250 protein-coding genes, 4 tRNA genes, 3 rRNA genes, 1 other RNA gene and 1 riboswitch (2 of these 259 cut by a window edge) are annotated in these 222,264 nt (G+C 61.9%); of the genes, 140 read left to right on the top strand and 118 right to left on the bottom strand.

The genetic code is table 11. From position 1 onward, the window contains the following. The 10 genes from SRB521_RS03420 to SRB521_RS16295 form a co-directional block, all read right to left on the bottom strand. Positions 1-1,495, bottom strand: partial view of an ammonium transporter gene (locus SRB521_RS03420; RefSeq protein ID WP_058117078.1) — the 5' portion only. It extends 221 nt beyond the left edge of the window; 1,495 of the gene's 1,716 nt are visible here — the first part of the coding sequence; the start codon lies at positions 1,493-1,495; the stop codon falls past the left edge of the window. 200 nt (positions 1,496-1,695) lie between these two features. Further along, positions 1,696-2,400 carry a DNA/RNA nuclease SfsA gene (sfsA, locus tag SRB521_RS03415; RefSeq protein ID WP_075705296.1) on the bottom strand — a complete coding sequence of 235 codons (705 nt, stop codon included), beginning with the start codon at positions 2,398-2,400 and terminating at the stop codon, positions 1,696-1,698. Positions 2,401-2,460: 60 nt separating this feature from the next. After that, positions 2,461-2,576, bottom strand: a 5S ribosomal RNA gene (gene rrf / locus SRB521_RS03410). A gap of 49 nt (positions 2,577-2,625) precedes the next feature. Further along, a tRNA-Glu gene (locus tag SRB521_RS03405) sits at positions 2,626-2,700 on the bottom strand. Between the two features lie 3 nt (positions 2,701-2,703). Next, a tRNA-Lys gene (locus SRB521_RS03400) sits at positions 2,704-2,779 on the bottom strand. A gap of 71 nt (positions 2,780-2,850) precedes the next feature. Further along, positions 2,851-5,692 (bottom strand): 23S ribosomal RNA (locus SRB521_RS03395). Positions 5,693-5,961: 269 nt separating this feature from the next. Next, positions 5,962-6,037: transfer RNA gene (locus SRB521_RS03390), tRNA-Ala, on the bottom strand. A gap of 65 nt (positions 6,038-6,102) precedes the next feature. Continuing rightward, positions 6,103-6,179 (bottom strand) — tRNA-Ile (locus tag SRB521_RS03385). A gap of 108 nt (positions 6,180-6,287) precedes the next feature. Next, positions 6,288-7,819: ribosomal RNA gene (locus SRB521_RS03380) — 16S ribosomal RNA — on the bottom strand. The 16S, 23S and 5S rRNA genes sit together here with 4 tRNA genes alongside, the layout of an rRNA operon. A gap of 342 nt (positions 7,820-8,161) precedes the next feature. Continuing rightward, positions 8,162-8,368: a hypothetical protein gene (locus SRB521_RS16295; RefSeq protein ID WP_207215996.1), complete on the bottom strand. Its 207-nt coding sequence runs from the start codon at positions 8,366-8,368 to the stop codon at positions 8,162-8,164. A gap of 87 nt (positions 8,369-8,455) precedes the next feature. On the opposite strand from SRB521_RS16295, the gene SRB521_RS03375 reads away from it, so the two are divergent. The 5 genes from SRB521_RS03375 to SRB521_RS16750 all read left to right on the top strand — a co-directional run bounded on the left by SRB521_RS03375 (position 8,456) and on the right by SRB521_RS16750 (position 14,291). Further along, positions 8,456-10,753 (top strand): S-layer homology domain-containing protein, encoded by a 2,298-nt coding sequence (locus tag SRB521_RS03375; protein ID WP_116722579.1) that lies wholly within the window; start codon positions 8,456-8,458, stop codon positions 10,751-10,753. 44 nt (positions 10,754-10,797) lie between these two features. Further along, positions 10,798-11,712 (top strand): homoserine O-acetyltransferase MetA, encoded by a 915-nt coding sequence (gene metA, locus SRB521_RS03370; RefSeq protein ID WP_033116824.1) that lies wholly within the window; start codon positions 10,798-10,800, stop codon positions 11,710-11,712. Between the two features lie 437 nt (positions 11,713-12,149). Then, positions 12,150-12,812: an HD domain-containing protein gene (locus SRB521_RS03365; RefSeq protein ID WP_033116825.1), complete on the top strand. Its 663-nt coding sequence runs from the start codon at positions 12,150-12,152 to the stop codon at positions 12,810-12,812. A 105-nt stretch (positions 12,813-12,917) separates the two neighbouring features. Then, the gene (locus SRB521_RS03360) at positions 12,918-14,120 is read left to right on the top strand and encodes an MATE family efflux transporter (protein ID WP_306812331.1); all 1,203 of its coding nucleotides are present in this window, start codon (positions 12,918-12,920) and stop codon (positions 14,118-14,120) included. After that, positions 14,121-14,291, top strand: a complete 171-nt coding sequence (locus tag SRB521_RS16750) for a hypothetical protein (protein ID WP_306812330.1) — start codon at positions 14,121-14,123, stop codon at positions 14,289-14,291. A gap of 69 nt (positions 14,292-14,360) precedes the next feature. On the opposite strand, the gene SRB521_RS03355 is transcribed toward SRB521_RS16750, so the two are convergent. The 6 genes from SRB521_RS03355 to SRB521_RS03330 all read right to left on the bottom strand — a co-directional run bounded on the left by SRB521_RS03355 (position 14,361) and on the right by SRB521_RS03330 (position 21,793). After that, the gene (locus tag SRB521_RS03355; protein ID WP_116722578.1) at positions 14,361-15,779 is read right to left on the bottom strand and encodes a hypothetical protein; all 1,419 of its coding nucleotides are present in this window, start codon (positions 15,777-15,779) and stop codon (positions 14,361-14,363) included. Between the two features lie 105 nt (positions 15,780-15,884). Next, positions 15,885-18,098, bottom strand: coding sequence for a hypothetical protein (locus SRB521_RS16010; RefSeq protein WP_165366552.1), 2,214 nt, complete (start codon positions 18,096-18,098; stop codon positions 15,885-15,887). Continuing rightward, complete coding sequence (locus tag SRB521_RS03345; protein ID WP_165366551.1) at positions 18,095-18,997, bottom strand: M56 family metallopeptidase; 903 nt, start codon at positions 18,995-18,997, stop codon at positions 18,095-18,097. Before SRB521_RS03345 ends, SRB521_RS16010 begins: the two co-directional genes overlap by 4 nt. An 88-nt stretch (positions 18,998-19,085) precedes the next feature. Then, a complete protein-coding gene (locus SRB521_RS03340) occupies positions 19,086-19,463 on the bottom strand; it encodes a BlaI/MecI/CopY family transcriptional regulator (RefSeq protein ID WP_083631036.1) in 378 nt (125 codons plus the stop codon). A gap of 167 nt (positions 19,464-19,630) precedes the next feature. Beyond that, positions 19,631-20,878: an MFS transporter gene (locus SRB521_RS03335; RefSeq protein ID WP_116722576.1), complete on the bottom strand. Its 1,248-nt coding sequence runs from the start codon at positions 20,876-20,878 to the stop codon at positions 19,631-19,633. Between the two features lie 201 nt (positions 20,879-21,079). Beyond that, entirely contained in the window at positions 21,080-21,793 is a 714-nt protein-coding gene (locus tag SRB521_RS03330; protein WP_075705287.1) for a M23 family metallopeptidase, read from the bottom strand. Between the two features lie 501 nt (positions 21,794-22,294). Between SRB521_RS03330 and SRB521_RS03325 the strand changes: the two genes are divergently transcribed. Genes SRB521_RS03325 through SRB521_RS03310 form a run of 4 tightly spaced genes read left to right on the top strand, consistent with a single transcriptional unit; the run spans position 22,295 to position 27,859 of the window. Beyond that, the gene (locus SRB521_RS03325; RefSeq protein WP_075705286.1) at positions 22,295-23,965 is read left to right on the top strand and encodes an efflux RND transporter periplasmic adaptor subunit; all 1,671 of its coding nucleotides are present in this window, start codon (positions 22,295-22,297) and stop codon (positions 23,963-23,965) included. 9 nt (positions 23,966-23,974) lie between these two features. Next, positions 23,975-24,751 (top strand): ABC transporter ATP-binding protein, encoded by a 777-nt coding sequence (locus tag SRB521_RS03320; RefSeq protein WP_075705285.1) that lies wholly within the window; start codon positions 23,975-23,977, stop codon positions 24,749-24,751. Further along, the gene (locus SRB521_RS03315) at positions 24,748-25,983 is read left to right on the top strand and encodes an ABC transporter permease (RefSeq protein WP_116722575.1); all 1,236 of its coding nucleotides are present in this window, start codon (positions 24,748-24,750) and stop codon (positions 25,981-25,983) included. Before SRB521_RS03320 ends, SRB521_RS03315 begins: the two co-directional genes overlap by 4 nt. A gap of 25 nt (positions 25,984-26,008) precedes the next feature. After that, positions 26,009-27,859 carry an S-layer homology domain-containing protein gene (locus SRB521_RS03310; RefSeq protein WP_116722574.1) on the top strand — a complete coding sequence of 617 codons (1,851 nt, stop codon included), beginning with the start codon at positions 26,009-26,011 and terminating at the stop codon, positions 27,857-27,859. A gap of 187 nt (positions 27,860-28,046) precedes the next feature. Here the strand turns inward: SRB521_RS03310 and galU are convergent, their stop codons facing one another. Both galU and SRB521_RS03300 read right to left on the bottom strand, forming a co-directional pair. Continuing rightward, positions 28,047-28,916 carry a UTP--glucose-1-phosphate uridylyltransferase GalU gene (galU, locus tag SRB521_RS03305; protein ID WP_075705282.1) on the bottom strand — a complete coding sequence of 290 codons (870 nt, stop codon included), beginning with the start codon at positions 28,914-28,916 and terminating at the stop codon, positions 28,047-28,049. Positions 28,917-28,954: 38 nt separating this feature from the next. Continuing rightward, positions 28,955-29,461: a QueT transporter family protein gene (locus SRB521_RS03300; protein WP_033118929.1), complete on the bottom strand. Its 507-nt coding sequence runs from the start codon at positions 29,459-29,461 to the stop codon at positions 28,955-28,957. A 370-nt stretch (positions 29,462-29,831) separates the two neighbouring features. Here SRB521_RS03300 and SRB521_RS03295 point away from each other — a divergent pair, with 370 nt between their 5' ends. Continuing rightward, complete coding sequence (locus SRB521_RS03295; RefSeq protein ID WP_033118928.1) at positions 29,832-30,245, top strand: DUF3842 family protein; 414 nt, start codon at positions 29,832-29,834, stop codon at positions 30,243-30,245. Continuing rightward, the gene (locus SRB521_RS16290; RefSeq protein ID WP_178388481.1) at positions 30,242-31,315 is read left to right on the top strand and encodes a uridine kinase family protein; all 1,074 of its coding nucleotides are present in this window, start codon (positions 30,242-30,244) and stop codon (positions 31,313-31,315) included. Before SRB521_RS03295 ends, SRB521_RS16290 begins: the two co-directional genes overlap by 4 nt. A gap of 68 nt (positions 31,316-31,383) precedes the next feature. Here SRB521_RS16290 and SRB521_RS03285 read toward each other — a convergent pair whose 3' ends face one another. Next, positions 31,384-32,046 (bottom strand): CatB-related O-acetyltransferase, encoded by a 663-nt coding sequence (locus tag SRB521_RS03285; protein ID WP_116722573.1) that lies wholly within the window; start codon positions 32,044-32,046, stop codon positions 31,384-31,386. Between the two features lie 352 nt (positions 32,047-32,398). Between SRB521_RS03285 and SRB521_RS03280 the strand changes: the two genes are divergently transcribed. Continuing rightward, on the top strand, positions 32,399-32,941 hold the full coding sequence (locus SRB521_RS03280; RefSeq protein ID WP_033118366.1) for an ECF transporter S component: 543 nt from the start codon (positions 32,399-32,401) through the stop codon (positions 32,939-32,941). A 72-nt stretch (positions 32,942-33,013) separates the two neighbouring features. Here SRB521_RS03280 and SRB521_RS03275 read toward each other — a convergent pair whose 3' ends face one another. Next, the gene (locus SRB521_RS03275) at positions 33,014-34,381 is read right to left on the bottom strand and encodes a TraB/GumN family protein (RefSeq protein ID WP_116722572.1); all 1,368 of its coding nucleotides are present in this window, start codon (positions 34,379-34,381) and stop codon (positions 33,014-33,016) included. A 250-nt stretch (positions 34,382-34,631) separates the two neighbouring features. On the opposite strand from SRB521_RS03275, the gene meaB reads away from it, so the two are divergent. The 3 genes from meaB to SRB521_RS03260 all read left to right on the top strand — a co-directional run bounded on the left by meaB (position 34,632) and on the right by SRB521_RS03260 (position 37,360). Beyond that, a complete protein-coding gene (meaB, locus tag SRB521_RS03270) occupies positions 34,632-35,756 on the top strand; it encodes a methylmalonyl Co-A mutase-associated GTPase MeaB (RefSeq protein WP_058117057.1) in 1,125 nt (374 codons plus the stop codon). Positions 35,757-35,798: 42 nt separating this feature from the next. Further along, positions 35,799-36,347: a gamma carbonic anhydrase family protein gene (locus tag SRB521_RS16625; protein WP_075705279.1), complete on the top strand. Its 549-nt coding sequence runs from the start codon at positions 35,799-35,801 to the stop codon at positions 36,345-36,347. Between the two features lie 98 nt (positions 36,348-36,445). Next, positions 36,446-37,360, top strand: coding sequence for a carbon-nitrogen hydrolase family protein (locus tag SRB521_RS03260; protein WP_075705278.1), 915 nt, complete (start codon positions 36,446-36,448; stop codon positions 37,358-37,360). Between the two features lie 189 nt (positions 37,361-37,549). Here SRB521_RS03260 and SRB521_RS03255 read toward each other — a convergent pair whose 3' ends face one another. The 6 genes from SRB521_RS03255 to SRB521_RS16005 form a co-directional block, all read right to left on the bottom strand. After that, positions 37,550-38,419, bottom strand: a complete 870-nt coding sequence (locus tag SRB521_RS03255; protein WP_075705277.1) for a 3-hydroxyacyl-CoA dehydrogenase family protein — start codon at positions 38,417-38,419, stop codon at positions 37,550-37,552. A gap of 47 nt (positions 38,420-38,466) precedes the next feature. After that, the gene (locus SRB521_RS03250; RefSeq protein WP_129868775.1) at positions 38,467-39,735 is read right to left on the bottom strand and encodes a CaiB/BaiF CoA transferase family protein; all 1,269 of its coding nucleotides are present in this window, start codon (positions 39,733-39,735) and stop codon (positions 38,467-38,469) included. 56 nt (positions 39,736-39,791) lie between these two features. Further along, complete coding sequence (locus SRB521_RS03245; protein ID WP_116722651.1) at positions 39,792-41,729, bottom strand: oxidoreductase; 1,938 nt, start codon at positions 41,727-41,729, stop codon at positions 39,792-39,794. A gap of 11 nt (positions 41,730-41,740) precedes the next feature. Continuing rightward, positions 41,741-42,907, bottom strand: a complete 1,167-nt coding sequence (locus SRB521_RS03240; protein WP_165366550.1) for an amidohydrolase family protein — start codon at positions 42,905-42,907, stop codon at positions 41,741-41,743. A 110-nt stretch (positions 42,908-43,017) separates the two neighbouring features. Then, on the bottom strand, positions 43,018-44,604 hold the full coding sequence (locus SRB521_RS03235; protein WP_116722649.1) for a sodium:solute symporter family protein: 1,587 nt from the start codon (positions 44,602-44,604) through the stop codon (positions 43,018-43,020). Positions 44,605-44,849: 245 nt separating this feature from the next. Beyond that, positions 44,850-44,996, bottom strand: a complete 147-nt coding sequence (locus tag SRB521_RS16005) for a hypothetical protein (RefSeq protein ID WP_165366549.1) — start codon at positions 44,994-44,996, stop codon at positions 44,850-44,852. Positions 44,997-45,134: 138 nt separating this feature from the next. Between SRB521_RS16005 and SRB521_RS03230 the strand changes: the two genes are divergently transcribed. Next, a complete protein-coding gene (locus SRB521_RS03230) occupies positions 45,135-45,482 on the top strand; it encodes a helix-turn-helix domain-containing protein (RefSeq protein ID WP_075705273.1) in 348 nt (115 codons plus the stop codon). A 118-nt stretch (positions 45,483-45,600) separates the two neighbouring features. Here the strand turns inward: SRB521_RS03230 and SRB521_RS03225 are convergent, their stop codons facing one another. The 11 genes from SRB521_RS03225 to SRB521_RS03175 all read right to left on the bottom strand — a co-directional run bounded on the left by SRB521_RS03225 (position 45,601) and on the right by SRB521_RS03175 (position 57,732). After that, positions 45,601-46,470, bottom strand: coding sequence for a 3-hydroxyacyl-CoA dehydrogenase family protein (locus tag SRB521_RS03225; RefSeq protein WP_129868773.1), 870 nt, complete (start codon positions 46,468-46,470; stop codon positions 45,601-45,603). Positions 46,471-46,517: 47 nt separating this feature from the next. Continuing rightward, the gene (locus SRB521_RS03220) at positions 46,518-47,786 is read right to left on the bottom strand and encodes a CaiB/BaiF CoA transferase family protein (RefSeq protein ID WP_058117054.1); all 1,269 of its coding nucleotides are present in this window, start codon (positions 47,784-47,786) and stop codon (positions 46,518-46,520) included. A 113-nt stretch (positions 47,787-47,899) separates the two neighbouring features. Next, positions 47,900-49,069: a thiolase family protein gene (locus SRB521_RS03215; RefSeq protein WP_033118372.1), complete on the bottom strand. Its 1,170-nt coding sequence runs from the start codon at positions 49,067-49,069 to the stop codon at positions 47,900-47,902. 53 nt (positions 49,070-49,122) lie between these two features. Then, positions 49,123-49,548 carry a MaoC family dehydratase gene (locus tag SRB521_RS03210; RefSeq protein ID WP_116722604.1) on the bottom strand — a complete coding sequence of 142 codons (426 nt, stop codon included), beginning with the start codon at positions 49,546-49,548 and terminating at the stop codon, positions 49,123-49,125. 16 nt (positions 49,549-49,564) lie between these two features. Further along, positions 49,565-49,957 carry a MaoC family dehydratase gene (locus tag SRB521_RS03205; RefSeq protein ID WP_052082766.1) on the bottom strand — a complete coding sequence of 131 codons (393 nt, stop codon included), beginning with the start codon at positions 49,955-49,957 and terminating at the stop codon, positions 49,565-49,567. Between the two features lie 24 nt (positions 49,958-49,981). Then, positions 49,982-50,758: an enoyl-CoA hydratase/isomerase family protein gene (locus SRB521_RS03200; RefSeq protein WP_116722603.1), complete on the bottom strand. Its 777-nt coding sequence runs from the start codon at positions 50,756-50,758 to the stop codon at positions 49,982-49,984. 25 nt (positions 50,759-50,783) lie between these two features. Continuing rightward, positions 50,784-51,971 carry a CaiB/BaiF CoA transferase family protein gene (locus SRB521_RS03195; RefSeq protein WP_207215995.1) on the bottom strand — a complete coding sequence of 396 codons (1,188 nt, stop codon included), beginning with the start codon at positions 51,969-51,971 and terminating at the stop codon, positions 50,784-50,786. Between the two features lie 47 nt (positions 51,972-52,018). Next, positions 52,019-52,789 (bottom strand): enoyl-CoA hydratase/isomerase family protein, encoded by a 771-nt coding sequence (locus SRB521_RS03190; RefSeq protein ID WP_033118376.1) that lies wholly within the window; start codon positions 52,787-52,789, stop codon positions 52,019-52,021. A gap of 48 nt (positions 52,790-52,837) precedes the next feature. Next, the gene (locus tag SRB521_RS03185) at positions 52,838-54,667 is read right to left on the bottom strand and encodes a TRAP transporter permease (RefSeq protein WP_207215994.1); all 1,830 of its coding nucleotides are present in this window, start codon (positions 54,665-54,667) and stop codon (positions 52,838-52,840) included. 137 nt (positions 54,668-54,804) lie between these two features. Continuing rightward, on the bottom strand, positions 54,805-55,848 hold the full coding sequence (locus SRB521_RS03180; RefSeq protein ID WP_075705267.1) for a TAXI family TRAP transporter solute-binding subunit: 1,044 nt from the start codon (positions 55,846-55,848) through the stop codon (positions 54,805-54,807). Positions 55,849-56,304: 456 nt separating this feature from the next. Next, the gene (locus tag SRB521_RS03175) at positions 56,305-57,732 is read right to left on the bottom strand and encodes a sigma-54 interaction domain-containing protein (RefSeq protein ID WP_075705266.1); all 1,428 of its coding nucleotides are present in this window, start codon (positions 57,730-57,732) and stop codon (positions 56,305-56,307) included. Positions 57,733-58,039: 307 nt separating this feature from the next. Between SRB521_RS03175 and SRB521_RS03170 the strand changes: the two genes are divergently transcribed. Then, complete coding sequence (locus SRB521_RS03170; protein WP_116722601.1) at positions 58,040-58,951, top strand: LysR family transcriptional regulator; 912 nt, start codon at positions 58,040-58,042, stop codon at positions 58,949-58,951. A 187-nt stretch (positions 58,952-59,138) separates the two neighbouring features. Here SRB521_RS03170 and SRB521_RS03165 read toward each other — a convergent pair whose 3' ends face one another. Then, a complete protein-coding gene (locus SRB521_RS03165) occupies positions 59,139-59,726 on the bottom strand; it encodes a hypothetical protein (protein WP_129868772.1) in 588 nt (195 codons plus the stop codon). Positions 59,727-59,842: 116 nt separating this feature from the next. On the opposite strand from SRB521_RS03165, the gene SRB521_RS03160 reads away from it, so the two are divergent. Next, positions 59,843-61,042, top strand: a complete 1,200-nt coding sequence (locus SRB521_RS03160) for a thiolase family protein (protein ID WP_033118749.1) — start codon at positions 59,843-59,845, stop codon at positions 61,040-61,042. Here the strand turns inward: SRB521_RS03160 and SRB521_RS03155 are convergent. Continuing rightward, on the bottom strand, positions 61,039-61,230 hold the full coding sequence (locus SRB521_RS03155; protein WP_075705265.1) for a hypothetical protein: 192 nt from the start codon (positions 61,228-61,230) through the stop codon (positions 61,039-61,041). The two genes, SRB521_RS03160 and SRB521_RS03155, sit on opposite strands and share 4 nt — an antisense overlap. Before the next feature lie 205 nt (positions 61,231-61,435). On the opposite strand from SRB521_RS03155, the gene mce reads away from it, so the two are divergent. The 8 genes from mce to SRB521_RS03115 all read left to right on the top strand — a co-directional run bounded on the left by mce (position 61,436) and on the right by SRB521_RS03115 (position 70,706). Further along, positions 61,436-61,843, top strand: coding sequence for a methylmalonyl-CoA epimerase (mce, locus tag SRB521_RS03150; protein ID WP_033118751.1), 408 nt, complete (start codon positions 61,436-61,438; stop codon positions 61,841-61,843). Positions 61,844-61,868: 25 nt separating this feature from the next. Beyond that, on the top strand, positions 61,869-63,410 hold the full coding sequence (gene mmdA / locus SRB521_RS03145; protein WP_033118752.1) for a methylmalonyl-CoA decarboxylase subunit alpha: 1,542 nt from the start codon (positions 61,869-61,871) through the stop codon (positions 63,408-63,410). An 18-nt stretch (positions 63,411-63,428) separates the two neighbouring features. Continuing rightward, complete coding sequence (locus tag SRB521_RS03140) at positions 63,429-63,764, top strand: OadG family protein (protein WP_052082832.1); 336 nt, start codon at positions 63,429-63,431, stop codon at positions 63,762-63,764. Between the two features lie 28 nt (positions 63,765-63,792). Continuing rightward, positions 63,793-64,185, top strand: coding sequence for a biotin/lipoyl-containing protein (locus SRB521_RS03135; RefSeq protein ID WP_033118753.1), 393 nt, complete (start codon positions 63,793-63,795; stop codon positions 64,183-64,185). Positions 64,186-64,214: 29 nt separating this feature from the next. Continuing rightward, positions 64,215-65,558: a sodium ion-translocating decarboxylase subunit beta gene (locus SRB521_RS03130; RefSeq protein WP_116722600.1), complete on the top strand. Its 1,344-nt coding sequence runs from the start codon at positions 64,215-64,217 to the stop codon at positions 65,556-65,558. Positions 65,559-65,660: 102 nt separating this feature from the next. Next, a complete protein-coding gene (locus SRB521_RS03125) occupies positions 65,661-67,550 on the top strand; it encodes a methylmalonyl-CoA mutase family protein (RefSeq protein ID WP_116722599.1) in 1,890 nt (629 codons plus the stop codon). Continuing rightward, entirely contained in the window at positions 67,547-69,742 is a 2,196-nt protein-coding gene (gene scpA, locus SRB521_RS03120; RefSeq protein ID WP_207215993.1) for a methylmalonyl-CoA mutase, read from the top strand. Before SRB521_RS03125 ends, scpA begins: the two co-directional genes overlap by 4 nt. A 112-nt stretch (positions 69,743-69,854) precedes the next feature. Continuing rightward, the gene (locus SRB521_RS03115; RefSeq protein ID WP_075705263.1) at positions 69,855-70,706 is read left to right on the top strand and encodes a 3-hydroxybutyryl-CoA dehydrogenase; all 852 of its coding nucleotides are present in this window, start codon (positions 69,855-69,857) and stop codon (positions 70,704-70,706) included. A gap of 85 nt (positions 70,707-70,791) precedes the next feature. Here the strand turns inward: SRB521_RS03115 and SRB521_RS03110 are convergent, their stop codons facing one another. Both SRB521_RS03110 and fusA read right to left on the bottom strand, forming a co-directional pair. Then, positions 70,792-71,568 (bottom strand): enoyl-CoA hydratase/isomerase family protein, encoded by a 777-nt coding sequence (locus tag SRB521_RS03110; RefSeq protein ID WP_033116204.1) that lies wholly within the window; start codon positions 71,566-71,568, stop codon positions 70,792-70,794. A gap of 203 nt (positions 71,569-71,771) precedes the next feature. After that, positions 71,772-73,844 carry an elongation factor G gene (gene fusA / locus SRB521_RS03105; protein WP_033116203.1) on the bottom strand — a complete coding sequence of 691 codons (2,073 nt, stop codon included), beginning with the start codon at positions 73,842-73,844 and terminating at the stop codon, positions 71,772-71,774. Positions 73,845-74,071: 227 nt separating this feature from the next. Between fusA and SRB521_RS03100 the strand changes: the two genes are divergently transcribed. Continuing rightward, positions 74,072-74,866 (top strand): stalk domain-containing protein, encoded by a 795-nt coding sequence (locus SRB521_RS03100; protein WP_165366547.1) that lies wholly within the window; start codon positions 74,072-74,074, stop codon positions 74,864-74,866. A 331-nt stretch (positions 74,867-75,197) separates the two neighbouring features. On the opposite strand, the gene SRB521_RS03095 is transcribed toward SRB521_RS03100, so the two are convergent. The 3 genes from SRB521_RS03095 to dusB form a co-directional block, all read right to left on the bottom strand. Next, positions 75,198-76,079 (bottom strand): zf-HC2 domain-containing protein, encoded by an 882-nt coding sequence (locus tag SRB521_RS03095; RefSeq protein WP_116721330.1) that lies wholly within the window; start codon positions 76,077-76,079, stop codon positions 75,198-75,200. Positions 76,080-76,177: 98 nt separating this feature from the next. Continuing rightward, positions 76,178-76,774, bottom strand: coding sequence for an RNA polymerase sigma factor (locus tag SRB521_RS03090; RefSeq protein WP_116721331.1), 597 nt, complete (start codon positions 76,772-76,774; stop codon positions 76,178-76,180). A 63-nt stretch (positions 76,775-76,837) separates the two neighbouring features. Further along, positions 76,838-77,809: a tRNA dihydrouridine synthase DusB gene (dusB, locus tag SRB521_RS03085; RefSeq protein ID WP_116721332.1), complete on the bottom strand. Its 972-nt coding sequence runs from the start codon at positions 77,807-77,809 to the stop codon at positions 76,838-76,840. A gap of 159 nt (positions 77,810-77,968) precedes the next feature. Between dusB and SRB521_RS03080 the strand changes: the two genes are divergently transcribed. Continuing rightward, the gene (locus SRB521_RS03080) at positions 77,969-80,332 is read left to right on the top strand and encodes a SpoIIE family protein phosphatase (RefSeq protein ID WP_116721333.1); all 2,364 of its coding nucleotides are present in this window, start codon (positions 77,969-77,971) and stop codon (positions 80,330-80,332) included. 66 nt (positions 80,333-80,398) lie between these two features. Here the strand turns inward: SRB521_RS03080 and SRB521_RS03075 are convergent, their stop codons facing one another. From SRB521_RS03075 to SRB521_RS03010, 14 genes are all read right to left on the bottom strand, one after another. Continuing rightward, complete coding sequence (locus SRB521_RS03075) at positions 80,399-81,799, bottom strand: DUF1576 domain-containing protein (protein ID WP_075705256.1); 1,401 nt, start codon at positions 81,797-81,799, stop codon at positions 80,399-80,401. Between the two features lie 22 nt (positions 81,800-81,821). Continuing rightward, positions 81,822-82,718, bottom strand: coding sequence for a riboflavin biosynthesis protein RibF (gene ribF / locus SRB521_RS03070; RefSeq protein WP_033116211.1), 897 nt, complete (start codon positions 82,716-82,718; stop codon positions 81,822-81,824). 35 nt (positions 82,719-82,753) lie between these two features. Next, complete coding sequence (gene truB / locus SRB521_RS03065; protein ID WP_058117036.1) at positions 82,754-83,629, bottom strand: tRNA pseudouridine(55) synthase TruB; 876 nt, start codon at positions 83,627-83,629, stop codon at positions 82,754-82,756. A gap of 17 nt (positions 83,630-83,646) precedes the next feature. After that, positions 83,647-84,621 carry a DHH family phosphoesterase gene (locus tag SRB521_RS03060; RefSeq protein WP_058117035.1) on the bottom strand — a complete coding sequence of 325 codons (975 nt, stop codon included), beginning with the start codon at positions 84,619-84,621 and terminating at the stop codon, positions 83,647-83,649. Between the two features lie 71 nt (positions 84,622-84,692). Then, positions 84,693-85,031, bottom strand: coding sequence for a 30S ribosome-binding factor RbfA (gene rbfA / locus SRB521_RS03055; protein ID WP_033116195.1), 339 nt, complete (start codon positions 85,029-85,031; stop codon positions 84,693-84,695). Between the two features lie 206 nt (positions 85,032-85,237). Beyond that, entirely contained in the window at positions 85,238-87,670 is a 2,433-nt protein-coding gene (infB, locus tag SRB521_RS03050; RefSeq protein WP_082635981.1) for a translation initiation factor IF-2, read from the bottom strand. Positions 87,671-87,941: 271 nt separating this feature from the next. After that, a complete protein-coding gene (locus tag SRB521_RS03045) occupies positions 87,942-88,472 on the bottom strand; it encodes a L7Ae/L30e/S12e/Gadd45 family ribosomal protein (protein WP_052082323.1) in 531 nt (176 codons plus the stop codon). Beyond that, positions 88,465-88,743: an RNase P modulator RnpM gene (rnpM, locus tag SRB521_RS03040; RefSeq protein WP_058117034.1), complete on the bottom strand. Its 279-nt coding sequence runs from the start codon at positions 88,741-88,743 to the stop codon at positions 88,465-88,467. Before rnpM ends, SRB521_RS03045 begins: the two co-directional genes overlap by 8 nt. A 26-nt stretch (positions 88,744-88,769) precedes the next feature. Beyond that, positions 88,770-89,936: a transcription termination factor NusA gene (gene nusA, locus SRB521_RS03035; protein ID WP_033116192.1), complete on the bottom strand. Its 1,167-nt coding sequence runs from the start codon at positions 89,934-89,936 to the stop codon at positions 88,770-88,772. A 15-nt stretch (positions 89,937-89,951) separates the two neighbouring features. Next, positions 89,952-90,407 carry a ribosome maturation factor RimP gene (locus SRB521_RS03030; protein ID WP_058117033.1) on the bottom strand — a complete coding sequence of 152 codons (456 nt, stop codon included), beginning with the start codon at positions 90,405-90,407 and terminating at the stop codon, positions 89,952-89,954. Positions 90,408-90,575: 168 nt separating this feature from the next. After that, positions 90,576-91,166, bottom strand: coding sequence for an ATP-binding cassette domain-containing protein (locus tag SRB521_RS03025; protein WP_116721334.1), 591 nt, complete (start codon positions 91,164-91,166; stop codon positions 90,576-90,578). Next, complete coding sequence (locus SRB521_RS03020) at positions 91,163-91,909, bottom strand: ABC transporter permease (RefSeq protein ID WP_116721335.1); 747 nt, start codon at positions 91,907-91,909, stop codon at positions 91,163-91,165. Before SRB521_RS03020 ends, SRB521_RS03025 begins: the two co-directional genes overlap by 4 nt. Before the next feature lie 31 nt (positions 91,910-91,940). Next, entirely contained in the window at positions 91,941-92,993 is a 1,053-nt protein-coding gene (locus SRB521_RS03015) for an ABC transporter substrate-binding protein (protein ID WP_075705249.1), read from the bottom strand. A gap of 13 nt (positions 92,994-93,006) precedes the next feature. Continuing rightward, positions 93,007-93,702 carry a Crp/Fnr family transcriptional regulator gene (locus SRB521_RS03010; RefSeq protein ID WP_083631106.1) on the bottom strand — a complete coding sequence of 232 codons (696 nt, stop codon included), beginning with the start codon at positions 93,700-93,702 and terminating at the stop codon, positions 93,007-93,009. Positions 93,703-93,786: 84 nt separating this feature from the next. On the opposite strand from SRB521_RS03010, the gene SRB521_RS16000 reads away from it, so the two are divergent. Further along, positions 93,787-94,119, top strand: coding sequence for a hypothetical protein (locus tag SRB521_RS16000; protein ID WP_165366546.1), 333 nt, complete (start codon positions 93,787-93,789; stop codon positions 94,117-94,119). Positions 94,120-94,294: 175 nt separating this feature from the next. Here SRB521_RS16000 and SRB521_RS03000 read toward each other — a convergent pair whose 3' ends face one another. After that, positions 94,295-94,771 carry a dihydrofolate reductase gene (locus SRB521_RS03000; protein WP_075705247.1) on the bottom strand — a complete coding sequence of 159 codons (477 nt, stop codon included), beginning with the start codon at positions 94,769-94,771 and terminating at the stop codon, positions 94,295-94,297. A 16-nt stretch (positions 94,772-94,787) separates the two neighbouring features. Continuing rightward, positions 94,788-95,618, bottom strand: coding sequence for a thymidylate synthase (thyA, locus tag SRB521_RS02995; protein ID WP_075705246.1), 831 nt, complete (start codon positions 95,616-95,618; stop codon positions 94,788-94,790). Between the two features lie 29 nt (positions 95,619-95,647). Between thyA and SRB521_RS15995 the strand changes: the two genes are divergently transcribed. Both SRB521_RS15995 and SRB521_RS02990 read left to right on the top strand, forming a co-directional pair. Then, entirely contained in the window at positions 95,648-95,872 is a 225-nt protein-coding gene (locus SRB521_RS15995) for a hypothetical protein (RefSeq protein ID WP_075705245.1), read from the top strand. Between the two features lie 145 nt (positions 95,873-96,017). After that, on the top strand, positions 96,018-96,593 hold the full coding sequence (locus SRB521_RS02990; RefSeq protein ID WP_116721336.1) for an FUSC family protein: 576 nt from the start codon (positions 96,018-96,020) through the stop codon (positions 96,591-96,593). Between the two features lie 285 nt (positions 96,594-96,878). Here SRB521_RS02990 and mtaB read toward each other — a convergent pair whose 3' ends face one another. After that, positions 96,879-98,189: a tRNA (N(6)-L-threonylcarbamoyladenosine(37)-C(2))-methylthiotransferase MtaB gene (gene mtaB, locus SRB521_RS02985; RefSeq protein ID WP_075705243.1), complete on the bottom strand. Its 1,311-nt coding sequence runs from the start codon at positions 98,187-98,189 to the stop codon at positions 96,879-96,881. Between the two features lie 153 nt (positions 98,190-98,342). Here mtaB and SRB521_RS02980 point away from each other — a divergent pair, with 153 nt between their 5' ends. From SRB521_RS02980 to SRB521_RS02960, 5 genes are all read left to right on the top strand, one after another. After that, on the top strand, positions 98,343-98,579 hold the full coding sequence (locus SRB521_RS02980) for an HPr family phosphocarrier protein (protein ID WP_058117024.1): 237 nt from the start codon (positions 98,343-98,345) through the stop codon (positions 98,577-98,579). Between the two features lie 2 nt (positions 98,580-98,581). Continuing rightward, positions 98,582-99,160: a 5'-deoxynucleotidase gene (gene yfbR, locus SRB521_RS02975; RefSeq protein WP_075705242.1), complete on the top strand. Its 579-nt coding sequence runs from the start codon at positions 98,582-98,584 to the stop codon at positions 99,158-99,160. Positions 99,161-99,203: 43 nt separating this feature from the next. Further along, on the top strand, positions 99,204-99,473 hold the full coding sequence (locus SRB521_RS02970; RefSeq protein WP_033116180.1) for an ACT domain-containing protein: 270 nt from the start codon (positions 99,204-99,206) through the stop codon (positions 99,471-99,473). 414 nt (positions 99,474-99,887) lie between these two features. Further along, positions 99,888-101,246 carry a PFL family protein gene (locus SRB521_RS02965; RefSeq protein ID WP_058117022.1) on the top strand — a complete coding sequence of 453 codons (1,359 nt, stop codon included), beginning with the start codon at positions 99,888-99,890 and terminating at the stop codon, positions 101,244-101,246. A gap of 162 nt (positions 101,247-101,408) precedes the next feature. Continuing rightward, on the top strand, positions 101,409-102,617 hold the full coding sequence (locus SRB521_RS02960) for an MATE family efflux transporter (protein WP_116721337.1): 1,209 nt from the start codon (positions 101,409-101,411) through the stop codon (positions 102,615-102,617). On the opposite strand, the gene SRB521_RS02955 is transcribed toward SRB521_RS02960, so the two are convergent. Together SRB521_RS02955 and SRB521_RS02950 are read right to left on the bottom strand one after the other, a co-directional pair. Continuing rightward, a complete protein-coding gene (locus tag SRB521_RS02955; RefSeq protein ID WP_242976488.1) occupies positions 102,618-103,580 on the bottom strand; it encodes a diguanylate cyclase in 963 nt (320 codons plus the stop codon). 159 nt (positions 103,581-103,739) lie between these two features. Then, the gene (locus tag SRB521_RS02950) at positions 103,740-104,486 is read right to left on the bottom strand and encodes a hypothetical protein (RefSeq protein ID WP_116721338.1); all 747 of its coding nucleotides are present in this window, start codon (positions 104,484-104,486) and stop codon (positions 103,740-103,742) included. 142 nt (positions 104,487-104,628) lie between these two features. On the opposite strand from SRB521_RS02950, the gene SRB521_RS02945 reads away from it, so the two are divergent. Together SRB521_RS02945 and SRB521_RS02940 are read left to right on the top strand one after the other, a co-directional pair. After that, the gene (locus SRB521_RS02945; RefSeq protein WP_116721339.1) at positions 104,629-105,954 is read left to right on the top strand and encodes a glucose-6-phosphate isomerase; all 1,326 of its coding nucleotides are present in this window, start codon (positions 104,629-104,631) and stop codon (positions 105,952-105,954) included. 610 nt (positions 105,955-106,564) lie between these two features. Next, on the top strand, positions 106,565-106,978 hold the full coding sequence (locus SRB521_RS02940) for a hypothetical protein (RefSeq protein WP_033118945.1): 414 nt from the start codon (positions 106,565-106,567) through the stop codon (positions 106,976-106,978). Positions 106,979-107,170: 192 nt separating this feature from the next. Here SRB521_RS02940 and SRB521_RS02935 read toward each other — a convergent pair whose 3' ends face one another. From SRB521_RS02935 to SRB521_RS02910, 6 genes are all read right to left on the bottom strand, one after another. Next, positions 107,171-107,356: a hypothetical protein gene (locus SRB521_RS02935; protein WP_178388479.1), complete on the bottom strand. Its 186-nt coding sequence runs from the start codon at positions 107,354-107,356 to the stop codon at positions 107,171-107,173. An 8-nt stretch (positions 107,357-107,364) separates the two neighbouring features. Then, on the bottom strand, positions 107,365-108,240 hold the full coding sequence (locus tag SRB521_RS02930; protein WP_075705674.1) for a glycosyltransferase: 876 nt from the start codon (positions 108,238-108,240) through the stop codon (positions 107,365-107,367). A gap of 167 nt (positions 108,241-108,407) precedes the next feature. Beyond that, a complete protein-coding gene (locus SRB521_RS02925; protein WP_052082868.1) occupies positions 108,408-108,749 on the bottom strand; it encodes a CGGC domain-containing protein in 342 nt (113 codons plus the stop codon). A 6-nt stretch (positions 108,750-108,755) separates the two neighbouring features. Further along, the gene (locus tag SRB521_RS02920) at positions 108,756-109,532 is read right to left on the bottom strand and encodes an ABC transporter ATP-binding protein (protein ID WP_033118941.1); all 777 of its coding nucleotides are present in this window, start codon (positions 109,530-109,532) and stop codon (positions 108,756-108,758) included. Then, positions 109,529-110,608, bottom strand: coding sequence for a FecCD family ABC transporter permease (locus SRB521_RS02915; RefSeq protein ID WP_083631033.1), 1,080 nt, complete (start codon positions 110,606-110,608; stop codon positions 109,529-109,531). The genes SRB521_RS02920 and SRB521_RS02915 overlap by 4 nt, the downstream gene beginning before the upstream one ends. A gap of 1 nt (position 110,609) precedes the next feature. Further along, complete coding sequence (locus SRB521_RS02910) at positions 110,610-111,722, bottom strand: ABC transporter substrate-binding protein (protein WP_083631032.1); 1,113 nt, start codon at positions 111,720-111,722, stop codon at positions 110,610-110,612. A gap of 179 nt (positions 111,723-111,901) precedes the next feature. Then, positions 111,902-112,022, bottom strand: a riboswitch (cobalamin riboswitch). Positions 112,023-112,212: 190 nt separating this feature from the next. Between SRB521_RS02910 and pyrE the strand changes: the two genes are divergently transcribed. The 15 genes from pyrE (at position 112,213) to mreB (ending at position 126,469) form a co-directional block, all read left to right on the top strand. Next, positions 112,213-112,890: an orotate phosphoribosyltransferase gene (gene pyrE, locus SRB521_RS02905; protein ID WP_058118702.1), complete on the top strand. Its 678-nt coding sequence runs from the start codon at positions 112,213-112,215 to the stop codon at positions 112,888-112,890. A gap of 42 nt (positions 112,891-112,932) precedes the next feature. Continuing rightward, positions 112,933-113,634 (top strand): JAB domain-containing protein, encoded by a 702-nt coding sequence (locus SRB521_RS02900; RefSeq protein WP_116721340.1) that lies wholly within the window; start codon positions 112,933-112,935, stop codon positions 113,632-113,634. Positions 113,635-113,778: 144 nt separating this feature from the next. Continuing rightward, the gene (gene uvrB / locus SRB521_RS02895) at positions 113,779-115,746 is read left to right on the top strand and encodes an excinuclease ABC subunit UvrB (protein WP_058117014.1); all 1,968 of its coding nucleotides are present in this window, start codon (positions 113,779-113,781) and stop codon (positions 115,744-115,746) included. A 102-nt stretch (positions 115,747-115,848) separates the two neighbouring features. Beyond that, positions 115,849-115,986, top strand: coding sequence for a UvrB/UvrC motif-containing protein (locus SRB521_RS02890; RefSeq protein WP_165366544.1), 138 nt, complete (start codon positions 115,849-115,851; stop codon positions 115,984-115,986). Between the two features lie 102 nt (positions 115,987-116,088). Then, complete coding sequence (locus SRB521_RS02885) at positions 116,089-116,226, top strand: UvrB/UvrC motif-containing protein (RefSeq protein ID WP_165366543.1); 138 nt, start codon at positions 116,089-116,091, stop codon at positions 116,224-116,226. Positions 116,227-116,360: 134 nt separating this feature from the next. Then, positions 116,361-116,774 carry a transposase gene (locus tag SRB521_RS02880; protein WP_129868770.1) on the top strand — a complete coding sequence of 138 codons (414 nt, stop codon included), beginning with the start codon at positions 116,361-116,363 and terminating at the stop codon, positions 116,772-116,774. Further along, on the top strand, positions 116,771-117,070 hold the full coding sequence (locus SRB521_RS02875) for a TIGR04076 family protein (RefSeq protein WP_116721344.1): 300 nt from the start codon (positions 116,771-116,773) through the stop codon (positions 117,068-117,070). The genes SRB521_RS02880 and SRB521_RS02875 overlap by 4 nt, the downstream gene beginning before the upstream one ends. A gap of 14 nt (positions 117,071-117,084) precedes the next feature. Then, positions 117,085-117,858, top strand: coding sequence for a hypothetical protein (locus tag SRB521_RS02870; RefSeq protein ID WP_116721345.1), 774 nt, complete (start codon positions 117,085-117,087; stop codon positions 117,856-117,858). Between the two features lie 46 nt (positions 117,859-117,904). Continuing rightward, a complete protein-coding gene (gene uvrA / locus SRB521_RS02865; RefSeq protein WP_075705234.1) occupies positions 117,905-120,730 on the top strand; it encodes an excinuclease ABC subunit UvrA in 2,826 nt (941 codons plus the stop codon). Positions 120,731-121,030: 300 nt separating this feature from the next. Further along, positions 121,031-121,552: a COG2426 family protein gene (locus tag SRB521_RS02860; protein ID WP_242976489.1), complete on the top strand. Its 522-nt coding sequence runs from the start codon at positions 121,031-121,033 to the stop codon at positions 121,550-121,552. Positions 121,553-121,597: 45 nt separating this feature from the next. Next, positions 121,598-121,930 carry a glycosyltransferase family 2 protein gene (locus SRB521_RS02855; protein WP_242976490.1) on the top strand — a complete coding sequence of 111 codons (333 nt, stop codon included), beginning with the start codon at positions 121,598-121,600 and terminating at the stop codon, positions 121,928-121,930. Between the two features lie 16 nt (positions 121,931-121,946). Further along, on the top strand, positions 121,947-124,187 hold the full coding sequence (gene recD2, locus SRB521_RS02850; protein WP_075705233.1) for an SF1B family DNA helicase RecD2: 2,241 nt from the start codon (positions 121,947-121,949) through the stop codon (positions 124,185-124,187). A 242-nt stretch (positions 124,188-124,429) separates the two neighbouring features. Further along, complete coding sequence (locus SRB521_RS15990) at positions 124,430-124,606, top strand: hypothetical protein (RefSeq protein WP_165366542.1); 177 nt, start codon at positions 124,430-124,432, stop codon at positions 124,604-124,606. Beyond that, positions 124,603-125,307 (top strand): ComF family protein, encoded by a 705-nt coding sequence (locus SRB521_RS02845; protein ID WP_058117008.1) that lies wholly within the window; start codon positions 124,603-124,605, stop codon positions 125,305-125,307. Before SRB521_RS15990 ends, SRB521_RS02845 begins: the two co-directional genes overlap by 4 nt. Before the next feature lie 136 nt (positions 125,308-125,443). Beyond that, positions 125,444-126,469, top strand: coding sequence for a rod shape-determining protein (gene mreB / locus SRB521_RS02840; protein ID WP_116721347.1), 1,026 nt, complete (start codon positions 125,444-125,446; stop codon positions 126,467-126,469). A 150-nt stretch (positions 126,470-126,619) separates the two neighbouring features. Here the strand turns inward: mreB and SRB521_RS02835 are convergent, their stop codons facing one another. The 3 genes from SRB521_RS02835 to SRB521_RS02825 form a co-directional block, all read right to left on the bottom strand. Further along, entirely contained in the window at positions 126,620-128,980 is a 2,361-nt protein-coding gene (locus tag SRB521_RS02835; RefSeq protein ID WP_165366541.1) for a M56 family metallopeptidase, read from the bottom strand. Next, positions 128,977-129,375, bottom strand: a complete 399-nt coding sequence (locus SRB521_RS02830; RefSeq protein WP_116721349.1) for a BlaI/MecI/CopY family transcriptional regulator — start codon at positions 129,373-129,375, stop codon at positions 128,977-128,979. Before SRB521_RS02830 ends, SRB521_RS02835 begins: the two co-directional genes overlap by 4 nt. Positions 129,376-129,528: 153 nt before the next feature. Beyond that, positions 129,529-130,497, bottom strand: coding sequence for a ketopantoate reductase family protein (locus tag SRB521_RS02825; RefSeq protein ID WP_075705231.1), 969 nt, complete (start codon positions 130,495-130,497; stop codon positions 129,529-129,531). 264 nt (positions 130,498-130,761) lie between these two features. On the opposite strand from SRB521_RS02825, the gene SRB521_RS02820 reads away from it, so the two are divergent. Both SRB521_RS02820 and SRB521_RS02815 read left to right on the top strand, forming a co-directional pair. Further along, positions 130,762-131,283: a hypothetical protein gene (locus SRB521_RS02820; RefSeq protein WP_058117003.1), complete on the top strand. Its 522-nt coding sequence runs from the start codon at positions 130,762-130,764 to the stop codon at positions 131,281-131,283. Between the two features lie 27 nt (positions 131,284-131,310). Continuing rightward, the gene (locus SRB521_RS02815) at positions 131,311-131,802 is read left to right on the top strand and encodes a GNAT family N-acetyltransferase (protein ID WP_058117002.1); all 492 of its coding nucleotides are present in this window, start codon (positions 131,311-131,313) and stop codon (positions 131,800-131,802) included. Positions 131,803-131,940: 138 nt separating this feature from the next. On the opposite strand, the gene SRB521_RS02810 is transcribed toward SRB521_RS02815, so the two are convergent. Then, on the bottom strand, positions 131,941-133,116 hold the full coding sequence (locus SRB521_RS02810; RefSeq protein ID WP_075705230.1) for an iron-containing alcohol dehydrogenase: 1,176 nt from the start codon (positions 133,114-133,116) through the stop codon (positions 131,941-131,943). Positions 133,117-133,279: 163 nt separating this feature from the next. Between SRB521_RS02810 and SRB521_RS02805 the strand changes: the two genes are divergently transcribed. The 4 genes from SRB521_RS02805 (at position 133,280) to SRB521_RS02790 (ending at position 135,435) form a co-directional block, all read left to right on the top strand. Further along, the gene (locus tag SRB521_RS02805) at positions 133,280-133,621 is read left to right on the top strand and encodes a PadR family transcriptional regulator (RefSeq protein WP_058117000.1); all 342 of its coding nucleotides are present in this window, start codon (positions 133,280-133,282) and stop codon (positions 133,619-133,621) included. Further along, positions 133,558-134,325, top strand: coding sequence for a permease prefix domain 1-containing protein (locus SRB521_RS02800; RefSeq protein ID WP_133241644.1), 768 nt, complete (start codon positions 133,558-133,560; stop codon positions 134,323-134,325). The genes SRB521_RS02805 and SRB521_RS02800 overlap by 64 nt, the downstream gene beginning before the upstream one ends. After that, positions 134,322-134,852 carry a hypothetical protein gene (locus SRB521_RS02795; RefSeq protein ID WP_075705228.1) on the top strand — a complete coding sequence of 177 codons (531 nt, stop codon included), beginning with the start codon at positions 134,322-134,324 and terminating at the stop codon, positions 134,850-134,852. Before SRB521_RS02800 ends, SRB521_RS02795 begins: the two co-directional genes overlap by 4 nt. 70 nt (positions 134,853-134,922) lie before the next feature. Beyond that, positions 134,923-135,435 (top strand): S-layer homology domain-containing protein, encoded by a 513-nt coding sequence (locus SRB521_RS02790; RefSeq protein ID WP_058116997.1) that lies wholly within the window; start codon positions 134,923-134,925, stop codon positions 135,433-135,435. A gap of 138 nt (positions 135,436-135,573) precedes the next feature. Here the strand turns inward: SRB521_RS02790 and SRB521_RS02785 are convergent, their stop codons facing one another. The 29 genes from SRB521_RS02785 to SRB521_RS02650 form a co-directional block, all read right to left on the bottom strand. Next, positions 135,574-135,714 carry an XkdX family protein gene (locus SRB521_RS02785; RefSeq protein WP_075705227.1) on the bottom strand — a complete coding sequence of 47 codons (141 nt, stop codon included), beginning with the start codon at positions 135,712-135,714 and terminating at the stop codon, positions 135,574-135,576. Position 135,715: 1 nt separating this feature from the next. Next, entirely contained in the window at positions 135,716-136,096 is a 381-nt protein-coding gene (locus tag SRB521_RS02780; RefSeq protein WP_058116996.1) for a hypothetical protein, read from the bottom strand. A 27-nt stretch (positions 136,097-136,123) separates the two neighbouring features. Beyond that, a complete protein-coding gene (locus tag SRB521_RS02775; protein WP_075705226.1) occupies positions 136,124-137,236 on the bottom strand; it encodes a Kelch repeat-containing protein in 1,113 nt (370 codons plus the stop codon). A gap of 11 nt (positions 137,237-137,247) precedes the next feature. Then, positions 137,248-137,832 (bottom strand): hypothetical protein, encoded by a 585-nt coding sequence (locus tag SRB521_RS02770; RefSeq protein WP_058116994.1) that lies wholly within the window; start codon positions 137,830-137,832, stop codon positions 137,248-137,250. Beyond that, complete coding sequence (locus SRB521_RS02765; RefSeq protein WP_075705224.1) at positions 137,822-138,367, bottom strand: putative phage tail protein; 546 nt, start codon at positions 138,365-138,367, stop codon at positions 137,822-137,824. The genes SRB521_RS02770 and SRB521_RS02765 overlap by 11 nt, the downstream gene beginning before the upstream one ends. Beyond that, positions 138,357-139,436, bottom strand: coding sequence for a baseplate J/gp47 family protein (locus SRB521_RS02760; protein WP_116721350.1), 1,080 nt, complete (start codon positions 139,434-139,436; stop codon positions 138,357-138,359). The genes SRB521_RS02765 and SRB521_RS02760 overlap by 11 nt, the downstream gene beginning before the upstream one ends. A gap of 88 nt (positions 139,437-139,524) precedes the next feature. Beyond that, complete coding sequence (locus SRB521_RS15985) at positions 139,525-140,925, bottom strand: hypothetical protein (RefSeq protein ID WP_165366540.1); 1,401 nt, start codon at positions 140,923-140,925, stop codon at positions 139,525-139,527. A gap of 68 nt (positions 140,926-140,993) precedes the next feature. Beyond that, a complete protein-coding gene (locus SRB521_RS16410; RefSeq protein ID WP_257534809.1) occupies positions 140,994-141,164 on the bottom strand; it encodes a DUF6440 family protein in 171 nt (56 codons plus the stop codon). Between the two features lie 57 nt (positions 141,165-141,221). Continuing rightward, positions 141,222-141,431: a DUF6440 family protein gene (locus tag SRB521_RS02750; protein ID WP_033118873.1), complete on the bottom strand. Its 210-nt coding sequence runs from the start codon at positions 141,429-141,431 to the stop codon at positions 141,222-141,224. 218 nt (positions 141,432-141,649) lie between these two features. Then, a complete protein-coding gene (locus tag SRB521_RS16855) occupies positions 141,650-141,868 on the bottom strand; it encodes a DUF6440 family protein (RefSeq protein WP_257534800.1) in 219 nt (72 codons plus the stop codon). 107 nt (positions 141,869-141,975) lie between these two features. Beyond that, positions 141,976-142,401: a DUF2634 domain-containing protein gene (locus SRB521_RS02740; RefSeq protein WP_033118874.1), complete on the bottom strand. Its 426-nt coding sequence runs from the start codon at positions 142,399-142,401 to the stop codon at positions 141,976-141,978. 2 nt (positions 142,402-142,403) lie between these two features. Next, positions 142,404-142,646: a DUF2577 family protein gene (locus tag SRB521_RS02735; protein WP_033118875.1), complete on the bottom strand. Its 243-nt coding sequence runs from the start codon at positions 142,644-142,646 to the stop codon at positions 142,404-142,406. After that, the gene (locus SRB521_RS02730) at positions 142,647-143,597 is read right to left on the bottom strand and encodes an XkdQ/YqbQ family protein (protein ID WP_116721351.1); all 951 of its coding nucleotides are present in this window, start codon (positions 143,595-143,597) and stop codon (positions 142,647-142,649) included. Continuing rightward, positions 143,594-144,238 (bottom strand): LysM peptidoglycan-binding domain-containing protein, encoded by a 645-nt coding sequence (locus SRB521_RS02725; RefSeq protein ID WP_116721352.1) that lies wholly within the window; start codon positions 144,236-144,238, stop codon positions 143,594-143,596. The genes SRB521_RS02730 and SRB521_RS02725 overlap by 4 nt, the downstream gene beginning before the upstream one ends. Before the next feature lie 215 nt (positions 144,239-144,453). Continuing rightward, the gene (locus SRB521_RS02720; RefSeq protein ID WP_165816276.1) at positions 144,454-145,932 is read right to left on the bottom strand and encodes a DUF846 domain-containing protein; all 1,479 of its coding nucleotides are present in this window, start codon (positions 145,930-145,932) and stop codon (positions 144,454-144,456) included. Positions 145,933-145,984: 52 nt separating this feature from the next. Continuing rightward, complete coding sequence (locus SRB521_RS02715) at positions 145,985-146,209, bottom strand: DUF6440 family protein (protein WP_116721624.1); 225 nt, start codon at positions 146,207-146,209, stop codon at positions 145,985-145,987. Positions 146,210-146,335: 126 nt separating this feature from the next. After that, positions 146,336-146,554 carry a DUF6440 family protein gene (locus SRB521_RS02710; RefSeq protein WP_129868768.1) on the bottom strand — a complete coding sequence of 73 codons (219 nt, stop codon included), beginning with the start codon at positions 146,552-146,554 and terminating at the stop codon, positions 146,336-146,338. Between the two features lie 286 nt (positions 146,555-146,840). Then, complete coding sequence (locus SRB521_RS02705; RefSeq protein WP_075705217.1) at positions 146,841-147,248, bottom strand: phage tail assembly chaperone; 408 nt, start codon at positions 147,246-147,248, stop codon at positions 146,841-146,843. Between the two features lie 375 nt (positions 147,249-147,623). Then, positions 147,624-148,082: a phage tail tube protein gene (locus tag SRB521_RS02700; protein WP_033118880.1), complete on the bottom strand. Its 459-nt coding sequence runs from the start codon at positions 148,080-148,082 to the stop codon at positions 147,624-147,626. A 19-nt stretch (positions 148,083-148,101) separates the two neighbouring features. Continuing rightward, complete coding sequence (locus SRB521_RS02695; protein WP_116721355.1) at positions 148,102-149,436, bottom strand: phage tail sheath family protein; 1,335 nt, start codon at positions 149,434-149,436, stop codon at positions 148,102-148,104. Next, positions 149,437-149,643, bottom strand: coding sequence for a hypothetical protein (locus SRB521_RS02690; protein ID WP_033118881.1), 207 nt, complete (start codon positions 149,641-149,643; stop codon positions 149,437-149,439). Further along, positions 149,628-150,071: a phage tail terminator family protein gene (locus SRB521_RS02685; protein WP_116721356.1), complete on the bottom strand. Its 444-nt coding sequence runs from the start codon at positions 150,069-150,071 to the stop codon at positions 149,628-149,630. The genes SRB521_RS02690 and SRB521_RS02685 overlap by 16 nt, the downstream gene beginning before the upstream one ends. Before the next feature lie 13 nt (positions 150,072-150,084). After that, the gene (locus SRB521_RS02680; protein WP_075705216.1) at positions 150,085-150,471 is read right to left on the bottom strand and encodes a hypothetical protein; all 387 of its coding nucleotides are present in this window, start codon (positions 150,469-150,471) and stop codon (positions 150,085-150,087) included. Between the two features lie 364 nt (positions 150,472-150,835). Then, the gene (locus SRB521_RS02675; protein WP_075705215.1) at positions 150,836-151,210 is read right to left on the bottom strand and encodes a phage head-tail connector protein; all 375 of its coding nucleotides are present in this window, start codon (positions 151,208-151,210) and stop codon (positions 150,836-150,838) included. Positions 151,211-151,256: 46 nt separating this feature from the next. Then, the gene (locus tag SRB521_RS02670; protein ID WP_075705214.1) at positions 151,257-152,354 is read right to left on the bottom strand and encodes a major capsid protein; all 1,098 of its coding nucleotides are present in this window, start codon (positions 152,352-152,354) and stop codon (positions 151,257-151,259) included. Positions 152,355-152,579: 225 nt separating this feature from the next. Continuing rightward, positions 152,580-153,053 carry a hypothetical protein gene (locus SRB521_RS02665; RefSeq protein WP_075705213.1) on the bottom strand — a complete coding sequence of 158 codons (474 nt, stop codon included), beginning with the start codon at positions 153,051-153,053 and terminating at the stop codon, positions 152,580-152,582. Beyond that, entirely contained in the window at positions 153,050-154,396 is a 1,347-nt protein-coding gene (locus tag SRB521_RS02660) for a phage portal protein (RefSeq protein ID WP_116721357.1), read from the bottom strand. Before SRB521_RS02660 ends, SRB521_RS02665 begins: the two co-directional genes overlap by 4 nt. A 99-nt stretch (positions 154,397-154,495) precedes the next feature. Then, a complete protein-coding gene (locus SRB521_RS02655) occupies positions 154,496-155,752 on the bottom strand; it encodes a PBSX family phage terminase large subunit (protein WP_116721358.1) in 1,257 nt (418 codons plus the stop codon). Beyond that, positions 155,745-155,981: a hypothetical protein gene (locus tag SRB521_RS02650; RefSeq protein WP_033118888.1), complete on the bottom strand. Its 237-nt coding sequence runs from the start codon at positions 155,979-155,981 to the stop codon at positions 155,745-155,747. Before SRB521_RS02650 ends, SRB521_RS02655 begins: the two co-directional genes overlap by 8 nt. 266 nt (positions 155,982-156,247) lie before the next feature. Between SRB521_RS02650 and SRB521_RS02645 the strand changes: the two genes are divergently transcribed. After that, the gene (locus SRB521_RS02645; protein ID WP_033118889.1) at positions 156,248-156,868 is read left to right on the top strand and encodes a hypothetical protein; all 621 of its coding nucleotides are present in this window, start codon (positions 156,248-156,250) and stop codon (positions 156,866-156,868) included. Positions 156,869-156,885: 17 nt separating this feature from the next. On the opposite strand, the gene SRB521_RS02640 is transcribed toward SRB521_RS02645, so the two are convergent. Beyond that, positions 156,886-158,532, bottom strand: coding sequence for a hypothetical protein (locus SRB521_RS02640; RefSeq protein ID WP_116721359.1), 1,647 nt, complete (start codon positions 158,530-158,532; stop codon positions 156,886-156,888). Positions 158,533-158,608: 76 nt separating this feature from the next. Here SRB521_RS02640 and SRB521_RS15980 point away from each other — a divergent pair, with 76 nt between their 5' ends. Together SRB521_RS15980 and SRB521_RS16620 are read left to right on the top strand one after the other, a co-directional pair. After that, positions 158,609-158,779, top strand: a complete 171-nt coding sequence (locus SRB521_RS15980; RefSeq protein ID WP_156113809.1) for a hypothetical protein — start codon at positions 158,609-158,611, stop codon at positions 158,777-158,779. A 240-nt stretch (positions 158,780-159,019) separates the two neighbouring features. Continuing rightward, positions 159,020-159,142, top strand: a complete 123-nt coding sequence (locus SRB521_RS16620; protein WP_276329411.1) for a hypothetical protein — start codon at positions 159,020-159,022, stop codon at positions 159,140-159,142. Positions 159,143-159,231: 89 nt separating this feature from the next. Here SRB521_RS16620 and SRB521_RS02635 read toward each other — a convergent pair whose 3' ends face one another. From SRB521_RS02635 to SRB521_RS02620, 4 genes are all read right to left on the bottom strand, one after another. Then, a complete protein-coding gene (locus SRB521_RS02635; RefSeq protein WP_033118891.1) occupies positions 159,232-159,639 on the bottom strand; it encodes a hypothetical protein in 408 nt (135 codons plus the stop codon). Then, positions 159,632-159,904, bottom strand: a complete 273-nt coding sequence (locus SRB521_RS02630) for a hypothetical protein (protein WP_075705208.1) — start codon at positions 159,902-159,904, stop codon at positions 159,632-159,634. Before SRB521_RS02630 ends, SRB521_RS02635 begins: the two co-directional genes overlap by 8 nt. A gap of 71 nt (positions 159,905-159,975) precedes the next feature. Beyond that, on the bottom strand, positions 159,976-160,263 hold the full coding sequence (locus SRB521_RS02625) for a DUF6291 domain-containing protein (RefSeq protein ID WP_052082853.1): 288 nt from the start codon (positions 160,261-160,263) through the stop codon (positions 159,976-159,978). Then, positions 160,260-160,445 carry a hypothetical protein gene (locus SRB521_RS02620; protein WP_052082854.1) on the bottom strand — a complete coding sequence of 62 codons (186 nt, stop codon included), beginning with the start codon at positions 160,443-160,445 and terminating at the stop codon, positions 160,260-160,262. The genes SRB521_RS02625 and SRB521_RS02620 overlap by 4 nt, the downstream gene beginning before the upstream one ends. 229 nt (positions 160,446-160,674) lie before the next feature. On the opposite strand from SRB521_RS02620, the gene SRB521_RS02615 reads away from it, so the two are divergent. The 5 genes from SRB521_RS02615 (at position 160,675) to ssrA (ending at position 163,305) form a co-directional block, all read left to right on the top strand. Next, a complete protein-coding gene (locus SRB521_RS02615) occupies positions 160,675-161,130 on the top strand; it encodes a helix-turn-helix domain-containing protein (RefSeq protein WP_116721361.1) in 456 nt (151 codons plus the stop codon). Beyond that, positions 161,131-161,589, top strand: a complete 459-nt coding sequence (locus tag SRB521_RS02610) for an ImmA/IrrE family metallo-endopeptidase (protein WP_116721362.1) — start codon at positions 161,131-161,133, stop codon at positions 161,587-161,589. It begins immediately after the preceding gene. A 106-nt stretch (positions 161,590-161,695) separates the two neighbouring features. Continuing rightward, a complete protein-coding gene (gene smpB / locus SRB521_RS02605; protein ID WP_033118894.1) occupies positions 161,696-162,160 on the top strand; it encodes an SsrA-binding protein SmpB in 465 nt (154 codons plus the stop codon). A gap of 79 nt (positions 162,161-162,239) precedes the next feature. Then, positions 162,240-162,761 (top strand): peptidylprolyl isomerase, encoded by a 522-nt coding sequence (locus SRB521_RS02600; protein ID WP_075705206.1) that lies wholly within the window; start codon positions 162,240-162,242, stop codon positions 162,759-162,761. Positions 162,762-162,949: 188 nt separating this feature from the next. Then, positions 162,950-163,305, top strand: a transfer-messenger RNA (tmRNA) gene (ssrA, locus tag SRB521_RS02595). On the opposite strand, the gene SRB521_RS15970 is transcribed toward ssrA, so the two are convergent. The 3 genes from SRB521_RS15970 to SRB521_RS02570 all read right to left on the bottom strand — a co-directional run bounded on the left by SRB521_RS15970 (position 163,284) and on the right by SRB521_RS02570 (position 166,061). Continuing rightward, positions 163,284-164,876: a recombinase family protein gene (locus SRB521_RS15970; protein WP_165366539.1), complete on the bottom strand. Its 1,593-nt coding sequence runs from the start codon at positions 164,874-164,876 to the stop codon at positions 163,284-163,286. The two genes, ssrA and SRB521_RS15970, sit on opposite strands and share 22 nt — an antisense overlap. A gap of 11 nt (positions 164,877-164,887) precedes the next feature. Continuing rightward, complete coding sequence (locus tag SRB521_RS02575; RefSeq protein ID WP_116721364.1) at positions 164,888-165,490, bottom strand: hypothetical protein; 603 nt, start codon at positions 165,488-165,490, stop codon at positions 164,888-164,890. A gap of 97 nt (positions 165,491-165,587) precedes the next feature. Further along, on the bottom strand, positions 165,588-166,061 hold the full coding sequence (locus tag SRB521_RS02570; RefSeq protein ID WP_116721365.1) for a helix-turn-helix domain-containing protein: 474 nt from the start codon (positions 166,059-166,061) through the stop codon (positions 165,588-165,590). A 157-nt stretch (positions 166,062-166,218) separates the two neighbouring features. Here SRB521_RS02570 and SRB521_RS15965 point away from each other — a divergent pair, with 157 nt between their 5' ends. The 28 genes from SRB521_RS15965 (at position 166,219) to SRB521_RS02455 (ending at position 178,899) form a co-directional block, all read left to right on the top strand. Further along, positions 166,219-166,383, top strand: a complete 165-nt coding sequence (locus SRB521_RS15965; RefSeq protein ID WP_165366538.1) for a hypothetical protein — start codon at positions 166,219-166,221, stop codon at positions 166,381-166,383. Positions 166,384-166,395: 12 nt separating this feature from the next. Next, positions 166,396-166,554, top strand: a complete 159-nt coding sequence (locus SRB521_RS15960) for a hypothetical protein (protein ID WP_165366537.1) — start codon at positions 166,396-166,398, stop codon at positions 166,552-166,554. Between the two features lie 189 nt (positions 166,555-166,743). Beyond that, positions 166,744-167,067, top strand: coding sequence for a hypothetical protein (locus tag SRB521_RS02565; RefSeq protein ID WP_116721366.1), 324 nt, complete (start codon positions 166,744-166,746; stop codon positions 167,065-167,067). A 2-nt stretch (positions 167,068-167,069) separates the two neighbouring features. Continuing rightward, the gene (locus SRB521_RS02560; RefSeq protein ID WP_116721367.1) at positions 167,070-167,552 is read left to right on the top strand and encodes a hypothetical protein; all 483 of its coding nucleotides are present in this window, start codon (positions 167,070-167,072) and stop codon (positions 167,550-167,552) included. Position 167,553: 1 nt separating this feature from the next. Continuing rightward, the gene (locus tag SRB521_RS02555) at positions 167,554-168,123 is read left to right on the top strand and encodes an HD domain-containing protein (RefSeq protein ID WP_242976494.1); all 570 of its coding nucleotides are present in this window, start codon (positions 167,554-167,556) and stop codon (positions 168,121-168,123) included. A gap of 60 nt (positions 168,124-168,183) precedes the next feature. Then, positions 168,184-168,777, top strand: a complete 594-nt coding sequence (locus SRB521_RS02550; protein WP_243647714.1) for a DNA cytosine methyltransferase — start codon at positions 168,184-168,186, stop codon at positions 168,775-168,777. 78 nt (positions 168,778-168,855) lie between these two features. Beyond that, positions 168,856-169,257 carry an adenine nucleotide alpha hydrolase family protein gene (locus tag SRB521_RS02545; RefSeq protein WP_116721368.1) on the top strand — a complete coding sequence of 134 codons (402 nt, stop codon included), beginning with the start codon at positions 168,856-168,858 and terminating at the stop codon, positions 169,255-169,257. Between the two features lie 28 nt (positions 169,258-169,285). Next, complete coding sequence (locus tag SRB521_RS02540; protein WP_116721369.1) at positions 169,286-169,768, top strand: hypothetical protein; 483 nt, start codon at positions 169,286-169,288, stop codon at positions 169,766-169,768. Between the two features lie 19 nt (positions 169,769-169,787). Further along, positions 169,788-170,267, top strand: a complete 480-nt coding sequence (locus SRB521_RS02535) for a hypothetical protein (protein WP_116721370.1) — start codon at positions 169,788-169,790, stop codon at positions 170,265-170,267. Then, positions 170,264-170,554 carry a DUF4406 domain-containing protein gene (locus SRB521_RS02530; protein WP_165366536.1) on the top strand — a complete coding sequence of 97 codons (291 nt, stop codon included), beginning with the start codon at positions 170,264-170,266 and terminating at the stop codon, positions 170,552-170,554. Before SRB521_RS02535 ends, SRB521_RS02530 begins: the two co-directional genes overlap by 4 nt. Further along, positions 170,551-170,715 carry a hypothetical protein gene (locus SRB521_RS15955; protein WP_165366535.1) on the top strand — a complete coding sequence of 55 codons (165 nt, stop codon included), beginning with the start codon at positions 170,551-170,553 and terminating at the stop codon, positions 170,713-170,715. The genes SRB521_RS02530 and SRB521_RS15955 overlap by 4 nt, the downstream gene beginning before the upstream one ends. Positions 170,716-170,717: 2 nt before the next feature. Beyond that, complete coding sequence (locus SRB521_RS02525; RefSeq protein WP_116721372.1) at positions 170,718-171,536, top strand: DNA-3-methyladenine glycosylase family protein; 819 nt, start codon at positions 170,718-170,720, stop codon at positions 171,534-171,536. Beyond that, a complete protein-coding gene (locus SRB521_RS02520) occupies positions 171,533-171,865 on the top strand; it encodes a hypothetical protein (protein ID WP_116721373.1) in 333 nt (110 codons plus the stop codon). The genes SRB521_RS02525 and SRB521_RS02520 overlap by 4 nt, the downstream gene beginning before the upstream one ends. After that, positions 171,862-172,071, top strand: a complete 210-nt coding sequence (locus SRB521_RS02515) for a hypothetical protein (protein ID WP_116721374.1) — start codon at positions 171,862-171,864, stop codon at positions 172,069-172,071. Before SRB521_RS02520 ends, SRB521_RS02515 begins: the two co-directional genes overlap by 4 nt. 33 nt (positions 172,072-172,104) lie before the next feature. Further along, on the top strand, positions 172,105-172,524 hold the full coding sequence (locus SRB521_RS02510) for a dUTP diphosphatase (RefSeq protein WP_116721375.1): 420 nt from the start codon (positions 172,105-172,107) through the stop codon (positions 172,522-172,524). Between the two features lie 2 nt (positions 172,525-172,526). Continuing rightward, positions 172,527-172,760 carry a hypothetical protein gene (locus SRB521_RS02505; RefSeq protein WP_116721376.1) on the top strand — a complete coding sequence of 78 codons (234 nt, stop codon included), beginning with the start codon at positions 172,527-172,529 and terminating at the stop codon, positions 172,758-172,760. Between the two features lie 11 nt (positions 172,761-172,771). Beyond that, entirely contained in the window at positions 172,772-173,311 is a 540-nt protein-coding gene (locus tag SRB521_RS02500; protein ID WP_116721377.1) for a hypothetical protein, read from the top strand. 5 nt (positions 173,312-173,316) lie between these two features. Then, positions 173,317-173,478 (top strand): hypothetical protein, encoded by a 162-nt coding sequence (locus tag SRB521_RS15950; protein ID WP_165366534.1) that lies wholly within the window; start codon positions 173,317-173,319, stop codon positions 173,476-173,478. Then, entirely contained in the window at positions 173,475-173,612 is a 138-nt protein-coding gene (locus SRB521_RS15945; RefSeq protein ID WP_165366533.1) for a hypothetical protein, read from the top strand. Before SRB521_RS15950 ends, SRB521_RS15945 begins: the two co-directional genes overlap by 4 nt. 12 nt (positions 173,613-173,624) lie before the next feature. Further along, positions 173,625-174,290: a hypothetical protein gene (locus tag SRB521_RS02495; protein WP_116721378.1), complete on the top strand. Its 666-nt coding sequence runs from the start codon at positions 173,625-173,627 to the stop codon at positions 174,288-174,290. Beyond that, the gene (locus SRB521_RS02490; protein WP_116721379.1) at positions 174,280-175,131 is read left to right on the top strand and encodes a DNA-methyltransferase; all 852 of its coding nucleotides are present in this window, start codon (positions 174,280-174,282) and stop codon (positions 175,129-175,131) included. Before SRB521_RS02495 ends, SRB521_RS02490 begins: the two co-directional genes overlap by 11 nt. Beyond that, positions 175,109-175,624, top strand: coding sequence for a nucleoside triphosphate pyrophosphohydrolase family protein (locus tag SRB521_RS02485; RefSeq protein WP_116721380.1), 516 nt, complete (start codon positions 175,109-175,111; stop codon positions 175,622-175,624). Before SRB521_RS02490 ends, SRB521_RS02485 begins: the two co-directional genes overlap by 23 nt. 4 nt (positions 175,625-175,628) lie before the next feature. After that, complete coding sequence (locus tag SRB521_RS02480; protein ID WP_116721381.1) at positions 175,629-175,856, top strand: hypothetical protein; 228 nt, start codon at positions 175,629-175,631, stop codon at positions 175,854-175,856. A 398-nt stretch (positions 175,857-176,254) separates the two neighbouring features. Beyond that, positions 176,255-177,040 (top strand): rolling circle replication-associated protein, encoded by a 786-nt coding sequence (locus SRB521_RS02475; protein ID WP_165816277.1) that lies wholly within the window; start codon positions 176,255-176,257, stop codon positions 177,038-177,040. Between the two features lie 2 nt (positions 177,041-177,042). After that, complete coding sequence (locus tag SRB521_RS02470) at positions 177,043-177,528, top strand: DUF1064 domain-containing protein (protein WP_116721383.1); 486 nt, start codon at positions 177,043-177,045, stop codon at positions 177,526-177,528. Between the two features lie 4 nt (positions 177,529-177,532). Then, complete coding sequence (locus SRB521_RS02465; protein WP_116721384.1) at positions 177,533-177,754, top strand: hypothetical protein; 222 nt, start codon at positions 177,533-177,535, stop codon at positions 177,752-177,754. Next, on the top strand, positions 177,738-178,394 hold the full coding sequence (locus SRB521_RS02460; protein ID WP_116721385.1) for a hypothetical protein: 657 nt from the start codon (positions 177,738-177,740) through the stop codon (positions 178,392-178,394). The genes SRB521_RS02465 and SRB521_RS02460 overlap by 17 nt, the downstream gene beginning before the upstream one ends. A gap of 22 nt (positions 178,395-178,416) precedes the next feature. Then, the gene (locus SRB521_RS02455; protein ID WP_165366532.1) at positions 178,417-178,899 is read left to right on the top strand and encodes a sigma factor-like helix-turn-helix DNA-binding protein; all 483 of its coding nucleotides are present in this window, start codon (positions 178,417-178,419) and stop codon (positions 178,897-178,899) included. 268 nt (positions 178,900-179,167) lie between these two features. Here the strand turns inward: SRB521_RS02455 and SRB521_RS02450 are convergent, their stop codons facing one another. From SRB521_RS02450 to SRB521_RS02415, 8 genes are all read right to left on the bottom strand, one after another. Continuing rightward, a complete protein-coding gene (locus tag SRB521_RS02450) occupies positions 179,168-179,386 on the bottom strand; it encodes a hypothetical protein (RefSeq protein ID WP_116721387.1) in 219 nt (72 codons plus the stop codon). 3 nt (positions 179,387-179,389) lie between these two features. Further along, the gene (locus SRB521_RS02445; protein WP_116721388.1) at positions 179,390-179,653 is read right to left on the bottom strand and encodes a hypothetical protein; all 264 of its coding nucleotides are present in this window, start codon (positions 179,651-179,653) and stop codon (positions 179,390-179,392) included. A 59-nt stretch (positions 179,654-179,712) separates the two neighbouring features. Further along, a complete protein-coding gene (locus SRB521_RS02440) occupies positions 179,713-179,949 on the bottom strand; it encodes a hypothetical protein (protein ID WP_116721389.1) in 237 nt (78 codons plus the stop codon). Between the two features lie 367 nt (positions 179,950-180,316). Then, a complete protein-coding gene (locus tag SRB521_RS02435) occupies positions 180,317-181,177 on the bottom strand; it encodes a hypothetical protein (RefSeq protein WP_242976496.1) in 861 nt (286 codons plus the stop codon). 155 nt (positions 181,178-181,332) lie between these two features. Beyond that, the gene (locus SRB521_RS02430; protein ID WP_116721392.1) at positions 181,333-181,776 is read right to left on the bottom strand and encodes a hypothetical protein; all 444 of its coding nucleotides are present in this window, start codon (positions 181,774-181,776) and stop codon (positions 181,333-181,335) included. A gap of 115 nt (positions 181,777-181,891) precedes the next feature. Beyond that, complete coding sequence (locus tag SRB521_RS02425; protein WP_116721393.1) at positions 181,892-182,491, bottom strand: hypothetical protein; 600 nt, start codon at positions 182,489-182,491, stop codon at positions 181,892-181,894. A gap of 113 nt (positions 182,492-182,604) precedes the next feature. Next, positions 182,605-183,534, bottom strand: a complete 930-nt coding sequence (locus SRB521_RS02420) for a hypothetical protein (RefSeq protein WP_116721394.1) — start codon at positions 183,532-183,534, stop codon at positions 182,605-182,607. Between the two features lie 101 nt (positions 183,535-183,635). Then, entirely contained in the window at positions 183,636-184,049 is a 414-nt protein-coding gene (locus tag SRB521_RS02415) for a hypothetical protein (protein ID WP_116721395.1), read from the bottom strand. Between the two features lie 1,311 nt (positions 184,050-185,360). Between SRB521_RS02415 and terS the strand changes: the two genes are divergently transcribed. From terS to SRB521_RS02195, 45 genes are all read left to right on the top strand, one after another. Beyond that, positions 185,361-186,131: a phage terminase small subunit gene (terS, locus tag SRB521_RS02410; protein ID WP_243647713.1), complete on the top strand. Its 771-nt coding sequence runs from the start codon at positions 185,361-185,363 to the stop codon at positions 186,129-186,131. Further along, on the top strand, positions 186,128-186,610 hold the full coding sequence (locus SRB521_RS02405) for a hypothetical protein (RefSeq protein ID WP_116721397.1): 483 nt from the start codon (positions 186,128-186,130) through the stop codon (positions 186,608-186,610). Before terS ends, SRB521_RS02405 begins: the two co-directional genes overlap by 4 nt. Then, the gene (locus tag SRB521_RS15940) at positions 186,597-186,737 is read left to right on the top strand and encodes a hypothetical protein (protein ID WP_165366531.1); all 141 of its coding nucleotides are present in this window, start codon (positions 186,597-186,599) and stop codon (positions 186,735-186,737) included. The genes SRB521_RS02405 and SRB521_RS15940 overlap by 14 nt, the downstream gene beginning before the upstream one ends. After that, the gene (locus SRB521_RS02400) at positions 186,712-188,553 is read left to right on the top strand and encodes a phage terminase large subunit family protein (protein WP_116721398.1); all 1,842 of its coding nucleotides are present in this window, start codon (positions 186,712-186,714) and stop codon (positions 188,551-188,553) included. The genes SRB521_RS15940 and SRB521_RS02400 overlap by 26 nt, the downstream gene beginning before the upstream one ends. Continuing rightward, the gene (locus SRB521_RS02395; protein WP_116721399.1) at positions 188,553-188,789 is read left to right on the top strand and encodes a DUF6148 family protein; all 237 of its coding nucleotides are present in this window, start codon (positions 188,553-188,555) and stop codon (positions 188,787-188,789) included. The genes SRB521_RS02400 and SRB521_RS02395 overlap by 1 nt, the downstream gene beginning before the upstream one ends. An 11-nt stretch (positions 188,790-188,800) precedes the next feature. Beyond that, entirely contained in the window at positions 188,801-190,402 is a 1,602-nt protein-coding gene (locus SRB521_RS02390; RefSeq protein ID WP_116721400.1) for a phage portal protein, read from the top strand. Continuing rightward, entirely contained in the window at positions 190,395-191,501 is a 1,107-nt protein-coding gene (locus SRB521_RS02385) for a head maturation protease, ClpP-related (RefSeq protein ID WP_165366530.1), read from the top strand. Before SRB521_RS02390 ends, SRB521_RS02385 begins: the two co-directional genes overlap by 8 nt. Positions 191,502-191,515: 14 nt before the next feature. Next, positions 191,516-191,869, top strand: a complete 354-nt coding sequence (locus SRB521_RS02380) for a hypothetical protein (protein ID WP_116721402.1) — start codon at positions 191,516-191,518, stop codon at positions 191,867-191,869. Between the two features lie 13 nt (positions 191,870-191,882). Beyond that, positions 191,883-192,935, top strand: a complete 1,053-nt coding sequence (locus SRB521_RS02375; RefSeq protein WP_116721403.1) for a major capsid protein — start codon at positions 191,883-191,885, stop codon at positions 192,933-192,935. Between the two features lie 51 nt (positions 192,936-192,986). After that, on the top strand, positions 192,987-193,397 hold the full coding sequence (locus SRB521_RS02370; RefSeq protein WP_116721404.1) for a hypothetical protein: 411 nt from the start codon (positions 192,987-192,989) through the stop codon (positions 193,395-193,397). Next, positions 193,394-194,089, top strand: a complete 696-nt coding sequence (locus tag SRB521_RS02365) for a hypothetical protein (protein ID WP_116721405.1) — start codon at positions 193,394-193,396, stop codon at positions 194,087-194,089. The genes SRB521_RS02370 and SRB521_RS02365 overlap by 4 nt, the downstream gene beginning before the upstream one ends. 3 nt (positions 194,090-194,092) lie before the next feature. Continuing rightward, positions 194,093-194,620 carry a hypothetical protein gene (locus SRB521_RS02360; RefSeq protein ID WP_116721406.1) on the top strand — a complete coding sequence of 176 codons (528 nt, stop codon included), beginning with the start codon at positions 194,093-194,095 and terminating at the stop codon, positions 194,618-194,620. Between the two features lie 14 nt (positions 194,621-194,634). After that, positions 194,635-194,961, top strand: coding sequence for a hypothetical protein (locus SRB521_RS02355; RefSeq protein WP_116721407.1), 327 nt, complete (start codon positions 194,635-194,637; stop codon positions 194,959-194,961). 14 nt (positions 194,962-194,975) lie between these two features. Next, the gene (locus SRB521_RS02350; RefSeq protein WP_116721408.1) at positions 194,976-196,427 is read left to right on the top strand and encodes a phage tail sheath family protein; all 1,452 of its coding nucleotides are present in this window, start codon (positions 194,976-194,978) and stop codon (positions 196,425-196,427) included. Positions 196,428-196,445: 18 nt separating this feature from the next. Next, entirely contained in the window at positions 196,446-196,970 is a 525-nt protein-coding gene (locus tag SRB521_RS02345) for a phage major tail tube protein (protein WP_116721409.1), read from the top strand. Positions 196,971-197,044: 74 nt separating this feature from the next. Continuing rightward, a complete protein-coding gene (locus tag SRB521_RS02340) occupies positions 197,045-197,704 on the top strand; it encodes a phage tail assembly protein (protein ID WP_165366529.1) in 660 nt (219 codons plus the stop codon). A 127-nt stretch (positions 197,705-197,831) separates the two neighbouring features. Next, complete coding sequence (locus SRB521_RS02335) at positions 197,832-201,242, top strand: phage tail tape measure protein (RefSeq protein ID WP_116721411.1); 3,411 nt, start codon at positions 197,832-197,834, stop codon at positions 201,240-201,242. A 12-nt stretch (positions 201,243-201,254) separates the two neighbouring features. Further along, a complete protein-coding gene (locus SRB521_RS02330; protein ID WP_116721412.1) occupies positions 201,255-201,464 on the top strand; it encodes a tail protein X in 210 nt (69 codons plus the stop codon). Then, positions 201,461-203,161, top strand: coding sequence for a phage late control D family protein (locus SRB521_RS02325; protein WP_116721413.1), 1,701 nt, complete (start codon positions 201,461-201,463; stop codon positions 203,159-203,161). Before SRB521_RS02330 ends, SRB521_RS02325 begins: the two co-directional genes overlap by 4 nt. Positions 203,162-203,171: 10 nt before the next feature. Continuing rightward, positions 203,172-204,056, top strand: a complete 885-nt coding sequence (locus SRB521_RS02320) for a hypothetical protein (RefSeq protein WP_129868763.1) — start codon at positions 203,172-203,174, stop codon at positions 204,054-204,056. Positions 204,057-204,095: 39 nt separating this feature from the next. Beyond that, a complete protein-coding gene (locus SRB521_RS02315) occupies positions 204,096-204,464 on the top strand; it encodes a phage tail protein (protein WP_116721415.1) in 369 nt (122 codons plus the stop codon). Positions 204,465-204,474: 10 nt separating this feature from the next. Beyond that, positions 204,475-204,789, top strand: coding sequence for a GPW/gp25 family protein (locus tag SRB521_RS02310; protein WP_116721416.1), 315 nt, complete (start codon positions 204,475-204,477; stop codon positions 204,787-204,789). Beyond that, positions 204,782-205,939, top strand: coding sequence for a baseplate assembly protein (locus SRB521_RS02305; RefSeq protein ID WP_116721417.1), 1,158 nt, complete (start codon positions 204,782-204,784; stop codon positions 205,937-205,939). The genes SRB521_RS02310 and SRB521_RS02305 overlap by 8 nt, the downstream gene beginning before the upstream one ends. Next, the gene (locus SRB521_RS02300; protein ID WP_165366528.1) at positions 205,932-206,525 is read left to right on the top strand and encodes a phage tail protein; all 594 of its coding nucleotides are present in this window, start codon (positions 205,932-205,934) and stop codon (positions 206,523-206,525) included. The genes SRB521_RS02305 and SRB521_RS02300 overlap by 8 nt, the downstream gene beginning before the upstream one ends. A 14-nt stretch (positions 206,526-206,539) precedes the next feature. After that, a complete protein-coding gene (locus SRB521_RS02295; protein WP_116721418.1) occupies positions 206,540-207,136 on the top strand; it encodes a hypothetical protein in 597 nt (198 codons plus the stop codon). Between the two features lie 13 nt (positions 207,137-207,149). Then, positions 207,150-208,628: a methyl-accepting chemotaxis domain-containing protein gene (locus SRB521_RS02290; protein WP_116721419.1), complete on the top strand. Its 1,479-nt coding sequence runs from the start codon at positions 207,150-207,152 to the stop codon at positions 208,626-208,628. A gap of 390 nt (positions 208,629-209,018) precedes the next feature. Continuing rightward, on the top strand, positions 209,019-210,122 hold the full coding sequence (locus SRB521_RS02285) for a reverse transcriptase domain-containing protein (RefSeq protein WP_165366527.1): 1,104 nt from the start codon (positions 209,019-209,021) through the stop codon (positions 210,120-210,122). Further along, positions 210,119-210,388 carry a hypothetical protein gene (locus SRB521_RS02280; protein ID WP_116721421.1) on the top strand — a complete coding sequence of 90 codons (270 nt, stop codon included), beginning with the start codon at positions 210,119-210,121 and terminating at the stop codon, positions 210,386-210,388. Before SRB521_RS02285 ends, SRB521_RS02280 begins: the two co-directional genes overlap by 4 nt. Before the next feature lie 15 nt (positions 210,389-210,403). Then, a complete protein-coding gene (locus SRB521_RS02275; RefSeq protein WP_116721422.1) occupies positions 210,404-210,559 on the top strand; it encodes an XkdX family protein in 156 nt (51 codons plus the stop codon). Further along, positions 210,556-210,744 carry a hypothetical protein gene (locus SRB521_RS02270; RefSeq protein WP_116721423.1) on the top strand — a complete coding sequence of 63 codons (189 nt, stop codon included), beginning with the start codon at positions 210,556-210,558 and terminating at the stop codon, positions 210,742-210,744. The genes SRB521_RS02275 and SRB521_RS02270 overlap by 4 nt, the downstream gene beginning before the upstream one ends. An 11-nt stretch (positions 210,745-210,755) precedes the next feature. Further along, positions 210,756-212,090, top strand: coding sequence for a phage tail tip lysozyme (locus SRB521_RS02265; RefSeq protein ID WP_116721424.1), 1,335 nt, complete (start codon positions 210,756-210,758; stop codon positions 212,088-212,090). Positions 212,091-212,101: 11 nt separating this feature from the next. After that, positions 212,102-212,386 carry a hypothetical protein gene (locus tag SRB521_RS02260; RefSeq protein WP_116721425.1) on the top strand — a complete coding sequence of 95 codons (285 nt, stop codon included), beginning with the start codon at positions 212,102-212,104 and terminating at the stop codon, positions 212,384-212,386. A 21-nt stretch (positions 212,387-212,407) separates the two neighbouring features. After that, positions 212,408-212,737: a hypothetical protein gene (locus SRB521_RS02255; RefSeq protein ID WP_116721426.1), complete on the top strand. Its 330-nt coding sequence runs from the start codon at positions 212,408-212,410 to the stop codon at positions 212,735-212,737. A 91-nt stretch (positions 212,738-212,828) separates the two neighbouring features. Further along, positions 212,829-213,167, top strand: coding sequence for a hypothetical protein (locus SRB521_RS02250; protein ID WP_116721427.1), 339 nt, complete (start codon positions 212,829-212,831; stop codon positions 213,165-213,167). A gap of 502 nt (positions 213,168-213,669) precedes the next feature. Beyond that, on the top strand, positions 213,670-214,344 hold the full coding sequence (locus SRB521_RS02245) for a hypothetical protein (RefSeq protein ID WP_207215992.1): 675 nt from the start codon (positions 213,670-213,672) through the stop codon (positions 214,342-214,344). A gap of 76 nt (positions 214,345-214,420) precedes the next feature. Further along, the gene (locus SRB521_RS02240; protein ID WP_087291155.1) at positions 214,421-214,864 is read left to right on the top strand and encodes a hypothetical protein; all 444 of its coding nucleotides are present in this window, start codon (positions 214,421-214,423) and stop codon (positions 214,862-214,864) included. Next, positions 214,861-215,220 carry a hypothetical protein gene (locus SRB521_RS02235; RefSeq protein ID WP_116721428.1) on the top strand — a complete coding sequence of 120 codons (360 nt, stop codon included), beginning with the start codon at positions 214,861-214,863 and terminating at the stop codon, positions 215,218-215,220. The genes SRB521_RS02240 and SRB521_RS02235 overlap by 4 nt, the downstream gene beginning before the upstream one ends. 18 nt (positions 215,221-215,238) lie before the next feature. Continuing rightward, positions 215,239-215,541: a hypothetical protein gene (locus tag SRB521_RS02230; protein WP_116721429.1), complete on the top strand. Its 303-nt coding sequence runs from the start codon at positions 215,239-215,241 to the stop codon at positions 215,539-215,541. 14 nt (positions 215,542-215,555) lie between these two features. Then, on the top strand, positions 215,556-216,755 hold the full coding sequence (locus SRB521_RS02225; protein ID WP_116721430.1) for an antirestriction protein ArdA: 1,200 nt from the start codon (positions 215,556-215,558) through the stop codon (positions 216,753-216,755). Further along, positions 216,752-217,873: a DUF6329 domain-containing protein gene (locus tag SRB521_RS02220; protein ID WP_116721431.1), complete on the top strand. Its 1,122-nt coding sequence runs from the start codon at positions 216,752-216,754 to the stop codon at positions 217,871-217,873. The genes SRB521_RS02225 and SRB521_RS02220 overlap by 4 nt, the downstream gene beginning before the upstream one ends. Beyond that, positions 217,873-218,610 carry a hypothetical protein gene (locus SRB521_RS02215; protein ID WP_116721432.1) on the top strand — a complete coding sequence of 246 codons (738 nt, stop codon included), beginning with the start codon at positions 217,873-217,875 and terminating at the stop codon, positions 218,608-218,610. The genes SRB521_RS02220 and SRB521_RS02215 overlap by 1 nt, the downstream gene beginning before the upstream one ends. Positions 218,611-218,686: 76 nt before the next feature. Continuing rightward, complete coding sequence (locus tag SRB521_RS02210; RefSeq protein WP_165366526.1) at positions 218,687-219,547, top strand: DUF4240 domain-containing protein; 861 nt, start codon at positions 218,687-218,689, stop codon at positions 219,545-219,547. Further along, complete coding sequence (locus tag SRB521_RS02205) at positions 219,544-220,533, top strand: DUF4314 domain-containing protein (RefSeq protein WP_116721434.1); 990 nt, start codon at positions 219,544-219,546, stop codon at positions 220,531-220,533. The genes SRB521_RS02210 and SRB521_RS02205 overlap by 4 nt, the downstream gene beginning before the upstream one ends. Continuing rightward, a complete protein-coding gene (locus SRB521_RS02200) occupies positions 220,526-221,704 on the top strand; it encodes an antirestriction protein ArdA (protein ID WP_116721435.1) in 1,179 nt (392 codons plus the stop codon). The genes SRB521_RS02205 and SRB521_RS02200 overlap by 8 nt, the downstream gene beginning before the upstream one ends. Then, positions 221,704-222,264, top strand: the 5' portion of a protein-coding gene (locus SRB521_RS02195; protein WP_116721436.1) for a hypothetical protein. It continues 477 nt past the right edge of the window; the window shows 561 of its 1,038 coding nt (coding positions 1-561); it begins with the start codon at positions 221,704-221,706; the stop codon falls past the right edge of the window. Before SRB521_RS02200 ends, SRB521_RS02195 begins: the two co-directional genes overlap by 1 nt.

Below are 222,264 nucleotides of genomic sequence, written 5' to 3'. Positions count from 1 at the left end.
TCTTTCCTTTTTGTATGCCACAGCCCAAGACCTGAGTAACGGTCATACCCGTCACACCGATATCATTCATGGCGCTCTTTAGTTCTTCAAAACGGGCCTGATTACAGATGATGGTGACTTTCGAAAGCTTTACATCAGAGGCGGATATCTCCGCCTTCGCATCGGATACCACCTGGACCGGAATGGCCTTGTCCATTTCTGCGGCTCGGGATCCGGCAGGTGCTGGAATGCCATTCGTACCCGAAATACCATTCACGCTGGTGGCCGGCATAAAGTCGGCATAGGCGGAGACCAGACCGTGTTCCTGGATGTCCAATCCCTCAATCTCCTCCTGAGCAGAGGCGCGCAGCCCAATGGTATGTTTGATGACTTGGAACACGATCGTCATAGTGACCACCACCCAGGCAATGACGAAAAAGACACCCAGACATTGGGTCATCAGGAAGGCCGTGCCACCCCCATAGAGCAGACCACCGTTCAGGGCGAAAAATCCGGTGAGTATAGTGCCCATCGCCCCACATACGCCGTGGACCGAGATTGCGCCCACAGGATCGTCGATTTTGGCCACCTTGTCAAAAAATCCGATGGCCAGCGGCATTACGATACCGACACAGATGCCGATCGCCGCCGCCCCGCTAATCGAGACCATATCGCACCCTGCGGTAATGGCCACCAGTCCGCCCAGGGCCGCGTTGAAGGTCATGGATACGTCAGGCTTCCCATAGCGCAGCCAAGTAAAGACCATGGTAGTGACGCAGGCTACCGCTGCTGCCATGTTGGTGGTGCAGAAGATAGATCCAGCCAAAAGCATGGTCTCATCCCCTTCCATCCCCACGGTGGAACATCCGTTGAAGCCAAACCAGCAAAACCAGAGGATAAAGACTCCTAGGGCAGCTATGGAGAGGTTGTGTCCCAGAATGGCCCGGGGCTTGCCATCCTTACCGTACTTTCCGATCCGGGGCCCCAGGATCTTGGCGCCCACACAGGCGGCCACACCGCCCACCATATGGACGGCCGTAGACCCTGCAAAGTCGTGGAACCCAATCTGCGCCAGCCAGCCGCCGCCCCAGATCCAGTGGCCAGAGATCGGGTAAATCACCAGAGAGATCACTGCCGAGTAAATACAGTAGGAGATGAACTTCGTCCGTTCCGCCATAGCCCCGGAGACGATGGTGGCGGCAGTGGCGCAAAAGACTGTCTGAAAAATAAAGAACGCCCAGATCGGGACCCCTGCAGGAAGGATTGCTGTATAATCACCCCGTACCAATGGGTCGAAGCTCCCAATCAGAGCACCTGTGCCACCAAACATAATCCCAAACCCAACCAGCCAGAAAGCGGGGGTTCCGATACAGAAATCCATAAGATTCTTCATAAGGATATTACCGGTGTTTTTGCTACGGGTAAAGCCGGCCTCGCACATAGCGAATCCAGCCTGCATAAAAAAGACCATCGCTGCTCCGAGCAGCACCCAGATTGTGTTGACCGACGAATACATCTTTCACTCCTCCTCATTCTCCGACGACAGCAATCCGCCGGTAAAGCAGAAGGACGCTCGGCCCGCCATCTTCGGCGGATCGAGCGTCCTTGCTTATTGCCTAAAAGTTTATCGAAGAATTTGCATCTTGTCAATATCAAGAATTCATTTTCAGGACACAACATAAAATACTTGCAAAATAAAATATTATTTTATGCACTCTAACACAAATTTTCCTGCACTCCATGCAATCGGACCGATACCGGCCGCCGCAGCGTTATCGAATCCGGTGTCACTTTGCAGTCCCAGGCCAAAATTTGTACCCCTCGCTCCGCCGCACGCCGCACCGCCGTGCCGAAGGCTGGATGGGTCCGGTCATTGGGGGCCCAAAAGGCGACGCCCTCCATCTGGACCACCAAAAAGAGCGCCGCCTCATAGCCCTGCTCCAGACAGGCGCACAGCTCTTCCACATGCTTGACCCCCCGCGCCGTCGGGGCGTCCGGAAAGTACACCGCGCCGTTTTCTTCCAGTGTAACTCCTTTGACCTCCACGAATCCCCTCCGATTTGATGCCTCCCAGTAAAAATCAAATCTAGAATTCCCCCAAGTAGTCTCTGGGCGCAGTAAAGTAAGCCCCTCCTGAAACCCGCCTACGCCCACCCACTCGGCAAAGACACGATTGGGCGCCTGGGCGTCCATATTAATGAGGCGCGCTCCCTTTTCCACAGCAACCAGATCGTAGCATGTCTTCCGGTCCGGGTTCCCGCTCTTTTCCAGGTAAACATTGGCGCCCGGCACCAGCAGTTCCCGGCAGCGCCCTGTGTTCTTCACATGAACCACCTCAGGCTTTCCGTCCAGGAGCACATTGGCGATAAAGCGATTGGGGCGGCTAAGGAAAGTGGCCCTATAACTATTGTCGTATTGCATGGCGATGCTCCCTCCCAAAAACTACAAAAAAGCGGACAGAATTCTCTGTCCGCTTTTTTGTGTCGGCACTACCTATCTTCCCGGCCCGTCTCCAAGCAAGTATTTTCGGCGCAAGTGAGCTTAACTGCCGTGTTCGGAATGGGAACGGGTGGACCCTCACCGCAATCAGCACCGACTGCTATTTCAACTGCTCTCACACAGTCAAAACCAATATGAAGTTTAAAATGGTGACCCGTGCGGGAATCGAACCCACGTTTGCGGCGTGAGAGGCCGCCGTCTTAGCCGCTTGACCAACGGGCCATATGGTGCGCCTTCACGGATTCGAACCGGGGACCCACTGATTAAGAGTCAGTTGCTCTACCAACTGAGCTAAAGGCGCATACAAAAGTCTACACCTTCAAAACCGAACAATGTGAAGAAGTTGAGGACAAGCGCCTGCACAATCATGTTAAGGTCAAGCCCTCGGCGGATTAGTACCGGTCAGCTGCACACGTTGCCGTGCTTCCACCTCCGGCCTATCAACGTCATAGTCTACGACGCGCCTTACTCCTAATGGATGAGAGATCTAATCTTAGGGGGAGTTTCACGCTTAGATGCCTTCAGCGTTTATCTCGTCCGAACGTAGCTACCCAGCTATGCCCTTGGCAGGACAACTGGTGCACCAGAGGTTCGTCCATCCCGGTCCTCTCGTACTAAGGACAGCTCCCTTCAAATCTCTTACGCCCGCAACAGATAGGGACCGAACTGTCTCACGACGTTCTGAACCCAGCTCGCGTGCCGCTTTAATTGGCGAACAGCCAAACCCTTGGGACCGAATACAGCCCCAGGATGCGACGAGCCGACATCGAGGTGCCAAACCTCCCCGTCGCTGTGGACGCTTGGGGGAGATCAGCCTGTTATCCCCAGGGTAGCTTTTATCCGTTGAGCGACGGCATTTCCACGCACATACCGCCGGATCACTAACTCCAACTTTCGTTACTGCTCGACCCGTCGGTCTCGCAGTTAGGCTCGTTTATGCGTTTACACTCACTGCACGGTTTCCGTCCGTGCTGAACGAACCTTTGAGCGCCTCCGTTACCTTTTTGGAGGCGACCGCCCCAGTCAAACTGCCCACCTAACAGTGTCCCCCGACCGGATTCACGGCCGCAGGTTAGAAAACCAGCAAATCAAGGGTGGTATCCCAAGGTTGACTCCACCTAAGCTGACGCCCAGGCTTCCAAGTCTCCCACCTATCCTGTACATGATTTACCGATTTCCAGTATTAAGCTACAGTAAAGCTCCATGGGGTCTTTCCGTCTAGTTGCGGGTAACTGGCTTCTTCACCAGTACAACAATTTCGCCGGGTGGGCTGTTGAGACAGTGCCCAAATCGTTACGCCATTCGTGCGGGTCAGAACTTACCTGACAAGGAATTTCGCTACCTTAGGACCGTTATAGTTACGGCCGCCGTTTACTGGGGCTTCAATTCAAACCTTCGCCTTGCGACTAAGCTCTCCTCTTAACCTTCCAGCACCGGGCAGGCGTCAGCCCATATACGTCATCTTTCGATTTAGCATAGACCTGTGTTTTTGGTAAACAGTCGCTTGGGCCTATTCTCTGCGGCCTGCTCGCGCAGGCTCCCCTTATCCCGAAGTTACGGGGTCATTTTGCCGAGTTCCTTAACAACCCTTCTCCCGTTGGCCTTAGGATTCTCTCCTCATCTACCTGTGTCGGTTTGCGGTACGGGCGCCTTAGTATACCACATGCCTTTTCTCGCCTCTGGACATCAAGGACTTCCCTACTATTTTTCGGTCCCTTACGCCCGGGTCAACCAACGCCCGGGTTCCCCTATTCCAAAGTGTCAGCATGCTTAAAGTTCGGCGGCTACGGAATTTCTACCGTATGTGCATCGACTACGCCTTGCGGCCTCGCCTTAGCTCCCGGCTTACCTTGGGCGGACGAACCTTCCCCAAGAAACCTTAGATTTTCGGCCATTATGATTCCCACATAATTCTCGCTACTCATTCCGGCATTCTCACTCGAATACAGTCCACCGCTGCTCCCGCTGCGACTTCACCCCATATTCGACGCTCCCCTACCCCTGTCTTGCGACAAGCCCAAGCTTCGGTTGCATGCTTAGCCCCGTTATATTTTCCGCGCAGAGTCACTCGACCAGTGAGCTATTACGCACTCTTTTAATGAGTGGCTGCTTCTAAGCCAACATCCTGGTTGTTTTCGCAACTCCACATCGTTTTCCACTTAGCATACATTTGGGACCTTAGCTGTGGGTCTGGGCTGTTTCCCTTTTGACCACGAAACTTATCTCACGTAGTCTGACTGCTAGTCATCAATTAGCCGGCATTCAGAGTTTGATAGGGTTCAGTAACCTTATCGGCCCCTAGCCCATTCAGTGCTTTACCTCCGGTAATCTAAACTAACGCTAGCCCTAAAGCTATTTCGGGGAGAACCAGCTATCTCCGGGTTCGATTGGAATTTCACCGCTATCCACAAGTCATCGCCGGTCATTGCAACGAACGTGCGTTCGGTCCTCCATGGGGTTTTACCCCCACTTCAACCTGCTCATGGATAGGTCACCCGGTTTCGGGTCTATTGCAACAAACTTTATACGGGCTATTAACCCTCGGTTTCCCTGCGCCTCCGGTACTGAATACCTTAAGCTTGCTTGTTACAATAACTCGCCGGACCATTCTACAAAAGGTACCTCATCACCCATTAACGGGCTTTGAGTGCTTGTAAGCACAAGGTTTCAGGTTCTATTTCACTCCCCTCCCGGGGTCCTTTTCACCTTTCCCTCACGGTACTGCTCCTCTATCGGTCATCAGGTAGTATTTAGGCTTGGAGGGTGGTCCCCCCTGTTTCCCACCGGGTTTCACGTGTCCGGCGGTACTCTGGATCCTCACTGATGCAATTCGCTTTTCGCCTACGGGGCTCTCACCCGCTGTGGCTGGCCTTCCCATACCATTCGGCTAAACTATTGCACCGTTATGTGAGTCCACAACCCCAGAGAATAAATCCTCTGGTTTGGCCTCTTCCGCGTTCGCTCGCCACTACTTGCGGAATCTCGGTTGATTTCTCTTCCTCGCCCTACTTAGATGTTTCAGTTCAGGCGGTTCCCCGCGTACGCCTATTTGATTCAACGCACGCTGACAGAGTATTGCTCTGCCGGGTTGCCCCATTCGGAAATCTACGGATCAATGCGTATGTGCCGCTCCCCGTAGCTTATCGCAGCTTGTCACGTCCTTCGTCGGCTCCTGATGCCAAGGCATTCCCCTTGCGCTCTTTCTAGCTTGACCTTTCGCAGAACCATCTCCTGGTTCTACGTTATGATCATGAATTATGCAGGCCTCAAAGAGTTCTTAATTGGCTTATTGTTTTTACCCTTCACTAGAACAGCTTTCGCCATTCTATCTTAAAGTTCCACAACATTTGCTATTAATTGCCCTCTGTTGCTTGCTCTCAATACTTTCTTTCACATTGTTCAGTTTTCAAGGTGCAGACCTCTGTCCCTTTCAGGACAGATTTCAGTCCTCAATCTCCATCGAGCACTGAAATCTGTTCTAAATGGTGGAGGTAATCGGACTCGAACCGGTGACCCCCTGCTTGCAAAGCAGGTGCTCTACCAACTGAGCTATACCCCCGCGTCCGGTGTGCCAAGCTCTGCTAAAGCTTCCTTTGCCTTCCTTCTTTCTCCAAAGAAAGAAAGTGGTGGGCCCAAGTGGACTCGAACCACCGACCTCACGATTATCAGTCGTGCGCTCTAGCCAGCTGAGCTATGGGCCCATATGGCGTGCGCCCTCTAAATTAAACAACGTGAAGCGATCCACTCCCCAGAAAAGCCTGACCTTAGGACTTTTCGATGAGTACTTCTCCCCATCGAGCTCTCCTTAGAAAGGAGGTGATCCAGCCGCACCTTCCGATACGGCTACCTTGTTACGACTTCACCCCAATTATCGAACCCACCTTCGGCCGCGCCCCCATTGCTGTTAGGCTACGGACTTCGGGTGTTCCCGACTCTCATGGTGTGACGGGCGGTGTGTACAAGGCCCGGGAACGTATTCACCGCGGCATGCTGATCCGCGATTACTAGCGATTCCGACTTCATACAGGCGAGTTTCAGCCTGCAATCCGAACTGGGACGGCTTTTAGGGATTTGCTCCACCTCGCGGCTTTGCTTCCCTCTGTTGACCGCCATTGTAGTACGTGTGTGGCCCAGGACATAAGGGGCATGATGATTTGACGTCGTCCCCACCTTCCTCCGTTTTGTCAACGGCAGTCTCGCTAGAGTGCTCTTGCGTAGCAACTAACAATAAGGGTTGCGCTCGTTGCGGGACTTAACCCAACATCTCACGACACGAGCTGACGACAACCATGCACCACCTGTCTCTACTTTCCCCGAAGGGCACCTTATGCATCTCTGCTTCGTTAGTAGGATGTCAAGTCCTGGTAAGGTTCTTCGCGTTGCTTCGAATTAAACCACATACTCCACCGCTTGTGCGGGCCCCCGTCAATTCCTTTGAGTTTCAACCTTGCGATCGTACTCCCCAGGTGGGATACTTATTGTGTTAACTGCGGCACGGAGGGGGTCAGACCCCCCACACCTAGTATCCATCGTTTACGGCGTGGACTACCAGGGTATCTAATCCTGTTTGCTCCCCACGCTTTCGCGCCTCAGCGTCAGTTAATGTCCAGCAGGCCGCCTTCGCCACTGGTGTTCCTCCCTATATCTACGCATTTCACCGCTACACAGGGAATTCCGCCTGCCTCTCCATCACTCAAGAAGTACAGTTTCAAATGCAGGCTATGGGTTGAGCCCATAGTTTTCACATCTGACTTGCACTCCCGCCTACACGCCCTTTACACCCAGTAAATCCGGATAACGCTTGCCACCTACGTATTACCGCGGCTGCTGGCACGTAGTTAGCCGTGGCTTATTCGTCAGGTACCGTCACTTGCTTCGTCCCTGACAAAAGAAGTTTACAACCCGAGGGCCTTCTTCCTTCACGCGGCGTTGCTGGGTCAGGCTTTCGCCCATTGCCCAATATTCCCCACTGCTGCCTCCCGTAGGAGTCTGGGCCGTGTCTCAGTCCCAATGTGGCCGGCCAACCTCTCAGTCCGGCTACTGATCGTCGCCTTGGTGAGCCGTTACCTCACCAACTAGCTAATCAGACGCGAGTCCATCTCAGAGCGATAAATCTTTGGTATCCAGAACCATGCGATCCAGATACATCATGCGGTATTAGCAGCCGTTTCCGGCTGTTATTCCCCACTCCAAGGCAGGTTACTCACGCGTTACTCACCCGTCCGCCACTAAGCATTCCCTTTCGTTGTCCGAAAACTCCGTCAGGGGTGCTCCGTTCGACTTGCATGTGTTAAGCACGCCGCCAGCGTTCATCCTGAGCCAGGATCAAACTCTCAATAAAATGGTATCTAAAGAACTTCCGTTCCTTAAATCATCTTATTGAAGCTTTCCATAGCTTCAAAGAAATTTGTCAAGAGCCTTTCCAAGTCTTGCGACTTTAGAAAGGACCTCAAGTCCTTTTCTGGTGCTTCGTGTTTCTTCTTCACGTTGTTTAATTTACAAGGTGCACGCCGCTCCAGCGGCGGGATTTTGATTGTACCACATGGCACTCTCATTGTCAAGCGTTTTCTTCAATTTCTTTCGAAATCATTTCGACACTTGACTCGTTTGCGTCTCACGCGAACTTTTATATCTTACCAGATCTTCAAGCCCTTGTCAAGCACTTTTTTCAAATCCCCTTGAATCAGTGCCGCCTCTCGGCTGACGCGAACTTTGTTATTCTAGCAGATGGCCAAGCTCTTGTCAAGCATTTTTTCAGCCGCTCACGGATTTTTCTTCCGCTCTTTGCCACTGTTTTCCTGCCCGGCGTTTGGCGCTCAGTTAATATACCAAACTCCTCCCCAATTGTCAACTCCTTTTTCCGTTTTTCTTCATTTTCTTTCTTTGACATACGAATGTCCACAGGATTCGTGGTTGCGGTCCTGGTTTAATCGTGTTACTCTTAATTATAATATAGGAATGGGAAGGGGTTGTTTTTATGTTTCGATTTCGACGCCTGGCCGCCCTGGTGCTGACCGGCGCTCTGCTCTCTGGGCTGGGGACAGTTCAAGCGGCGGAACCCGCGCTTCTGCCGGAAAGCGCTGCGTTGTCCTCCGGAGATTCCTGGCCGCTCCCTGTGGATTTCGACTCGCTCTCTTATGACACAGAGCATGTCCAGGATTTTCTCTCGGACTGTGAGGATTTTCAGGCGCTGCTGGACTCCTCCGCCTCCATCACCACGATTTCGACCGCCTGTATGGCGCTTTATGTCGATTATCTCTCCCTTTACACCGAATACTCGGTCTGCTCTGTCCATTACTACCGGGATCCGGCGTCTTATGAGGCGGATTATCTGGCCTTCACCTTCCTCTTTACCCGTGCGGGCCAGGCCTACCAGGATGCCGTCCACGGCATGTTCCGCTCCGACTCCTTTACCGACGCCTATGCGGCCGCCGACGGCGACCTGGAGGAACTGGAGGAACTGCTGGATGACTACCTGGACGAGTCGATCACCGATGAGCAGCTCGACCTTATGGACCAGGAAAGCGCGCTGGTGGCCGGATATTGGAACGCGCTCACCGCGGAATACACCGCGACGCTGCCGGGCAGTGACAGGACCTGGACCCGTGAGGAGACCGAATCCGACCCCGACTTGAGCGATGAGGATTACTGGACCCTCCTCTCCGCGCTGGCACAAGCCAGGAACGCGGCGGCGGGTCCCTATTTGCTGGAGCTCTCCTCCCTGCGCCGGGAGATCGCCCGCTCCAGCGGCTACGACTCCGTTCTCGACTACTATTATGAAACGTATTACGGGCGCGATTACGGACGCGAGGAATCCGAGGCGCTCTTCTCCTATGTGAAAGAGCATATCGTACCGGTCTATTCCGCCTATGCCGCCTATTATGCCGCAGTCTGTGCCGGGGAGGAGGCACTGAACCGCTACGACGGGCAGGGGCAGGCCGGGAAGCTGGCGGCTGTGGGTCCGGTGATCGGACAGATCGCGTCTGAGCTGGGAGAACTCTTCGACTATATGGTGGAGAGCAATCTGTGTGACATCGAGCGCTCCGACACCAAGCTGGACGTGGGCTTCACCATTTCCCTGCCCTCCTACCGCTCCGCTTTCCTCTTTGACAGCCCCCAGGGCGGCTATTACGACATCAGCACGCTGATCCATGAGTTCGGCCACTTCTCCGCTTACTGCGCGGCCCCTTCCGTCAACTTCTCCTATGACACGGCGGAGACCCACTCGCAGGGTCTGGAGGCCCTCTCCCTGCGCTATGCCGACCAGCTTTTCGGCGAGGCGGGGGACGCCTTCCGGGGCGCCGACCTCTACGCCCTGCTCCATGCTGTGGTGGACGGCTGCCTCTACGGTGAGTTTCAGGTTGAGTTTTTCGACATGGAAGACCCCACGCTTCAGGATGTCAACCGCCTTTTCCGCACCCTTGCGCAGGAGTATGGCTATGTCTATGCGACGGACTCGGACGAGGCTTACGACTGGGTGGAGGTGAACCACACCTTTGAGTCCCCCTTCTACTATATCAGCTACGCCACCTCCGCCCTCTCTGCCCTGGACCTGTTCCTGACCTCCCAGGATGACTATCAGGGGGCTGTGGACACCTATCTGAATCTCATCCGTCTCTCGGATGAGAGCGGCTACCGTGAGACCATGGCGCGGGCCGGCTTCCCCGACGTGTTTCAGGAGGAGACTGTGTCCGGCGTTGGCGGGGAGCTGAGCGGCTACCTCTATACCGATCTCTACGGTCTCTATGACTTGGAGGACCACTGGGCGCTTCCGGAGATCGGCGCGCTGGTCTCCGCCGGACTCATAGGCGGCACGGGGGACGGGTTCCAGCCCTCGGTCCCTGTCAGCCGCGCCGCCCTGTGCACCATTCTCTACCGCGCGGAGGGCCAGCCCCAGCCTGATGCGGAGAGCAGCTTCTCCGATGTGGCTGCCGACGCCTGGTATGCCGATGCGGCGTCCTGGGCGGCGGAGAGCGGCATCACCACCGGCACGGGCGGCGGCTTCTCTCCCGACGTCCCCCTCACCCGCGAGAGCCTCGCCCTGCTGCTCTACCGGTATGCCGGAGAACCCTCCCACAGCGGCGGGCTCTCCTCCTTCTCCGATGCCGACACCGTCTCCCCCTGGGCCAGCCAGGCAGTGGCCTGGGCCGTGGAGCAAGGCATCCTGCTGGGCAGCGACGGGCGGTTGAATCCCACCGGCGGCGCTAGCCGTGCAGAGGCCGCCGTCATGCTTTTCCGCTTCTTCTCCCAGGCCGCCGGCGAAGCGGCAGCCTAGCCCTTACCTGTATATCCAGATTCTCACCGGAGGTAATCCACACCATGCCCATCAAAATTCCCGACTCCCTCCCCGCCCGCGCCACCCTGGAGGGGGAGAATATCTTCGTCATGACCGAATACCGGGCTCTGCACCAGGATATCCGGCCCCTGAAGGTGCTCATCCTCAACCTGATGCCCACCAAGATCGTCACCGAGACACAGATCCTGCGCAAGCTGTCCAACACGCCCCTCCAGGTCCAGGTAGAGCTGCTCCGGACTTCCAGTTATCGTTCCCAGCACATCGACGAGGACCACCTGGAGTCCTTTTACACCACCTTCGATCAGGTCCGCGGGCGGAAATACGACGGCATGATCATCACCGGCGCGCCGGTGGAAAACCTGGACTTCACCCAGGTGGAGTATTGGGACGAGCTGTGTGAGATCATGGAGTGGACCCGCAGTCATGTCCACTCCACCCTCCACATCTGCTGGGGCGCACAGGCGGGGCTCTACTTCCACTACGGCGTGGAGAAGCGTTCTCTGCCGGAAAAGCTCTTCGGCGTGTTCGACCACCGGGTACTTAAACCCAATTCCCCCCTGTTCCGCGGCTTTGACGACGTCTTCCAAGCCCCCCACTCCCGATACACCGAGGTGTGGGAGAGCGATATCCGTTCCACGCCCGGTCTGGAGCTGCTGGCCGTCTCCGGAGACGCCGGGGTCTTTGCCGTGAAGAGTGAGGATTCCCGCCAGTTTTTCATCACCGGTCACCCGGAATACGACCCCGACACCCTGGCCCGGGAGTACTTCCGGGACCGGGAAAAAGGGTTGCAGATCCATGTGCCCTATAATTACTTTCCCGGCGACGATCCCTGCCGCCCCCCCATCGTCCGCTGGCGGAGCGCCGGGCAGCTTCTCTATACCAACTGGCTCAATTACTACGTCTATCAGACCACGCCTTACGATCTGAACAAGGTGTAACGTAGTCCCTTTGGCAAAAAGGACCTCCACCAGCCCCTTTGGGGGTCGGCGGAGGTCCTTGGTCTGTCAGAGCCTGTCGGTCTGTTTCGAAGCCGCAGGCAACGCCCTTTTCTTTGCTGTCACAATTTGCGATGCGGGCTGTTTCTCCCATTTCTGCGGTCCAGGCAAGGGAAGGGAGATCGCCGCGGCTCCTTCCAGCGGGCAAAGGCGCGGGCCGGCTAAAAAGCCGGCCCGCGCCTTTGTCGAAAAGAGAGAGGAGGAAGAAGTGATGCGATCTATATAGAATCGGCTCTCGCCTGATGAGGAGAGTATACGCCCCCAAGGGAAGAATTTGGTGAATAGGCTGTGAACAGGACATAAAGCTTTTCTTAACAAGTTTGCCCGTTGCAATCTCTATTTCTTTATTATATGATAGGACCAGCGAGGAGATGGAGCATATGCATATCACCTATGAGACCGTCAAGCAGTCCGAGGAGATCCGGACTTATATCACCCAGGCGGACGCCTCCCTGCTGGCCCTGGGGTACACCGAGCACAGCTTTGCCCACGTGACCCGGTGCGCCGTGGTGGCGGGCGACCTGCTGCAGGAGCTGGGTTACGACGCCCACACGGTGGAGCTGTGCCGGATCGCCGCCTTTATGCACGACATCGGCAACGTGGTCAACCGCAACGACCACGCCCAGACCGGAGCGGTAATGGCCTTCCGGATCCTGGACAACATGGGCATGGAGCCCTCCGATGTGGCCGCCGTCATCACAGCCATCGGCCATCACGATGATTCCACCGCCTTTCCGGTGAACGCCATCGCCGCGGCCCTTCTGCTGGCGGACAAGACCGACGTGCGCCGCAGCCGGGTCCGTAACCGGGATACCATCAACTTCGACATCCATGACCGGGTGAATTACGCGGTGGAACAGTCCGACCTGCGGCTGGATCAGAAGGCCAAGACCGTCACCCTGACCCTTTCCATCAATACGGAGGTGTGCGCCGTGATGGACTACTTTGAGATCTTCCTCCAGCGCATGCTCCTGTGCAGAAAGGCGGCGGAATTCTTCGGCCTCACCTTCAAGCTGGACATCAACGGATTGACTTTACTGTAGTGCTGTGGTATGATTGCCGCTCGGCCAGAATTTTCCCGCGCCCGCCCCGGACAGCCGGGGCGGGTTTATGCCGTCTGCCGCCGCCGAAAGGAGCTGTTCGCCGCTTTGCACAATCAGATCACCGAGGGGTCCATCCTCAAGCCCCTCCTCTCATTTTTCTTTCCCATCCTGCTGGGCACCTTTTTCCAGCAGCTCTACAACACGGTGGACGCCATCATCGTGGGGAACTTTGTGGGTACCGCCGCCCTGGGCGCGGTGGGCGGCCCCACAGCGGTGCTCATCAACTTTCTGGTGAATCTCTTTGTGGGCCTCTCCTCCGGGGCCACAGTGGTTATCGCCCAGTATTACGGCGCCCGGCAGGGAGAAGACCTGCGGGAGGCCGTCCATACCGGCATCGCCCTGTCCCTGGCGGCGGGCGTGGTCATCACAGGCGTGGGTATCGCCCTTTCCGGCCCGGTCCTTCGCATGATGGGTACCCCTGAGGACGTGATGGGCTACGCGCTCACCTACCTGCGGGTCTACTTCTGCGGGACCATGGCCTCTTTCATCTACAATATGGGGTCCAGCATCCTCCGCGCCATCGGCGATACCAAGCGTCCCCTCTACTTTCTCATCGCCGCATGCCTCACCAACATCGTGCTGGACCTGTTCTTTGTGGTGGTGCTGGACATGGCCGTCTTCGGTGTGGGGCTGGCCACCGTATTGTCCCAGGTGGTGAGCGCCGTGCTGGTGGCCGTCTCCCTTCTCCAGCCGGGCACGGTCTACTGCGTAGACCTCCGCGCCATCCGTTTCCACCCCGACAAACTCAAAAGCATCCTGCGCATCGGGCTCCCGGCGGGCATTCAGTCCAATATGTACACCATCTCCAACATGGTGCTTCAGTCCTGCATCAACTCGTTCGGCACCGTCACCGTGGCCGCCTGGACCGCTTTCGGCAAGGTGGACGGCTTTTATTGGATGGTCTCCGGCGCCTTCGGCGTATCCATCACCACCTTTGTGAGCCAGAACTTCGGTGCCCGGAAGTACGACCGGCTCAAGAAGGGCGTGATGGTCTGCCTGGGCGTCACCTTCGGTGTGACGGCCCTCATCAGCCTCCTCTTCTGCGGTGCGGCCCCCATCCTGCTGCGTATGTTCACCTCCGACAGCGCGGTCATCGCCCTGGGCCGGCATGTCATGTGGTTCACCGTCCCCTTCTACGTCACCTTCGTCTGCATTGAGATCTTCTCCGGCGCGGTCCGGGGTACAGGCGACTCCCTCAAGCCCATGCTTCTTACCTGCAGCGGCGTGTGTGTGCTGCGGGTGCTGTGAGTGCTGCTGGTCCTCCCGCACCGCAACGTGCTGGAGACCGTGCTGGTGAGCTATCCCATCAGCTGGAGCGTCACCTCCATCCTCTATATCATCTATTACGCCCGGGGGAACTGGCTGCGCCGTGGGATCCAGAAGGCCGGCCATGAGATGCCGGAGGCGTTAAAACAGTAAGGACCGATATGGATACAGATACAGAGCGCGCGGCGGGAACTCCCGCCGCGCGCTCTGTATTCCGCCTTCTCAGTCGAATACGAACTGACTGTCCATCTGCACCACCACGTCGTTCTCCAGCCGAAAGCCCACAAAGATCCCGCCCACGGGCTGCCCCCAGAAGAGCAGGTCGCGGGTGCCGTTCTGCTTCTCCTGCTCCGCTTCGTCCAGTTCCGGATACGCCGCGAGGACTGCAGCTCGGGTGGACCCGACCTCGATCCCCCGCCAATTGGGGATGCCCGGCGCGGTCACGGAGACGGCGTACGCCGTGGCAAGGTCCGCGGCCTCGTCCACGCTGTACCGGACCTCCACGCCGTCCCAAGTCCTGGTGAGAAAACGGCTGCCCTCATACCCGGAGTCCCCGGTCCAGCTCTCGCTGGAGAGGGGCGCGCCCAGGTCCGGCTCCCCCTGCTGGAAGAGGACATACCATGCTCCACCCAGCAGGAAGGCGCACTCCGCATCGGAAGGCCGGCCCTCGCCGCACAGGCTGTAGTAGTGGATAAAATAGGGCCGGAGGTCTCCGTCCTCAGACATGCGGAAATGCCACTCGATGGGCGCACCCCGGGCGGTGCCGTCCACAACCGCGGTATCCCAGCCGTAAGCGCCGCTGAAGCGCAGGGTGGCAAGGTCCGCGGTGAAGTCCCAGCCCAAGCGCTCCGCCGCGTCGGAGCGGATCCAGAGCCCATCGTTCCACTCCCGGAACGTCCCGTCGGATCGCTGCATCAGGCGCTCAGCCAGGTTCTGGGCGAACACCCGGCGGAGCTGAGAGAGGAGCTGGTCCTCCATGGGGAGGTCCTCCTGTTTTTCATATCCGGCCAGGCGGCGCCAGACCACGCCGTTTTCGTCGGAAACAGGAGCCCCCTCGATCTCAGCCCGATCCAGGAAGGGCGCTACAGCGGCGTCCGCGTCGGAAAGAAGGCGGAGGAACGAGAGCCGTCGACCGGCGTCCTCGTTGCCGGAAGCCCGCAGGTAGTCCGCCACAGCATACTCCGGCGCGCCCGCGTCCGCCCCGACGGAGAAGCTCCCCAGCAGGCTCCGCGCTCCCTCCTCCAGCCGGACCACCAGAAAGGTGAAGGCGGCGTCAAACGCATGGCCCTCCGGGTCCTCCGGCCGCGCGCCCGGCTCCATGGTATAGGCCTCCAGAGTGGCGCCGGGCAGCACAGCCTCGGCGGAGAAGGCCAGCTTCAGGTCCACCGTTTCTCCCCCCGGCCCCGCCAGCTCCAACGCCATGGCGTATACCTCATCCGGAACGGGGAATGGATTTCTTTCTCCATCGCGGGCGGCGTCGCAGGCCACCAGTCCGCCCAGCGCGCCCACCAGCAGCACCGTACACAGCAGGAGCAGACGCCCCGACCGCCGGGGCGCGGCGAAGAGATTGCCCAGCCGGGCCCGGACCGCCCGGGGCCCGCCGTGGAATTCCGTGGAAAAATAGGTGTGTGGGCGCTTCATGACCCCTCTCCCCTTCTTTTTCGTCTCTTGTGTGGAAAGCCTCGCGACCCTTTGGTCGGAAGCGCGGCGGACGGCCGACGTCCCGGTTTCCAGCGGGCCCCGGCCCTAATAGAAGCCGAATGTGGAGCCGTCCGACAGCCACTCCAGAATCCGCAGATAGTCCGTGACATAGCGGGAGATGGGGTACCACTCCTCCGATGTCACGGCCAGATAGTACCAGCCGTTTTCAGCGGGCGTTCCGGGCGGTGGCAGTCCCTCCAGCGCAAGGGGCCGCTCCCTCTCTCCCACGCGCTCCCGCGGATCGCCGGGCCCCGCCAGCAGCTCCACAAGACAGCCCGAACCGGGCGGAACGGACACCGGCTCCACACCGCCGTGGGTGGCTACATACCGCTCGTAGGCATAGCGGTAATAAACGGCCAGTCCCCGCTCCGTGCTGCGGAAGACCAGCGCCAGGTTGTCTCCATCTCCGGAGCCCGGGGTCTGCCAGGAGAGGTGGAGCCCATCGCTGGTGAAAAATCCCCCCTGCGGGTCATAGTGGTCTGTCCCGGCGACATAGTTGAGGAAGCGGTCTCCGCCTCCGGCCTCCCAGTTCTCAAAATAACCCATGGCCAGGGCGCGGAGGGCTTCCCGGGTCCCCGCCTCTTCCCGGGTAAAGTTACCCACGTAGGTGTACCTACCGCCTATGTCATAGAGATAGACCGCGTAGGGCGCGTCGTCCTCCCACCCCGGCTGGTCCGCGAGGGTCACCGGACAGAGGTAGGCGCCCACCCCCTCATAGCCCCGCGCCGAGGCGTCCTCCGGGAAGTAGACGGCCGCAGCCAGCGTCATCTCCCCCATGGACCAGCCGTCGGGACCCGCGGCCAGGCGCCGCGCCCTCTGTACCAGTTCGGGGTAGAACCGCTCCTCCGGGTCGGCAAAGGACGCCGGGAAGCGGAAGGTGCCCCTGAAGTACGCCAGGAGCCCGCCCAAATCGTAATTGACCTCCATGACCTGCCGGTTCTCCTGGTCCTGGTAGTAATCGTTGACCACCGCCCAGCCCTTTTCCGTCTGCCGGACCGCGCGGAATCCCCATACCGGAGGAAAGGCTTCGGTGAGGACCTCTCCCCGGTAAAGGAACGAGATCTCCTCTCCCGGCGGAAGCCCACTGTATTGGGGGATGAGCTCCTCCCGGATCTGCCTTTGAAAGTCCAGCGCCGCCTCTGGGATCTCCACGCCTGCCAGGTAGATGGGGGGCCCTGGCTCACCGGGGAAGCAGAGAGACAGCACGCCGCCGGTCCAACTCTTCCGCCCCTGGGCCAGAAGGGTCCCGTCAGAACTGAAAATGTCATAGCACCAGCAGGCCAGGTCCTCATCCGAATAGGCATGGCTCACGTCCGAATAGGCATAGCTCACGTTCAGCCGCCCCCCATCCGTTCCCAGCGCCTGGGGCGCCAGAGACCGGAGGGCGTCGGCCCCGGCCAGTATCTCCGGGTCCATGCGGGCCGTGACGAATCCCCCCTCCGGCCCCAGGCCGGTCTCCCGCCACTGATACCAGAGGGGCGGCTCCCGCTGGTCCAGCCCTTCCGCCGGCACCGGCTGCGCCCCGGTCATTCGGGCCGCAGTCCCGCCGCTCCAGACGTAGAGGCCATACCAGGCGTCCATGCCCTCCGCACCGTCCCTGTTCGCTCCTCCGAGATAGAAGGTGACCTCTCCGTCGGCATCGATGCGGAAGCCCCGGATCTCAAAGGTGTCCGGATCCAGCGGCAGGGAGAGCTCTCCGTCCGCCAGCAGCACCGCCACGGCCTCCCGCAGGTCCGCCTCCGTGGTCCCCGCCAGCTCCAGCGCCTGTTCCCGGGTCACCTCCCGCCGGTCCTTCTTGTCATAGACCCAGGAAAACAGCGTCCCATCGCTGCCATAGGTGGGATAGACGTTCTCCACCAGGGCGAGGTTCAGATAGCGGTCCGTGGTGGTGGGCCAGGCCGTCACCTCGCACCAGCTTGCGTCCCGGTAGGGATCGTCCACATAGGTCTGATAGACCGCTTTCCGCGCCAGCAGAGCGGCGTTGATGGCCTGGGCCGCTTCGCTCCGGTCCCCGGTGATCTGCGGGATTTCCAGAATGCTGCCCCTGTCGTCGTAATACTGGGTGTCCATGGCAATGGTGGCGGAGCTGCCGCCATGGCAGGCCACCAGTCCGCCCAGAGCGCCCACCAGCAGCACCAGGCCCAGCAGGGGCAGCCGTCCCCGCCGCCGGGGAGCGGCGAAGAGATTGCTCAGCCGGGCCCGGACGGCCCGGGTCCCGCCGTGGAATTCGGTGGAGAAATAGGTGTGGGGCGCCCTCATTCCGCCGCCTCCTTTCGCGTTTTCCTCTCCTGCCGGAGGGCGTCCACGATGGTCTGTCCATAGCGGCCCCGCTGTTCCCGGGAGAGCCCTTTCACCACGTCGTCGTCGCAGGCGCGCTCCATGTCCCCCTCAGCCGCGCGGAGCATGATCCACACCAGGGGGTTGAACCAGTGGACCAGGGCGGCGCACAGGAGGACCAGCTTGTAGCCGATGTCTCTCCGCCGGAAGTGGGTGAGCTCATGGCGCAGGATGAACCACAGCGCCTCCCCGTCCACTCCGCCCGCCGGCAGGAGGATGGTGGGGCGCAGCAGGCCGGTCATCATGGGCCCCGCCACGCCGGGACATTCCACCAGCTCCCCCGGGGCCGCGATCCCCAGCTCCGCCCGCAGTGCCTCCAGCATGTCCACAGCCGCCGGGTCCGTCACCGGCCTTCCCCAGCGCCTTACATGGTCGCGGAAGCGCAGGTATCCGATCCCATGCCACAGCGCGGGAACGGCCGCTCCGGACAGCCAGAGCCAGGGCAGCACATCGGCGAGCGCCAGAGACCGCGCTGCCGGGCGGGCGCCGCCCTCCGCCGGGGCCGGATCGGTCCGCTCCGCCGGGGTGGCCACCGGCTCCGGCGGAGCGGAGGGGACGGCCGGAACAGGGGACGCCTGGTGCGGCTCCGCCGCGGGCAGGGAAAGGACCACCCGGTCCTCCGGCGGCGAGAGCCGCACAGGGGCCTGGGGCAGGGAAATATTTACAGGGATAAGAAGCCGGACCGCCACGGCCAGCCATGCCCAATACCGCCATCGGGCGGCGTACCGCCGGGAGAGCAGCGGGCCGAGGGCCAGCAGCAGCAGGATCACCGCCGACATAGTGAGGGTGATCTCCGCCAGGGTCATCAGAAAATCCATCATTCCAGGCCATTCCTCCATTCTCCCCGGTTCTCCCGCCGGGGCCCCGTTCCCACCTCGCCGCAGCGGCCGGCTCTGGGGCGGCTCCGTCTCAGAGGCCGTCCCGCTTCAGCTCGTCCAAATATTGCTGTAGCTCGTCCAGTTCGCCGCGCTCCAGCTTTCCGCCCCGGGCCAGCGAGGCCACGAAGTTCTTCAGCGAGCTGCCGAACACCCTGCTGAGCACCGCTCCGCTCTCAAACTCCAGATAGGCCTCCCGGGACACCGCCGGGGCGTACCAGTTGCTCCTGCCCCGCTTTTCACAGGTGATGAACCCCTTTTCCGCAAGGCGTGCGAGATAGGTATTGAACGTGTTGGTGGCCCAGCCCCGGTCCCGCAGCCGCTCCTCCAGCTCGGCCCGGGCGGCGGGCCGTCCCTCCAGCTCCCACAGGGCCTTCATGACCTCCAGTTCCGTGTCCGGCAGCCGCCTCACAGGCGTCCCTCCCATCCACTTCAAATGTAGTATTTTTATTTTATACTACATTTGAAGTGGATCAAAGTCAAGTTACAAACCGGTGACATCCTGCCGGGCCGCCACCGGTCTGTCCTACAGGTGTGAAACGCCCCTGCAACCCGGAGAGACACAGGAGCGTTCCGCGCTCAGGATACCTCCCGGCAGGGGGCCTCCCGCTTCTGGGGCAGATCGCACCGCCGCACTGCCGGGAGGACGAGGCACAACACGCCGCACAGCACCGTCACGCCTCCGGCCAGGGCAAACCAGCGGATCAGTCCCACCCCCTCGGCAAAGAGGGCGGTGAGGCCCAGCCCCACGGGGCTTGCTAGGGTCATGACCGCCGAAGCGATCCCCAGCACCCGGCCCAGATACTCCCCCTCCACCTTTTCCTGGATGAGCGCGGTCAGCAGGCTGTTGAAAAAGGGGGAGGCCAGCCCCATCCCCAGGGAGAGGGAGACAAAGGAGAGGAATGCGGCGGGGGGCAGGCACCCCATGGCCAGCAGGCAGCCGCCCAGGGCAAAGACCGCCGCAGTCATGGTGGTCATCTTGTTCCGCGTCCCGCCCCAGAGCCCCAGGAGGAAGGAGCCCACCAGCATCCCCAGGGAATAGGCCGTCTCCACCACCGAGGCCGCCACGGCAGTGCCGCCGAAATAGCGCATGCTGACCAGAGGAAAGAGGGAGGACACCGGCACCACCGCCAGGGAGAAGAGCCCGCAGATGAGGCAGAGCTGCCACAGCCATTTCTTGCTCCGCAGGACGGCGCAGCCCGCCCGGCAGTCGTCCAGAAGTCGGAAGGGCGCCTCCTCTCCGGTGGCCCGGAGGGCCGGGAGCCGCGCGAGGAGCAGAAATCCGATGGCAAAGGCGGCCCCCATGGCATCCAGCGCGATGATGAGGGGGAGAGGGACCGCGGCGAAGAGGACCGCGGCCAGGGCAGGGCTCAAAAGCAGGGAGACGGTCTGCACTCCCTGGGACCAGCCCGCACATTTCCCCAGCATCTCCCGCGGGACGACGAGGGGAGTGACCGCCTGGAGGCAGGGGGAGTGGAAGGCGGAGCCCACACTCCGCAGGGCCAGGGTGACCATGATGGCGGTCATGGGCAGATCCCCCAGCAGGAGCCCCACCCCCACCAGGGCCAGCGATACCAGCCCGATGGCCCCGTCGGCCACCGCCATGATCTTGCGCCGGTCAAAGCGGTCGGCCACCGCCCCAGTGAAAAGGGAGAGGATGCCCTGGGGCAGCAGGGCGGCCACGGCGGCCAGGGACAGGACGGCGGCTGAACCGGTCTGCGCCGTGAGGTGCCAGATCAGGGCATATTGGGAGATGGAGCTGGTGAGGATCGACACCGCCTGCCCCACCCACAGTGTGGCAAACTGACGTTTCCATTGCGTGCGCATAAGTAGTTCCTCCTGTATCTCGGGCGCGGGAGGGGGGAAAGCCACCCGCCCCGCGCCGCATTGGAAGCCACCCCACGGTGACCTTCTCCATCCTATGCGCCCGCCGCCAAAATGGGAAAAAAGCGGTGCGGCATCTCTGCCGCACCGCTTTCCGTGTGTTTCATGTTCAAAAACGTGTGGGACGGGGCCGTTCCGGGGAACTTATTCCGGCAGATAGCTCACCGGATCCACACTCTCGCCGTCCTCCCGCATCTCAAAGTGGAGATGGGGCGCGCGGGCGCTTTCCGCCACGGCTGTGGTCCCCACCGCGCCGATGACCGCGCCGATGGACACCTGATCCCCCGCCTCCACGGTGGGGACGGCCGCCAGATTGGCGTAGATGCTCTCCACTCCGCCCGCGTGGGCGATGACCACAGTGGTGCCCATCAGATCGTCCTGCTCCACGCTGGCCACGGTCCCGGCGGAGACCGCCAGCACCTGTGTGCCCACAGGGGCCGCGATATCGATGCCGGAGTGGGTCCGCCAGTCGCCCATGGTCTCGTCATAGGCCAGCACCTCCAGGGAGTAGTCGGCCACCACCTGTCCCTTGACCGGCCAGGTAAACACCGAGGCCGCCGGCGCGGCGGGGGTGGGCGCAGGCGTGGCGGCGGGGGTGGGCGCGGGGGTGGGTGCGGGCGTGGGTTTGGCTGTGGGGGCCGGGGTGGGCGCCACCGTGGGCTTCACCGGCTGCACGGTGGGCATGACCACCACCTGGGTGGGGGCCGCCACGGCGGCGTCCCCGTCCCTCATATCAAGAGAGGAAAAGAGATAATAGCCCGAAATTCCAATTGCGGCGACGCAGAGGAACAGGACTATGTAGAAGCCCTTCCCCTCCATGAAGTCGCCGATCCGCTCTAAGATCGGTTTCTTTTTCATCGCAAGCCTCCATACTGTCTGCCGGTCCGCAGCCTGTCCGCGGACCGGCTTGCCGCTCTTCCGGCGAGCGGCAAGCCGATGTCTGAGCGAGTCCCCACGGCGCCGTGGGGGGCTCTCCGGAACTATTGTGGGCAAAGAATTCCAGCCTTATACATCTCTTCCACATAATTTTTCTTGACTTCTTCTGCAAAACCGCATATACTGTATATGTTTTATATATACAGTTGTCCGATCAAATATTTAAGGAAAATTTAATCTTTTCTTTCCCCTTCCCTACATCTTTTTATGGTATCCTGTATCCCGTCCTCAAGCAGTATGCGCCCGGTCATGGAGGGCGGCAGGCCGTGCCCCGCCTTTTTTTCCGCGCCCCGGGCCCGTGCATCCGGAGCTTGCAACCGTGGAACGTCCCGCGCCCGCTCGGCGCGGGCGTTTTTCGGGTCATTCCAGGGGCCGCGGTCCTTCCGCCGCCCCGGCCAATCGTAAGGTAAAGGAGTCAGCAGTATGGAAACTACCCAGGTCAGGCAGGAGACCGCCTCACAGCCCGCCGCCCCGCAGAAGGAACAGAAGGGCGCGGCCCCCAAGGTACCGATGCCCCGCAAGAAGAAAAAATGGATTAAGCGTGTAATCGCTCTGGCCGTGCTGGCGGCGCTGCTGCTTTTCCTCTTCCGGAGCTGCAGCGGGGCGAAAAACGCCATCGTCTCCGGTTCTTATCTCCCCGCCTCCGCCGCTCGACAGGACCTGGTGGTGTCCGTCTCCGGCACCGGCACCATCCAGCCCATCCACTCCTACAAGGTCACCACCCTGGTAAAGGGGGAGGTGCTGGAAGCCCCCTTCGAGGAGGGGCAGACGGTACATAAGGGCGACCTCCTGTTCCGCATCGACTCCAAGGATGTGGAGACCTCCATCCAGCAGGCGGAGCTGAGTCTGGAGTCCGCCCGGCTGAGCTACGACCAGCTCCTCAAAAACCAGTCCGACAACCGGAAGAACACCACCGTGAGGGCCGCCGCCGCCGGCGTGATCACCAAGCTGTATGTGGACGAGGGGGATATGGTCTCTCTGGGCGCCCCCATCGCCGACATTCTGGACCGGGACAACATGAAGCTGACCGTCCCCTTCCACGCCGCCGATGCCGCCGGCTTTGCCGTGGGGCAGTCCGCCTCCGTCACGGTGGACGGCACGCTGGAGACCCTCTCCGGCGTCATCGACTCCATTTCCGCCACCGACTCTGTGGGGCCCGGCGGCACCCTGGTGCGCAATGTCACCGTGGCGGTCCGGAATCCCGGCGCCCTGTCCGACGCCTCCAGCGGCACCGCCGCGGTGGGGACGGCGGCCAGTGCGGCCAGCGGCGCTTTTGCTTACGGGGAGAGCAAGCAGGTGGTCGCCAAGGCCTCCGGCGAGCTCACCAGCCTGAGCGTCAAGGAGGGGGACCGGGTCTCCGAGGACCAGGTCATCGGCGGCTTTGACGAGACCGACATGGCCACCCAGATCGAGAGCGCGGCCATCCAGGTGAAAAACGCCGAGCTCACCCTCCAGAACGCCAGGGACCGGCTGGAGGACTACTCCATCACCTCCACCATCGACGGCACGGTCATCGAGAAGAACTACGACGTGGGCGACACGCTGGACACCAGCACCTCCTCCACCACCGGCATCGCCTATCCCGCCGTCATCTACGATCTTTCTGCCCTCACCTTTGATATCCGCATCCACGAGCTGGACATCAACAAGATCCAAGTGGGCCAGGCGGTGGAGATCACCTCCGACGCCCTGGACGGCCAGAGCTTCACCGGCAGGGTAGACAAGGTGAACATCAACGGCACCACCTCCAACGGCGTCACCACCTATCCCGTCACCGTGCTCATCGACGGCTCCCCGGACGAGCTCAAGCCCGGCATGAACATCTCCGCCAAGATCGTGGTGGAGGACGCGGGCGAGGTGCTATGCATTCCCGTGGAGGCGGTGAACCGTGGACAGAACGGCGCCAGCACCGTGCTGGTGGCGGGCCCCGGCGCCCTGGATGAGGCGGGTAATCTGGCCGACAGCTCCAAGCTGGAGGAGCGGGAGGTCACCCTGGGACGGAACGACGAGGCCTACATCGAGGTTCTCTCCGGTCTGGAGGAGGGCGAGACCGTCTTTATCCAGAACGCCTCCTCCGCCAACCCCTGGGGGTGATGAGACAACATGGAACACCTCATTGAACTCAAGGACGTCTATAAGATCTACCAGATGGGCGACGAGACCGTCCACGCCCTGGACGGCGTCAGCCTCACCATCGACCAGGGGGAGTTCGTGGCCATCGTGGGCTCCTCCGGCTCCGGCAAGTCCACAGCGATGAACATCATTGGCTGTCTGGACGTGCCCACCACGGGCACTTACCACCTGGGGGGCATCGACGTATCCACCATGGACGACGACCAGCAGGCCGAGATCCGCAACAAGATGCTGGGCTTTATCTTCCAGCAGTACAACCTGATCCCCAAGCTCAGCGTGCTGGAGAATGTGGAGCTGCCCCTCCTCTATGCCGGTCTGGACGCCGCGGAGCGCCGGGAACGGGCGATGTCCTCCCTGTCCCGGGTGGGCCTGCGCGACAAGTGCAAAAACCTCCCCAGCCAGCTCTCCGGCGGCCAGCAGCAGCGGGTATCCATCGCCCGTGCTCTGGCGGGCAACCCCTCGGTCATCCTGGCCGACGAGCCCACCGGCGCGCTGGACTCCCGCACCGGGCGGGAGGTGCTCTCCTTCCTCCAGAAGCTCAACCGGGAGGGGGACACCGTGGTCCTCATCACCCACGACAACTCCATCGCCGTCCGCGCCAAGCGGATTGTCCGGCTCCAGGACGGCAGGATCATCTACGACGGCGACGCCCGCGACCCCAGGGCCGTGGTCCAGCCCGAGGAGCTCTTGGGAGACGACGAATCAGGCTTTGACGGCGCAGACGCCGGAGAGGGGGCGGCGGTATGAATTTCACCCAGTCCTTCCGCCTGGCGCTCAAGTCCCTGATGACCAGCAAGATGCGGGCCCTTCTCACCATGCTGGGCATCATCATCGGCGTGGGCGCGGTCATCGTCATCACCAGTCTGGGCAACGGCATGCAGCAGATGATGAACCAGCAGTTCGAACAGCTGGGCGCCAACCTGCTCCAGGTCCAGATCTACAACTACGGCGGTCTCTCCTCCCGCACGGTGTCCCCCGACGACATGTACGCCCTGGTGGACAAATATCCCCAGTATCTCTCCGGCGTCAGCCCCTATGTCATGACCCAGGGCGTGGTCCGGGAGGGCTCCGAGGAGTTCACCCGCACCAGCATTTACGGCGTCAGCGAATTTTTCTATGACGCCCGGCGCAACCAGGCCATGAGCGGCGAGCCCCTGGCGAAGGGCCGCTTTCTCAGCTACATCGACGTCTCCCGCTATCAAAATGTGTGCGTCGTCGGCTCTTACCTGGAACAAAACGCCTTCGGGGGCGACGCCTTGGGCAAGACTCTCACCATCAAGGGCACTCCCTTTACCGTCATCGGCGTGCTGGCCGAGAAGGCGGACAACTCCGAGGGCAGCGGCGACGACGTGATCTTCCTCCCCTATGGAAACGCCATGCGCCTCAACGGCACCGGCTCGGTGGACCTCTACCTTTTCAACAGCACCAGCAAGGAGGGCTCCACCACCGCCAAGGGCATCATCGAAAACCGGCTCTTCCAGACCTATCAGGATGATAACGCCTATTTTGTCATGTCCAGTGCCGAGATGATGGACGCCATGAACACCATGATGAGCACCATGATGATTGTGCTGGTGGCCATCGCCGCCATCTCTCTTCTGGTGGGCGGCATCGGCATCATGAACATCATGCTGGTCTCGGTCACCGAGCGGACCAGGGAGATCGGCATCCGCAAGTCCTTGGGCGCCAAGCGCAAGGACATCCGCGGGCAGTTCATCATCGAGGCCGGTACCACCTCCGCCATCGGCGGCCTGCTGGGCATCGGCGTGGGCATCGCTCTGGCGCAGCTGGCCGGCGGGCTCATCGGCGGCATGATGGCTGCCCAGATGGGCGGCGGCGCCACCTTCTCCGCCGTGCCCACCCTGGGCTCCATCGGCATCGCCTTCGGCGTGAGCGTGGGCATCGGCGTCCTCTTCGGCTACCTGCCCGCCAACAAGGCGGCCCGCCTCAATCCCATCGACGCGCTGCGGTATGACTGATTTCCAGAAAAGGAGCGAAAGACAGATGAAGAAAAGATTCCTCTCCGCCCTCCTGGCGGCGGCGCTGGCGCTGACCCTCCTCCCCACGGCCCTGGCGGCCACTGCCGCGGAGGACGCCTCCCAGGTCCTGGCCGCCCTGGACATTATGGTGGGCGACGAGAACGGCAGCCTCAACCTCTCCGCCCCCGTGACCCGGGCGGAATTCGTAAAAATGCTCATGGCTGCCTCCCCCGTGAGCGTGGGGGACGAGACCGCCGTCTCCCCCTATCCCGACGTGCCCCGCACCCACTGGGCGGCCCCTTATGTGGAGGCGGCGGTGCGCGCCGGCTACGTCACCGGCTATCTGGACGGCACCTTCCGCCCTAGCAATACCATCACCCTCTCGGAGGGTGTGGTGATGGTCCTGCGCCTGCTGGGCTATCAAAACAGCGATTTTTCCGGCTCCTTCCCGGCAGGGCAGATGGCCATGTACCGCACCCTAGACCTGGATGAGGGCATCTCGCTGGGACAGAATGATACCATGACCCGCCAGGACGCCATGTATCTCTTCTATAACCTGCTCACCGCCGCCTCCAAGACTACCGGAGCGCCCTACCTCTCCTCCGTCCTGGGACACAGCCTCACCGCCGACGGCAAGGTGGACACCCTGGCCCTTCTCAATGAGACCATGGACGGCCCGGTAGTGGTGGGCGAGAGCGGCTGGCGGGAGAAGATCCCCTTCGACTTCAGCCGTGCCTCGGTGAACCGGGCGGGGAAGATCACCAGCGCCGACGCTCTGGTCCAGAACGACGTAGTGTACTGGTCCAAATCCATGAACACCCTCTGGGTGTATACCAACCGCGTCACCGGTACCCTCCAGGCCGTCTCCCCCGCCTCGGCCCCGGCCTCCGTCACCGTGGCCGGGAAGAGCTACTCCATCGAGACCTCCGCCGCCGCTTACGCCGTCAGCGATCTGGGCTCCTTCCGGGTGGGAGATGCCGTCACCCTCCTGCTGGGTCGGGACAGCAAAGTGGTCTCCGTGCTCTCCCCCGCCCAGACCTCCGGCACCGTCTGCGGCATGGTGATCTCCGCCGAGCCCAGGAGCTATGAGGACAAGGACGGCCACTCCTACACCGCCTACTCCCTCACCGTCATGGCCACCGACGGCAGTACCTATGTCTACCGCTACGACAAGGGCACCATGAAGGCCGGCGCCATCGTGCAGGTCACCTCCAGCGGTGAGGATGTGCAGGTCAAGACCCTCTCGGCCTCCCTCTCCGGCAGGGTGAGCGCCGACGGCTCCAAGCTGGGCAAGTACGCCTTCGCCTCCGACGTGGAGATCCTGGACACCTACGGCGAGAGCGGAGCCCTGCGGGTCTACCCCGCCCGGCTGGCCGGCGTGGAGCTCACCGCCGATATGGTGCGCTACTACCTGCTCAACAGCAGCGGCGAGATCAGCCGCCTCATCCTCAAGGATGTCACCGGTGACCTGCACACCTACGGTGTGGTCACCGATGTCAGCGAGCAGAGCTCCAACGAGCTGATGCTCACCAGCGGCACCTATGTCTACGACGCCGGCGGCGTGGCCGGCCAGATCACCGGTTCCCGGGTCTACAACGTGAAGGAGGGCCCCTTCCTCCTCAAGCGGAACGGTGCAGAGATCGACCGTTTCGCCAACCTCACCGAGGTGAAGGGCGACAGTGTGGACGGGAATATCCTCTACGCCGGGAGCCGCCAGTATACCATCGCCGAGGACGCGCTGGTCTACGAGCTCCGCGACGGCGACTACTACCTCTCCTCTCTGGCCCTGGTCACCGGCGGCGGCTTTACCCTCACCGGCTGGTACGATAAGCCCGAGCGCGAGGGCGGACGCATCCGCGTCGTCCTGGCCGAGTAGTACGGCTGAGCGGACGGCGCGCCGTGTCCGCCGCAGGATCTGAAAAAAAGGATAAGGGATCGCCTCGCGGCGATCCCTTATCCTTTTTTCATGGTGATTTGTATCCGTTCCTGTCAAAAAAGCCGGCCTTCTCCGCCTCACCGGCAAGCCCCGACGGCGCGCGGCCTTCCGGGAACGCAGGCGGCGCTCACAGCGCCGCGGCTCTGTCCTTCAGGAAACCCCGCAGCCACTCCCCGGTCTCGGGGTGAGCCAGAGAGAAATCGATGGTGGCCTCCAGGAACCCCTTGAGGTTCCCGGTGTCGTACCGCATGCCCTCGAAGTCCACCGCCACCATGGCGTCTCTCCGGCACAGCTCCTTGAGCCCGTCGGTGAGCTGGATCTCCCCACCGTAGCCGGGGGCCAGATTTTCCAGAATATCGAAGATCGAGGGCTTCAGGACATACCGCCCCAGGATGGCGTAGTTGGAGAAGATCTCCTCGGGACGGGGCTTTTCCACCATGTCGGTGACCTTGAATACCCGCTCCTCCAGGGGCTCGATCTTCACGGAGGAGTACTTGCCGATGGCCTGGGCGCTCACCTCCTGGACCCCCACACAGGAGGCCCCGTACGCCTCCGCCCCGTCAATGAGCTGGCGGATCACCGGCTTGTCGGAGCGCATGATGTCGTCGCCCAGCAGCACGGCGAAGGGCTCGTCCCCCACGAACCGCTTGGCCCGCCAGATGGCATGTCCCAGTCCCTTGGTCTCCTTCTGCCGGACATAGAAAATGTTGGCCAGATCGGCCGCCCGCCGGACCTCCTCCAGCTCCCGCTCCTTGCCGGCGCGGGAGAGCCGCTCCTCCAGTTCGGGATAATAGTCAAAGTAATCGTCCATGGCGGATTTGGCCCGGTTGGTCACCACCAGGATGTCCTCGATCCCGGCGGCCACCGCCTCCTCGATGATATACTGGATCACCGGCTTGTCCACCAGGGGGAGCATCTCCTTGGGGACGGTCTTGGTGGCGGGCAGCATCCGGGTCCCCAGCCCGGCTGCGGGAATGACGGCTTTCCTGACCTTCATTGGTTCTCATGCCTCCTGACAACAGAATAGTTACCGGATCACGACAGGCGCTCCGGTGACATGCGCCCCTGAAAATACGGGATCTTGGGCAGTGCGATGAGGATGGGCAGGCCCAACCCGTAGCAGGCCACCAGCTCGCCCAGGCCCACGGTGAGCGCGTTCATGGCGAAAATGCCCCAGAAGCCGGGGCCGAAGCCCACCTCATACCACGCCAGCATGGCCCCGATGATGGCTCCGTTGCACAGCACGGGGGGCAAGGGCGCCAGCGCCCTATGCCGGATCCGGGATGTCCACAGGGCGGCCAGCAGGGTGGCGGCGGTGCCGCACACCACGTCGATGAGCCCGTAAGGGCTGAGCAGATTGGCCACCAGACACCCCACGGCCACGCCGGGCACCGCCGCCGGGAACAGAAAGGGCAGGACGGTGAACGCCTCGGACAGCCGGACCTGAATGGCCCCATAGGCGGGTAGGCACAGGGTGAGGGCGGCGTAGGCCGCCGCGATGACGGCGGCCAGGGTGAGCTGTTTGGTATCAAATTTGCGCATGAAAAAAAGACCTCCATTTTTTGTTTAGAGTACGCGCGCCACGCACAGCGGCACAGGTCCCTTACCCCGGGGGCATGGCGCAAGCGCCCCCGGACGGCTCACTCTGTGCCGGTTGGACTGGGTGGGGAACCAGTCACAGCCATTATACCACGATTTTTTGTCCCTGTATACCCTGTATCCGCCCTTTACAGAACTTCTCCGGGCTCGTATAATAGGGCTTGATTCACACGCCCAATCGCCGGGCCTGCTCTCCGGGCGGCGGCGCCTCCGCCCTGCGCCCGGCCGGTGCGCATCGTCGCCCCGCGCCCCTCCGGAGGGGCGCGGAACGGCAGGACGCGGGCGGGAAACGGATCGGAAAGGATTTGATCGTATGCGTATTCTCCTCATCGACGGACAGGGGGGCGGCATCGGGAGCCGCCTGGCCACCCTCCTGAGACCCCGGCTGCCCGAGGACTGCGAGCTCCTCTGCGCAGGCACCAACGTGCTGGCCACCAACGCCATGCTCAAGGCCGGCTGCACCCGGGGGGCCACGGGGGAGAACGCCATTCTCTATAACGCCGGACGGGCCGACCTGATCCTGGGCCCCATCGGTGTTATCCTGGCCAACGGCATCATGGGCGAGGTCTCCCCGGCGGCCGCCGCCGCCGTCTCCGGCGCCCAGGCGGTCAAGATCCTCATTCCCTCCGCCACCTGCGGCACCCGGATCGCCGGCGTGGAGGAGTGCCGCCTGGAGGATTATCTGAAGCGGGCCGTGGACCTGGCCCTGCGGGAGGTGGGGCTTTGAACCGCTCCTTTCCGGCCCTCGCCCGGCTCCACGCCCGCCGCTATCCGCTGATGGCCCCCCAGGACTTTGGGAAGCTGGCCTACCAGAGCGAGTTCGGCCCCGGGCACATGGTCTCCGACCCGGCCCTGGCCCTGGAGCGGCTGCTGACCGAGTGCCGCGGTCTGCCCCCGGACTGCCTCCACCGCCCGCCGGAGCCCATCGGCGGCGGTCTGTGCCGCTTCCATTTGGAACCCGCCCACCTCTCGCAGGAGGGGCTCCTGCCCCTGGTGTCCCTTCTCTTCACCGCCACCGCCTGCCGGCACACCGGCACCCGGGCGGGTCTGGAGGAGAGGCTGGAGTCCCTCCTCGCCCTGGACATCCCCGGATATCCCGCCTGGCTGCGGGACTACCGGGCCGAAGACTGCCCGGCCCTCCACCACAGCGAGGCATTCCGCAGCGCCTACCACCCCCACTATCGGGTGCTGGAGCGGGATTATGTGAACTTTCTCTTTGTGCTGCTGGCCATCTGGCCCCTGGCTCGGGGGGGCCGTCCCGCCGTGGTTGCCATCGACGGCCGGTGCGGCAGCGGAAAGACCAGCCTTGCCGCCCTCATCGCCGCGCTCTTCCCCTGCAACGTCTTTCATATGGACGACTTCTTTCTCCCCCCTGCCCTCCGCACACCGGAGCGGCTCTCCCAGCCCGGCGGCAATGTGGACCGGGAGCGGATGCTTGCGGAGGTCCTCCTCCCCCTGAGCCGGGGAGAGGACGTGACCTTCCGCCCCTTCGACTGCCATGCCGGACGGCTCCGGCCACCGGTGTCCGTCCCCTTCCGCCCCCTCACCGTCGTGGAGGGCAGCTATGCCCTGCATCCGGATCTGGCCCCGCAGTACGACCTGAAGCTCTTCCTCACCTGCTCCCGGGAGGAGCAGCGGCGGCGCCTGCTGGAACGGGAGGGGCCGGAGGGCCTGATCCCCTTCCTGGAGAAATGGATCCCCCTGGAGGAGCGCTATTTCGACGCCCTCCGCCCGGAGGAGGAGAGCGATCTCACCGTGGACACCACCGGCTTTTTTCAGGACCCGGAATCCCTCTGAACCCCGCCGGTCCCAACGCAAAAACGGCCGCCTGGTCTTTGAGACCAGGCGGCCGTTTTCCGCTTATTTTATTGCGGGCCATCCAGCATTCTGCGGGCTGTCTCCCGCACTGCCTCCAGAGCCCCGTCGCAGAGCACAGGCAAGAAGGCAGCCAGACGCTCCGGCTCGAAATCCCACCAGCGCAGGCCCAGCAGCAGCCCAATCAATTCCTCGTCAAAGCGTTTTCTGATTGGTCGGGCTGGGTTTCCGCCCGCCAGCGTATAGGGCTTCACATCCCGCGTCACCACAGAATACGCGGCGATGATCGCCCCATCGCCGATCGTTATCCCGAGGAGGATCACGCTCTCCCGCCCAATCCACACGTCGTTGCCCGCTACTGTGTCTCCCTTGAAGGTGAGCTGGGAGAGGTGGGGCGGCGTCTGTTCCGCCCAGGCGCCTCCAAAGACGTGGAATGGATATGTGCTGACGCTGCTCATGCGGTGGTTCGCGCTGCCCATCATGAACCGCACACCGCTGGCAATGGCGCAGAACTTTCCGATGATCAGCCGGTCCCCAAACTCCGGCCAGTGAAACAGCACGTTCTTCCGCTCAAACGCGGTGGGGTCGTCGGGATCGTCATAATATGTATAATCCCCCACTATGATATTGAGGGCCGTGATCACGTTTTTTAAAAAACAGGATGTCCCATATTCGTTGGGGAACACCGCATTGGGGTCAGGAATTTGATTCATGGCAATCTCCTCTTTTCGTTTGATGCATCACCTCCTAACGTTTTGGTCTTCCGTGGCGATCGCCCTTCTTTTCCGCATTTCCCGCATGTTGCGCTCCTCATTCTCCTCAGTCGCAGTCCCATTATACCTCTTTGCATCCAAAAATCAATGCCGCCAAGGCGGGCCCGCTCTTTTCCCCTTGACAGGTAGTTCCAATTTGCGGTAGAATGAATCGACAGAAAGCCGCCAGGAAGGCGGCATGACCGTTCTCTCCCCCGCATATCAGAATGGAAAGCCACGAAGGCAGGGTCCCGCAGGAAGTGGGGCCGCTGTTTTCGTGGCTTTTTCAGGAAATGAAGGAGGAATCTTCCCCATGAAACAAAGCGCCACCAGAAAACTGGTCATGGCGGCCATGTGCGCGGCCTTGGGCGTGGTATTACCCCAGGCCTTCCACATGGTGCCCAATGCAGGCAGCGTACTGCTGCCCATGCACATCCCCGTCCTGCTGTGCGGCCTGGCCTGCGGCTGGCCCTACGGCTTGGCCTGCGGCATTCTGGCACCGCTGCTCTCCAGCCTGCTCACCGGTATGCCCCCTGCGGCCTACCTGCCCTCCATGCTCTGCGAGCTGGCGGCTTACGGCCTGGTGTCCGGCCTCATGAGCCAGTTCATCCGCCTCAGGAGCCGCACCGCCTCGGTGTACGTCCAGTTGGTCTCCGCTATGCTGGCGGGCCGCGTGGTGTACGGCGTGGTGAATGCGCTCATCTTCCGCGCCGGGTCCTACTCCTTCCAGATCTTCTTCACGGCGGCCTTCGTCACCGCTCTGCCCGGCATCATCCTCCAGCTTCTGGTCATCCCCCCCATTCTGGTCCTGCTCCAGAAGGCCCGGGTGCTGGAGCCTCAGCCCACCGCCGCGTAAGGGCGCCGGCACTCCGCATCCTTTTTCAAGCAGAAACAGGGCGTCCCGCAGGCGGGACGCCCTGTTTTGATCTCATCGCCCGTCCGGCGCAAGCTCCACGGTATAGCCCAGCGCCTGCAGGCCCCGCACTACGCCGGTCTCTCCTATCATATGGGCCGCGCCCACCACCAGGATGCCGGTGCGGGGACCTTCCGCGCTCAGATAGCGGTCGGCGTATTCGATCATGCCGGGGTCCCGGCGGAGCAGCAGGCGCTCGTCGAGCTCGTCGGCGGCGCGCAGTACCTCGTCTTTGCCATAGGCGGCGGCAAAGGAGGCCGCGTCCCCGCTCTTCCACCACTCCACCCAGCGGGAGATATCCTCTACGCCGGAGGAGACGGTATCGCCGCGCTGCGCGGCCCGGAAGCCGGACAGAGCCCCCGAGAGATATCCGGCCTGGTAGGGACCGGACAGGCTGTCAAACAGCTCACCCTGGTAAACATAGCTCTCCACCGCGTCCACAGTCACGCCGCTGCTGGCCGCTTTATTATATATGTAGATATCCACCGCCAGAGGGTCCTCCAGGCTGTCCTCTCCCATGAGAAGGGTGACGCTGTTCACAAGATTGGCATAGGCCCAGGGCTTATATCGGTCCACCGCCGCCTCGTCCATGGTGTAGGGCTGCGGAAGCGCCGCCCCCACGGACACCGCCTCCTGGAAGAGCGCACCGCTCACATGGTCCCGCAGGGCTTCCCCCTCGGGGTAATCCTGCATGGCCAGGAATGCCTGCGTGTCCTCCTTGTCTCCAAAGTCCACCTCGAAGATGGCGTCGTCCGCACCGGCGATGATCTCCCGCAGCCGCCCGGAGAGGGGATAGATATTGTCCCGGTCCACGTGGATGGTGCCCAGAAGATAGAGGGTGTTCCCATTGCCCTCGGCCCTCCAGAGAAAGCCCTGGGCGCCCGCGCCGCGGCGGTCGTAAAGATGCAGCACCAGCCGCTGCGCCATGACCAGCGCCTCCTGAAGCGTGCAGGGGCTCTCCAGCGCCAGGTCCCGTGCCTCTCCCCTGCCCAGCAGCACCCCCATCTCCACCAGGCAGTCCACCGCGTCCGCATCCGCTTCCACCTCCGGGAAATCCCAGACCGCCGCCTGCCGGTAGAGGGCGTTGACGACTCCGCCCCTGGTGGTGTTGATCGCCGGCGGAGGCGCCGGCGCACGGGCTGGGGCCTTCAGCAGCGCCAGACGGTCGGACACTATGGACCTGATCCGCTCCAGCTGTTCGTCCGTGATCTCCTCCAGAACACTTTCGGTCCCGTCCGCCTCCCACAGCCCCAGTGCCAACGCCTCATACATGGCGTCGCACGCCCAAGGGGAGACGGGAGGCGTCTCCGGCTGCGCCGCCCTTGCGGGCAGCGGGGTAAGCATGCTCAAAGCCAGCAGCAGCGCCGGCAGTCTTTTCTTCATGGGGCCCTCCTTGACGCCCTTCCTCCCTGGGTCGGGACGGCCCGCTCTCCGCGGGAGGCGCCGTTATCCCCCATTGTAACGGCGGGTCCGGCTGCTGTCAAAGGAAATGAAAAAGAGTGGAGGAAACATTCGGTATTTGCCTTACGGTCGGCGGCGAAAGTGCGAAGCTTTCCGAGCTTGAAAAGGTTTGACTTTTCTATGGGCGGAGCGTATACTTTTGATACAGAATGAAGAGCTAGGAGGAGGTTTTTTGGAAAATTATACGACTTACAAGCCGGAATGGGCCCCCAGCGACGCCGGCAAGGAGTTTGCCTGTCAGGTCATGAGCGGAATCGATGAGGTCGGGCATCCCTCCGAGCCCGGTCCGGCCCGGTTCGTCCGCAAGCAATATACGGTGGACGACTATGTGGAGGGAGTCCTCCGCGGAGACCGCATGATGCTCGCCAAGGCCATTACCCTCATTGAATCCAACGCTCCCAAGCACTTCGCTCTGGGCCAGGAGATTCTCCAGCGCCTTCTTCCCCACACGGGGAATTCCGTCCGGGTGGGCATTACTGGCGTACCTGGCGCGGGGAAGAGCACCTTCATTGAGGCGCTGGGCAACTACCTGTGCAATCTGGGCAAAAAGGTGGCCGTGCTGGCGGTGGACCCCTCCAGCTCTGTCAGCAAGGGCAGCATCCTCGGTGACAAGACCCGAATGGAGACCCTCTCCAAGCGTTCGGACGCTTTCATCCGCCCCTCCCCCTCCGGCGGGACCCTGGGCGGAGTGAACCGCAAGAGCCGGGAGACCATGCTCCTGTGTGAGGCGGCCGGTTTCGACACCATCCTGGTGGAGACGGTGGGTGTGGGACAGAGCGAGACCGCCGTGCGCTCCATGGTGGACTTTTTCCTGGTGGTGGTACTGACCGGGGCCGGCGACGACCTCCAGGGCATCAAAAAGGGCGTCATCGAGACCGCCGACGCCATTCTGGTCAACAAGGCCGACGGCGCCAACAAGCAGAAGGCCCTGGTGACCCGCTCGGAATATGAGCAGGTGCTCCACTATCTGCGCCCCGTGGTGGAGGGCTGGGCCCCGAAGGCGTACACCTGCTCCGCCCTGAACGGCGAGGGCATCGCGGAGATCTGGGACGTGGTGATGACCTTCATGGACATCATGGAAAAGCGCGGCAGCCTCCAGAGCCGCCGCCAGCAGCAGACGCTGGACTGGGTCTGGCAGATGACCGAGGAGCAGCTTCGCAGCGAGATCCTCAACAACCCCGCCGTGATCGCGCGCACGGCGGAGGTCCGGGAGGAGATCGTCCACAATCGTCTTTCCGCCACCCAGGCGGCCCAGGCGCTTCTGGACACCATTCGGGTGGAGGTGCGCAAATCGTGAGCCGGGCCCTGCCCGCAGACAGCAACAGGAGGATAAGACAACATGAGCACGCTCTATCCTTATAAGGGGTATTTCCCCCTGGTCGATCCGAACACCTTTCTCGCCCCCGGCGCCAGAGTCATCGGCGACGTCACCCTGGCCGAGGGCGTGAGCATCTGGTACAACGTGGTGGTACGGGGCGACGTCAACCACATCGCCATCGGCAAGTGGAGCAACATCCAGGACAACACCACCGTACATGCCGACAGCGGGCGCAGCGGCCTGAACGCCCGAAGCGGCATCCCCACCATCATCGGCGACAACGTAACCGTGGGCCACAACTGCATCCTTCACGCCTGCACCATCGAGGACTGCTGCCTCATCGGGATGGGCGCCGTCATCCTGGACGGGGCCTATATCGGGCGGGGCTCTGTGATCGGGGCCGGGGCCCTGGTGCTCAAGGGCACGGTGATCCCCCCCTTCTCCGTGGTGGTGGGCTCTCCCGCCAAGGTCATCAAGACGCTGGACGAGGGCAGTCTGGCCGAGCGTCTGGACCACACCCAGCATTACTACCATCTGGCCATGGAAAACAAGGCGTCTCTGGGGCTGTGACGCGCCCGCGCTTTCTGCGTAGGGAAGACGGCTCCCGCCGGGGGCGCTGCGCCCCACCCGGCGACGACCATAACCCGTAAGGCCGGAGGATCACCGATATGAAGCATGTGATGAAGATCTCCACCGTGGCCTTTCACGCCATCTGGGGAAAGAAAGAGCTCAACCTCCAGCGCATGCTGGACTATATCGAGCTGGCCGCCGGCGAGGGCTCCAACCTGGTGGTCTTTCCGGAGATGGCGTTGACCGGTTACGACGACAAGAAAGAGCAGCCCAAGGCGGAAAAAATGCAGGTTCTGCAGGCGGAGACTGTACCGGGGCCTTCCTCCCAGCGCATTGCCGAAGCGGCACGGAAATTCGGTCTCTATGTGGCCTTCGGTCTGCCGGAGCGGGATCGCTGGGCCCCCGGAGCGGTCTATAATTCCGCCTGTGTCTGCGGTCCGGAGGGAATTCTGGGCGTATACCGCAAGATCCATCTGGCCTACCCCGAGCCCCACTGGGCCATCCGCGGCAGGGACCCCTTCCTGTTCCAGACGCCCTGGGGCCCCATAGGGGTGGGGATCTGTTATGATTCCTACTGTTTTCCGGAGCTGATGCGCTACTACGCCGCCAAGGGCTGCCGGGCCTATCTGAACCTCTCCGCCCACGCCAAATGCCACGGCACAGCACTGGGGAATGCCTCGCTGGTCTCAGCCAGCATCGTAGACCGCATCTATGTGGTCACCTCGAATCTGGCGGGGAAGGATCTTTTCAATGTCTTCTGGGGCGGCGCCAGCATCATCGGCCCCAGTATGAATTTCTGGGAGGCCGAGTACTACGCGGGATATCCCTTCACCGATCCCAGAGCCATCCAGAACCGGATGTATACGGCCACGGTGGACCTGTCCCTGGCCAATCTGCAGATTTTCGGGAAAAATCCCACACTGGGCGGCGCTTCCGACTTCAGGCCCGCCCTGTACAAGGCCTGGATGGAGGAGCTGCTGGAGGACCCGCGCTACCAGGAGGAGCGGAAGTAGTTCTTACCCCGAAAATCTTCACGTTCATCCGCAGAGCGGGGCGCTCCCTTCCCTTGGGGAGCGCCGCAAAAGCAAGCGCAGAGACGGCGGACCGGAAGTTTCCGGTCCGGGCAAAAAAACAGACAGCGCCTCCGCAGTCCCGGGACTGCGGAGGCGCTGTCTGTTTCTATTCTTATGAGACGTTGATTTTTACTTTTTGGAGTAGTCGTAGAAGCCCTTGCCGGTCTTGCGGCCCCACTCGTGGGCCTCGTACTTGGCCTTGGCGATCTCATACCCGTGGGGCTTGGGCTCACCCGCCTTCATGCGGTCCTCCATGGACAGGTAGTTCAGATCGATGCCGGTGAGGTCCAGCAGCTCGAAGGGGCCCATGGGGTGGTTCAAGCCGCCCTTCACGCCGATGTCACAGTCCTCGGGAGAGCACACCCCCTCCTCCACCAGGAAATAGGCCTCGTCCCGGATGGCCGTCAGAACGCGGTTGACCACAAAGCCCCGGATCTCCTTGTTCACCCGAATGGGACTTTTGCCGTTGGCCACGGCGAAGTCATAGAGGAAATCTGCGGTCTCCTGCGCCGTATGCTCCCCCTTCACCACCTCCACCAGCTTCATGGCCAGGGCGGGATTGAAATAGTGCATGTTGGCCAGGCGGCTGGGGTCGTCGATCAGATCCTTGAACAGGGAGGAGACCATGTAGCTGGAATTGGAGGCAATGATGCAGTCCTTGGGCGCCGCCTCGTTCAGGTTCCGGTAAAATTCCGTTTTTACCTCCCGGTCCTCCAGGATGGCCTCGATGACGATCTGAGCGCCCTCCGCGGCCTCCTGCAGGGTGGATGCCAGATGGAACTTCGCCTTGGCGTCGGCCGCCTGCTCCGCGGTCAGCTTGCCCTTAGCCACGCGGCCTTCCAGATACTCCGCGCTCCACTTGTCCACCGCGGTCAGCACATCGGCAATGGCGTCCGTCAGATAGGTGTCAAAGCCGTGGATCGCCGCGTTCAGCGCGATCTGACGCCCCATCTGGCCGCCCCCAGCCACACATACTTTCTTCACATCAGAAACCTTCATCACATTTGCCTCCCTATTATTATAAAATTTGATCTTCGCTTTCCCTTTTACGGGTGCTGCTGGACCGCACCGCTCTCCAGCAGCGCCTTGATCTTCTCCCCACTGTAACCAAGTCTCTCCGACAGCACTTCCGGCGTGTCCGCCCCCAGCAGCGGCCCACGCTCCAGCTCCGGCACCCCCATCTCACGGGACTGCACCGCCGGACGGGGCATCACGCACTCCCCGCCATCCGGGAACTCCACCTTCGTCAAGTAGTGGTTCACCCACGCCTGCTCGCTGTCCACGATGTCCTTGAAGTGCCGCAGGCGGTCGTTTACGATGTCGCTCTCGTTCAAGGCCTTGTTCCAGTACGCGAAGTCCTCCCTGATGAACCGCTCCTCCAGCGCCCGGATCAGCTCGCCGCGGTGCTGGTCCGCCGCCTTCTTGTCCGCAAACCGGGGGTCCTCCGCCAGCTCCGGCACCCCAAGCACCTTGCACAGCGCCGGGAAGTACCGCTCATACTCCAATATCGACAGCATCAGCCACTCCCCGTCCTTGCACCGGTACGGCGCCGTGAGTGGAGGCGTCTCCTCCCGGTGCTTCGGAAACGGATCCCCATATCGCTGCTGCGCCCGCAGGTACATGAAGCTCATGATCCAGATCGCTCCCCCGAACAGGGATATCGTCACATAGTCCCCCTTCCCCGTCCGCTCACGCCCCAGCAGCGCCGCACAGATCCCCCCGAACAGCGCCGTTCCGCACGTCACGTCTCCGATCCCCGTCGGCGCCAGGATCGGGTAGCTCGTCCCCGTGTCGATCGACAGGTCGTTCAAGAATCCGCTGTTCCCCCAGTACGCCACCAGATCGAATCCCGGCTTGTCCGTCTCCGGGCCCTCTTCTCCGAAGCCTGTCACCGACGCATAGATCAGCTTGGGAAACCGCTCCTTCAGGCTCTCGTAGTCCAGCCCCAGCTTCCGGAGTGACTTCGCCCGCGTGTTCGTCAGGAAGATGTCCGCGTCCGACAGCAGATCATACAGCACCGCTTTCCCTTCCGCGCTCTTCAGATCCACCACCACGCTCTTCTTCCCCGCGTTCACCAGGTCGAACATCGGGTTTTCCTCCTCCGTCGACGTCACACGGTGCGTTGAGCCGTGGTACCGCCACGCATCGCCCTTCCCCGACTCCACCTTGATCACGTCCGCACCCCAGTCCCGCAGCAGACGCCCGCAGGACGGCGCCGCCACGAACGTCGACAGCTCAATTACCTTATACCCCAACAGGGGCTTTGTCCGCTGGTCCGCCATAGGAATCTCGCTCCTTTTATCCGATTTCAGCATTTAAAATTATAGTGCCTTCTGCCCAAAAAATCATTTCTTTTTCGAATGAAAATGTTCTATTTTTCGTTTTCCAGGGCCAGCATGGTCTCCACCGCCGCCGTCAGGGTCCGCTGGATTCCGCTGGCCCCCTCTTTTTGCCGGATGACGACGCATCGGATGCCCCGCTCTCTCAGCCGGCCCTCCATGGTCGCCGCTTCCCGGAGGCCGACTGCGGATACCATGGTATCAAACGGCCCGTAGCTCCGTTCCGCCTCGTTTTCCATGCACACGATGGACCTTTTTCGCACAGCGGTCGCCGCGGCGCCTGTGACGGCCCGCACCTCGTACTTTTTCATTCTCTGGAGCAATTGGTCCCGGATATTCCAGTAGGCATCCTGCGCCAGCCCTTCCTTCATCTCGAACAGAGTCACCTTTTTCCCGTATTCCGAAAGGAATTCGGCGCATTCGCAGCCCACCATTCCCCCGCCGATCAGCGCGACCCGCTCGCCGCACCAGCTCTCCCCATTCAGGAGCGCGACCGCTGTCGTCTCCCGCAGGGAACCGTCATTTTCCCACAGGCAGGGGAAAAACGGCTCCTGCCCCGTGGCCAGCACCACAAGGTCATACGCTCCAGGGGCGATCCTATCCGGCTCCACCCTGCAATTGGTCCGGATCTTCACTCCCAGCGCCTCCGCCTCGGCGGCCAGCGCCGGGATCAGACTGAGGATATCCCACTTCATCGGAGGCACGCCGGCCGCCCGGACCATGCCGCCCAGTTGTCTCTCCTGTTCCACCAGGCTGACCCGGTGCCCCTGCCGCGCCGCGACGACAGCGGCCTGGAGCCCGGCCGGACCGCCGCCGACCACCAGGATTCTCTTCTCTGCATCGGCGCGGCGTATGGCCAACTCCCGTTCCCGCCCCACAAACGGGTTTACAGTACAGACGATCCCTTTCCGGCGCTCCTTCTCATTGATGCAGCAGGTACAGCCGACGCACCGCCGGATCTGCTCCTCCCGGCCGCTCCGGACCTTGGCGGGCCATGCCGGGTCCGCGATCAGTCCGCGATTGATGGAGACCAGGTCCAGCCTGCCGTCCAAGAGGGCGCATTCCGCCATTTGGGGCTCCGTAATACGCCCGCCGCCGATCACGGGAATGGACACCGACCGCCGAATCCGCTCAATATCCTCCAGCAGAAAGCCCTGCGGCTGGAAATAGGAGGGAAACTCCCAATCGTACTCGCTGGGGGATCCGGCGTTGATATCCAGGCAGTTGACGCCCGCCTCCTCCAGCAGCTTTGCAAACACCCGGCTCTCCTCGATCCCCCGCCCTCCGTTTACCTCCCGGGAGGCAAACCGGGCCAGCAGCGGATAATCCGGTCCCACCTCTTCCCGCACCAGCTCCGTCAGCTCCAGGGCAAAGCGGACCCGATTGTCAAAGGTGCCTCCGTAGCGGTCGGTCCGCTTGTTGCTGCGTCCGGAGATCCACTCCGCCAGAAAATATCCGTTTGCGAAATGGAGTTCCACTGCGTCGAATCCGGCTGCGCGGGCCAGCCGCACCGCGTTCAGGTAGTCGCTTTTGTACGCCTCGATCTCCTCTGTCCCGACGGCGCGGGTGGGCACCTGTGCTACCGGACATCGCACGGCGGAAGGCGCCATGGCCTTCTCTCCGATCGAGCTGGGATAGTCCGTGCAACGGCCCAGGTGGCCGATCTCGATCGCCGCCTGTGCGCCGTGGCGATGGATCGCCTCCACCGTCGCCTTCCAGGCGGGCAGCGTGTCCCAATCCCAGAGCCCCGCCGAGCGCTCGGACTTGATGCCCAGCTTCTGCGGATAGGCGTGTTCCACAATCACCAGGCCGGCCCCGCCCTTTGCCCGCTCCTCATAGTAGTCGATGAACCGCTGTGTGGGGGTGGACCTCTCGTCGCAGAGGCTCGTCCCCATGGGCCCCATCACGATGCGGTTCTTCAGGCGCATCCTGCCGATGGAAAAGGGCTCGAACAGCTTTTGATATTTCATCTCCACGTCCCTTATAGTCCGTTGTTAAAGTCCACCTGGCAATAGACGATCTTGCCGTCGGCAATGGTCATCTGCGGGACCAGCAGCCGGTCCGTCTCCCGATAGGTGGACTTGGCGTCCTCGAAGTAGGCTTTTGCCTCCTTCCACTTGAAAATCGCCACATCGGCAAAGGCGCCCGGCGCCAGCGTGCCGATCTCCCCCTCCATCCCCATCAGCCGGGCGGGCGTCTGGGTCACCATACGGACGACGGACGGCAGATCCATGCCCACGTTTCTGTATTTGGACATCAGGAAGGGGAGGCTGCGCACCTTATGCCCCATATTGGCCGCATAGATCACGATGTCAGAGCCCAGGACGTCCGGGGGGAACCCCTGGGCGATGGCGGCCTCGGCCACCTCATGGTCGTAATGGAAGGTGCCGTTGGCGGCGTCAAAGATCACGCCCCGGCGGCGCGCGTCCAGCACCTCCGGCCGGACCCTTCCCGCCTCATCCAGAATACTCCTGCCGTCCGTGCAGGTGAAGCAGTGGCAGTAGATGTCGCCGGGCCGGAGCCTGCCGGCCACGTCAGCCGCCGTTATGGACATGTCGGTGGTATGTACGCAGACCCGGCAGCCGATCTCGTCCGCCAGGCGCAGCGTCGCCTCCAGAATCTCGATCCCCTGGTCTCCCACATTGGCCGTGCTGAGCATCAGCTTCAGCCCCAGAAGCTGCTCCGGGTACTTCTCAAAGATCGCCTTTATGTTTTGGTAGCTCATCCGCCCCGGAGAGAGCAGGGACGCGTCATAGTGGGTATGGTACTCCCGTCCGTACAGCCCGCCGGGGTTCACGCTGATATAGGCGCGGATGCGGGGGATGCTGCCCACGATGATATTCTGATAAAAGGAGTCGAAGTTGGCGCTTCCCGCCGTGCCGGGGTCGACCATCGCCGTCACGCCGAAGGGAAGGCAGGTCTCCGGTTTGACACAGAATTCGCTGGCGCCGTAAAACAGATGGGCGTGGTGGTCCACAAGACCAGGGAACACGTAGCACCCCGCAGCATCCACTTCACTCACCGAGGCTTTGCCCGCCTCCGCCCCCTCCACGATCTGGTTCCCCAGGATCCCGATCGTCTTGACCCCATCTGTCCCCGTCGCGGGGTCGACCACATGGCCGTTGCGGATAACAATGTCACAAGTCATATCAAATGCCTCCATCTCAATCAAAATTTATGGAAAAAGCCGCCGCGCCGGCTTGTAAAACGGCGCAGCAGCTTTTTCCTAGTGTCATCCGAATAGAAGATGCCGCCCGCTCACGCCACGCAGCAGGTGGAGAGGTAGAGCACAAAGGCGAAGAAGATGGCTCCGAAAACCAGGAGCCCCACCGCTATTTTGATCATATGGCTGTCGCTGAGGTTGGGATCGATGGGTTCCTGCACCGCCATCGCGTGGTCAAAGGCGGCGATTTCCTGTTTGGTGGGTTTGGTGAGCGCAGTGACGACAAACAGGGCGATATACGCCGCAGCAGTGGACCAGATGACGGGGTGGATGCCATAGGGCAGATAGGATACGGTGCCCCAGGCCATGCCCATCGTCATGGGAATGACGTGGAGGACAAAGTCACAGGCAATGCCCACTATCATGGAGACCATTGCGGCCGCCTTGGTCACCCGTTTGTTGAATAGGGCCGTGGTCAGAATGGGGAAGAACGCCGCTGCGAACACGGACGAGCCGAAATTGCCGAAAGCGACGACAAAAGTCGAGTTGCCCAGGGAAAGGATCGCGCCGGCCACGGCAAAGATCGCTACCATGATCCGGGTGCGCTTCTGGGCCACCTTGGCATCCAGGTCGGGCTTGATGTGTCCCCAGATATCCAGAGCGGAGGACTGGGCGATGACCAGCAGCTGTGTATCCGCGGTGGAGACACAGGCAGCCACCAGGCCCAGGACGCCCGCCAGGCCAATGGCCTTGGGCACGGCGTTGAGGGCCAGCCAGGGCATCACCTGGGAGCCGGAGGTCAGGTCGGGATTGATGAGGCGGCCGTAGGCCGCAGCGGAGTGGACGGACCAGATCATAAATACTGTGACACAGAACGCCACCATCATGCCCTTGAGCCACTCGCGGTTGGACTTGGCCAGGAAGGCGCGTGAGAGATTGACGGGGGCCGCGCCGATCCCCAAGGCCCAGAGCATGATGAAGCCGACCATGGTGCCGAAGGGCGCGTTGGCAAGGCCGCCCAGCTTCAGGAACTCGGGCGTGGTGCCGGCCAGTATTTTCATAGCGGGTAGTCCACCGGCTACTCCAATTACCGTCGGTGCAAACACCACTCCGAGGGCCACGGCGATCACGCAGAACAGGATCGTATCGGTGACCGTGACCGTTTTGGCGCCGCCGACCAGGGCCAGATAGGCGACGATCACCACAACGATAATGACCGTGGTGTTGAAGGGGATGCCCACGATGGTCTCCAGGATGACGGCGGCGCCGATGGTCTGGCTGACAAAGTAGGCGCCGGTGCCCAGGACGGTGATGATGGCCACGATCAGCCGGAACGCCTTGCTGTCAAACCGGAACTGGAAAAACTCGGCCACCGTAGTCTTGCCGAATTTCCGGATCTGGGGGCCGAAAAACAGGGCGGAGAGCATCAGGCCGATGGTGGAGCCCCAGTTGGCCAGGCCATACATATAGCCGGTGGTATAGGACTGGCCGGGGAGGCCGACCATGCCGACCGCACTGACCAGCGTCGCAGTATAAGTACCCGCCAGATAGAGCCAGGTCGCGCTCCGGTCCATGTTGTTGTAGTCTCCCGCGTTGTCGTCCTTGTCCCTGGTTATCCAGGTGTATACACACAGACCTACCAGCAGTACAATCGTAAAAACAGGAATAATCGAAAATGTCACTATGATTCCCCCTTCTCTATTTTTGCAGGGAACAGGCCTTTCCTCCGGTCAGATTTTATGGTTCCTGATCATATAGATGGCCACGATGCCAAAAAATAAAAACTGTGCCAGATAAAGAAGCCCCATACCGATGACTGTCGTATTCATTGCTCCACCTCCCCCCCTCTGTGTGATCCGCATACTGATCCGCCGAAAGCGCTGTCTCCTGCTTTATTCTCTACCGGGGTGCGCGGGTCCTGGCCCTCTTATTGCTTCTCCTCCCTGGCCTTGATCGCCCGTTCGGTCACTTCCTGCGCAATTTTTACGCTCTCTGCGACCAGCATGATAATTTCCTGATTTTTTTCGGAAAGCGCATTAAAAACAGCATTCATATCCGCACTTCTGTCCGCCATATTTAAAGCCCTCCATATATCATTAGTTGATGCTTTATTTGACATATTACATCATTTATTGATATTTGTCAATCTCAAAGACTCTCTTCTTGACTTTTTTATCAATAATTGATATTATTAAAATGTGGAGGTACCGTTATGAACAATCGCATCCGCGAACTTAGGAAATCCCTTCATCTGAGTCAAACGGAATTTGCCAGAGAGATCGGATTGAAGCAAAACGCTATCAGTTACATGGAGAAAAACGGTTCCACGGTAACGGAGCAGAATATCAAGGCAATCTGTGCGCGGTTTCATGTCAATGAGGACTGGTTGCGTTCCGGTTCCGGAAACATGTTTTTGGAATACAACAGGCGTCAAGAGGAATTTTTCGCTGTCTTTGGCGCCCTTTCTCCCATTTTGCAGGATTATTTGATCAAAACCGCGCGCGATCTCTTGGACGCTCAGCTAAAGCTGCAGTCCTTCCCCGGTGAGGCTTCCCAGTAGGGACACGCCCACGGCGCCTCGCCTTTGGTCTCCGGCCCCAACAAGAAACAGACAGCGCCTCCGCAGTCCCGGGACTGCGGAGGCGCTGTCTATTTCTATTCTTATGAGACGTTGATTTTTACTTTTTGGAGTAGTCGTAGAAGCCCTTGCCGGTCTTCCGGCCCCACTCGTGGGCCTCGTACTTGGCCTTTACGATGTCATAGCCGTGGGGCTTGACGCCGGTCTCCTTCCAGCGGCGGTCGCTGGCCATGTAGTTCAGGTCGATGCCGGTGAGGTCCAGCAGGCGGAAGGGGCCCATGGGGTGGTTCAGCCCCAGCTCCACGCCGGTGTCCAGATCCTCAGCCGTGCAGACGCCGTCTTCCACCAGGAAGAACGCCTCGTCCCGGATGGCGCGCAGGACGCGGTTGACCACAAAGCCCTCAATCTCCTTGTTGACCCTGATGGGCGTTTTGCCGTTGGCCACGGCGAAGTCCACAATAAAGTCCACGGTCTCGTCGGCAGTGTGCTCGCCGCGCACCACCTCCACCAGCTTCAGCACCAGGGCGGGGTTGAAATAGTGCATGTTGGCCAGGCGGCTGGGATTGGGCACATAGTCCTTGAAGAGGGAAGAGGGCATATAGCTGGAGTTAGAGGCCAGGACGGCATTCTCATCGACGATCGCGCCCACTTCTTTATAGAAGTTGGTCTTGATGTCCTTGTCCTCCAGGATGGCCTCGATGACGATCTGAGCGCCCTCCGCGGCCTCCTGCAGGGTGGGCACCAGATGGAACTTCGCCTTGGCGTCGGCCGCCTGCTCCGCGGTCAGCTTGCCCTTAGCCACGCGGCCTTCCAGATACTCCGCGCTCCACTTGTCCACCGCGGTCAGCACATCGGCAATGGCGTCCGTCAGATAGGTGTCAAAGCCGTGGATCGCCGCGTTCAGCGCGATCTGACGCCCCATCTGGCCGCCCCCAGCCACACATACTTTCTTCACATCAGAAACCTTCATCACATTTGCCTCCCTATTATTATAAAATTTGATCTTCGCTTTCCCTTTTACGGGTGCTGCTGGACCGCACCGCTCTTCAGCAGCGCCTTGATCTTCTCCCCACTGTAACCAAGTCTCTCCGACAGCACTTCCGGCGTGTCCGCCCCCAGCAGCGGCCCACGCTCCAGCTCCGGCACCCCCATCTCACGGGACTGCACCGCCGGACGGGGCATCACGCACTCCCCGCCATCCGGGAACTCCACCTTCGTCAAGTAGTGGTTCACCCACGCCTGCTCGCTGTCCACGATGTCCTTGAAGTGCCGCAGGCGGTCGTTTACGATGTCGCTCTCGTTCAAGGCCTTGTTCCAGTACGCGAAGTCCTCCCTGATGAACCGCTCCTCCAGCGCCCGGATCAGCTCGCCGCGGTGCTGGTCCGCCGCCTTCTTGTCCGCAAACCGGGGGTCCTCCGCCAGCTCCGGCACCCCAAGCACCTTGCACAGCGCCGGGAAGTACCGCTCATACTCCAATATCGACAGCATCAGCCACTCCCCGTCCTTGCACCGGTACGGCGCCGTGAGTGGAGGCGTCTCCTCCCGGTGCTTCGGAAACGGATCCCCATATCGCTGCTGCGCCCGCAGGTACATGAAGCTCATGATCCAGATCGCTCCCCCGAACAGGGATATCGTCACATAGTCCCCCTTCCCCGTCCGCTCACGCCCCAGCAGCGCCGCACAGATCCCCCCGAACAGCGCCGTTCCGCACGTCACGTCTCCGATCCCCGTCGGCGCCAGGATCGGGTAGCTCGTCCCCGTGTCGATCGACAGGTCGTTCAAGAATCCGCTGTTTCCCCAGTACGCCACCAGATCGAATCCCGGCTTGTCCGTCTCCGGGCCCTCTTCTCCGAAGCCTGTCACCGACGCATAGATCAGCTTGGGAAACCGCTCCTTCAGGCTCTCGTAGTCCAGCCCCAGCTTCCGGAGTGACTTCGCCCGCGTGTTCGTCAGGAAGATGTCCGCGTCCGACAGCAGATCATACAGCACCGCTTTCCCTTCCGCGCTCTTCAGATCCACCACCACGCTCTTCTTCCCCGCGTTCACCAGGTCGAACATCGGGTTTTCCTCCTCCGTCGACGTCACACGGTGCGTTGAGCCGTGGTACCGCCACGCATCGCCCTTCCCCGACTCCACCTTGATCACGTCCGCACCCCAGTCCCGCAGCAGACGCCCGCAGGACGGCGCCGCCACGAACGTCGACAGCTCAATTACCTTATACCCCGACAGGGGCTTTGTCCGCTGGCCCGCCATAAGAATCTCGCTCCTTTTATCCGATTTCAGCATTTAAAATTATAGTGCCTTCTGCCCAAAAAATCATTTCTTTTTCGAATGAAAATGTTCTATTTTTTTGTTTTTCAGGGCCAGCATGGTCTCCGCCGCCGTCAGAGTCCGCTGGATCAGACGGCCTCGAAGATGCCTGCGGCACCCATGCCGCCGCCGATGCACATGGTCACCATGCAGTACTTTCCGCCGATCCGATTCATTTCGCTGACGGCCTTGATGGTGAGGATCGCGCCGGTAGCGCCCAGGGGATGGCCCATGGCCATGGCGCCGCCGTTGGGGTTGACCTTCTTGGGGTCCATGCCCAGATCGCGGATGCAGGGGATGGCCTGAGCGGCAAATGCCTCATTGATCTCAATGACGTCCATCTGGTCGATGGTGAGACCCGCGCGCGCCAGCGCAATGGGCACGGCCATCTTGGGGCCAAGACCCATAACACAGGGATCCAGGCCGCGCACACCAAAGGAGACGAATTTGGCCAGAGGCTTGATGCCCAGCGCTTCCGCCTTCCGGGCGGTCATCAGGACCACCATGGCGGCGGCATCGCTCATCTGGGAGGACGTAGCGGCGGTCACGGTCCCGCCCTCTTTAAACACGGTCTTCAGCTTGGCCAGGTCCTCCATGGTGAGGCCCCGGCGGATGCCCTCGTCCTTGTCGAACACAAAGGGATTTCCGTCATCGTCCAGTGCCTCCACAGGGACGATCTGCTCCACAAACTTCCCGCTGTCCTGGGCCGCAGCGGCCTTCTGATGGCTCTCCAGCGCCATCCGGTCCTGCTCCTCCCGGGTGATGTGGCAGGCCTCCGCCACGTTCTCGGCGGTGATGCCCATGGGCATATAGGCGCCGGGCTCATTCTCCTTGATCCAGCGGCAGCGGACCTCGTCCTTGGTGCCCATGGGCAGCAGGGACATTGTCTCCACACCGCCGGCCACCATCACCTCGGCGTCGCCGCAGCGGATCATGTTGATGGCGGTATAGATGGTCTGCAGTCCGGAGGAACAGAAACGATTCACCGTCTGGGCGGGCACATCATAGGGTACGCCAGCGCGCAGGCAGATCAGGCGGCCGATGTTGTAGCCCTGGACCTCCTCGCATTTGGAGCAGCCAATGATGATATCGGAGATATCCTTGGGGTCCAACTGGGGGACCTTGTCGAGGACCTGGCGGAGGACCTGGCCGCCGAAATCCACGGGATGGGTGTTGCGCAGAGACCCCTTTTTCGCGCGGCCCACGGCACTGCGCCCAAAGGCGGCGATGACAACGTCCTGAGGCTGAAGATGGCTCATGAATCACTTACCCCTTTCTCTCATTCACACAAACACATAATTTATCTTGGTATTTACTTCTTTTTGATCAGGCTCGCGGTACCTACCATCACATTTCCACCGGCTTGATTGAGGACGGTAAGCGCACACTCCACATAGAGGCCGTCCTCCCGCTCCTCTACTTTCGTAACCCTCCCCTCTGTGAGTACGGTGTCCCCCGGATGGGCCTGCCCGATGAACTTGACCTCGATCTCCCCTCTGGTGGACCAGTCCATACCGAAGTTGAGCTCCATCATTTCGGAGGCATACGCCATGGTCAAGAAGCCGTGGGCCAGCGTGGTCTTGAAGGGGGAGTTGGCGCAGTAGACCGGGTCCACATGGACGGATCCGGTCGCGCCGCTCAGGACGCCGAACATATCGATCTTGTCCTGATTCAAGTGCTTGACCACGGGGATCAGAGAGGCCCCCGCCTCCACTGTCTGCAGCAGTGCGTATTTCATATCGCCCTCTCCCTCCTCACTTCCTGGCCCCGGGAACCAGGTTGGTCATCACACCGGAGCACACCACCTCGCCATTCTGATTGGTAAAAGTGGTGGTGTAGGTGATCTGAAGCCTGCCCTTGGCGTCGGTCCCCTCGGCCACTTCCGTCCTGGCGGTGAGGGCATCTCCCGCCTGGATCGGCTTGAAGAAAGACATCTTCTGCTTGGTATGGACCCCGCCCTTGGGCACCTTGACCTGGGGGTCCTGGAACATCTGATATTGGGCGCAGAGGCTGGTGGGGGCGATGGTCGTCTCAAACCCGGCCTGCTGCGCATCCTTCTCGTTGAGATACATGGGCTCCAGGTTTTCCACGGCCTGGGCATACTGTGCGATGGCGTATTTGGTGATATTCCAAACCTTCTCGCTCATAGTTTCCTCCGTTCCCGTTTCTGATCAGACGCCCTTGAACTGTGCGGGACGCTTCTCAATGAAGGCCAGCGTACCCTCCGCCTTGTCCGCCGTGGAGAAGGCGATGGCCTGGGAGTAGCGCTCAAAGCACAGCCCGGAATACAGGTCGGTGTTGGCTCCCACGTTGATGGCCTGCTTGGCAAGCGTAACGGCCACGGGGCCCTTCGCCTTGATCTTTTTGGCCATCTCGATGGCGGCCTCCAGCACGGCGCCGTCCTCCACCACCTTTTCGATCAGACCGATGCGCTCAGCCTCCTCGGCGGAGATGATATCGCCGGTAAAGATGAGCTCCTTGGCCTTGCCGATACCCACCAGGCGCTGCAGGCGCTGGGTGCCGCCGCCGCCGGGGATGATGCCCAGATTGACCTCCGGCTGGCCGAACTTGGACTTCTTTGTGGCGATGCGGATATCGCAGGCCATGGCCAGCTCGCAGCCGCCGCCCAGGGCGTAGCCGTCCACCGCGGCGATGACGGGCTTTTTGTGCATGGTAATCTCATAGAGGATGTCGTTGACTTCGCTGTTCATCTGCTCGCTGACCGTCCGGGCGTTGAGCGCCTTGATATCAGCGCCGGAGGCAAATGCCTTTCCGCCTGCGCCGGTGAGAATGATCACATGCGCGTCGTCGTTGAAGCGGAGCTCCCGCATTCCAGCCCGGATCTCATCCCAGGTCACATAATCCAGCGCATTGCGGACCTCCGGGCGGTTCAGGGTCAGGACGGCAATCCCATCGTTGATCTCGATCTTGATATTCTGGTAAGCCATGATCGTTTCTCCCCTTAATTTTTATTCAGATGATCTTGTGTTCCTTCAGCTGCGTGATCTGCACCTCATCGCGTCCCAGGAGCTCCTCCAGGATCTCCTTGCTATCGTAACCGGCTGCACAGGCGCCGCGCCGGTACTCCGCCGGTGTCTCGCTCATTTTAATGGGGTTGCCGATGACGGGGATATCGTCTAATACGGTTTCTCGAGGACAGATGAGCATCTCACGGGCCGCCACCTGGGGATCGTTGAACACCTCTTCCGCCGTCTGTACAATGGCATTGGGGATCCCGCACTCGTCCAGCAGGGCGGCGGCTTCCTTGACCGTATACTGAGAGAGCCACTTGTTGATATCCGCGTCGAGCTGTTTGTCATGGTACTTCTTGCGCGCTGCCGCGCCGACCATGCCCTCCTGGCCGATATACTCCGGATGGCCGATGAGCACGGTGAGCTTTTCGAAATGGGCTTCCGCGGTGCCGGATATCTGGAGCCACTTGCCGTCCTTGGCCTGATAGGTGCCCACGGGCGCGGAGAAGGGCCGCCCGTTGCCGGAGCGCACGGGCACCTCACCGGACATCCGGTAGATGGCGGGATAGTTCTCCATGAGGACGAACATGGTGTCAAAGAGTGCGATATCGATGTACTGCCCCATCCCTGTGCGCTGGCGGTAGGCATAGGCGGCAAGGATACCAACAGCCAGATAGAGCCCGGCGATAAAATCGCTGAGCACCGGACCGCCCTTGGTGGGGGGGCCGTCCTGGAAGCCGGTCACATCCATGAACCCGGACAGCGCCTGGATGGACATATCCAGGGCCTGGCGGTGCACATTGGGACCGGTTTGGCCAAACCCGGACAGGCTGGCCATGATAATGCCGGGATTGACCTCCTTGAGCTGCTCATAGCCCAGGTTCATCTTCTCCATGACGCCGGGCCGGAAATTATCCAGCACCACGTCGGACCGGCGCACCAGATCCCGAAAGATCTCCTGCCCTTCGGGCGTCTTCAGGTTGAGGGTCAGGAAACGCTTGTTGCGGTTATAGGAGGCAAAGTACAGACTCATCTCTTTGTACATGGGGTCGTATTTACGGGCGATATCCCCCTTCCCCTCCCCGGGGAGTTCCACCTTGATCACATCCGCCCCCAGGTCGGCCAGCATCTGGCCGGCATAGGGCGCGGAGATGAACTGCGAGAGTTCGAGGACGCGAAGTCCCTCCAAACATTTTTTCACCAAAGGTTCACCTCTAACATTTGTTGCATGGCGGCTCAGCGCCCCGTATATTGGGGCTCTCTCTTCTCAAAGAAGGCCTGCATGCCCTCCTTCTGGTCGTGGCCGGAATAGAGCAGCGACATCAGCGGAAGCTGCATCTCAGAGGCCGCGCCGGGCTCATACTGGTTGCCCACTGTCAGCGCGCGCTTCGCCATGCGAACAGCCAGGGGAGACTTGGCCTTGATGCTCTCTGCCAGAGCGGCGGCGGTGGAGACGACCTCTTCCGGCGCGACGACTTTGTTGACGATCCCCAGCTCATACCCTCTCTGTGCGGTATACGCCTCGCCAAAGAGCACCATCTCCGCCGCCTGGTAGCGGCCCACGATCCGGGGCAGGACGGACGCTCCGCCAAAGATGCCCAAGTTGATCTCCGGTACGGCGAACTTTGCCCGCTCGGACGCCACGATGATATCGCAGGACAGTACGAGGACATTTCCGCCGCCCAGAGCATGCCCGTTGACAGCCCCGATGACTGGCTTGCTGTTTTCCCGGATCAGGCGGTTGAGTACGTTGTACAGGTTGCCGTAATCCAGATAATCCAGCGCGGACATGACCGAGAGCTCCTTCAGATCCGCCCCACCCACGAATACCTTACCTGCTCCGGTAAGGATGGCCACGCGGACGGAGTCGTCCTTGTCGATCGCCTGAAACACATCGATGAGCTCCAGCAGCGTCTCCCGATTCAAGGCGTTGCGCTGCTCGGGGCGATTGATGGTCACCCAGGCGGTCCCCTGGTCGTTCTTATACTCCAGATACTGATAGCTCATAGCTCTTCTCTCCCTCATGTGTCAGCAAGTTTTTCCCCAATCTGATTCTCAGGCCAGGGCGGCCTTTTTCTTCTTCCGGGTGGCCACCTGCAGCAGCACGGCTACAATAAAAATTGCCAGACCGATGATATCGGTGATGGTCTCCGGAATGATCAGCGTGATGGCCGCCACGCCGAAGATGACCCGCTGCCAAATTGGTGTTTTTTCCAGGAAAAAGCCCTGCAGTGTAATGCTCATGCTGAGGATACCAATGATGGCGGTGAAGATACACTGCAGGACCTCCAGCACATTGCCCTGCAGGATCAGCGCCGGGTTCATGACGAACATGAACGGCAGGATAAATGCCGCGAGACCCAGCTTAAGAGCATTCAAGCTTGTTTTTACGAAATCCGCCTTTGCAATACCGGCGCCCACCATGGAGGCCAGGGCCACAGGCGGGGTGATGGCGGAGATGATCCCAAAGTAGAAGATGAACAGGTGGGCGGCGATGGGAACCACGTCCATCTTGATGAGGGCGGGGGCGACCATACTGGCCAGCACCACGTAGCAGGCCACGGTGGGCAGGCCCATGCCCATGATGACGCAGGCGATCATCGTCAGCACCATCAGGATCACCAGGTTGCCGCCGGATGCGGTGATGAGTAGGGAGGAGAGCTTGAGGGCCAGGCCGGTGAGGGTAATGGACCCCACAACGATGCCCACGGCGGCGCAGGCCACGGTGGTCTCCAGCGCGCCAACGGCGCCCTCGCGTAAAGTGTCGATAATCTGATGAAGGTTCATGCGGGTATCCTTGTGGATCATACAGATCACAAAGGCTACCGCAATGGACCATACAGCGGCCTTGGCGGGGGACCACTGGAGGCCAGCCAGCAGGACGATGAGGACCACAGGGGAGACCAGAGAGGGCCAGCCCTTTTTCAGCACGTCCCGGGTCCGGGGCAGCTCGGCCTTATTCATTCCAGTGAGCCCGGTCTTGCCCGCCTCAAAATCCACCACAAAGAAGACAGCCAGATAATAGAGGATCGCAGGAACAGCGGCGCAGGCGGCGACCGTCCAGTAGGGAATGCCCACGATCTCGGCGATCAGGAAAGCTGAGGCGCCCATGATGGGGGGCATGAACTGTCCGCCTGACGAGGCCACAGCCTCGACCGCCCCGGCAAATTCTGCTTTGTATCCGATCTTTTTCATCAGGGGAATGGTGAAGGTGCCTGTGCCCACAACGTTTGCCACGGCGCTGCCGGAGATGGAGCCGAACAGTCCGCTGGCCACGACGGCCACCTTGGCCGGACCGCCGCGCACATGGCCCACCAGGGAGCAGGCCACATCGATGAAGACCTGTCCGCCCCCTGTCTTCTCCAGCAGCTTGGCGTAGAGCACAAAGAGGAAGATAAAGGTCACGCAGCAGTCGATGCAGGTGCCGAAGATGGATTCTGTGGTGAGGGCGGAGAAGGTAAATATCTTGGTGAGGCTGGCCCCGGGGTGGCGGATGGCGTTGGGCATATAGGGGCCCACATAGGCATAGATCAGGAAGACAATGCCGATGGCGATCAGTCCCACGCCGGTGAGACGGCGGCAGGCTTCGATGACCAGGATCAGCACGATGGCGGCCAGAATGACCTCAAACTGGGTGTACATGCCGATGTTCAGGCTCAACTCCATGGCGTGGGTATACATATACACCGCAAAGACGACGGAGAGGAGCACGGCAACGATCTGGTCGATGTACAGCTTTTCTGGGTCCAGCTTTTTGCTGATGGGCTTGGTCAGATATGTGAGGATCAGCGCGAAGGCCACGTGAACCGGGCGCTGCTCCATCGGTGCCAGCACGCCGAAAAATCCGATATATAATTGGAAGATACACCAAATAACAGCAACCACAGTTATGACGGGCTTCTTGTTACATTTAATTCCCATGTAGGAAACAACCCTCCTTCTAAAAAGATCCACAAGAAAACCGGGGGAGCGGCGGGCGGAGGCGTCCAGCTCCGCGCCGCCCCCCTTGTTTTCATGGAGTCTTACTCCACTCCGTTTTCTGCAAAATACTTCACGGCGCCGGGATGCATCCGGTCAAGCTTCATGATGCCGCCGTCCAGATAGCGCTGGGTGGTCTCCAGGGTAATACCCGCGCCGGAGGGGTGGGTCAGAGCGATCTCGTCCACATTTTCGATCAGGGTCTTGGTCATCTCGTACACGATATCCTCAGACAGGTTCTTGTTGGCGTAGAGGACTGTATAGATGGTGGGCGCCCAGCGCTCCTCAGTCTGTCCCTTGTAGGTATCGGCGGGCACCGCCATCATGGTGTTGGCGGGATAGAGCTCGTCGTGCTTGGCACGGGTCTCATCGCTGACGGTCAGGAACCGCACGCCCTTGGTGGAGGCCACGGAGTCCAACGTACCGTTGTAGGGATATGCGGTCAGAATGATCACGTCGGCGTTGCCGTCGCCCAGCGCCTCAGCGGCCTGCGCGTAGGACATAACACGGTAGTCCACCTTCTCCGGATCAAAGGTGCCGGCGGCTGTGATCAGCTGCTTGATGGTGGTGAGGTTGGTGGCGGTGGAGGCGACTACCGTCTTCTCGGTGATATCCTCGACCGCGTAGTAGGGAGAGGAGTCCAGCGTCAGAATGCCGTAGATGTTGTCGTACATGCCCAGCACCTGCATAATATCGCTCTGGGCATTGCCCGCATACTCGGCAGTACCGGCCCAGGCCCGCTCAAACATGCAGGCCATGCCGATGCCCACAGCGGCCTCGCCGCTCTGCAGCATGGCGGGAAGCTGCTGAAGCTGTGCAGGGGAGACGGCGACCATTTCCACATCGGTGAGGTTCTGGTTGAGAATATTCACCATGCCGGTGCCCAGAATCTCATAGACGCCGCCTGGGGTACCGGTGCCAAACAGGACCTGCTCACGCTGTCCGTTGTTCGCAGGCGCGGGGGTAGTCGCCGAAGCGTCATTCGTGTTGGCAGGAGCCGGAGTATTGGAGCCGCTCCCTCCACCACAAGCGCTCAAAAAGATGGCCATCGTTGCAAACAGGCAAACAAGTTTCGTCCATTTTTTCATTGCGAGCCCTCCTACTTTCATAACTTCTTTGTTACGGTTTGTTGCGCCTTTTTACAGTCTCTGCGGTATTTGCCGGGTCTGCGCCTACTGCCTCCTGCTCTCACCTCCCTCGGCACCGAGCCCATTCCGGAAGTGCGGCTCAGTGCTCTTCCTGATTGCAAATGATTCGGATGGGAAAACTGACTTTGGCCGCAGGACGTAAAATGGATCTCATCCTGCTTCGTTTTTTATATAAGCAATTTTTATACCAACTTTTTTCTTTTGTATAAAATACGTTTTTTGTGTAATTTGTTGTCATTTTTTGCATATTTACAGCACAAAATTGTATATGTTTTATTTTGAGACTCTCTTTTCGACAAAAAAAGCCGCCAAAATTCTAATACACAAGAATTTTGGCGGCGCTACCCCTACTGGCGAGCAACTTTTTTTGTTTTCTAATTTCTAATAACCTGGATTTTATGCCCCGGAGATGTTTAATTTCTTCATTTTGTTATAGAGCGTGGCGACGGATATCCCCAGCGCCCTGGCAATATTTTTCTTTGCGACCGTGCTGGTCCCATAGTGTTCCAGCATCTCGCAGATGGTCTCCTGCTCCACCCTTCGCATGGTCTCCTCCAGCGTCTCGTTGGGCCGTGCCGAAAACCGCTCCTCCCGCTCCTTTGCCACGTGCATCTCCTGACGCATGTAGTAGGGCAGGCAGGCCGGTGTGATCTGGTCCGAGGTAGCCACCATGCAGCAGTACTCCAACACATTCTGAAGCTCCCGGATATTGCCCGGCCACTTATAGCTGTGCATCAGCTGGTCCGCCTCCTTGGAGAAGCGGAAACGCTTTTTGTACTGCCGTTCCAGGGGCTGGAGAAAATAGCTCACATAGTGGTCAAAATCCTTCTTTCTCTCCCGGAGCGGGGGCAGTTGGATCGCAATGACCGCAAGCCGATAAAACAGATCCTGCCGGAACCGGTTCTCCGCGAGGGCCTTCTCCATATCCTGGTTCGTGGCGGCGATCACCCGGACGTCCACTTTGATATTTTTCGTATCCCCCAAGCGCCGGATCTGCCGCTCCTGCAGGACGCGCAGCAGCTTGCTCTGGAGGGGGAGGGGCATTTCCGTGATCTCGTCCAGAAACAGCGTCCCACCGTTGGCCAGTTCGAAAAGCCCGATCTTTCCGTTCTTGCTGGCCCCTGTAAATGCTCCCGGCACATAGCCGAACAGCTCACTGTCCAGGAGCGTCTCAGGGAGAGAGGCGCAGTTGATGTCCACAAAAGACTGGCCGCCCCGATAACTGTCCCGATGGATGGATTGGGCGACGACCTCTTTCCCCGTGCCGCTCTCTCCGATCAAGAATACGGAGTTGTCCGTCTGCGCCGCCTTTTTCGCCAGCTTGATATAGGGATAATCCTGTCCGATGATATCTTCAAAGGTATACCGCGTCTTGTAGAAGCCCTTGACGCGTTCGTTCAGTTGCGAGATGTACTTCTCCTTCTCCTGTACCGTCTGGATCAGATCCCGCAGGGACAGGATGTCGCGGACCACGATGATGGCCCCCACAATCTCTCCCCTGTCCCAATAGGGCACCACATCCGAATAGGACTCCGTGCCGTCGTTCAGCCGCTGGTGGTAATTATAGATCGGCCTGCCCGTGCTGAACACTTTGTTGGAAATGGAGTCCGACTGCGCCCGTATTGCGCGCCGGACCGCGATCCAATCCTTGCCCTGATACTTCGCGTATGTCTCGTCATCCATGTGGACGTGGTTGCGGTAAGCCTGATTGGCGTAGACAAATCGCTGCTTCTCATCCAGGATCACAATGCCTTCAATGAGCAGGTCAAACCAGCGCGCGGTATCCGCGTTAAAAAACTTTGAAATCGTGCTGCTTGCTTCCATCGTCGCCTTCCTCCATTACGAAAACCGCCGACTTACCACCACTTTTGCGGGTTTTACCGGCCATTTTCTGAGGGTATTGCTTCCTTTTTTGCAAAAAACGCCTCTCCTGGCCCCATCCGGATCTGACTGTTAACTTTTTTATTTTACCCCGCCCTGTGCTCGTTGTAAAGTCCAATTCCTGGTATGGTTATCTAAAATACATAAATTTAGGTCATTCTTCCCTCCGTCCCTTGACATGTAGACGGAGAGGAGTGTAGTATTTTAGGCACCCGGAGTCCCATCCCAACTTTGAGAGGAGTGCGATTTTATGAAGCTGCTTCAGCTCTACTATTTCAAGGCGCTGGCAGAGCGTGAGCATCTCACGGCCACCGCGGCAGAGCTCTACATCTCCCCTCCCTCTCTCAGCGCCGCCATCAGCCGCCTGGAGACGGATCTGGGCGTCCCTCTCTTTGACCGGGTGGGACGGAACATCCGTCTCAACGACAAGGGGCGGCAGTTCTACGACCATGTCAAACTGGCCCTGGATGAGCTGGACAAGGGATTTGACGAGCTGCAGAGCACCGCCGCCTGGAACCGCAACCTGTCCCTTCGGGTGGCCACCTCCACCCATATCATCTGGGAGAAACCCTTCGCCGATTACATCTGCAAGCACCCCCATGTGGCGTTCAGCCACCGCTCCCTCTCCCTGGATCAGCTGCTCGACAGCGCGGAGACCAGCCCCTATGATTTTATCATCACCCACTTTACCGACCTGCCCTCTGCGGAGTATGACTCCCGCGTGCTGATCCCGGACGACTGCCCCGGCCTGATCGTCTGGCAGCATCACCCCTTCGCCTCGCTGGACAGGATCTCTCTCGCTCAGGCCAAGGACGAGCCCTTTGTCGCCCTCTCCAAAGGTTTTTCCATGCGAAAATACTTCGATCTTCTGTGCAAAAAGGCCGGATTCCAGCCCAAAATCGTGGCCGAGGCCGACTATTCCCTCCGGGCCAGGTTGGTGAAGAATGAATACGGAATTGCCCTGTCCACCCGCACCGGAGCCGAGTCCATCTACCTGTCGGGCCTGAAATTCATCCCCCTGTCCGAGCCAGTGGACACCCGCGTACAGACCCTTTTCTGGCGCAAGGACCGAAAGCTTTCCCCCCAGGCGGAGGTGTTCCGGGACTTCCTCACCGAGTATTTCGCCTCCCCCGCCGCCGAGGCGCTCAACCCATCCATCTGAACTAAAGGAGCTCCCTGTCGGGGGAGCTCCTTTTCTGTCCGCCGCCGCCATGTTCCCCCCGCTATGGGAGCGGGTGTTTCCCCTGCAATCCGGAGGTTTTGTGTTGAGCTAAGGATTCCAGTCCGCCGATCTCCCGCGCCCCATTTTTTGTTCGATATAAGTATATAATTTTGATATAGTTATATTGCTATATTGATAATTGTAATATAGAAATGCCGGAGATATAATCAAAAATACTCCCTTCAGCAAATATCGTCCTGTTTTTTCTCAAAAGAATTTCTGCCCTCGTTCCCTTTGCATTAAAAAATACCATTAGTTGTACGGCTAATATTCTGCTTTTTAACAAGTAATTTACAAAGGTCCCCTCCACCACTATAATTTTTTTAAGAAGAGCCCTTTCTCCATCCCTGCCCCGTGAATTTCTGACCTGTGAGCACGGGGAAGGGGCGCAAACTGTTCCCGAGCATGTGGTCTGTCGGTATTCCAGCGCAGACGTAATCCCCTCGGTCCTTCTCAAAGACAGGGACTCCCGGCACAGCGCAGTGGCCTCACAAGCGCTGATCATGGGAGCGGGCGGGCGGAATTCTGAATTATTGGAATTTAGAACTGTGTGGGACCCGCCTGCTGCAGCGCCTTTCCGCATCTGAATTTTTAAATGGTTGGAATTTTGGCCGTTTTTTCCCGCCTGCGGCTGCCGTGGGCGCGGGTTTCCCGCCTTCGGCGGGGACAATTTTCCAAAAACATTCAAAAATTCCGGGGATTTGTGCTTTATCAAAAACTTTTTCCTCAAATGTGCGGTTTGGTATGCCGCTTGCTGACAGACAACAGCGCAGCACGGAACAGGTCGAACAGTGCGGTATCAATATTATTTATATGGAGGGACGCAAAACCATGAAAGAAGTAGTCATCGTATCCGCAGTCCGTACTCCCATCGGCTCCATCGGCGGCACGCTGAAGAACACCCTGCCGGAGAAGCTGCTGGCCACTGCCTATGAGGGCGCCATCGAGAAGGCCGGCATCAGCAAGGACATGTTCGATGAGGTCATTGCCGGTCAGGCCAAGCAGACCACCGATGCCCCCAACATCGCCCGTGTCTCCTCCCTGATGCTCCAGATCCCCGAGGCCACTCCCGCCTACACCGTCCATCGTCAGTGCGCCTCCGGCATGCAGGCCATGCTCTCCAGCATGCAGCAGATTCAGTGCGATTACTCCGACATCATGCTCTGCGGCGGCGTCGAGAGCATGAGCACCGCCCCCTTCTATGTCCGCAACGTGCGCTTCGGCGTGGGCAACGGCAATCAGGCCCTGGTGGACCCCAACACCGAAAGCCAGCCCAAGAGCCAGCCCGCCGATATCTACGGCACCTTCACCATGATCCAGACCGCCGACAACGTCGCCAAGCAGTTCGGCGTCACTCGTGAGGACTGCGATCAGTTCGCTCTGGAGAGCCAGCACCGCGCCGTGGCCGCCATTGACTCCGGCCGTTTCAAGGATGAGATCGTCCCCGTGGTGATCCCCCAGCGCAAGAAAGACCCCATCGTGTTCGACACCGACGAGTATCCCAAGCGGGACACCAATCTGGAGAAGATGGCGAAGCTCAAACCCATCTTCGCCGACGGCGTGACCACTGCCGGCAACGCTTCCGGCCGCAACGACGGCGCCTCCGCCCTGGTGCTGATGTCCGCCGACAAGGCCAAGGAGCTGGGCCTCAAGCCCATCGCCCGCATCATCGCCGGCGCAGCCGCCGGTGTGGACCCCCGCATCATGGGCATGGGCCCCGTGGCCGCGACCCGCAAGCTGATGAAGGCTCTGGAGCCCAAGGGGCTGAAACTGGAGGACTTCGGCCTGGTGGAGATCAACGAGGCCTTTGCCGCCCAGTCTGTGGCCTGCGTCCGCGAGCTGGGCCTCAACCCCGAGATCGTCAACGTCAACGGCGGCGCCATCGCCTTGGGCCATCCCCTCGGCTGCTCCGGCGCCCGCATTTCCACCACCCTGGTCCACGAGATGCAGAAGCGGGACGTCCAGTTCGGCCTCGCCTCCATCTGCATCGCCGGCGGCCTGGGCATGGCCATGGCCTTCGAGAAACTCTAAATCCAAAGAATACGACCGTTCCCCAGCCCCCGGCGGCGCAGCCGGGCGGCTGGGGCCCCGTCGTTTTCGATTCCCGGCGCCTCTCCCGCGGCGCGATCCAGGCGGAGACGGGGAGCGCCACCGCCCCAGTGCCGGTTCGGCATGAAAGCGGCGGCCACGTGGGCCCCATTTCCCACCATCTTTAACATACGGCGGAACCAGACCGCCCGCCCTCGCTGCCGAGGGGACGCACTCACGGCAGGCGTTGTTCCGGACGGGTTTGAGGCCCAGATGGGTACGGCTTTCTTTCGGCGAGGGAGCCTCCCGTTTGCCGTTTTGGTCCTGCGGCGTCCTGCCGCGCGCCCGCAAGAGGGGAGTTCAACACCCGCATATGCGCAGGAAAGGAGTTTTACCATGAATCCCACAAGAGTAGATCACATTGGAATCGGCGTACCCAATCTGGAGGAGGCCTGCAAGTTCTACGAGGCGCTGGGCCTTGTCTCCGGCGGCACCGAAATCGTAGCGGATCAGAAGGTGAAGGTGGCCTTCTTCCCCTGCGGCGACAGCGAGCTGGAGCTGCTGGAGAGCACCGCCCCCGACGGCCCCATCGCCAAGTTTCTGGAGAAAAACGGCGGTCACGCCGGCATCCAGCATGTGGCCATCCGGGTGCCAGACATCCGCGCAGCCATTGCCGAGATGAAGGAAAAGGGCTACCGCATGATCGACGAGGAGCCCCGCTACGGCGCGGGCGGCGCCTCCATCGCCTTTGTACATCCCAAGAGCACCGGCGGCGTCCTCATCGAGCTGACCCAGCGGACCTGAGTAAAGGGAGAAGGAGGCAGGCAATATGGATAGAATCGAAGATCTCCGCAAGAGACGCGAAAAGATCGAAGCTGGCGGCGGCCCCAAGCGGGTGGAGAAGCAGCACGCTTCCGGTAAGATGACCGCCCGGGAGCGCATCACTGCGCTGCTGGACCCCAACAGCTTTGTGGAGTTGGATGCTTTCGTGGAGCACCGCTGCACCAACTTCGGCATGGAGAGCATGGAGGCCCCCGGCGAGGGCGTGGTCACCGGCTACGGTACCATTGACAACCGCCTTGTGTATGTCTATGCCCAGGACTTCACTGTTGTGGGCGGCTCTCTGGGCGAGATGCATGCCAAGAAGATCTGGAAGGTGCTGGACCTGGCCATGGAGATGGGCGCACCCGTCATCGGCCTCAACGACTCCGGCGGCGCCCGCATCCAGGAGGCTGTGGACGCGCTGGCCGGCTACGGCGGCATCTTCTACCGCAATACCAGGGCCTCCGGCGTGGTGCCCCAGATCTCCGCCATCATGGGCCCCTGCGCCGGCGGCGCGGTCTACTCCCCCGCCCTCACCGACTTCATCTTCATGGTGGATAAGACCTCCAACATGTTCATCACCGGTCCCCAGGTCATCAAAACCGTCACCGGCGAGAACGTCACCGCAGAGAAGCTGGGCGGCGCCATGACCCACAACACCACCTCCGGTGTGGCCCACTTTGTCTACCCCACCGAGGCCGAGACCCTGGCCGCCATCCGCAAGCTGGTGGGCTATCTGCCCCTGAACAATATGGAGACCGCTCCCGTGGTGGAGACCTCCGACTCCGTCAACCGTATCTGCGACGCGCTCAACAGCGTGATGCCGGAGAGCTCCAACACTCCCTATGATATGAAACAGGTCATCCTCAGCGTGGTGGACGACGCCGATTTCTTCGAGGTCCAGCCCTACTACGCGCAGAACATGATCACCGGCTTTGCCCGAATCGGCGGCCGCAGCGTGGGCGTGCTGGCCAACCAGCCCAAGGCCATGGCCGGATGCCTGGACATCAACGCCTCCGATAAGGCAGGCCGCTTCATCTCCATCTGCGACAGCTTCAACATCCCCCTGTTGACCTTTGTGGATGTGCCCGGCTTCCTGCCCGGCACCAGCCAGGAGTACGGCGGCATCATCCGCCACGGCGCCAAGATGCTCTATGCCTACTCCGAAGCCACCGTGCCCAAGATCACCGTGGTCACCCGGAAGGCCTACGGAGGGTCCTATCTGGCCATGTGCTCCAAGGATCTGGGCGCCGATATGGTCTTTGCCTGGCCCACCGCCGAGATCGCGGTCATGGGCCCCGACGGCGCCGCCAACATCATCTTCAAAAAGGAGATCGACTCCGCCGCCGATCCCGCCGCCGCCCGCAAGGAGAAGCTGGACGCCTACCGCGCCGAGTTCGCCACCCCATATCAGGCAGCCAAACGCGGCTATGTGGACGACGTGATCGAGCCCTGCGAGACCCGCCAGAAGGTGGCCGCCGCCCTCAATATGCTCGCGTCCAAGCGTGTTTCCAACCCGCACAAAAAGCACGGGAACTTCCCCGTCTGACGTTAGGAGGAACCGGATATGCGTGACGCCGTCATCCTGGCCGTTCTCGGCATGGGCACTGTTCTGATTCTGCTGTTCGTCATCAATTTGATGATTGTGGCGATTGGCAAGCTCTTTGGCCCGAAGGAGACTAAAAAAATTGAAAACCCTAAGCAGGGCGGCGCGGTTTCTTCCCCCGCTGCCGCCGCGCCGGTCACTCCCGCGGCCTCTTCCAAGGATGAGGCTATCGTAGCCGTGCTGGCCGCGGCGGTGGCCGCCTACCTGAACACCTCCCCCGACCGGGTCCGCCTGGTGGTCCGCCCCATCCAAACTTCCGCGGCTTGGGCCCAGGCCGGACGGCTGGAACAGAATTGATTTTGGAGAAAGAGAGGAAACGTCTGCTATGAAACATTTCCGTATCGCCGTAAACGGCACTTCCTATGATGTCGAGGTCACCGAGCTGGACGGCGCCGTCAGCGCCGCCGCGGCCCCTGTCTCTACCCCCGCCGCTCCTGCCCCTGCGCCCGCTGCGGCTCCCGCCGCTCCTGCCCCTGCGCCCAAGGCTGCCGCCCCCGCTGGTGACGGCACCCAGGTCACCGCCCCCATGAACGGCACCATCGCCCGCGTCAACTGCAAGGTGGGCGACACGGTGAAGGCCGATGCCGCCGTTATTATTTTGGAGGCTATGAAGATGGAGAATGAGATCTACGCCGGCGTAGACGGCACCGTGAAGGCGGTCCAGGTCAACACCGGCGACGCCGTGCAGCCTGGCGATGTGCTCGTCGTGATCGGCTAAGGCCGGTCCCACAGATTTGAGGTGAGATAATGGGAGAAGCAATTCTCAATTTTCTGGCGACCAGCGGCCTGGCCTCCATCACCTGGCAGCAGGCTGTCATGCTGTTGGTCTCCTTCGTCCTGATGTACCTAGCTATTGTAAAGCAATACGAGCCTCTGCTGCTGCTGCCCATCGCCTTTGGCATGTTCCTGGCCAATATGCCTCTGGGCGGCATCGCGGACGACCCCAGCGAGACCGTCCGCCTTCTCTCTCCTGAATTCCTGGCCCCCTATCTCCAGCAGTTGGGCCTGGACCTGAGCGACAAGCTCAGCTCCTCAGAGATGCTGTCGCTGACCAACATTCTGCTCAACACCTCCGACTCCACCGGCGCGGCTCTGCTGGCTGCCGGTGAGCATCTGGTACAGAACATCGCCGAGGACGGCTCCGTCGTCATGGAAGCCGTGAAGAGCAACTACGGCGGCGTGGTCTACTACCTCCGTCTGGGCGTGAAGCTGGGCATCTATCCGCCCCTCATCTTCCTGGGCGTGGGCGCCATGACCGACTTCGGCCCCCTGTTGGCCAATCCCAAGAGCATCCTGCTGGGCGGCGCGGCCCAGTTGGGCATCTTCGGCGCCTTCTTCCTGGCCATTCTGCTGGGCTTCACCCCCCAGGAGGCCGGCTCCATCGGTATCATCGGCGGCGCCGACGGTCCTACCGCCCTCTTCACCACGGCCCGCCTGGCCGAGCACCTGCTGGGCCCCATCGCCGTGGCCGCCTACTCCTACATGGCGCTGGTCCCCGTCATCCAGCCGCCCATCATGAAGGCCCTCACCACGAAGAAAGAGCGCCAGATCGTGATGAAGCAGCTCCGCCCGGTCTCCAAGACCGAGAAAATCATCTTCCCCATCGCCGTCACCACGCTGGTGGGCCTTGTGGTTCCCTCCACCGTGCCCCTGCTGGGTATGCTCATGCTGGGCAACCTGATGAAGGAATGCGGCGTGGTGGACCGCATCAGCAAGACTGCCCAGAATGAGCTGATGAATATCGTCACCATTTTCCTGGGCGTCTCCGTGGGCTCCACCGCCACGGCCGAGGCCTTCCTCAACATCAAGACCATCGGTATCCTGGTGCTGGGCGTACTGGCCTTCAGCCTGGGTACCGCAGGCGGCGTGCTCATGGCCAAGCTGATGAACAAGCTCATGGGCGGCAATGCCATCAACCCCCTCATCGGCTCCGCCGGCGTGTCCGCCGTCCCCATGGCGGCCCGTGTGTCCCAGGTGGTGGGCCAGAAGGAGAACCCCTCCAACTTCCTGCTCATGCACGCCATGGGCCCCAACGTGGCCGGTGTCATCGGCTCCGCCATTGCGGCCGGCATCCTCCTCTCTTACCTCTAATGGTATGACTTGGCCGCCCGGGCCCACGCGGGATGCGGACCCGGGCGGCACTCCATCCCCCCACAGGATCTTTGGAAATTCACTTGAAAAGGGAGCGACATTATGGCAGATAAGGTCTATCCCCCCGTTACGTTCGAGGAATTTCAGCCCACCTCCTATGAAGTGTGGAAGGAAGAGGCTGTTACTTCTCTGAAGGGCGGGGACTTCCAGAAAAAACTGTTTACCAAGACGTACGAGGGCATTACCCTCCAGCCCATCTATACCAAGGCCGACATGGAGTATATCCAGGAGACCAGCACCTTCCCGGGCCGCGAGGACTATCTCCGCGGGGCCGCAGCCGCCGGCTACATCGCCGACCGCTGGGACGTGGCCCAGGCTGTGGAGGGCGCTGCTCCCACCCAGGCCAACGCCGACATCCTCCACGAGCTGGAAAAGGGCGCCACCGCCGTGAACCTCACCATCGGCCGCAAGGGCGTGGTGCTGGAGTGCTCGGACGATGTGCGCGCGCTGTTCGCCGGTGTGGATCTCACCAAGGCCCCGGTCTACCTGGACTGCGGCGCGGCCGCTCAGCGGACCCTGAGCCTGCTGTCCCTGGCCGATGTCGACCTCAAGACCCTCAAGGGCTGCGTGGGCGGCGACCCCTATGGCACCCTCCTGGCCGACGGGCGGCTGCCCGTCACCATGGAGAAGCTCTTTGACGAGATGGCGGAGACCGTCAAGCTGGGCGCTGGCGTGCGCACTGTGCTGGTGGACGGCCTCGTCTACGCCAACGGCGGCGCCACCGCCGTCCAGGAGGTGGGCGCCTGCATGGCCACCGCCTCCGCTTATCTCAGCGCCATGTTGGAGCGCGGGATTGATCCCGACACCGCCGCCCAGTCCATCCAGTTCCGCTTCGCGCTGGGCGCCAACTTCTTTATGGAGATCGCCAAGCTGCGCGCCGCGCGGATGGTGTACGCCCAGATCGCCGAGGCCTACGGTGCCTCTGAGGAGGCCCGGAAGCTCCATGTCTTCGCCCGCACCTCTGCCTTTACCAAGACCGCCTACGACCCCTATGTCAACATTCTCCGCACCACCACCGAGGCCTTCTCCGGCGTGGTGGGCGGCGTAGACGCCATGGAAGTGGCGCCGCTGGACGAGCCCTTCGGCTCCAGCGAGGAGCTCACCCGCCGCATCGCCCGGAACATTCAGGTGATGATGCAGGAGGAGTTCCATCTCACCCAACCCGTGGACCCCGCTGGCGGCTCCTGGTATGTGGAGACCCTTACCGCCCAGCTCGCCGAGAGCATCTGGGCCTATTTCCAGAACATCGAGAGCAAGGGCGGCATCGAATCCGTCATTCTCTCCGGCGCCCTTCAGGATGACGTGGCCGCCACGCTGGCCCAGCGCTTCAAGAACCTGGACACCCGGGCCGACCGTGCTGTGGGCGTGAACATGTACGCCAACGTGCTGGAGCAGAAGCTGGACCGCCCCGCGCCCAAGGCCGTCCCCGCGCCCGCCGGCCCTGCGGTGGTCACCGCCAAACCCATCGAGGCCCACCGCTGGACCGAGCGCTATGAGGCGCTCCGGGCCAAGACCGAAGCCTGGATGGAAAAGACCGGTAAGACCCTGGATGTGTTCCTTGCCAATATGGGCCCCATCCCCCAGCACAAGGCCCGCGCCGACTTCGCCGCCGGCTTCTTCGAGGTCGCACACTTCAACATGCTGCGCAACGACGGCTTCCCCACCGTGGACGCCTGCGCCGACGCCGCCGTGAAGTCCGGCGCCCCTGTTGTGGTCATCTGCTCCACCGACGCCACCTATCCCGAGATCGTGCCGGAGCTGGCCCGCAAGATCAAGACCGCCAAGCCGGACACCACCGTACTCCTGGCCGGCGCTCCCGCCCCCGAGTACAAGGATGCCTATCTGGAAGCCGGCGTGGAGGACTTTATCCACGTCAAGGCCAACTGCTATGATATCCTGAGCAAGATCCAGAGCACGAAGGGGGTAGAATGATGAACAAGAAGCCTGATTTTGCCTCCATGGCATTCCGTGACCGCAGCGAGGACCGTGCCGCCGGAAAGGCCGCCTGGAAGGCGCAGATCGAAAAAGAGACCGGCAAGAGTTTGGAAGAGCTCATCTCCCATACCGTGGAGCAGATCGACGTCGCTCCCATCTATACCGCCGAAGACCTGAAGGGCATGAACCACCTGGACTTCATGGCCGGCGTGCCCCCCTTCCTCCGCGGGCCCTACCCCACCATGTACGTCACCCGGCCCTGGACCGTCCGTCAGTACGCCGGCTTCTCCACCGCCGAGGAGTCCAATGCCTTCTACCGCCGCAATCTGGCCGCCGGTCAGAAGGGTCTGTCCATCGCCTTCGACCTGGCCACCCACCGCGGCTATGACTCCGATCACCCCCGTGTGGTGGGCGACGTGGGCAAGGCCGGCGTGGCCGTTGACTCCATCCTGGATATGGAGATCCTCTTCTCCGGCATCCCGCTGGACCAGATGTCCGTGTCCATGACCATGAACGGCGCCGTGCTGCCCATCATGGCCTTCTATATCCTGGCCGCCGAGGAACAGGGTGTGGACAAAAAGCTCCTCTCCGGCACCATTCAGAACGACATCCTCAAGGAGTTCATGGTCCGCAACACCTATATCTATCCCCCTGAGGCCTCCATGCGGATCATCGGCGACATCTTCCGCTATACCTCCGCCAACATGCCCAAGTTCAACCCCATCTCCATCTCCGGCTACCACATGCAGGAGGCCGGCGCCACCGCCGACATCGAGCTGGGCTACACCCTGGCCGACGGTCTGGAGTATATCCGCACCGGCATCAAGTCCGGCCTGACCGTGGACCAGTTCGCCCCCCGCCTCTCCTTCTTCTGGGGCATCGGCAAGAACTACTTCATGGAAGTGGCCAAGATGCGGGCCGCCCGCCTGCTGTGGGCCAAGATCGTCCACCAGTTCGACCCCAAGAACCCCAAGTCCATGGCGCTGCGGACCCACAGCCAGACCTCCGGCTGGTCCCTCACCGCCCAGGACCCCTTCAACAACGTGGCTCGGACCTGCATGGAGGCCATGGGCGCCGCCCTCGGCCACACCCAGTCCCTCCACACCAACGCGCTGGACGAGGCCATCGCCCTGCCCACCGACTTCTCCGCCCGCATCGCCCGCAACACCCAGCTCTACATTCAGGATGAGACCAAGGTCTGCAAGGTCATCGATCCCTGGGGCGGCTCCTACTATGTGGAGGCCCTTACCGACGAGCTGGTCCGCCGCGCCTGGGGCCACATCCAGGAGGTGGAGGAGCTGGGCGGCATGGCCAAGGCCATCGACAACGGCCTGCCCAAGATGCGCATCGAGGAGGCCGCCGCCCGCCGTCAGGCCCACATCGACTCCGGCAAGGAGAAGATCGTCGGTCTGAACTATCTGACGCTGGACCACGAGGATGCCATCGACATTCTGGAGGTGGACAACTCCGCCGTCCGTCAGGCGCAGATCGCCCGCCTGGAAAAGCTGCGCTCCATGCGCAGCCAGGAGAAGGTGGATCAGTGCCTCAACGCCATCACCAAATCCATGGAGACCGGCGAGGGGAACCTGCTGGAGCTGGCCGTGGAGGCCGCCCGCGCCCGCGCCAGTCTGGGAGAGATTTCTATGGCCATTGAAAAGGTCTCCGGCCGCCACAAGGCCGTCATCCACTCCATCTCCGGCGTATATTCCGGCGAGTTCTCCGACAGCGCCGAGATCGAGGAAGTCCGCAAGATGACCGACGAGTTCGAGAAGCGCGAGGGCCGCCGGCCCCGCATCATGGTCGCCAAGATGGGCCAGGACGGCCACGACCGCGGCGCCAAGGTGGTCTCCACCGCTTACGCCGATATGGGCTTCGACGTGGACATCGGTCCCCTTTTCCAGACCCCGGAGGAGGCAGCGCAGGAGGCTGTGGACAACGACGTGCACATCGTGGGCATGTCCTCCCTGGCCGCCGGCCACAAGACTCTGCTGCCCGCCTTGGTGGAGGAGCTCAAAAAGCGCGGCCGCGAGGATATCATGGTCATCGCCGGCGGCGTCATCCCGCCGCAGGACTACGCCTTCCTCTATGAGCATGGCGCCACCTGTATCTTTGGGCCCGGCTCCATCATCCCCGAGTGCGCCAAAGAGATGCTCATTGCCCTCAACAAGCGCCTGGGCTATACGGACTGATCCGCTTTTTCTCCTGCCGGCCGGAATTCCGGCCGGCAGGGTACTTTTTCACGCTTTGGCGAGCTGTATTTCAGACAGGGCCAAACCTATATCAGAACGGAGTTGTTGCACTATGCAGAAAATCGTTGTCATCGGCGGCGGCACCATGGGGCTGGACATCGCCCAGGTCTTTGCCAAGAAGAGCTTTGACGTGGTCGTCCGCGACATCAAGGATGAACTCATCCAGGCCTCCCGGGCCCGCCTGGTGAAGGGCCTGGACAAGCTGGTGGCCAAGGGCAAGATGGACGAGGCCAAGAAGGCCGACATCCTGGCCCACATCACCTTCACCACCGACCTGAACCAGGCCGCCGACGCCGACCTGGTCATCGAGGCCGCCACTGAGAACCCCACCATCAAGAAGGGCATCTTCACCGACCTGGACGGCATCTGCAAGCCCGAGACCATCCTGGCCTCCAACACCTCCTCCATCTCCATCACCGAGATCGGCGCCGTCACCAAGCGCCCCGAGCAGGTCATCGGCATGCACTTCTTTAACCCCGCCACCGTCATGAAGCTGGTGGAGGTCATCCGCGGCGCCAAGACCTCCGACGAGACTTACTCCACCATCGCCGCCCTCGCCTCCGAGCTCGGCAAGGAGCCCGTCGAGGTCAACGAGGCCCCGGGCTTCGTCGTCAACAAGATCCTCATCCCCCTGGTCAACGAGGGCATCGACCTCGTCTACACCGGCGTCGCCTCCGTCGAGGGCGTGGACAAAGCCATGAAGCTGGGCGCCAACCACCCCATGGGCCCCCTCGAGCTGGGCGACCTCATCGGCCTGGACGTCTGCCTCGCCATCATGGACGTGCTCTACCAGGAGACCGGCGACTCCAAGTATCGCGCCTCTCTCCTCCTCCGCAAGATGGTCCGCGCCGGCTACCTCGGCCGCAAGACCGGCAAGGGCTTCTACGACTACTCCAAGAAATAACCTGCGCCCTTCCGGATGCGCGCCGCACATCATGAGAAAAAAGGAAGTCTCCGCCGCGCCGAAGCGCGGTGGAGACTTCCTTTTCTTACTTGCCTTTGAACGCAGGAGGCCGCTTCTCCAGGAATGCCTGCGTCCCCTCCGCCTTGTCGTCGGTGGAATAGGCCAGGGCCTGTGCATATCGCTCAAAGCACAGCCCGGAGTAAAGATCGGTGTCGGCGCCCACCTGGATGGCCTTTTTGGCCAGAGTGATGGCCACCGGCCCCTTGGCCCGGATCTTTTTCGCCATCTCCATGGCTGCGTCCATCACCGTGCCGTCCTCCACCACCTTTTCCACCAGTCCGATCCGCTCCGCCTCCTCGGCAGAGATGATATCCCCGGTAAAAATGAGCTCTTTGGCCTTGCCGATGCCTACCAGACGCTGGAGCCGCTGCGTCCCGCCAGCGCCAGGAATGATGCCCAGCCCCACCTCTGGCTGCCCGAACCTGGACTTCTTGGTTGCAATGCGGATGTCGCAGGCCATGGCCAGCTCACAGCCGCCGCCCAGCGCATAGCCGTCTATGGCGGCGATGACGGGCCTTTTGTGGGTGGATATCTCATAGAGCGTATCGCTGACCTCGCTGTTCATCTGCTCGGCCACTGTCCTGTCATGGATGGCGCGGATATCGGTCCCCGAGGCAAATGCCTTGCCGCCGGCTCCGGTAAAGATGATCACCTGCACGCCTTCCCTTCGGCCCAGTTCCCGCATTCCGCTCCGGATCTCTTCCCAGGTCTCAAAATCCAGGGCGTTGCGGACCTCAGGCCGGTTCAGCGTCAGGACCGCAATGCCGCCTGTGATCTCGATTTTGATGTTTTTGTAGCTCATTGTGTCCCTCCTGTCCCTTTTTCCCGCCGTTCCACCCGGCTGTCTGCTCTCGAAATCGGCAGCGCCCGCCCCGGAAATTCCGGGGCGGGCGCCCAACCTCTCTTCTCTCTTGTGCACGGACCGATGCGGCCTCCTGCCTCTCTTGGCCGCCTCAATGGCCTTCTCCTGCGCCGCGGGAGGGGCCCTTCTGGGAAACGCTGTGCCTACTCGGCCTCCTGCATCGCCTTGGCCGCCTCAATGGCCTTCTCCTGCGCCGCGGGAGGGGCCTCCTCATAGCGGACAAAGTGATAGGTAAAGCTGCCCCTGGACTGGGTGATGGAGCGCAGGTCGATGGCGTAAGTGGTCATCTCGCCCATGGGCACCTCGGCCTCTACGATCTGGTTGCCCTCGCCGTCGGGGTTCATTCCCATAATGCGGCCCCGGCGCTTGTTGAGATCGCCGATGACGTCGCCCATGTAGCTGTCGGGGATGGTGACCTTCAGCTCGCCGATGGGCTCCAGCAGGACGGGGTTGGCCTGGGCCAGCGCCGCCTTATACGCCAGCTGGGCGGCGGTCTTGAAGGCCATTTCGGAGGAGTCCACCGGATGGTAGGAGCCGTCGTACAGGGTGGCCTTCAGGTACACCACCGGGTAGCCGGCCAGCACACCGTGGACCACGGCCTCCCGGAGGCCCTTTTCCACCGCGGGGAAGTAGTTCTTGGGCACCGCTCCGCCCACGACCTCCTCGCAGAACTCCATCTCCTCCTGCTCACCGGGCTCAAAGCGGATCCACACGTCGCCGAACTGGCCGTGGCCGCCGGTCTGCTTCTTGTGCCGGCCCTGGACCTCCACCTTCTTGCGGATCTTCTCCCGGTAGGGCACGCGGGTGGGGACCAGCTCGGCCTCCACGCCGAAGCGGGATTTCAGTCTGGACACCAGCACGTCGAGCTGGATGTCGCCGGTGCCGGAGAGCACCACCTGACGGGTCTCGGCGTTGTTGACCACGGTAAAGGTCTGGTCCTCCTCGCCCAGGCGGCTGAGGCCGGCGGCGATCTTGTCGTCTTGGCCCTTGGTCTTGGGCTGGATGGCCATGGAATAGACGGGCTCGGGGAATCCGATGGGCTCCAGCTTCACCACGTTGCGGGGGTCGCACAGGGTGTCGCCGGTCTTTACCTTGTCCATCTTTCCCACGGCACCGATGTCGCCGCAGGAGAGCTTCTTCACTTCCTCGGTCTTTTTGCCCCGGATGGCGTACAGCCTGCCCAGCTTCTCCGTGAGGCCGGTGCGGGCGTTGACGATGGGCATATCCGACTCGATGGTGCCGGAGAGCACCTTGACGTAGGAGTATTTGCCGTACTGGTCGGAGACTGTTTTCCACACAAAGGCGGCGGGCACCGCGCCGGGTGAGACGGCGAACTCCACCATCTCGCCGTGGTCGTTCTCGCCCATCTCCGGACGCCCCTCCAGCGGGGAGGGCAGGAGGTTGACGATGTTGTCCAGCAGCATCTGGGTCCCCAGGCCGGAGAGGGCGGAGCCGCAGACCACCGGGAACAGGGAGAGGTCCTTCACGCCGGCGTGGAGGCCCTGGATCATCTCGGCATAGGTAAACTCCTCGCCGTTGAAGAACCGCTCCATGAACTCCTCGCTGGTCTCCGCCACGGACTCCACCAAGGCGTTGTACAGCTCGTCGAGAACGTCCTTCTTGTTGTCGGGCACGGGGATCTCGTGCCGCTTGCCGTTTTCAATGTCATAGGCCCGCTTGTTAAGCACGTCGATGATGCCGATGACCTTCTTGCCCTCGTCCCAGATGGGGGCCACCACGGGGGCGATATTCTTGCCGAAGCGGTCCCGCAGGGTGTCAAAGGCGGCGTTATAGTCGGAGTTGTCCTCGTCGGTCTTGGAGATGTAGAGGATGCGGGGCATCTTGCGCTCCTCACAGTACTTCCAGGCCTTCTCCGCCCCCACGCTCATGCCGCTCTTGGCCGAGCAGACGATCACGGCGGCGTCGGCCACCCGGAGGGCCTCCATGACCTCGCCGGAGAAGTCGAAATAGCCCGGCGTATCCAGCACATTGATCTTGCAGCCCTTATACTCCACAGGCACCACGGCGGTGGAGATGGAAAACTGGCGCTTGATCTCCTCTGGATCGAAGTCGCAAACGGTATTTCCGTCGGACACCTTGCCCATGCGGTCGATCACGCCGGTCTGAAGCAGCATGCTCTCGGCCAAGGACGTCTTTCCGTTTCCACCGTGGCCCAGCAGACAGACATTGCGGATGTTTTGCGCGGAATAACTCATAGTCGTTTCCTCTCCTTACTTTTGGAATCCAGTCGAAAGCGCCGCTCATACCTATGCGTCACTGTCTTAGTCATTATATCTCAATCTCTTTATCTTGACAACTCATTTTTTATAAAAAACGTAAATCCCCTTTGGAGCCTCTTTCTTACGCCCCATTTGACATCGGCGCGCATTTTCTCTATTATAAAAAGCGGCCCTCCGAGGCGGGGGCGGAAAGGATGTTTTTTATGAGAAATCGTCAGCAATGGAGGAGCTTTTTTTCCGGCGTCGCCGTAACGGCGCTGGTCTTTTCGCTGGGCGTCCCCGCCCTAGCCGCCACGGTGCGGACCCTGGAGGCCACCTACTCCGGCATCCGCATCACGCTGGACGGCCGGGAGGTGGACCCGAAGGATGCCAACGGGGCGGCAGTGGAGCCCTTCGCCGTGGACGGCACCACCTATCTCCCCGTCCGGGCGGTGGCGGACGCCCTGGGCCTGGAGGTGACCTGGGACCAGGAGCGCCAGACCGTGGCCCTCTCCACGCCCGGCGGACAGGCCCCCGTGCCCGAAGAGAGCGCGTCCCCCTACAGCCGCACGGACCCGGTGCCCTTGGGCACGGCCCATACCTTCCGGTACGCCAAGGGAGACGATGACTGGACCATCACCATGCAGATCTCCGAGTCCCTGCGGGGGGACGAAGCCTGGCAGGCGCTCAAGGCGGCCAACCAGTTCAACGATCCCGCCCCTACTGGTAAGGAGTATGTGCTGGTGCGGCTGAGCGCCAAGGTGGACGAGACCTCCGACCCGGACCAGGCCGTGGCCTTCCACCTGGCGGGCTTTGACCTCTACAGCGCCGACAGTGTACAGTACACCGCCTTCTGGACGGTGGTGACGCCCTCTCCCAAATTTGACGGGCGGGTCTACCAGGGCGGTACGCTGGACGGCTATCTGGCCTTCCTGGTCAACCAGAGCGACCCCGCCCCCAAGGTGGTCTTCGGGGCGGATTACACCGGCGCCGGCGGCGCCTGGTTCTCCCTTACCTGATGCGCTCATCTATGGCAATGGGCCCGCAGCTTTTGAAAAGCTGCGGGCCCAGGCTGTCAAAAAGCCCTCCGGCCTTTTTGACAGCCTGAAAAATGCCGTTACTTTTTCGCCGCACAGCGGCGCAAAAGTCCGCGCTTTGCGCGCCGAAAGCCTTGCTCCGCAAGGTGTTCCGGGGCATTCCATTCCACTCGAGGCGGGCTCTGCCCCCTCGAGCTCCCCCTTCCAGATCCAGCCGTCTTCGCGTATCCCGCACGGTTTTCCACAGGCAATGGGCCCGCAGCTTTTGAAAAGCTGCGGGCCCATTGCCTGGCTTATTTTGTTTCGTTTCCCTTCACGGCGCGGCCGGGAGCCACCCCAGGACGGCCCCGGCCGCCGGGTCCCACAAAAGGACGGCGCAGGCCTCGCTCCCGCCCAGTGTGACCTTCCAGCAGCCGTTTTCGGGCACACGGACCTCAGGAAGCCACACCGCCGCCACCAGATCCGCCTCCGCGGCGGGTACGGCGGACATACGGGAGGTGTCGATCTCCTCCGCCTGCTCCAAGCCGGAGGTGGAGAGCCAGGCGGCGCACGTCTCGGTGAGGGTCCGCCGCTCCTCCTCGGTCAGCGGGATCTGCTCTGCGCCAGTGTTCTCCTCGGTCTCCGCCGGGGCAGCCTCCTGTATGGGTTCCACGCTGCGGTCCTGGACCTCCGGGGCCCTGATGCCGTTCTTCTGTACCGCGGCATCCGATTGGGGCGCCTGCGCTGAAAAGCTCTGTATCGCCGGCGCGCCTCCGGCGGCCGCGCCTTCCTCCGTTGGGGCGGCATCGGCGGGTGCGGCCATATCCGCAGCGGCAGGGGCGGAAGAGGCGCCGCTGCTCCCGCCGCCCAGGACGCTGGGCAGCGCCCGCGCCCCCAGCAGCACCACAGCAAAGACCGCCGCCAGGGAGGCCCACCGCTTCCAGGGCCGTGTCCGCCGCCCGGCAGGCGTGTGTTGGGGGAAGGGGACGGTCTTTTCCGCCCGCACACGGTCCATCACCGCGGCCCGAAAGCCCTCCGGTACCTCCTCTTCCTCCAGCTCGGAGAGCAGGGCGTGGGCCTCCTCCAACTCCCGGGCCAGCGCCCGACAGTCCCCGCAGTGTGCCAGATGCTCCTCCAGCTCTTGGCGCTCCTCCTCCTTCCATTCCCCGTCCAGTCCCAGACTGATGAGCTCCAGCGCTCTTTCACAGGTGCACATCCGGCTCCCCCCTCTCTCCACAACATTTGGGACCGCCCTGCCCGCCGCGGTTTTCTCATTTCCTTGCGCTATGTTTACGAAGCGGTACGCTCCGGTTCTCACTTTGTAGACGACGTCCCGTCAAAAAAGTTCCCCTGGGAAATCATTTCCTTGCGCAGGGCCAACCGGGCCCGGGAGATGCGGGACTTGACGGTCCCCTCCTCCAGCCCCAGGGCCCGGCCGATCTCGGCATAGCTGAGGCCCTGGAGCTCCCGCAGGACCAGGGCCTGCCTGTGCTCGGGGGAGAGCCGGTCCAACCCACGGGCCACAGCCCGCCGCAGCTCGGCCCGCTCCAGGTGCCGCTCCGGCGTGTCCCGCTCGTCGGGCAGCTCCGCCTGCCGCTCCCCCTCCTCCCCGTCCAGGGAGACGGTCATGGAGAGGCTCCGCCTTCGTTTCTCCTTTCTAAGAAAGTCGATGCAGACATTGGAGGCCAGCCGGTAGATCCAGGTGGCAAAGGAGCTCTCCCCCTGGAACCGGGGCAGACCCCGCCAGGCGTTGAGGAATGCCTCCTGGGCCAGCTCAGCCCCGTCCTCCGGGTTCCCCGCCAGGCACCGGCACAGGTTGTAGACCCGCTTTTCATTGTCGGCCACCAGCTGCTCAAAGGCCCGCTCGTCGCCCTCCCTGGCCCGCGCCACCAGCTCCTGTTCGGTTGGCATCCCCTTCACCTGCCTTTCCCCGGGACCCGCCGATCTGCATACAGGTCCTCTGCCTTTCCGCCTTTAATTTAAATCCCGCTTGATGCCCCGGGTGATCTCCTCCAGCTCCGCCATGGTCTCCACATGGCAGATCCGCTCTTTCCAGTACCCGGCATAGGGCACGCCCTTGAGATACCAGCAGTACTGCTTCCGGGCCTCCAGGCAGGCGATCTTCTCCCCCTTGTGGAGGGCGTTGATGCGGAACTGCTCCATGGCCGTATCGCACCGCTCCGTAAGCGGCGGCAGGGGCGGGATCTCCTCCCCCTCCAGGGCGGCCCGCGCCTGCCGGAAGAGCCAGGGGTTGCCGAACGCGCCCCGCCCGATCATGGCGGCATCCGCCCCCGTGTACTGCAAAATGCGCACCGCATCCCTGGGCGAGAACACATCGCCGTTTGCCAGAACGGGGATGGAGAGGGCCTCCTTTACCGCCCGGATCTGGTCCCAGTTGGCGGTGCCCGCGTACTGCTGGGCGCGGGTCCGGCCGTGGACGGCCACGGCGGAGACGCCTGCCTCCTCCATAGCCCTGGCAAACTCCACACAGTTGATGGAGCCCTTGTCCCAACCCAGGCGCATTTTTACCGTGACGGGCCGGTCGCCTGCGCCGCGGATCACCGCCTCGGCCACCCGGACGGCCAGCTCCGGCGTCCGCATGAGGCCGGAGCCGTCCCCGGAATTGGCCACCTTGGGCACTGGGCAGCCCATATTGATATCGATGATCTCCGCGCCGGAGACCTCCCCCGCGATGGCGGCGGCCTCCTCCATACACTTGGGGTCGGAGCCGAAGATCTGCGCGGCGGCGGGATGCTCTCCCTCCCCCAGCTTCAGCAGCGGAACCGATTTCCTGTCCTGATAGCACAGCGCCTTGGCGCTCACCATCTCGGTGACGGTATAGCCGCAGCCCAGCGCCCGGCAGACGGTGCGGAAACCCAGGTCGGTCACACCTGCCATGGGGGCCAGCGCCAGCCGGGACGCCACCTTTACAGTTCCTATCTCCACGGTGTCCCTCCGATTGTTGCGATTGCTGTTATCATACCATACTCCACTCCATCCGGCAAGTCTCCGGCTTTCCTCAGTTCTCCTCCATGTTCCGACCAGTTATTTCCATATTATGGGTTATACTGTCTCCACAACCAGATACATAGGAGGAGATCGTCCATGGCGGCGAAGACAGCATTGAAGGTAAAAGCGGCCCGGCTGCGGGAGGAGATGACGCGGACGGGCCGGGTGGTGCTCCGGGCGCCCGCGCTGGTGCGGGGGGCGGAGTGCGCCATCCGGTTTTCCCTGGGGGCAGTGCTCGCGGGAGCGGAGATCTTTGGGGGGTACGCCCCCTTCGGACTGAGCATGGTGGGCTGCTCGGGCTCAGGCCTGGACGGCTTTGCCGCCCTGATAGGCGCCTGCCTGGGCTATCTGTCCTTCCGGGGGCTGACCGAGGGTCTGCGGTACGTGGCGGCGGCCATGCTCATTTTTTCGGTATCCTTTGCCTTTTTCGACATCAGGCTCTACCGGAAAAGCTGGTTCATGCCCCTGGTGAGCGCCCTCCTCAGCGGGGCCACCGGCTTTGTCTATCTGGGCAAGGGGGGATGGGCGCCCCCCACCGTTATTTTCTTCGCCACCGAGCTGCTGCTGACGGCGGCGGGCGTCTACTTTTACCGCATCGCCTTCTCCCCCTGGACCAATCCCCGGGAGGACGGGGGCCTCACCCCCCGACAGCTCACCAGCCTGCTGATCCTGGGGGGGACGGTGCTCATCTCCCTGGCGCAGCTCCAGCTTCTGGGCGAGTCCCTCTCCGCCGGGCGGGTGCTCGCCGCCCTGGCGGTGATGGTGTGCGCCTCCCAGGGGGGACTAGGCGTGGGGGCGGCGGTGGGTGTGGCCGCGGGCATCTGCATGGACCTGGCCGCCGGAGAGAGCGTCTTTTCCTGCACGGTGGCCTATGGCTTCGCCGGGCTCATGACCGGCGTGTTCAAAGGCCAGAGCAAGACGGCCTGCGCCGTGGCCTACGTCCTCTCCAACGCCGTCACCGTCCTGTGGGCCTGGGACGGCGGGCTGCGCCTCTCCCTCCTCTATGAGGTCTTTTCCGCCTCGGTCCTCTTCCTGCTGCTGCCGGACCGGCTGCTGCGGAAGGCCGCCGCCCGCCTCTCCCAGGAGCGGGGGGACGACACCGGGGACCGGGCCGCCGCCTATGTGCGGGAGCGCCTGCGGGAGACGGCCGGCGCTTTCCGGGAGCTCTACGAGACCATGAAGGGCGCCTTCCGCCGCCCCGGCCCCAACGACGGGGACATGTCCGCCATTTTCGACCGGGCGGCGGACAAGGTGTGCCGCCGCTGCGCCCTGCGGGACGCCTGCTGGCAGCGGGACTACACCTCCACCTTCAACGCCCTCAACGACGCCCTGCCCGCCATGACGGACCGGGGCCGCGGGGAGCCGGGGGACTTCCCCCAGCATTTTTCCACCCGGTGCCTCCACTTCCCCGCCTTCCTGGCGGCCGCCAACGAGGAGCTCACCGCCGTCCTGTGCCGGAGGCAGTATAAGAGCCGCCTGCAGGAAAACCGCTCGGCGGTGTGCCGCCAGTACGGGGAGCTCTCCGCCCTGCTGGGCGCCGCTGCGGCGGAGCTCTCCGCCGAGCTCACCCCCGACCCGACGCGGGAGAAGCGGCTGCGCCAGCACCTCACCGCCCTGGCCCTGGAGGCCGAAGCCTGGGTCTACTACGACGAGGCCGGCCATCTCCGGGCCGAGATCGAGGGCCCGGACCTCTCGGCCCTGCGGACGGACCGGGAGCGCGCCGCCCTCTCCGACCTGCTGGGCCTTGCCCTGCGGGAGCCGGAGGAGGGGGAGGCTGGCGAGCTGGAGCGGCTGGTCTTTACCCAGGCCGAACCCCTCCAGGCCGTCATGGGCGTGGCCGCCCGGCAAAAGGACGGCGAGACCGTGAGCGGGGACGCGGGCGCGCTCTTCAAGACCGACAGCGGCATGCTCTACATTCTCCTGTGCGACGGCATGGGCAGCGGTGTGGCGGCCAGCCGGGAGAGCAAGCTGGCCATCCGCCTACTGGAGCGTTTTCTGAAAGCGGGCGTGGACCCGGAGTCCGCCCTCAAGACCCTCAACTCCGCCCTGGCCCTCCGCAACGAGGAGGAGGGCGGCTTCACCACCGTGGACCTGCTGCGGCTGGACCTCTTCACCGGCGAGGGCGCCCTCTACAAGTTCGGGGCGGCGCCCACCTATATCCGCCGTGGCGGCTCGGTGAGCCGGGTGACGGGCTGTGCCCTCCCCGCGGGCCTCTCCACCGGGGAGCGGGCGGCCCCCGACGTGAGCCGCCTGCAGTTGGAGCCCGGAGACGTGGTGGTGCTGGTGAGCGACGGCGTGACCGACCGCAGGGACGACCAGTGGTTGCGCGCCGCCCTCTCCGCCTTCAACGGGGAGAGCCCCAAGGACCTGGCCCGGACCCTGGTCTCCCCCGGCGAGGGGGAGACCGCCGACGACGACCGCACCGCCCTGGTGGTGCGGGTGGACCGCCGCCAAGCGTGACCGGGGACGCGCCGGCGCCAAAACGGCCGCCGAAAAGTCCAAAAGACTTTTCGGCGGCCGTCTCTTTTATCGCTCGGAGGGGCCGCGATTTTCGTAGGCCTCCTCCTCCCGCAGAGCGGGGAAGGGCTCCCCCTCCGGCTCCCGTTCCTCCGGGGTGAGGTCCCGCTCCATGGGGGCCGGTTTGTCCTCCTGGAACACTTCGAAGAGGTCCCGGGGGGTGAGCTCCGGCTTCCTGTGGCGGAAGATGGCCATGACGGTGGGGAACAGCACGATAGCGATGAGCCCGCCGGAATAGCCGTTGTTATAGAGGTTGACCCCCGCCAGCACCGACCCGGCCTGGAGGACCACCGCCGAGTGGAGAAACCCGGCCACAACGCCGGCCGGCCAGCCGAACACCCCGGCAAAGGGGGCCAGCGTGGTGCCGAAGAGGGCGGCCAACTGCACCGAGGGGTCGTTGAGATTGAAGTGCATGAACGCACCGCCCAGCATCACGCCCCCGATGATGGGCAGGATGTTCCGAACGTGTTTGCCGTAGGCCGAAAAGCCGATCACGGTGAGGATACCGCCCAGAGTGGGGCCATTCAGGTCCCCGCCCACCAAGAGGATGTAGCCGGTGCACACCAGGCCGTTCACCCCCATGTTCACCAGAACGGGACCGGCGCCCAGCATACGCAGGTAGTCGCTGGGGGCGCGTCCGGTGCTGGTGAGAAGGCGGCGGTAGCCCGCCCAGACCGCCCAGGCCGGCTTGCCTGTGAGGAAAAAGCCGCACAGAAGAAACGCCAAGCAGAGGACCACCATCAGGGGCGCGAAGCGCCCGTTGTTGCCGGTGGCCCAGAAAAAGGCGCTGTCCGGCGCGTCCCCCACCGCCTCCAGCACGGGCACCAGCATCATGGCCAGCAGGCCGCAGGCAAAGCCCATATTATAGAGGTTCATGCCGTTCTGTACTTTATATGTATAGGCCGACAGCGGCGGCAGGACCATCCCGATGCCGATGCCGATCAGCAGGCCCAGTAGGGGGTGGGCATGGCGGCTGCCGAAGGTCATATAGCTCACCAGCGGCGAGAGGGCCGTGGCCAAGAGGGCCACCGCCGCGTATTTGGAAAAGGGCTCCTTTTGAAGCTTGGCATAGAGCCATGTCCCCAGGATGATGGGCCAGATATTGAAAATATTTTTCCCGAAGAGGGCGAAGCCGGACATCAGCCCGATCTCGGTGATGGTGAAGCCGTTGAGCGGGTCCTTTGCGACGTAGAGGAGCAGTACGCTGGCTGCCGTGACCAGCCCGGCGTTGACAAAGGCCGCGCCTGGCCCGGCGATCTGCACGTAGTCGGTGATGAGCACGTCCTGCATGGTGACGATCTTCCACAGCCCGGGCAGGATATTCGCCGGGTCGTCAAAGATCAGCGCCGCCGCCATCAGCGCCGCCGCATACAAGAGGATCAGTCGGTACATCGATTTGTATCGGATCATCTTATGCCCCCCTATCGGTCCATCAAGGCCCAAAATATTTCCTCGTCTCCTCCGCGTTTTTCATGACTTCGGCCCGCAGGGCCTCCAGGCTGGGGAATTTCCGCTCTCCCCGCAGCTTTTTGTAAAACTCCATCCGGATGGTCTGTCCGTAGAGGTCGCCCGAGAAGTCCAGGATATAGCCCTCCACGTTGACCCTGTTCCCGTCGTCCACCGTGGGGCGCACCCCGATATTGGTGACCGCCGGGCGGCTGGAGCCGTCCCCGAACCACACACGGGTGACGTACACCCCGTGGGCGGGCACCAGCACCCCCTCCGGAAAGCGGAGGTTCACGGTGGGGAAGCCCAGCGTGGTGCCCAGCTTCTTTCCGTGGGTCACCCGGTCGGTGAGCACATGGGGGTGTCCCAGAAACTCCATGGCCCGCTCCATCTCCCCCTGGGCGATGAGAGTGCGGATATAGGTGGAGGAGACGGTGATCCCCTCCCGCTCCACCTTGGGGATGATGTCGCAGCCCACACCCAGCTCCCGGCACAGCCCTTCCAGGCGCTGGGGATTGCCCTCCCCCTTGTAGCCGAAGTGGAAGTCGTGCCCAGCCACCACATGGACGGCTCCGTGCTCCTGCACCAGATACTCGGCGACGAAGGCCCGCCAATCCATGCGCATCATGCTGTCAAAGTGGGCCACGATGACGTCCTGTATCCCGTACAGCCGCCGCATCAGGTCGGCCCGGTCCGCGGCGGAATTGATGAGCGGCGTGACCGCCCCGGTGATCCGGCTGGAGGGGTGGGCGTCGAAGGTGAAGGCGGTGGGCGCCGCCCCCAGCTCCTCCGCCCGGTCCCGAACCCTGCTCAACAGGGCTCCGTGGCCCTTGTGCACGCCGTCAAAAAAGCCCAGGGCAATGACTCGTTTTCTCTCGTTCAAGCTGATTCCTCGCTTTATCTTCACTGTGGCGCCGCTCACACCTCGTAAAAGCTCTTCACGGTACGCATCCGCCCCCGCTCCAGTTCTCCCAGGAGCAGAAAATCGCCCGCCGGGCCGTAGACCCGATAGGTCCCGTCCGCCCCCCGCCAGGGAAAGGCGGCGCCGTTCCGGGCGGCCCTCTCCTCCCGGAGCCCCACCGTCAGGGCGGGGTGGTCCCGGAAGTAGGCGTCCACCGGCAGGAGGAGGCGCTCCGCCTCCCCCCGGTCCGCCGCCGCCTGCACGTCCTCCAGCCGCACCGCTCGGTCCAGACCGAAGCCGGCGGCCTCGGTGCGCCGGAGCGCGCTGAGGGTCCCGCCGCAGCCCAGCGCCGCCCCCACGTCGTGGCAGAGGGTGCGGACATAGGTCCCCTTGGAGCAGCGCACCCGCAGAAGGTAGTCCCCCGCTCCGGTCCGCTCCAGCAACTCCAGGGCATGGATGGTGACGGGGCGGGGCTTCCGCTCCACCTCCCGGCCCTTCCGGGCCAGCTCATAGAGCTTTTTCCCGCCGATCTTCACCGCGGAGTACATGGGGGGCACCTGGAGGATCTCCCCCCGGAAGGCGGCCAGGGCGGCCTCCACCTCCGCCGGAGCGCATGTCACGGGGCGCTCCTCCAGCACCCGGCCGGTGACGTCCTGGGTGTCGGTGACAAGGCCCAGCCGCAGGCCGGCCAGGTACTCCTTGCCGGTCTGTTCGGCAAACTCCACCGCCCGGGTGGCCCGGCCGAGAAAGACGGGCAGCACCCCTGTGGCCATGGGGTCCAGCGTTCCGGCGTGCCCCACCCGCTTCTCGTGAAAGATCCCCCGCAGCTTGGCGCACACGTCCATGCTGGTCCAGCCGGCGGGCTTATCGATGATGATGATCCCGTTGGGCATCCGCTCACCCTTTCCCTTCAGGTCCCGGCGGAAGCGCCGTCCCGGTCCTCCACCCACACTTGGCGGATAGCCGCAAGTATGGCCGCCTTGGCCTCTGCCACGGTGCCCATGACGGTGCAGCCCGCGGCGGAGGCGTGCCCGCCGCCGCCCAGCAGAGCGCAGACCCGGGTGGCGTTCAGCCCCTGATCGGTGCGCACCGAGAGCTTGCACTCCCCGGGGGCCAGCTCCCGGATGGTGACGGAGGTCCGCACCCCCTCGATCTGCCCCAGGAAGGCGGCGATGTCCTCGGCGTCTCGCTCGGTGGCCTCCAGCCGGGCCATATCCGCCAGGGAGATGGCCGCGATCACGGTGGCCCCCCCGTCGTGGACGTCCATGCCGTCCACCAGCAGGCTCTCCAGCCGCAGGCGCTTGAGGCTCTTGGTGCGGAAATGGCGCTTATTGACCCCCTGGAAATCGATGCCCACCGCCATGAGATCGGCGCACACCCGATGGGTGGCCGGCGTGGTGTTGCTGTACATGAAGCAGCCCGTGTCTGTGGCCACGGCCACGTAGAGGGGCAGGGCCGCAGCGGGGCTCACCGGCCCCCACTGGCGGATCAGATCGTAGATGAGCTCTCCACAGGCCGCCCGTCCGGGGTCCACACAGCTCTCCCGGGCAAAGCCCTCGTAGGAGGGGTGGTGGTCGATCCCCAGGTCGATGCCCCGGGCCAGGTATCGCTCCCCCCGGGGCGTGAACAGGCTCCGCCCCGCGATATCCACCGACACCACGAAATCCGGTTCCCAGTCCTCCTCTGCCAGATAGCCCCCCAGGTAGGGGGTAAAGAGGCTGGTGGCGTCCTCGTTGGGAAGGATGCAGGCCGTCTTTCCCTGCTCCCGCAGGGCGGCGCACAGCCCAGCCGCACAGCCGATGGTGTCCCCATCGGGACGGCGGTGGGTCAGAATGAGAATCCGATCCTGTTTCTTCAGCAGCTCGGCTGCCGCTTTGTAGTCCATTGCTCTCTCCTCCAGGGTAATTGATGCGCGCCGCCGGCGCGGCCATGGGCCGCAGCGCGGCCCGTTCCGGATCACTGGTCCAGCTTTTCGATGAGCTCCAGGATGTGCGCGCCCTCGGCGATGGAGTCGTCCGCCACAAAGGTGAGCTCCGGGGTGTACCGGAGCTGCAGGCTGCGCCCCAGCTCCCGCCGCAGGTAGCCCCCGGCGGATCTGAGGCCCTTGACCACCTCTTTCACGTCGCTCTTGTCCAGTACGCTGACAAAGATCTTGGCGTACCGCAGGTCGGGCGTGGTGTCCACCGCGGTGATGGAGACCAGGCCGTGGACCCGGGGATCCTTGACGGTACGGATGAGGGAGGAGAGCTCCCGCTGGATCTCCTCGTTGATGCGTCCAATTCGGTTGCTTGCCATATTTGTTCTCCTAATTATAGCCGCAAAGAGCCCGCCCGCTCCTCAATGGGGACGGAAACGGGCCCTTTGGGCAGTCAAATTTGAAATTGCGCGGCGGCTCGTCCTCGCAAAGTCCGCTTTGTTTGCTTCCCCCTGCCGGGAAAAGCTCACTCCGCTCATCTCTGCGCCAAACGCCGCCCCTGCGGGGCGGCTGCGCGACGCGCGGGTTACCGCTCGATCTCTTCCATATTGAAGCACTCGATGACGTCGCCCACCTTGATGTCGCTGTATTTCTCAATGCCGATGCCGCACTCGTAACCCTGGGCGACCTCCTTCTGGTCGTCCTTGAAGCGCTTGAGCGAGGCCAGCACGCCCTCGTGGATGACGATATTGTCCCGCAGCAGGCGGATCTGGGCATTGCGGGCCACCCTGCCGTCGGTGACATAGCAGCCGGCGATCATACCTGCGCCGGTGATCTTGTACACCTCGCGGACTTCCGCATGGCCCAGCAGGACCTCCTTGTACTTGGGGGCCAGCATGCCCTTCATGGCGGACTCGATCTCCTCAATGCAGTCGTAGATGACGCGGTACATGCGCATATCCACATTCATGCGAGCGGCCGAATCCCGGGCGTTGTTGTCGGGGCGGACGTTGAAGCCCACGATGATGGCCCCGGAAGTGCCGGCCAGCATGACGTCGGACTCGTTGATGGCGCCCACGGCGCAGTGGATGACCCGGACCCGCACCTCCTCGTTGGAGAGCTTTTCCAGGGAGGACTTCACCGCCTCCGCAGAGCCCTGCACGTCGGCCTTCACGATGATGTTCAGGTCCTTGATCTCGCCCTGCTGAATCTGGCTGAACAGGTCCTCCAGCGTGACCTTCTGGCCCACGGGGCCGTTGAGTCTGTCCTTGTTCTCCTGCTTGCGCTGCTCCACCAGCTCCCGGGCCATGCGCTCATCGGCCACGGCGTGGAAGTCGTCGCCGGCGCCGGGCACCTCGCCCATGCCGATGATCTCCACGGGGACGGAGGGTCCGGCCTCCGTGAGCTTCTGGCCCCGGGCGTTGGTCATGGCGCGGACACGGCCCACGGCGGTGCCGGCGATGATGACGTCGCCCTGATGCAGAGTACCGTTCTGGACCAGCAGGGTAGCCACAGGGCCGCGGCCCTTGTCCAGCCGGGCCTCGATGACTGCGCCGTGGGCGGAGCGGTCGGGATTGGCCCTGAGCTCCTGCATCTCGGCGGTGAGGAGCACCATCTCCAGCAGGCTGTCCACCCCCATGCCGGTCTTGGCGGAGATGGGACAGATGATGGTCTCGCCGCCCCACTCCTCGGGCACCAGCTCGTATTCGGTGAGCTGCTGCTTGATGCGCTCGGGGTTGGCCTCGGGCTTATCCATCTTGTTGATGGCCACGATGATGGGGATGCCGGCGGCCTTGGCGTGGTTGATGGACTCCACGGTCTGGGGCATGATGCCGTCGTCGGCGGCCACCACCAGAATGGCCACGTCGGTGATCATGGCGCCGCGGGCGCGCATGGCGGTGAACGCCTCATGGCCCGGGGTGTCCAGGAAGGTGATGGGCTGGCCCTTCACCGACACCTGGTAGGCGCCGATGTGCTGGGTGATGCCGCCGGCCTCGCCGGAGGCCACGTCGGAGCTGCGGATATAGTCCAGCAGCGAGGTCTTGCCGTGGTCCACGTGGCCCATGACCACCACCACGGGGGCCCGGGGGCGCAGGTCCTCCTCCTTGTCCTCGGAGACGTCGATGAGCCGCTCCTCAATGGTGACGATGATCTCCTTCTCCACCTTGCAGCCCAGCTCTTCGGCGATGATGGCGGCGGTGTCGAAGTCGATGACGTCGGAGAGGGAGGCCATGACGCCGTTCTTGATGAGGCACTTGACCACCTCTGCGCCGGTCTTTTTCATGCGGGAGGCCAGCTCGCCCACCCCGATCTCGTCGGGGATCTTCACCACCAGAGGGTGCTTTTTGGCGATCTCGGCCTGGAGGCGGCGCATCTTCTCCTGCTCCTCCTGGCGGCGCTTGCTGCCCTGGAAGCCGCCGCCCCGGCGCTGGTTGTTGCGGCCCTGGAACTTCTGCTTCCCGGCCTGCATCTGGGTGGTCTTGCCCGCGGCCAGCTTCTCCAGCTTTTCGTCGTATTTGTCCAGATTCACGCTGCCGCTCTTCCGGGTATCCACGATCTTCTTTTCAGGCACCCGGGTGCCGGGACGGCTGAGATTCTGCTGCCCGGCGGACTGCTGGCCCTGGGGCCGCTGCTGAGCCGGCTGCTGCCCGGCGGAACGGGGCGCCTGGGCACGCTGCTGGCCCTGCTGGCCGGAGGGCCGGGGCGCGCCGCCGTGCCCGGGCCGGTTCTGCGCGGCAGGGGCACCTGCCTGGGCGGCGGGGGCCGGTTTGGCCCCCTGGGGGGCGGGCTTGGGCTCGTGATAGGTGTCGGCATAGATGCTCTCGATGCTCTGGACCTGATTGTGCTGGGTCAGATAGTCAAAAAGGATGGACAACTCCCGGTCCTCCAGCACCTGCATGTGGTTCTTGGGCGCCGTGGCGTATTTGGTGAGGATGTCGGCGATCTCCTTGGTGGGGCGACCGAAGTCCTTGGCCACCTCATGCACTCTGTACTTTACGATCAAATAAATTCCCTCCATACTGCGGGGATCACTCCAATACGGAAACGCAAACCGTGCGTTTTGCGCTCTCGTATTGAAGCGATCCGCTCAAATTTTCTCATTGCCGTACCGCCTTGGCGGTCTCATCTGCGCTCTTTCACGTCACTTGACGCCCTCCTTCGCGGGGGCGGGAACCGGCCGCGCCGCTTCCCCGCCTCTCCTCTCCCCGCAAAGCCGCGGCTCTGCGGAGGCTCTATGGCAAATATCTTCCACTGCGCCGGCCATGGCCGGGCGGCGGCCCAAAGGGATCTCAGCTCTGCTTCCCGGGCTTCGGGTACGTCTTCCCGCCCTTGCCCGGTGCGCCCCGGCCCCGCTGGGCCAGACGGCGCTCCGCGCCGCAGGAGGCGGGAGCAACCCAGGGCTTTGCCCCGGCCTTTTGCAGCTTCTGCTCGTGGCGGCGCTGCTCCCGCTGGCGCTGGAGCATTCTGGCCGCCTTGGCGGACACCGCCTCGGCCGTCTCGCCGTACCGCTCCGCGTCCCGGGCGGAGAGCTTTCCCATAAAGGAAGCGGCCAGCCCCGCGTCGGTAAAAGCCAGCATGGCGCAGGACGTGCGCCCCACGGCCCCGCCCAGTTCCTCCTTGGAGTAAGGGCACTGGACCACGGGACATGCGCCGGCCTCGGCAAAATGGGCGGCCCGGCGGCAGGTATTGTCGGCGGCGTCGCGGGCCAGGACGATGAGACGGGCCTGCCGGGCCCGGGCGGCGGCGCCCACGGGCTCCTCCCCCACCTCGACCCGGCGGGCCTTTTTTGCGATGCCCACAAGGTGGAGCGTATTATCCATTCTGCTCCTCCCCCGCCTTCATCTGGCCCTCCAGGGCCTCGTACACCTCTCCGGGGAGGGCCGTGGAAAAGGCCCTCTCCAGCGCCTTGGACTTTCTCGCCCGGGCAAGGCACGCCGGGTCCGGGCACAGGTAGGCGCCCCGGCCCGGCTTTTTGCCCCTGAAGTCCAGCGAGATCTCCCCCTCCGGGGATTTGACCACCCGGATGAGGGCCCGCTTCTCCTTCATCTCCCGGCAGCCCACACACTGGCGCATGGGGATCTTTTTCGGCATGGGAACGTCACCTCTTTCTCGGCGGCTTACTCCTCGAGGGCGGCGTCCTCGGTCTCGTCATCCACCACCACAAGTCCGTCGTCCTCGGCCTCCGGCAGTTCGCCGGGGTCGGACGCGGGCTTGATATCAATTTTATAATTGGTCAGCTTGGCGGCCAGCCGGGCGTTCTGCCCCTCCTTGCCGATGGCCAGGGAGAGCTGATCGTCGGGCACCACCACCCGGCAGGCCTTGCCGTCGGGCAGCAGGTCCACGCTGAGCACGTCGGCCGGGGACAGCGCCGCGGCGATGTACTGGGCGGGGTCCTCGCTGTACTTGATGATGTCCACCTTTTCCCCGTGGAGCTCCTCCACGATGTTGTTGACCCGGGCGCCGCCGGGACCCACACAGGCGCCGATGGGGTCCACGTTCTCGTCACCGGACCATACGGCGATCTTGGTGCGGCTGCCCGCCTCCCGGGCGATGGACTTGACCTCCACGGTGCCGTCGTAGATCTCGGGGATCTCCAGCTCGAAGAGCCGCTTCACCAGGCCCGGGTGGGTCCGGGAGATGAGCACCTGGGGCCCCCGGGTGGAGCGGCGGACCTCCACCACATAGACCCGCAGGCGGTCCCCCTCACGGATCGCCTCGCCCCGGACCTGCTCGCCGGGGGCCAGGAAGGCCTCGGTATACTCACTGCTGGAGTTGATGCGCAGGTTGGCCGCGCCGCTCTTGGGATCGACGCGGGTGACCACGCCGGTGAGGATCTCGTGCTCCTTGGAACTGAACTTGTCATAGACCATGTCCCGCTCGGCCTCCCGGATGCCCTGGATGATGACCTGACGGGCGGTCTGGGCGGCGATACGGCCAAAGTTCTTGGTCTTGACCTCGATGCGGACCACATCTCCCAGCTGGGCGTGGGGCAGTGCGCGGCGGGCCTCCTCCAGTGACATCTCGACGGCGGGATTGTCCACCGTCTCCACGATGTCCTTGAGCACGAACATGCGCACCTCGCCGGTCTCGGGGTTGGCCTTGATCTCGATGTTGTCCCCCGCGCCCTCGTGGTCCCGCTTGTAGGCGGAGGCCAGGGCCTGGGTGATCTTCTCCATCATATAGCCGGCGGGAATGCCCTTCTCCTTCTCGATCTGGGCGATGGCGGCGAAGAACTCCTTCCCGTCGCTTTCATTGCTGTTGGTCTTGGTATTTTTTCTCGGCATCTTCCATACTCTCCCTTAAAACGCCACGTGCAGCCGCACCTGCGCCACGTCCTTTTTCTCCAGCGTCACGTCGCCGCCGGGCAGCTCCACCGTCACGTCCCCGTTTTCGTAGGCCTTCAGCGCGCCGGTGAGCTCCTTCCGGCCCTCCCGGGCCCGGTAGAGCTTCACATCCACCTGCTCGCCCAGAAACTGCCGGAAATGCTCCGGCTTTTTCAGCGCCCGGTCGGCCCCGGCGGAGGAGACCTCCAGGGTGTAGCTCCCCTCGATGGGATCGGCCTCGTCCAGCGCGTCGCTGAGGGGGCGGGCCACCGCCTCGCAGTCGTCGATGGACACCCCGCCCGCCTTGTCGATGTAGACCCGGAGATACCAGGCGCCCGCCTCCTTTACATACTCCACGTCCCAGAGTGTACAGCCGTTCCCGGCCGCGATGGGCCCGGCCAGTTCCGCCGTGAGCTCGGTCACCTTTGCCACAGTGTCTCCCCCTTCGATCTGGTTTACCATTTTTTTACACGTTTGTTTTTTTCAATAAGAAAGAGCGGGGCGAACCCCACTCTTGACGGATACGTACACGGATAGTATATGCAGTATATCATAGATATGCTGTGATTGCAAGATTTTTATACCTGATTTCTCCCCTCTTTATACCCGTTTCAGGGGCGGTCCCTGGAAAAAAAAGATCTGGTCGGCCAGGGCCAGGGTATCCCCCTCGTGGGCGGAGAGGAGGACGGGCGCCTCCAGGGCCCGGACCGCCTCCATAAGCCGGACGGCGCGGGGGCCGTCCACCCCGGTGAAGGGCTCGTCCAGCAGCAGGGCGGAGCACCCCAGGGAGGCCAGTGCCAGGGCCCGGACCAGGGCCAGCCGCCGGGCCATGCCGCCGGAGAGGGCGGCGGGGCGGGCGGACGCCTCGCCGGAGAGCTCCGCCAAGGCCAGCCACCGCCCGGCCTCCCCCCGCCTCTCCCGGGGCAGGACGTCGGCGATGTTCTCCTCCGCCGTCCGCCAGGGCAGCAGGCGGTTTTCCTGGAAGAGCAGCACGGTGCGGGCGGGGTCCAGCCCCGTGAGGCGCCCGGCGTCCGGCCTCTGGAGCCCGGCGAGCACCCGCAGCAGGGTGGTCTTGCCGCAGCCGGAGGGGCCGGAGAGCGCGGTGACCCCCCGGTCCGGAAGGGACAGGGAGAAGTCCTCCAGCACCCGCTTGTCCCCGTAGGCCAGGGAGAGTCCTTCGATTTGGATCACAGGCGCATTCCTCCTCCCTCCAGCCGCCGGAGCAGCAGTCCCACCGCCCACTCCAGCAGGAAGCTCAGGGCGATGACCGCCAGGGTCCAGGCAAACAGGCTGGGGGTCTCCAGATAGATCTTCGCATAATAGACCTGAGCACCGATGGCGTTTTTTGGCAGGCAAAGCACTTCGGCGGCCACCCCGGCCTTCCAGGCAAGGCCCAGGGCGGTGCGGCAGCCGCTGGCAAAGTAGGGCAGGACCGAGGGGACGTAGACCCGCCGAAGGGTCCGCCACCGCCCGAACCGATAGGCCCGGGCCAGCTCCAGGAGCTGGGGATCGGTCTCGGCCCAGCCCCGGGAGACGTTGCCCCACACCACAGGCAGCACCATAAGGGCGGAGATGACGCCGGGGACCCGTCCGGTCTCCACCCACAGCAGCACCAGGATGATGAAAGAGGCCACGGGGGTGGCCCGGATCACCTTCACCGCCGGAGAGAGGAGGCAGTCCGCCCAGGGGAGGGCAGAGGTGAGCCCTGCCAGCAGGGTTCCCAGGACCACCCCGGCCAGGAGCCCCAGGAGGATGCGCCCCAGGGAGGCCCCGGCGGTAAGCCAGAAGGCCCCTGTGCCGCACAGCTCCAGGAGACGCCGCCCCACCGCAAGGGGGGCCGGGAGGAGGAGCTCCTTCCCCGCCGCCGCCGCGGCGAGCTGCCACACCCCCGTCCAGAAGAGGAGCGGGAGGAGCAAACGGTATGCTTTTTTCATGCCGCAGCCTCCTCCGGGCCGTACCGTTCGGTCAGCCGCCGTAGTAGAATCCATCGTCGGGGATGCCGCCGCCGATGGACTGGGGGTTGGCCTGCCAGAGCACCTCGTAGTACCCCTGGATGACCCCCTTGATCTGGTCCGCGCCGGTGATGCACACCAGGGCGCACTTGGGGATGGCCAGCTCGGCGATCTTAGCGCTGGGGGTGATCTCATACCGGGCCACCAGCTCGGAGGCGGAGGCGGGGTCGCCGTTTACATAGTCCACGGAGGCCTCGTAGTCTGCCAGGAAGGCCTCCACCGCCTGGGGATTCTCCTGAATGAACTCGGTCCGGGCTACAATGGTGGTCATGGTGAGGCGGCTGCCGTTCTGGAGAGCGTCCCACTCCGCGGAGAGATCCAGCGCCTCCCGCACGTTCTCGTTCTTCATCAGCACGCCGGTGGCGGCGGGCACGGGCAGCATGCACACCTCCGCCTCGCCGCTGGCCATGAGGGCGGCGACCTCGTCGGCGGTCTTCCACCGGATGTCCACCTCCGCCGGGTCCACCCCGTCCTCGGTGAGCAGGTAGTTGAGGACGTACTCGGGGTTGGCGCCCTGGCCGGTGGCGTAGAGGGTGCGGCCCTTCAGGTCGGCCATGGAGCCGATGGAGTCGCCGTTCTCCAGGATATACAGCACGCCCAGGCCGCTGACGGCCAGGACCTGCACGCCGCCGTCGGTCTTGTTGTAGAGGTTGGCGGCCACGTTGGAGGCCACGGCTGCGATGTCGATGGGGTCGTCGGGCCGGGAGAGCCCGGCCACCACCTCGTCGTTGGCGGCGGCGATGGTGACTTGGTAGTGGTTGGCGGTTTCCCCCGCCTCGCTGCCGGCGATGAGCCCGGCGGCCCCCACGCCGCTGGGTCCCTTCAGCACGGCCAGACGCACGTCGGCCTTCTCTCCGGCGGGCGTGGGCGCGGGCGTGGCGGTGGCCTCCGGCGTCTGCGTTGGGGCGGGCGTGGGGGTGGTCTGGGCCTGGGGCCGGGTACACCCCGCCAGCGCCCCGGCCAGCAGGGACACAGCGAGGGTCAGGGCAAGCAGTTTTTTCTTCATTTCCGGTTCCTCCTCATGATGGTTCCGTCTCAATGGCGGCTTCCAGCTCTGCGGTGCTGAGCACCTCGATCCGCTTTCCCGTCCGCCGGATGGCCCCCGCCCTCTCCAGGGTGTCGAAGGCCCGGTACAGGGAGGCCCGGCTCACATCCAGCCGCCGGGCCAGCTCCGTGGCCGTGCAGGAGAGAACGCCGCCCTCCGCCAGGAGGCAGCGGGCCAGCTTCCCCGCCGCGCCGGGGGCGGTGAGCCCCTCGATCTTCCGGCTGAGGAAATGGATGCGTCCGGAGAGGTAGCGGATGTAGTTGGCCGCCGCGCCGGGGGTGTCCCGCAGCAGCTCCGCCACCTGCTCCTGGGGGAAGAAGGCGGCGGAGCAGGGGGAGAGGGCGGTGAGGGTGGTCTCGTAGTCCGGCCTGTCGTGGAAGAGGGCCGCCGCGCCGAAGAGCTCGCCGGGTCCCAGGGTGCTCACCACCAGTTCCCCCTTCGTCACCCGGACCCGCCCGGCCAGGATCACCCCCAGGCTCCGCCGGAACCGCCTGGGGCTGTATATCTGCGCCCCCCGGGTAAAGCTCTCCCGGCTGCACCGGGGATCGGACGCCGCCCGGAGGACCACCGCCCGTTCCACGCCCCGGAAGAGGAAGGTGTTCCCCAGCAGTTCCAGCTCGCCGGAGCTCCACACCGGCTCCACGATGGCACTCCCTCCATTTTGTATCATTTGAGACAGTTTGGAATTATAAGCTTTTTGTGCGCAAAAGTCAACCGCCCACATAGAATGGGTTTGAAAGGGAGGTGATTCCCGATGGCCAGACAAAAGACCGGCTGCCGGAACCGAGGAACCCTGGGCGCGTCGCCCGCGCCCCTCTATGACCGGGTGGAGGGCCTGCGCCCGGCGGTGGAGCGCCCCGCCCCGGCGGCGCCCTGCGCCACAGGGTGGGGCGCCGTGCGGCGGTCGCTGGAGGACACCGAGATGCGCATACGGCGGTATCCCGCCCCCGTCTCCATCCAGGCCACCGCGGCGGACCAGGAGGTGGTGTGCTTGCTGCGCAGGCAGAACGAGCTGCTCACCGAGGTCCTGGGCGTGCTCAACGCCCAGCTCTCCGTGGGACTGGAACAGTTTCGCAGCGGTACATAGGCCAGGCGCCCCGGCCTTCGGGGCGCCTGGTTTTCTTCGCCGGGGACGGGCCCATCCCGCCGCCCCAGCAGATAGTCGGTGGAGACGCCGAAATAGTCGGCCAGGGCGCACAGCGTGGTGGCCGGCACATTCACTTGGCCATACTCGATTTTTTGATAATGTCGGCCCGGGCGGCTCACCCCCGGCGGTAGGTGTCGTACCGGTAGGACAGGCCCTGGTGGTCGAAGGGGCCCTCGGACCCCGCCGGCATCCAGGCCGGGTCGGCGTCCAGGTCGGGGAACCAGGCGTCCGCCGGAAAGGCCCGGTCCAGCCGGGTCACATAGACGGTATCACACCGGTCCAGGAGCTGGCGGTAGACCTGTCCCCCGCCGATGACGAAGGCGTCCGCCGGCGCGGCGGCCAGCAGGGACTCCAGGTCCCGGAACACCTCCGCCCCTTCGGGCCGGAAGGCCGGGTCCCGGGAGAGGATCAGGTTCCGGCGGCCCTTCAGGGGCCGTCCTCCAGGAAAGGTGGACAAGGTCCTGCGGCCCAGAACGACGGCGTGGCCGGTGGTCAGGGCCTGGAAGCGCTTGAGGTCGGCGGGGATATAGCAGAGCTGGTCCCCGTCCCTGCCGATGGCCCAGTTCCGGTCCGCGGCGACGATGGCGTACATGGCGCTCCCTCCCCTCTCACACGGCCACCGGGATCTTCCGCTCCAGCGGCCAGGCCCGGTAGCCCTCCAGCCGGAAGCTGTCCGGTGTGAAGGCATAAAAATCCTCCGCCGCCGGGTCCATCCACAGCGTGGGCGCGGGGTAGGGCTCCCGGGAGATGATTTCCTCCACGATGGGCACGTGCCTGTCGTAGATGTGGGCGTCGGCGATGACGTGGACCAGCTCCCCCGGCACCAGGTCCGAGACCGCTGCGAACATATGCAGCAACACGGCGTACTGCATTACATTCCAGCCGTTGGCGGTGAGCATGTCCTGGCTGCGCTGGTTCAGCACGGCGTTGAGCACATTGCCCGTGACGTTGAAGGTGACCGACCAGGCGCAGGGGTAGAGGTGCATCTCGTGGAGATCGTGGTGGTTGTAGAGGCTTGTGAGGATGCGCCGGGAGGCGGGGTCGTGCCTGAGATCATAGAGCACCCGGTCCACCTGATCGAACCAGCCCTCCCGATACCGGTGCTTCACCCCCAGCTGGTAGCCGTAGGCCTTGCCGATGGAGCCGGTCTCGTCGGCCCACGCGTCCCAGATGTGAGAGTGCAGGTCCCCGATGTTGCTGGACTTCTTCTGCCAGATCCACAGAAGCTCGTCCACCGCGCTCCTGAAGGCCATTTTGCGGATGGTCTGGACGGGGAACTCCCGCCGGAGATCGTAGCGGTTGACGAGGCCGAAGCGCTTTACGGTGTGGGCGCTCTCCCCATCCTCCCAGCGGGGGCGGACGGGCAGAGCCGTGTCCCAGGTGCCGTGGGCGAGGATCTCCTTGCAGTTCTGGATGAATACCTGGTCGGCGTAACTCATGGGCGGTCTCCTTCTCTCGTTTTTGGACTATGATATCACATCCGCGCCCCGCTGGCAAAGCCTTTCCGCGCATCCCTCTTTCCGACATCCGGGCATATGCCGGCGTGATCGAGCACAGGCCCGATGATTCCGACTGCACCCTGGAATCTGTACGCGCGGAAAACGCAGAAATGCTGCGCATGTGCCGGACCTACGGCAGCGACTATATTTTGATCGACGACGACTATCGGGTGGATATCGACCTGACGAGGTGACCGGAACCCGTCCCGGCCCGCCATATGGAAAATTTGTTTAAAAAATAGGTGCATTTGCGCTAAGATTATGTTAAGATGTAGGATGAGAGGAATTTTGAATATCCGGAGCTTTTCGGATCAGACCGACGATTGAGAGGAAACCGCCATGGAGGATGCTCACAGTCACCTGCCCCACATCGGCCTGCGGAACCTGAAGTCCGCTTTTTCCGCCGCCCTGTGCGCCGGGATCTACTACCTCATCGACCGCAACCCCACCTTTGCCTGCATCGGCGCCGTCTACGGCATGGGCAACGACATGGGCCACTCCTGGCAGCAGGGCGGCAACCGGCTGATCGGCACCATCATCGGCGGCTTTCTGGGGATGGGCCTGTTCTGGTGCTATCTCCTCCTGGCCCCCGCCGGGGAGAGCCGCGCACTGCTCATCCCCCTGACCTTTGTGGGCGTGGTGGTGCTCATCTGTCTGTCCCAGATGTTCCGCTGGCCCACGGCGGTGCAGCCGGGCAGCGTGGTGCTGTGCATCATCCTCTTCAACACCCCCACGGACACCTACGTGAGCTATGCGCTCAACCGCATGGTGGACACCGGCGTGGGCGTGCTGATGTCCATGCTCATCAACTACCTCTTCCCCCGGGAACGGCTGGTGCGGTGGATCGCGTGGTGGAAAAAGCGGTCAAACGCCATGGTCCCCGGCTTTACCCCCACCCACGACAGGCCCGACTGAGGCGCCGCACGCATATAATTCTGGATCTTTCACGGCTTCGGCAGACCAACGCCAGCGGACGCTCCATCCGCCGGCGTGTTTTTTGCCGCTTTGCGCGGCTGCTTCTTTTTACGGTTTCTGCTTCCGGGCGGAGAGCCGCAGCATCATAGGCCGGCGCAGCCCGTCCAAACAGGCGGTCAGCGCCCCGAGGGCCTCCCACTCCCCCGCCCTCTCCAGGCCCGGCGTGGAGAGGCTCGTCCGGCTGTATTTTTCAAAAAAGACCGGGCCGTCGTATTTTGCTCTCCCTCATGACTCTCCCCTCTCTTCGACGCGCTCTCCCACTAGGGCGGTCCCCTCCACGCCGGTGATCCTCACCCGCTGTTCCACGTTGTGGAGAGCCGTCCCCGGGGCCAGCACCTCGGTATAATTGGGGGCGTGGCCCCGCCAGAGTCCCCCCTTCTCCTCCTCAAAGAGGACGGGCAGGGTCTCCCCCACCCAGGACGCCAGCCAGGCCCCCTCCAGCTCCGCCGCCACCGCGGCGGCCCGGCGGGCCCGGGCCTCCTTCTCCCCCTTGGGCACTTGGTCCGGCATCCCGGCCGCCGGGGTCCCGGTCCGGCGGGAATAGGGGAAAATATGCATGGCCGTAAAGCCGCACCGGCGGAGGAACGACAGGCTCTGGGCAAACTCCTCCTCCGTCTCTCCGGGAAAGCCCACGATCATATCCGTGGTGATCCCGGGGCGGTGGAAGAACGCCCGGAGGAGCTTCACGCTCTCTTCATACCGCGCGGCATCGTATTTCCGGTTCATCCGGCGGAGCGTGGCGTCGCAGCCGGACTGCATGGACAGGTGGAAGTGGGGGCACAGGTTGGGGAGGGCGGCGCACCGGCGGCAGAAGTCCTCCGTGACGGTGCGGGGCTCCAGGGAACCCAGGCGCACCCGGCAGCCGGGGGCGGCGGCACAGACCGCCTCCACCAGATCGATAAAGCCCGTGCCGTCCCGGAAGTCCTGGCCCCAGGAGGAGATCTCGATGCCGGTGAGGACGATCTCCCGGTAGCCCTCCCCGGCCAGACGCCCGGCCTCGGCGGCGGCGGCGGCCAGAGGCAGGGACCGCACCGGGCCCCTGGCGTAAGGGATGACGCAGTAGGTGCAGAAGTTGACGCAGCCGTCCTCCACCTTCAGCATGGCCCGGGTGCGGCCCTCCAGGCCGCCGCCGGTCAGGGGCTCGAAGGTCCGGCGGGCCATGATGTCGCCCACCGTGACCAGGGGGGGCTCTCCCCGCTCTGCGCACTGCCTTTCCAGATCGTCCAGAAAGCCCATCCGGTCCGCCGTCCCGGCCACCAGATCCACCCCCAGGGCCTCCACCGCCTCCGGCGCGGTCTGGGCGTAGCAGCCGCACACGGCCACCACCGCGCCGGGGGCGCGCTTCCGGGCCTGGCGGATCATCTGGCGGGATTTTTTATCGCTGACCGCCGTGACGGTACAGGTGTTGACGATATAGGCGTCCGCCGCGTCCTCAAAGGGGACCAGTTCATGCCCGCGGCGGCGCAGCTCGGTCTCCAGGGCGGCGGTCTCGTACTGGTTGACCTTGCAGCCCAAGGTATGGATGGCAACTTTCATAGGTGATACCTCACAAAAGGGGCCCCTTCCACTCAGCGTTCTGGTGAAAATGGCCGAATTTCCGAAAGCTGGCGGGTTTGTCAATTGTTTTTTCTCCTCCGCCTGCTTATAATGATACTATCTGATTCTATCACATGCAGGGGTGAAAAGACAATGAGCAGCTTTCCCGTTCAGCTCACATCGGTCAGCGATATCAAGGCCTTTGTCGACGCCGCCAGCCGCCTGGACTGCGATGTGGACGTCATCTGCGGGCGCTATCTGGTCAACGGCAAATCCATCATGGGGCTCTTCTCCATCGACCTCTCCGAGCCCATCCGTGTAGAGGTCCACGGCTCCCAAGCCCAGTGCGAGCTCTTCCAGCAGGCCGTGGAAAGATTCCTGGTGCACTGAGGATGGCCCATCATTTCTTTGCACTCATCTCCCGGATGCGCTACATTGGCCGCTGGGGCCTCATGCGCAACACCTTTGAGGAGAACATCCAGGAGCACTCCCATATGGTGGCGGTGCTGGCCCACGCCCTGGCCGTCATCCGCCGGGATGTGTTCGGCGGGGACATAGACCCCGGACAGGCGGCGGTGCTGGCCCTCTATCACGACGCGCCGGAGATCCTCACAGGGGATCTGCCCACGCCGGTCAAATACTATAATCCGGAGATCCGGGACGCCTACCGCGAGGTGGAGACCGTCTCCGCCCGCCGGCTCCTCTCCATGCTGCCCGACGCCCTCCGCCCCGCCTACGAGCCGCTGTTGCTGGAGGACCCGGAGAGCGGCTATCACGCCGTCGTCAAGGCCGCCGACAAACTCTCGGCCTATATCAAATGTGTGGAGGAGCTCAAGGCGGGAAACAGCGAGTTCCGCCAGGCCGCAGAGCAGACCCGGCAGGCCCTGGAGGCGTCCCCGCTCCCGGAGGTGGGCTACTTTCTGGAGCATTTCATGCCGGGCTTCGAGCTGACGCTGGACGAGCTGCGGTAGCCCCGGGCCTTCCCCCACCAAGAGAGAAATGAGGTTTGACCCTATGAAAGCCATTGTCACCGTCATCGGCAAGGACCAGGTGGGCATCATCGCCGCCGTGTGCACCCTGCTGGCCGAGAACAACGTCAATGTCCTGGACATCAGCCAGACCATCCTGCGGGAGTTTTTCACCATGACCATGCTGGTGGACGTCTCCGCCTGCAAGCTCCCCTTCACCGTCTTTTCCACCCTGCTGGAGAACGAGGGCGCCCAGCGCGGCCTCTCCATCAAGGTCCAGCGGGAGGATATCTTCGACGCCATGCATAAGATCTGACGAAGCGCGGAGGCGCGCGGAGCAGCGCGGATGGACCGGATCGAGGGCGAGCGAAGGGCCGCAAGGCGGCCCGAAGACCAGCCCAAATTGAGAACCCAAGCGGCCACGCCAAAGCGGGGCCGCTTGGGAAAGGACGAGCAAGGGAGCGCCGCGAGGCCTGCCGAAGGGCGGGGCGAGCAAAGCGGACTTTGCGAGGGCGAGCCGCAGCGTGACAGCCCCCGGCCCCCAGGGACCGGCTGCGCCCTTGGCACAGCCCAACGGCGCTTCCCCAATCCCCGTCCATCAAAAATTTCACTCCAAGTCTCGGGGCTGTCCGCATATCGTTGCCGCGCCCGGCGCCGGGCGGCTCGCCGGTACGCAGGCGTGCCCTTACCCGCAGCGTCCGACTTGGCAGAGGACCAGGAGGTTCTTCTTATGCTCAACAGCACGGAAATCATGGACACCATCCACATGATCGACCAGCAGCACCTGGACATCCGCACCATTACCATGGGCATCTCCCTGCTGGACTGCTGCGACCCCGACGCCGGGGCCGCCTGCCGGAAGATCTACGACAAAATCTGCCGCCGGGCCGAAAAGCTGGTGTCCACCGGCGAGGCCATTGAGCGGGAGTTCGGCATCCCCATCGTCAACAAGCGCATTTCCGTCACCCCCGTCTCTCTGGTGGCGGGCGCATCGGTGACGGGGGACTACGTGCCCTTTGCCGCCGCCCTGGACCGGGCCGCCCACACCACCGGCGTCAACTTCATCGGCGGCTTCTCTGCCTTGGTGCAGAAAGGCTTCACCGCCGGGGACCGGAAGCTCATCGACGCCATCCCCGAGGCCCTGGCCTCCACCGAGCTGGTGTGTTCCTCGGTGAACGTGGGCTCCACCAAGGCGGGCATCAATATGGACGCGGTGGCCCTCATGGGACGGACCATCAAGGCGGCTGCGGAGCGCACCGCGGACCGTGGCGGCTTCGGCTGCGCCAAGCTGGTGGTATTCTGCAACGCGGTGGAGGACAACCCCTTCATGGCCGGCGCCTTCCACGGCGTGGGCGAGGGCGACTGCGTCATCAATGTGGGCGTCTCCGGCCCCGGTGTGGTGTACCACGCCCTCCAGGACGTGAAGGGCGCCCCCTTCGACGTGGTGGCGGAGACCATCAAAAAGACCGCCTTCCGCATCACCCGCATGGGCCAGCTGGTGGCCCAGGAGGCCAGCCGCCGCCTGGACGTGCCCTTCGGCATTGTGGACCTCTCCCTGGCCCCCACCCCCGCTGTGGGCGACTCGGTGGCCCGCATCCTGGAGGAGATGGGCCTGGAGGTCTGCGGCACCCACGGCACCACCGCCGCCCTGGCCCTCCTCAACGACGCCGTGAAAAAGGGCGGTGTCATGGCCTCCTCCCATGTGGGCGGCCTCTCCGGTGCCTTCATCCCGGTGAGCGAGGACGAGGGCATGATCGCAGCCGCCGCCTCCGGCGCGCTGCACCTGGACAAACTGGAGGCCATGACATGCGTGTGTTCCGTGGGCCTTGATATGATCGCCGTCCCCGGCGACACCACCGCCGAGACCCTCTCCGCCATCATCGCCGACGAGGCCGCCATCGGCATGGTCAACTCCAAGACCACCGCCGTGCGCCTCATCCCGGCCCCCGGCAAGACCGTGGGGGACACCGTGGAGTTCGGCGGCCTGCTGGGCTCCGCCCCCGTTATGCCCGTCCACCCCTTCGGCTCGGCCCCCTTCGTCTCCCGCGGCGGGCGCATCCCGGCCCCCATGCAGAGCCTGAAGAACTGATGCGCGGGGATCTTTTCGCCCTCCGCCGCCCAATGCGGGAAATTTCCCTTTGATTTTTTCGAAAAGTATGCTAGGATAATATTCACAATGAGTGGCTGAAACAGCGTAAATCCAGTTGTTTCGGCCACTCATTGTTTTTATTTTTTCTTTTAGGAGGACGCCATGGAAGGCATGAAATCAAACGCATTTTTGGAAACAGAGCGGGTCGGGACGCTGATGCGGAAGTACTCCATCCCCTGTATTCTCTCCCTTGTCGTCGCCGCGCTCTACAACATCGTCGATCAGATCTTTATCGCAAACGCCGACTATCTCGGCTCCTACGGCAACGCCGCCAACACGGTGGTGTTCCCCCTGACGGTGGTCGCCCTGGCCGTCGCCGTGATGATCGGCGACGGCTGCTGCGCCTTCGTCAGCATCTCCCTGGGCGCCGGTCGGAATGAGGACGCCCACAGGAGCATCGGCAGCGCCATCCTGCTCTGCCTTGGGAGCAGCGCCGTTCTGACGGCGGTCTACCTGCTGTGCATGGACATGCTCCTCACGGCGGCCCTCTCCGTCTGGTACCTGTGCCACATGCGGGCGGTGCGGCTCGGGAGGGGGAGCTTCGGGCTTCAGGGCAGGCTGGTGAAAAAATTCCTCAGCCTGGGCGTCACAAGCTTCCTGGCCCAGATCTCTCTGGTGGCGTCCATGGCGGCAGTCCAGAATATGTGCATGAAATACGGCGCGCTGGACCCTGTCTTTGGCCGGGTGGAATACGCCCAGATCCCGCTGGCGGTTCTGGGCATCGTCATGAAGTTCTTCCAGATCGCCATCTCCATCGCCGTGGGCATGGCGGCCGGCTGCATCCCGATCGTCGGCTACAACGTCGGCGCAGGCCGCCGGGACCGGGCGAAGGCGCTCTTCACCAAGCTGCTGGCCGCAGAAGCCGCGGTCGGAGCGGCGGCCCTGCTGGTCGTGGAGCTCTTCCCCCGGCAGTTGATCGGCATTTTCGGCGCCGCGAATGAGAACGTCTATTATACGGCGTTTGCGGTCAAAAGCTTTCGGATTTATCTGTGCATGATGGTCCTGGCCACCGTCAACAAGGGAACGTTCATCTTCCTCCAGTCTCTGGGCAAGGCGGTGGCATCCACCGTGATCTCCCTCACCCGGGAGATCGTCTTCGGCGTGGCGCTGCCGATTCTCTTCCCCCTCTTCTGGGGCCTGGACGGGCTGCTGTACTCCTTCCCCGCCGCCGACATCCTCACCTTCCTCATCGCGGCCGTCGTCATCCGGCGGACTTACCGGGAATTGAGGGCCGGAGGGCCGGAAAAGGCCGCGGCGCTCTGCGCCGCGGCCTCAGCCCGACGGCGGGGACCGGCCGGCGGGGCATGCTGACTACGTCCCCAGCAGGTATCCGTCCTTCGTCGTCCTTTTCACGGTATAGAGGACTGCGTCCGCCCGGGCGACGGCGCACTCCAGGGGCTCTCCCCCGGAGATGGGGACGCCCCCTACGGACAGGCTGACGGGGTGCCGGAGCTCTCCGGCCTCCTGTTTCACCTCGCTGATGATCCGTTCCGCCAAATGCCCGGCCTCGGCCCGCCCGCCCACCGCTCCGCAGAGCAGGACAAACTCGTCTCCCCCCATGCGGCACACCACATCTCCGCTCCGCATGGTCTTCCGCAGCCTGCCGGAGATCCTCTTGAGCACATGGTTGCCGGCCAGATGTCCATATGTGTCGTTGATGCTTTTAAAATCGTCCAGGTCCGCCACAAAGATCCAGCTCTCCGCCTCGTCCCAGGTGCTCCACATTTTCTCCAGACCCCGGTAGTTGTAGAGCTGTGTCAGGCCGTCCCGCAGCGCCAGGTCCTCCATGCGGAGCGCCAGCCGCCGGGCGCTCTCCACCTGGTCGGAGAGCCTTTTGGGATAATACTCGCCGGGCGCCTGTTCCACATTCGGCACGGACTGATAGATATGGACCACCTTCCATATCCCCCCGATCCTATGATACAGGATGGAATACCGGCTGCTCATATCGATATAGACCGTCTTGTCTTCCTTTTCCCACCAGATGTCCAGGCCGCCGTACACCAGGCAGACGTCCAGCGAGAGCCGGCGCTGCCGGCACCACAGGTCCTTGAACTGGAACGCCACCGCCTCCCGCTGCTCCGCCTCCTGCATCAGTGCCTGATGAAAGGACGCGCGGTCGAGATAGAATTCGTGCTTTCCGGTGCCGATGATGGAGCAGTTCTCATCCAGCCACTCGAATATGGACTCAAATTCTCCTCTGTCCAGGGAAAAGTAGCTTTTCCAGAGCGCTTGTGTGATCCCGCAAAAATCCATCGTCTGGTCTTCTTCCATTTCCGATCCCCTTTCGGAAAAATCATAGCAGAAACCGCGCCGCCATGCAAGAGGAGATGGGATGCCCCGGCCCGCCCTTGTCTGTAAAAACCGCCTCCCCGGCGCGTCGAACGCCGGGGAGGCGGTTTTTTGGTCTTGCTCAGGGTTCGACCGGACCCGTCACTCCTGGACGGTGAGGCCGCAGGCGCCCCCGTCCTGGTTGGACAGCGCGCCGATGAAGTAGACGACCTCCACGGTGGCCGCGGGGTCCCGGACAAACTGATAGCGGTCATAGCTGGCCGGGGTCCGGTCGGACCAGTCCAGGCCCAACTCCACATACTCGATCCCGTTGTCATAGTCGGTGATGTCGTCCAGCTCGCCCAACTGCAGCGTACCGGACCCGGTCATGGAGCCGGTGTTCACCACCACGGTGCCCGCCGCGTTCAGCACGGCCCCTCCGGAGACGGAGATCTCGCCCATGTTGTACACGGAGTACCCTGTGTTCTGCAGGTACAGGGTGCCGCTGGCGACCTTGATAGTACCGTAGTTGTAGCTCTTGCCGCTGATGACGGTCCTGGTGGCGGAGCTCTCCACCAGGCCGCCCGCCTCCACGGTCAGGCCGCCGTTGACCTCCACCCGGCCCCGCTGACCGCTGATGGTGACCGTGCCGGCGAAGACGTTCTCGCCCGCGGCCTCCGGGTCCCGATCAAAGTAGAGGACGCACTGGTTGCGGATGGCGCCGCCCTGGGCCAGGGTGACGCCGCCGCTGCCGATGGTGAGGGAGGCACTCTGGATATTCAGATACTTCTCCGGGCGCAGGGTGAGGGCGCTCTTACCGTCCTCCAGCGCCGCGGTGACGGTTTGCTCCGCCTCCTCGCCGGTCTGGGCGTCATAGGTCCATGCAGACTTTGAAAACCATTTTAGCATTCTGAACCCTTCTGTCAACCTCTTCCTGAAAAACAACCGTTATTTTTTACCCTTTTCCGGCAAGATTTCCTCTGGGCAAGGGCGGCACGTTCGTGTATACTGGGTGCGAAGCAGATATCGCCATGTATGAGGAGGTTTTATTATGCTCAAAATAGACCTGACAAGCGCCGCCGGCTTTCTGCCCGACGACTGGTTCTCCAGCCGGGAGGCGGGCCTGGCGCAGGCCCGGACCATGCTCCGGGACCACAGCGGCCCCGGCGGCGACTTCACCGGCTGGGTGAGGCTGCCGGAGGAGTACAACCGGGAGGAGTTTGCCCGCATCCAGACCGCTGCGGAGAAGATCCGCTCCGACTCCCAGGTGCTGGTGGTAGTGGGGATCGGCGGGTCCTATCTGGGGGCCCGGGCCGTCATCGAGCTCATGGGCTCCGCCGATCACAGGCTGGCCCGGAACGCGCCGGAGATCTTCTTCGCCGGGAACGGCCTGTCCACCGACGCGCTGTGCGAGCTCATCGACTATTTAAAGGACAAGGACTTCTCCGTCAACGTCATCTCCAAGTCCGGCACCACCACCGAACCCGCCGTGGCCTTCCGCATCTTCAAGGCCCTGTTGGAGGAGCGGTACGGCCGGGAGGGCGCCCGCGGGCGCATCTATGCCACCACCGACGCCCGCAAGGGCGCGCTCAAGGGGCTCGCCGACAGCGAGGGGTACGAGACCTTCGTGGTGCCCGACGCCGTGGGCGGGCGCTACTCCGTCCTCACCGCCGTGGGGCTGCTGCCCATCGCTGCAGCGGGCATTGACGCCGCCGCCCTGATGGAGGGGGCCCGGGAGGCCATGGAGGCGCTGGACGTCCCCGGCGCGGACAACCCCGCCTGGCAGTATGCCGCCGCCCGCAACGCCCTCTACGGCGCTGGAAAGGCCATCGAGCTGCTGGTGGGCTACGAGCCCTCCTTCCGCTTCTTCGCCGAGTGGTGGAAGCAGCTCTACGGCGAGAGCGAGGGCAAGGAGGGCCGGGGCCTCTTCCCCGCCAGCGTGGAGTTCACCGCCGACCTTCACTCCATGGGCCAGTATATCCAGCAGGGCGCCCGCATCCTGATGGAGACGGTGGTGCGCTTCCGCACCAGCCGCCGGGAGCTCCTGGTCCCCCATGACCCGGACAACGTGGACGGGCTCAACTTCCTCTCGGGCAAGAGCCTCCAGTTCGTAGCCGAGCAGGCCATGCGGGGCACCCTGCTGGCCCATGTGGACGGGGGCGTGCCCAACCTGGTGGTGGAGGCCGAGGCCCGGGACGAGCGGACCATCGGGCAGCTCATCTATTTCTTTGAATACGCCTGCGGGCTCTCCGGCTATCTCCTGGGGGTGAACCCCTTCGATCAGCCCGGCGTGGAAGCCTATAAGCAGAATATGTTCGCCCTCCTGGGCAAGCCCGGGTTTGAGGCCCGGCGGGCCGAACTGGAGCTGCGCCTGTAAGAGCCGGCCGTCCACCGGACTTCCCTCTTGCCCAGGAGACTCGGCGCGCAGCGCCGTCCAAGCGTTTTGGCCCCTCCAAAACCTTGCCGCAGGCGGAATTCATTTCCGCCGAGGAAGTCGGATCCAAAGGGGTCCCCGCGGGATGGAACATCCCGCGGGGATGCAAGCCCGGGTTTGAGGCCCGGCGGGCCGAACTGGAACAGCGCCTGTAAGAGCCGGCCGTCCACCGGACTTCCCCCTTGCCCAGGAGACTCGGCGCGCAGCGCCGTCCAAGCGTTTTGGCCCCTCCAAAACCTTGCCGCAGGCGGAATTCATTTCCGCCGAGGAAGTCGGATCCAAAGGGGTCCCCGCGGGATGTTCCATCCCGCGGGGATGCGAGCCCGGGTTTGAGGCCCGGCGGGCCGAGCTGGAACAGCGCCTGTAGGAAACTCCGTCCACCGGACAAAGGGCCAGGCGGCCGGGCGGTCTTCAGATAAGTCCAAACGTCCGCATCCCTCCCCATGAATTTTTCGTGAACTTGTGTAAATCAGTTGAAATTTTTATGGGGAAATGGTAACATAGTGACACAAGCCGGAGACCGCTCCGGCGGACATTGTAAGGAGTGATCAAGATGGTTAGAGTGATCATGGGGGTCAAAGGCACCGGCAAGACCAAGCAGATGATCGATCTTATCAATACCGCAGTGCAGAACGAGCACGGCAACGTGGTCTGCATCGAGCGGGGGCCCAAGCTGACCTACGACATCAACTATAAAATCCGTCTGGTCGAGGCCAGCCACTACGACATGAAGGGCTATGAGTTCCTCAAGGGCTTTATCAGCGGCCTGTACGCCGGGAACTACGACATCACCCATGTCTTTATCGACAGCCTCACCAAGATCGTCCCCAGCGAGGCCACCAGCCTGGAGGTGGAGAACTTCCTGGACTGGCTGAACAATTTTGGCGAGGACAACAACATCAAGTTCACTGTCACCATCAGCGCCGACGAGAGTTTAGCCTCCGACGGTGTGAAGAAATACTTCTGAGCCAAGCTCTCCGGCCCGTCAGGCGGGCGGAGGACCCTGCGTGGCCAAAAAAGAGCTCCCGCACCCCATCTGGGATGCGGGAGCTCTCCTTGTCCACGGGAAAGCCCCTCCCTGGCCTCCCCTGAGGGAGCTGGGGAGGGGCTCTTTCGGTGCGGCTTCCCAGCATCCGCCAAGGGGGAGCGGGGGTTGGCCTCAGAATTTATAGGGAGACTCCTGCTCGATATGGATGTGATGTCCACTGTAGTTGCCGGGGATGTGAATGGCCTGGAACTTGGCTGCCTCCAGCACCTTGGAGAAGGAGACTCCGGTCTTGAAGCCCATCTCGTTCAGCATCCAGACCATATCCTCGGTGGACAGATTTTTGTACTCTTTTCCCACCCGGGCCGTCAGCCCTCCTGTCCGGCCCGCCGTCCGGCGGCGCTTCTCCCTCGGCGCTCCACGCCCTCGCCGGGCAGGGTCAGCCCGTCCACCGCCGTGGAGATGAGATAGCGGTAGACCTTTGCCTTCTGTTCGTCGTAGAGGTCCAGGTCCTGGTAGAGGTCCTTGTAGTAGTCGAAGGTGGTCCGCTTCATCTCGATGGTGCGCCGGAGGGTGGCCTGGGTGCTCACCAGGCTGCCCGGGCGCTTGATGTAATAGTAGAGGGGTCGGGGCACCGCCGCCACCAGCCGGACGGAGCGGATATACTCCAGGTTGAAGAGGAAGTCCTCCCCCCAGGCCACCTCCCGCTCGAACCGCAGGCCCCGGCTCTCCACGATGGAGCGGCGGTAGAGCTTGTTCCACAGCACGCCGTAGTAGTAATTGGCCGGCGCCTTCACCATCTCCCGGGCGAACTCCTGCCGGGTGAGGAGCCGCTCCCCCTTGATATGGCCCCGGACGGCCTGCCGCTCCCCGTCCACCCGGTAAAAATGGGAGAGGACCAGGTCCGCCCCCATGGCCTCGGCGGCGTGGACCAGGGTCTCCGTGGCCTGGGGGTGGATGCGGTCGTCCCCGTCCACGAACTGGAGATACTTCCCCCCTGCCAGGGTCAGGGCGGCGTTCCGGGCGGCGGAGACCCCGGCGTTCTCCTGCCGGAGGAGGCGGAAGCGGGGATCGGCCACCGCCATATCCGCGCAGACGGCGGAGGAGCCGTCGGTGCTGCCATCGTCCACCATCAGCACCTCCAGGTTCCGCCAGCTCTGGCGCTGGATGCTCTCCAGGCACGGGGAGAGATAGGATTCCACATTATAGACCGGGACGATGATACTCACCAGAGGTTCGTTCAAGGAGGGCACCTCGCTACTTCATAGATTCAGAGAGACCGCGCTTGTCTTGTCTGGACATTATACCATACGCCGGCGCAAGAAACAATCGCGGCCTGCGGCGGAGTCCATGCTCCGTTCCAAGCACAAGGGGGCTCCCGGCGATCCGCCGGGAGCCCCCTTGCTCCGTTTCAGGCCCGTTCCTCCAGCAGGCAGACCCGCAGGCCCCGGGCGGACAGCGCCGTCAGGATCGCCTCCTTCCGGGGACAGGCCCGCTTTTCTCCCGTGACGCAGGCGGCCACGTGGACCTCTTCCACACCTGCGCCGGACAGCTTGTCCAGCTTTTTCTGAAAGGCCTCGTCGGAGGCGGGGTCGCACTCGCACCCGTTGCACGTGGCAAAGGCGGCCAGGCGCATCTCCCGGTCCCCGCGGCCGGAAAAGGACCGCTCCCGCCGGTGGAAGAATCCCAGGCAGTCCACGCCGCCGCAGGTCTCCGCCGCCTTCCGGCAGGAGAGGATTGCAACCGCATCCATCCCCGCTCACCCCCTCTCCAGCCGCCGGGGGACGATGTACCGGGCGCCGTCCAGGGGTGCGAAGCCCACCTCCACGCCGAAGATGTCCCGGATGTTGGCCCCGTCCAGCGCCTCCTGGGGGGACTGGGCCCGATAGACGGTCCCATCCCGCAGGAGCACGGCCTGGTCGGCGTACACAATGGCCAGATTCAGGTCGTGAAGGATGGTGATCACCGTGATGCCCCGGCCGGCGCTGAGCGCCTTGACGATCTCCATGGTCTCCTGCTGGAAGCGCATATCCAGGTTGCTGGTGGGCTCGTCCAGCAGCATGACCCTGGGGCGCTGGGCCACCGCCCGGGCGATAAACACCCGCTGGCGCTCCCCGCCGGAGAGCTGGTTGAGCTGACGCATGGCGTACCGGGACAGGTCCATGGACTCCAGCACCTGCCCGGCGATGTCGTAGTCCTCGCTCTTCAGCCGTCCCTTTCGGTGCGGCACCCGCCCGGAGAGCACGGTTTCCAGCACGTTGAGGCAGCTTCCGCCCGCCTGGGCGTTCTGGGGCACATAGCCGATGAGTCTGGCCCGTTCTCTGGCGGTGAGGCCCCCCAGGTCGGTGTCGTCGGCGAACACCCGGCCCGACTGGGGCCGGAGGATGCCGTTGATGCACTTGAGCAGGGTGGTCTTTCCCGCGCCGTTGGCGCCCAGCAGGGCGCAGAGGGAGCCGGAGGGCACCTCCAGGTCCACCCCCCGGAGCACCTGCCGCTGTTTGTAGCCGAAACACAGGCCCTGTATGGAGATCTTCACAGCACCCGCTCCTTCCGGTCCCGCAGGATGAGGTAGACGAACACCGGCACGCCGATGAAGGAGACCACGATCCCCACGGGGATGACCACCGGGGAGGCCACGGTCCGTCCCACCAGGTCGGCCAGGATGAGCAGACATCCGCCCAGCAGGGCGCTGACCGGGAAGAGGACCCGATGGTCCCCGCCCACCAGCAGACGGGCGATATGGGGGGCCACCAGACCCACGAAGCCGATGACCCCGGTGAAGCTGACCACGGTGGCGGCGATGAGGGTGATGAGCAGCCCGGAGACACAGCGCAGCCGCCCCACATTGACCCCCAGGGCCACGGCGCTCTCATCCCCGGTGGTGAGCAGATTATAGTGCCATGCCCGGGAGAAGAGGATGGGCAGGGAGACGCCCAGCACCGCCGCGGTGAACAGGATCTGGGGCCAGGTGGACTGGGACAGGCTCCCGAAGGTCCAGTTGACAATGGCGGTGAGCTGCTGCTCGTTGGCGATGTACTGCATCCCGGCGTTGAGCGCGGAGAAAAAGTAGTTCAGCGCGATACCCACCAGTACGATGGTGGTGCTCCCCAGCCCCTTGGCGGAGGAGATGCCGTACACCAGCGCGGCGCACAGGAAGGCCAGAACAAAGGCCCCGAACACGGTGGTGAGCTGGGTGGTGCCCATGAAATTGAGGCCGAAGACGATCACCACCGCCGCGCCCATAGCGGCGGCGTTGGAAAGGCCGGTGGTGAAGGGGCTGGCCATAGTGTTGCCCGTGATGGCCTGCATTACCAGTCCGCTCACTGCCAGCCCGATCCCCGCCAGCAGCGCCATCACGATCCGGGGCAGCCGCAGGTGGAGCAGGACGGTGAGCTCCGTCCCGCTCAGGGGCCGGGCCTGGAGGGCGAGGGAGGGGAAGGCCGTGGCCAGCAGCCGGGCCGGGGTGACCTCCGCCACCCCGGCAAAGCAGCTCACCACGAAGGCCGCCAGCGTGGCCGCCGCCACCGCCGCGGCAAAGAGCGCCTTGAGCCGCCGGTAGCTCCTGATCTCCTCCCCCAGCGCGGGGCCGGGCGTTTCCACATACAGGGACATATCAGGGCAGGCGGTAGACGTGGCCCTCGATGGGGCCGACTTCCTGCATGGACATCCACTCGTCGAACACGGCGTCGGGGTCGATGTCCGCGCACTCGTCCGGATAGAGCCAGGTGGCGGTGTACAGGGCGCCGATGAGCTTGCCCAGGCCGCCGGCACAGAAGCCGGTGGTGCAGTAGAGGTTCTTGTTCTGGACGGCCTTCAGGTCGGACCAGCCGGGGCGGCTGACCATCTCGGCGGTTATCTCCTCATACATCTCCTGGGTGGGGGGCGTATACACGCCGGTATTCTTCAGGGCCGGGCCCGAGCTGGTCTTGATGATGAGGTCGGGGTCGGCCAGCAGGATGGCCTCGGGGTCGATGTCCTTGCCCGCCAGGCTCTCGTCGCCGAAAATGTTGATGGCCCCGGCGGAGACCAGCATGTTGTGCCAGCCGTCGTTGGAGGTGCCGGGGATGCAGGTGGTGTAGGGATCGCCGTACTCCCAGTAGACGGTCTTTTTCTCGGCCACGTTGGCCAGGCATGCGTCCAGCTTCTGCTGGTTCTCCTCATAGAACGCCCTGAGCTCGGCCGCCTTCTCCTCTACATCGAAGATCCGTCCCACGGCCTCGATCTGGTTGACCAGGTCCGCGTTGTCCCAGCCGGTGACCACCAGCACCTTGATGCCGAAGGGCTCCAGCATCTCCTGGTCCTGCTCATAGGTGCCGTTCTTAGGGGTGATGAGGACCTGAGCTCCCAGATCCACGATCTTCTCGTAGTTCAGCTCGCTCTGGCCCTTGCCGATCACGTTGTCAGGGTCGAACTGGCTCCAATAGACCCGGTCCTGGGCGGTATTGGTGTCCACGGCGATGACGCGGTCAATGGCGCCGCAGGCGCGGATCAGCTCGCTGTTGTAGCGGTTGGCCACCACGGCCCGCTCCACAGGCCAGGGGATCTCCACTTCACGGCCCAGGCCGTCCACCACCACCTTCGTGGTGGGCTCTTCGGCGTCGGGCGTGGCGGTGGGCGCTGTGGTCCCGGTGGGTGCGGGGGTGCTCTGGGCCTCCTGGCCGCCGCAGCCGGCCAGGAGGGAAAGGCTGAGGGTCAGCGCCAGGAACAGGGCGAGGGTTCGTTTCATGTCGGTTCTCCTTCTCTGTTTTAAAATATGTAAGGCCACAGGGCGCGTTCCCGCGTCCCGCAGCGGCTTACAGGCAAAAAAAGATTTCCTGTCGGCACAGCAGCGACAGGAAATCTCGGGCATAAAAAATTCCGTCCTCTGATGGTCCGTCAGATTACGACGCAAGGCATTCTGTCCAAGTATCCTGGCTCGGGTTCCCCGCCGCCGTGCGACTTCCCAGACCCCTCGGGTCCAGTGTCCTGACTGCACAGCGGCTCCCCCTTACAGTGGCGGCACCGCACCGGAATTACACCGGTTTCCATAAAACAGAAGCGTATATTTAATTCTATATTTTAGTATAAGCCTCCTTCCGTGGTCTGTCAAGAAAAATTCCCGGCCCGGCCCCTTTCCGCGCGTCTTTTTCCACCCCACTTCCTCCTTGTGCGCCCCCTTCAATAGTGATATAATATTTCGACTGAAATCGAAACAAACTGGAAAGGGGCCAATGCTCATGTCTCACTCTTATAAGGAAGCGTTCATCACGTTCATGGTGCGCTCCGGCGTGCTCACCTTCGGCGACTTCACCACCAAATCCGGACGCAGGACCCCCTACTTCATCAACACCGGCAACTACAAGACCGGCGCCCAGGCCAGCCAGCTGGGGGACTACTACGCCGCCTGCATCCAGGAGCACTTCCCCGACGGGGTGGACTGCCTCTTCGGCCCCGCCTACAAGGGCATCCCCCTGGCGGTGGCGGCGGCCTCCTCCCTCTACCGGAACTACGGTCGGGACCTCCCCTACTGCTTCAACCGCAAGGAGGCCAAGGACCACGGCGAAGGCGGGGTCATGGTGGGCTACAAGCCCCAGGACGGCGACCGGGTGGCCATTGTGGAGGACGTGGTCACCGCCGGCACCGCCGTGCGGGAGTCCATCGCCCTTTTCCAGCAGGTGGCCGACGTGTCCATCCGGGCCCTCTTCGTCTCCGTGGACCGCATGGAGCGGGGCACCCGGGACTGCTCCACCCTGGACGAGCTCCGGGAGGATTACGGCATCACCGTCTGCCCCATCGTCACCGTCCGGGAGATCATCGCCTTCCTCCACAACCGGGAGGTGGACGGCAAGGTCTATATCGACGACGCCGTAAAGGCCCGCATGGAGGCCTACCTGGCGGAGTACGGGGCCCGTTGAGCGCCGGCGGCGGGCGGGGCCTTTCAGAAAGGGGGCGGCGGCGTGGGACTCCATGACGGACACCGCAAACGGCTCAAGGCCCAGTTTCTCTCCCACGGGGAGGATTTTCACGACCACCAGCTCCTGGAGCTTCTGCTGTGCTACGCCATCCCTCAGGGGGACGTGAACGAGCTCTCCCACGCCCTGCTGGAGCGGTTCGGCTCCCTGGCCGGCGTCATGGACGCCCTGCCCGAATCCCTCCGGCAGGTCCCCGGGGTGGGGGAGCACACCGCCGTCCTTCTCAAGCTGGTGCCCAAGCTGGCGGGGCGGTACGACCGGGACCGGGCCAGCCTGGGCACCGTCCTCAACTCCACCCGGGCCGCCGGGGAATTCCTGGCCCCCTATTTTCGCCAGGGCGCCCGGAACGAGATGGTCTATCTGGTGTGTATGGACGCCAAGCGCAAGGTGCTGGGCGTCCACAAGCTGGGCGAGGGCTCGGTGAACGCCGCCGACATCACCTCCCGCAAGGTGGTGGAGACCGCCCTGGCTCAAAATGCCACCACCGCCATCCTGGCCCATAACCACATCTCCGGCCTGGCCCTCCCATCCCAGGCCGACCTGAGCACCACCCGCAGACTCCGGGCCGTTCTCCGGGAGGTGGGGGTGGAGCTCTCCGACCACCTCATCTTCGCCGACGACGACATGGTCTCCCTCCGGGACAGCGGCCTGTTTGAGTGGTACGGGGCGGAGCCGCCGGATTTTTAATGGAAGGCCCTTGGGCTTCTTTTCCCCTTGCAATAGAACATTTGTTTTGATATAATATCGGACGGATGTACGATTTCCACCCCCTATGGAGGCGGCGGCAGGCCGCCCCTTTGGAATTTTACGCCTGTAAGGAGGTCTCTGCCCGTGCCTGATTTCAAAGTCGTCTCCCCCTATGAGCCCGCCGGGGACCAGCCCGAGGCCATCGCGGCCCTGGCCGCGGGCATCGAGAACGGGCTGAGCGAGCAGGCCCTGCTGGGCGTCACCGGCTCCGGCAAGACCTTCACCATGGCCAAGGTCATCGAGAAGGTCCAGAAGCCCACCCTGGTGCTGGCCCACAACAAGACGCTGGCCGCCCAGCTCTGCGCCGAGTTCAAGGAATTCTTCCCGGACAACGCCGTGGAATATTTCGTCAGCTACTACGACTACTATCAGCCCGAGGCCTATATCCCCCACACCGACACCTTCATCGAGAAGGACTCCGCCACCAACGATGAGATCGACCGGCTGCGTCTCTCCGCTACCGCCTCCCTCATCGAGCGGCGGGACGTCATCGTGGTCTCCTCCGTCTCCTGCATCTACGGCCTGGGCGAGCCGGACGACTATGCCAAGATGATGGTCCCCCTGCGGGTGGGCGCCGAGTTCCCCCGGGATGAGCTCCTCAGGCGCCTGGTGGAGATCCGCTACGAGCGCAACGACATCGCCTTTGAGAGGAACATGTTCCGGGTGCGGGGGGACACGGTAGAGGTCTGGCCCGCCTATTTCAAGGATACCGCCATCCGCATCGAGTACTTCGGCGACGAGATCGACCGCCTCAGCGAGATCAATGTGGTCACCGGCACCCCGGTCCGGCGGCTGGAGCACCTGCCCATCTTCCCCGCCAGCCACTACATCACCCCCAAGGAGAAGATGGACAAGGCCATCGGGGAGATCTACCGGGAGCTGGAGGAGCGGGTGGCCTTCTTTGAGTCCCGGAACATGCTGGTGGAGGCCCAGCGCATCAAGCAGCGCACCCTCTACGACATTGAGATGATGCAGGAGCTGGGCTATTGCTCCGGCATCGAGAACTACTCCCGCGTCATCGCCGGGCGGCCCGTGGGTTCCGCCCCCATGACCCTGATGGACTACTTCCCCAAAGATTTTCTCCTGTTCATCGACGAGTCCCATGTCACCCTGCCCCAGGTCCGGGCCATGTACAACGGGGACCGGGCCCGCAAGACCACCCTGGTGGACTACGGCTTCCGCCTCCCCTGCGCGTTTGACAACCGGCCGCTGAAATTTGAGGAATTCGAGCAGCGGGTCAACCAGGTGGTGTACGTCTCGGCCACGCCGGGGGAGTATGAGCGCACCCGGGCGGGGCAGATCGTGGAGCAGGTCATCCGCCCCACCGGACTGCTGGACCCCCGCATTGACGTGCGGCCCGTGGAGGGCCAGATCGACGATCTGATCGGCGAGATCAACGACCGGACGGCCCGGAAGGAGCGGGTGCTGGTCACCACCCTCACCAAAAAGATGGCGGAGGACCTGACCGCCTATCTGAAAAACGCCGGCATCAAGGTGCAGTATATGCACCACGATATCGACACCATCGAGCGGCAGGAGATCATCCGGGACCTGCGGCTGGGGACCTACGACGTGCTGGTGGGCATCAACCTCCTGCGGGAGGGCCTGGACCTGCCGGAGGTGAGCCTGGTGGCCATTCTGGACGCGGACAAGGAGGGCTTCCTCCGCAGCGAGACCTCCCTCATCCAGACCATCGGGCGGGCCGCCCGGAACGCCGACGGCCTTGTGGTCATGTACGCCGACAAGATGACTCCCTCCATGATGGCGGCCATCGGCGAGACCGAGCGGCGGCGGAAGAAGCAGGACGCCTATAACAGGGCCCGCGGCATCGTGCCCAGGACCATCATCAAATCCGTTCGGGACGTCATCGAGCTCTCCGCCGAAGAGGAGGAGACCGAGCAGCTCATGCGCCGCAAGACCAAGCTCTCCAAAAAGGAGCGGGACGCCGCCGTGGAAAAGCTGGAAAAGGAGATGCGGGAGGCCAGCAAGCGGCTGGAGTTCGAGTACGCCGCCGTCCTCCGCGACCGCATCATTGAGCTGAGGGGTCAGTAGCCTCCCGCAGCTCTTGGGGCCCCATCGCAGATGGGGCGGCGCGATAAGCGCCGCGCAAGCGTTTTCCCCGCAGGGGAAAACCTTGCCGCAGGGGCAATTTATTTGCCCCGAGGATGTGAGATCATTCGGGGTCCCCATGCGGCTTTGCCGCATGGGGCGATGCGGGAGGCCAGCAAGCGGCTGGAGTTCAAGTACGCCGCCGTCCTCCGCGACCGCATCATTGAGCTGAGGGGTCAGTAGCCTCCCGCAGCTCTTGGGGCCCCATCGCAGATGGGGCGGCGCGATAAGCGCCGCGCAAGCGTTTTCCCCGCAGGGGAAAACCTTGCCGCAGGGGCAATTTATTTGCCCCGAGGATGTGAGATCATTCGGGGTCCCCATGCGGCAAAGCCGCATGGGGCGATGCGGGAGGCCAGCAAGCGGCTGGAGTTCGAGTACGCCGCCGTCCTCCGCGACCGCATCATCGAGCTGAGATGGAAGTAATTTTATTTTGTGATTGGGACCACCGCATATAAAGAGGTGATAAAATGGGCCGGCTTCACAGGCTGCCAAACTATGACTATGGGCAGGAAGGCTGCTATTTTATCACTTTCTGTACCAAGAGAAGGGCCCCTATATTGTCCCGGATCGTGGGGCGCGACGACCCCGGCGCGCCATACCGCCCGGAACTTCTGCCGGCCGGCCGAATTTTGGACCGCTATCTCCAAATGATCCCCACTGCCTATCCGAATATCACCATGCACCATTCTGTGATCATGCCAAACCATGTCCATCTGCTCCTGTCCGTCGATGCGGGGGAACATACGGCCGAAGGCGCGCCGAGGTCGTCGCGCCCCACACAATTGGTGCCGCGCATGATCACCGCCCTCAAGCGCTTTACAAATCAGGACATGCAAAACGACCTCTGGCAGGGCGGCTTCCACGACCACATCATCCGCAGTGAGGCCGATTATCTGCGGATATGGGCATATATGGACCAAAACCCGGCCAAGTGGCGGGAGGACCGCTATCACGAGGAGGCGTATCCATGAAAAGGCCGAGAATCCGGATCACGCTGATCGACAGGAAGGGTCCCTGCGGCTGCCACAGGGGGCACAAGGTGGGGGACAGCTTCGACTTTGACACGGAACGGGGACAACTGTGCCCCATGGCCATGCACGTGGCCTTCCCCTATGTGGACATCCTGCGCTACGGCGGCGCGCTCCCCGGCCAGGAACCGGGTACCGCCGTATTCGCCTGCCCGGATGTGGACACCCTGAATATATTCCGGATCGAACGTACGGACCCCCTGGACGCCCCCGCCGACGGAGGCGTATCCTCGAGCTGAAAGGAGCGTGTGTGATGTCCAGATGGAGGGCCATCCCCCTGTTTCAGAGGGTCCTGCTGGTGATGCTGGCCGCGATGCCGGTTTTCTTTGCGGCGCTCTACTTCATCCTCAACGGCCGGCTCGGCGTGGAATACGGCGGCTCCCTGCTGCTCCGGTCTGTTCAGGGGGAAACCACGCTCTATGCCGGCCGGGTGGATGGGAAGGAGGCCGTCTTTGCGGTCTCTCCCGACGGCAGGGTGACATACCGTTTCGACGGCGGCGACTATGGCCCTTATATCGTCGTCGAGGACCCCGGCGCCGTCCCCCGGGACCACGATATGGCCGATGTGCTCACCGGTGTGGAGGTGCGCCGCGGGGATGAGATCCTGTTCCGGGGCGGCTGGCTGGACGGCGGCATTTCCGTGCTGATCGATGAGAGCGGAGCGCCTGTGTCCACTTTTTCCTTCTCCTGGCACGCCGGCGGCAAAGCCTATGGTCCCGACGGGCAGGAGATGGATTCCTCCCACGAGCCTTCGGTCTCCTTTCTTCTCACTCTGGTGCTGTCGCCCGTCCTCAGGCACCGGGGGGACATATCCCTGTATTGGCTGGCCACCTGTCTGGCCACCGTCGGCATCATTTCCATTCTGTTTGCCGACCGGCTCTTCCGCCGGAATCTCGGATTCCTCATCCGGGACCCGGAACTGGCCGAGCCCTCCGACTGGGAGCTGTTCGGCCGCCACCTGGGCTGGATCGTCTGCACCGGCGGCGCGCTGATCGGCTATTTGGTCGGCGTTTTTTCCATCGTTTGACCTCGACTTTCTCCCCTGTGGAAAGATATAAAGGAGCAACAGAGCTATGCTAGACCACATCTCCGTCAAAGGCGCCCGGGCCAACAACCTGAAAAACATCGACGTCACCATCCCCCGGGACAAGCTGGTGGTGCTCACGGGCCTCTCCGGCTCCGGCAAGTCCTCCCTGGCCTTCGACACCATCTACGCAGAGGGCCAGCGCCGGTACGTGGAGTCTCTCTCCTCTTACGCCCGGATGTTCCTGGGCCAGATGGAAAAGCCCGACGTGGACTATATCGACGGCCTCTCCCCCGCCATCTCCATCGACCAGAAGACCACCTCCAAAAACCCCCGCTCCACCGTGGGCACCGTCACCGAGATCTATGACTATCTCCGCCTGCTGTGGGCCCGGGTGGGCACCCCCCACTGCCCCAAGTGCGGCAAGGAGATCCGGCAGCAGACCGTGGACCAGATCATCGATCAGGTGATGACCCTGCCGGAGGCCACCCGCATCCAGGTCATGGCCCCCGTCATCCGGGGCAAGAAGGGCGAGCATCAGAAGATCTTCGAGGACGCCCGGAAGTCCGGCTACGTCCGGGTCCGGTGCGACGGGTCCATCTACGACCTCACCGAGGAGATCAAGCTGGACAAGAACCGGAAGCACAGCATCGAGGTGGTGGTGGACCGGCTGGTCATCAAAGAGGACGTCGCCCGCCGCCTCACCGACTCGGTGGAGACCGCCGCCGGCCTCTCCGGCGGCCTGGTGGTCATCAACATCGTAAACGAGGACCGGGACCTTCTCTTCTCCCAGAACTACGCCTGCGAGGACTGCGGCATCTCCATCGAAGAGCTGGCCCCCCGCATGTTCTCCTTCAACAACCCCTTCGGCGCCTGTCCCACCTGCACCGGTCTGGGCAGCCAGCTCAAGGTGGACCCCGCCCTCATCATCCCCAACCCCGGTCTCTCCATTCTGGAGGGCGCCATCTCCGCCTCGGGCTGGAACAACGTGAAGGGGGACTCCATCTCCCGCATGTATTTTGAGGCGCTGGCCAAGCAGTACGGCTTCAAGCTCACCACCCCGGTGAAGGATCTGCCCCCCGAGGTGCTGGACGTCATCCTCCACGGCACCAGGGGGGAAAAGCTGAAGCTCACCTACGACCGCGCCCAGGGCCAGGGCACCCTGTACCAGGCCTTTGAGGGCGTGGTCAACAATCTGGAGCGCCGCTACCGGGAGACCCAGTCCGACGCCATGCGCCGGGAGCTGGAGGACTGCATGTCCGAGCGCCCCTGCCCCGACTGCGGCGGCAAGCGACTGCGGAAAGAGGCCCTGGCCGTCACCGTGGGCGGCATCAGCATCCACGACTTCTGTCAGATGTCGGTGACCCAGGCCCTGGACTTCGTAGGCGGGCTCGAGCTCTCTCCCCAGAAGCTGCTCATCGCCGAGCGCATCCTCAAGGAGATCAAGAGCCGCCTGGGCTTTCTCCAGTCGGTGGGGCTCCAGTACCTCACCCTCAGCCGGGCCGCCGGGACCCTCTCCGGCGGCGAGAGCCAGCGCATCCGCCTGGCCACCCAGATCGGCTCCTCCCTCATGGGGGTCCTCTATATCCTGGACGAGCCCTCCATCGGCCTCCACCAGCGGGACAACGACAAGCTCCTGGCCACTCTCAAGCGGCTGCGGGACCTGGGCAACACCCTGCTGGTGGTGGAACACGACGAGGACACCATGCGCGCAGCGGACTATATCGTGGATATTGGCCCCGGAGCCGGGGTCCACGGCGGCGAGGTGGTGGCCTGCGGCACGGCCGAGGAGGTCATGAACACCCCCGGCTCCATCACCGGCGACTACCTCTCCGGGCGGCGGAAGATCCCCGTCCCGGCGGAGCGCCGGAAGGGCAGCGGAAAATTTCTCACCGTCCGGGGGGCGGCGGAGAACAACCTGCGGCACGTGGACGTGTCCATCCCCCTGGGGACCTTTACCTGCGTCACCGGCGTGTCCGGCTCCGGCAAGTCCTCCCTGGTCAATGAGATCCTCTACAAAAAGCTGGGGGCCGATCTCAACCGGGTGAAGGTCCGCGCCGGCAGGCACGACGCCATCGAGGGGGAGGAGTATCTGGACAAGGTCATCGACATCGACCAGTCCCCTATCGGCCGTACGCCCCGCTCCAACCCCGCCACCTACACCGGCCTCTTTAACGACATCCGGGACCTCTTCGCCTCTACCCCCGACGCCAAGGCCCGGGGCTACGGGCCGGGCCGCTTTTCCTTCAACGTGCGGGGCGGGCGGTGCGAGGCCTGCTCCGGAGACGGCCTCATCAAGATCGAGATGCACTTCCTCCCGGACATCTACGTCCCCTGCGAGGTCTGCAAGGGTAAGCGCTACAACCGGGAGACCCTGGAAGTCAAGTATAAGGGCAAGAACATCTACGAGGTGCTGGATATGACCGTGGACGAAGCCCTGCCCTTCTTTGAAAATCTGCCCCGCATCTACAACAAGCTCCAGACTCTTTACGACGTGGGCCTCTCCTATGTGAAGCTGGGCCAGCCCTCCACCGAGCTCTCCGGCGGCGAGGCCCAGCGCGTGAAGCTGGCCACGGAGCTGGCCAAGCGAGCCACGGGCCGGACCATCTATATCCTGGATGAGCCCACCACGGGCCTGCACACCTACGACGTCCACAAGCTCATCGAGGTGCTCCAGCGCCTGGTGGACGCAGGGAATTCCGTCGTGGTCATCGAGCACAACCTGGACGTCATCAAGACGGCGGACTATGTCATCGACCTGGGCCCCGAGGGCGGCGACGGCGGCGGCACCATCGTCTGCACCGGCACGCCGGAGGAGGTGGCCCGGTGTGAGGCCAGCTACACCGGCCAGTACCTGAAGACCGTGCTCAAGTAGAGGCCGGGGCAGACGATGCCCCATCGCAAGATGGCGCGCGCCGCTAGGCGCGTACAAGCGTTTTGGCCCTGGGCCAAAACCTTGAGCCGCCCGAATTCACTTCGGGCGGCTGAGATTCCATCGTGGCCCCCGGCGGGCCTGCGGCCCGCCGGGGAACTGCACCGGCACGCCGGAGGAGGTGGCCCGGTGTGAGGCCGGCTACACCGGCCAGTACCTGAAGACCGTCCTCAAATAGGCGGGCCGAGGTCCTGACCGAAAGACCAAAATTTCACAAAATTTTTATGGTTCCCTCTCTCACCCATGTGGTACAATATCTCCCATGAGGTGATCGTCGTTTTGGATCTGTTAGAGTGGCTGCAAAACAATCAGTTGGGCGAGATGGTCTTTACCACCTTGGTGTCCATGGTGCCGGTGGTGGAGCTGCGGGGCGGGCTCCCCTTCGGCGTGGCCTTGGGGCTGCCCTATTGGGCCGCCTATCTGTCCGCCGTGGTGGGGAACATCCTGCCCGCCCCCTTCATCGTCGTCTATATCCGGCGCATTTTTCAATGGATGCGCCGCCGCCTGCCCAGGCTGGACCATCTGGTGGACCGGCTGGAGGCCAAGGCCCACCTGAAGGGCCGGAAGGTGACGAAATACAAATATCTGGGGCTCATGCTTTTTGTAGCGGTGCCCCTGCCCGGCACCGGAGCCTGGACCGGCGCGCTGGCCGCCGCCTTTTTGGACATGCCGCTGCGGAAGGCCCTGCCCTCCATCTTCGCGGGCGTGCTCATCGCCGGGTTCCTCATCCTGGGCCTCACCTACGGCTTCACGTCCCTTTTTTAACGAAAACCCGCCCCCGCGCATAGAATGGCGCGGAGGTGGGTCATTTTGCTACACGCTGTTTTGGAGATCTTCCTGTCCCTGCTGGCCGTGTTCGGCCTCTTTTCCCTGGGGTGGCTGGCCTTTGGACGCATCCTGGCCCCCAAGGACTTTTACGCCCCCGCCTATGCCGTAGTCCCCGCCCGGGGGGACGGCGCCGCTCTGGAGCAGACCGTCCGGGCCCTGCTGTGGCTCCGGGCCGGGGAGCTCAGGCGCTACACGGTGGTCATCGCCGACGACGGACTGGACCCTCTGGGCCGGGCCGTCGCCAACGCCCTGGTGAGCCGGGAGCCCAGGGTGATCCTGTGCCCTATGGGCGCCCTGACGGAGTATTTGGTATGAAAAGGAGTTTTCCGCCTTGGAGGAGAACAAGGAATTGACGGTCCTGGAGGGCACGGTGGACTCGGTGGTTTTCCGCAATGAAGAAAACGGCTACACCGTGCTGCGCCTCACCGTGGGGGAGGGCGAACCGGTGACGGTGGTGGGCTGCATGCCCGGCGCCGCCCCCGGCGAGGGGCTCTCCGTCCAGGGAAGCTGGGGCCGCCACGCCTCCTATGGAGAGCAGTTCAAGGCTGAAATCGTGGAGCGCCGGGTCCCCGTGGGGGAAAAGGCCATCCTGGAATACCTGTCCTCCGGCGCGGTGAAGGGGGTGGGCTCCTCCACCGCACGGCGGCTGGTGGAGGAGTTCGGCGCGGATACCTTCACCGTGCTGGAGGAGCACCCGGAGTACCTCACCCGCATCAAGGGCATCACCCGGAAGCGGGCCCTCCAGATCGGGGACGCCTTCCGGCTCCAGATGGGCATGCGCCTGCTGCTGGCCTTTCTGGGGGAGCACGGCCTCCCCCTCCAGTTGGGCATGCCCCTCTACCGCCGGTACGGAAACCAGGCCCTGGACGTGCTGCAGGACAACCCCTACCTGCTGGTGGACGAGGAGCTGGGCGTATCCTTTTCCACAGCGGATCAGCTGGCCCTGGACCTGGGCACGGCGGGAGAGGACCCCCAGCGGGTGGAGGCCGGGCTCCTCTTCGAGCTCCGGCACAACCTGATGAACGGGCACACCTTCCTCCCCGCCCGCAAGCTGGCGTGGGCCACCGGCCAGCTTCTGGGGCTGGAGGACGGTCTGCCCCTCACCGAGGCCCTGGACGCCCTGACGGAGCGGGGAGAGATCGTGCGGGAGACCGTGGCGGGTGAGGACGCCTGCTATCTGGCCCAGATGCAGGAGGCGGAGGCCTATGTGGCCTTCCGACTCACCGAGTTCTGCCAACGGGAGCTGCTGCCTCCGGAGGGGCTCACGGGCATCATCGACCGCATCGAGGCCGCCCAGGGCATCCAGTACGCCCCCCAGCAGCGGGAGGCAGTGGGCATGGCGGCCTGGCGGCAGGTGATGCTGCTCACCGGCGGGCCGGGCACCGGCAAGACCACCTGCCTGCGGGGGGTGCTCGCCCTCTTCGACCACCTGGGACTGGAGACCGCCCTGTGCGCCCCCACGGGCCGGGCGGCCAAGCGGCTCAGCGAAGCCTGCGGCACCGAGGCGGCCACCATCCACCGCCTGCTGGAGACCCAGTTCGACCAGCACACGGGGGAGCTGGTCTTTGCCCACGGCGAGGACGAGCCCCTGGCCGTGGACGCCGTCATCGTGGACGAGACCTCCATGGTGGACATCCCCCTCATGCGGGCCCTGCTGGCCGCCCTGCGGGGGGACTGCCGCCTCATCCTGGTGGGGGACCCGGATCAGCTTCCCTCCGTGGGGCCGGGGAATCTGCTCTCCGATCTGCTGCGCAGCGGCCAGGTGCCCACGGTGCGCCTCACCGAGATCTTCCGCCAGGCCGCCCAAAGCGCCATCGTCATGAACGCTCACCTGGTGGACCGGGGAGAGGTGCCCGACCTGCGGAACCAGTACAGGGACTTTTTCTTCCTCCGCCGGCGGGACCCCCTGCGGACGGCGGAGACCGTGGTCGAGCTGGTCAGGACCCGGCTGCCCGAAAAAATGGGCATCCCGGAGGATCAGATCCAGGTGCTCTCCCCCACCCGCCGGCACCAGAGCGGCACCTTTTCCCTCAACCAGATGCTCCAGGCCGCCCTCAACCCCCCGGAAGAGGGCAAGGGGGAGCGGCGGTTCGGCTCTTATCTCTTCCGCACCGGGGACCGGGTGATGCAGGTGCGGAACAACTACGACCTCATGTGGAAGGAGTCTGGGGGGCTGGGCGCCGGTATGGGGGTTTTCAACGGGGACATCGGCCGCATCACGGAGATCGACCCCAGGGGGGATCGGATCACTGTGGACTTCGACGGGCGGGTGGTGGAGTACGCCCCCGATATGCTGGGGGAGCTGGAGCCCGCCTACGCCATGACCGTACATAAGGCCCAGGGCAGCGAGTACCGGGCGGTGGTGCTGGCGGTGTGCGACGGCGCCCCCCTACTCCTTACCCGAGGCGTGCTCTATACCGCCATCACCCGTGCCAAAGAACTCTTCATCCTGGTAGGGGATGAGGAAAAGGTGGTCCAGATGGTCCGCAACGACCGGCAGCAGCGGCGGTATTCCGGCCTGCGGGCCAGACTGGCCGCCGCGGAGGCCGGTCCACCTGTTCAGTCCCCCTAGGAGGGGGGACGGAGGGTTCCCCCCTCCGGGGGTGGAGGGGACCGCCCTCCGCGCAGCGGCCAATTGGTATCCAAAACCGTTTCTTTTTCAAAGGGAAAAAGAAATGGGTTTGGCCCCCGGAGGGCGTGCCCCTCCCCACCGGAGGATTGCCCAAATTTCAAGCCGTAAGAATGCACTAAAAATAATCTAATTTTTACTGCAAAAGATATGCTTTGCTTACCTGATGAACGGAGGCAAGGCATATGGAAAACCGAACGCATCTGAGCATCCGTATGGACGGAGAGCTCCACGACAAGCTGCAATATATCGCGGCCTATGAGGGGCGGTCGATGAGCCGTCAGGTCCTGCACCTCATTGCCGCCTGCATCCGCGCCTTTGAAAAGGAGCACGGCCCCATCGATCTGGAGGACAAGCCGTGAGCGGCGGGGCGTCGGTCCTGCTGGACCTGCTGTTCCCGCCCCGGTGCGCCTTCTGCCGCGCCCTGCTGCGCCGTGGGGAGTCCGGCCTGTGCCAGCGCTGTCAACGGGAACTGCCCTGGATCTCCGGCCCCGCCGCCGAGCAGAAGCCGGAGTTCGTCTCCCTGTGCGCTTCCCCGCTGTGGTACGAGGGCGCGGTGCGCGCGTCCTTTCACCGCTTCAAATTCAAAGGCCGCAGCGGCTATGCCCAGGTCTACGGGCGGCTGACGGCCCAGTGTGTCCGGGATCACTTGTCCGGGCGGTACGATCTCATCACCTGGGTCCCGCTGTCTCCGGAGCGGCTGAAAAAGCGGGGTTACGACCAGGCCATGCTCCTGGCCTGCGCCACCGCTCTGGAGCTGGGGGACGTGGCAGTGGAGACTCTGCGGAAGGTCCGGGATGCCGAGGCCCAGTCCGGCCTCGCCGGAGGAGCCGGAGCCCGCCGGGCCAACGTACTGGGGGCCTATCAGGCCGCGGACCCGGAGCTGGTGGCCGGACGGCGGGTCCTCCTCATCGACGACGTGATCACCACCGGCGCCACCATCTCCGAGTGCGCCCGTACCCTGCGCACCGCGGGCGCCGCCGACGTGCTCTGCGCCACCCTGGCCCGGACCCCCGGACCGCAAAAAGAGCGGCCTTCCGCCCCCTTTCCCCCTTCTTTTTGAAATTGAGGTTGAAATGCGTCGGAACACCCGATATAATAAATAGGATCAACCGTACATATGCTGATAGCAAAGGGGATACATTATGGGTCTCTGGGCTAAAATAAAGGAAAAGCTTCACAGATTTCGAGGTGCTGGTATGTTCGCAAAAGACATCGGTATCGATTTGGGTACCGCTTCCATTCTCGTATACGTCAAGGGCAAGGGCGTGGTGCTGCGGGAGCCCTCCGTGGTGGCCATGGACAAGGACAAGGGCACCCTGCTGAAGGTGGGCACCGACGCCCAGCAGATGCTGGGCCGTACCCCCGGCAACATCGTGGCCATCCGCCCCCTGCGGGAGGGCGTCATCTCCGACTTCGACATGACCGAGCGGATGCTCAAGGAGTTTATCCGAAAGGCCGCCTCCTTCCGTCTCTTCAAGCCCCGGGTGGTCATCTGCGTGCCCTCCGGCATCACCGAGGTGGAGGAGCGCGCCGTGGTGGACGCGGGCATTCAGGCCGGCGCCCGGCGGGTCTTTCTCATTGAGGAGCCCCTGGCCGCCGCCATCGGCGCGGGCATCGACATCACCAAACCCGACGGCCACATGATCGTGGACATCGGCGGCGGCACCACCGATATCGCCGTCATCTCCCTGGGCGGCATCGTGGAATCCACCTCCATCAAGATCGCGGGCGACCAGTTCGACGAGGCCATTATCAAGTACATACGCCGGAAGCACAACGTGCTCATCGGCGAACGTACTGCGGAAGAGATCAAGATGCAGATCGGCTGCGTCTTCCCCCGGCCCGAGGAGCAGACCTTCGAGGTCAAGGGCCGCTGCCTCATGACCGGCCTGCCCCGGGTGTTCACCGTCACCTCCTCCGAGATGATCGAGGCCTTCGAGGAGGTCTCCACCCGCATCCTGGAGGCCATCCACGGAGTGCTGGAGCGCACGCCCCCTGAGCTGGTGGCCGACATCTCCACCAACGGCATCGTCATGACCGGCGGCGGCAGCCTAGTCTGGGGCTTCGACAAGCTCATCGAGTCCCACACCGGCATCGAGACCCATGTGGCCGACGACGCCATCTCCTGCGTGGCCTACGGCACCGGCAAGAGCCTGGAGTGGGTGGGCGATATGCAGGACGGCACCATGAACATCTCCCGCCGCAAGCAGATGAACAACTGAAAACGCCGCTGCTCTCTTGGGGCGAATGTACTGTATGGAAAGAGGCCGGACGCATCTGCGTCCGGCCTCTTGGCTTTTGAGCTGTCAAACTCGGGCAGCGCGGCGGCCCTCCTCCAGTCCAGTATAGGGGCCGCCCTGGAGGCGGGACGTCTACGGGCGGGCGTTGCTGGAGATGTCCTGCAAAAACGGCGCGTACTCCGCCCACTCCCGGCAGATATCGTACATCCGGTCATAGGGAGTGCTCTGGTAGTCGTAGGCCGGGCGAACCCACAGCGCCTCCCCGTCCAGGTCCACCTGGACCAGCCCGTCCTCGGCCAGAAAGAGGACGCCGTCCCCGCTCCCGGCGGTATAGCGGACCGCCGCTCCGGTCAGGGCCGCCGGGGGCTGGGCCTCCACCCAGGCGTAGAGATACAGCCAGGTCCCCGCCACGCGCCATAAGGACAACTGCTGTCCCTCATCCCGGTAGTAGTCGGGCTCCGAATAGGTCCGCAGTCCGGTCTCGGCTCCCCCGGCCCAGGTGAAGCTCTCCAGCGTCCCCTCCTGCGCCAGCACCCGGGAGAGCCGCCCCCACACGTCGCCGGCGGGCGCGCCCTCCAGCAGCCGGATGCTGTCGGCGGAGATGTCCTCTCCCGCATACTCCTGCCGTAGCCAGTCCAGGGCCGCCCCCTCCGGGGTCAGGAGGTCCGCCTGTCCTCCCTGGATGGGGTGGACCCTGCCGGTCTGCTCCTGGAGGTCGGCGTAGTACTCCGCCACGGGTACGTCGGCGGAGGGCAGGACCGTATAGCGGCTGCCGTAGTTGTTGTCCTGCCACCGCTCCACACACCAGATGCCCCCCTCCCCCTGCACGGCGGGCTGGGAGAGGGTGAGGGTCATGGATCGGGTGTAGTCGGCGTTGTGGTAGCTCACATAGCGGTGCTCCCCCGGCCAGAAGAAGTCCCGCCCCAGCGCCGTCCCGCCGTCGCAGGCCGTCAGGCCGTTGCGGGCGATGAAGTCGGCCTGGATGGCCGGGAATGCCTCGAACAGTGCCTCCCAGTCCTTCCACCCCTGGCCGTCGGCGTCGGTCTCCCCTTCGTCGGAGCGGTAGTACTGCACATCGGTGGCGGTGCCCCAGCCGTAATAGTACGCCCCGTCCCGGGCGAAGAAGTCCAGGCCGCCGGCGCCGCCGTTCACGGCCAGGTAGTTCTGCTCGTACTCCACCTGGTCGTACCGCAGGATGCAGAAGAGAAAGCCCGCGGGTGAGCCGTAGTCCGTCATGCCGTCCTCATAGCTCTTCTTCTCGTAGACCCACACCAGGCACGGCGCCTCCCCCAGCTCCGCCTCCCCGGCGGGGAAGACCAGCAGCTCCTCCGACACAGCACCGGGGACGGCCAGCGTCATGCCGTTGGGGAGGTCATATTCAGTTCCGTCCTCCAGCAGGGCTGAGGTGGCCTCCGGCGGCGTCTCCCGGGGCGGGGCGGTCTCCGGCGGAACGGTCTCGGCGCCGCCCACCAGGGCGCAGCCCCCCACCGCCAGGGCCAGGATCGCCGCCAGGACGGCGGCGGCGGGCCCCCCCTTCCGGTAGCCCGCGATGGACACCAGCCGCTCTCTCAGATGTGCCTTCTCCTCGCACAGGGTGACGGCCAGCACCCCCATCCCCGGCGGGGGCGGCGTGGCCAGGGCTAGGAGGGTCTCCCCGTAGCGCCGCCGTCCCCTCCGGTCCAGGGTGCGGAGCACCGCCTCGTCACAGGAGAGCTCACAGCGGCGGGCCACCTCCCGCCGCACCAGGTACATCAGGGGATTGAACCAGTGGAGGCTGGTCACTGCCGCGGTCAGCCATTTGTAGAGGAGATCGTGCCGCCGGGCGTGGACCAGCTCGTGGCGGAGGATGTCCTCCAGCCGCGCGGGGTCCTCCACCCCCGCCGGGAGCACGATGAGGGGCCGCAGCACCCCCAGCAGCATGGGCGCGTGGACGTGAGGGCTCTCGGCCAGCGCCGCACGGCCCGCCGGGTCCAGCCGCCGGAGCAGGGCGCGCGCGGCGGGACATGGCGGCTCCGCCGTCCGGCGGACCGCCCGGGAGAAGCGGAGGTATCCCCGGACACAGCGCCCTAGGCACACCGCCGCCCCCAGCCCCCACACCGCCGTCCACAGGGCGGGGGCCGTCAGCAGGGTCCGGAGGGAGGCGCCCCTGTCTGTCCCGCCGGGGGAGGGGGAGGCCCCGTCCGTTCCGTCTGCCGCCTCCCCCACTGGGGGCCGTGGGGCCGCCGGAACCAGCTCCGCCCCACCGGGGAGAGGGGCCGTCTGGACCGGAGCGCCGCCGGTCTGGGCGGCGGGAGTGGGAAATTCCTCCGCCGTCGGCACCCGGAGGGTCACCCCGAAGGGCAGGCACAGCCGCAGCAGCACCAGCAGCCAGAGGTAGTAACCCGCTGCCCGGCTCAGCCGCCGGCGGAAGACCCGCTCCAGCAGCAGCACCACGCCGGTGAGCAGGGACCCCAGCACTGTCAGGCGCAGCAGCGTCTCCAGCAGCGTGCTCACGTCTCCCCGCCCCCCTTCTCCTCCCACAGGGCGTCGAACATGGCCCGGAGCTCGCCCACATCCTCCCGCTTCAGGGCCTGCCGCTCCACCAGGGCGGCCACCATCGCCTTGGCGCTGCCCGCGTAGAGCTTGTCGATGAGGCGCTGGGTCTTGTAGCGGCCGAAGTTCTCCCGGCTCACCAGGGGCCGGTAGTAATAGACCTCCCGCTTCTCCTGCTCCACCGCCCCTTTCCGGCACAGGCGGCGCAGCAGGGTCTTGGTGGTGTCCCCGTTCCAGCCCCGGGCCTGAGCCATGGCCTCCTTCACCTGGGACAGCGTCATTGGGCCCTCTCCCCGCCACAGGGCCCCCATCACCTCCAGCTCCGCGTCGGTGATCCGCTCCTCCGCCTCCGACATTTCACAGCGCCCCTTTCTGTTCTCAAAGATTCGGAAACCCTCTCCGCCAGGCAGAGACTCTCTGACAGGCGAAGAGGTTACAGTTGTACCCTATATCAATAGGGTACAACTGTAACCTCTCTTTGTCAAGGACAATTTGGTAACAGTTCGGTGTCAGAACAGGGGGGCCAGTGTCCGCGCCGCCTCCGGAAGGCCGGGGATGGTCCCGGCGTTTTTGGCCTCCAGGGCCCGGATCCCCTGGAGCATGACGGCGCTGACCGGGGTGGGGAGGCCGTGCTTCTCCCCCAGGCGCACCACGGTGCCGGCGAAGAGCTCCACCTCCGTCTGCCTGCCCCGGTCCAGGTCCTGCAGGGTGGAGGGCCGGCTGGCGGGGTCCTGGTTGTAGACGATCCTGTTCCGGAGGGCCATGTCCTCCTCCGTCAGCTCCACCCCGGCCTCCGCCCGGGCCACCGCCGCCACCTCGGCCATCAGGGCCCTGCGGATCCCGTCGGCGGGCCAGCCCTCCCGATAGGCCCCGTAGGGCACGCCCAGCAGGGCGCAGGGCAGGTTCTCGCTGACGTTGCCCATAAATTTCAGCCAGATGCAGTGGATCATATCCGGCTCCACCCGGCAGCGGACCCCCGCCCGGCGGAAGAGGCCCTCCAGGGCCAGCACCCGCGGGCCGGGCGGGTCGTTCCGGGCCTCCCCGATGCGCACCATGCCCCGGGGGTTATAGACCGCCGTCCCGTTTTCCATGCTGGCGTCCACCCACATGCTGGCGTAGAGCACCTTTTCCGGGCCGTAGACCTCCCCGGCCTGCCGGGCGCAGTCCAGCCCGTTGAGCACAGGCAGGAGGATGGTGTCCTCCCCCACGAAGCGGCCCACCTGCTCCAGCGCCTCCCGGTAGGCGTAATCCTTCACGGCCAGGATCACCAGATCCACCGGCTCCGCCGGGCCCTCCGGCTCTGTCAGACGGAACGTCACAGGAGCGCCGTTCACCGTGACGCCCCGGGCCAGCCGGGCCTTCCGCGCGCCGCCGGCCACCACCCGGAAGCCGTCCCCCAGCGTAGCGGACAGCCCCGGCGCGAACACCGCCCCCATGGCCCCCATGCCGATGAGGGCGGCGGTCCTGATCTCTCTCATTTCCATAACCTCCCGCTGCTTGTTTGGGTATTTGGATATTATTTTAGTGCACAAGGCGGCCCCCGTCAATCCCGGAACGACCGGAGCCCTCGCCCATTGTCACCCCGTCCACCGCGTGCTATAATGGCCCCAAAGCGGCTCCCCCGCCTTCCGCCCGCCCCGGTTACGGGCGCGGCGCGCCGAAACACGCCGCCCTTGCCCGCGGAGGAAAAGCATGGTATAATCCTGTTGCAGCCGCATTTAAACAAAAAAGGTCGGATCCATATGAAAAAGTACTTCAGCGGCCCCGCGCTTTTGTGCGCCCTGCTGGCCTTTCTCCTCTTCGTGGTGGCGGCCTGCGCCGCCTACTACTGGACCGCCGGGGTCTTTGTGACCGCCCGGCTGGCCCTTTTATATGTCGTCCTGGGCGCGGCAGGCGCCCTGGCCCTGCTCCTCCGCCGGGTGTGGTTTGCCTTCTTTTTCTACATAGGCTGCGCCTTGGGCTGGGCCGCCGGCCAGTTCGTGGGCGCTCTGGAGGGGGACTTTGCCCCCACGGCGGGGCTCATCTGCACCTTCTTCCTCATGGCCGTCTTTGCCTTCATCGGGGCGTGGCTGGAGTGGAAGCGTTTCCGGCACCGCCGCCGAAAGGAAAAGGACCGCCGGGAGCGGCAGCAGCAGGAGGACGAGGCGCGGGAGCGCACCCTTCTGGCCCAGCAGCAGGCCAAGGCCGCTGCGGCCCAGCCTCCGGCCCCCGGGGATGCCGGGGCGGAGCCCGGCGCCGGGACACAGGAGCCGCCCCGGACCTGAATCAATGTACTGTAAGGAGGACCCGCCATGGAGTCGAACCAGCTCTTTTCCATCCGCAAGGCCGTCGCGGACGATGTGCCCCTCATCCTGCAATTCATTCTGGACCTGGCCGAGTACGAACAGCTCCGGCACGAGGTGGTGACCGACGAGGACACCCTCCGGACCTGGATCTTTGAACGCCACGGTGCAGAGGTCCTCATCGCCCAGGAGGGGGACGAGCCGGTGGGCTTCGCCCTCTATTTCCACAACTTCTCCACCTTCCTGGGTCGCTGCGGCATATACCTGGAGGATCTGTTCGTCCGCCCGGAGCACCGGGGCAAGGGCTACGGCCTGGCCCTGCTCAAGCGGCTGGCCGCCATCGCCGTGGAGGAGGGCTGCGGACGGCTGGAGTGGTGGTGCCTGGACTGGAACAAGCCCTCCATCGACTTCTATCTCTCCCTCCCCGCCCAGCCCATGGACGAGTGGACGGTCTACCGCGTGGCGGGGGAGGACCTCACCAATCTGGCCAGGAGCGGCTGAACCGGGGCATTTGATCCCACGCGGGGCGGGCGCTCCCCCGCCACAGACCACTAGCGATCCCTAGCATACAGGTGTTTCAGCAGACGGAGGGGGCGCGGCTTTTGAAAAAGCCGCGCCCCCTCTTGTTTTCCACCATTCTCACAGCGCCATGCGGTAGATGGCGGCCAGATCGGCCTCCTCCAGGCGGCGGACGGCACCGCCGCCCCCGCGGCAGGCCGCCGCGCACTTGCGGGCCAGCAGGGCCAGCTCCGCCTCGGTGGGCGCCACCCCCAGCTCCCGGAGGCTGGTGGGCATGCCCAGTTCCCGGTAGAAGTCCTCCATGGCCCCAATGCCCCGGAGGGCGGTCTCCTCCGCATCCGCCCCGGCGGGGAGGCCCAGCACATGGACGGCGAACCGGGCGAACCGCTCCGGGCAGAAGCGGTATACATACCGGGCCCAGCTGCCCCACACCGCCGCCAGACCCGCGCCGTGGGCCACGTCGTAAAGCCCGCCCAGCTCGTGCTCCAGCTTGTGGGTCATCCAGTCCCCGCCCGCGCCGCAGCCTGTGAGGCCGTTGTGGGAGAGGCTCCCCGCCCACATCACCTCCGCACGGGCCTCGTAGTTCTCCGGCTCCTTTGTCAGGACCCTGGCACTCTCCATCACCGTGCGCATCAGGGCCTCGGCCAGGCTGTCGGTGAGGGCCATGCCCGCCTCCGGGTGGAAGTAGCGCTCCATGGTGTGCATGAGGATGTCCGTGCAGCCGCAGGCGGTCTGGTAGACGGGCAGGGTCATGGTGAGCTCCGGATTCATGACGGCAAACACCGGGCGGCACAGATCGCTGCTGTACCCCCGCTTGATCCAGCCGTCCTCGTTGGTGATCACCGACGAGTCGCTCATCTCGCTGCCCGCCGCTGCGATGGTGAGCACCGCGCCCACCGGCAGGGCCGCCCGGGCCTGCCGCTTTCCGCAGTAGAGGTCCCACACGTCGCCCTCCTCCGCCGCGCCGTAGGCCATGGCCTTGGCCGAGTCGATGACGCTGCCGCCCCCTACGGCCAGAAGGAAGTCCACCCCCTCCCGCCGGCACAGGTCCACGCCCTCCCGCACCAGGGAGAGCCGCGGGTTGGGGAGCGCACCCCCCAGCTCCGTCCACTCCAGGCCCGCCTCCCGCAGGGAGTCCTTCACCCGGTCCAGCAGGCCCGAGCGCACCGCGCTGCCCCCGCCGTAGTGGAGGAGGACCTTTTTGCAGCCCCGCTCCCGCACCAAGGCGCCGGTCTGCCCCTCGCTCCCCCGGCCAAAGACCACCTTGGTGGGCGTATAGTAGGTAAAGTTGTTCATCTGATCCGCTCCTTCCGGCCATATTTCACGCTCTCTTCTATTTAACCTCTCAGAGCGGCCCGCCGTCAAGTACAAATCCCGTTGCCCCCTTGACATACCTCGCTCATCGATGTATTATATACCTAGATAATCGATGTATCTGATCCACAAGGGGGACGACGCAATGGCGGACAAGACTCTGCTCTCCGGCAGCACCACCCTGCTGGTGCTCTCGCTTTTGTCGGAGGGGGACAAGTACGGCTATGAGATGATCGCCGAGCTGGACCGGCGCAGTGACCACACCTTTGCGCTGAAGGAGGGGACCCTCTACCCCATCCTCCACGCGCTGGAGCGGGATGGGGCGGTGCGCGGCTACCAGGCGGAGGCGCCCACGGGCCGGGTCCGGAAGTACTACCGCATCACCGGGAGAGGGCTGCGGGCGCTGGAGGCGCAGAAGAAGGAGTGGCGGACCTTCACGGCGGCCGTCAACGCCGTCCTCTCCGGCGCGGCCCCGGCCATGGCCTGATGGAGCGGGCTGATTTCGCCGCCTGGTGCGCGGCGGTGTGCCGGCACATCCGCTACCGCCCGGCCCGCGCCCAGGCGGCGGCGGAGCTGATGGACCACCTGACCGACCACGCCGCCGCCCTGGAGGACGCCGGCGCCGCGCCGGAGGAGGCGGCCCGGACGGCCCTGGCCGCCATGGGGGACGCCGGGGAGGTGGGCCGGGCCCTGGACCGGGCCCATCCGCCCCTGCTGTGCGCCTCCGTGGCCCTCACCAGGGCCTGCGCCGTCCTGCTGTCCGTGGCAGCCTGCCTGTTCCTGCTTCCGCTCCTGTTCCTGAGCGCCTGGGACCTGCTGATCTACCGGCCGGTGAGGAGCATCCCCCGGGAGGAGATCGTCCGCGCCGCCGCGGGGGACACGGCGGCGCGCATCGGCAACAAGGTGGTGGTGGTCACCGATGTGGTGCAGACCCGGGATGGGACCCTCTCCGTGTGCCTGCTGGAGTTCAATGTCCCCCCCATCCTCAACAGCTTCGGCTTTTACGGCTTCCAGGTCCGGGACGAGTCCGGGCGGATCTACCGGGGCGGCGGACAGAGCTCCGGGAGCTATTTCCGCCGCAGCATCGACTCCTACCAGGACTTTCCGCCCACGGACAGCGTGACCCTCCTCTACGATGAGCCCGGCCGCGCCTGCCAACTCACCATCCCGCTGGAGGAGGTGACTCCATGAGCCTGCGCGCCAAGCTGCTGCGAAACCTGGCCCTCATCCTGGTCCTGAGCTGGGCCCTCCGCTCCTTTACTTCCAGCTATTTCACCCCGGAGGGGGCCTTCCGGGCCTCCGAGGCCGCCGCCAACCACGGCCCCTCCACCGTGGCCTATGTGGCGGAGGACGGCGGAACGCGCTGGTTTCTGGCCCGATACCTGGACTCCTGGTCCTTTGTCCCCATCTCCCGCCGAGGGCCCTTCTGGACCTTCGGCAGCCGGGCCACCCTGAGCATGGACGATAGCCGGCCCGTCCAGGCCTACTTTGGGGACGACATCTCTGACGGCGTGCTCTACGGCTACCGCGCCGACCCGGCGGTGGAGGCCCTGGAGTTCCGCTTTCAGACCGAAGGGGGGCCCGTCTCCCTCTGGTGCCGGACCTTCCGGGAGGACCTCTTCCTCTGCTCCGCCCAGGGCTTCGTGCGGGATCAGGCCCTGGACTGCCGGGCCTACGGCCCCGGCGGGGCCCTCCTGTGGGAGGGCGGGATCATCTGACCGTTTTCCCGTGGTTTTTCTCCCATTTTATGGTATCCTCCCGGTAGACCATGCCGGGAGGATGCTTTTTATGCAGGAATTTGCCGCGCTGCTGCTCTTACTTTTGCTGCTGTGCCCCACCGCCCGCGGGGAGGAGGGTCCTGTCACCCGGGGCGGCTTCGTCTCCGCCCTGTGGGAGAGCGCCGGGGCCGTGCCCTACGATGCCCAGGCCCCCTTTTCCGACGTGTCCCCCCGGGCGGACTACGCCCCGGCGGTGAGCTGGGCCGCCCACCAGGGACTGGTACTGGGGACCGGGGAGGGCCGCTTCCAGCCGGAGCGGCCCATTACCCGGGAGGAGGCCGCCGTCCTGCTGCGCCGCTGGGCGGCGCTGCTGGAATGGGATACCTTTCTCCCTGACGGGGTGGCGGCCTGCAACGACTACCAGGACATCTCCCCCTGGGCCGACGACTCCCTCTACTGGGCCTGCGACGCCGGCGTGCTGCCCTGGTCCCCCGGCGGACGGCTGGACCCCTCCGGCACCCTCACCCAGGCCCAGACTGCGGATATCTTCTCCGCCTTCGCCCGTCAGGGCAGGCCGGGATAGGGCCCTGTTTTAACGCACTTCCAGCAGATCAGGCCCCCGGGGACCCTGTGAGGGTCCCCGGGGGCCTTTGCGCTGCCCGCGTTACTTCGGCCGGTCGCTGCGCCGGGACTTGGACCGGGCCCGCTCCGCCGGCGGCGCTCACGTCTGCGCCCTGTAGTCCTCGCCGGTGATGTCCCGGTACTGCTCCCTGGTGATGACGCCCTTGCGCACCGCCATCTTCACCATCGGCTTGCTCCACAGGCCCGCCTCGTAATAATACTGGATCCGTTCAAAGCTCATGTTATACCACCTCCGCGTCGTCCAGGGTGAGCATGTTCTGATATTCCAGGCTGGCGGCGATGGACGCCAGGCTCGTGGCCGTCAGCTCCTCGTTGGAGACCGCCTCGCCGGGGGCGTTCTGCGCGTCCTCGAAGGCTTCGATGGCATCCAGCGCCTCCTGGTCGGTCCCGCAGGCGGAGAAGTCGCACCCCTGCTGGGCGCAGATCTGCTTCATCTGGGCAAGGGGCGTGCAGAACGCCCCGTTCACCTCCCCGGCAGCCAGCACATAGGGGATCGCCGCCGCCGCGGGATACCGCTCCATCCACTGCCCCGCCGTCAGCACCTCCCCAATGGGCGTGATGACCTGACTGGCCTTGTCCCAAAGCTGATACCTTGTGCTCATGTTTCTATTCCTCCTTAAATAAATGATTTAAATTGTGTAGGCGTCTACGACGTTGGTCGCTGCGGAATTTCCGGTGCTGATCATGCCGCCGCCAAACAGGAGAAAATCTCCGGCTCTGGCGGACTCTGCGCTTTCTCGCGCCTTACTCAGATCAGTTGTCACCGTTTTGGTAAGCGATGCGTCATAAACGTCTACGGCACCCAGATATCCGGACTCGTAACCTCCGGCGAAAAGGGCATAGTCCCCCACCGAGCCGCCTGCTGGATTCCTTCTTCCTCGGCTTAGGTCCGCAATATCAGCAGTCGTGAGCGATGTATTGACGGATTGAACTTTAGCTCCAGGCGCATACGCAAATAATGCGTAGCTGCCTACGGATGCCGATGAACCGCGGCTGGTAATCATGCCAAGGCTTTTGCTGGTTTTTGTCAGCGAGGCATTATAGGCGTCCAAATAACTGCTGCTGTATGAACCGTCGTCATATGCCACACCCCCGGCGAACAGGGCGTAGTTCCCGACCGACGCCGCTGCGAGATTGTATCTGGCCTCGCCCAGAGCGCTTGGAAGGCTTCTCGTAAGCGATGCATTATAAGCGTCCACATCGTTCGAGTAGCCGGAATTGGAATAAAGTCCACCGCCAAACAACGCATAGTTCCCAACCGATGCCGCGTTCAACTGCCCTCTTGCCTGACTCAGGGCCGTCGGCACACTGTGGGTCAGAGAGGTGCTGTATGCGTCGACCGCGGAGCTGTCAGGCCGGCCGCCTCCAAACAGGGCATAATTTCCGACCGATGCCGCTGCGAGATAGCGTCTCGCTGTACTTAGCGCAGTTGGCGTGCTTCTCGTCAAAGCATTGCTGTAGGCATTCACTGTAGAATAGGTTGCAGCGGACGGGGCGTAATAACCGCCTCCAAATAAAGCGTAGTTCCCAACTGATGTTCCGGCATGATACGCTATGGAATTTGTCAAGGTCGCAGCCGTCCCGTAGTAGGACAACTCTCCCCCGCTCCAGCAGGGCCGGGCCACGCCGCCCACGCCGATGTACGCCTTTTTGAGCCTGCGGGCCACGCCGCCCACGCCCACATATCCCTTTTTGAGCTTCCTGGCCACGCCGCCCACACCGACATATCCTTTTTTCGCCATCCGGTCTCACCTCACTCATAGACAAAGTAGAGGCTTCCGGTGACGAGAGCGGAGGTCCCCGGGGTGAGCTCCGCCGTCCCCACACTGATGTCCCGGACCTGGGCGGCGGTCAGGGTGCCCGCGGCGGAGGCGTTGGCGTTCACCTTTCCGGCCAGGGTCCCCGCCGTGACGCCGGAGGCGGCGTGGCTGTGGCCGGCGGCCGCCGCCCCCACGTCGGCCGCTGCCAGGGTGACGTCCGCACTGAGCGCCTTGCCGTTCACCTTCCGGGTCGTGGGCACCGCCCCCACTTGGGCCGCCGTGTGGGTGTGATCCCCGGCGGCCTTGGCGTTCCAGGCCGTCCGCTCCGCCGCGGTGAGGTGGCGGACGTTGTCCCCGGTGTGGCCGGAGAGGGCCGTCTGCACCGCCGCGGCGCTGCCCGCCGGGTCAAAATCCATGGCCGGGAGCTGCGCGGCGGGCACTCTCCCGTCCTCCCCCAGCTCCGCCCGCTTCGCCAGCTCAGCGTCGATGACGTCGGCGTTCCAGTTGAAGTCCTCAATGTTGTAAAAATCCTCTGCGCTGGGCTTTTTCAGCCCGTAATTGGCTGTTTCAGCCGCCATTTGCAAGCACCTCATTTCTCAGTTGATCGTGGGTATACGCCGCCAGAGCGGCGTGGGTACGGCCCAGCAGCGTCTGATGCTGGTTGTACCGCAGGGACAGGTCCACCGTCAGGTTCACCGGGACCACCCGGTCCAGCAGGGCGGCCGTGTCGGAGAGCATCTGCCGGGCGGTGAGGGCCAGGCGCACCGTCAGCAGGAAGTCCGCCCCGTCCAGCGCCAGAGTGAATCCCTCCTCGCCGCACAGGCCCCGCAGCATCTCCCCCAGCCGCGCCATGGTGAAGGGCCGCTGCTCGTTCATCCGGGTCATGATGCGGAAGCGGCGCTGGGCCAGGTCTCCGCCGTGGACCACCGGGAGCCCCAGCAGGCGCTCCCACCGGGCGCAGCCGGCGTCGGTGAGGGTGGCGGTGTAGAAGTCGTCCGGCGCGCGGCGCAGCGCGGCCCCCGCCGCGGTGAGCTCAGGCTCCTCCGCCCCGGCCAGCGCCTGGAACTCCCGGAGCTCCCGCAGGTACTCCGGCCAATAGGACTCAAGCGCCATGGCTCATCACCCCCAGCACCGGGATCTCCTCCTCCTCCAGTGTCACATTGGCCAACCCGCCGTTGAGCCGGGTCCCCTGCACATCCAGCACGCCGGGGATGTCCAGCATCCGGGTCTCCACCTGGCTCAGGCGCACGGTGAGGCCGGAGGCGTCCGCCCAGCCCTGGACCAGCTCGGCGAAGTAGGCCCGGAGGGCGGCCTCGGCGTCGGGGCGCACGGCCTCCCAGGTCAGGCTCCCCTCCAGGGTCAGGGTGAGGGCGACGTCGATGGTCTTTCCCACGGCGGGGCGCACCGTCACCGTGTGGCCGATGGGGGCCAGGCCCGCCCCGTCCCCCTGGCCGGACACGGGGTCGATGGCGGCCTGTACCGCCGCCACCAGGTCGTCGGAGGGCACCCCCCACAGGCTGTCCACCAGTGTGAGGCCCACCGTGCCGCCCCCCTCCGGCGTGCGGAAGATCTTTACCCCTCCCACGCCGGGCAGGGAGAGGACCTTCTCCCGGTAGTCGGCCCGGTTGCCGCCGAAGGCCTGGCTCTCAAAGGAGCCGAAGTAGCGTGCCCGGAGACTCTCGTCGTCCTCGGCGTCGTCGCCGGGGACCAGCACCTCCCCCAGCTCCGCCCCCGCCAGGCCCTCCACATAGTCGATGGGGAACAGGGTCCCGAACCAGGTGTTCCCGACGCTGCCCGGGGTCTCCGCGGTGAGGCGGAAGACGCCGGCCTCCCGCCGCTCCGTCACGGTGAAGTTCACCGCTCCGCCGGAGAAGCGCGTGCCTATGGGCACGTCGAAGGCCCCCCCGTCCGCGCCGGTGAAGCGGCCCTCCCGCACGGCGGGGGAGGCCGGGGCCCGGATGAGGCTGCGCTCGGCGGCCTTCTTGTCCAGGTCCGCCCCGGCGGCCGTGTCGGGCCAGGCCCGGTCCAGCATGGTCTCCAGCTCGGTGTACAACACCGCCAGCTCGGCACAGGCCGGGGCCAGCGCGTCGTAAAGGATGGAGCCCTCCCGCTTGTCCACCTCTGCGGACACCCGCCCCAGGCACCGGGCCATCAGCGCTTCATAGCTGTGCTCGTCCGTCATACTTGTTCTTTTCTCCTTTCCTGTCTGTTTTTAGATATGAAAAAAGCAGCCCCCCTGCGGGATGCCGCTTCCTTCCCAATGGAAATGCTCACAGGTGCTCCCCCTCCGCGCAGGCGCAGATCTCCTCCTCCAGCACCTGCTCGATCATGTTCTTGAGCTGATAGAGGTCCGGCTCGCTGCGCACATAGGCGGTGAGGTGCACGGTGGGGGAGAGGTTGAGGACCCTGGACACCGGGCGCTGTGTGATGGCGCCCAGCAGCGCCTCCCTGTCCTCCTCCGACAGGCTCACCTCGCTCTCCAGCAGCTCCACCGCCTGGACCCGCTCCACGGTCTCCACCAGCTTCAGCGAGTCCGCCAGGGTCTGGTACCCGTTGGAAAAGGCCCCGGTCGCGGCGTCCTCTCCCCACCTCGCTGTGACGTAGTTGTCCATGCCGTACGAGAGGGGGGATTGCTCCGCCAGCATCGCGCCGTAGTCCAGGGGGGCGTTCTTGTTCGCCAGGTCCGGCGGAATGACAGCGGCATAGGGGTCCTCCGGTGTCGGGAACACCGGGCTCTCCGCCGCCCCCAAAGCCGCCGTCGTGGTCGCTTCCGCCTCCGCCTGGGCCGCCGGTCCCTTTTCGATCTCTAGGCTGGCGATCATGGGGATATTCACCCCCGGTATCTTGTTCAGCAGCTCCAGCACCCAGTTGATGCCGCCGATAATGCCTTTGAACAAAATACCGATGGCGTTCTTCAGTCCTCCCACCCGCATGGTCCACGCCGCGAATATTCCCACCGCGACGCCCGCCAGCCGGGCAATCAGCCCCAGAGGGGATGTGCTGAGCACCATGTCGAGGGCCGCCTGGGCCAGTTTCAACCCATTGGTGGCCACCGTATGGGCCTTGGTAACCACCGTGTGCAGAACCGTGCCCGCCGCATGGATTTTTGTTGCCATCGCGCTGGCAATGGTCGCCTTGTGGAAAATGGCCATGGCCGTCGCCAGACCCAGAATAATGGGCATCAGCGTATTCATTTTTGCCGCCATCCAGTCGATGCCCTGGGCCAGCAGCTCCACTGCCCACACCACCGGCGTGAAGAAGGGGGCCAGCGCCCCCAGGGTGCTGTGTACCATCCCCGCGAAGGACTCCAGCACCGTCATGGCCGGATTGAGAACGCTCATGATGTCGTCGCCGAAGAGCTTCCAGCCCAGGTTGACGGCCAGGGAGAGGACCAGGCCCTGGGGGGTTAGGTTGTTTTCAAATTGGTCCAATCCCTTTACCATGGCCCCTGCTATGGACTGCGCCGCGCCGTCAAAGGGCGCCTTCAGGTTCACCGACTGCGCCGCCGTCTTCTGGGTGGAGGCCAGCAGCTCCCCCATCCGGTCCGCCGCCCTCTGGACGGCCCCGGCCATCTGGTCCGCCGCCGCCGTCATTCGCCCCAGGATCCGCTCCATCCGGTCCAGCACCGCAAGCTGCCGCTCATACTGCGTCAGTGTTTCCGCTGCGTTCATATTCTCTTTCACCTCATTTTTTCCAGTAAAAAAGCAACCGCCTCGGAAGGCGGTTGCTTTTTAATTGTTCAGTCTTTTTTACGTCTATACTCCTCGTTAATGGGGGGCTTCCCGTCCTCATCCGCAAGTATCGTGAGACCACCTGCTTCTAAGGCATATACAAATAAGTATTGTATTCCTGTTTCCGTATCTACCATAACTCGGGCTATCCCACCCCCCTTTGCCGACTCGCTTAGTATTGTTACAAACCTTGACTCCTTTTTTCTCCAAACATGGTCCGCTCTCCTTTCTCCGGCTTACTCCTTTTTGCGCCGATACTCCTCACAGATCAGGGGCTTCCCATCCTCATCCAAAAGTGCCGTCAGGCCGCCCGCATTTCCAAATGACTCTGCAAACAGATATTGAATACCAGTCCATGTATCCACCACTACTTGCATGCACGCCACATCTTTTACCCCTTCTATTGAGAGTTTCACAAACCTGTTTTCCTTCTTTTCTCCAAACATGGTATCGTCTCCTTTCCATATTTCCCTTGGGTCCCCTCCATGATACCAAACCCGACCCGTCCTGTCCATTCCCCACATTCCCCGGGCGTGATCTCCGCGGCGCTCCCTCAGACCGTTCCCAGCCGGAGGGGGACCGCGTTCATTTTTTCACCTCATGCTTTCTTTCCTGCAAAAAGGCAGCCTCCTTCCGGCGGCTGCCTTTTTGCTCTTGTCCTCTGTTATGGTTCGGATGGCTTCTTGATCAGGTCCTCCCGCAGCAGGGGCTTGCCCTCCCGGTCCACCAGCACCGTCAGGCCCCCTCTGCCATCTCCCACGATATGTATGTACTGCACTCCGGTCTCGGTGTCCGCATACACGAAGATCCCTCCGACAGACCCCTTATCTGCTATCTCATGCACCGTCCTTACAAACCTTTTTTCCTTCTTTTCTCCAAACATGGTATCCTCTCCTTTCCATATTTCCCTCGGGTCCCCTCCATGATACCAGACCCGGCCCGTCCTGTCCATTCCCCACATTCCCCGGGCGTGATCTCCGCGGCGCTCCCTCAGACCGTTCCCAGCCGGAGGGGGGCCGCCGCATCCACGTCGCCGAACACGGTCTCGGCGGTAAAGTGCACCAGCGCCTCCCGTTTCCCGGACTGGGTCACGGTAACGTCCCGGACGCCGGTGATGCGGGCGTCCTGGGTGAGGGCCTCCCGCAGGAGGCGGGGCAGCTCGCCCTGGGCCACCCGGACGCTGCGGCCGGTGAGCCGGCCCAGCTCCGCGCCGTAATTCCAGGAGTAGATGGGCCAGGCGAAGCGCTCGGTGTGCAGGATCTGATAGATGGCCTGCTCCATGGCCTCCCGCCCGTCGGTAAAGCCGTCGATGCGCCCGGCGGCGAAGTCCGCCCGGTAGGTCCGGCTGGGCCGCTGCGCGGCGGGCACCAGGGGTGTGCCCCCCTGCAAGAGGATTCCTCCCTGTGTCGGCAGCACGCTCACAGCCTCCCCAGTACCAGGAATTCCTGTCCGCCCCGGTTGCGGAGGAGGGCCAGGCCGTCCCCCGCTTCCAGGCTCTCACGGGTCCCCCGCAGCAGGGTGAGGGCCCGCTCCCCCAGCTCGAAGCGGTTGTCCACCCGCACCCGCAGGGGGTCCAGCCCGGTCACCGTGCCGTAGAGCACCATGGCCGGCGCGGCGCACTCGTCGCTCTGCCGCGCGATTTTTTTGATCTGTTCCAGCATTCAAATCACCTTCACTTTCAAATTCATGGTCTCCGCCATCAGGTCGTGGCGGGCCTCCTCCACCAGGAAGGGCTGCTCCAGCCCCTCCCGGCCGATGCGGATGTATACCGTCTTTCCCGCCCGCACCTCCGGCAGCGCCAGGGCCCGGAGCTCCAGGGTCCTGGCAGGCCGGTTGTACAGCTCCAGCCTCCGTTCGGCCTCCTGGCGCATCTGGGCCTCGTTCATCTCCCCGTCCACCTGCTGATAGTCCTGCAGGATGCCCCACAGCGCCTGGGTCTCCGGGTCGTGCCGCATCACGCTCTTGCGGTTTCCCTCCTCCCCGTCCCCCTGGACCAGCTTGATCTGGTTGTAGGTCTCACCGTCGATATCCACATCGTAGGTGTAGCCGGTGGCTAGGCTCCCGTCCCCGATCACGGGCAGGTCCCCCTCGCCCGTCACCTCCCCCAGGCGCAGCGCGCCGCAGTCATCCCACAGATAGAACATCTGCCCGCCGTGGACCAGGGTCAGGTCCAGGGCCCTCAGGATGATGTCCAGGAGGCTGGTCCCGTCCTCCACCAGCCGGGGAATAACGTAGCCGGTGTTGGGCAGGTCCCCGGTCTTCAGCTTGAAGTCGGCGGCGATCTGGGCCAGGATCTGGTCCGCCCGCTGGCCCTCAAAGACGTAGCTCTCCTTGTATTTCAGGTAGCGGAGCTGGTCATAGACGGTGAGGTTCAGCTCCTCCCCCTCGCCGGAGCTGACCTTGAACACATAGCCCTGGAAAAAGGTCTCCCCGTCCCGCCGGGCCGCCACCATGCCGCCGCAGACCCACGCCGTCTCGCTGCGCAGCACCGTCAGCTCCAGGGCGGCGGGGGAACCCGTGCGCTTGGTGGTCCAGGTACAGGCCGTGACCAGGGTCGTCACGTCCCAGGCCTCCTCCTCCCCCGGCGCCCGGTAAAGCACTGATAAACTCATGGTATCGTCAACACCTGCCCCGGATAGATGAGATTGGGGTTGGCCCCCACCACGGCCCGGTTGGCTTCGTAGAGCTTCCGCCACTGGGTCCCGTCTCCGTAAAACCGCCGGGCGATGGCCCACAGGCTGTCCCCCGGGACCACCGTATAGCTGCCGCTCCCGGCGTCCTCTGGCGCGCCGGCCCGGTCCGCCTCCCGGACCTCCCCCTCGGGCAGGGTGACGCGGCTGGGGGCGTAGCTCCGCCATTCGGTGAGCTGGATGGAGTAATAGAGGTCGCCGGGCTCCCCGCCCCGCTCCTCATAGCTGAAATCCTCGATGCCGAAGGGCACGTCCAGGTCCAGGTCCGTCCCCTCCAGCCGGAGGTACACCGGCTCTTTTTTGTCCCGGTAGCGCTGGATATACCGCACCGCCAGAATGGGCGTCAGCGGCTGTCCGTCCATGCAGGGGAGCTTCCACGCGGGGAGGAGCCCCTCCCACTCCACCTTGCGCAGTCCCCTGCCCCGCAGGAGCAGGACCTCACCCAGCTCCAGCACCTCCGCCGTCTCGTTCCGGCCCGCGGCGCGCACCGCGAGCTTTTCCGGCAGCACCTGCAAGGGCAGCTCCAGGCTGCCCATAATGAGATACATTCTGTATCGGTTCATCGGCGCGCCCCCTTCGCCGCCGCATTCGCCGCTCTGTCCCATTGGCGGGTCCTGTGGACCCGCCGGTCATATCTCTGCAGCGCCTCTTCCATTTCCATTCTCTCACCTCATTTTTTGATAGAAAAAGCAACCGCCTCCCGGCAGTTGCTTTTTCGCTTGGGCTTCTTTTCTCCATGACGCTGAAAAGGTTCTCTTTTGTCCACCGGCCCGGCGTCTTACAGATAGGCTCCCTCCGCCGACATCAGGATCTCCTCCTCCAACTTGCGCTCTATGGTCCGCAGCATCGCGTCCACGTCCACCTGTCGGTCCACCCTGGCGTTCAGCGTCACCGTGGGCGTCAGGCTGACGAAATTCTGCAAGAAGCGCATCTCCGCCACGTCCCGCATCAGGTCCAGGTCCTCCTTTGCCACGCTCACCTCGTTTTCCACGCGCCCCAGGCTCTCCACATGGTTTACATTCAGACCGCCGCCCACGCCGTATGTGTCCGGATCCATTCCTCCATATATGACCTCCATCTCGTTGGGCTGTTCTGCGGCAGCGCCCGGGTCGGTTCCCGCAGACAATGCGCTTTCTCCGGCCTCTTCTGCGCTTTTACTTTTCATTTCATTGATCCTCATCTGTCGCAGGCGGTGGTTTTCCTCTGCCTCTGTCTCCCATTTTGCCATTGTCTCGGCTCGCGCCCGCTTTGCCTCCTCATTCTTTAAAGCGGCCTCTGCGCCAAAGGTAACCTGTTCAATCAGGGGAATCGCGATTCCCGGCAGTTTGTTGACGTTTTCGATCAGCTTGTTGAGGAGGTCGATGCCGCCGTTTACCACATCCTGTAATCCAGTCAAAAATCCGACCTTAAAATCCCCCATATAATCGAGGATACCATAAAAAGTGCGCATAAAGCCCAGATCCATCTTATCCAGGAAATAGCTCACCTCATCCACCACGATCGCCCATGCAGTGCGGATCCCTCCCACAGACTGGATCCAACGGTAGAGCAGTCCAATGACCACACCGATAGCCAGCGCGATCCAGGTGAGCGGGCAGGCCAGCAGCGATGTGTTAAATACCTTTTGCGTCACGCTCGAAATTGCCGTGGCCGCCGTATGGGCCCAGGACGCGATTGTTCCGGCAATCAGTTTTGCGTTAAAGACCATCAGTGCTGCCGCCGCGCCCCCAATCACGGGGGCCAGCGCGTCCATATTGGCCGCCACCCAGTCCAGGGCGGCGGCCATCCGCTCCAGCACCCCCACAACGGGGGCAAAAAGAGGGGCCACCGTCCCCAGCACGCCCCGTACCACCCCGGCAAAGGACTCCAGCACCGTCAATGCCGGAGTGAGAATGTTGATAATGTCGTTGCCGAAAAGCTGCCAGCCGATGTCAATGGCGAGGGGCCAAAGAAGGCTTTTGCCGCTTAACAAAGTTTTGGGATTTAAGAGTGTTTTTAACTTAGAGATGCCTTCTTGCGCTTTTGAACTCATTGTCTTGACCATGGAGTCAAAAGGCGATTTTAAATTGGTCGCCTTCTGTGTTGTTTTTTCTGTCGATGTCTGGAGCAGTCCCATCCGGTCTGCCGCCGCTTGGATTGCGGCTCCCACCCGCTCCACGGCGTTTGTCATCTGTTCCATCGCACGGTTCATGCTGTCCGCCGCCGCAAGCTGTTGATCATAAAATTTCAGTGTCTGTTCCGCTGTCAATGCTTTCACCTCCATAAAAAAGCAACCGCCTTCCGGCAGTTGCTTTTCGCACCACTTATTCTTATTCTTTTTCCTTTTTGCGTCTGTACGCCTCGTTGATCAGGGGTTTTCCGTCCTGGTCCACAAGCACGCCGCATCCACTTGCCTCCTCCGTACTCCATGTAATTAAATATTGTACTCCCGTTTCCGTATCCACCAGTATTTTTACATTACCAAAATCCTTTGCAACTCCAGAATAACACTGAACAAACCTGGGCTCTTCCTTTTTCTTCTTTTCTCCAAACATGCCCATCATCCTTTCCAGTTTTCCCCTTTGGATTCTTCCCCATTATACCGGAACATCCCCTCCTTGTCCACCAGCCCATCAAAAAAGCAACTGCCTCCCGGCAGTTGCTTTCCGCACCACTTATTCTTATTCTTTTTCCTTTTTGCGTCTGTACGCCTCGTTGATCAGGGGCTTTCCGTCCTCGTCCACCATCACCGTGAGTCCCCCCCCCTCCGATGAGTCTACAAATAAATATTGAATTCCATTTTCCGTATCTACCAATATGCGCGTAAAACAACCGCCTTTACTGGGAACCATTGTTTCAACAAACCTGGGCTCTTCCTTTTTCTTCTTTTCTCCAAACATACCTATCATCCTTTCCAGTTTTCTCCTTTGGGTTCCTTTTTATTATACTGGAAAACCTTTGCCCTGTCCACCGGTCTGTCGGCCTGGCGGCCTTGCCGCCGGGCCGGGACTTCCGCCTATTTCTTCCTGTGCCGCAGGGCTTTTTTCTCCCGCTCCAGCTGGAGGTCGATGGAGGCGTACACAAAAGCCCGCTCCCGGGGCGGCAGCGCCATGAGGGCCCCCGGCAGCAGGTGGAACCGCTGGAGGGCGTAGTGGGCGTATCCCGCCTCGCTGTCGCCCTCCCGGATCAGTTTTTTGCCTCGTCCCTCAGCTCGTCCATATCGCTGGAGAAGCCGTTGATCTCCTGCACCGCCAGCAGCAGGTCGATAAACTGTCCCGGCTTGAGCATTGCGTCGATCAGGGCCTCGGCCCCCACCACGCCGTACTTGGCCTGGAGCTGGGCGTCCTTGAAGTTGGGGGACACGCAGCAGGCGGCCACCAGGCGGCTATTGTAGAGGTCGCTGTCTGTCTCCGCACTCTTTTGACGGCTCTTTTTGTCAAAGGTCACTTTCTGGCAGGTCTTTCGAATGGATTTACTTTCGGCCTCGGTGGTGGCGCGCACCACAAAGGGGTAGGGGAACCCGGCGATGTCCACCTCCATGGTCTCGTTTTCCCGCACCTCCTGCTCCATCAGGAATTCCATCAGCTTATCCATAAAAAATACCGCTCCTTTATCTTTTCATATTGTTTCATTTTGCTTCCGCCCCACGGACATGGGAGGGGAGGGGGCCCGTGCCCCCTTCCCAGTCTGTCGAAAAAGCCAGGCACCCTGCAAGGAAGTCAAATCACCTTACAGGGGACAAAAGACCTCGGCAGAGTTTTGCCGCCCTCGGCGGCAAAAGAAATTGAAATCCGATTTTTGCGGGGACCTGTGCCTCGCAAAAATCACTTCTCAGGCCGCAAGCATGCGAGTGCAGCGAGTGCGACGCAGCGGCCTGCAAGAGTTCAAAAAAGTGCAAGCACTTTTTTGAAGCGTGTCGAGGTTTCTCGACACGCTGGGGAGGGGGCCCCGCGCCCCCTCCCGCCTGCGTCACACCTTGGAGAAGGGGGTCAGGATGTCCCAATCCTCAAAGGTAAAGTCGGTCTCCTCCTCCAGGGGGTCGTCGGAGTCGCCGTCCAGCTTGGCCAGTACGGTGGCGTCCAGGTTGACCCCCTCCAGGCGGATGATCTGCCGCCCGGCGGAGGAGTCGGGGTCGTCGTTTTCGATCACCAGGTCGAAATAGGCGTCCCGGCCCGTCGCCTTCCACTCCGCCAGCTTGGCCCGGAAGAGCGGGGTGATGTAGTAGATGGTCATGGAGCCGGTGCCCTCCGCGCCGGTGGTCTTGTGTCCCACCATGCGCCGGCCGATGGACTTTACCTGGCTCTTGGTCTTTTCCACCTTGGCCTCGATGGTCTTGGCGTAAAAGAGCTCCTCGTTGTTCCCGTCAATCTTGGCGTACGCGCGTCCCTCCTTGCCGGACACCGCATCCCAGCCGTTGAGTACCTTCATGTTCGTTCACTCCTCTCTTTTAATGGACGGCCACCGTCATATACAGCTTTTCCATGCTGTCGTTGGGGGTGAGGGCGCAGGCCACGGACACGTCCCGCTTGCCGTCCCCCTGGAGCACGGTCACGTCGTCGGGCGCAAAGCCGCTGATGGCGTCGATGCCCTCGTATTCCTTTCCGAGGGCCACCAGGTCGGCCTTGAAGAGGGCCCGGCCCGTCTCACTGTTGGTCTGTGTACCCAGGTAGCTCTGGGAGAAGGTCCGGGCCACATCGTTGGCCCAGCCGTCCATGACCCGCACCACCCGGTTGGAGGTCCAGTCCTCGCTGATCCCTCCGCCGAAGCTGGTGCGGCTGTTGAGGTCGGAGAGGACCCGGGCCTTTCCCCCGTCGGGGTAAAAGACGAACTCGCCCGCCTGCATGGCCTGCTCGTATTGTCCTCTGGTGTACTTGACGTCCACATCCACCGCGCCGTCGTAGGCCGTGTTGGTGAGGGACTCGTTCACCTCCGCCCCGGCGGTGGCGCCGGTGACCCAGGCCACGGCCTTGTCGCCGGTGAGCACGGTGCCGTCGGTGAGCACCACGCCGTTTTTCACGCTGATAAGGCCGATGTCGTCCCCGGCGTGCTGGTAGAGCACCCCCACCACCTTGCGTCCGTCCTCGTCCCGCAGCCGCTTGACGAAGGCGTCCACCAGCGCCTTTACGCTCTCATCCGTGCCGGGATAGCCCACGGCGTTGAAGTCCTCCACCTCCAGGGCGGTGAGCCAGGCCGCGTAGGCCGCGCCGTTCACCGTGCCGTTGGTTCCGCCGGTGAGGGCCGTGGCGGCCGCCGCCGTCAGGGTCTCCGCCGTGCCGAAGCTCACAAAGTCGTTGGCTTTCAGGTCCGCCGCGCCGCCGGAGGCCGCCACGGTCTGGCGGTCCACCTCCTGTTCCTCCAGATAGGTCACCACGTCCACCTTCTCCTCGTCGTCGGCGTTGGCCTGCACCGCCGCCCGGAGGCTGTTGCCCCGGGTGCCGCCCCACCGGGCGGTGACGGTCAGGCCTCCCACTGTGGCGCCGGCCTTGGTCCCGCCGGCGTTCACCCGGTACACCAGCAGGGTCGAGCACCGCTTCAGCGCCTCCCGGATGAGCAGCAGCTCCGCCGCCGTGGCGTCATGGCCGAACACCTTCAGGGCCGTCTGGTTGAACTCCCCGGCCTCCAGGGCATAGATCTGGCCCTCCGGCCCCCAGTCCAGCTCCAGGGGCAGGGCCGCCGTGCCCCGCTCTCCCAGCGTGGCGGCGGAGGCCGTGCTCACGAAATTGATGTAGCTGCCGGGCAGGATCTTGTTTTGCACCGTAAAGGTGCCGCCTCCCATAGACATTCAGTTCACCTTTCTTTTCAAAAATGTTTCCGCCAAGCCCTGCGCCTGGCCTTTGGTGTAAAGTCGCCCCTCTTCCAGGACGGCGGAGAGCACGTCCCTGGGGACGGCCATGGTCTCGGCCTTCAGGAGCTGCCGCCGGGTGAACACCGGTTCCACTCCGCCCCGCCGGGACCGCTTGGGGGTCTTGGTCGTCACTGTCTCTTCCATGTCTCCTCCTGTTTCAGGTATTCCATCACCTCTCCGGTGGTCTGGGGCTCCTCCCGGTAATAGAGGTCGACGTCAAACGTAAATTGGCAGGACTTCCCGTCCTCTGCCACCTGGGCCTTCCGGCCCGTCAGGCGTACCGTCCGGGTGTGCGCTCCCTCCGCCGCCTCCAGCCGCCGGAAGGAGGCGAACATGGTCTCCGCCCACTGGGCGAAGGCCCCGGCGTCTCCGCTGTCCAGAAAGTAGCGCACCCGAAAGCGCGCCTTCCGGTGCCGGAAGCGGTCCAGCCCCTCGGTCTGTTCGGAGCCGGTGGGCTCCAGGAAAAAGCTTCCGTCGGCCCCCGCGGGGATGGTCCCGGTGTACACGGGCCGGTCGGGCCACAGGGCCGTGAGCTTTCCCGCGGCCGCCTGCATAAGGTCGTATTCCGTCATACTCGTCTCTCCGTCATATCAGTCTTTTTTCCCTGGCCGCCGCCTCCTGGTGGGTGGGGTAGCGGACAGCCCGCCCCACCAGCTCCAGCTCCAGGGTCTCTCCGTCCGCCCGTTGTACCCGGACCCGGTCGCCGGGCCGCAGCTCCGGCTCGGGTGCCAGGAAGAGCACCGCGTCGTAGTCCAGCCGGTTCTCCGCCCGGTTCTGTCCGCTGCGCTCCCGGCTGAGCCTGGACTGCACCCCGGCCCGGGAGAGGGCACAGGGCAGCGCCCCATAGACCAGCTCGTACACCGTCCGGGTGAGATTGCCCTCCCGGTCCCGCCCCGGGCGGAGCACGTCGGTCCGGTCCTCATAGGTCTGCTCCAGCGCCGCCCGCTCGGCGGCGGGGTTCCCAAAGCCCATGGATACCCTCCTCTCTCGTCCTCGCAAAGTCCATTCCGCCCACGGCGATTTCTCGCTCCATTCCCTTGCTCGTCCTCCCCGAATCGAAACAGGTGTTTCGATTCGGAAAGGAAGAGCGGGATCGCAAATGCGGCAGTTTTCCGCTTCGCGGGAAACAGAGCGGCGCGGGCCTGTTCTGACGCCGTCTCCGTGTTTCGCTGTCGCCCTGCTCCCGGGCGCTCCGCGCTTCTCTCCTGTCACGCTCCGCGCCCTCCGCCACGGACAACTGCTCAACACTCCGCGAAAAATGCCGTTGGCCTCCGGCCAACCTGTTTTTTCGTCTCCGTGTTTCGCTGTCGCCCTGCTCCCGGGCGCTCCGCGCTTCTTATTTCCTCAGCTTTCGATAGCCGTTCAGGGTCTCCCGCCAGCCGAAGAAGGCGCCCCCGTCCGCGAGCTCGAAGGTCCCTGCTCCCGCCGCGGCTCCGCCGCTCACGGCAAAGGAGGTGGACACGTCTCCCCGCTTGACAGAGGCCACCGGCCCCGCTGCGGCTCCGCCGCCCAGGGCCGCCCCCTTCCAATAGGAGGCCGTCATCAGCAGCAGCGCCCGCTCCAGCTCCGGAGGGAGCTCCTCCCGGCCCAGGTAGTTGAGCACCTGGTCCTCCACGGCCTGGAGCGCCGTACTCAGCAGTCCGTCCTGCTCCTCCTCCACAATGCCCAGCAGATGCTTGAGCCGGACAAGCCGTTCATTCACGTGGTCCATCCCATCCGTTTCCTTTCTGTTTCGCCGTGCGGCTCCGCGCTTTGTTTTACCCCACCAGTTTTACCGCCAGGGTGTCGTCCAGGGTCTGGATGCCGTAGATGACGTCCAGGGATACGGTGTCCTTTTTCGTATCCTGGTCGTAGCCGTACACCACCCGGACGCCCAGGCCGTTGCCGCTGATGATGGCGGCCCGGTCGTCCCCCATGGGCAGGGCCAGGGGGCGGGTGACCAGGGCGATGGCGTTGCGGTGGAAGGCCAGGGAGTGGGGCTTGGAGACCACATAGGCGTCGGCGTTGGTGTAATCCTTCACCAGCTCACAGTCAATGCCCACCTGGGCCACAGCGCCGGAGACGGCGGTCTTGTCCTCGGTAAAGTGGTAGCGGTAGCCGTCCAGGATGAAGCAGTCGCCCTTCTTCACGGTGGCTGTGGCGGCGCTCACCCCCGTAAGGGCCACGACGGTCGCCCCCGCCGTACCGGTCACCTGGTAGGCCCCGGCGGTGCCGGGGGCGGCGGACAGGGAGTCGGGGCAGTTCTGGTCCATGTAGGTGTCCAGCGTGTACACACGGCCCAGTTCGGCGTTGCGCAGGGTCTCCCCGCTGCCCGCGTAGGCCACCTTCGAGAGATTGTCGGTGAGGGCATAGCGGTATTTGTGTGCGGTGGAGAGCACCAGTCTGCGCTGATCCAGGGGGGCCATGGCCGCGTCCAGGGTCTTGGCCAGGGCGGCCAGATCCGCCAGATCGGAAGGATCTGCGGTGGCCTGGACGGAGGCTGCGATGTTGGCGCACTCGTTGAGAAGGTCCTCGTCCACCGCCTGGGCGATGGCCCGCATGGCGGGGGCGATGAGCTGGCTGGAAAAGTCCTTGATGTCCAGGGTCATCTCCTTGCTGGTCACCTCAAAGGACACGTCCCGGTGCCGGTCGATCTTCACGGCCACGCTCCCCTCGGAGGCGTCCTGCCGGACGATGGCGCCGGCAAAGTTCTTGGCCGTGAACTTGGCGGGCTTGCGGATGGTCACAGTGTCGCCCACCTGGACGAACTCATCGGAGTAGTCCCGGTGGACCAGATTCGCCATGACCAGATTGTTTTCCAGCACCATCAGGGCCTCCCGGGCGACGACGCTGGGGGTCAGAAATGTGTTTGCCATTGTAATTCCTCTCCTTTTTCCTGTTTGTTGTGATGGTTTCCTGCGGAGCTTCTATCCCGGAGGGCGCGGGCCTGTTCTGAAGCCGGCTCTGTCCCGCCTCAGCCCCCCTGCGCGCTTCGGGGCTGTCACGCTGCGGATTGGGCGCGCCCACGGGTCACTAAGCCGTCATTCCGCGAAAAATGCCGTTGGCCTCCGGCCAACCTGTTTTTTCGTCTCCATGACGCCTTAGTTCCCCTGCGCGCCTATCCTCCGCGCTTCTCTGTACTCCTCCATGGTAAGGCGTCCCAGCTCCTCCATGGTATAGCTTCTGCGGGGCGCGCCGCCGGGGGGCGCGGGGACGGCGCCGGCCAGGACCGGCGGCTCCGCCTCCCCGGTCCGGAAGAGGTAGGGCTTGGCGGTCCGGATGGGGGCGAGCAGAGCCTCCAGGTCGGTACGGAGGCCGCCGCGGCCGTCGGTCTCCACCGCGTCCAGGTCCACCAGGGGCAGGATATCGTCGGGGTCGTGGACCAGCCCGGCCAGACCCGCCCGCAGGGCGGCGGTGCGGAGGCGCCGCTCCACCTCCCCCGCGGGGAGATAGCTGCCGTCGTTGCCCGCCACCAGGTCCAGGTCTCCGCCCTCCGGTCCCGCACCCCGGAGGACCTCCTCCACCCGCCCCGCCAGGTCCTCTCCCAGGAGGGCCCGAATGGGTTCCGCGATCATAGGTTCACCTCCTCTCGTTCCCGCAGCTCCCGCTCCACGTCGGCCACCCAGGGATGGTTGGCCAGCAGGGTGCGGGGGGACAACAGTTCCCGGCTGGCGTTGACGTTGGCGATGACCTCGCTCTCGTTCACCGGCATATCCATATTGAACTCCACACGGAACGCCGCGCCGGAGAAGTCCCCCCGGCCCGTGGCCTGGAGCCAGGTGTCCAGGAAGGGCTTGAGCCGCCGGAAGGCGGCCTGGAGCTCGTCGGCCAGGTCGGCGCAGTCGGCGTCCAGATCCATGTACCGGAAGCCCAGCGCCGTGCCGGAGGCGCTGCCCAGGTCAGGGTCCCTGGTGTCCACGGCGGAGGCGAAATCGAAAAGGTCCCGCCGCTCCCGCTCCAGGAAGGCCAGCACCGCCGACACGTCCAGGTCGGTCTGGAGCTTGTCCACGCCGCCGTCGCCCTCCACCTTCACGGCCAGACACTGCCGCAGGTCCCGCACGAACTCGTCCAGGTCGGCCCCGCCGTAGTTTTTGAGGATGTAGACGAACTTGGCCACGTCCCGTAGGGCGTCGGCGGTGACGGAGGTCTGCCAGTTGTAGTCGTCGATGAGGTCCCGGACATAGCGGCACAGGGGCAGCTCCTCCTCGTTGTAGCGCAGCCATACCAGGGGGACCCTGCTCCAGTTGTAGCCCCGGCCCCCCAGGGTGAAGTGGGGCTCGGGCTCCCCGTCGGGGCGGAACCGCCCGCTGCCGTCGGCGCAGAGGAACCGCCGCAGGCCGTCCCCGGACCAGTATTCGGCCCGCTCCACCCGCCGGGCCTCCCGCCCGGCGTAGACGGTCTGGGGGTAGACCCGGAGGAAGCCGTCCAGCTCGCTCCGCCCGGCGTCCCGCCACAGGGGGACCACCTCGTGGGCGGGCAGGCGGAGGAACTCCAGCCTCCCCGCCGGGCCGATATAGGGCTGGAGCCAGGCCACCCCCGATTTCACCGCATCCCGCCCCAGGGCCTTCACGGTGTGCCGGAACCCGGCGTCAAAGAGCTCCTCCAGGGCCTGTCCATAGGCCCGGTCCTCCGTCTCCACCGCCCAGGGCCGGGACAGGAGGTAGCGGGCCTTCTGGTCCACCAGCTTTTTGTAGATGGGGTGCTCCAGCCGGACGTTGGAGCGCCCCGGCCCGTTGCCGGCCTTGCGCTGCACGTCGGAGCGGTTGCGGTAGTAGGCGTCGGCCTCCAGCAGCTCCCGGTACCGGGGCGAGCTTTGAAAAACCCGGATCTCCTCGCTGACGATCTCATGCAGGCGCATGGGGGCCCGGTCCGGGTCGGCCAGGGCCGCGCTCACCAGCTCGGTCTGTGTGTATGTCATCTTGTGCCGCAGGGCCCTGCTTCCGGGTCCCTGCTCCTCCTCTCTCGTCGTCGCGGCTGCCGCCGCTCTGTCGCCCCGGCCGTGGAGCCGGAGCCCGTTTCACTTCAGGATATGCAGCGCCGGGCCCGCCATATCGTCCTCGCAGGCGTAGCGCACGGCGTCGATGTGGTGGTTGTCCCGGTCGGGGAATCCGGCCCGGAAGCCGCCGTCCCGGTCCCGCTCCAGCTCGTAGCCGGTGAACTCCCGGGCGCTCTCGGGGCAGCGGGCGGGGTCGATGACGATCTCCTCCAGGTCCTGGAGCCATTGTATTCCGAAGGCCACGGACCCCGCTCCCTTGCGGGCCCCCACGGCCCGCAGGCCGTAGTCCCGCAGCTCGGCGATGCTCTTGGGCTCGGCGGAGTCGCAGACGATGCGCCCCTCCCCGCCCTCCTCCCGGAGGAGGAGGGCGGTCCTGCGGTTGGTGAGCCCCGCCCGGTGGAGCTCCCGGAAGAGGTAGAGCCGCCGCCGGACGGGGTCGTAGTGGCAGACGTTGTAGGCCAGGGGGTCGGCGGCGTAGCCCCAGTCCAGCCCCCGGCGGATGTGGTCGAACCGCCCGATCTCCTCCTCGGAGATGGTCCGCAGCGTCACGTTGGAAAACACCTCGCCGCCGGTGCCCGTCACCTCCCCCAGGTATTCCCGGGCGTAGGCCTGGGGATTGGCCAGGCGCAGGTGCTCGGCCTCCAGCAGGAAGGGCTCTCCCAGCCAGGCCCTGGGCACCGTGCGGTAGTCGGTCCGGTGCACCAGGGTCCCGGGGTGCTCCCCCCTCACATACTGGTTGCACCAGTTCCGGGCGCTGCGGGGCGGGTTGAAGGTGTAGAAGAAGGCGAAGTCCTCCCCGCCCCGCATCAGGGACTGGTTGACGGCCCGGACCTTCTCCTCCCCCTCGAACTCGTCGGCCTCCTCGTACCAGGCATACTTGATGTAGCCCCGCTCCGGTCGGATGGACTTGAGCTTCATGGGGTCGTCGGCGCCCCGGAAGAGGATGCGCTGTCCGGTGGGGCGGTAGCACAGGGACAGGGGGGAGAGCCGCGCCTCCCAGAGCCGTCCGGCCCCCAGGGCGTGCACCCCCCACAGGAGCTGGGCGTAGACCGACTCCCGCAGGGTCACGCCGTAGCGCCGCAGGGCCACGGCGTGGCTCATCACGCCCTTTTGGGCGTCCCGCATGAGGCAGAGGGGGATCTCCACCCCCACGAAGGAGGACTTGCCGGAGCCCCGCCCGCCGGGGAGCCAGTAGTGGGTGTGTCCCCCCGCCTTCACATCCCGGTGGACGCAGTGGAAGGCCGGGGCCAGGAGGGAGGAGCATCTGATCTCACACATCGTCCACGATCCTGGCCGGTTCTGCGCGGGCTCCGGTGCCGGCCTCCCCGCTCCACCGGCTCAGCAGCTCCAGCGCCTTGAGCCGCTCGGCCACCGTGGGCTGGCAGGGGACCTCCCGCCCGTCCTTGTCCCGGGCGGGGTAGGACTTCCGTCCCAGGGCGATGTCGGCCAGGGCCTCCAGCGCCGCCTGGGTGTAGCCCTCCGGGCCGATCCTCTCTTCCGTCTCCAATGACATCCCTCCTTTGCTTCAGCTATGTCATCCTACCACGGTTTTTTGGCCCCCCGGTGGTGGGATGGCCTCCGGCTCTCCCACGAAAGGCGTTTTGCCTTTCGTGGGTCCCCGATTTGCCTTGCGGCTTTGCGGGGGCCCCTTTTGGTGCCGTCTCCGCGCTTCGCACTGTCACGATGCTCTTGCTGATCCATTACAGTTGTGCTATACTTGCAAGGGATTTGTAAATATTCACAAATCCAAACAATGAATAGGAGGATTTTACAGTGAAAAAGCTCTCTTGCCTGCTGACTCTGTCCCTGTGCCTTACCCTCACAGCCGCCTGCGGCTCTGCCTCTTCCGATCAGCCTGCTCCGACGGGCGATCCCGGCCAGTCTCCCGTTGTTGCGGTCTCTGCTCCTCCTGCCGGCGAGGTGACTCCCTATACCGGCGCCACGTTTGGCCTCTCCCGCTCCGCTATGGCCGAGGCCATGTCCAATACGTTTTCCTCCAGCGATCTTCCCAACGCCTTTGAAAATGATCCGGACATATCTGAACTGCCCGATGCCGAAAACGGGGATTTGGTGGCGTACTCTTACAGCATCTGTCCCGGCGCCAGCTGCATTCTGTATGAGGCCAAGGATTCCGGCGAACTTACACAGGTATTCCTCACTGGAGATTCTTCTCAACTGAGTGAGAGCGATGCCAAAGTATTCGGCAGCTACCTTGCGGTCGTCACCGGCGGCTTTTCCTCCAGTGAGGAAATCGCGTCGTTGGACGAATCCCTTGATATTGCGAATGCCGCCTTTACCGACGGCACCATGAATTTCTTCAACGGGGAGAGCGCGTCTTTCTCCTATATCGTCACCGGCGGGCTTGCCATGCTCACTGTGCTGCCTCCGCTGTAATGGACGGAAGGTCCCGTTCAGCCCCGCAGCAGGGCCGCCCGGGCCACCTTTTCGGCCAGCTTGGCCGCCAGCCGGTCCAGGTCCGCCTCCTCCCGGACGGTGACCGGTCCCGAGAAGGTCACGTTTACCCCGCCGCCCCGGTCCGCGGACCGTGCCTGGGAGGCCGTCAGCACCCGCTCGCCCTGGTGTAGCAGGGCCGGGAAGTTGTCGTAAGGCACATAGTCCAGGCCGTAGGCATAGCGCCCATGGATGCCGCTGTCCGCCTTCACCTTGTATGCCGATGGGATCGCATTGTTTTCCGGCTCCGATGTTGCCGAGCCGATTCCGGCCCCCCCTTCTTCCGGGGCCAGGCCGTAGTCCACCGGGGAGAAGGCGTTCTCCATCCTGGCCGCCAGGATGCCCTGGCTGAACTCCTCTCCCATCGTGTACCCGGCGTTGTAATACTCCTTTTGCAGCACCGAGTCGTCCCGGATGCCCTGTACCAGCGCCAGGTTGGACTCCTGCATGAGCTGGGCCCCTTCGGAGGCGTTGTACTCGTTGGCGGCGATGATCTGGGCCTCCGCCAGCAGCGCCCCCATCTTTGCCCCGATCTTTCTCTGCATCTCCTCGCTGTCGGTCGCGCCGTACTGCTCCTCCAGCGCCTGGTACTGGGCCTGCAGCTCCTCCAGCCGCTCCCGTTGGGCGCTGTCCTGGTAGCTGCTGATTTTTTCCCCATCTCCCATCACGATGCTCAGAGCATCCCGCTCCAGCCGCTCCTTGTCGTTCTCCAGGGAGGCCTGGAAGGAGCCGATGAGCCCGTAGGCGTCCCCCAGCCCCAGCCCGGTTTCCCCCTCTTCCTTCTGCTTGGTCTGCTCCTCCAGCCACTCCTTCTGCGCCTGGATTCCATCCTTGCGGGTGTCGATAAAGCCCTGACCCATCAGCTTCTCCAGCTCGTTCTGGGCCTCCTCCAGGCCGCGCATGGCCGCCTGGTACTCCTCGTCTCCCGCCGCCGCCAGGGTGGTGCCCCGCTGCAGCATGGCCTGCTGCTCCTGCATCACCCGGTCGTATTGGCTCTTTACATAGTCCTGGAAGGCCTGGTCCTGCTTCTCGAAGGACTCCACGATCCCTTCCGCCACGCCGAACAGGGCGCCCACCACCAGCCCCCCGACCGGGCCGCCCAGAACGCTCCCCAGGCCCCCCATCGCGCCGGCGATGCCGCCCGCCGCTGTGGCCGCGCTGGCCGCGATGCCGCCCCCCGCCGCCGTGGCGTTCAGCAGCCCGAACATCAGCCCGGTCCCCGCGTCCGACACGATGTGGGACGCCATGCTCCCCGCCGTGTCGCCCAACAGGCTGGAGAACCCTGCCTCGGCCGCGGCGCTGGTCGTCCTGCCTATCGTACTCCACATTCCTGATTTGACCAGATTGTCCAGTGCCGCCTTTGATATGCCGCCCGCCAGCCTGGAGGTCCCCGCCTCCCCGCCGTCCTCCGGCTTGGTGAATCGCTTCCCGCTCTCCGCCAGGGTCGAGCCCGCCTCCTCCGCGCCGTGCTCCAGCTTGCCGATGCCCTGGGTGACCTCCGGCAGCGCTTCCTCCAGCGGGGTCAGTTTAATCGTGACCTCCCGTAACCCTTTCACCGTCTCTCGTATCCCCTTGTTCAGTTCTTTGATATGGATGCTCTCCGCCATCTGTGTTTCTCCTTTCCTTGACTGTATCTTTAAATTCTGGTAACATTGTGTTATCCTGCTGGGGAGGTGGACCTTCTTGAGTAACAAGGCATTTTTCTATATCATTGCTACCAATTTATTGCTTATGAGTCTTTTGGCGCTGCTCTGCGGTCTGGCCCTTCCCGAGACCTGGATGATCGTTGCGAGTATTCCGGGCATTCCTTGTAGCATTTGGCTCTTCCGTGTGGCCAAACGCACCAAGAACTGACCGCCTCCCGTTGTTCTCCTTGCAGGGTCAGCTTGAACGTGACCTTCCTCAGCCCTTTTATCGTCTCTCGGACCCCTTGTTCAGTTCCCTCGTGTTGATACCCTCCGCCATCTGTATTGTCTCCTCTCCTTGACCGCGTTTTTAAATTCTGTTATCATTGGATTATCAGGTTGAATGGGAGTGATCTTCTTGATAAGCAACAAGGCTTTTTTTTATTACACAGCTTCTTCCTTGTTATTTATGAGTCTAATAGCGCTGGCCTGTGGTCTGGCCCTTCCCGAGACCTGGATGGTCTTCGGCGCTATCGCGGGCATCATCGGCAGCATCTGGCTCTTCCGCGTCGCCAAACGCACCAAGAACTGACCGCCTCCCATTGTTCTCCCCCATACATTTCCTTTGCCGCCCCTCCCGGGGCGGCCTTTTTGTGCCTGTTCCCAGGCACTCCGCGCTTCTTACTCATCCATCAGGCCGTAATAGCTGGCCACCAGGCGGATAAAATCCCCATGCCAGACCTTGGCGGTGTCCACATGACAGGGGATCTGGAGGGCGGCGCCCTGGAGGTTGTGGGTCTTTTTCCACAGCACCAGCTCGATCACCTTCAGCCGCTCCTGCCCGTTGCGGTAGTGCTCGGTGGTCTCCACCGCCCGGCGCACGGCCTCATACTCCCGCTGGCTGGTGCTGGGCAGCTCCCGGATGGCCAGGCCTTCCACCGCCCGCCCGTCTCCGCCGCCCCGGGGCATCCCGGAGTAGTCCGCCGTCAGCCGCCCCTCCCGCAGCGCGCCGTACCGCCGCCGCAGCTCCGGATAGCGCCGGATCATTCCCTTTACGTAGCTCCACCAGTCGTACCTCGGTTTACTCATGCTTCCCGCTCCTCCCTCTCGCCGGGCAGAGTCCTCTGCCCCGGCACTTCTCCCCCGGCAGGGGGCACCGCTCCAGGCAGTAGTCGATCTTCCACTGGGGCTCGCCGCCCCGCTCCGCCCTGGCCGGTCTCTCCGCTTCCCGCCAGGGCCGCCGCCCCGGCTGGGCGTAGCAGTCCGGGTCCACCGGCCGCACGCCCCGAAATCCCATGGGGTCCCGCACGATCCCCACCTCCTCTCTCCCGGTTTTCCACCGGGTTTTCCACAAATCCGCCCAAACGTCCTCGCGCCTCCTTTCCTCAGAAAGGAGCAGATACAGAGTCAGAGACAGACGCAGACTCAGTATCCGCTTTTACCGCTTTCCCAAGAACCCACTGGGTTTCTGGGCCGTCCGCCCAGCAGGCCGTTCTCCCGGTTCTTCCTCGCCCGGGCCTCGTACTTGACCCGGTTCTCGTCCAGCGCCGTCCGGATGAACCGGAACGCCATCCGCACCGCCGGGTCCTCCGGGGGCTCCTCCCCCCGCTTCTCATAGGCGAAGATGGCCTTGAACAGCGCCCCCGCCTGCGCGTCGGTGAGGAGCTTCACCGGCTCCTCCCAGTCGTGATAGAGCACAAAGCTGTTCTTCACCCGCCTCTGCCCCGCTTCTCCCGTCGGCACTGGCGGCACAGGGCCGCGCCGTCCGCCGTGGGGGCGTAGATCTCGCCCAGGCACCGCCGGCACCAGGCCCAGGGGCGTTGGTCCTGGGGGTCGCTCCAGGGCGGCGGAATCTGGCCCGCCCGTTCAAAAGTCCGTTTTATGGGACCCTTCATCTGGTATCCTCCTCTTGTAGCCGGAAATCCGTTCATCGTTTTGCACAAAATTCAACTTCTCCCTTGATTTTGGTTGAAAACCAGCAACATATGTGGTATGCTGGATGCATTAGTGTCCAGTATTCAACTGTAGTTCTCGTTTTTCAACCTCCCGCCCTCATAATAGTTCATTGTTTTCAACTTGTCTACCCATTTTTATGAATTTTGGGAACTTTGTCGGGGTGCACAAATGGAACGGGGTGATTTTGTGTTTTATGATCGGTTTCTGGAGCTCTGCCGCCGGAAGGGCGTGGTCCCCACCCGGGCCGCCGTGGAGGCCGGGATCAGCAAGTCCCTGGTGTCCAAGTGGAAGGCCAACGAGGCCAAGGAGCCTTCGCCGGAGGTGGTGCGGAAGCTCTCAGAGTATTTCGGCGTCAGCCCCTATGAGGTGCTGGAGGACCTGCCCGCCGGGCGGGGCCGCTCCACCCTGACGGAGCGGGAGCGCCGTGACGTGGCCCGGGAGGTGGAGCGCATCATGGGGGACTTGGAGAACAGCGGGGACCTGATGTTCGACGGGGTGCCCATGTCCCCGGAGGCCAGGGACTCTCTCACCGCAGCCATGAAGCTGGGCCTGGAGGCCGCCCGTCTGAGAAACAAGGAGACCTATACCCCCAAAAAGTACCGCGGGCCCAAAGAGGAGGCTTGAATGGACACGAAGGCACTCGCAAATAGAGTGGCGGCGCAGCATGGCACACGGGACCCCTTCCGCATTGCGGAGGAGCTTGGGTTCATTGTGATCCGCGCCCCGCTGGTGGAGATGCGGGGCCTGCACCAGTATGTGAAGCGGCGCACCATTGTCTATGTCAATGCCTGCCTGGACGAGCCTCAGCAGCGCCTGGTGTGCGCCCACGAGCTGGGGCACCACTTCCTCCACCGGGGCCTCAACCGCCTGTTTATGGACCGCAACACCTGCATGGTGGCCAACAAATATGAAAACGAGGCCCACCGCTTCGCAGTGGACCTCCTGTATGACGATGCCGACCTGCGGGAGTGCGCCGAGTGGTCGGACGAGCAGGTGGCGCGGTGGATGGGGGTCCCCCTCCCTCTGGCCCGGTACCGCCGGAGCACGGTGCCGCCCCTCCCCGGGGACAAAAACCCCTTTTAAAGCCCGGCGGAATGTGTTATAATCATCTCTGCCGGTCAGGCCGCTGCCGCGGCCCACAGTTTTCCCGGCACGGCATACCGTCACCCTCAGGAAAGGAGGCGCGCCCTTGGACCACGCGGCAGTCAAGCAGATCGCGTCCAACCGCAAGGCCTACCACGACTATTTCGTGGAGGAGCAATATGAGGCCGGCATCGAGCTCTGCGGCACGGAGGTCAAATCCATCCGCATGGGCAATGTGAATCTGAAGGACTCCTTCTGCATCATCAAGGACGGGCAGATGATGGTCCACGGCCTCCATGTGAGCCCCTATGAGAAGGGGAATATCTTCAACCGGGACCCGGTGCGCCCCCGCCGCCTGCTGATGCACAAGCGGGAGATTCTCCGGCTCTACGCCAAGGTGAAGCAGGACGGCTACGCTCTGGTGCCCCTGTCGGTCTATTTCCGCGGGCCCCACATCAAGCTGTCGGTGGGCCTGTGCAAGGGCAAAAAGCTCTACGACAAGCGCTCTGCCGCCGCCGCCCGGGACGCCAAGCGGGAGATGGACCGCACCCTGAAGGAACGGCGCCGGTAAGATCCACATATTCTCACTTGACACGGCATGGGGAGTGTGGTATTCTACGATACTCCCCCAACAGAAAGGAGTGTTTCCCATGGCCCAGAACCCCATTGTGACCATTGAGATGGAAAACGGCGGAAAGATGGTGGCCGAACTCTATCCCGAGGTGGCCCCCAACACCGTCAACAATTTTGTCAGCCTGGTGCAGTCCGGCTTTTATAACGGGCTCATCTTCCACCGGGTGATCCCCGGCTTCATGATCCAGGGCGGCTGTCCGGACGGCACCGGCATGGGCGGCCCCGGCTACTCCATCCGCGGGGAGTTCAGCCACAACGGCTTTTCGAACAGCCTCCAGCATGACCGGGGCGTGCTGTCCATGGCCCGGGCCATGAACCCCAACTCCGCCGGGAGCCAGTTCTTCATCATGGTGGAGAAGGCCCCCCACCTGGACGGGGAGTACGCGGCCTTCGGCAAGGTGACCGAGGGCATGGACGTGGCCGACGCCATCGTGAACCAGCCCCGGGACCGCATGGACCGCCCCCGGGCGGAGCAGCGGATCAAGGCCGTCACCGTGGAGACCTTCGGTGTGGACTATCCCGCGCCGGAGAAGGCCTGAGGCGGCAGCCGTCAATTTTGGTTTTTCCGCCGTCAGGCGGATGAAACGGAGCGCAGCTTGCTCCCGTTCCCACGTTACCCCGGCGGAGCCCAGCAATGCGGCTTTGCCGGGGAGAGTCGGAGCAGCGGAGCAGAGTGTATATCCGCCGTTAGGCGGATGAAACGGAGCGCAGCTTGCTCCGACGACATGGGGGCGTACCGGTTTCGACGGGGACGCGGAGGCGGGAATAGCGGGCGAAGGCGCCTGACCTTCTAAAAACGGGCACTCTTTATAAATTAAAGAACAACGATAACTGCGAACTCGTCGCGGCCTAACTAGCCCGCGACCGTTCCAACCGGAAGGCCCACGAGCCGGATTGGGGCGTCATTTGAGTGGGGACCGTGCGTGCGCAAAGCTTTGAGCGCACCATGCATCATGAAGCTACCGACCCTCTGAGCGTGACGGCTCGCGCTTGGGGAAGGGAATCTTAAAAAACCGTCTGCGCCCGGAGAAGTTCCCGTTCAAACGTTTTCGGACGGGGGTTCAACTCCCCCCGCCTCCACCAAGTGAAACCCGGTCGAACCCGGCGGAAAGCCCCGAATTACTGGGGTTTTCCGCGATGGGTTTACCGTGGAGCAGATCAAGCATCACGCTTTCGAGCGTGGTGCTTTCTGCTTTTTCGGGGTCGGTTATGTTAAATTGCACAAAGGCTATTTCGTCAGTGAGATAGACGGCATGGACAAAAGTATCTATGAGCCGCTGCTTGTATTCCTCGTCCTGTTCGTCCGGGCCGCGCTGGAATTGGGACAGCATAAAAATGAGCTGGTCACGGTCATAGACCGGCGCGGCGGCGGGTTCATCAATGGCGGCCAGTTGGGCGCGCAGTATGCTTTCCTGTTCTTCGAGATCACGCAGCCGGGCAGAGAGCCGGGCGCTGCCGGTTCCGTCCTCAATGGCGCGCATGATGTTATCTTGCTTTCGGACATTTTCGGACAGTTCCGCTTCCAACATTTCTTTTTCGGGATTTTCCCGGTGCTGGTCGGCGAGCTGGACGGCAATCACCCGGTCGGCGATCTGTTCCAGCTTGCCGGGGGCAAGGATATAATCAGCGGTGGCGGAGGCAATCAGGTTTTCAAGATAGCTCTTTTCGATATTGTGTTTTTCGCACTGGTGGATGGTGTGCTTTGAACAGGCGTAGTAATAGTGCTTCTCGCCGTGCTTGCCGGTGCCGGAGATACCTTTCATAGAGCTGTCGCAGAGCTTACAAAACAGCTTGCCGGAAAGCATATAATTGGCGCGCTTGGTGTGCGGCGCTCTCCCTGCCCGGTTATACTGCACCATTGCCTGCACCTTGTCCCATAGCTCCCGGTCGATAATGGCGGGGATGGCGTTCTCCACCCGGACATTGTGGGCCTTGCTGATATAGGTGCCGATATACTGCTCATTGGTGACAATGCGCATGATGCTGTTTTTGTTGAACACCCCGCCGGTGGCCGTGCGCTTGCCCTTGGCGTTGAGATCGGCGACGATGGCGGCGGAGGACTGCCCGGCGGCGTACTGTTGGAAGATATAGCGCACAGTCGGGGCCTGCGTTTCGTCGATCACAAATTCATGGTTCTTGTTGGAGGTCAGGCCGAGGGCATGGTAGCCGCCGAGAGAATGACATTTCAAGGCGCTTTCACGGATGCCGCGCCGGAGCTTTTGAGACAGCTCTGCGCTATAATACTCCGCGAGGCTTTCCATCAAGCCCTCCAGAATGATGCCCTCCGGGCCATCCACGGAGCTTTCGGCGGCATAGACGATCTTTATCCCGTTTTTCCGCAGGCGGCTTTTATAAATGGCGCTGTCGTAGCGGTTCCGGGCGAGACGGTCAGTTTTCCAGCAGATCAGGATGTCAAAGGCGTGCTTGTCGCTGTCCTCCATCATGCGCTGAAACTGCGCGCGGTTATCCGTCTTGCCGGAGATATGCCGGTCGATATACTCCCGGCAGATCGTCATGCCGTGGGCTTTTGCCCATGCCTCGCAATCCCGGCGCTGGCCCTCTATGCTCTGTTCGGTCTGCCCGCCTCCCCCGCTGTATCGGTAGTACGCCGCAAGGCGCTCACCGGCGGCGGGGCTTTCTTTTTTCTTTGCCATCCCAATCTCCCCTACTTGATGTATTCAGAAATAAGAAGCAGGACTTCACCGGCTTCATAAAATACGGCATCAGCATTGCATATCTGCACACATTCGTAGTCATTATTGAAGTTGATAGTAAAAGAATAGTTGCCAAGAACAAGGCAGGCTTCGTGACTACCGATGCGCGCAACGGCTTTGACATCGTTTTCGGTTACGCCGCAGGCGATAAGGGCGGCTTTCATGCTGGTGTATTGCTCCAAGGTATAGTCCAGACGGTCAGCATAGCGCTGGTCAGGGTTTTCATCCTGTGGCGCAGTCCTTTCCAGCTCCACATAATAGGAAATAACAACCGGGACATCCGGCGCAAAACTGCTGTACTTCCCAAAAGTATAGCTGCCGTCAATCGTAACCATATCAACTTTACCAATCTTGCTGCTTGATATAGTGGAAACCGTTTCGGTTGAAATGTTGATAAAACCGGCATCCTCAAACAAGGAAATGGCTTCTTCGGCGGTGTAGCCTGTTCGCTCTTCAACCGAGAACGGCGGAGAGATTTTATTGCTGCCGCCGCATCCGGCCAACAAGCTACAAACGAAAAAGCAAGCGATTATCATAGAACATATTTTACGCATTGGATTACCCCCTATGTAAAATTAAGCCCGCTGGGAATCTTCCCGGCGGGCTATTTTTTATGCCTGCGCCGCCAATCGTTCACGGCGTTATCCAACATTACCCGGCGGATGTGGACGATCTTTCCTCCGCTTCTTTTTCCTCGGCCACCATGCGGGCGTAGTCTTGCATTGCTGCAATCCCGGCGGCGGTGGCATCATCAACGGTGGCGCTGGTCGGTGCCAGCTTATCTACCAGATTATCAACATAGCGCATAACGGCGGCGCGGTCAGTAGAATCAAGCTCCAAAAAGGCGGAGATCACAGCGCGCTCGCGGCGGGTCAGGCTGTATTCGTCTGCCATTCGGTCGAGAACGCTTTGGCTATCCTGCCGGAACATGGAACCCTGCCCACTGCGCAGCCATGCTTCATTAACATTAAATTCCCGGCAAATAGAGAGAACCATTTGATCGGTGACGGAGCGCGAGCCGTTTTCGATTTTACTGATAGCAGCCTTTGTTACACCCAATCGAGCGCCGAAAGCCTCTGATGTAAGAGAAAGTGCCGCGCGCAACTCTTTTACTCTGTCGTTCATTCGTTTCACCCCTTTTCTTGACAACAGTATAATGCAGAATGTTGGCAAAGTCAACTGGTAAATGTGAAAAAGGGGTTGACAAAGTTGGCAGAGGTTACTATAATGGGGGTACAAGGTTGGCATAGGACACAAGACAAGCCAAAAAGGAGGGTTTGCAATGAGCGAAAAGGAAATGGATGCTCGCCGCATGGTCGAGCAGTTGAAGAAGCTGCCCGAATCGGTGCAGGAAAGAGTGGGCTACATCATCGAGGGAGCCGCCCTTGTTCATGGGACAGCAGCCGAAGCCGCGAAAGCGGGAAGCGAAGCCCGGCAGGGCGCATAAGGAGGGCTGACAATGCCGCAGGCAATAACCGCCGAACGCCCGCCGATCATCGGCGTGTGGCAGGCGCGGAGTTTGATCGCCCTGATGGACAGGTTTTACAGCGACCCGAAAAATCAGGCTGCCTACGAAAAGTGGAAAGCCGAGCGGGAGCGCCAGAATGAGCATACATAATCGCGGCGGTATGGCCGACTTTTCAAAGACCTGCGAGGGCTGCGGTTTCATCAAGATGGAAGAATGGACACCAATAAAGACGGCTTTTCGGTGCTTTGCACCGGGAAGCACTTGTGGATATGTGGTGGGAGTTGAACGATTCCTGCCCTACATCCCGGCATGGTGTCCCCAAAATAAGGAGGAAGCACAATGAAACGCAAAATCTTTTGGCTGTGCGCTCTGCGTGAGAGCGTGAAATGCTGCGTCATTCTGGCCGGGCTGTTCATCATCTGCCTGCCGGAAGCGTGGGCGGAGGGCGGCACCCCACTTTGGCTGGTAGTGCTGGCAATGGTGGGCTGCGGCGCGCTGATTCGCTGCCTCTGGGCTGTTGTCTGTGGTCTTGAACGCTGCATTTTCCGCCTGCGCAAGCTGCAGGCACGGCAGGAACAGTGGGAGCGGGAGGCACCGATGCGGGAGGAACGCCGCCGTCAGGAGTGGAAGCGCTATTTTGCGGAGCAGGAACAGGGGGCGTGAGCGTGGGAGATTACGCGGAAATCGTGAAAGCCTTGCGCCTTTGCTCGGCGGTCAACAGCTCATGTGAAGAATGTCCCTGCAACGACCCTGCCGATGATCTGTGCGAGTGCGCAAACAAAGTCAGCATCGCGGCGGCGGATGCCATCGAAAATTTACTGACCGAAAATGCGGCGCTGCGGCGGATGATCGAGAATCTGACTGACGAGAAAGCGGCGCTGGTCAAGGAACTGCACGATAGCAAGTCGGAATTGAGCGTTGCTATCGCCGGGCGGGAAACCGTGACAAATCGCAACGCTTTCAATGTGCCGCTGACGCTGGACGAGCTACGGCAGATTGACGGCGTTGTGTGGGTTTGCTATCCACAACCGACTTTTGGTACACAGCTTCCTCCAACGGACAACATGAGTTATTCTCGCTACAAATTTAGCTTTGCTGAATACGGAAAGACATGGCTTGCCTACCGAGAGAAGCCAAAGGAGGATTGACATGGATATTGTTGCTGATATGGATTTCGCTGAAATGGATGCGGAAAAGCAGTATCGCCTTATGTATGCGGAGTGCTTGGGCGACCGGCCCGGCGCAAAGGCGCTGCTGCTGTGGATGGAATCGGCTGGATTCTTTACCGCCCCTGCCAGCGCCCGCCACCACCTGAACACGCCCGGCGGGCTGTGCCGCCACACCATCAATGTGGCGATGAACGCGAGCGATCTGTGCAACACCCCGGCGTTTATGGCTGTGAACGCCAAAGAAGCTATGGTAGCGGCGCTACTCCATGACCTGTGCAAGATCGGGAAGTACCGCGCTGGGGACAACGGGAAGTACACCTATGACGACACCCGCCTGCTGGGGCATGGCGAGGAAAGCGTTATCATTGCACAACAGTTTATCAGACTGTCCCACGATGAAACGCTGGCAATCCGCTGGCACATGGGCGCGTACAGCGGAGAAAGAGATTGGAACACGCTGGGCAAGGCATACGATGCCTGCCCGCTGGCGATGCTCCTGCACTTCGCTGACATGATGGCGACGCATTGTGATGAGGTAACGGGAAAATGAGGGTGTTAGTTGCTTGCGAGGAAAGCCAAGCGGTCACGATAGCATTAAGGGAGCTTGGACATGAAGCATATAGCTGCGACATCCTCCCGTGCTCCGGGGGACATGACGAATGGCACATTCAAGGCGATTGCCTCCCCCTCCTTAATGGGAACTGCAGCTTTACCACGCGGGGGGGGGGTGCAGGTAGTTATTAACGGGCAATGGGATATGATTATTGCCTTTCCTCCCTGCACCTATACCACAAATGCAGGCGCAAAGCACCTGTTCCGGCACCATCACCTGAATGTTGAACGATACTACAAGGGCATGTGTGGTAAGGCGCTGTTTGAAGCAATACGCCACGCCGAGTGCGAGAAAATTGCAATCGAAAACCCTACGCCATCAAAGATATTTGAATACCCCCCGCCGACGCAGGCAATTCAACCGTTTCAATTCGGCCACAAATGGAGTAAAAAAACGCTCCTATGGCTGTACGGCCTCCCTGAACTTATACCAACCAATATCGTAATCCCGGAATGTAACTGCCATGAAGCAGGAACATGGTTTATGAAAGGTGGAAAAGATCGGCAGGCCAATAGAAGCAAACTTTGCAAAGGATTTGCCGAAGCGATGGCAAGCCAATGGGCAGGAGATTGCCGCACTAATTCCGAATAAATACATCCCGCTTTGGCCGGTTGTGCGGGCACAAAACAGCACCGGCCCAGAAAGACCAAGCAAAGGAGGGCGGCGGGGATGCCTACGGAAGAATATGTATTGAGCCTTTCATATGGCAAAGACAGCATGGCGTGCCTGCGGGCAATCGAGCTGCTGGGCTGGCCGCTTCATCGTATCGTAACCGCTGATGTGTGGGCAACCGATACGATTCCGGCAGACCCTCCCCCGATGGTCGAGTTTAAGCAGTATGCGGATGATGAAATAAAACGCCGATGGGGCATTGAAGTTGAACATATATGCGCGCGAAATGCCGATGGAACAAAGCGCACATACGAACAGCTTTTTTACCATGTACCGAACAGAAAACCCGGAGGAAAGTTTACTGGCGGCAGTCCGGCGGGATTTCCGTATCAGAAAGGCGCTTGGTGCAACGACAGATTAAAAACCAACCCATTAGATAACGCGGGGGGGGTGCGCTGATAAGAGGCTTCCCGATGATAAAGGGAAATTGGTGCACCAGCGATCTGAAACAGAGGGCTTTTCTGCCTGCGCCGCACGGGGCGCGAACACAAATACTGTGCATTACTTTGGAATAGCGGCTGACGAGCGGGAGCGAATAGCGCGCCATACCAAACCGGGCGTACTTCTTCCGCTGGTAGAACTGGGATGGGAAGAAGATTATTGCGGCCTATGGTGCAAATACGCCGGGCTATTGTCGCCGATTTACACGACGGCTACGCGCGGCGGTTGCTGGTTCTGCCATAACCAAGGCATAGATCAGATGCGGAAGCTGCGGCAGATGTACCCTGATCTATGGAAATTACTTATGAAATGGGACAGTGACAGCCCAGTGAGCTTTAAGCCGGACGGCCACACAGTACACGATTATGACCGGCGGTTTGCGCTTGAAGATGCCGGGATATTGTTGCCGGGCGACAAGACTTTCAAATGGTCAATGCTGGATGGTGACATTCAGATGAAATGGTTTTGACAGAAAGGGATGGTTTACTTTGGCGAAGTACGCAGAAAACACGGCGGTTTCTTCCGGCGAGAGCCGGAACGAGATCGAGCGGACACTTGTGCGCTTCGGGGCCAGCCAGTTTATTTACGGCTGGAAAGACGAGGCGGCGGTGATCGGCTTTACCATGAACGGCAGACAGGTACGCTTTGTTCTGCCGCTGCCCAGCAGGAATGACCGCGAGATCACCCACACCCCGGCGCGGGGGCAACTTCGCACCAAGGAGCAGCAGGAAAAGGCATACGAACAGGAAGTGCGCCAGCGGTGGCGGGCGCTGGCCGTGACGATCAAGGCAAAGTTTGCTGCCTGTGAAGCGGGCATTTCGGTATTCGAGCGGGAATTTTTCTACGATACCGTGCTGCCGAACGGCCAGACCGTCGGAGAGTACATGATGCCGCAGATCGAGCAGAGCTACCAGACAGCCAAGATGCCGCCCATGCTCCCAGCTTTGGAATGGAGGGCGGAGAAATGAAAATCTACATATCGGGCAAGATCACCGGCGACGCGCACTACAAGGAGAAATTCAGCGCTGCGGCAAACGAAATGGAACAGGTCGGGCACATCGCCCTGAACCCGGCAAACAATCCCGACGGGCTACGCCCGGTCGATTATATGCGGATTTGCTTTGCGATGATGGAGGCGGCGGACGCGGTGATGTTCCTCCCTGACTACAAAGAAAGCAAGGGCGCGATGCTGGAATATGCGTGGTGCAAGTATGTCGGGAAACCCATCATTTTTGCAGAGGGGGCAACCGAATGACACCTGAATTTAAGGAAGCGTTGGCCGCGCTGCGGGTGGCGGAAAACCACTTTGCTTTCGCGGACGCGGAACATATCGACGCGGCAATCATGGAGCTTAACGCGGCGCAGAGCCGTCTTGCCGCCGTGATCTGCTGCGAAAAGGCCAACGCCGGGAGGTAATCATGGAGAAATGCTTGCTGATTTCAAACCACTGCAATCTCCGGCAGATCGCCGAGAGCGGGCAGTGCTTTCGTTGGAAAGCGACCGATCACCCGTCTTTCCCCAGCGGTGCATATATCGTGTGCGACGGTGCAGATCAAGCGTTGCTTGGACAAGTTGACGGTGGCGTTGAACTGTGGCGCGAAGATAACAAATTAAATAGGTGGCGGCATTATCTGGATGCCGGGACGGACTACGGCGCGATCATTCGTTCCATTCCGGCGGAAGATCATTACCTCCGCGCGGCGGCGGAGAGCGCGGCGGGGCTGCGTATCCTCAACGCCGATCTGTGGGAAATCATGGTGTCGTTTATCATCAGCCAAAACAACAACATCCCCCGCATCAAAAAGACGATTGCGGCCATGTGCAAAAAGCTGGGAGAGGCGCGGGAGGGCGTGTATGGCACCTACCATACATTTCCCACTCCGGCGGCGCTGGTCAATCTGCAAGCGCTGCAAGGGCTGGGGCTGGGCTACCGGGACAAGTATATCGCCCGCCTCGCGCAAAATGTGTGCTACGGAAAAATTGACCTTGCCGCCATCCAACAGATGCCCACCGAGGCGGCGCACACCTACCTGAAAAGCATCTTCGGCATCGGGGAAAAGGTGAGCAACTGCATCCTCCTGTTCGGCCTTGGCCGCAAAGAGGCGTTCCCGGTGGACACATGGATAAAGAAGATCATCGCCAGAGAGTATGCCGGGAAATTCCCGGTGGAGCTGTACCCGCAGACTGCCGGTGTTATCCAGCAGTATATGTTCTATGCGGAAAGGAGCCGGAAATGAAAAGGCTGGCCGATTCCACATTGCTGCGCTTACCAAAAGCGGAATTGTTGGCACATCTTCGGTGCGCTGAACACAACGAGGAAACGATGGAAAGGCAGCTAAAGCAACAGGCAGAAAATGTGAAAGACTGGGTGCCAGTTGTGCGTTGCCGCGAGTGCGAGCATTACCACAAAGAATTAGGGTGGTGTGACATTCACTCGCACTTCGTCCTGTCTGACGGCGAGTTTTGCCATCCTCACGAAAGTTCGGATTGGAAAATGTTTGACGAGAACTATTTCTGCGGCGACGGCAAAAGGAGAAACACCAAGCAAGAAAGGGGCACGGCATGACAGGCAATCCACGGAAGAACGCGGAGGGCTATGCAGACCCCACCGCATACTACGGCACCAAAGAGATCATCGAACAGGAAACCGAGGCCGAGAAGAAAAACAGGGCCATCATCTATGCGTTCCGCCAGATCGCCGAGCTTGCGGGCTTTGAGATCGTCGGCAGGATAACGCTCAAAGAGAAGAAAACCGGGAGATTGTTCAAGTGATTTGCCGGTTTCAAATAATCAGGAGGCGAAGCTATGGAAATCAAGATCAATACGCACGGGAACCCACTGCCGGAAAGTCACGGCGAATGGGTAGACCTTGCCACGGCGGAGGATGTGGAGCTGGGCTTTCTCGACTTCAAGATCATTTCGCTTGGCGTGTCGATGGAGCTGCCGAAAGGCTACTATGCCCATGTCGTCCCGCGCAGCTCTACCTTTAAGAAGTGGGGCATTATTCAGGCAAACAGCATGGGCGTGATCGAAAACGACTACTGCGGCGACGGCGACATTTGGGGCCTCCCCGCCCTGTGCCTGCGCAAAGAGGGCGTGAAGATTCCCAAAGGCACGCGCATCTGTCAATTCCGCATCGTGGAGAAAGCGGCGGCTGTTGAGTTTGCGCCGGTGGAAACGCTGGGCAATCGTGATCGCGGCGGCTACGGCAGCACGGGGGATTGACTATGAGCATCTGTAAAGGCTGTGGCACGGAAATCGACTGGGTGCGGATGAAAAGCGGAAAGGCAATGCCCATCAACCCGGAGCCGGTATTTGTGGCCGAGGGCGGCAATCAGGTTTTCATCACCGACGAGGGCGACACCATCACCGGCACCGCGACGGAGATCAACACGGGCACGGTGGCGTTTGTACCGCACTGGGCAACCTGCCCGGCATACAAGAGTTTCAAAAGAAAATAGGAGGAAACACCATGGAGAACATCAACATTCAGAGCGTGCGGGAGCTGTGCCAGCGGGGCGCGCTGCGGGCGTTTGCCAAGGACGGCGGCGTGTATTTGGAGGACACGGCCACCGGCGAGAGCGTCCGGCTGGATAATCAGCCCGCCAAAGCAAGCACCGCACCCCAGCGGGAGCCGGAGCGCCGGAGCCGGACGGAGCGGGTGTTTGGCAGCCGCGATACATGGGACACCCCGGCACAGCCCCGAAACCCCGACAGCGATCAGGGGCCGTACAAGGGCTTTCTGATGATTCAGTGCGAGGATTGCGGCGAGGTCAAAGCCTATAACGCCCGACGGGAAACCTACGGCTTTAAGTGCAAGTGCGGTCACGAAACGCCGCTGGAAAAGCTGCGCCCCATGTTCATGCACTGTAAATGCGGCAAGACTTTCCGCTACAAAACCAATCTGACGGCAAAGCAGCACACGCACATCTGCATGGACTGCGGCAGCCCTGTTGACATGGAGATCAACAGCCGGGGAACGGCCTATGTGACCATCGGTGAAAGGAGATAACAGCCATGGCAAAGATCACGATGCGCTATTTCGGCTTGGAACTGCAGGCCGAGGGTGAAGAAGCGTTCTGCCTGCGGCAGACGGAAACCTTTCTGAACCATGTCCGGGAGGATGCCGAGCGGGACGATCAGGACAAGGAATACCCGGCGGAGGTAGAGCCTTTATGAAGAACGAGAACAACGAGGCGTTGGCGCTGTTGTTTGGTGCGCTGTTGGTGGTGGGTGCCGCGCTGTGGTCGGCGGCGGCAATCATCGCCCCTGCGGCGATCATTAAGCTGTGCTGGCTGTTCCTGATGGGATAAGGAGGGCGCACGATGAAGCTATCAAAGTATGCCGCGCTGGTGCGGCGGGAGGGCCTTTGCAGTGTGTTCCGGGTACATAACGACGGTGTATGGCTGGGCTGCAAAGGGGCGATATATCGCGCCGGTGAGCTGCCGGAGTTCAGCGGACGAGAGCAGACGCGAGCCATTTTGAGCCTTGACGATAAGCAGATGGACAAGGTTTATCTGCGGGAATATGACTGCGAAGAAACGCGGGATGTGATCGGTTATAACCTGCGGGACTACGACCCCGGCGAACAGGCCACAAAGCCGGTCGCCATGGTGGCGGCAGTCAAAGGTATATATGCATCCGCCCTGCGCACCAACGACGGCGAGCTGATCTTTTATGACGACAACTATCTTGCCCCGCTGTCCGATGTGCTGAAAGATAGCGACTATCTGGAAATGACGGTGCGCCGCCTGCCGAGCGGGACGCGGTATATTGCCGTCAAGGATGGATTCAGCATCTTGGCAGTCATTCTTCCATTGCAGATTATCAGCGAGAAATTCCTTGCAGAGCTTCAGGAATTTGAGGCACTTTGCGCCGAGCAGCTTTTCCGCCAGCGTGCGCGGGCGGAAGCGGGAGAGGCGGCGGAGATCGCAGAGGGCGAAGCGGAGCCGGAACAGGTCGAAATGGAGGATATGGCCGATGGGGAATGAGCTGGCAGATCACATCGAGGGCAAGCGCAAAGAGATAAAGGTCGAGCTGTACCACGATAATTTCCAGAATTTCAAGAGATATAACATTCCCAAAGCCCAGCTTGTGATTGCTGATATTCCGTACAACATCGGAGCCGATGCTTATGGGAGCAATCCGATGTGGTATAACGGCGGCGACAACAGGAACGGGGAAAGCAAATTGGCAAAATCGGCTTTCTTTGACGGTGATGGGCAATTCAAAATCGCAGAGTATATGCACTTTTGCAACCGCCTGTTGAAAAAAGAGCCGAAAGCGCCCGGAACAGCACCGGCCATGATCGTATTCTGTGCCTATGAGCAGATGCAGACTGTAACAGAATACGGGAAACAGTATGGATTCAAAAATTCCTACCCTCTGTTCTTCTGCAAAAACTATTCCGCGCAAGTCCTGAAAGCCAATATGCGTATCGTGGGAGCAACAGAGTTCGCGGTGGTGCTTTATCGGGACAAGCTGCCAAAGTTTCGCAATGGCGCGCAGAGGGACGATAAAGGAAAGATCATTCGCGGGACTGGTCACATGGTATTTAACTGGTTCCCGTGGGAGCGGGACGGAAAAGAGTACCCCAAAATTCATCCCACGCAAAAGCCGGTTGGGCTGCTGAAAAAACTGATTGAGATTTTCACAGACCCCGGCGATGTCGTGATCGACCCAGTGGCTGGTAGTGGTTCGACCTTGCGCGCTGCTTATGAGTGCGGGCGAAACGCCTATGGCTTTGAGCGATCAAAGGAATTTTTTGTGGAAGCGACAGCAAAAATGCTGCCACATAAGGAGGAACACAATGGATATTCAGAGAGCGATTGAAATTCTTAACCCCGAACACCGCGAACTGTACTACGAGCGCGAGGGCGGTTTGGAAGAAGTCACCGAGGCTTGCCGCATGGGCGTGGAGGCGCTGAAAGCCCAGCTCGCGGCGGCGGATGAAGCCATGACGGCAGCGCAGCAGGAAATGGCGCTCTATGAGGCGGCTGTGCAAACCTATGGTGCCAACGCACAAATCCTTATCGCCGTTGAAGAAATGGCGGAGCTGACCAAGGCCCTGCTGAAATTCATTCGTTACGGCAAACGCCCGGCGGTGCTGGAATCCATCAACGAGGAACGCGCCGATGTGGAAATCATGTTGAACCAGCTCCATGTGATCTTCGGGGACTGTTCCGACTGGGAGAGTATCAAGCTGTCCCGGCTGGCTGACCGGCTGGAAGCCGAAAAGGAAGCGGGCACGGTGTGCGGCGCGACCGATCTGCCGTGCATCAAGTGCCAGCCCGGCGGCTGCGAGAACAGAAAAGACAAGGAGTAACGGCATGGAGTGCTACAACTGCAAGGCGAAAGAGCATTGCATCGCGGCGGCGCAGCCGGGGTCAGTGGTGTGCCTGATAAACCGCATGAGATACGGCGGCACGCACGCGGACGATGCTCCGCCCCGGCAGGCTGGCAACTTCTGCCAATTCTGCGGGCAACCGCTGCGCGTGATCGGAACAGAGCGGTTTTGCAACAATGTGAACTGCCAGAACAGGTACATCAATGTGTGAAGCTCCCCGCCGCCGGTGCGGAAAATGAAAAACCCCACCCCGGCGGCGGAAATCTTATGCGGCCTGCGGGCCGCATGGGGCTTGTATATCGTGCTTAACTTTAGAACCACAGAGCCGGGGAAAGAGGGGCCAAGGGGGGAAAACAGAGGGCGGGGCCATGCTGCACGGCCAGATGCAGAGCGGAAACGCCCCGCCCGGCGTTGTCCTCCCTTGCCTGCGGAGCAATGGGGGGGTATTCCTCCGTGATAACAAAATACGGGGGCAACGCCCCCGCATAGGTGAACGCAATCTCGCGAAAGGGGCGTAAAGCTGTGTCTGCGATATATTACCGGGAACAAAAACATATCTGCGGGAAAGACTACGACACCGCCCCTTACATGGAAGTTGATCTCTATGCTGTGTCAGCGAAGAAACACCGGGCGAGCCGGAGGGCGAAGCGCAAGGAAGCCACTTCCCTTGCCATGCAGACCTACAACGACAACCGGGCAAAGCGCTATTGCGTCCAGCTTGTCAACGCCAACTTCACCGAACAGGACTATGCTCTGACGGCCACCTATGACGACGACCATCTGCCTGCGCCGGGAGACACCGAGCGGGTAGATCGGGACTGGACGGCATACATGAGGCGGGTCTACCGCTGGTGTGACAAGCACGGAGTTGAGCGCCCGTTGTGGCTGATGGCGACGGAATACACCACCACCGACGAAACGGGGGCTACCTACGGCCGCCACCACCACCACGCCATCATTCAGCACACCGACGGATTGAGCCGGGACACGCTGGAAGAATTGTGGCGAGACACCGCCGGAAAAACGATGGGGCTTTGCCGGTGCGAGCGGCTGCATTTCGACCACGGCAGCGTGGAGGGGCTTGTGCAGTACATCAACAAGAACAAGCGCTGCGCCCGCCGGTGGAGGCAGAGCCGAGGGCTTGAAAAGCCAAAGACACCGCCCCCTAACGACAGCAAGTGGAGCCGAAAAAAGCTGGAAGAAGCCAGCACCCTATACATCGACGACCGGGAATTTTGGGAGCGGAAATATCCGGGCTACACCCTGAACCGGGTGGAAACAAAGGTCAGCAACACCGGGCACCGGCATACGCTGGTGATCTTGCGCCGGGCAGAGTTCAAAACCGCCGCCGACGGCGCGTATCGGGGACGGAAGAATGGGAGGATGAACCGTTGAGAATGGAATTGTCCGATCTGCCGCCTTGGGCACGGGCGCAGGCGGAAAAGCAGCTTGCCCGGCGGGCGAAAGGAGCGGGAAACTCCCTCTCTGCTGCCGCGAAAGCCGCAAAGGCCACCGGGCGGGAGTTTGACAGCCGGGGCGAGTATGAATTTTACATAGGCACCATTGCGCCCAAAATGGCAACGGGTGAGATCGTGAAATGCGAGCAGCACCCGCGCTTTGTGCTGTTCCCGGAGGGCGAGTATGACGGGATAAAACTGCGCGCCATTCGCTACACGGCGGATTTCCGCTTGGAGTATGCCGACGGCACCGTGGAGATCGTGGAGGTCAAAAGCAAGTTCGTCCGGCGGATGCAGCGGGATTACCATATCCGGCGGCGGATTTTCTTGGAGCAGGTACGCCCGCTGGGCTGGAAGTTCCGGGAAATCATCACCGCAGACAGCAAGGAAGAAGATGCCCAGTGGCGGAAGCTGGCAAAGGAGTGATTTTATGCAAAGAAAAAAACTGTGCCCGCTGTGCGAGCGGCACCAGAAGATGCACACCACGGACAACATGGATTTCTGGATGGAGTGGGGCGAGGACGGCAAACCGCGCCTGTGCATGGACAGCACCACCACCGGCGGCGGGCTGAATGTTCTGTGCGTCAACGCCTGCCCCCTCTGCGGGGCGCTGGTAGGCTGTCAGGAGGCGGAAAATGAAGCACAAGGGTAAACCTGCATATTGGGGACACAACGCCGTCAGACAGGCGGAACGGCGCTTTCTGCGGGAGAAAAAGACGCAGAGCGAGCGGGTAAACGATGCCCGCAAGGCTACGGCGGATGTCTTTGTGATGTGCATACTGTCGGCGATCTATGACAAGTACGGCATTGGAGAAACGCGCCTGCAGCGGGTGGCGGATGCTGCCAACGAGCGGGCGGAGCGCTACCAGCAGACCAAAGAGGGCTTGCCGCGCCTTGTGGACGGGAAAAAGAAAACTGGGCCGGAGCTGGCCGAGCTGGATTTGACCGCCGACACGGCGGCATACTTCCCGGCAGACTTCATTCTGCCCATCCACAAGCTGCCCAAGAAGCGGGATGTGGCGATGGCCTATGAACAGCGCGCGGCGGCGGCCACCGTTGCGAAGCTGTATGCCTACGGCATGAACAAGGCGCTGGGATTTGGTGCCGAGCGGGTGGCCTGCGTCATGCAGGAGGCCGTGGGCAACTACCAGCAGTTCCGTGAGTGGGCGGACAGCGGCGATTACTACGGCTATGAGCTTTTGGCACGGGAAATGGGGCAGATCATGCACAGCCCTTGCAATGTGGACACGGCGGGAGCAGATACGCCGGTCTTTGGTGACACTCTGGACTGACAGAGGAACGGAGGCGAGCATTATGCAGCGGAAAGACGCGAAAACGATCATCATGTACTACCGCAGCATCCCGGAAATGAAGCGGCTTTTGCAGCAGGAGCGCCGGGAGCTGGAGGACGAATACTGCGGCCTGCATGGTATCTCCATGGACGGGATGCCCCACGGCACATCGCCGGGCAGCCCGGTTGAAAGCGCGGTGGTCAGACTTGCGGAAAGCGGGGCCTCTGACCGCATCCGGGAGATCGAAAACCGGGTGCAGGTTTTGGAGGACGACCAGCGGCACATTCAGAGTGCCCTTGACGCTGTGAACGGTAGGTACAAGAACATCCTCACCATGCGCTATCTCAATGGGTACAGTTGGGGCGGAATTTCCGCCCGTATCGGCGCGCCGGACAGCACTGTGCGCCACTGGGACAGCAAGGCGCTGATTCGGTTCGGAAAAGCGCTGGAAGATGCGGGGGAAACCGGCGAGATTTTGGGCCGCGCGACGCGCGCGCGCGTTTAGTTGTATATCGGGTCATTTTCTGCTGGTCTTGAAGCTCATTGCCTCCGGCACCGCGCGCCGGGATGATCTGCGCCCGGCGGGCGGGAAAAGCACTGTCAAAAACTGTTCCAAAAACAGAAATTAAGAGAATTGCAAACCGCGCGACGCGAAGCTGTTTCCGCAGGCTCAAAAAGCCGCTGGAAAAACAATTTGCGAATACGCGGATAATAGAACACCCCCGGCGGGCTGGTCGAGAGCCTACCGGGGGTGTTTTTGCGCGCGGCGGGGGTCATGTTTCATCGGGCGGTTTGTCCAGTTCCAAGGGGCGGCCTTCACGGGTCATGCGTTCTTCACAGGCTTGCAGCACATACGCCTGCACGCTCTGCCCGGCGGCCTGCGCGGCGGCGCGGATGGCGTTGCCGACGGGCTTTAAGGGGCGGGCGCTGATGCGGTCACACTTGGCGTTGTAAATATCGTTGTTGCGGCGTTTGGATGCGGCTATGGGCATGGGTCATTCCTCCTTGTTGGGATAATCCGTCAGATCGTACATGGTGATCTCTGGCGGCGGGGGCAGTGTTGCGAAATAGCGGCCATTTTCGTAATGTTGATCGGTCACGCCGTCCCACCATGTAATGTCGCCGTGCTGGGTTTGCGCTGCCTCCATGGCCTGCCGGGCTTGCTGCTCCGTCAGGCCGTCAAAAAGAAGCCGCTGGCCGTCGGCGAACTGGGCGACGAGGCGAAAAGCGGGAAAAACTTCTTGCGATTTGTGTTCCATGCAATCCCTCCGTTGTGCATGAATTATAACACGATGTCGTGTTACTGTCTATGATAGATTTAGCGGGGCTGGTAGACTGTGGCGGGACAGGGCGCGGCGGCGGCCTCTTTGCGGGTCTTGTAGATAGTCTGGCCGATGTCGGCGGCGGAATAATAGCGCTTGTAGTCGCGCAGCTTGGCGTTTTTGCGAGGCGCGACGGAAAAGGTATCGCCGTACCAGCCGAACAGATACCAGCGCTGTACGGTGCCGTCATGCTCTTTTGTGTAGAGCGGGGTGCCTGCGGGAACGGTGAACATGGTTTGTACCTCCGTTTTGTGTTATGTTCTTGGGTTTTTGCTTCTGGGGCGGGGTTGCTTTGGCCGGTGCAGCCCTGCGAAAGTGTCCGGGTATCTTTTTCGTGAGGTCACGAAAATGGTTGCGGCGGTTATTCGGCTCGGCTGAAATAAACCGCGTTGAAAAGGTCGTTTTGGTCTGGGCATTTCATCATAACGCCGAAACGGTCAATGTAGTAATACAGGCCGTTTTTGTGTTGAATGACACGCAGAGGCCAATAATGGAAGTGCCCGCCAAACAGGGACTTGCCGACAAACTGGGCGGCGTTCTGCTGTGTAAGACACATTTTATGTCCTTTCTGCCCTCGTTACCTCCGGGGCGGGCTTTTGATTATTTCAGGCCAAGAGCGCGGCGGGCGGCGGATTCTGCGTTTTGGGTCAACTGGCGCTGCCATGCGCCGTACCGGGGCGACCAGCGGAAGCCGTTTTGTTTCAGGGCGGCGCGGGTGTCCTCGTCGGGCTTTTCGTCGAAGATGATCTGCAGCCGGTCGGCTTCCAGATTGCGGACGATCTCGCCGCCGGGGAAAGCTGTGTTGTCGGCGGGCTGCTCCGCCTGCTGGGCGCGTTTGTCCAGCTCCGCAATGCGTTCTTCCACGCGCTTAATCTTGCCGCGCAGGCTGGTCAATTCATAGTCGGGGCACGGCTTGTCAATCCACGGGCACTGCTGCCGGGTTTCGGCAAATTGTGCATCGAGCCGGGCGGCGGCCTCGTCGGTCAGCTCCGGGAAACCGGCAAAGGATTTGTGCTTGCGATAATAGGCGTTCATAGCCTTGTTGCGGTCAAGCCGGGCTTGGAGCTTTTGGAGCTGGTCGGTGAGGATTTCACGGGCGTGGGGGTCTGCCAGATCGACCGGGCCGGTGCCGACACTTTCCATCTTGTGCAGCAGGGCTTTGATCTCGTCGTACTCTTTCCAGAGGGTATCTTCCCGCGCCATCTGCTTGTTGTGCTTGCGCATATTGAAGCCGCCCGCCCCGGAAATAAACTGGCTGGGATAGCTGGCCTGATTGCGGTTGTAGTCGTTCGTCCACTCGGCAAGGCGGCGGGCGTAGCGGTCAAGCAGGCCGTCCAGCTTGTCGTGATAGTAGGGGCTGACCTTGGCTTTCTGCGCCTCCACCAGCGCGGCGGCCTCGTCCACGGCGGCGCGGTAGCCGGCCGTGGCGCTGCCGGGCTTGTAGTCGCTCATGTGTACCATGTAATGCGCGTTGCGGGCGGTGTCCTCGTTGATCGGGTAGTAAGTAACAGACATTTTGTGTACCTCCGTTTTGGATTTTTGGGTTTTGGGTTTTGCTTATGGGGTGGGGTTGCTTTGTGTGCCGGTGCAGCCCCGCGAAAGTGTCCGGGTGGGGGTCAATCAAGGCAGGTTTCGTATCGGATGCGGTATTGCTCTTTGAGCTTCTCATAGGCGCGGAGCGTGACCGTATAGGTGTTACGCTTTTCATCGTAGCTGATGCCGCGCCCGTGGAGCTGCGGGAGATCGTCGCGGAGTGGCCGGAGAAAGTAGTGCTTGCCGTAATAGGAGAGATCGGCGGCGAAGTCGCAGCCCGTTGGAGCCTTTTGCATTTCGTAGCAATAGGAATATTCGCCGGGTTTGTCAGCGTGGACGGCGGGAGCCTTTGCAGCTTCCAGCGCTTCATAGTCGGGAGCGTAGCCGCGAAGATCGCCGGTGTCGGGGTTAAAACTGGCGGCGCACATATCCGGGACAAAAAGCGTTGTCTGCTCGTTGATCTGCTGTGCGTAGCCGCCGGGAACCTTGGAGAAGATGCCGGGGATGGGGCGTGTTGTTGCTGCCATGATGAAAACCTCCTGTTTTGTGGTTTTGGGTTGTGACCCATGAGCGCCCGCCCCGGCGGGGGCGGCTGGGCTTGCACCAGCGGCGGCGGATGCCGTCGGCCTTGCGGGTTGTGGGTTATGCGTAGAACGGGCGGAGCTGGCCGTTCCAGACCTCATAGAACCAGCGCTTTGTGTTGAAGCGGATGTAGTGATAATCGGTAGCACAGTAAACCGGGCGGCAGTCGTACATTTTCCCAGTTTTGCGGAGCTGGTTGTGACGGTTGATTTCGTATTCCGGGACTTCGTGAATGATCGTGATCTTTGCCGGGTCAAAATCAAACTCGTCACAAATCCATTTGATTGCTTCCTCGTCGGTCATGTAGTGAGCGCATAGCCCGCTTTCGGCACCGGCGGCAAGCTTTGCATAATCTGCTTGCGGCACATTCTGCGACAGTTCGTAGGGCTTCCATTCGAGTTCCCGATCAAGCTGTTTTGTAAGCTGGGCGACCTGCTCTTGCAGCTTCTTGATTTCGCTTTCTCGCTGGGTGGCGGCCTTGATTTCATCAAAAGCGGCATCCCGTGCGATTGCCTCCGCTATGCCGTCGCGGTTTTCTTTGTACGCGGCGCAAAAGCTGTCTTTGTCAAGTCCGCTTTCCATGTAAGCCGCTTCAATTCGGCTGTAAAGGTCGCGGGTGGGATAAAAGCCGGTACGGCTTTCAAATTCTTCAAGCATCATAGTGTTTTACCTCCTGTTTTTTTGGTTTGGATTGTGACCCATGAGCGCCCGCCCCGGTGGGGCGGCTGGGCTTGCACCAGCGGCGGCGGATGCCGTCGGCCTTGCGGGTTGTGTCAGGCGACGCGGAAATAATAGGCGTTCTTTTTGGCGCTCCACTTGCCGCCGTCGGCCTCGATGGCTTTTGCATGGGGTTTTGTGTCACCGGCAAGCCACACCACCGGCGCGGCGGTCTGCGCGCCCTTGATAGTTGCGGTCAGGCCGTCAACCTCTGCCCAGCGCGCCGCGATGATCTCGGCGGCGGTTTTGGGTTCCGGCTTGTTGTCGGCGGCGGGCACGGCCTCGGCGCTGACGGTGGACAGCTCGCAAACCTCCGCTTGCAGGTCGTTGATCTCACCGCGCAGGGCTTTGATCTTGTCGCGGGCTTCCAGCAGCTCGGCGTTCCGGGCGGCCAACTGGCCGCGCAGCTTCTCGGCCTCGGCGTTGTTGTCGTTGTCGTCGTCGGCCTCGGTAAAGTATGCCTTAACGGCGCGGGCGGCTTTGGGTTCGGCGCGGATAGGCATTACCAGCCCGACGGCCTCCCCGCCGTTATACATGATCGCGGGGCTGCAAGCGGAGCTTGCGCGGATGGCCGCGCCGGGGAAAGCGGCGAGATATGCGGGATTGTAAAGGGCTACAAAATCGGCCTCGGCGTTGTAGTAGGCGGCGGCGGGGTTTTTGTCTTTCTTGCAGTTGATAACCAGCGGGCAGGACTGCAGATCGGCGGCGTTCTGTGCGGTCTTGACGGCCTCGGAGAAGATGCGCGCCGCGTCAATGTTGCTTTCGCTCTTGCCGTTGCGGTCAATCGTCCAGTTGCCAGCCTCGCAGCAGGCGACGGGCTGAACAATGGCGGCGTAGTCGTGGGGGGTCAGCTTGAAAAGCACATAGCCGGAACCGGCGTAAATTGTGCCGTCCTCGGTGATCTGGCAGAAATAGCGGTCGGCCATTTTCAGAGCCTTTGCGGCGGCGCTGGGGTTGAAGCTGCCATAATAATTTTGCTTTGCCATAATTGAAAACCTCCAAAGTTTGATTTTGATTCATGCCCGATGGGCTGGGGCGGGGTTGCTTTGTGCGGTGCAGCCCTGCTAAAGTGTCCGCGTCGCTGGGGTCACTTGCTGATCTTATCCACCTGCAAGGCGTGGAAAAGATGCGCCTTTGCCATGTAAAAATGCGGGTCGCTTTCCGGGGCATCCTCGCCAGCAGCGGCGGCGGCCTCGCGGGCGGCCTTGCCGGGCTTGTCGGTGTACTTCCAGAGATTGCACACAAGCGCGGCGTGCTGTCCCTTTTTCACGCTGTACCCCATGCGCTTCCACTCGGCGAAAGTGTGGAAAGTCTCGGCGGCCAGCATGGCGTTAAACACGCTTTCCGGGGTTTCGTCGCTGCCCTCGGCGACGGTGATCTTTACGCCAGCGCGGCGGGCGTTGAGCTGGTCAGCGGTGAAAGTCGCGTTGACCAGATCGGCGAGCTGGGCGGGGGTGAAGCTGCTGCGGACAGTCTCAAAAATAATCTCGTTGTTCGTCATGGTGAAAACCTCCTGATGATTTTTCGTTTTTCGTTTGACACGGTGCCGTGTCGCTTGCTGTGCCATGAATGTAACACGGTGCCGTGTAAATGTCAAGCGTTTTTTTGAAATTTTTTTCGGGGCGGGGATGTTCCCCCGTAGGGGGAAAAATTTTTCGGCGGCTCCGCTGGGGCGTTGCTTTTCCCGTGGTGAATTTCTGTTAAAACGCTGTGCTGGGGGGTATAGGGGGCGTATTATATAGCCTTTCGGGAGACGATACCGCGCGCGGTAAATACTTCCCCGGCGACACTGGCGGCCCCGCCAGACGGCCTCACCACCGGCAGCCGCGCCGACGATCACCGGCACCACCGGCAGCCAGCGGATCACCAGCCCCGCCCGACGGCCTCACCAACGGCAGCCGCGCCGACGATCACCGGCACCACCGGCAGCCAGCGGATCACCAGCCCCGCCCGACGGCCTCACCAACGGCAGCCGCGCCGACGATCACCGGCACCACCGGCAGCCAGCAGATCACCAGCCCCGCCCGGCAGCCTCACCACCGGCAGCCGCGCCGACGATCACCACCGGCACCAGCAGCACCACCGGCACAACCGCCAGCACCGGCACAAACACCAGCACCAGCAGCACCAGCAGCAGCCCACCACCGGCACACCGCCGAAGCAATGACCGCCCGCCGCACCCGCCCGCGACTTTCAAACGCCCACGCGATATATAAACGCGCGCGATTTTATACCTGCGCACGCGCGTAGGTACTGCGCGCGCCCGCGCGATGCCTTACGGGTTCAGAAGCGCAAAAGTTTTGTAGGTGTGAACATTTTTTTAGGGCTTCCCCGGCGGGGCGGCGGAAAATAGGAGGGGGTTCAAAAAACGCGGGAGGGGCAAATCAATGGGCACCACCGGGGGCATGAGGGCACCGAAGCGGAACCAGCGGGCGCGGCGCTTCGCCATTTTGGCGAGGTCAACGAAATGGTGAGATCGACAAAACATCGAAAACCATTTTGCTGGGGGCGGCAAATTGCAGGCAAGTAAAGAAATGCAGCAGCCGCAAGGGCTTACGGTGTTTTGAGGGCGCTTGCGCCGGGAGGCGGTCAAGTAAAAAGTGACGCGGCGGCGGGAGGGCAAGAAAAATTTTTGAGAGTTGGCAACTTTGACAGGTTTTCCATGATATATTCATAGCGTGAAGAACAGGCCCACAGCTTAAAACGCTGCGGGCTTTGTTATTGGTGCGCCCTGTTTTGGCCGAAGCCTTGCGTCCCTACGCGGGGTATTCAGGTAGGCCAAGTGGGGTGCGCCGTCTATTTTGGGGGTGTGATGATGCCGAAGCGGAGCGAGAAGCGCGACACCGCCAAGGCTGATTACATCGCCCGAAAGGCGCGGGGCGAGAAAGTGAACCTGCGCGAGCTGGCCGATGCGCTGGGCGTGACCTATCAGACCTTGCGGAATTGGAAAGCGGCTGACAAATGGGATGCCGACCTACCGAAGAAAAAGCGGGGCGGGCAGCCGGGCAACAAGAACAGCGCCGGTCATAAAAACGCGGCGGGCAGCCATGAGGGCGCGCCGCTGGGGAATAAGAACGCGGAAAAGGATGGAGCTTACAGCACCATCTTTTTTGATATGCTCACCGATTCGGAGAGGGAGATCGTACAGCTTACGCCCACCGGGAGCAAGGAAGCACTGGAACATGAGTTGAAAATCGCCAAGGTGCGGGAGCACCGCATATTGGAGAAGATCGCCCAGTATGAGGCGGAGCCGGAGGACACCCTGCACATCAGCAGCCTGCTTGATATGCGCGTGCCCGGCGGGCGCGGCGATAAGAAGCAGGACGGCGCAAATCAGAACATGGGCATGTATACCAAGGACAGCGCCTTTGCAAGAAGCATGAAACTGCAGGAGGCGCTTTACAAGGTGCAGGGGCGCATTACCAAGATTGCCGACAGCCTGCGTGCGCTGGAAGAGAGCGAAAAGCGCATGGCGTTGGAGCGGGAACGCCTCGACATTATGCGCATGAGGGCCACCGGCGCGTTCGATGTGGGAGGCCCGGAGGATGAAACGGACGAGGGCGTGGAGGTTGACGCGGAATGAAGCTATACACAAGTAAGGTCGTGGCGGCATGGCTGGGTTTGACCGAGCGCCGGGTGCGGCAGCTCCGGGACGAGGGCGTGATCTCCGAAAAGCAGCCGGGGCTTTACGACCTGCAGGCGACGGTGACGAAATACATTACTTTCCTGCGCAATGGCAGCGGGAAGATCAATCTCAACGACGAGCGGGCGGGGCTGACCCGCGCCAAACGCGAGGCGGCGGAGATGGAAAACAAGCTGCGGATGGGCGAGCTGCACCGCACGCAGGACATTGAAGCCGGATTGAAAACCGTGTTTTTGAATATCCGTGGGCGCTTCCTTGCGCTGCCCGCCAAGCTCTCCCCCACGCTTGCCAGCATGGGCGGAAACCAAACCGCCATTTTTGACGAGCTGAAACAGGCTATCGACGAGGCGTTGGAGGAATTGAGCGATTACCGCGTGGCTTTTGCCGCAAGGGACGGTGACGGAGATGGCGAAGAATGAGAAGAAAGACAAGTGCAAGTGCAAGGGATGCGTCTGGGGGCGGAAAGTGGATGATCGGAAATACCTGTGCCTCTTTCCGTTCTGCGTAAAGGAGAAAGGCCATGCCAAGCCGGAACAGCACCGTTGACATCCCGGAAAGCACGCTGGAAATGCTGGCCCGATGTGTGGCGGTGTTGAAACCGCCGCCGGAGCTGACGCTTTCCCAGTGGGCAGACCGATACAGGATGCTATCGGCGGAGAGCAGCGCGGAGCCGGGACGCTGGCACACAGACAAAGCCCCGTATCAGAGGGAGATCATGGATGCCATCGGCGACCCCCATGTGCGCAAGGTGGTTATCATGTCCGCTGCGCAGATCGGCAAAACGGATGCCTTTATCCTGAACACCATCGGCTACTACATGGATTACGCCCCCGCCCCGATGCTGGTCATGCAGCCGACATTGGACATGGGGCAGACCTTTTCCAAAGACCGCCTTGCACCTATGCTGCGGGACACGCCGGAGCTGCGGGATAAGGTCGATACCAAAAGCCGATACTCCGGGAACACGATCTTGAAAAAGAATTTCCCCGGCGGGCACATCACCATCGTAGGCGCAAACAGTGCTACCGGCCTTGCCAGCCGCCCGATCAAAGTTCTGCTGGCCGACGAGGTAGACCGATACCCCACCAGCGCCGGAACCGAGGGCGACCCTTTGAGCCTTGCCCAGAAGCGGCAGACGACCTTTTGGGACAAGAAAACCGTTATGGTCAGCACCCCGGTTATCAAGGGACACAGCCGCATTGAAACAGAGTTCAATCAGTCCACGCGGGAGGAATGGAATGTACCGTGCCCAGAGTGCGGGCACTATCAGCCCCTTGTGTGGGGCGGGGTCAAGTTCGATAAAGACGATCTCTCCGCGCCGGTGGAATACGCCTGCGAGCGCTGCGGCGTTTTGAGCAGCGAATACGCATGGAAGAAAGCCAGCAAACGCGGGCGCTTCGTGGCGGAAAATCCGACGGCGGAGGCGCGGGGCTTCCACCTGAACACCCTTGCTTCCACCTTTTGCGGGTGGAACGAGATCGTGCAGAAGTTTGCCGTTGCCCATGAACAGCTTGAACAGGGAAACCCGGAGGGCATGAAAGTCTGGGTCAACACGGAGCTGGGCGAGACATGGGAGGAACAGGGCGAGCAGTTGGAGGACGGCGACCTGTTCCAGCGGCGGGAAATCTATGAGGCGGAAGTGCCGGACGATGTGCTGGTGCTGACAGCCGGTGTCGATGTGCAGGATGATCGCTTTGAGGTTGAAGTGGTCGGCTGGGGCATCGGCAAGGAGAGCTGGGGCATCCGCTATCAGAAGATATACGGCGACCTGCTGAAAGAACAGGTGTGGAACGACCTTGACGCTTTCTTGTTGAGCGCGTTCTACAAAAAAGACGGTACGCCCATGCGCATATTGGCCTGCTGCGTGGACAGCGGCGGCCACCATGCCAACGCGGTTTACTCGTTCTGCAAAGAGCGATATGACCGGCGCGTGCTTGCCATCAAGGGCAAGGGCGGCGCGGATGTTCCATACATCAGAGACCCGTCCACCAACAACCGGGTCAAGGCACCACTGTTCATCCTCGGCGTTGACGCGGGCAAGGCGCTGCTTTACAAGCGGCTTGCCCATAAGACCAAGGGGCCGAACTACTGCCATTTCCCGGCGGCGGAGGAAGCGGGATATGACGAGCTTTATTTCCGTGGACTGACCAGCGAAAAGCTGGTGACGCGATTCCGCAAGGGGCGCATGACGACCATGTGGGTGCTGAAAGACGAGAAATACAAGCGAAATGAACCCCTTGACCTGCGCAATTACGCCACGGCGGCCCTTGAAATCGCCAACCCCGTGCAGTTGAGACAGGAAGCCGCCGCCCCGCCCAAGCAGCGGCAGGGACGCAGACGATTGAACGGAGGAATCGGATAATGGCTATTTTCACAAAGGAGCTTTGCCAGCAGAAGTTAAACACTTGGCTTGCCGCCGAGGAAAGCGTGGCAACCGGGCAGAGCTACCAAATCGGCACCCGTATGCTGACGAGGGCGAACCTCAAAGAGATACGGGAGGAAATGGAATACTGGGGCAAGAAGCTGGCAGAAGCGGAGGCCGAAGAAAAAGCGGGTGGCAGAAACCGCCTGTTTCACTTCTGCCCCCGTGATGTGTAAGGAGGCGGAGCATGGCAAAACCGAATATCCTTGACAGGGCCATCGCTACCGTTGCGCCGGTACACGCGGCAAAGAGAGCTGCCGCCCGGCAGGCTCTATCCATCATCAACAGCGGCTACGGCAATTACGGTGCCAATGTGACCAAAAAGAGTATGCGCGGCTGGGAGTATTTCGGCGGCAGCGCAAAAGAGGACATCGAGGACAACATCAATGTCCTGCGGCAGAGAAGCAGGGATGCTTATATGGGCGTTCCCGCCGCAACGGCAGCCCTGAAAACCATGCGCACCAATGTTGTAGCCGGTGGCTTGACCCCTGCGCCGCAGATCGACGGCGCGTATTTGAAGCTGACCGACGAACAGACGGGCGCACTGCGGGAGCAGATCGTGCGGGAATTTGCCCTGTGGGCTGATACGCCGATCTGCGATGCCGACCGGGTGGATAACTTCTACAAGCTGCAGCGGCTCGCGTTTTTGAGCTATTGCATGAACGGTGACGCAATCGCGCTGCTGCCCATGAAGCATCAGACCGGGCAGCCATACGATCTGCGGGTACGGCTGGTGGAGGCTGACCGGGTATGCAGCCCGAACGGCTTTGACAGGCTTTCCCCCTGCGAAGTGCAGGGGCATAAGGTCACAAGCATTGTGCAGGGCGTTGAAACAGACGCGGACGGCATGGTGGTCGCCTACTGGATTTGCAACCGGCATCCGCTCTCCAATTTCGGGACGGTGCGCCCGGAGGAAATGCGCTGGCAGCGGGTGGAGGCATACGGCGCGGAGACAGGGCGGCGAAATGTGCTGCACATCATCGACCGGGAGCGCATCGGGCAGCGCCGGGGCGTGCCCATGCTGGCCCCCGTGCTGGAAGCCATCAAGCAGCTTGGGCGCTACACGGACGCGGAGATCATGGCGGCGGTTATCAGCTCCATGTTTACCGTGTTCGTACAGTCGGAAACTGCAACGGACGCAAGGCCGTTCGGTGAAATGCTGCCGCAGGAACAGCAGGTAGACAGCGCGGATACCAGCAGCATTGAGCTGGGGCCTGCGGCTATTATCGGGCTGAACCCCGGCGAAACCGTCAATTTCGCAGACCCCAAGCACCCCAATGCCGGTTATGACGCTTTCACCAATGCCATGTTGAAGCAGATCGGCGCGGCTCTGGAAATTCCGCTGGAAGTGATGATGAAGCAGTTCACGACCTCTTACAGCGCGGCGCGGGGCGCGCTCAACGAGTTTTGGCGCACCTGCCAGATGCAGCGTGACGGATTCGTGGACGATTTCTGCCGCCCGATCTATGAGGAATGGTTTGCCGAGGCCGTGGCGCGCGGGCGCATCAACGCCCCCGGATTCTTTGACGACCCGGCAATCCGCAAGGCATATACGGAATGTGTCTGGAACGGCCCTGCCCGCACCAATCTGAACCCGGTGCAGGAGGTCAACGCGGCGGTGCAGCGGGTGGACGCCGGTTTCTCCACGGCGGAGGAAGAAGCCGCCCAAATGACCGGCGGCAGTTACAGCGCCAATATCAAACAGCGGAAGATCGAGGCCGCCCAAAAGCGGGAGGTTGACGAGATCACAAAACCGCAGATCAAGACGGGAGGAAATGGCGATGCCTAAAAAGTTTTGGCAATTTCGCAACATGGCCGGAGGCAGCGCGGAGCTGCTGCTTTACGGCGACATTGCAGACAGCAGTTGGTGGGGCGATGAAGTGACCCCGAAGCAGTTTGCGGACGATCTGAACGCGCTGGGCGCGGTGAGCCGCATTACGGTGCGCATCAACAGCGGCGGCGGTGATGTATTCGCCGCGCAGGCCATCGGCAATCTGCTGGAACAGCACGCGGCGGAGGTAGTGGCCCACATTGACGGCCTGTGCGCCAGCGCCGCTACCATCGTTGCCTGCCATTGCAACAAGGTCGAGGCGGCGGCGGACAGCACCTACATGGTGCATCCCGTGCGGATGGGCATTTGCGATTATGTGGATGCCGTGACCATGCAGCAGTACATTGACGCGCTGACCACCATCCGGGATAACATCGTGACCCTCTACGCCAAAAAGACCTGCAAGCCCAAAGACGAGGTTGCCGCATGGATGGATGCGACGAGCTGGTGGACGGGCGAGCAGGCCAAGGCAAACGGCTTTGTGGACGAGCTGGTGGGCGAAGAAAATACCGTCGTGGAAAATCGCGGCGGCGTGCTGTTCGTCAACAGCATTGACATGCACCTGCCTTTTGATAAGGCACCCAAATTCGTACAGGACAGCTTGGCAGCAGACCCCGCCGCCAGCAGTTTTGTAAATAACGGCCCGGCAGGCGTGCCGGAGAACACAACTTGCCATAAGGAGGTAACAGAAATGGCAAACGAAATCAAGACCGTGGACGATCTGCGCAGCGCATATCCCACGCTGGTAGACCAGATCGAGCAGGCGGCGGAAAAGCGGGCGGAGGACGCAGAGCGCCAGCGTATCCGCGACATCGAGGAAATGGCCCTGCCCGGCAGCGAGGCAGTGACCAATGAGGCCAAGTTCACCAAGCCCATCAGCGCCAGCGACTACGCTATGGCTATGGTGAAGAACGCCAAGACCAAGGGCGCTACCTATCTGGCGGGCGCAGCCAACGACGCGGCGGGCAGCGGCGTTGACGGCGTAGGAAATCAGCCCACCCCCACCGGCGGAAATGACGAGTTCATGGATGCCATCAAGGGTCTGGGCAAGAAGTAAAGGAGGATGCAGTTATGAGCATGAATTTGGCGAAGCAGACTTTCGGCACCCAGCCTGATTATTTCGTGGCCGGTACGACCATCGGCATTGCCACCGCCGTTAAGGTGGCGGGTGCCGCTCTGGCCGCCCACGCCCCCGTGCTGCTGGGCAACGACGGCAAGGTGAAAGCCATTGCCGCCGTGGACGGTTCCCATCCCCTCTCCACCACCGGCCTGTACGGCATCACCGCCGAGGCTGCCGAGAGCGGCGAGGACGCGATCATCTACCTGTCCGGCGAGTTTTTTGCCGACGGTCTGGCCCTGCCCAGCGGCGTTGCCGCTGCCGACATCGAAGTTGCCCTGCGGAATCTGGGCATCTTCTTGAAGTAAGGAGGAAGAAAAAATGCCCAATGAAGTGAACATCTACACTCCGCGCTATCTGGCGGAGGTCGTGCGTCAGGCTCCCCCTGTCCACACCTTTTTCCGTGATACCTTTTTCACCAACCGCAAGAACTTTGTCACCGAGCGGGTGGACATCGACATCAAGAAAGGCGGCCGCCGCATGGCAGCCTTTGTCCACCCCCGCGTCGGCGGCAAGGTGCTGAAATCCAGCGGCTACCAGACCGAGAGCTACAAGCCCCCTCTGGTCAATCCCTACACCATAAGCACCGCTGACCAGCTTATGACCCGCCTGCCCGGCGAGGACATTTACAGCGGCATGACCCCCGCCCAGCGGGCCGCGCAGAAGCTCATGGACGAGTACAACGACCTGAACGATGCGACCACGCGCCGGGAGGAATGGATGGCTGTTCAGGCCATCACCACCGGCCAGATTCCCATTGTGGGCGACGGCGTGGATGAAGTGATCGACTTCGGTTTCACCAACAAGGTCACGCTGTCCGGCACCGCCCGCTGGGGCCAGAGCGCCGCCAAAATCCTTGACAATCTGGACGAGTGGGAGAGCCGGGTGCTGGTCAACGGCTTTACCAATGTGGACATGGTTATCATGGGCAAGGAGGCTCTGAAACTGTTCCTCGCGGACGAGGATGTGCAGAAGAAGCTGGACAATCGCCGCGTGGAAATGGGCATCATCCATCCCAAGGATTTGCCCAACGGCGTGCGTTACATCGCCCACCTGAACAAGCCCAATGTGGACATCTACGAATATCGGGAAGTCTATCTGGATGATTGGACTGACCCGGAGAACGAGGAAACCAAGCCTCTTATCCCCGATAAGATGGTCATTATGATTTCCTCTGCGGCCAACTTCATGCTGGGCTACGGCGCTTGCACCTACATCGAGGATGCCAGCGGCCAGTGGGTGACGGCACAGACTGACCGCGTTCTGCGCAGCTATGTGGAGCATCACCCTGACCGCCGCATGATCGAGCTGCAGGCTCACCCCCTGCCCATCCCCGACAAGGCGGATAGCTGGCTGGTAGCCACCGTCTGCTGATGAAAAGACCCTCGCCGGGAAACCGGCGAGGGTTCTGCTTTGGAGGGAACTATGGCGCTGTTTGAACTGAACCAGAAATATGAGAACGCGGCGGACGGCTGGAAGCCCCCCACATTCAAAGACTGCGCTGCGGCGGATATTTCCCTCGCGTTCTTCAACGGCGGCGAGCACGCGGAACGGCGCACGGTGGACGGCAAAGAATGTTTGATCGTGCTGGAAGAAAGCACCCTGAAAGAACATTCGAGCCACTGGGAGGCGGGCGCGAAGCAGAACTTCGACACCGGCCTTTACGCGGCATACTCCATCCTGTATATCCGCGCCGAGGACTACGGCCCCAAGCCGAAAGTCGGTAAGCAACTGATCTTGGGCATAGGCGACGGCAAGACCCGCACTTACGAGATCAAGAGCTGCGAGGACGAGGCGGGCGTGTATCGCATGACGATGAAGCGGGTGCGTCAATGAGCAGTATTACCTATGACGCGGGCAATATGACGATCACGGTAGACGGGCTGGACACCGTGGAGCGGGCGCTGGGTGACCTGAAACGGAAAACCCCGGCGGCGGCAAAAGTCGCCATCAACGCCACGGCCAGAGAGGCCCGCAAGCTGATGATCGCCAAAGCCAAGGCGCGATATGCCGTAAACGCGGCGGGCAAGCGCCACCTGAAAGACCTTGTGCAGCGCAAGAAAGCCACCAATAAGAGCCTTTCCGCTGAAATCCACATTGCCAAGATGCGCAATGATCTGGGTTATTTCCTGACCAATCCCCCGTACCCGACGCACTATACCGGGACACAGTGGGTCAACGGCCCCGATGTCTGGTATGGCAAGGTGCTGAAAGCCAGCAGCATGAAGCCGCTGCCCGGAGAGGGAAACAGGGGCAAGGCATTTTTGGCGGAGTTCAAATCCGGGCACATCGGCATGGTGCAGCGTGTGATCGGTTCCAGCTCCGGCAATAACCTGACCGCAAAGGGCCGCCCCCGGTGGCGGAACGCGGACGGCAATGTTGAAAAGCTGGTGACGCTGGGAAGCCCCAGCGCCACGGCCATGCACCGCACGATCTGGCCGGAGGTTGAGCCGGATGTGGAAGAATTTTTGCACGACCGCCTCAATGCACAGGTACAGAAAGTGCTTGCAAAATCCGGGAGGGCGTAACCCATGAACGACTACAAAAATTCCGTGGAGGCTGCGGGTATCGGAAGAACCGCACAGCTCTGCCAAGACGCAATGATCGAGATGCTGACCGAGCTTTTCAAGGGGAAGAAATACAACGGGCAGAACGGGCGAAAGCCCCTGAAAGTCTACAAGCAGGACTTGCCTATCCCCGAAGAAAACGACGAGGACGCGGACACGGACGCGGCGGCGGCTCCCTACATCGTTGTGCGGATGATCGGCGGGCAGATTCCTGACGACGACAGCCCGCAGGAGGTCGAATTTTCCCTGACTGTGTGCGCCTACGACACGGGCACCGAGCGCGAGGGCTTCCAAGATGTCGCCAACATCAAGGAGGACATCGTGCAGCGGGTATGCACCGCGCCGTATTTCGGCGGCGCGTTCACGGTGAAGAAACCTATCACATGGGCTTTGCAGACCGAGGACAGTCACCCGTACTATTTCGGGGCCTGCTTCCTCAAATGCACCGCCCCATCCATGACGCAGGACACGGAGCTGTACCGGCTCTTGTGAGAAAGGACCAACTTATGAGCGCGAAAAAGAATATCGCGGCGGCGGAGGCCGTCGAAGCGCGGGAAGCGCAGACGGAGGCCGCAGAGGTAAAGGAAACGGCGGCGGAGGCTGCGAAGCCCTGCTGCCGCGTTTACTGCGGCCCCAGCGTGCGCGGCGTGGCCCGCCAGTTCACCGTTTACCCCGGCGAGCTGCCGGAGGCGCTGCGTGCGTTTCTGAACGAACACCCGGCGGCTGCCGGGCTGGTCGTTCCTATTGATCTGTTTGCGGAGGTTCGCCGCCGTGTCGAGATTCCCGGCACCGCCGAAAGCATCCTGTATAACAAGATCAAATCTGAACTGTAAGGAGGAAAACAACTATGGGCACTTACAAGCATGGTGTTTACACCAGCGAGCAGGCCACCAGCATGAGCGCACCGATCACCGGCACCGCCGGTCTGCAGGTCATTGTGGGCACCGCCCCTGTGAATATGCTGGACAACCCCGCCGAGGCGGTCAATGTGCCGCTGCTGGTGAATAACTACAAGGAAGCCGTGGCCGCTGTCGGCTACGACAAGGACTTCGCCAAGTTCACTCTTTGCGAAGCTATCAGCGCCAATTTCAGCGTGGTAGGCTCCGGCCCTCTGGTGCTGATCAATGTGCTTGACCCGGCCAAGCACACGGCTGACATCAGCAGCACCACCGTTCCCGTCAATGCCGGTGTGGCGGTGCTGGATGTGGTGGGCGTTATCCCCGGCGAGCTGACCGTGAAAAAGGAAAGCACTACGCTGGAAAAGGATAAGGACTACACCGTGGCTTTCAACGACGACGGCACCGCCAATATCGTGCTGATCTCCGGCGGCGCTGGCGAACAGGCCGCCACCCTGACCGTGACCGGCAAGAAGATCGACCCCAGCAAGGTTACCGCTGCCGACATTGTGGGCGGCGTGGATGTGTCCACCGGCAAGGAGACCGGCCTTGAAGTGGTGAGACAGATCTATCCCAAGCTGTCCATGACCCCCGGCATCCTGATCGCGCCCCGCTTTTCCGAGGATGCCACCGTGGCCGCCGCTCTGCAGGCAAAGACCCGCGAGATCAACGGCGTGTTCGGCGCGGTGTGCATCGTGGACATCAACACCGGCGAGAACGGCGCGACTAAGTATACCGATGTGAAAACCGCCAAGGAGAAGCAGGCTGTCAGCTCCCCCAGCGCCTATGCCGTCTGGCCCTATGCCAAGGTGGGCAAGGTCGTTTACAGCGGCTCCGCTCTGGCTGCCGCCCTCACGGCCTACACGGATGCCGTCAACGACGACACCCCCAATGTCAGCCCCTCCAACAAGGCGCTGGCGGTGTCCGCTGCCTGCCTGCCGGACGGCACCGAAGTTGTTCTCGATCAGGAGCAGGCCAACACCATCAACAGCTTTGGCGTGGCTACTTTCCTGAACATGAACGGCTTCCGTCTGTGGGGCAACAACACCGCTGCCTATCCGGGCAACAGCGACCCGAAAGATCGCTGGTTCAGCGTGCGCCGTTTCCTGACTTGGGCGGCCAACAGCTTCATCCTGACCTACTTCCAGCGGGTGGACAGCCCCGCCAACAAGCGGCTGATCGAGGCCATTGTGGACAGCGAGAATGTCCGTGGCAACGGCTTTGTCGCCCGTGGTGTGTGCGCCCGGTATGAGATCGTTTTCAACGAGGACGAGAACCCCACCACTGATCTGCTGAACGGAAAGTTGACTTTCCATCAGTACATCACCCCTTACACCCCGGCGGAAAACATTGAGGACATCATCGAGTTTGACCCCAATGCCCTCTCTGCCGCGCTGAACTGACAAGGGAGGTAACAGACCATGATTTCCAATAACTACATCCCCGAAAAGATCAACGACTACAATGTTTACCTCGACGGCACGAAGATGATCGGCGTGGCCGCTTCCGCCACGCTGCCGGAGGTCAACATGAAAACCAGCACCGTTTCCGGCGTGGGTGTCAACGGCGAGCTGGACAGCCCCACCATTGGACAGTTTGAGAGCATGGAGCAGGAAATCCAGTTCAACACGCTGTATTCCTCCGCCATGGATATGCTCAACCCCCTGTCTGTGGTCAATCTGACTTTCCGCGCCGCCCAGCAGGTCTACGATAAGACCGGCGGCTATGCCTTTAAGGGCCTGCGCGTGGTGGAAATGGGCCGCGTGAAAAAGCTGAACCCCGGCAAGGTGGAAAAGGGCGAGGCGATGGAAGCGACCGTTACCATCGAGCTTACCTACCTGATGATCGAAGTGGACGGCAACCAGCTTCTCGAAGTCGATAAGCTGAACGGCGTTTACAAGGTCAACGGCGTGGATATGCTGGCAGGCGTGAAAAGCCTGATCTGATGCGAAAGCCCGCCTCCAATTTGGGGGCGGGCTATTTTCCATATATCGAAAATCACACAGAAAGGAGCCTAACAATGGCACAGGAAAAGAAAGTGGAAGCGGCTGAAAACATCGCCGCCGAGGCGGAGCAGACTGCGACGGAGCGGGAGGGCGTTATCACGCTGAACACTCCCTATCTCTTTGAGGGCAAGGAATACAGCGAGATCGACATGGGGCGGCTGAAAGAGCTGACCATTCAGGACGCGGTGGACGCGCAGCGGGAGCTTTTCAACGAGCAGGAGGTAGCGGCCTCGCTGCTTTGCGAAACCACTACCGCGTTTGCCCGCAAGCTGGCTGTCCGTGCCACGGGGCTGCCCGTTGAGTTCTTCAAGCTGGCACCGCGCCGGGTGAGCAGACGGGTGACGGGAACCGTGATGGCGTTCATCCGGGCAGACGACGGCATGACGATCAACCATGTGATGAAGCTGAACCAGCCGTATCAGTTCAAGGGCAAGACCTATACCGAAGTTGACCTGAATGGTATTGCCGACCTGAACAGCCTGCACGAAAGCGAGGCGGAAAACCGCATTGTGCGGGCGGGCTTCATGGTGACAGATACCGCTTTCAACTACCTGTTTGCCTGTGAGCTGGCGAGCATGGCAACGGGGCTGCCGGAGGAATTTTTCACCGGCCTGCCTTTGGATGAAGTGCTCAAAGTCAAGAACGCGGTAAACGACGCGGGTTTTTTCGAGTAAAAGGCGGGGCCAAGGCGCTGCGGAAAGCAGCGATCAGGCTTTCCGCCGTGACCAGAACAGGCGTGGACTTTTACTTGAAATTGCCCATCCATGAGTTTATTGCGCTGAACAGTGAGGTGGCAGACGAATGGCGGGCGATAAAACGCTAAAATTAAGCATCTGGATTGCCGGGCACATGGACAAGAGCCTGACGGCGGCCATCAGCTCGGCAAATGGACAGATCAGCAGCCTTTCCCAGAATATGAGCCGCATGGGCACGGTTGGCCTTGCGGCGATGGGCGCGCTGGCGGCGGGAACTGTTGTTGCGCTGGGCAAATGCACAAAAGAGGCGGAGAGCTTCGAGAAAAGCATGGCCGATGTTGTCAAATATGTTGACGGCCTCGCCGACAAAACCGGCAAGATCAGCAACAACATTTGGGGCGCTGCGGACGGCGGAAACGGGCGGACATTCCAGCAGAACTACAAAGAAATGTCCAATGCCCTGCTTGACCTCTCCACCCAAATTCCCATGACGGCGGAGGACTTAACCAAGCTGGCCGCTGCCGCCGGTCAGTCCGGCAAGAGTATGAGCGATCTGATTGCCTATGACAGCAACGGCAATATCGGCGGTTTCCTGAAAGATGTTGCCATGGTCGGCACGGCTATGGACATCACCGCAGATCAGGCCGGTAACTGGGCGGCCAAATGGGAAAAATCTCTGAACATGACCCATGAGCAGGTCATGGTGCTGTTTGACCAGATCAACTACTTAGGCGCGAACAGCGCTACCACGGCGGCGGAGATCGCCGAAGTCGTGAACAGCGCGGCATCCCTCGGCGACATCGCAGGCATGGACGCAGCATCCACCGCAGCGCTGGCAGACGCTATGCTGGCGATGGGCGTTGATTCCAGCGTGGCAAGCACCAGCATCAGCCGTATGCTGGTCAATATGTCCAAGGGCGAGAGCGCCACCAAAAAGCAGAAAGAGGCATGGGCGGAGCTGGGGCTTACCGCCTCCGGCGTGGCAAGGGCCATGCAGACCGATGCGACCGGCACGATGCTGGATGTGCTGGAAAGAATCGGCAACATGGATGCTTCCCGGCAGGTAGCGACCTTGAATACCCTGTTTGGACAGTGGGCCATCAAGGGCGCGGCCAAGCTGACCGGCAACCTATCCACATTTACGGACGCGCTGAAAATGGTGTCCGACCCCGCCCTTTACGGCGGCAGCATGGAGCGAGAATTTATCATCAAGGCGAGCACCAGCGACGCTATCGACACGATGATGAAAAACTCCTTTGATGCTTTGAAAATCGACATCGGAACGCAATTCCTGCCGGTCAAAAAAGAGTTCTCTCTTATGATGATCGACACGATGAACGGACTACGGAAGAATATGCCGGAGCTTACCGCGCTGGCGACCTCGGCGGCAAAGCTGCTTTCAAACGGGGTGGCATCGGCGGGAGAAGCGCTGAAAACCGCCATGCCCTACATCCAGCAGGCGCTTGATTATCTGGTCAACAACGGCGACAAGGTAATCAAGGTCATTGAGGGTATCGGCGCGGCTTTCCTCGGCATGAAATTCGCCCCGCAGATCGAGGGCGCGGCGCGCGGCATCGGAACCCTGTTGACCGGCAAAGGCGGCATGGGAAGCCTGTTTGCGGGCGGTGCCGGGCAGGAAAAGGGGCGGAAGCTGGGCGGCCTGCTGGGCGGTGTGAAAAACCTCTTTACCGGCGGGCAGAGCGCGGCGGCGGCAGGAGCGGGAGCGATCTCCGCTTTCTCCGGCGCGGCGGGCAGTAATGGCCTGCGGGCCACACTGGGCGCTACGCTGTCCAGCCTGATTTCCGGCAATGGCCTCCGTGGCACTACCGGCCTGCTTCAAACGGCGGCGGGTACACCGGGGCTGCTTTCGGGCTATCAGAGTATCGGAAGTATTCTGGGTGGCACGCGAGCGGGACAATACCTCGGCGGCATCGGGTCGTCTTTGGGCAATCTGGGCAGCGTGATCGGAGGCACGAAACCGGGACAGTTCTTGGGCGGGCTGCTGAACAAAGCTGGCGGGTTCATCGGCGGCAAGGCGGCGGCAGCCAAGAGCGGCATCGGCGGCCTTTTGAGCGCGGCGACGCTTCCGCTCCGCAAGGGTATCGCTGGCATCGGCGCGAGCGCCATCATCAACGGCAATATCCTCGCCAATTCCAAAGGCGGGCAACTGGCGGGCGGATTGCTGCGCGGCAGTGCCGGTTTGATGGGAAGCATCTGGGGGCCTATCGCGGGAGGCTTCGGAAGCCTGCTTGCGGGCGCGGCTCCCGTGGTGGGCGCGATCAGCGGCATCATTGCCGTGGTAAGCATCCTCGGCGACCATCTGGAAGATATACGGGGCATCGTCGGCAATGTGTTCGGGGAAAAGGGCCTTGTGATATTCGACACATTCACCGACAAGATCAAGGGCGTTGGTCAGTTCATATCCGGGCTGTTCCAAGAGGGCGGCGTGGCAAACGCGCTGGCACCGCTGCGGGAAATGTTTTCCGGGGCGCTGGGCAAGGGCGGATTGCTGTCTACCATCTTCGGCGGGCAGGAGAATGGCCTTGCCGCCTTTGACGGCGTGGTGCAGATCATCCAGTCCGTCATGGGCGTTGTCGGCCAGCTCGTTTCTTTCTCGGTAAACACCGTACAGCCCATCATTGAGCGGGCGTTTACATTCATCACACAAACCGTGCTGCCCACCATCGTGACCATGTTCGCGTCGGCGGCACCGACCATCGCCAGCATTATTTCCGGCATCGGCTCTGCGGTTATGACCGGGATGCAGCTCATTGGCTCTGCCATTCAGACGGCCATGCCCATCATCGAGGCTATCATCCAGATCATCCTCAACATCGGCAGCGTCGCCATCCCGGCAGTGCTGTCCGCGTTCTCGGTATTCGCACAGGGCATCAGCGCCCTTATGGCGAATATCAAGGGCATCTTTGACGGCCTGATCTCCTTTATCACCGGCGTGTTCACGGGCAACTGGCAGCAGGCGTGGGACGGCATCAAGCAGGTGTTCGGCAACGCTTTCGACGCGCTGGTGACGCTGTGCAAAACTCCCATTAACGCGGTGATCTCCCTTATCAACTCCGCTATTTCCGGCATCAATAAGCTGGGCTTGACTATCCCGGACTGGGTGCCGCTGATCGGCGGCAAATCGTTCTCCATCAATATCCCGGAAATCCCCATGCTTGCCCGGGGCGGCTTTACTGCCGGGCCGAGTATCGCGGGCGAAGCCGGGCGCGAGGCGGTTATCAGCTTCAAATCCAGCGAGCGGGCGCGCAATATCTCCCTGTGGGAGCAGGCGGGCCGTATGCTGGGCGTGAACGCTGTGAAGCTGGACGAGATCGAGCGGGACGATCAGGGCTGGGGCGCATACCCCGGCGGCGAGAGCATGACCTTTGCGCCGCAGATCATCATTCAGGGCAATGCGGATGCCTCTGTCATGGAGCAGGCCATCGCGGAAATGCGCAGCCAGTTTGAGGAATGGTATGAGCAGATGCAGCACCGCAGGATGCGGACGGCCTATTGACGGGAGGCAGCTATGGCATACACGACCAAGAGCGGCGATACATGGGACATGATCGCCAAGGAAGTATACGGGGACGAATACCACGCGGATGTGCTTATGGCCGCGAATCCGCAGCACATCGACACATTCATCTTTGGCTCCGGGGTGGTGCTTGCCACCCCGGAACTGGAAGAAGAACGGGACGGACTGCAGCCCCCATGGAAGTTTGAGGCGAGCTTATGAGGAAAGGCAGAAGCGTATCTCTGGAAGTTTTCTACATCAACGCCAATTTAGCGCAGGCGGCGGCACAGAGCGGTTCGACGCAGGCGGCAGCGCAGGGCACGGCGACAGTGGCCGGGCAGACGGTGACGCTGAACAATGCGCCGCTGTATGCGTCCAGCACTACCAATAAGCCGTCTGCCCACAAAACGGGCGTGTACTATCTCTACGACAGCGCTGTGATCAACGGCAGACGCAGGATCACCAACCTTTTGTCGCGGGTGGGTAAAAAGCCTGTCGGACAGAATGTGACCGGGTGGGTAAACGATGCTGACTGCAAAGGCATTACCTCTGCTGGTGCGGCAGAGAGCAAGACCGCTGCCGCAAAGAAAACCGGCACCGACATCGCGGAGTATGTGGAGAGCCTGACCTATGTTGACAGCGCGGCAGACAACAGCGACAGCGTAGACATTACGCTGGATGCGCAGGATGGAAAGTGGCTGCGGGGCTGGATGCCAAACAAGGGGGCTACCCTTTCTCCACGCATCGTCGGGCGGGACTGGGACAGCACCGGGGACACACGCGCCATCCACTGCGGGCTGTTCGTACTGGACGACATCTCGTTTTCGGACGCGCCGACAACTTTGCAGATCGGCGGCGTGAGCAAGCCCAGCAACACCGATTTCTCGGAGTTGGAGCGGGAATATGTGTGGAAAAACACATCCATTAAGCGCATAGCCAGCACCATAGCCGCCCGGTACGGCCTGCAATTCGCTTTCGATGCCGACGACTACGACATCGAAAGCGACGAACAGGACGGCACCGACAGCAGCTATCTCAATGAGCTGTGCAAGAATTACGGCCTGATCTTGAAAGTTTACGCATCCCGGCTGTGGATATATGACCGGGAGCGCTACAAGGAAAAGCGGGCTGCCGTCACCGTTGACCGCACGCAGATCAAGCCGGGCAGCTTTTCGTATCGAACGACGCTGTTTGGCACCTACACCGGCGGATATTTCGACTACACCGACCCGGACAAGGACTGCGATATTTCCTGCAGCGTCGGCGGCGGCACCCACACCAAGAGCGTGAACCGCAGGGCTTCCAGCGTCTACGATGCGAGCGTGCAGCTCTGCGCCGAGATCAACAACGCCAACCACGGGCAAATCAAGATCAGATTCACCATGCCGGGCGCGTGGCACATCAGCGCAGCCATGAACATTCTCCTGACCGGCTACGGAGACGGGGAAAACGGCGGGCTGAACGGGAAATACTTTGTGGACAAAGTGACCCACAAGGTCAGCCGAGGCGGATATGAAACGCAGATCGAGGCCAGCGCCGTGCGTCCGGGATTCCATCACTGGGATGTGGGCGGCAAGATCGAATATCAGAAAACGGCGGCGGAAAGCAAGGAGAATTACAGCAGCACCTATGAAACCACCAGCCCGGCGGCAAATGCCGCCAGCGCGGCGGCGGGTGCTGTTGCCGGGGCGGCGGTCACACTGAACAAAGCCCCGCTCTATGTTTCCAGCACCGCGACCAACAAGGCGGGCACAAAGAGCGGCACTTATTACTTCTATGACGGCATCCTGATAAACGGGCGGTATCGCATTACCAACAGCGCCGCCCGGTGCGGGAAGCTGCCTGTGGGGCAGAATGTGACCGGCTGGGTGCCTGCCAGTTATTGCGGCGGAGGCAGCGCCGGGAACGGGACAAGGTAAGGAGGCAGCCATGGCATCGACCAACAGAACAGGGCGCGTGAGCGCCATTGACTATAAGGCCGGAACCTATGAAGTCACCTACTTTGATCGCGGCAAGAGCGTGACCCGGCAGATCAACGCCATGTCCAACGGCGAATATAAAATGCCGGTGATTGGGCAGATCGTCAGCGTGAGCCACAACAGCAACGGCACAGTGGCGGCCACGACCACCGGCACGGTCTGGAACAAGACCAACAAACCGGCGGAGGGCTACCGGGGGCTGTACCGCAAGGAATACAGCAATACCAAAGGGCAGGCGTATGACCGCTACGACGAGAACACGGGCGTTTTTACGCAGTATGTGGACAAGCGAACCGGGCGAAACTGCAACGGCGAAATATACGACGAGGCAAAGGGCGCGGCGAGCTTTATTGCGGGCGGTCAAATCCAGCTCAAAAGTACCGGGGCCAGCGCCAGCGTCACCGCCAAAACAGGCGTGGGCATCATCGCAGGAACCAACATCACCATGGAGGCGGGCGGCTTTATCAGTCTGGAAGCCAACGGCTCCATAAGCGAGGCGGTGGGCGGGAAGCGGGCGCTTTCTGTCACCGGCGACGACAAGGAAACCTACAAGGCCAAGGTGGAGCGCATCTATGAGGGCGACATCAAGGAAACCGTGACCGGCAAGGTGGAAAAAACCGTGACCGGGGATGTGACCCTGACCATCAACGGCGCAACCGTGACGATCAGCGCGGCGGGGGATGTGAGCATCACCAGCCCAACCAAAGTCAGCATGGAGGCCCCGGAGGTCAATATCAAGGGCGCGTCAGGCGAGGTTGAGATCGGCAGCATTAAGCTGACGAAGCACAAGCACACGGGCAACTTGGGCGCTGACACCAGCGCGCCGAAGCCGTAACAGGGGGTGAATGGATTGGCATTAGGCAGCTATTTGGGAATGGTTTTCACCGTGAGCAATCGGCGCATCTTGACACCCTCCGGCCTGAAAGGAAGTACAGGCGGCGAGTGGGCTGTGCATGATGTGATCGGCAGAAAAAGCCGGAGCCAGTTTGTGGCCCCGAAGCTGAAAAGCTATCAGTTTGATATTCTCTTGCGGGCGCAGGATGGCGTGAATCCACGGAGTACGCTGCGGCATCTTCAGATGGCGGCGGAAAACGGATATGTCGATTGGTTCATCATCGGCAGCGCGCCGCTATCCCCCTATCCGTTTAAGCTGGTAAGCGTCAGTGATTCGTGGGACGCAGTGATCTCCGGCGGGGCGCTGGTCGAGTGCAAGGTGAGCCTGAACATCGAAGAATATCTGTAAGGAGGCGGCCATGGTAACGATCAAAGACCCGATCATTGAGATCGAGGCGGGCACGGCGCTTGACAGCACGGCAAAAGAAGTCTACCGCAATCTGCAGGTGCTTTATAACACCGTGGCCGGAGAACAGGCGTTAGACCGGGATTTCGGTATTGACGCAAGCATCCTCGACCACCCGCAGGAAAACGCGAAAGTGCTGCTGGTGGCGGAGTATGTGCGAAAGACAGAACGATATGAGCCGCGGGCAAGCGTTGCCCGCGTGGAGTGGACTGCGGGACAATCGCAGGACGGAACTATGACCCCAAAGGTGGTGATCGAGCTTGTCTAATATCAGTGAATTGGCGAACTGCCCGGAATTGAGCTTCATCGAGAACATGACCCTGCAGGAAACAGAAGATCAACTGCGGGAGCTTTACACGAAGTATTACCGGGAGTTGACCGGGAAAGACCCGGAGATCGGCGACGCGGACACGGTGAACCTGCTGATAAAAGCCTTTTGCGCCATGGAGTATCAGACGATGCAATATGCCGACGCAAAGGGCCGGATGGAAATGCTGAAAACCAGCACCGGCGACGCGCTGGATGCGCTGGCCGCGCTGGTGGGCCTGACGCGCAAGGAACCGAACAAGGCCACGGCGGCGGTGCGGTTCACTCTGTCGGAAGCCCGGAGCGATGCCGTACCCATCCCGGCGGGCACGCGGGTCAAGACCGAGGACGGGAAGTATTTCAATACGCTGGAATACGCGGAAGTCGCGCCGGGCGCGGAGTATGCGGATGTAGTGGTGCAGGCGGAGGAAGCCGGAGCGGGCAGCAACGGCATCCTTGCCGGTGGTATCAAGCTGCTGGTTGACCCCATCCCTTACATCGCCAGCGTGAGCAATACCACACCCAGCACCGGCGGCCTTGACGCAGAGGACGACGACAGCCTGACCCGGCGCATCTATCTGGCTCCCAGCGTGTATAGCTGCGCGGGGCCGAGGGATGCCTACGAATACTACGCCCGGGAGTGGCGGGGCGATGTAGCGGATGTGCGCATCACAACGCCGGAGCCGGACGAGGTAAACATCTACTTTGTGATCGAGGACGCGGAGGGGCTGCGCATCCCCAACAGCACGGAGCTGGCGGAAATGGCCGCCCACCTGTCCGACGAAACCATCCGCCCGCTGTGCGATCATGTGACCTGCATTGCCCCGGCGGAGGTAGATTACTCCATCGCGTTCACCTACTGGATTGCCGAGAGCGACCAGCGCAGCGCCAGCGAGATTCAAAGCCGTGTCGCGGCGGCGGTGACGGACTTCCAGACATGGCAACGGAAGCTGGGCCGGGACATCAACCCCACGGAGCTGATCGCCCGCCTGCGGGAAGCCGGAGCCAAGCGGGTGAAGCTGACCGCACCGGCGGACGCGGCGGTGCAGAACACGGAGCTGCCCAAGTGCGCCGGTGTCACCGCCACCTATGGAGGGATGGAGGATGATTAAAAGCCTGCGAGACGCGCAGATCGCGGACGGCCTGCCCCGCGTTCTTCGGGAACAGCCGTGGGCAATGGCGCTCTCTCTTGCCGTAGCGGAGCTGCATAAAAAGACGATGGACTACATCGACGGCAGCCAAATCTATACCGCCATCGACCTTGTGGCGGAGGAAGTGCTTGACGCGCTGGCCGTCAACTGGAAAATCGACTGGTACGACACCGAGTACGACATTGAGCAGAAGCGGCGCATTGTCAAAACGGCTTTGAATATCCGCCGGACGATGGGAACCGTGGGCGCGGCAAAGACGCAGGCCGATGCCATCTATCCGGGCACGACGCTGGAAGAATGGTATGAGTACGGCAGCACCCACGGCAAATTCCGCCTGCGCGTGAACATTACCACCGTGGAGGAACGGGAAAAGTTTCAGATGATGAGCCTTGCGGAGATCGAACGCAGGCTTGCCACGGCCAAACGATTCAGCGCCCACCTTGAAGAAGTGGAGTATTACGACGCGGGCGGCACCGCAACGGTATACGGCACGGCGGCCATTGCGGGTGCGTCCATCGTTGACTACGGCACCGCAGCAAAGTTTTAAGGAGGAATGATACTGTGGCTTGGAAAGGCGTTATCACCAACAGCGGAAGCGAGCTGCTGGCACAGTGGACGACGGGCAAAACGCTGACCATAACCCGCGCGGCGGCGGGAACGGGCCGCGTGAGCGAAACGGCCATGCTGGCGCAGACGGCGCTTGTGGACGAGAAGCAGGCGGCCAGCATCCTGTCCAACAAAACGACAGCGCAGGGGCAAAAGCTGCAACTGCAGGTGACCCCGCAGACCTTGGGCTATGCCCTGAACCAATTTGGCGTGTGGGCAAAGCTGGGGAGCGGCGCGGAAAAGATGATCGCGCTGTTTCAGACGGACACCGCCGCAGGCGTGGAAATCCCCAGCAAGGAAAGCGTGCCCGACTATGTTTATACATTCTACGGGCTTTTGGAGTTCGCCAACACCGGCGGCACGCTGCGGGTGACCATCGACGCATCGGCGTTGGCGACGACGGCAGCTCTGACGGCAGCCATCAAAGCACATGACGAGGGCGACGCATCGCATAAGGCCCTGTTCGATAAAAAGGTCGATCTGGACGAGGGCAATACCGTTGCGTTCAAGATGGGCTATGACGCGGGCGGCGTGTATATCGTGACCGATTAAGGAGGAAAGCACCATGAGCAAAACCTATGTCGCAGATAAGGCAACGCTGGATAGCGTGAAATCCACCGTGGAGAACACCAACGCCAAAGTTGTAAGCGTGAAAACCACCGTGGAGGACACCGGCGCGAAAGTCGGCAGCGTGAAAACCACAGTGGAGGACACCGGCAACAAGGTCGCCAGCGTGAAAACCACCGTGGAGGGCACCGATACCAAAGTCGCAAGCGTGAAAACCACCGTGGAGACCACCAGCGGAAAGGTGGACAATGTGCAGAACACGGCGAACAACATCAGCAGCAAGGCCGATACCATCCTCTCCGAGCTGCGCGGCCAGCGCCCGAAGCGGTACGGCTACCGCGTGAAAGAGAGCGAGAGCAATCCGAGTTCCCGCGTGGAATATCTTTTCGACGCGGTGGGCATGACCCCGGCGGGGATGAATTTTTCCACCGGCGCGTTCAGCTATGGAAGCTGGGCGGATTTCTGGGTCGTGCGCGACAACTTCCCCTGCATGGTCAACAACGACGGCAGCGTGGCATATCAGCTTGACCCGAACAATTACGCCAAACGGGCGGTCACGGGTGCGGACAGTGATGTTGCAAACACCGCGTTTGCTGGTAACGCCATGTCGGCTATCCCGCTGGTATGGGTGAAGCGATACCATGAGAACGGCTATCGCTATGTGATCTTCTGCGAGAGCCAGTATGACGAGAGCTACCATGCTTACGCCCACACCCGCCCGGACGGCAGCATTACGCCGTTTGCCTACGGCGCGATGTTCGAGGGCAGCAAGATCGACACGAAGCTGCGCTCCCTTTCGGGGCAGGCTCCCGTGAACAGCCTGAACGCCACGCAGGAAGTGACGGCGGCGCAGGCCAACGGCTCGGCATGGACAATCGAAACATGGGCGTTCTGGAACCTCATTCACGATCTGCTGGTGCTGCTGGGCAAAAGCACCAACATTCAGGCTGTTTTCGGGCAGGGGCATACCACCGGCGGCAGCTCCGCTGCTGACCTGCTGACCACCGGCGCGCTGAATACCAGCGGGCAGTTCTTCGGCTATTCTGATACCACGCACAGCGTCAAGGTATTCCACATGGAAAACTTCTGGGGCGACCGCTGGGACAGAATCGTGGGCCTGATCTATGACAACGGCACCTACAAGGCGAAAATGACCCCGGAGGACGGCGGCTACAACCTGACCGGCGCAGGGTACGAAGCTATCCGTAAGGGCATCAACGCCACGGCGACGGGCGGCGGCTGGGTGAAAAACGCCCAGCAGACGGAGCAGGGCTTGTTCCCTACCGACCTGACCGGCAGCGATACCACCTACGATTGTGATTTCCATTATTACAACCCGACCATCGTGTCCGTGCCGATTGTCGGCGGCGCCTGCGCCGACGGCTCGAACTGCGGGCGCTACCTGGCTGTGGGCGCTGTGTCTGGCGCTGCGGGGTGGTACATCGGCGCGTCGCTTTTCTTACAAAATCCCTCTTAATAGGGGGAGCGGGGGAGCCATCCCCCGCATGGGCGGAACGCCCATAAAAACCGAATGATAAGGGAATATGTTCACGAAAACCGTGCTTGTCCAGCTCCTACCCTGCCGTGCCGATTGTCGGCGGCAACTGCGACAACGGCTCGAAATGCGGGCGCTACCTGAATGTGAACAATGTGTCTGGCAATGCGAGGTGGAACATCGGCGCGTCGCTTTCCTTGCCCCTTTCATTACGGGATAGTCGCTATCCCAACAATGTGAACATATTTCCGCAGCACAGTTCTGAAAATTAACCTGTCAAGAGGCGCGGCCAGTAAGTGCATGGGCACCCATCGTCGCGGAGGGGATAAGAAAGGGAAAACTCTCTTGAAAAGTTTCAATGGGCTGTTCGCTATGATGATGGAACGCCAAGAGGCGGCTGCATCCATCGAAGAAGCGGCGCAGCACAAGAAAGACAGACCATCCGTGCAACACATTTTGGAGCACAAGGAGGAAGTGGCTGAACGGATATGCCAGAAGATCGAGCGCGGGGAATGGTATCCGCCCCATCACGAAAGGCAAAAGCTGCAGGAGGGCAGCCACAAAAAGGAACGCGAGATCGTGAAGCCGCGCTTTGATGATGAACAGATCGTGCATCACATGGTCGTGCGGCAGCTCCGGCCTATCATCATACCGAGGCTATACCGATACGCTTATGGCTCCCTGCCGCAGCGCGGGACGCATGGCGCGGTAAAGGTTATGACCCGGTGGCGGAACGAGTACGGGGACAAACGCTTTTATGTATTCGAGGGCGATGTGCGGAAGTTCTATGACAGCATCGACACGGAGCTGTTAAAGGCCAAGCTGGACAAGCTGATTCGGGACAAGCGTTTCAAAGAAGTGCTTTTCCGCATCATTGATGCGTTTGGGCCGGGACTGCCGAAAGGCTTTTATCCGTCCCCGTGGCTGGCAAACCTCTACATGAGCGAGTTTGATAATTTCGTGTTGCAGGTTCTAAAGCCCGACCACTATCTGCGCTACATGGATAATCTTTTCATCTTCCACAGGAACAAGAAAGAGCTGCACCGCATGGAGCAGCAGATCGAACTATTCCTGCAGCAAAGATTGCATCTGCGCATCAAGGACGATTGGCAGGTGTACCGCTTCGAGAAGAAGAAAAAGCCGGAGGGCATGACGGTGGAAGAAGAACGGCGCTGGAAGCGCAGGGCTAAAGGCCGCGCTGTCAATGCGCTGGGATTTGTGATACACCGCGACCGTGTGACCATTCGGAAATCCATCTTGAAGCGGACACGGGCGAAAGCCAATCACATCCACAAGAAGAAGCGATATACCCGGCATGATTCCGCAAGCATGGTAAGCCGGGCGGGCGTGTTCAAACACGCAGATGCGTATGGGTATTATCTGACCTACATTAAGCCAAAGGTTTCTATCCACTACTGCAAGCGACGGATTGCAGCGGCAGAAAAGAAAAAGCGGAAAGGAATGAGTGCAACATGACCGAGTTTAAGACCGTACACGACAGCCGCGCGGAGGAACCCGCCACCATCGACACCACCAGCAGCGAAACCACGGTGTATGAGCGGAAAAACATCCGGCAGGAAACGACCACACGCGGCGAGGGTGACACCGCCATCACCGTGACGGAGTGGGTCTATGAGCAGAGGGAGTATACCCGCGAGGAATACTACATGATGCTCTCGCCCGCCATCCAAGGCGTGCAGCAGTCGTTGAGCAATATCGAGCTGGCAATCGCCATGCTGTGAAAGGAGGTATGAACCGTGAGCGCAAAGTATGAGATGCTGGAAACCAAGTGGAAGCTGGGCTACATCACCCGCGAAACCCTGCGGGGGTGGGTCAAGCTGAACGAGGCAAAGCCCGGCAAGGGCATCACGCCGGAGGAATACGAACGCATCACCGGGGAGAGTTACGAATGAGCAGCCATTTACAGATCATTGCGGAGCTGGAAGCCCTGACGGAAACACAGGCGCGGATTATCTCTGCGCTTGCAACGCGCCTTGCGGAGCTGGGCGATGTTGAAACCGGGAGGGACGAGATCGCGGAGGCGGACAAGGCATACCGCGCATTGATCGGCTGCGACGAGCTGCCCGACATCCCGTGAAAGGAGAAAGCATGACCACAGAGGAAAGAATCTGGCAGCGGCTCAAAGCTGCCGGGTACAACGATTTCGGCATTGCCGGTCTGATGGGAAATCTGTATGCGGAAAGCGCATTGTCGCCGACCAACCTGCAGAACACCTACGAAAAAAAGCTGGGGATGAACGACGCGGCATACACGGCGGCGGTGGATAAGGGCACCTACGCGAACTTTGCGAAAGACTGCGCGGGCTATGGTCTTGCCCAGTGGACATACCCCGCCCGCAAGAAAGCCCTGCTGGATTTCGCCAAGAGCAAGGGCAAATCCATCGGCGACCTTGATATGCAGCTTGATTTCTTGATAAAGGAGATCGCCGGGTATTCCGGCGTGTGCTCCACTCTGAAAAGCGCCAAGTCGGTACGCGCCGCGTCCGACAAGGTGCTTTTAGAATTTGAGCGCCCTGCCGATCAGAGCGAGGCTGTCAAGATCAGGCGCGCAAGCTACGGCCAGAAGTATTACGACAAATACTCTGGTGCGGCACCAAAGGAGGAACCCACCATGTCGTTCAAACCGAGATTGAGCAGGCCGGAGGCCGGGAACAAGTATTACATCACAAAGAGCGCCGGGGGCTACTCCGACGCGATCAAGGGCAGCCCGACGGATGCCGCCTGCAATGTCCTCTCCAACTGCGTAGGCTATGCCTATGGCCGGTTCAACGAGATCGGCGGGTATGGGTGCTGCAAATACCTGCGCCCGGTGAACGCGGAGAACTTCATGCAGTATGCCGGGGGCCTCGCCACCGGGCAGACCCCGAAGCTGGGCGCTTGCATGGTGTGGCGTAAGGGCGCGACGCTGAATGGCTCCGACGGCGCGGGCCATGTCGCCATTGTGGAGAAGATCATCAGCGCGACGGAGATCGTGACATCGGAAAGCGGTTACGGCAGCAAGACCCCGTTCTGGACAAAGACCCGCAAAAAGGGCAACGGAAACTGGGGAGCGGGAAGCGGCTACACATTCTTGGGGTTTATCTACAATCCCGCTGTCAAAGACGGCGCTACCGTAGAATCGGCCAGCTCTGCCGCCAGCGTGCAGACGGCCACCATTACCAAGATGGCGGCGGCACCCCTCCACGACAGCAGCGCAAAGGGCGGGAAACGCTTCACCACGACCGAAAACCTGAATCTGCGGTATGGCCCCAGCGCAGAGAAGATCGCCGGAACGACCAAGGACAAGTACGGCATCATTACCACGCTGGGCAAGGGCACGGGCGTTATATGGTACGGCTTTTACGCTGTTACCAACGGCGTGAAGTGGTTCTATGTTGCTGCAGGCAGTAAGACCGGCTGGGTGAGCAGCGCGTACCTGAAATAACGGAGGCTGCCATGAAGAAGCGCAAAAGGAAGAAACAGAAAAATCGCCGCAGCGATTTGGACTTGATCGTGCTGATGTGCGTGGTCGCCGGGCTGGTTATGACCTGCGGCCCGCTGCTGATCTGGTGTTTCCGCTTCGACACCATCCCGGATTCCTACTTCCAGTATGGCTTCCACTTTTGGGGAAGTGAGTTGATCGCCACGGTGGCGGTCTACTGGCTGAAATCCAGAAAAAAACAGAACACAGAAACCCCAACGCCCGGCAGTTCAGACGAGGACACCGGCGCGGCGGGATAGCGGAAAGAATAGGAGGACTTTATGGAACAGATTTTGAACACCCTTATTACTCTGCTGATGCCGGTGCTGGTCGCCCTGCTGGTGGCTGCCGTCGCGGCTTGGGGCAACGCCATGATCTATGCGGCGCAGATGATCTATCAGGCGTACTTGAACAAGGAGCTGGCGACAGGCCCGGAGAAAATGGCATGGGTCGTGGCGCAGGTGAAAGCATACCTCCCCCGACTGATCTCTATGATTATGAATGATAGCCGGGTGCAGAGCGCGTGCCAGAGTATTTATGACGCTATCAAAATGTTTGCGGTGGCGTATCACGGCGAAAGCGACAAGGAGGGCGGCAAAGATGGCGAGTAAGCGCAAAGGCATCTTTGCCCGGATTGCCGTTTGGGCATACAATCTGATTCCCATTGCGGCATTATTTTCCGTAGTGTTGGAGGACTGAACAATGAACACCGTCTTAACGGTCGTTGCTTCCGTGCTGGCAAGCACCGGCATTGCCACGGTAGTTATGAAGTTCCTTGTGGAAAGCGCCTTGAAAGAGGCGCAGGAAAAGAAGAAGCAGGAACAGGAACGCCGGGAACGGCGGTACAAGCTGGACGACGAGCTGCAGCACAATATCAGCCGGGCGCTTTTCTGGATTCATCATGGCATCAAAGCCCACGAAAAAGCCGAGCCGCATTGCTACTGGAACGGCGAGTTGCAAAAGGCTATGGATGAAATGGGCGATACCGAGAAGCGAAAGAAAAACCTCGACCGCGAGCAGCTTGCGGAAGTAAACGAATAATTTGAAGAACGCCCCGGCCACCGTGGAATCAAGCACGGCAGCCGGGGCGTTTTTTATTGACATTATTTCGCGCTGATATTCTGGATGCACAGGAGAATAGAGGACGCAAACACTATCACTGTGGGCTTAAAGGGTTCGTCTACCGTTGCACTCGCTCCACCATAAAATCAAAACGGTATAGATGCCACTGGCGAAAAGCCAGTGGCATCAACCGTTTCCGGGCTTTTTCAGCTCAAAAATTCACGGATGATTCCATAGATGCCAACCGCTGTTTCCCCCTAACTGGTGGGATTCGAACCCCCTCTTCTCGGAGGTTGGCAAAACCAGAAACCATGTAGCGCCCTTTTTGAAGCATCAATTTTCAAAAAGGGCGCTATTTTTCTATCAATAGAATACACAAAATTTGAGGCGTCAATTTGTTGGTCACGACGGGCCATCAGATTGGCGCCCTTTTTGCTTTCAGACAAATTCAAAAAGGGCACTAAATATCAGGAGGTAGTAAATGAACCGAGAACAGTTTTTTCAGGAGCTTCGCACCGCTCTCCACCGTGAGGGATTCACTCCGCAGCCGGAACAGGATGAATTGCTTCCTGTGGAGTGGGATGGTCTCCCCCTCTGCCGGATCACAGCGGACGGAGGCGTTCGCTACTGGCAGGTGGATGTAGCGACGCCGGAACGGGAACGAGCCTGTGAGCGAGCCACCGATCTGGCCTGCACCGTGCGGGAGTACATGACGCTGCTGGAACAGGCTCCGCCCCTGCAAGCCCAGAGCCTGACCGGTGACTACCGCCTGCTGGCTGACTTCAACGGAGCCGTGCTGGCTGCCCATCCCACCCGGCTTGGCGTTCAATTCGTCACATGGGACTGGAGCTTCGACCGCACAGGTCTCAATCAGGGCAATTACTTTCAGGAAAACTATGCAGGTGCCAAGCAGGACTTCGCCATCCGCGCCGGCCTCATTTCCAAACAGCAAATCTTCAATCAGGAGCAGCTTATCGAAATCTACCGGTGCTGCTCTGACACCTTAGACGCTGGTTATGACTTGACTGCCGAGCAGGAAAAGTGCATACGGGGCGTTCAGGAGCAGATTGCCATTGCAGCTCCCGATGCTCTGGAGCGCATAAGAGAGCAGGAGCAACACCCCATGGAACCCTACAACCAGGAACCGATCATGTAATATTCAGGCGCCGGAGTTTTAGAAATAAGACTCCGGCGCTTTTTTATTGCCTCAAACCAGACAGGAGGATTGAAGATTGGATCAAAAGAACGAACAAAAAGCGCCGCTGCGCATCAAAAACCTGGCTGAGTTGAAACGCTGTATCCGCCCCGGGACAGAGTTGGTGGCAACCAGCCATAGCAAGCACCCTGCCCTGGTCGGGCTTGTACGGGTGGTGACTGAGGTTCAGACCAACGCTTACTATTCCGTGGTCAAGGATCAGCCGACTCATCAGTATTCGACCTGTAATTACGGGAAGGGATTCCGCTCTGATTTCGAAAAGGCATCCAACTATTTATTTGAGGGCACGACCATCAAGGTTCTTGACCGCAGAAGCGGTGATAACAGCGTGCTGTACGAAATGGAGCTTTATCCGGGCGAATGCCTTATGCCCGGCCAGAAAAGCGATACGGAGGAGAATGAGGGAATCAGGGAAGACGATTGCGAAATCAAGCAGAAAGGGATGGGCATGACCTTATGACACGCTACTTCATGCGGGATACACCGCTGTGCCAGATGGAACAGCAGATGATGACCCCGCCCTATTTCAAGCCCAGAGGCCATGGCCGATACTATCCCGGTTTTCAATATAGCAGAGATGACATGGAGTGCCCATACTGCATGAACTTCAGACGCAATCATCCCTGCCCTTTGGAGCAGTGCGTCTGTCTGGATGAACGGATCGTGGCTGGTGCGATTGACCTCAACGAGTTTGTCAGGGATTGCTTCTTCCCTGAAGCTGGAGCGCAGCTTCAGGCCCGGTTAGAGAGGAGTTTCAATGGCTGCTCCATTGAATTTTTCCTGAGCGATAGTCATCGTGAGCGCTGGCAGCACTGACGTGAGCGCTGTTTTCGAATGCCGAACCGTAACCTGGCCGCACTGTTTCTTCTCACGGCGTATGAGGATATCTGGCGCAGGATGATCTGGAAGTTTGATGCCTGCGGATTTGACTTCCAGTCCGTCCAGCTTTCTGGCATCCAGCCGGAACTGTACAGTGTTTATCAGGCGGCCAAAGCCATCTCCACCGGCAGCCGCAATATCACTCTTGCCGATCTCGCATCCCCCGAATTGGTCACAGATGAGGCGTTCTACCTGATTGTCTGCGCTCTGCTTCTGGCCAAGTACGGAGATGCGATTTTGAATTTTGAAGGAAAGTAAGGTGATGCAATGTGATGATGGAAGCAGTTCTGAGCAACGCCGACCACCCGGAATACGGTGTTGCGACGATCCCTCTTCCCATTCCCAGAAATCAATACGACCACTGCGTTGCGCTGTTGGAGGCAATGGAGATCGGCGATACCTCTGAAGCCGACTGCCGCTTGGACTCCCTCGACAGCGCATGGCCCGTGCTGAATCGGCTGGTGAGCACCAAGGTCAATCTGGACGAGCTGGACTATCTGGCCAAGCGGCTGGACAGCTTTACTGTGGGCGAGTTTTCGCAATTTCAGGCGATGGCTGAAAAGCTGAATCTCACCAGCATGAAGGATCTCATCAACCTGACCTTCTGCTGTCAGCAGGCGACGGTGATCACGGACTTCACAAATTTGAAAGAGGTTGGCCGTGATCACTACATGAACATCCATGGCGGGTGTGCCAGCATGGAAGAACTGGAACAGCTGGACGGAGTGGAAACCGCTGTCCTGTTGATTGAGGACAATGAGGGGACTATCACCCGCTACGGAGTGGTCTATGACAACGGCGTGCAGCTTTCACAGCTCTATGATGGGAAGCACCTGCCCTGCTACCACTATGAGGCCGATATGACTGCTATCGGGATATCCTCCCGGTGGGAGCAGGAGAACAGCAGGAATGTGACCTGGATCTATCTCCCTGCATCAAAAGGACAAATTGAGCGCGCCATGCAGCGTTCCGGCATTGCTGACCCAAAGGATATGCGCCTCTTTATAGCTGACAGTTCATTCCCAGAGGAAGTGGATGTAGCACTGGACTTCCAGTGCGATAACATCCACGAACTCAATGAGCTGGCGCTGGCTGTGGAGAAGTTTTCGATTCATGACCGCAAGAAGTTGGGAGCGGCAGTAAGCATGGCCAAGCCGGAAAACGCCAGCCAGATCCGCCGTCTGGCGGAAAACATGGATCTGTTTGAATTCGCCTCCGGCGCTCATACCCCCGAGGAATATGGGAAATACATGATTCAGAGATCCGGCCATTTTGAGTATGACCCCAATCTGGACGAGTTTTATGACTACGAGCGGTATGGCCTGCAGCACATGGACTATCAGTCGGGCGTGTTTACCGACCGAGGCTACATCGCCTATGTTGGCACAGTAGATCTGGAGGAACTGATGGCAGAAGATCCGATGGATCAGTGCCAGCGGGAACAGGGGGTTCAGATGGGAGGAATGACATGATCCGACTTTTCATGAAACGAAGTGGGAGTCCTGTCATTGTCCCGCTCAATTTGCCCGCATCTCATGACGCTATGACAGAAGCGGCCAGCCAGCTTGATGAGGCCAGCAGAGCAGGAAAAACAGAGATCGTCGAGATCAAAAGCGTGATCGCCAATCTGCCGTCGTACCTCAGCGGACTCGACCCTGATTCCAGAACGCAGCTTGCACAGCTGAATCAGCTTTCGAGCATCATTGCCAAAATGGACTCCCGCGAACGGAACATCTATGCCGGCGCCTTGGATGGCAACAGCATCAATGATCTGAACGATATGATTCGTGTGGCGGAACAGGTGTCGGACTATATCCTCATTCCCAATGTCAATTCAGATGTGACGCTTGGCCGTTATGTCGCTGTTGCCGGTCAGATTCAGGGCGATCCCAGATTCCCCGAAGCAGCCTGGCCCTACCTGGACTTCGCAAAAATCGGCGCAGAATACTATGCCGAGCATGGCGGTGTCTATACCTATGCCGGCTATGTGCTCCGCAAGCAGGATGATGAGCTTGTCAGAGAGAAAAAATCGAAGATCCAGCTTGACCTCTCCTCTTCCCAAGCGCAAGTGAGTATCTGCCTTCCGGCAACGAAGGAAGAATTGGAGCGAGTAAAAAGAACACTGGGAATCGATTGTTTTGCAGAGGCAGCAGTAACCAAGGTGTCGTTTTCCGTTCCCTATATGGACGAGCACATTCCCACCACGGGAGTATGCGTGGAAGATGCAAACGAATTGGCTTGGGCCATCGAGGGGATGCAGCTTGAAGACGGCGAGCTGATGAAATACCTGTCGGTTCTTTCTGTGGAGCGGCCGGAAACCATGCAGGATGCTCTTCGATATGCCATGAATCTGGACGACTATGAGCGTATCACGGAGGACACCTACGAATACGGGCAAGCAGTCCTTCGGCGCATCGGTGCTGATGACGAGCTGATTGATACCATCGACGGGTATATGGATTTCGAGAAGCTGGGTGAGGACACTATGGCGGAGGAAGGAGTCCGGCGAACCGAGTTTGGCCTGATCCGCCGATGCAGCAGCCCCTTCGCTGAGGAAACCCAGGCGATGGAGATGGGAGGCCTTTCCTGATGCCCCGTGAAACCGATCTGCTCCGCGTAAAGCTGGTGGCGCACACCCTCCTCGATGTGCAGATCCAGGAAACGGCCCTCTCCCCGGTGATCGTCAGCCACCCCTTCACAAACTCCGGGATCTCCGCGCTTCGGAATGAGGATGGGAGCCTCTCCATGGTCGACCTGATCAACAATTCGGATGACTGCACAAGGTGGCGCAGAAAGGTTGGGGAGCAGATAGACAGCGCCGAAAATGTCCATCAGATTTTCGTACTGCTCAACCCGCCCTATTATCTGACTTTTATCAAATTTGCCGCCTCCGCTCTCTCGGAGAAGGATCTGGGACAGCTCTTATCCACCGCCTGGACACAGGAGGAATGCCCCAATCAGGACTGCAATGTGAGCAAACGAGAACTGGTGGCCTTGTTCCAATCCGTCCCTCCGGAGTCCCTGATGGACGAGGAGGAGCGCGCCGCACACCAGGCGCTGGAGGATACGGTGACGGTCTATCGGGGCGTTACCCCCTACAACGCCAAAAATGTCAGGGCGCTGTCCTGGACACTGGACCGGAAAACGGCGGACTGGTTTGCCCACCGCTTCGGTGAGGAGGGAACGGTGTATGAAGCGCAGATTCGAAAGGAACACATCCTGGCTCTGTTCACAGGCAGAAATGAAAGCGAGGTCATCGTAGACCCGCAGCACTTGGAACAGATCATGGAGTCCCCGGAGCCGGAATTTGAAATGCGCATGACCTGAGCCATCCGGTAATCGAGGAAAGACGAAAACCATGCTTTATTTTGTTGATCATTCGTACTATAGAGAAGGAGAAGCAATGAAAAAAGAGCAATTCTGGCAAATCATTGATGAGACAAACCGATCCATGCAGGATCATGATCAAGAAACCTACTTCTGCAGGATCGTAGAGGCCCTTCTCCACCGCGAGAGAGAAGATATTCTGGACTGGCAGGAAATTTTGAATGAGTATGGCCGGGCCGCCTACCGGAGCGACCTCTGGGACAAAAGCCTCGAGCTTGGCATCCACAGCGAGGAAGAAGGATTCTCAAGTTTTCGGCTCTGGCTTGTATCACGCGGAAAAGATGTGTATTTGAATGTCCTGCGGAATCCTCAAACCTTAGAAGCACTGGTTCAGACCTGTGAGGAGCCGCACTTCGAAAAATTAGACTATGCCGCATACTATATGTCCACTACCGGCTTCCGCTACAAGCTCCTGACCGAGAACCCGGACATCTGCAAAGCGGTGGATGATATCCTGCTGGACTTTGCCGGAGAAGATAACCCAAGGCGAGCCTGTAATTACGGCCTGACGGAAAAGGGCATCAAAGCCATGCAGGATGCTGCCGACCAAACTCTGCCCCACACCTACGCCTGGTTCGTGATTACTGACTGCAACACCTCTGGAGAACATATCTTCCGGGATCTGACCTTGGAGGAGGCCATCCACACCTATCTGGGCAGCGACCGTCCAGAGAAACGGATTGGCGTCACTAAAGACGGAATCGCCACGGTGGATCTGGTACGCTCTCTGGATGGGGAACAGCAATTCTTTACAGACCACTTGAAGCTGGACAGCTTCAAGTGCGACCCGGAGGTCGCCGCAGCAGTAGAAACGCTCCGATTGGAGTTGGAGCAGAATACGCCCCAGCAGGGCATGACAATGGGAGGATTATCATGAGAGAAATTCCGAGAGAGTGGTTGAGCTTTCTCCGAGAACAGTTTCCCGCAGGCTCAAGGATCAAGCTCAGAGAGATGAAAGACCCCTATGCCCCGCTGGAGCCGGGCAGCACGGGGACTCTGGACTACATCGACGATGCCGGCCAGTTCCACATGAAGTGGGACAATGGCAGAACCCTGGCGCTGACCATAGGAGAGGACAGCTTCTCTGTGCTGCCGCCCGAGCCTACCACGCTGAAGCTGTATATGCCCCTGACAGCGGATCTCTACACCCGCAACGAGTATGGAGAGATGGAGGATGACTGCACTCAGTTGGACGGGAGGTCGCTGCGGGTCTATGAAGGCGAGATCCTCAGGGCTCTGATCAACAACCGGATGCCGGAAGAATCCGAGAGCGGCATCATGCACTGGTATGGCGAGGATGACAGCGTCAACCAGAAGGTCAAATCTGTCGTGTTCACCGTTGAGGATCGGAACGGCCAGCTCTGGGGTGTTGCCGAGTGCCGCGTGGTTGGCACCCTCACCCCGGAGGAACTGATCACCCTGAAAGAGTATATCTCCGGACAGGCGTCGGATGGCTGGGGCGAGGGCTTCGAACAGCGGGAGATCTGCGCCGGCGACGATGAGCTGTATGTCCATCTGTGGAGCGTGGAGGATGATTGGGACATCCAGACCGAGGCAGAACGCTTCGCGCCCAGAGTGGCGGAGGGGCTGCCGGAGATGTGCTTCTCGACTCTCAAGTCCACCGGTGACCTCATCTGTATCCGCCGGGGCGAGTCCGGCTACTACCCCTCCGATTGGGACACCGGCGACAAGGAGCAAAATGTGGAGCTGGCGGATAAGATGAATGAAAAGCTGGGAGTCAACCCCATCCAGCGCCAGGCTATGGAAGTGGGCAGTATGTGTGGCTGGGATGTCCCCGGTGCCGATCCCGCCAAATATGAGGAGGACTACAGGCCCCAAATGGGAGGGATGACCCTTGAATGAAGTGTTCCGTGTGGAGCTGTTCGGCGGAAAAACGGATCGGTGGTGCGATCTGGAGCTTCCGGCTACCTACTATGGCCTTTCGGACGCACTGGACAAGCTCCAAATGACATTGGGCGACAAGCCGAGGTGGGAATTCCTTGAACACCATGGTTTTCAGTTCCTCCATGTCCATCTGACCCATGAATGCGATCTGTATCAGCTCAATGCGCTGGCAACCTGCCTGGGACAGATGAACGGCAGAGAAAGAACGGCCTTCGAAGGGCTGTTCAACATGGAGGTGGCCAAAAAATACGGTCCCATCAGCGTTGCCACCATGATCGACCTGGCCTACAGCGCAGACTGCTGTCATGTGGTCAACGCCACGACGGACGAGCAGCTCGGCAGGTTCTATGCGGAGAACGATTTCATCCCTGCCCTGGAAAAAGTTCCGGATTCCATCTTCGAGTATCTTGACTTTGAGATGCTCGGAAGAAAAGCCAGGTTTGAGGAGGGCGGCGTTTTCGCAAGCGGCGGGTATGTCACGCAGCACACCGAGCTGAAGCAGGTATATGACAGCCTGGCCTTGCTTCCCGAAGCGCCGGAATACGGCATCCGCCTGACGGTCGGCAGGTATCCCTTCCACTCCAATGAGCAGCCGGATAACATGATGTGTCTGGATCTGCCAGCCACGCAGGAACGGCTGGATGCCGTGCTGGAGGCTTGCGGAGGCGCCTCCTGGTCGGAAATGGTCTTCCAGGTGGAGGACAGCGCGATGCCTGCGCTTCTGGAAAACACGGACTGCGACGATATCCATGGACTGAACGAGTTGGCCAAATGCTTTAAGGAGCTGAGCACACAAGGAGAACTTTCCAAATTCAAGGCAGTTATCCTTGCGGCAGATTGTCACGATATCGCTGCCGCTGTCCAGATTGCGGAAAATCTGGATGACTATCTGCTCGAGCCTGATCAGCGAACCCCCGAGGAGGTAGCCATAGAGGAACTTCGCTTCATTGTGGATGAGCATTCCCGGTCCATTCTGCAGAAGCACGTCGTCCTCTACAACTATGGTCAGGATGTCATGGCAGCACACAACGCTCTGCTGACCCCCTACGGGCTGGTTCAGCGCAGAGATGGCGAGCCGATCCGCAATGAAGAAACACAGGCAGAAAATGCCGGAATGGAGATGATGTGATGGCGAGTCGGCAAACCAGGCAACTCCTGGATCTTCTGGACGGTTTTGAAATGACCAAATCCCAACACGACTGGCTGGAACGGCGATTCGAGAACATGACGGTAAAAGAAAGCCTTCTGTTCCGCGGAGCAATGCAGATCGAGCAGCCGAGGATGACCTGCGATGTGATGCTGATTGCAAGTCAATTGGATCACTATGATCTGTTCTATGGGGCCGGGGATGATGTTCAGCTGGGCAAATTCATCATGGAGCAGATCCAGCGTCCCTCTGATCAAGCGCGGGAGTTTCTTGACCCGGAAAAAGTGGGTGCGGCTTACCGCCAAAAGGGCGGAAACACTTTCTGCGACGGGCACTTTATCAAGGGCACCTCTTTAATCGATCCGTTTCTGGACAGTAACCCTTCGATGAATCCCGACAAAGGTGACTACGGCATCCGAGTCAAGCTGGCCAGCCGAACCAACATGGACGGCGTGTGGGTGGGCTTCCCGGACACCGGCGAATACATGGACGCCGCACACCCGGACGAACTTCTCCTGGCGCTGGACGCACTGGAGGTCGAA

The organism is Intestinimonas butyriciproducens, assembly GCF_004154955.1.
Lineage (GTDB): Bacteria > Bacillota > Clostridia > Oscillospirales > Oscillospiraceae > Intestinimonas > Intestinimonas butyriciproducens.
Note: the sequence above shows the minus strand (reverse complement) of the source record. Positions and strands in the feature narration are given on the sequence as shown.

Coding starts and splice junctions, on each gene's coding strand:
- SRB521_RS02940 (WP_033118945.1), top strand. CDS start 106,565: ATGGTTAGAGTGATCATGGGGGTCAAAGGCACCGGCAAGACCAAGCAG.
- SRB521_RS02925 (WP_052082868.1), bottom strand. CDS start 108,749: ATGGATGCGGTTGCAATCCTCTCCTGCCGGAAGGCGGCGGAGACCTGC.
- SRB521_RS02765 (WP_075705224.1), bottom strand. CDS start 138,367: ATGGCGCTTGAGTCCTATTGGCCGGAGTACCTGCGGGAGCTCCGGGAG.
- SRB521_RS02230 (WP_116721429.1), top strand. CDS start 215,239: ATGCCGAACCGTAACCTGGCCGCACTGTTTCTTCTCACGGCGTATGAG.
- SRB521_RS02815 (WP_058117002.1), top strand. CDS start 131,311: ATGGAGTCGAACCAGCTCTTTTCCATCCGCAAGGCCGTCGCGGACGAT.
- SRB521_RS02455 (WP_165366532.1), top strand. CDS start 178,417: ATGCAGCGGAAAGACGCGAAAACGATCATCATGTACTACCGCAGCATC.
- SRB521_RS15955 (WP_165366535.1), top strand. CDS start 170,551: ATGACACCTGAATTTAAGGAAGCGTTGGCCGCGCTGCGGGTGGCGGAA.
- SRB521_RS02260 (WP_116721425.1), top strand. CDS start 212,102: ATGAAGAAGCGCAAAAGGAAGAAACAGAAAAATCGCCGCAGCGATTTG.
- SRB521_RS02600 (WP_075705206.1), top strand. CDS start 162,240: ATGGCCCAGAACCCCATTGTGACCATTGAGATGGAAAACGGCGGAAAG.
- SRB521_RS02395 (WP_116721399.1), top strand. CDS start 188,553: ATGGCTATTTTCACAAAGGAGCTTTGCCAGCAGAAGTTAAACACTTGG.
- SRB521_RS02635 (WP_033118891.1), bottom strand. CDS start 159,639: ATGAGTAAACCGAGGTACGACTGGTGGAGCTACGTAAAGGGAATGATC.
- SRB521_RS03285 (WP_116722573.1), bottom strand. CDS start 32,046: ATGAATCAAATTCCTGACCCCAATGCGGTGTTCCCCAACGAATATGGG.
- SRB521_RS02610 (WP_116721362.1), top strand. CDS start 161,131: ATGGACACGAAGGCACTCGCAAATAGAGTGGCGGCGCAGCATGGCACA.
- SRB521_RS02700 (WP_033118880.1), bottom strand. CDS start 148,082: ATGAAGGTACTCAACGGCTGGGATGCGGTGTCCGGCAAGGAGGGACGC.
- SRB521_RS02380 (WP_116721402.1), top strand. CDS start 191,516: ATGAGCATGAATTTGGCGAAGCAGACTTTCGGCACCCAGCCTGATTAT.
- SRB521_RS02245 (WP_207215992.1), top strand. CDS start 213,670: ATGAACCGAGAACAGTTTTTTCAGGAGCTTCGCACCGCTCTCCACCGT.
- SRB521_RS02680 (WP_075705216.1), bottom strand. CDS start 150,471: ATGGGCTTTGGGAACCCCGCCGCCGAGCGGGCGGCGCTGGAGCAGACC.
- SRB521_RS02265 (WP_116721424.1), top strand. CDS start 210,756: ATGACCACAGAGGAAAGAATCTGGCAGCGGCTCAAAGCTGCCGGGTAC.
- SRB521_RS02725 (WP_116721352.1), bottom strand. CDS start 144,238: ATGAACCGATACAGAATGTATCTCATTATGGGCAGCCTGGAGCTGCCC.
- SRB521_RS03325 (WP_075705286.1), top strand. CDS start 22,295: ATGGAAACTACCCAGGTCAGGCAGGAGACCGCCTCACAGCCCGCCGCC.
- thyA (WP_075705246.1), bottom strand. CDS start 95,618: ATGAGTTACGCCGACCAGGTATTCATCCAGAACTGCAAGGAGATCCTC.
- SRB521_RS02950 (WP_116721338.1), bottom strand. CDS start 104,486: ATGCTAAAATGGTTTTCAAAGTCTGCATGGACCTATGACGCCCAGACC.
- SRB521_RS03090 (WP_116721331.1), bottom strand. CDS start 76,774: ATGCCAACCGAACAGGAGCTGGTGGCGCGGGCCAGGGAGGGCGACGAG.
- SRB521_RS02490 (WP_116721379.1), top strand. CDS start 174,280: ATGGGGAATGAGCTGGCAGATCACATCGAGGGCAAGCGCAAAGAGATA.
- SRB521_RS03205 (WP_052082766.1), bottom strand. CDS start 49,957: ATGAGCGAGAAGGTTTGGAATATCACCAAATACGCCATCGCACAGTAT.
- SRB521_RS02695 (WP_116721355.1), bottom strand. CDS start 149,436: ATGTCTATGGGAGGCGGCACCTTTACGGTGCAAAACAAGATCCTGCCC.
- SRB521_RS02955 (WP_242976488.1), bottom strand. CDS start 103,580: ATGGAAGAAGACCAGACGATGGATTTTTGCGGGATCACACAAGCGCTC.
- SRB521_RS02345 (WP_116721409.1), top strand. CDS start 196,446: ATGATTTCCAATAACTACATCCCCGAAAAGATCAACGACTACAATGTT.
- SRB521_RS02860 (WP_242976489.1), top strand. CDS start 121,031: ATGTGGTACAATATCTCCCATGAGGTGATCGTCGTTTTGGATCTGTTA.
- SRB521_RS03275 (WP_116722572.1), bottom strand. CDS start 34,381: ATGAAGAAAAGACTGCCGGCGCTGCTGCTGGCTTTGAGCATGCTTACC.
- SRB521_RS03375 (WP_116722579.1), top strand. CDS start 8,456: ATGTTTCGATTTCGACGCCTGGCCGCCCTGGTGCTGACCGGCGCTCTG.
- SRB521_RS02875 (WP_116721344.1), top strand. CDS start 116,771: ATGAAAAGGCCGAGAATCCGGATCACGCTGATCGACAGGAAGGGTCCC.
- SRB521_RS02715 (WP_116721624.1), bottom strand. CDS start 146,209: ATGTTTGGAGAAAAGAAGAAAAAGGAAGAGCCCAGGTTTGTTCAGTGT.
- SRB521_RS15985 (WP_165366540.1), bottom strand. CDS start 140,925: ATGAACGCAGCGGAAACACTGACGCAGTATGAGCGGCAGCTTGCGGTG.
- SRB521_RS03060 (WP_058117035.1), bottom strand. CDS start 84,621: ATGGACTACAAAGCGGCAGCCGAGCTGCTGAAGAAACAGGATCGGATT.
- SRB521_RS03015 (WP_075705249.1), bottom strand. CDS start 92,993: ATGAAGAAAAAACTGCTTGCCCTGACCCTCGCTGTGTCCCTGCTGGCC.
- SRB521_RS02505 (WP_116721376.1), top strand. CDS start 172,527: ATGAGCATCTGTAAAGGCTGTGGCACGGAAATCGACTGGGTGCGGATG.
- SRB521_RS02670 (WP_075705214.1), bottom strand. CDS start 152,354: ATGGCAAACACATTTCTGACCCCCAGCGTCGTCGCCCGGGAGGCCCTG.
- SRB521_RS02420 (WP_116721394.1), bottom strand. CDS start 183,534: ATGGCAAAGCAAAATTATTATGGCAGCTTCAACCCCAGCGCCGCCGCA.
- SRB521_RS16000 (WP_165366546.1), top strand. CDS start 93,787: ATGGCCAGACAAAAGACCGGCTGCCGGAACCGAGGAACCCTGGGCGCG.
- SRB521_RS02205 (WP_116721434.1), top strand. CDS start 219,544: ATGAGAGAAATTCCGAGAGAGTGGTTGAGCTTTCTCCGAGAACAGTTT.
- SRB521_RS02825 (WP_075705231.1), bottom strand. CDS start 130,497: ATGAGAGAGATCAGGACCGCCGCCCTCATCGGCATGGGGGCCATGGGG.
- SRB521_RS02770 (WP_058116994.1), bottom strand. CDS start 137,832: ATGGCGGCTGAAACAGCCAATTACGGGCTGAAAAAGCCCAGCGCAGAG.
- SRB521_RS02250 (WP_116721427.1), top strand. CDS start 212,829: ATGAACACCGTCTTAACGGTCGTTGCTTCCGTGCTGGCAAGCACCGGC.
- SRB521_RS02405 (WP_116721397.1), top strand. CDS start 186,128: ATGAAGCTATACACAAGTAAGGTCGTGGCGGCATGGCTGGGTTTGACC.
- SRB521_RS02710 (WP_129868768.1), bottom strand. CDS start 146,554: ATGTTTGGAGAAAAGAAGAAAAAGGAAGAGCCCAGGTTTGTTGAAACA.
- SRB521_RS02750 (WP_033118873.1), bottom strand. CDS start 141,431: ATGTTTGGAGAAAAGAAGGAAAACAGGTTTGTGAAACTCTCAATAGAA.
- SRB521_RS15970 (WP_165366539.1), bottom strand. CDS start 164,876: ATGGCAAAGAAAAAAGAAAGCCCCGCCGCCGGTGAGCGCCTTGCGGCG.
- sfsA (WP_075705296.1), bottom strand. CDS start 2,400: ATGCAATACGACAATAGTTATAGGGCCACTTTCCTTAGCCGCCCCAAT.
- SRB521_RS03230 (WP_075705273.1), top strand. CDS start 45,135: ATGAACAATCGCATCCGCGAACTTAGGAAATCCCTTCATCTGAGTCAA.
- SRB521_RS03110 (WP_033116204.1), bottom strand. CDS start 71,568: ATGAGCTACAAAAACATCAAAATCGAGATCACAGGCGGCATTGCGGTC.
- SRB521_RS03155 (WP_075705265.1), bottom strand. CDS start 61,230: ATGTTAAAGATGGTGGGAAATGGGGCCCACGTGGCCGCCGCTTTCATG.
- SRB521_RS02220 (WP_116721431.1), top strand. CDS start 216,752: ATGATCCGACTTTTCATGAAACGAAGTGGGAGTCCTGTCATTGTCCCG.
- SRB521_RS02370 (WP_116721404.1), top strand. CDS start 192,987: ATGGCGCTGTTTGAACTGAACCAGAAATATGAGAACGCGGCGGACGGC.
- SRB521_RS03190 (WP_033118376.1), bottom strand. CDS start 52,789: ATGAGCTATCAGTATCTGGAGTATAAGAACGACCAGGGGACCGCCTGG.
- mtaB (WP_075705243.1), bottom strand. CDS start 98,189: ATGAAAGTTGCCATCCATACCTTGGGCTGCAAGGTCAACCAGTACGAG.
- SRB521_RS02785 (WP_075705227.1), bottom strand. CDS start 135,714: ATGAGCTTTGAACGGATCCAGTATTATTACGAGGCGGGCCTGTGGAGC.
- SRB521_RS02550 (WP_243647714.1), top strand. CDS start 168,184: ATGAAGCATATAGCTGCGACATCCTCCCGTGCTCCGGGGGACATGACG.
- SRB521_RS02340 (WP_165366529.1), top strand. CDS start 197,045: ATGGCACAGGAAAAGAAAGTGGAAGCGGCTGAAAACATCGCCGCCGAG.
- SRB521_RS02335 (WP_116721411.1), top strand. CDS start 197,832: ATGGCGGGCGATAAAACGCTAAAATTAAGCATCTGGATTGCCGGGCAC.
- SRB521_RS02665 (WP_075705213.1), bottom strand. CDS start 153,053: ATGATCGCGGAACCCATTCGGGCCCTCCTGGGAGAGGACCTGGCGGGG.
- yfbR (WP_075705242.1), top strand. CDS start 98,582: ATGGCCCATCATTTCTTTGCACTCATCTCCCGGATGCGCTACATTGGC.
- SRB521_RS02965 (WP_058117022.1), top strand. CDS start 99,888: ATGCTCAACAGCACGGAAATCATGGACACCATCCACATGATCGACCAG.
- SRB521_RS02375 (WP_116721403.1), top strand. CDS start 191,883: ATGCCCAATGAAGTGAACATCTACACTCCGCGCTATCTGGCGGAGGTC.
- SRB521_RS02640 (WP_116721359.1), bottom strand. CDS start 158,532: ATGGCGGAGAGCATCCATATCAAAGAACTGAACAAGGGGATACGAGAG.
- SRB521_RS16295 (WP_207215996.1), bottom strand. CDS start 8,368: ATGTCAAAGAAAGAAAATGAAGAAAAACGGAAAAAGGAGTTGACAATT.
- SRB521_RS02515 (WP_116721374.1), top strand. CDS start 171,862: ATGACAGGCAATCCACGGAAGAACGCGGAGGGCTATGCAGACCCCACC.
- SRB521_RS03260 (WP_075705278.1), top strand. CDS start 36,446: ATGAAGCATGTGATGAAGATCTCCACCGTGGCCTTTCACGCCATCTGG.
- SRB521_RS02970 (WP_033116180.1), top strand. CDS start 99,204: ATGAAAGCCATTGTCACCGTCATCGGCAAGGACCAGGTGGGCATCATC.
- SRB521_RS02425 (WP_116721393.1), bottom strand. CDS start 182,491: ATGATGCTTGAAGAATTTGAAAGCCGTACCGGCTTTTATCCCACCCGC.
- SRB521_RS02470 (WP_116721383.1), top strand. CDS start 177,043: ATGGAATTGTCCGATCTGCCGCCTTGGGCACGGGCGCAGGCGGAAAAG.
- SRB521_RS02440 (WP_116721389.1), bottom strand. CDS start 179,949: ATGTTCACCGTTCCCGCAGGCACCCCGCTCTACACAAAAGAGCATGAC.
- SRB521_RS02575 (WP_116721364.1), bottom strand. CDS start 165,490: ATGCGTAAAATATGTTCTATGATAATCGCTTGCTTTTTCGTTTGTAGC.
- SRB521_RS03100 (WP_165366547.1), top strand. CDS start 74,072: ATGAGAAATCGTCAGCAATGGAGGAGCTTTTTTTCCGGCGTCGCCGTA.
- SRB521_RS02520 (WP_116721373.1), top strand. CDS start 171,533: ATGAAAAGGCTGGCCGATTCCACATTGCTGCGCTTACCAAAAGCGGAA.
- SRB521_RS02675 (WP_075705215.1), bottom strand. CDS start 151,210: ATGGACCACGTGAATGAACGGCTTGTCCGGCTCAAGCATCTGCTGGGC.
- SRB521_RS15945 (WP_165366533.1), top strand. CDS start 173,475: ATGAAGAACGAGAACAACGAGGCGTTGGCGCTGTTGTTTGGTGCGCTG.
- SRB521_RS16855 (WP_257534800.1), bottom strand. CDS start 141,868: ATGTTTGGAGAAAAGAAGGAAAAAAGGTTTGTAAGGACGGTGCATGAG.
- uvrA (WP_075705234.1), top strand. CDS start 117,905: ATGCTAGACCACATCTCCGTCAAAGGCGCCCGGGCCAACAACCTGAAA.
- SRB521_RS03175 (WP_075705266.1), bottom strand. CDS start 57,732: ATGGAAGCAAGCAGCACGATTTCAAAGTTTTTTAACGCGGATACCGCG.
- SRB521_RS02500 (WP_116721377.1), top strand. CDS start 172,772: ATGGAGAACATCAACATTCAGAGCGTGCGGGAGCTGTGCCAGCGGGGC.
- SRB521_RS03220 (WP_058117054.1), bottom strand. CDS start 47,786: ATGCTGAAATCGGATAAAAGGAGCGAGATTCTTATGGCGGGCCAGCGG.
- SRB521_RS02620 (WP_052082854.1), bottom strand. CDS start 160,445: ATGAAGGGTCCCATAAAACGGACTTTTGAACGGGCGGGCCAGATTCCG.
- SRB521_RS02355 (WP_116721407.1), top strand. CDS start 194,635: ATGAGCGCGAAAAAGAATATCGCGGCGGCGGAGGCCGTCGAAGCGCGG.
- SRB521_RS02465 (WP_116721384.1), top strand. CDS start 177,533: ATGCAAAGAAAAAAACTGTGCCCGCTGTGCGAGCGGCACCAGAAGATG.
- SRB521_RS02435 (WP_242976496.1), bottom strand. CDS start 181,177: ATGGTACACATGAGCGACTACAAGCCCGGCAGCGCCACGGCCGGCTAC.
- SRB521_RS03295 (WP_033118928.1), top strand. CDS start 29,832: ATGCGTATTCTCCTCATCGACGGACAGGGGGGCGGCATCGGGAGCCGC.
- SRB521_RS03160 (WP_033118749.1), top strand. CDS start 59,843: ATGAAAGAAGTAGTCATCGTATCCGCAGTCCGTACTCCCATCGGCTCC.
- SRB521_RS02545 (WP_116721368.1), top strand. CDS start 168,856: ATGCCTACGGAAGAATATGTATTGAGCCTTTCATATGGCAAAGACAGC.
- infB (WP_082635981.1), bottom strand. CDS start 87,670: ATGGAGGGAATTTATTTGATCGTAAAGTACAGAGTGCATGAGGTGGCC.
- SRB521_RS15950 (WP_165366534.1), top strand. CDS start 173,317: ATGGCAAAGATCACGATGCGCTATTTCGGCTTGGAACTGCAGGCCGAG.
- SRB521_RS03200 (WP_116722603.1), bottom strand. CDS start 50,758: ATGGCTTACCAGAATATCAAGATCGAGATCAACGATGGGATTGCCGTC.
- SRB521_RS02530 (WP_165366536.1), top strand. CDS start 170,264: ATGAAAATCTACATATCGGGCAAGATCACCGGCGACGCGCACTACAAG.
- SRB521_RS02315 (WP_116721415.1), top strand. CDS start 204,096: ATGGTTTTCACCGTGAGCAATCGGCGCATCTTGACACCCTCCGGCCTG.
- SRB521_RS02235 (WP_116721428.1), top strand. CDS start 214,861: ATGACACGCTACTTCATGCGGGATACACCGCTGTGCCAGATGGAACAG.
- metA (WP_033116824.1), top strand. CDS start 10,798: ATGCCCATCAAAATTCCCGACTCCCTCCCCGCCCGCGCCACCCTGGAG.
- SRB521_RS03080 (WP_116721333.1), top strand. CDS start 77,969: ATGGCGGCGAAGACAGCATTGAAGGTAAAAGCGGCCCGGCTGCGGGAG.
- SRB521_RS02820 (WP_058117003.1), top strand. CDS start 130,762: ATGAAAAAGTACTTCAGCGGCCCCGCGCTTTTGTGCGCCCTGCTGGCC.
- SRB521_RS03310 (WP_116722574.1), top strand. CDS start 26,009: ATGAAGAAAAGATTCCTCTCCGCCCTCCTGGCGGCGGCGCTGGCGCTG.
- SRB521_RS02705 (WP_075705217.1), bottom strand. CDS start 147,248: ATGGATAAGCTGATGGAATTCCTGATGGAGCAGGAGGTGCGGGAAAAC.
- SRB521_RS02310 (WP_116721416.1), top strand. CDS start 204,475: ATGGTAACGATCAAAGACCCGATCATTGAGATCGAGGCGGGCACGGCG.
- SRB521_RS02660 (WP_116721357.1), bottom strand. CDS start 154,396: ATGACATACACACAGACCGAGCTGGTGAGCGCGGCCCTGGCCGACCCG.
- SRB521_RS02285 (WP_165366527.1), top strand. CDS start 209,019: ATGATGATGGAACGCCAAGAGGCGGCTGCATCCATCGAAGAAGCGGCG.
- SRB521_RS02365 (WP_116721405.1), top strand. CDS start 193,394: ATGAGCAGTATTACCTATGACGCGGGCAATATGACGATCACGGTAGAC.
- SRB521_RS02430 (WP_116721392.1), bottom strand. CDS start 181,776: ATGGCAGCAACAACACGCCCCATCCCCGGCATCTTCTCCAAGGTTCCC.
- SRB521_RS03215 (WP_033118372.1), bottom strand. CDS start 49,069: ATGAGCCATCTTCAGCCTCAGGACGTTGTCATCGCCGCCTTTGGGCGC.
- SRB521_RS02300 (WP_165366528.1), top strand. CDS start 205,932: ATGATTAAAAGCCTGCGAGACGCGCAGATCGCGGACGGCCTGCCCCGC.
- SRB521_RS03345 (WP_165366551.1), bottom strand. CDS start 18,997: ATGATGGATTTTCTGATGACCCTGGCGGAGATCACCCTCACTATGTCG.
- SRB521_RS02790 (WP_058116997.1), top strand. CDS start 134,923: ATGCAGGAATTTGCCGCGCTGCTGCTCTTACTTTTGCTGCTGTGCCCC.
- SRB521_RS15995 (WP_075705245.1), top strand. CDS start 95,648: ATGATATCACATCCGCGCCCCGCTGGCAAAGCCTTTCCGCGCATCCCT.
- SRB521_RS15990 (WP_165366542.1), top strand. CDS start 124,430: ATGGAAAACCGAACGCATCTGAGCATCCGTATGGACGGAGAGCTCCAC.
- SRB521_RS03315 (WP_116722575.1), top strand. CDS start 24,748: ATGAATTTCACCCAGTCCTTCCGCCTGGCGCTCAAGTCCCTGATGACC.
- rbfA (WP_033116195.1), bottom strand. CDS start 85,031: ATGGCAAGCAACCGAATTGGACGCATCAACGAGGAGATCCAGCGGGAG.
- SRB521_RS02795 (WP_075705228.1), top strand. CDS start 134,322: ATGAGCCTGCGCGCCAAGCTGCTGCGAAACCTGGCCCTCATCCTGGTC.
- SRB521_RS02760 (WP_116721350.1), bottom strand. CDS start 139,436: ATGACGGACGAGCACAGCTATGAAGCGCTGATGGCCCGGTGCCTGGGG.
- SRB521_RS02570 (WP_116721365.1), bottom strand. CDS start 166,061: ATGAACGACAGAGTAAAAGAGTTGCGCGCGGCACTTTCTCTTACATCA.
- SRB521_RS02780 (WP_058116996.1), bottom strand. CDS start 136,096: ATGAGCACAAGGTATCAGCTTTGGGACAAGGCCAGTCAGGTCATCACG.
- SRB521_RS16005 (WP_165366549.1), bottom strand. CDS start 44,996: ATGGCGGACAGAAGTGCGGATATGAATGCTGTTTTTAATGCGCTTTCC.
- SRB521_RS02870 (WP_116721345.1), top strand. CDS start 117,085: ATGTCCAGATGGAGGGCCATCCCCCTGTTTCAGAGGGTCCTGCTGGTG.
- SRB521_RS02210 (WP_165366526.1), top strand. CDS start 218,687: ATGAAAAAAGAGCAATTCTGGCAAATCATTGATGAGACAAACCGATCC.
- truB (WP_058117036.1), bottom strand. CDS start 83,629: ATGCCCAACGGGATCATCATCATCGATAAGCCCGCCGGCTGGACCAGC.
- SRB521_RS02280 (WP_116721421.1), top strand. CDS start 210,119: ATGACCGAGTTTAAGACCGTACACGACAGCCGCGCGGAGGAACCCGCC.
- SRB521_RS02445 (WP_116721388.1), bottom strand. CDS start 179,653: ATGGAACACAAATCGCAAGAAGTTTTTCCCGCTTTTCGCCTCGTCGCC.
- SRB521_RS02225 (WP_116721430.1), top strand. CDS start 215,556: ATGATGGAAGCAGTTCTGAGCAACGCCGACCACCCGGAATACGGTGTT.
- SRB521_RS03000 (WP_075705247.1), bottom strand. CDS start 94,771: ATGTACGCCATCGTCGCCGCGGACCGGAACTGGGCCATCGGCAGGGAC.
- SRB521_RS02655 (WP_116721358.1), bottom strand. CDS start 155,752: ATGTGTGAGATCAGATGCTCCTCCCTCCTGGCCCCGGCCTTCCACTGC.
- SRB521_RS03355 (WP_116722578.1), bottom strand. CDS start 15,779: ATGAAGCGCCCACACACCTATTTTTCCACGGAATTCCACGGCGGGCCC.
- SRB521_RS03045 (WP_052082323.1), bottom strand. CDS start 88,472: ATGGATAATACGCTCCACCTTGTGGGCATCGCAAAAAAGGCCCGCCGG.
- SRB521_RS03240 (WP_165366550.1), bottom strand. CDS start 42,907: ATGACTTGTGACATTGTTATCCGCAACGGCCATGTGGTCGACCCCGCG.
- SRB521_RS02730 (WP_116721351.1), bottom strand. CDS start 143,597: ATGAGTTTATCAGTGCTTTACCGGGCGCCGGGGGAGGAGGAGGCCTGG.
- SRB521_RS03135 (WP_033118753.1), top strand. CDS start 63,793: ATGAAACATTTCCGTATCGCCGTAAACGGCACTTCCTATGATGTCGAG.
- SRB521_RS02270 (WP_116721423.1), top strand. CDS start 210,556: ATGAGCAGCCATTTACAGATCATTGCGGAGCTGGAAGCCCTGACGGAA.
- SRB521_RS03250 (WP_129868775.1), bottom strand. CDS start 39,735: ATGCTGAAATCGGATAAAAGGAGCGAGATTCCTATGGCGGACCAGCGG.
- SRB521_RS15940 (WP_165366531.1), top strand. CDS start 186,597: ATGGCGAAGAATGAGAAGAAAGACAAGTGCAAGTGCAAGGGATGCGTC.
- SRB521_RS02910 (WP_083631032.1), bottom strand. CDS start 111,722: ATGAAACGAACCCTCGCCCTGTTCCTGGCGCTGACCCTCAGCCTTTCC.
- pyrE (WP_058118702.1), top strand. CDS start 112,213: ATGTCTCACTCTTATAAGGAAGCGTTCATCACGTTCATGGTGCGCTCC.
- SRB521_RS02255 (WP_116721426.1), top strand. CDS start 212,408: ATGGAACAGATTTTGAACACCCTTATTACTCTGCTGATGCCGGTGCTG.
- SRB521_RS03115 (WP_075705263.1), top strand. CDS start 69,855: ATGCAGAAAATCGTTGTCATCGGCGGCGGCACCATGGGGCTGGACATC.
- SRB521_RS02690 (WP_033118881.1), bottom strand. CDS start 149,643: ATGGAAGAGACAGTGACGACCAAGACCCCCAAGCGGTCCCGGCGGGGC.
- SRB521_RS03075 (WP_075705256.1), bottom strand. CDS start 81,799: ATGATCCGATACAAATCGATGTACCGACTGATCCTCTTGTATGCGGCG.
- SRB521_RS02915 (WP_083631033.1), bottom strand. CDS start 110,608: ATGTCCCTGTATGTGGAAACGCCCGGCCCCGCGCTGGGGGAGGAGATC.
- SRB521_RS02390 (WP_116721400.1), top strand. CDS start 188,801: ATGGCAAAACCGAATATCCTTGACAGGGCCATCGCTACCGTTGCGCCG.
- SRB521_RS03095 (WP_116721330.1), bottom strand. CDS start 76,079: ATGTGCACCTGTGAAAGAGCGCTGGAGCTCATCAGTCTGGGACTGGAC.
- SRB521_RS02400 (WP_116721398.1), top strand. CDS start 186,712: ATGCCAAGCCGGAACAGCACCGTTGACATCCCGGAAAGCACGCTGGAA.
- SRB521_RS02980 (WP_058117024.1), top strand. CDS start 98,343: ATGAGCAGCTTTCCCGTTCAGCTCACATCGGTCAGCGATATCAAGGCC.
- SRB521_RS03320 (WP_075705285.1), top strand. CDS start 23,975: ATGGAACACCTCATTGAACTCAAGGACGTCTATAAGATCTACCAGATG.
- SRB521_RS02805 (WP_058117000.1), top strand. CDS start 133,280: ATGGCGGACAAGACTCTGCTCTCCGGCAGCACCACCCTGCTGGTGCTC.
- SRB521_RS02555 (WP_242976494.1), top strand. CDS start 167,554: ATGGATATTGTTGCTGATATGGATTTCGCTGAAATGGATGCGGAAAAG.
- SRB521_RS03125 (WP_116722599.1), top strand. CDS start 65,661: ATGGCAGATAAGGTCTATCCCCCCGTTACGTTCGAGGAATTTCAGCCC.
- SRB521_RS02735 (WP_033118875.1), bottom strand. CDS start 142,646: ATGCTGGAACAGATCAAAAAAATCGCGCGGCAGAGCGACGAGTGCGCC.
- SRB521_RS02480 (WP_116721381.1), top strand. CDS start 175,629: ATGGAGTGCTACAACTGCAAGGCGAAAGAGCATTGCATCGCGGCGGCG.
- SRB521_RS02320 (WP_129868763.1), top strand. CDS start 203,172: ATGGCATCGACCAACAGAACAGGGCGCGTGAGCGCCATTGACTATAAG.
- SRB521_RS03140 (WP_052082832.1), top strand. CDS start 63,429: ATGCGTGACGCCGTCATCCTGGCCGTTCTCGGCATGGGCACTGTTCTG.
- SRB521_RS02830 (WP_116721349.1), bottom strand. CDS start 129,375: ATGTCGGAGGCGGAGGAGCGGATCACCGACGCGGAGCTGGAGGTGATG.
- SRB521_RS02685 (WP_116721356.1), bottom strand. CDS start 150,071: ATGACGGAATACGACCTTATGCAGGCGGCCGCGGGAAAGCTCACGGCC.
- SRB521_RS16625 (WP_075705279.1), top strand. CDS start 35,799: ATGAGCACGCTCTATCCTTATAAGGGGTATTTCCCCCTGGTCGATCCG.
- nusA (WP_033116192.1), bottom strand. CDS start 89,936: ATGCCGAGAAAAAATACCAAGACCAACAGCAATGAAAGCGACGGGAAG.
- SRB521_RS02450 (WP_116721387.1), bottom strand. CDS start 179,386: ATGCCCATAGCCGCATCCAAACGCCGCAACAACGATATTTACAACGCC.
- SRB521_RS03300 (WP_033118929.1), bottom strand. CDS start 29,461: ATGCGCAAATTTGATACCAAACAGCTCACCCTGGCCGCCGTCATCGCG.
- SRB521_RS02960 (WP_116721337.1), top strand. CDS start 101,409: ATGGAAGGCATGAAATCAAACGCATTTTTGGAAACAGAGCGGGTCGGG.
- SRB521_RS16010 (WP_165366552.1), bottom strand. CDS start 18,098: ATGAGGGCGCCCCACACCTATTTCTCCACCGAATTCCACGGCGGGACC.
- SRB521_RS03365 (WP_033116825.1), top strand. CDS start 12,150: ATGCATATCACCTATGAGACCGTCAAGCAGTCCGAGGAGATCCGGACT.
- rnpM (WP_058117034.1), bottom strand. CDS start 88,743: ATGCCGAAAAAGATCCCCATGCGCCAGTGTGTGGGCTGCCGGGAGATG.
- SRB521_RS03245 (WP_116722651.1), bottom strand. CDS start 41,729: ATGAAATATCAAAAGCTGTTCGAGCCCTTTTCCATCGGCAGGATGCGC.
- SRB521_RS15965 (WP_165366538.1), top strand. CDS start 166,219: ATGAGCGAAAAGGAAATGGATGCTCGCCGCATGGTCGAGCAGTTGAAG.
- SRB521_RS02775 (WP_075705226.1), bottom strand. CDS start 137,236: ATGGCGAAAAAAGGATATGTCGGTGTGGGCGGCGTGGCCAGGAAGCTC.
- SRB521_RS03180 (WP_075705267.1), bottom strand. CDS start 55,848: ATGAAAAAATGGACGAAACTTGTTTGCCTGTTTGCAACGATGGCCATC.
- SRB521_RS02385 (WP_165366530.1), top strand. CDS start 190,395: ATGCCTAAAAAGTTTTGGCAATTTCGCAACATGGCCGGAGGCAGCGCG.
- SRB521_RS15960 (WP_165366537.1), top strand. CDS start 166,396: ATGCCGCAGGCAATAACCGCCGAACGCCCGCCGATCATCGGCGTGTGG.
- SRB521_RS03280 (WP_033118366.1), top strand. CDS start 32,399: ATGAAACAAAGCGCCACCAGAAAACTGGTCATGGCGGCCATGTGCGCG.
- SRB521_RS03225 (WP_129868773.1), bottom strand. CDS start 46,470: ATGAAGGTTTCTGATGTGAAGAAAGTATGTGTGGCTGGGGGCGGCCAG.
- SRB521_RS02460 (WP_116721385.1), top strand. CDS start 177,738: ATGAAGCACAAGGGTAAACCTGCATATTGGGGACACAACGCCGTCAGA.
- SRB521_RS02565 (WP_116721366.1), top strand. CDS start 166,744: ATGAAACGCAAAATCTTTTGGCTGTGCGCTCTGCGTGAGAGCGTGAAA.
- mce (WP_033118751.1), top strand. CDS start 61,436: ATGAATCCCACAAGAGTAGATCACATTGGAATCGGCGTACCCAATCTG.
- fusA (WP_033116203.1), bottom strand. CDS start 73,844: ATGAGTTATTCCGCGCAAAACATCCGCAATGTCTGTCTGCTGGGCCAC.
- SRB521_RS02615 (WP_116721361.1), top strand. CDS start 160,675: ATGGAACGGGGTGATTTTGTGTTTTATGATCGGTTTCTGGAGCTCTGC.
- SRB521_RS02330 (WP_116721412.1), top strand. CDS start 201,255: ATGGCATACACGACCAAGAGCGGCGATACATGGGACATGATCGCCAAG.
- SRB521_RS16620 (WP_276329411.1), top strand. CDS start 159,020: ATGAGTCTAATAGCGCTGGCCTGTGGTCTGGCCCTTCCCGAGACCTGG.
- galU (WP_075705282.1), bottom strand. CDS start 28,916: ATGAAGGTCAGGAAAGCCGTCATTCCCGCAGCCGGGCTGGGGACCCGG.
- SRB521_RS02290 (WP_116721419.1), top strand. CDS start 207,150: ATGAGCAAAACCTATGTCGCAGATAAGGCAACGCTGGATAGCGTGAAA.
- SRB521_RS03020 (WP_116721335.1), bottom strand. CDS start 91,909: ATGAAAAAAGCATACCGTTTGCTCCTCCCGCTCCTCTTCTGGACGGGG.
- SRB521_RS02510 (WP_116721375.1), top strand. CDS start 172,105: ATGGAAATCAAGATCAATACGCACGGGAACCCACTGCCGGAAAGTCAC.
- terS (WP_243647713.1), top strand. CDS start 185,361: ATGATGCCGAAGCGGAGCGAGAAGCGCGACACCGCCAAGGCTGATTAC.
- SRB521_RS02325 (WP_116721413.1), top strand. CDS start 201,461: ATGAGGAAAGGCAGAAGCGTATCTCTGGAAGTTTTCTACATCAACGCC.
- SRB521_RS02415 (WP_116721395.1), bottom strand. CDS start 184,049: ATGACGAACAACGAGATTATTTTTGAGACTGTCCGCAGCAGCTTCACC.
- SRB521_RS03170 (WP_116722601.1), top strand. CDS start 58,040: ATGAAGCTGCTTCAGCTCTACTATTTCAAGGCGCTGGCAGAGCGTGAG.
- SRB521_RS03255 (WP_075705277.1), bottom strand. CDS start 38,419: ATGAAGGTTTCTGATGTGAAGAAAGTATGTGTGGCTGGGGGCGGCCAG.
- SRB521_RS02360 (WP_116721406.1), top strand. CDS start 194,093: ATGAACGACTACAAAAATTCCGTGGAGGCTGCGGGTATCGGAAGAACC.
- SRB521_RS02215 (WP_116721432.1), top strand. CDS start 217,873: ATGCCCCGTGAAACCGATCTGCTCCGCGTAAAGCTGGTGGCGCACACC.
- SRB521_RS02990 (WP_116721336.1), top strand. CDS start 96,018: ATGGAGGATGCTCACAGTCACCTGCCCCACATCGGCCTGCGGAACCTG.
- mreB (WP_116721347.1), top strand. CDS start 125,444: ATGTTCGCAAAAGACATCGGTATCGATTTGGGTACCGCTTCCATTCTC.
- scpA (WP_207215993.1), top strand. CDS start 67,547: ATGATGAACAAGAAGCCTGATTTTGCCTCCATGGCATTCCGTGACCGC.
- SRB521_RS02945 (WP_116721339.1), top strand. CDS start 104,629: ATGCTCAAAATAGACCTGACAAGCGCCGCCGGCTTTCTGCCCGACGAC.
- SRB521_RS02495 (WP_116721378.1), top strand. CDS start 173,625: ATGAAGCTATCAAAGTATGCCGCGCTGGTGCGGCGGGAGGGCCTTTGC.
- SRB521_RS03335 (WP_116722576.1), bottom strand. CDS start 20,878: ATGCGCACGCAATGGAAACGTCAGTTTGCCACACTGTGGGTGGGGCAG.
- mmdA (WP_033118752.1), top strand. CDS start 61,869: ATGGATAGAATCGAAGATCTCCGCAAGAGACGCGAAAAGATCGAAGCT.
- SRB521_RS03210 (WP_116722604.1), bottom strand. CDS start 49,548: ATGAAATACGCACTGCTGCAGACAGTGGAGGCGGGGGCCTCTCTGATC.
- SRB521_RS03130 (WP_116722600.1), top strand. CDS start 64,215: ATGGGAGAAGCAATTCTCAATTTTCTGGCGACCAGCGGCCTGGCCTCC.
- SRB521_RS02525 (WP_116721372.1), top strand. CDS start 170,718: ATGGAGAAATGCTTGCTGATTTCAAACCACTGCAATCTCCGGCAGATC.
- SRB521_RS02350 (WP_116721408.1), top strand. CDS start 194,976: ATGGGCACTTACAAGCATGGTGTTTACACCAGCGAGCAGGCCACCAGC.
- SRB521_RS03010 (WP_083631106.1), bottom strand. CDS start 93,702: ATGATACAAAATGGAGGGAGTGCCATCGTGGAGCCGGTGTGGAGCTCC.
- SRB521_RS03330 (WP_075705287.1), bottom strand. CDS start 21,793: ATGAAAAAGAAACCGATCTTAGAGCGGATCGGCGACTTCATGGAGGGG.
- SRB521_RS02485 (WP_116721380.1), top strand. CDS start 175,109: ATGGATATTCAGAGAGCGATTGAAATTCTTAACCCCGAACACCGCGAA.
- SRB521_RS02810 (WP_075705230.1), bottom strand. CDS start 133,116: ATGAACAACTTTACCTACTATACGCCCACCAAGGTGGTCTTTGGCCGG.